At 62.2% G+C, this 227,745-nt stretch carries 206 protein-coding genes, 2 tRNA genes, 3 rRNA genes and 16 pseudogenes (1 of these 227 cut by a window edge); 123 read left to right on the top strand and 104 right to left on the bottom strand.

All coding sequences use genetic code 11. The features are described from left to right. Nucleotides 1-186: 186 nt before the first annotated feature. Complete coding sequence (locus tag AYM40_RS24390) at nt 187-945, top strand: response regulator transcription factor (protein WP_063498784.1); 759 nt, start codon at nt 187-189, stop codon at nt 943-945. A gap of 33 nt (nt 946-978) precedes the next feature. On the opposite strand, the gene AYM40_RS24385 is transcribed toward AYM40_RS24390, so the two are convergent. Continuing rightward, entirely contained in the window at nt 979-2,760 is a 1,782-nt protein-coding gene (locus tag AYM40_RS24385; RefSeq protein WP_063500663.1) for a hybrid sensor histidine kinase/response regulator, read from the bottom strand. 334 nt (nt 2,761-3,094) lie between these two features. Between AYM40_RS24385 and AYM40_RS24380 the strand changes: the two genes are divergently transcribed. The 3 genes from AYM40_RS24380 (at nt 3,095) to AYM40_RS24370 (ending at nt 7,826) form a co-directional block, all read left to right on the top strand. Further along, entirely contained in the window at nt 3,095-3,886 is a 792-nt protein-coding gene (locus AYM40_RS24380; RefSeq protein WP_063498783.1) for a hypothetical protein, read from the top strand. Nucleotides 3,887-4,120: 234 nt separating this feature from the next. Beyond that, nucleotides 4,121-7,531: an alpha/beta fold hydrolase gene (locus AYM40_RS24375; RefSeq protein WP_063498782.1), complete on the top strand. Its 3,411-nt coding sequence runs from the start codon at nt 4,121-4,123 to the stop codon at nt 7,529-7,531. Between the two features lie 64 nt (nt 7,532-7,595). Next, nucleotides 7,596-7,826, top strand: a complete 231-nt coding sequence (locus tag AYM40_RS24370; protein ID WP_158515321.1) for a hypothetical protein — start codon at nt 7,596-7,598, stop codon at nt 7,824-7,826. A 25-nt stretch (nt 7,827-7,851) separates the two neighbouring features. On the opposite strand, the gene AYM40_RS24365 is transcribed toward AYM40_RS24370, so the two are convergent. Both AYM40_RS24365 and AYM40_RS24360 read right to left on the bottom strand, forming a co-directional pair. Beyond that, nucleotides 7,852-9,324, bottom strand: a complete 1,473-nt coding sequence (locus tag AYM40_RS24365; protein ID WP_236721069.1) for an FAD-binding oxidoreductase — start codon at nt 9,322-9,324, stop codon at nt 7,852-7,854. Beyond that, nucleotides 9,321-10,310 (bottom strand): isopenicillin N synthase family dioxygenase, encoded by a 990-nt coding sequence (locus tag AYM40_RS24360; RefSeq protein ID WP_063498780.1) that lies wholly within the window; start codon nt 10,308-10,310, stop codon nt 9,321-9,323. Before AYM40_RS24360 ends, AYM40_RS24365 begins: the two co-directional genes overlap by 4 nt. A 288-nt stretch (nt 10,311-10,598) precedes the next feature. On the opposite strand from AYM40_RS24360, the gene AYM40_RS24355 reads away from it, so the two are divergent. The 5 genes from AYM40_RS24355 to hutC (AYM40_RS24335) are packed head-to-tail and all read left to right on the top strand — an operon-like array spanning nt 10,599 to nt 14,431. Beyond that, nucleotides 10,599-11,426, top strand: coding sequence for a transporter substrate-binding domain-containing protein (locus tag AYM40_RS24355; protein ID WP_063498779.1), 828 nt, complete (start codon nt 10,599-10,601; stop codon nt 11,424-11,426). Nucleotides 11,427-11,453: 27 nt separating this feature from the next. Next, a complete protein-coding gene (locus tag AYM40_RS24350; RefSeq protein ID WP_063498778.1) occupies nt 11,454-12,104 on the top strand; it encodes an amino acid ABC transporter permease in 651 nt (216 codons plus the stop codon). Between the two features lie 29 nt (nt 12,105-12,133). Next, on the top strand, nt 12,134-12,796 hold the full coding sequence (locus tag AYM40_RS24345) for an amino acid ABC transporter permease (protein WP_063498777.1): 663 nt from the start codon (nt 12,134-12,136) through the stop codon (nt 12,794-12,796). A gap of 19 nt (nt 12,797-12,815) precedes the next feature. Further along, nucleotides 12,816-13,685 carry an amino acid ABC transporter ATP-binding protein gene (locus AYM40_RS24340; protein WP_063498776.1) on the top strand — a complete coding sequence of 290 codons (870 nt, stop codon included), beginning with the start codon at nt 12,816-12,818 and terminating at the stop codon, nt 13,683-13,685. After that, nucleotides 13,682-14,431: a histidine utilization repressor gene (gene hutC / locus AYM40_RS24335; RefSeq protein WP_063498775.1), complete on the top strand. Its 750-nt coding sequence runs from the start codon at nt 13,682-13,684 to the stop codon at nt 14,429-14,431. Before AYM40_RS24340 ends, hutC (AYM40_RS24335) begins: the two co-directional genes overlap by 4 nt. Nucleotides 14,432-14,489: 58 nt before the next feature. Here the strand turns inward: hutC (AYM40_RS24335) and hutC (AYM40_RS24330) are convergent, their stop codons facing one another. From hutC (AYM40_RS24330) to AYM40_RS24295, 8 genes are all read right to left on the bottom strand, one after another. Next, nucleotides 14,490-15,173, bottom strand: a complete 684-nt coding sequence (hutC, locus tag AYM40_RS24330; RefSeq protein WP_148662420.1) for a histidine utilization repressor — start codon at nt 15,171-15,173, stop codon at nt 14,490-14,492. A gap of 230 nt (nt 15,174-15,403) precedes the next feature. Next, on the bottom strand, nt 15,404-17,056 hold the full coding sequence (locus AYM40_RS24325; protein WP_063498773.1) for an HAL/PAL/TAL family ammonia-lyase: 1,653 nt from the start codon (nt 17,054-17,056) through the stop codon (nt 15,404-15,406). 54 nt (nt 17,057-17,110) lie between these two features. After that, the gene (locus AYM40_RS24320; protein ID WP_063498772.1) at nt 17,111-17,902 is read right to left on the bottom strand and encodes an ABC transporter ATP-binding protein; all 792 of its coding nucleotides are present in this window, start codon (nt 17,900-17,902) and stop codon (nt 17,111-17,113) included. A gap of 34 nt (nt 17,903-17,936) precedes the next feature. Beyond that, nucleotides 17,937-18,692: an ABC transporter permease gene (locus AYM40_RS24315; protein ID WP_063498771.1), complete on the bottom strand. Its 756-nt coding sequence runs from the start codon at nt 18,690-18,692 to the stop codon at nt 17,937-17,939. Nucleotides 18,693-18,707: 15 nt separating this feature from the next. After that, entirely contained in the window at nt 18,708-19,430 is a 723-nt protein-coding gene (locus AYM40_RS24310) for an ABC transporter permease (protein WP_063498770.1), read from the bottom strand. Between the two features lie 91 nt (nt 19,431-19,521). Then, entirely contained in the window at nt 19,522-20,376 is an 855-nt protein-coding gene (locus AYM40_RS24305; RefSeq protein WP_420488514.1) for a transporter substrate-binding domain-containing protein, read from the bottom strand. A gap of 296 nt (nt 20,377-20,672) precedes the next feature. Then, nucleotides 20,673-21,353, bottom strand: a complete 681-nt coding sequence (locus tag AYM40_RS24300; RefSeq protein ID WP_063498768.1) for a methyltransferase family protein — start codon at nt 21,351-21,353, stop codon at nt 20,673-20,675. Between the two features lie 67 nt (nt 21,354-21,420). Then, on the bottom strand, nt 21,421-22,260 hold the full coding sequence (locus tag AYM40_RS24295; protein WP_063498767.1) for an arylamine N-acetyltransferase family protein: 840 nt from the start codon (nt 22,258-22,260) through the stop codon (nt 21,421-21,423). Nucleotides 22,261-22,812: 552 nt separating this feature from the next. On the opposite strand from AYM40_RS24295, the gene AYM40_RS24290 reads away from it, so the two are divergent. The 6 genes from AYM40_RS24290 to AYM40_RS24265 all read left to right on the top strand — a co-directional run bounded on the left by AYM40_RS24290 (nt 22,813) and on the right by AYM40_RS24265 (nt 30,887). Further along, on the top strand, nt 22,813-24,336 hold the full coding sequence (locus AYM40_RS24290) for a carbohydrate porin (protein ID WP_063498766.1): 1,524 nt from the start codon (nt 22,813-22,815) through the stop codon (nt 24,334-24,336). 104 nt (nt 24,337-24,440) lie between these two features. Continuing rightward, a complete protein-coding gene (locus AYM40_RS24285) occupies nt 24,441-25,592 on the top strand; it encodes a hypothetical protein (RefSeq protein WP_063498765.1) in 1,152 nt (383 codons plus the stop codon). Nucleotides 25,593-25,679: 87 nt separating this feature from the next. Next, the gene (locus tag AYM40_RS24280; protein WP_063498764.1) at nt 25,680-27,068 is read left to right on the top strand and encodes a Dyp-type peroxidase; all 1,389 of its coding nucleotides are present in this window, start codon (nt 25,680-25,682) and stop codon (nt 27,066-27,068) included. An 84-nt stretch (nt 27,069-27,152) separates the two neighbouring features. Beyond that, the gene (locus tag AYM40_RS24275; protein WP_063498763.1) at nt 27,153-28,184 is read left to right on the top strand and encodes an iron ABC transporter substrate-binding protein; all 1,032 of its coding nucleotides are present in this window, start codon (nt 27,153-27,155) and stop codon (nt 28,182-28,184) included. After that, nucleotides 28,185-29,789 (top strand): ABC transporter permease, encoded by a 1,605-nt coding sequence (locus tag AYM40_RS24270; RefSeq protein WP_063498762.1) that lies wholly within the window; start codon nt 28,185-28,187, stop codon nt 29,787-29,789. A gap of 39 nt (nt 29,790-29,828) precedes the next feature. Further along, nucleotides 29,829-30,887 (top strand): ABC transporter ATP-binding protein, encoded by a 1,059-nt coding sequence (locus AYM40_RS24265; RefSeq protein ID WP_063498761.1) that lies wholly within the window; start codon nt 29,829-29,831, stop codon nt 30,885-30,887. Nucleotides 30,888-31,027: 140 nt separating this feature from the next. Here AYM40_RS24265 and AYM40_RS24260 read toward each other — a convergent pair whose 3' ends face one another. Then, on the bottom strand, nt 31,028-31,915 hold the full coding sequence (locus tag AYM40_RS24260) for a LysR substrate-binding domain-containing protein (protein ID WP_063498760.1): 888 nt from the start codon (nt 31,913-31,915) through the stop codon (nt 31,028-31,030). A gap of 114 nt (nt 31,916-32,029) precedes the next feature. On the opposite strand from AYM40_RS24260, the gene AYM40_RS24255 reads away from it, so the two are divergent. Then, the gene (locus AYM40_RS24255) at nt 32,030-32,950 is read left to right on the top strand and encodes a DMT family transporter (RefSeq protein WP_063498759.1); all 921 of its coding nucleotides are present in this window, start codon (nt 32,030-32,032) and stop codon (nt 32,948-32,950) included. Nucleotides 32,951-32,995: 45 nt separating this feature from the next. Here AYM40_RS24255 and AYM40_RS24250 read toward each other — a convergent pair whose 3' ends face one another. The 3 genes from AYM40_RS24250 to AYM40_RS24240 all read right to left on the bottom strand — a co-directional run bounded on the left by AYM40_RS24250 (nt 32,996) and on the right by AYM40_RS24240 (nt 35,116). Continuing rightward, entirely contained in the window at nt 32,996-33,247 is a 252-nt protein-coding gene (locus AYM40_RS24250; protein WP_063498758.1) for a Txe/YoeB family addiction module toxin, read from the bottom strand. 10 nt (nt 33,248-33,257) lie between these two features. After that, nucleotides 33,258-33,551 carry a type II toxin-antitoxin system Phd/YefM family antitoxin gene (locus AYM40_RS24245; RefSeq protein ID WP_063498757.1) on the bottom strand — a complete coding sequence of 98 codons (294 nt, stop codon included), beginning with the start codon at nt 33,549-33,551 and terminating at the stop codon, nt 33,258-33,260. A gap of 266 nt (nt 33,552-33,817) precedes the next feature. Then, nucleotides 33,818-35,116: an MFS transporter gene (locus AYM40_RS24240; RefSeq protein WP_063498756.1), complete on the bottom strand. Its 1,299-nt coding sequence runs from the start codon at nt 35,114-35,116 to the stop codon at nt 33,818-33,820. 199 nt (nt 35,117-35,315) lie between these two features. Here AYM40_RS24240 and AYM40_RS24235 point away from each other — a divergent pair, with 199 nt between their 5' ends. Genes AYM40_RS24235 through mdcH form a run of 8 tightly spaced genes read left to right on the top strand, consistent with a single transcriptional unit; the run spans nt 35,316 to nt 42,418 of the window. Continuing rightward, the gene (locus tag AYM40_RS24235) at nt 35,316-36,089 is read left to right on the top strand and encodes a GntR family transcriptional regulator (RefSeq protein WP_063498755.1); all 774 of its coding nucleotides are present in this window, start codon (nt 35,316-35,318) and stop codon (nt 36,087-36,089) included. A gap of 8 nt (nt 36,090-36,097) precedes the next feature. After that, the gene (gene mdcA / locus AYM40_RS24230; protein WP_063498754.1) at nt 36,098-37,768 is read left to right on the top strand and encodes a malonate decarboxylase subunit alpha; all 1,671 of its coding nucleotides are present in this window, start codon (nt 36,098-36,100) and stop codon (nt 37,766-37,768) included. Between the two features lie 2 nt (nt 37,769-37,770). Next, nucleotides 37,771-38,799, top strand: a complete 1,029-nt coding sequence (locus AYM40_RS24225; protein WP_082855271.1) for a triphosphoribosyl-dephospho-CoA synthase — start codon at nt 37,771-37,773, stop codon at nt 38,797-38,799. Further along, nucleotides 38,787-39,101, top strand: coding sequence for a malonate decarboxylase subunit delta (locus tag AYM40_RS24220; protein WP_063498753.1), 315 nt, complete (start codon nt 38,787-38,789; stop codon nt 39,099-39,101). Before AYM40_RS24225 ends, AYM40_RS24220 begins: the two co-directional genes overlap by 13 nt. Continuing rightward, nucleotides 39,098-39,982 carry a biotin-independent malonate decarboxylase subunit beta gene (locus AYM40_RS24215; protein ID WP_063498752.1) on the top strand — a complete coding sequence of 295 codons (885 nt, stop codon included), beginning with the start codon at nt 39,098-39,100 and terminating at the stop codon, nt 39,980-39,982. Before AYM40_RS24220 ends, AYM40_RS24215 begins: the two co-directional genes overlap by 4 nt. Further along, entirely contained in the window at nt 39,979-40,794 is an 816-nt protein-coding gene (gene mdcE / locus AYM40_RS24210; RefSeq protein WP_063498751.1) for a biotin-independent malonate decarboxylase subunit gamma, read from the top strand. Before AYM40_RS24215 ends, mdcE begins: the two co-directional genes overlap by 4 nt. Next, on the top strand, nt 40,794-41,486 hold the full coding sequence (locus AYM40_RS24205) for a malonate decarboxylase holo-ACP synthase (protein ID WP_063500660.1): 693 nt from the start codon (nt 40,794-40,796) through the stop codon (nt 41,484-41,486). The genes mdcE and AYM40_RS24205 overlap by 1 nt, the downstream gene beginning before the upstream one ends. Beyond that, nucleotides 41,486-42,418 carry a malonate decarboxylase subunit epsilon gene (mdcH, locus tag AYM40_RS24200; protein WP_063498750.1) on the top strand — a complete coding sequence of 311 codons (933 nt, stop codon included), beginning with the start codon at nt 41,486-41,488 and terminating at the stop codon, nt 42,416-42,418. The genes AYM40_RS24205 and mdcH overlap by 1 nt, the downstream gene beginning before the upstream one ends. 41 nt (nt 42,419-42,459) lie before the next feature. On the opposite strand, the gene AYM40_RS24195 is transcribed toward mdcH, so the two are convergent. The 4 genes and pseudogenes from AYM40_RS24195 to AYM40_RS24185 form a co-directional block, all read right to left on the bottom strand. After that, nucleotides 42,460-42,780 (bottom strand): type II toxin-antitoxin system PemK/MazF family toxin, encoded by a 321-nt coding sequence (locus tag AYM40_RS24195; protein WP_063498749.1) that lies wholly within the window; start codon nt 42,778-42,780, stop codon nt 42,460-42,462. Further along, entirely contained in the window at nt 42,774-43,022 is a 249-nt protein-coding gene (locus AYM40_RS24190) for an AbrB/MazE/SpoVT family DNA-binding domain-containing protein (protein WP_063498748.1), read from the bottom strand. Before AYM40_RS24190 ends, AYM40_RS24195 begins: the two co-directional genes overlap by 7 nt. A gap of 160 nt (nt 43,023-43,182) precedes the next feature. Then, nucleotides 43,183-43,431: pseudogene (locus AYM40_RS40585) on the bottom strand (sugar ABC transporter permease YjfF); the annotation flags it as partial. A gap of 236 nt (nt 43,432-43,667) precedes the next feature. Further along, the gene (locus tag AYM40_RS24185; RefSeq protein WP_063500659.1) at nt 43,668-44,267 is read right to left on the bottom strand and encodes an alpha-ketoglutarate-dependent dioxygenase AlkB family protein; all 600 of its coding nucleotides are present in this window, start codon (nt 44,265-44,267) and stop codon (nt 43,668-43,670) included. 143 nt (nt 44,268-44,410) lie between these two features. Here AYM40_RS24185 and AYM40_RS24180 point away from each other — a divergent pair, with 143 nt between their 5' ends. After that, nucleotides 44,411-44,995, top strand: coding sequence for a malonic semialdehyde reductase (locus AYM40_RS24180; RefSeq protein ID WP_063498747.1), 585 nt, complete (start codon nt 44,411-44,413; stop codon nt 44,993-44,995). A 25-nt stretch (nt 44,996-45,020) separates the two neighbouring features. On the opposite strand, the gene AYM40_RS24175 is transcribed toward AYM40_RS24180, so the two are convergent. After that, a complete protein-coding gene (locus AYM40_RS24175) occupies nt 45,021-45,350 on the bottom strand; it encodes a hypothetical protein (protein WP_063498746.1) in 330 nt (109 codons plus the stop codon). Between the two features lie 367 nt (nt 45,351-45,717). On the opposite strand from AYM40_RS24175, the gene AYM40_RS24170 reads away from it, so the two are divergent. After that, a complete protein-coding gene (locus AYM40_RS24170; RefSeq protein WP_063498745.1) occupies nt 45,718-46,881 on the top strand; it encodes a metallophosphoesterase in 1,164 nt (387 codons plus the stop codon). A gap of 127 nt (nt 46,882-47,008) precedes the next feature. On the opposite strand, the gene AYM40_RS24165 is transcribed toward AYM40_RS24170, so the two are convergent. Further along, nucleotides 47,009-47,533, bottom strand: coding sequence for a hypothetical protein (locus tag AYM40_RS24165; RefSeq protein WP_063498744.1), 525 nt, complete (start codon nt 47,531-47,533; stop codon nt 47,009-47,011). Between the two features lie 451 nt (nt 47,534-47,984). On the opposite strand from AYM40_RS24165, the gene AYM40_RS24160 reads away from it, so the two are divergent. Further along, nucleotides 47,985-48,692, top strand: coding sequence for an MgtC/SapB family protein (locus AYM40_RS24160; protein ID WP_063498743.1), 708 nt, complete (start codon nt 47,985-47,987; stop codon nt 48,690-48,692). A 162-nt stretch (nt 48,693-48,854) separates the two neighbouring features. Next, a complete protein-coding gene (locus AYM40_RS24155; RefSeq protein WP_063498742.1) occupies nt 48,855-49,109 on the top strand; it encodes a GlsB/YeaQ/YmgE family stress response membrane protein in 255 nt (84 codons plus the stop codon). A gap of 65 nt (nt 49,110-49,174) precedes the next feature. Here the strand turns inward: AYM40_RS24155 and AYM40_RS24150 are convergent, their stop codons facing one another. From AYM40_RS24150 to AYM40_RS24140, 3 genes are all read right to left on the bottom strand, one after another. After that, the gene (locus AYM40_RS24150) at nt 49,175-50,689 is read right to left on the bottom strand and encodes an acetyl-CoA hydrolase/transferase family protein (protein WP_063498741.1); all 1,515 of its coding nucleotides are present in this window, start codon (nt 50,687-50,689) and stop codon (nt 49,175-49,177) included. A gap of 208 nt (nt 50,690-50,897) precedes the next feature. Beyond that, the gene (locus tag AYM40_RS24145) at nt 50,898-51,113 is read right to left on the bottom strand and encodes a hypothetical protein (protein WP_063498740.1); all 216 of its coding nucleotides are present in this window, start codon (nt 51,111-51,113) and stop codon (nt 50,898-50,900) included. A gap of 171 nt (nt 51,114-51,284) precedes the next feature. Further along, nucleotides 51,285-53,450 carry an FUSC family protein gene (locus AYM40_RS24140; RefSeq protein ID WP_063498739.1) on the bottom strand — a complete coding sequence of 722 codons (2,166 nt, stop codon included), beginning with the start codon at nt 53,448-53,450 and terminating at the stop codon, nt 51,285-51,287. Between the two features lie 199 nt (nt 53,451-53,649). On the opposite strand from AYM40_RS24140, the gene AYM40_RS24135 reads away from it, so the two are divergent. Then, the gene (locus tag AYM40_RS24135) at nt 53,650-54,651 is read left to right on the top strand and encodes a LysR family transcriptional regulator (protein ID WP_063498738.1); all 1,002 of its coding nucleotides are present in this window, start codon (nt 53,650-53,652) and stop codon (nt 54,649-54,651) included. A gap of 191 nt (nt 54,652-54,842) precedes the next feature. Here AYM40_RS24135 and rrf read toward each other — a convergent pair. From rrf to phnS, 13 genes are all read right to left on the bottom strand, one after another. Continuing rightward, nucleotides 54,843-54,955, bottom strand: a 5S ribosomal RNA gene (gene rrf, locus AYM40_RS24130). A 220-nt stretch (nt 54,956-55,175) separates the two neighbouring features. Next, a 23S ribosomal RNA gene (locus AYM40_RS24125) occupies nt 55,176-58,056 on the bottom strand. Between the two features lie 335 nt (nt 58,057-58,391). Continuing rightward, a tRNA-Ala gene (locus tag AYM40_RS24120) sits at nt 58,392-58,467 on the bottom strand. A gap of 67 nt (nt 58,468-58,534) precedes the next feature. Next, nucleotides 58,535-58,611, bottom strand: a tRNA-Ile gene (locus tag AYM40_RS24115). A gap of 76 nt (nt 58,612-58,687) precedes the next feature. After that, nucleotides 58,688-60,218: ribosomal RNA gene (locus AYM40_RS24110) — 16S ribosomal RNA — on the bottom strand. Together the 16S, 23S and 5S rRNA genes with 2 tRNA genes alongside form the textbook arrangement of a ribosomal RNA operon. A gap of 579 nt (nt 60,219-60,797) precedes the next feature. Then, nucleotides 60,798-61,358 carry a phosphonate degradation HD-domain oxygenase gene (locus tag AYM40_RS24105; protein ID WP_063498737.1) on the bottom strand — a complete coding sequence of 187 codons (561 nt, stop codon included), beginning with the start codon at nt 61,356-61,358 and terminating at the stop codon, nt 60,798-60,800. A 4-nt stretch (nt 61,359-61,362) separates the two neighbouring features. Next, nucleotides 61,363-62,814, bottom strand: a complete 1,452-nt coding sequence (gene phnY, locus AYM40_RS24100; protein ID WP_063498736.1) for a phosphonoacetaldehyde dehydrogenase — start codon at nt 62,812-62,814, stop codon at nt 61,363-61,365. Then, nucleotides 62,811-64,067: a phosphonoacetate hydrolase gene (phnA, locus tag AYM40_RS24095; protein ID WP_063498735.1), complete on the bottom strand. Its 1,257-nt coding sequence runs from the start codon at nt 64,065-64,067 to the stop codon at nt 62,811-62,813. Before phnA ends, phnY begins: the two co-directional genes overlap by 4 nt. Before the next feature lie 57 nt (nt 64,068-64,124). Further along, entirely contained in the window at nt 64,125-64,859 is a 735-nt protein-coding gene (locus AYM40_RS24090) for a phosphonate utilization associated transcriptional regulator (protein WP_063500658.1), read from the bottom strand. A gap of 93 nt (nt 64,860-64,952) precedes the next feature. Then, nucleotides 64,953-65,816 (bottom strand): 2-aminoethylphosphonate ABC transport system, membrane component PhnV, encoded by an 864-nt coding sequence (gene phnV, locus AYM40_RS24085; RefSeq protein WP_063498734.1) that lies wholly within the window; start codon nt 65,814-65,816, stop codon nt 64,953-64,955. Beyond that, complete coding sequence (locus tag AYM40_RS24080) at nt 65,806-66,750, bottom strand: 2-aminoethylphosphonate ABC transporter permease subunit (RefSeq protein ID WP_063498733.1); 945 nt, start codon at nt 66,748-66,750, stop codon at nt 65,806-65,808. The genes phnV and AYM40_RS24080 overlap by 11 nt, the downstream gene beginning before the upstream one ends. After that, on the bottom strand, nt 66,728-67,828 hold the full coding sequence (phnT, locus tag AYM40_RS24075; RefSeq protein ID WP_063500657.1) for a 2-aminoethylphosphonate ABC transport system ATP-binding subunit PhnT: 1,101 nt from the start codon (nt 67,826-67,828) through the stop codon (nt 66,728-66,730). Before phnT ends, AYM40_RS24080 begins: the two co-directional genes overlap by 23 nt. Before the next feature lie 89 nt (nt 67,829-67,917). Then, on the bottom strand, nt 67,918-69,009 hold the full coding sequence (gene phnS / locus AYM40_RS24070) for a 2-aminoethylphosphonate ABC transporter substrate-binding protein (protein ID WP_063498732.1): 1,092 nt from the start codon (nt 69,007-69,009) through the stop codon (nt 67,918-67,920). A gap of 374 nt (nt 69,010-69,383) precedes the next feature. On the opposite strand from phnS, the gene AYM40_RS24065 reads away from it, so the two are divergent. Further along, nucleotides 69,384-70,496 carry a 2-aminoethylphosphonate--pyruvate transaminase gene (locus tag AYM40_RS24065; RefSeq protein ID WP_420488507.1) on the top strand — a complete coding sequence of 371 codons (1,113 nt, stop codon included), beginning with the start codon at nt 69,384-69,386 and terminating at the stop codon, nt 70,494-70,496. 38 nt (nt 70,497-70,534) lie between these two features. Here the strand turns inward: AYM40_RS24065 and AYM40_RS24060 are convergent, their stop codons facing one another. Further along, nucleotides 70,535-71,290: a DeoR/GlpR family DNA-binding transcription regulator gene (locus tag AYM40_RS24060; RefSeq protein WP_063498730.1), complete on the bottom strand. Its 756-nt coding sequence runs from the start codon at nt 71,288-71,290 to the stop codon at nt 70,535-70,537. Between the two features lie 174 nt (nt 71,291-71,464). On the opposite strand from AYM40_RS24060, the gene AYM40_RS24055 reads away from it, so the two are divergent. Both AYM40_RS24055 and AYM40_RS24050 read left to right on the top strand, forming a co-directional pair. Next, on the top strand, nt 71,465-73,024 hold the full coding sequence (locus AYM40_RS24055; protein ID WP_063500656.1) for an ABC1 kinase family protein: 1,560 nt from the start codon (nt 71,465-71,467) through the stop codon (nt 73,022-73,024). 243 nt (nt 73,025-73,267) lie between these two features. Then, nucleotides 73,268-74,140: a DMT family transporter gene (locus AYM40_RS24050; protein WP_063498729.1), complete on the top strand. Its 873-nt coding sequence runs from the start codon at nt 73,268-73,270 to the stop codon at nt 74,138-74,140. A 40-nt stretch (nt 74,141-74,180) separates the two neighbouring features. Here AYM40_RS24050 and AYM40_RS24045 read toward each other — a convergent pair whose 3' ends face one another. Continuing rightward, nucleotides 74,181-75,257: a L,D-transpeptidase gene (locus AYM40_RS24045; RefSeq protein WP_420488506.1), complete on the bottom strand. Its 1,077-nt coding sequence runs from the start codon at nt 75,255-75,257 to the stop codon at nt 74,181-74,183. 415 nt (nt 75,258-75,672) lie between these two features. On the opposite strand from AYM40_RS24045, the gene nadE reads away from it, so the two are divergent. Next, complete coding sequence (nadE, locus tag AYM40_RS24040; protein WP_063498728.1) at nt 75,673-76,533, top strand: ammonia-dependent NAD(+) synthetase; 861 nt, start codon at nt 75,673-75,675, stop codon at nt 76,531-76,533. Between the two features lie 110 nt (nt 76,534-76,643). Here the strand turns inward: nadE and AYM40_RS24035 are convergent, their stop codons facing one another. From AYM40_RS24035 to AYM40_RS24020, 5 genes and pseudogenes are all read right to left on the bottom strand, one after another. After that, nucleotides 76,644-76,913 (bottom strand): hypothetical protein, encoded by a 270-nt coding sequence (locus tag AYM40_RS24035; protein ID WP_063498727.1) that lies wholly within the window; start codon nt 76,911-76,913, stop codon nt 76,644-76,646. A 5-nt stretch (nt 76,914-76,918) separates the two neighbouring features. Next, on the bottom strand, nt 76,919-77,065 hold the full coding sequence (locus tag AYM40_RS41980) for a hypothetical protein (RefSeq protein ID WP_181448459.1): 147 nt from the start codon (nt 77,063-77,065) through the stop codon (nt 76,919-76,921). A 317-nt stretch (nt 77,066-77,382) separates the two neighbouring features. Then, nucleotides 77,383-78,022, bottom strand: a pseudogene (locus AYM40_RS24030) (hypothetical protein). A gap of 246 nt (nt 78,023-78,268) precedes the next feature. Next, the gene (locus AYM40_RS24025; protein ID WP_063498726.1) at nt 78,269-79,930 is read right to left on the bottom strand and encodes a S10 family peptidase; all 1,662 of its coding nucleotides are present in this window, start codon (nt 79,928-79,930) and stop codon (nt 78,269-78,271) included. Nucleotides 79,931-80,134: 204 nt separating this feature from the next. Continuing rightward, nucleotides 80,135-81,688 carry a S53 family peptidase gene (locus tag AYM40_RS24020; RefSeq protein ID WP_063498725.1) on the bottom strand — a complete coding sequence of 518 codons (1,554 nt, stop codon included), beginning with the start codon at nt 81,686-81,688 and terminating at the stop codon, nt 80,135-80,137. Nucleotides 81,689-81,994: 306 nt separating this feature from the next. Between AYM40_RS24020 and AYM40_RS24015 the strand changes: the two genes are divergently transcribed. Continuing rightward, nucleotides 81,995-82,504 (top strand): DUF1993 domain-containing protein, encoded by a 510-nt coding sequence (locus AYM40_RS24015; RefSeq protein ID WP_063500654.1) that lies wholly within the window; start codon nt 81,995-81,997, stop codon nt 82,502-82,504. 30 nt (nt 82,505-82,534) lie between these two features. On the opposite strand, the gene AYM40_RS24010 is transcribed toward AYM40_RS24015, so the two are convergent. Together AYM40_RS24010 and AYM40_RS24005 are read right to left on the bottom strand one after the other, a co-directional pair. Continuing rightward, on the bottom strand, nt 82,535-82,855 hold the full coding sequence (locus AYM40_RS24010) for a YnfA family protein (protein ID WP_063498724.1): 321 nt from the start codon (nt 82,853-82,855) through the stop codon (nt 82,535-82,537). Nucleotides 82,856-83,041: 186 nt separating this feature from the next. Next, entirely contained in the window at nt 83,042-83,671 is a 630-nt protein-coding gene (locus tag AYM40_RS24005) for a LysE family translocator (protein ID WP_063498723.1), read from the bottom strand. 154 nt (nt 83,672-83,825) lie between these two features. Here AYM40_RS24005 and AYM40_RS24000 point away from each other — a divergent pair, with 154 nt between their 5' ends. Beyond that, nucleotides 83,826-84,293: an Lrp/AsnC family transcriptional regulator gene (locus AYM40_RS24000; RefSeq protein ID WP_063498722.1), complete on the top strand. Its 468-nt coding sequence runs from the start codon at nt 83,826-83,828 to the stop codon at nt 84,291-84,293. A 65-nt stretch (nt 84,294-84,358) separates the two neighbouring features. Next, nucleotides 84,359-84,592, top strand: a complete 234-nt coding sequence (locus AYM40_RS23995; protein ID WP_063498721.1) for a hypothetical protein — start codon at nt 84,359-84,361, stop codon at nt 84,590-84,592. Nucleotides 84,593-84,906: 314 nt separating this feature from the next. On the opposite strand, the gene AYM40_RS23990 is transcribed toward AYM40_RS23995, so the two are convergent. Beyond that, nucleotides 84,907-85,383: an OsmC family protein gene (locus AYM40_RS23990; RefSeq protein ID WP_063498720.1), complete on the bottom strand. Its 477-nt coding sequence runs from the start codon at nt 85,381-85,383 to the stop codon at nt 84,907-84,909. Nucleotides 85,384-85,492: 109 nt separating this feature from the next. Here AYM40_RS23990 and AYM40_RS23985 point away from each other — a divergent pair, with 109 nt between their 5' ends. Further along, nucleotides 85,493-86,134, top strand: a complete 642-nt coding sequence (locus tag AYM40_RS23985) for a GntR family transcriptional regulator (RefSeq protein WP_063498719.1) — start codon at nt 85,493-85,495, stop codon at nt 86,132-86,134. Nucleotides 86,135-86,137: 3 nt separating this feature from the next. Here the strand turns inward: AYM40_RS23985 and AYM40_RS23980 are convergent, their stop codons facing one another. Further along, nucleotides 86,138-86,482 carry a hypothetical protein gene (locus AYM40_RS23980; protein ID WP_063498718.1) on the bottom strand — a complete coding sequence of 115 codons (345 nt, stop codon included), beginning with the start codon at nt 86,480-86,482 and terminating at the stop codon, nt 86,138-86,140. Nucleotides 86,483-86,738: 256 nt separating this feature from the next. Here AYM40_RS23980 and AYM40_RS23975 point away from each other — a divergent pair, with 256 nt between their 5' ends. Both AYM40_RS23975 and AYM40_RS23970 read left to right on the top strand, forming a co-directional pair. Next, nucleotides 86,739-87,458 (top strand): glycine zipper 2TM domain-containing protein, encoded by a 720-nt coding sequence (locus AYM40_RS23975; RefSeq protein ID WP_063498717.1) that lies wholly within the window; start codon nt 86,739-86,741, stop codon nt 87,456-87,458. A gap of 102 nt (nt 87,459-87,560) precedes the next feature. Then, nucleotides 87,561-89,567, top strand: a complete 2,007-nt coding sequence (locus AYM40_RS23970) for a bifunctional DedA family/phosphatase PAP2 family protein (protein WP_063498716.1) — start codon at nt 87,561-87,563, stop codon at nt 89,565-89,567. A 93-nt stretch (nt 89,568-89,660) separates the two neighbouring features. Here AYM40_RS23970 and AYM40_RS40580 read toward each other — a convergent pair whose 3' ends face one another. Beyond that, complete coding sequence (locus AYM40_RS40580) at nt 89,661-90,005, bottom strand: hypothetical protein (protein ID WP_148662290.1); 345 nt, start codon at nt 90,003-90,005, stop codon at nt 89,661-89,663. A 595-nt stretch (nt 90,006-90,600) separates the two neighbouring features. On the opposite strand from AYM40_RS40580, the gene AYM40_RS23965 reads away from it, so the two are divergent. After that, nucleotides 90,601-90,870, top strand: coding sequence for a hypothetical protein (locus AYM40_RS23965; protein ID WP_236721068.1), 270 nt, complete (start codon nt 90,601-90,603; stop codon nt 90,868-90,870). 119 nt (nt 90,871-90,989) lie between these two features. On the opposite strand, the gene AYM40_RS43795 is transcribed toward AYM40_RS23965, so the two are convergent. Continuing rightward, nucleotides 90,990-91,100 carry a DesA/ISL3 alpha bundle tail domain-containing protein gene (locus AYM40_RS43795; RefSeq protein ID WP_420488505.1) on the bottom strand — a complete coding sequence of 37 codons (111 nt, stop codon included), beginning with the start codon at nt 91,098-91,100 and terminating at the stop codon, nt 90,990-90,992. Nucleotides 91,101-91,493: 393 nt separating this feature from the next. Here AYM40_RS43795 and AYM40_RS23960 point away from each other — a divergent pair, with 393 nt between their 5' ends. After that, the gene (locus tag AYM40_RS23960) at nt 91,494-91,709 is read left to right on the top strand and encodes a hypothetical protein (RefSeq protein ID WP_063498715.1); all 216 of its coding nucleotides are present in this window, start codon (nt 91,494-91,496) and stop codon (nt 91,707-91,709) included. A gap of 90 nt (nt 91,710-91,799) precedes the next feature. On the opposite strand, the gene AYM40_RS23955 is transcribed toward AYM40_RS23960, so the two are convergent. From AYM40_RS23955 to AYM40_RS23945, 4 genes and pseudogenes are all read right to left on the bottom strand, one after another. Continuing rightward, the gene (locus AYM40_RS23955; protein WP_063498714.1) at nt 91,800-92,669 is read right to left on the bottom strand and encodes a slipin family protein; all 870 of its coding nucleotides are present in this window, start codon (nt 92,667-92,669) and stop codon (nt 91,800-91,802) included. Between the two features lie 142 nt (nt 92,670-92,811). Further along, nucleotides 92,812-93,009: pseudogene (locus tag AYM40_RS42650) on the bottom strand (alpha-D-glucose phosphate-specific phosphoglucomutase); the annotation flags it as partial. Then, nucleotides 92,992-93,087 (bottom strand): annotated as a pseudogene (locus AYM40_RS42645) (Crp/Fnr family transcriptional regulator); the annotation flags it as partial. The pseudogenes AYM40_RS42650 and AYM40_RS42645, both read right to left, overlap by 18 nt. A gap of 61 nt (nt 93,088-93,148) precedes the next feature. Beyond that, on the bottom strand, nt 93,149-93,901 hold the full coding sequence (locus AYM40_RS23945) for a YoaK family protein (protein ID WP_063498712.1): 753 nt from the start codon (nt 93,899-93,901) through the stop codon (nt 93,149-93,151). Nucleotides 93,902-94,139: 238 nt separating this feature from the next. Here AYM40_RS23945 and AYM40_RS23940 point away from each other — a divergent pair, with 238 nt between their 5' ends. The 6 genes and pseudogenes from AYM40_RS23940 to AYM40_RS23915 all read left to right on the top strand — a co-directional run bounded on the left by AYM40_RS23940 (nt 94,140) and on the right by AYM40_RS23915 (nt 99,585). Beyond that, on the top strand, nt 94,140-96,524 hold the full coding sequence (locus AYM40_RS23940; RefSeq protein WP_063498711.1) for a phosphoketolase: 2,385 nt from the start codon (nt 94,140-94,142) through the stop codon (nt 96,522-96,524). 4 nt (nt 96,525-96,528) lie between these two features. Beyond that, entirely contained in the window at nt 96,529-97,683 is a 1,155-nt protein-coding gene (locus tag AYM40_RS23935) for an acetate/propionate family kinase (RefSeq protein WP_063498710.1), read from the top strand. Nucleotides 97,684-97,786: 103 nt separating this feature from the next. Further along, nucleotides 97,787-98,017 (top strand): annotated as a pseudogene (locus tag AYM40_RS23930) (YSC84-related protein); the annotation flags it as partial. Between the two features lie 63 nt (nt 98,018-98,080). Next, nucleotides 98,081-98,890, top strand: coding sequence for a PRC-barrel domain-containing protein (locus AYM40_RS23925; RefSeq protein ID WP_063498709.1), 810 nt, complete (start codon nt 98,081-98,083; stop codon nt 98,888-98,890). A gap of 155 nt (nt 98,891-99,045) precedes the next feature. Further along, complete coding sequence (locus tag AYM40_RS23920; protein ID WP_063498708.1) at nt 99,046-99,279, top strand: hypothetical protein; 234 nt, start codon at nt 99,046-99,048, stop codon at nt 99,277-99,279. Between the two features lie 87 nt (nt 99,280-99,366). After that, a complete protein-coding gene (locus tag AYM40_RS23915; RefSeq protein WP_063498707.1) occupies nt 99,367-99,585 on the top strand; it encodes a hypothetical protein in 219 nt (72 codons plus the stop codon). A gap of 22 nt (nt 99,586-99,607) precedes the next feature. Here the strand turns inward: AYM40_RS23915 and AYM40_RS23910 are convergent, their stop codons facing one another. From AYM40_RS23910 to AYM40_RS40570, 5 genes are all read right to left on the bottom strand, one after another. Further along, the gene (locus AYM40_RS23910) at nt 99,608-100,474 is read right to left on the bottom strand and encodes a sensor histidine kinase (protein ID WP_082855269.1); all 867 of its coding nucleotides are present in this window, start codon (nt 100,472-100,474) and stop codon (nt 99,608-99,610) included. Between the two features lie 1,094 nt (nt 100,475-101,568). Then, nucleotides 101,569-101,724: a DUF3309 family protein gene (locus AYM40_RS38935; protein WP_082855267.1), complete on the bottom strand. Its 156-nt coding sequence runs from the start codon at nt 101,722-101,724 to the stop codon at nt 101,569-101,571. A gap of 530 nt (nt 101,725-102,254) precedes the next feature. Continuing rightward, nucleotides 102,255-102,974, bottom strand: coding sequence for a Crp/Fnr family transcriptional regulator (locus AYM40_RS23905; protein WP_063498705.1), 720 nt, complete (start codon nt 102,972-102,974; stop codon nt 102,255-102,257). 250 nt (nt 102,975-103,224) lie between these two features. Beyond that, nucleotides 103,225-104,079, bottom strand: coding sequence for a DUF1571 domain-containing protein (locus tag AYM40_RS23900; RefSeq protein WP_236721067.1), 855 nt, complete (start codon nt 104,077-104,079; stop codon nt 103,225-103,227). A 414-nt stretch (nt 104,080-104,493) separates the two neighbouring features. Then, nucleotides 104,494-104,685: a hypothetical protein gene (locus AYM40_RS40570; RefSeq protein ID WP_148662289.1), complete on the bottom strand. Its 192-nt coding sequence runs from the start codon at nt 104,683-104,685 to the stop codon at nt 104,494-104,496. A 698-nt stretch (nt 104,686-105,383) separates the two neighbouring features. Here AYM40_RS40570 and AYM40_RS23885 point away from each other — a divergent pair. Together AYM40_RS23885 and AYM40_RS23880 are read left to right on the top strand one after the other, a co-directional pair. Continuing rightward, nucleotides 105,384-106,229 carry an ice-binding family protein gene (locus tag AYM40_RS23885; protein ID WP_063498701.1) on the top strand — a complete coding sequence of 282 codons (846 nt, stop codon included), beginning with the start codon at nt 105,384-105,386 and terminating at the stop codon, nt 106,227-106,229. Nucleotides 106,230-106,856: 627 nt separating this feature from the next. Further along, on the top strand, nt 106,857-107,270 hold the full coding sequence (locus AYM40_RS23880) for a type II secretion system protein N (protein WP_063500652.1): 414 nt from the start codon (nt 106,857-106,859) through the stop codon (nt 107,268-107,270). Between the two features lie 84 nt (nt 107,271-107,354). On the opposite strand, the pseudogene AYM40_RS43790 reads toward AYM40_RS23880, so the two are convergent. Continuing rightward, nucleotides 107,355-107,531: pseudogene (locus AYM40_RS43790) on the bottom strand (tyrosine-type recombinase/integrase); the annotation flags it as partial. On the opposite strand from AYM40_RS43790, the pseudogene AYM40_RS23875 reads away from it, so the two are divergent. The 3 genes and pseudogenes from AYM40_RS23875 to AYM40_RS23865 all read left to right on the top strand — a co-directional run. After that, nucleotides 107,516-107,782, top strand: a pseudogene (locus tag AYM40_RS23875) (ATP-binding protein); the annotation flags it as partial. The pseudogenes AYM40_RS43790 and AYM40_RS23875 overlap by 16 nt on opposite strands. 263 nt (nt 107,783-108,045) lie before the next feature. Further along, nucleotides 108,046-108,348, top strand: a complete 303-nt coding sequence (locus tag AYM40_RS23870) for an ArsR/SmtB family transcription factor (RefSeq protein WP_063498699.1) — start codon at nt 108,046-108,048, stop codon at nt 108,346-108,348. Between the two features lie 87 nt (nt 108,349-108,435). Beyond that, complete coding sequence (locus AYM40_RS23865; protein ID WP_063498698.1) at nt 108,436-109,497, top strand: alkene reductase; 1,062 nt, start codon at nt 108,436-108,438, stop codon at nt 109,495-109,497. 91 nt (nt 109,498-109,588) lie between these two features. Here AYM40_RS23865 and AYM40_RS23860 read toward each other — a convergent pair whose 3' ends face one another. Beyond that, a complete protein-coding gene (locus tag AYM40_RS23860; RefSeq protein ID WP_063498697.1) occupies nt 109,589-110,116 on the bottom strand; it encodes a GNAT family N-acetyltransferase in 528 nt (175 codons plus the stop codon). Nucleotides 110,117-110,250: 134 nt separating this feature from the next. On the opposite strand from AYM40_RS23860, the gene AYM40_RS23855 reads away from it, so the two are divergent. The 4 genes from AYM40_RS23855 to AYM40_RS23840 all read left to right on the top strand — a co-directional run bounded on the left by AYM40_RS23855 (nt 110,251) and on the right by AYM40_RS23840 (nt 113,583). Continuing rightward, nucleotides 110,251-110,898: a VTT domain-containing protein gene (locus AYM40_RS23855; RefSeq protein ID WP_063498696.1), complete on the top strand. Its 648-nt coding sequence runs from the start codon at nt 110,251-110,253 to the stop codon at nt 110,896-110,898. 244 nt (nt 110,899-111,142) lie between these two features. Beyond that, entirely contained in the window at nt 111,143-111,610 is a 468-nt protein-coding gene (locus AYM40_RS23850) for a MarR family winged helix-turn-helix transcriptional regulator (protein ID WP_063498695.1), read from the top strand. Between the two features lie 16 nt (nt 111,611-111,626). Beyond that, nucleotides 111,627-112,190 carry an isochorismatase family protein gene (locus AYM40_RS23845; RefSeq protein WP_063498694.1) on the top strand — a complete coding sequence of 188 codons (564 nt, stop codon included), beginning with the start codon at nt 111,627-111,629 and terminating at the stop codon, nt 112,188-112,190. Nucleotides 112,191-112,242: 52 nt separating this feature from the next. Then, nucleotides 112,243-113,583: an MFS transporter gene (locus tag AYM40_RS23840; protein WP_063498693.1), complete on the top strand. Its 1,341-nt coding sequence runs from the start codon at nt 112,243-112,245 to the stop codon at nt 113,581-113,583. 15 nt (nt 113,584-113,598) lie between these two features. Here AYM40_RS23840 and AYM40_RS23835 read toward each other — a convergent pair whose 3' ends face one another. Beyond that, nucleotides 113,599-115,122, bottom strand: a complete 1,524-nt coding sequence (locus AYM40_RS23835; RefSeq protein ID WP_063498692.1) for a CoA-acylating methylmalonate-semialdehyde dehydrogenase — start codon at nt 115,120-115,122, stop codon at nt 113,599-113,601. Between the two features lie 482 nt (nt 115,123-115,604). Here AYM40_RS23835 and AYM40_RS23830 point away from each other — a divergent pair, with 482 nt between their 5' ends. Together AYM40_RS23830 and AYM40_RS23825 are read left to right on the top strand one after the other, a co-directional pair. Then, on the top strand, nt 115,605-117,011 hold the full coding sequence (locus AYM40_RS23830) for an MFS transporter (protein WP_063498691.1): 1,407 nt from the start codon (nt 115,605-115,607) through the stop codon (nt 117,009-117,011). Nucleotides 117,012-117,076: 65 nt separating this feature from the next. After that, nucleotides 117,077-117,319, top strand: a pseudogene (locus AYM40_RS23825) (gfo/Idh/MocA family oxidoreductase); the annotation flags it as partial. Between the two features lie 101 nt (nt 117,320-117,420). On the opposite strand, the gene AYM40_RS23820 reads toward AYM40_RS23825, so the two are convergent. After that, nucleotides 117,421-118,500 (bottom strand): hypothetical protein, encoded by a 1,080-nt coding sequence (locus AYM40_RS23820; RefSeq protein WP_063498689.1) that lies wholly within the window; start codon nt 118,498-118,500, stop codon nt 117,421-117,423. A 440-nt stretch (nt 118,501-118,940) separates the two neighbouring features. Here AYM40_RS23820 and AYM40_RS23815 point away from each other — a divergent pair, with 440 nt between their 5' ends. After that, entirely contained in the window at nt 118,941-119,354 is a 414-nt protein-coding gene (locus AYM40_RS23815) for a DUF4279 domain-containing protein (protein ID WP_236721066.1), read from the top strand. Between the two features lie 107 nt (nt 119,355-119,461). Here AYM40_RS23815 and hpaR read toward each other — a convergent pair whose 3' ends face one another. Beyond that, nucleotides 119,462-119,869, bottom strand: a complete 408-nt coding sequence (gene hpaR, locus AYM40_RS23810; RefSeq protein ID WP_063498687.1) for a homoprotocatechuate degradation operon regulator HpaR — start codon at nt 119,867-119,869, stop codon at nt 119,462-119,464. A gap of 177 nt (nt 119,870-120,046) precedes the next feature. Here hpaR and AYM40_RS23805 point away from each other — a divergent pair, with 177 nt between their 5' ends. The 7 genes and pseudogenes from AYM40_RS23805 to AYM40_RS43785 all read left to right on the top strand — a co-directional run. Beyond that, the gene (locus AYM40_RS23805) at nt 120,047-120,820 is read left to right on the top strand and encodes a fumarylacetoacetate hydrolase family protein (RefSeq protein ID WP_063498686.1); all 774 of its coding nucleotides are present in this window, start codon (nt 120,047-120,049) and stop codon (nt 120,818-120,820) included. Next, on the top strand, nt 120,817-121,575 hold the full coding sequence (locus AYM40_RS23800) for a fumarylacetoacetate hydrolase family protein (RefSeq protein WP_063498685.1): 759 nt from the start codon (nt 120,817-120,819) through the stop codon (nt 121,573-121,575). The genes AYM40_RS23805 and AYM40_RS23800 overlap by 4 nt, the downstream gene beginning before the upstream one ends. 57 nt (nt 121,576-121,632) lie before the next feature. Next, complete coding sequence (gene hpaE, locus AYM40_RS23795) at nt 121,633-123,090, top strand: 5-carboxymethyl-2-hydroxymuconate semialdehyde dehydrogenase (protein WP_063498684.1); 1,458 nt, start codon at nt 121,633-121,635, stop codon at nt 123,088-123,090. A gap of 61 nt (nt 123,091-123,151) precedes the next feature. Beyond that, nucleotides 123,152-124,015: a 3,4-dihydroxyphenylacetate 2,3-dioxygenase gene (hpaD, locus tag AYM40_RS23790; protein ID WP_063498683.1), complete on the top strand. Its 864-nt coding sequence runs from the start codon at nt 123,152-123,154 to the stop codon at nt 124,013-124,015. Nucleotides 124,016-124,036: 21 nt separating this feature from the next. Continuing rightward, nucleotides 124,037-124,435 carry a 5-carboxymethyl-2-hydroxymuconate Delta-isomerase gene (locus AYM40_RS23785; protein ID WP_063498682.1) on the top strand — a complete coding sequence of 133 codons (399 nt, stop codon included), beginning with the start codon at nt 124,037-124,039 and terminating at the stop codon, nt 124,433-124,435. A gap of 166 nt (nt 124,436-124,601) precedes the next feature. Continuing rightward, nucleotides 124,602-125,405 (top strand): 2-oxo-hept-4-ene-1,7-dioate hydratase, encoded by an 804-nt coding sequence (hpaH, locus tag AYM40_RS23780; RefSeq protein ID WP_063498681.1) that lies wholly within the window; start codon nt 124,602-124,604, stop codon nt 125,403-125,405. 10 nt (nt 125,406-125,415) lie between these two features. Continuing rightward, nucleotides 125,416-125,781, top strand: a pseudogene (locus tag AYM40_RS43785) (aldolase/citrate lyase family protein); the annotation flags it as partial. Between the two features lie 314 nt (nt 125,782-126,095). Here the strand turns inward: AYM40_RS43785 and AYM40_RS23775 are convergent. Then, nucleotides 126,096-128,429 (bottom strand): bifunctional diguanylate cyclase/phosphodiesterase, encoded by a 2,334-nt coding sequence (locus AYM40_RS23775; RefSeq protein ID WP_063498680.1) that lies wholly within the window; start codon nt 128,427-128,429, stop codon nt 126,096-126,098. Nucleotides 128,430-128,766: 337 nt separating this feature from the next. Here AYM40_RS23775 and bcsD point away from each other — a divergent pair, with 337 nt between their 5' ends. The 10 genes from bcsD to AYM40_RS23725 all read left to right on the top strand — a co-directional run bounded on the left by bcsD (nt 128,767) and on the right by AYM40_RS23725 (nt 145,582). Beyond that, nucleotides 128,767-129,222, top strand: a complete 456-nt coding sequence (gene bcsD / locus AYM40_RS23770) for a cellulose biosynthesis protein BcsD (protein WP_063498679.1) — start codon at nt 128,767-128,769, stop codon at nt 129,220-129,222. 87 nt (nt 129,223-129,309) lie between these two features. After that, nucleotides 129,310-130,041 (top strand): cellulose biosynthesis protein BcsP, encoded by a 732-nt coding sequence (bcsP, locus tag AYM40_RS23765; RefSeq protein WP_063498678.1) that lies wholly within the window; start codon nt 129,310-129,312, stop codon nt 130,039-130,041. Further along, a complete protein-coding gene (gene bcsQ, locus AYM40_RS23760; RefSeq protein WP_063498677.1) occupies nt 130,038-130,826 on the top strand; it encodes a cellulose biosynthesis protein BcsQ in 789 nt (262 codons plus the stop codon). The genes bcsP and bcsQ overlap by 4 nt, the downstream gene beginning before the upstream one ends. After that, complete coding sequence (gene bcsA, locus AYM40_RS23755) at nt 130,823-133,027, top strand: UDP-forming cellulose synthase catalytic subunit (RefSeq protein WP_063498676.1); 2,205 nt, start codon at nt 130,823-130,825, stop codon at nt 133,025-133,027. Before bcsQ ends, bcsA begins: the two co-directional genes overlap by 4 nt. Before the next feature lie 3 nt (nt 133,028-133,030). After that, nucleotides 133,031-135,592, top strand: a complete 2,562-nt coding sequence (gene bcsB / locus AYM40_RS23750) for a cellulose biosynthesis cyclic di-GMP-binding regulatory protein BcsB (RefSeq protein WP_063498675.1) — start codon at nt 133,031-133,033, stop codon at nt 135,590-135,592. A gap of 10 nt (nt 135,593-135,602) precedes the next feature. After that, nucleotides 135,603-136,811 carry a cellulose synthase complex periplasmic endoglucanase BcsZ gene (gene bcsZ / locus AYM40_RS23745; RefSeq protein WP_063498674.1) on the top strand — a complete coding sequence of 403 codons (1,209 nt, stop codon included), beginning with the start codon at nt 135,603-135,605 and terminating at the stop codon, nt 136,809-136,811. Beyond that, nucleotides 136,802-141,688 (top strand): cellulose synthase subunit BcsC-related outer membrane protein, encoded by a 4,887-nt coding sequence (locus AYM40_RS23740; protein ID WP_063498673.1) that lies wholly within the window; start codon nt 136,802-136,804, stop codon nt 141,686-141,688. Before bcsZ ends, AYM40_RS23740 begins: the two co-directional genes overlap by 10 nt. Before the next feature lie 519 nt (nt 141,689-142,207). Beyond that, nucleotides 142,208-144,862, top strand: coding sequence for a response regulator (locus tag AYM40_RS23735; RefSeq protein WP_063498672.1), 2,655 nt, complete (start codon nt 142,208-142,210; stop codon nt 144,860-144,862). A gap of 311 nt (nt 144,863-145,173) precedes the next feature. Beyond that, a complete protein-coding gene (locus AYM40_RS41975) occupies nt 145,174-145,338 on the top strand; it encodes a hypothetical protein (RefSeq protein WP_181448458.1) in 165 nt (54 codons plus the stop codon). 82 nt (nt 145,339-145,420) lie between these two features. Then, nucleotides 145,421-145,582: a hypothetical protein gene (locus AYM40_RS23725; RefSeq protein ID WP_236721065.1), complete on the top strand. Its 162-nt coding sequence runs from the start codon at nt 145,421-145,423 to the stop codon at nt 145,580-145,582. Between the two features lie 206 nt (nt 145,583-145,788). Here the strand turns inward: AYM40_RS23725 and AYM40_RS42635 are convergent, their stop codons facing one another. Beyond that, nucleotides 145,789-146,934, bottom strand: coding sequence for a glycosyltransferase family 9 protein (locus AYM40_RS42635; protein ID WP_063500651.1), 1,146 nt, complete (start codon nt 146,932-146,934; stop codon nt 145,789-145,791). A gap of 255 nt (nt 146,935-147,189) precedes the next feature. Next, nucleotides 147,190-147,990: pseudogene (locus AYM40_RS42630) on the bottom strand (O-antigen ligase family protein); the annotation flags it as partial. 737 nt (nt 147,991-148,727) lie between these two features. Here AYM40_RS42630 and AYM40_RS23715 point away from each other — a divergent pair. Further along, nucleotides 148,728-149,474, top strand: a complete 747-nt coding sequence (locus AYM40_RS23715) for a hypothetical protein (protein WP_063498669.1) — start codon at nt 148,728-148,730, stop codon at nt 149,472-149,474. 105 nt (nt 149,475-149,579) lie between these two features. On the opposite strand, the gene AYM40_RS23710 is transcribed toward AYM40_RS23715, so the two are convergent. Further along, nucleotides 149,580-151,247, bottom strand: coding sequence for an alkaline phosphatase family protein (locus AYM40_RS23710; protein WP_063498668.1), 1,668 nt, complete (start codon nt 151,245-151,247; stop codon nt 149,580-149,582). Between the two features lie 270 nt (nt 151,248-151,517). Here AYM40_RS23710 and AYM40_RS23705 point away from each other — a divergent pair, with 270 nt between their 5' ends. After that, entirely contained in the window at nt 151,518-152,141 is a 624-nt protein-coding gene (locus AYM40_RS23705) for an MlaC/ttg2D family ABC transporter substrate-binding protein (RefSeq protein ID WP_063498667.1), read from the top strand. 115 nt (nt 152,142-152,256) lie between these two features. Beyond that, the gene (locus AYM40_RS23700) at nt 152,257-152,529 is read left to right on the top strand and encodes a hypothetical protein (RefSeq protein ID WP_063498666.1); all 273 of its coding nucleotides are present in this window, start codon (nt 152,257-152,259) and stop codon (nt 152,527-152,529) included. On the opposite strand, the gene AYM40_RS23695 is transcribed toward AYM40_RS23700, so the two are convergent. The 4 genes from AYM40_RS23695 to AYM40_RS23680 form a co-directional block, all read right to left on the bottom strand. Beyond that, entirely contained in the window at nt 152,468-153,865 is a 1,398-nt protein-coding gene (locus AYM40_RS23695; protein ID WP_063498665.1) for an ATP-binding protein, read from the bottom strand. The genes AYM40_RS23700 and AYM40_RS23695 overlap by 62 nt on opposite strands. Beyond that, nucleotides 153,862-154,575, bottom strand: a complete 714-nt coding sequence (locus AYM40_RS23690; RefSeq protein WP_063498664.1) for a response regulator — start codon at nt 154,573-154,575, stop codon at nt 153,862-153,864. The genes AYM40_RS23695 and AYM40_RS23690 overlap by 4 nt, the downstream gene beginning before the upstream one ends. A gap of 16 nt (nt 154,576-154,591) precedes the next feature. Continuing rightward, complete coding sequence (locus tag AYM40_RS23685) at nt 154,592-154,774, bottom strand: hypothetical protein (protein ID WP_063498663.1); 183 nt, start codon at nt 154,772-154,774, stop codon at nt 154,592-154,594. A 124-nt stretch (nt 154,775-154,898) separates the two neighbouring features. Continuing rightward, a complete protein-coding gene (locus AYM40_RS23680; RefSeq protein WP_063498662.1) occupies nt 154,899-155,192 on the bottom strand; it encodes a hypothetical protein in 294 nt (97 codons plus the stop codon). A 437-nt stretch (nt 155,193-155,629) separates the two neighbouring features. Here AYM40_RS23680 and AYM40_RS23675 point away from each other — a divergent pair, with 437 nt between their 5' ends. Then, on the top strand, nt 155,630-155,962 hold the full coding sequence (locus AYM40_RS23675; RefSeq protein ID WP_063498661.1) for a hypothetical protein: 333 nt from the start codon (nt 155,630-155,632) through the stop codon (nt 155,960-155,962). Nucleotides 155,963-156,256: 294 nt separating this feature from the next. Beyond that, entirely contained in the window at nt 156,257-156,502 is a 246-nt protein-coding gene (locus AYM40_RS23670) for a hypothetical protein (protein ID WP_063498660.1), read from the top strand. Nucleotides 156,503-156,645: 143 nt separating this feature from the next. Here the strand turns inward: AYM40_RS23670 and AYM40_RS23665 are convergent, their stop codons facing one another. Further along, nucleotides 156,646-157,896 (bottom strand): arsenic transporter, encoded by a 1,251-nt coding sequence (locus tag AYM40_RS23665; protein ID WP_063500650.1) that lies wholly within the window; start codon nt 157,894-157,896, stop codon nt 156,646-156,648. A gap of 254 nt (nt 157,897-158,150) precedes the next feature. Here AYM40_RS23665 and AYM40_RS23660 point away from each other — a divergent pair, with 254 nt between their 5' ends. The 3 genes from AYM40_RS23660 (at nt 158,151) to AYM40_RS23650 (ending at nt 160,006) form a co-directional block, all read left to right on the top strand. Next, nucleotides 158,151-158,705, top strand: a complete 555-nt coding sequence (locus AYM40_RS23660) for a cytochrome b (RefSeq protein WP_063498659.1) — start codon at nt 158,151-158,153, stop codon at nt 158,703-158,705. A gap of 107 nt (nt 158,706-158,812) precedes the next feature. Beyond that, nucleotides 158,813-159,376 carry a YceI family protein gene (locus AYM40_RS23655; RefSeq protein ID WP_063498658.1) on the top strand — a complete coding sequence of 188 codons (564 nt, stop codon included), beginning with the start codon at nt 158,813-158,815 and terminating at the stop codon, nt 159,374-159,376. Between the two features lie 48 nt (nt 159,377-159,424). Beyond that, the gene (locus AYM40_RS23650) at nt 159,425-160,006 is read left to right on the top strand and encodes a YceI family protein (protein ID WP_063498657.1); all 582 of its coding nucleotides are present in this window, start codon (nt 159,425-159,427) and stop codon (nt 160,004-160,006) included. A gap of 72 nt (nt 160,007-160,078) precedes the next feature. Here AYM40_RS23650 and AYM40_RS40560 read toward each other — a convergent pair whose 3' ends face one another. Beyond that, on the bottom strand, nt 160,079-160,222 hold the full coding sequence (locus AYM40_RS40560) for a hypothetical protein (protein ID WP_181448457.1): 144 nt from the start codon (nt 160,220-160,222) through the stop codon (nt 160,079-160,081). A gap of 540 nt (nt 160,223-160,762) precedes the next feature. On the opposite strand from AYM40_RS40560, the gene AYM40_RS23645 reads away from it, so the two are divergent. The 16 genes and pseudogenes from AYM40_RS23645 to AYM40_RS43780 all read left to right on the top strand — a co-directional run. Beyond that, the gene (locus tag AYM40_RS23645; protein ID WP_063498656.1) at nt 160,763-160,945 is read left to right on the top strand and encodes a Flp family type IVb pilin; all 183 of its coding nucleotides are present in this window, start codon (nt 160,763-160,765) and stop codon (nt 160,943-160,945) included. Nucleotides 160,946-161,001: 56 nt separating this feature from the next. Next, nucleotides 161,002-161,535, top strand: coding sequence for an A24 family peptidase (locus AYM40_RS23640; RefSeq protein WP_082855262.1), 534 nt, complete (start codon nt 161,002-161,004; stop codon nt 161,533-161,535). 12 nt (nt 161,536-161,547) lie between these two features. Next, complete coding sequence (gene cpaB, locus AYM40_RS23635; protein ID WP_063498655.1) at nt 161,548-162,498, top strand: Flp pilus assembly protein CpaB; 951 nt, start codon at nt 161,548-161,550, stop codon at nt 162,496-162,498. A gap of 43 nt (nt 162,499-162,541) precedes the next feature. Next, a complete protein-coding gene (locus AYM40_RS23630) occupies nt 162,542-163,939 on the top strand; it encodes a type II and III secretion system protein family protein (RefSeq protein ID WP_082855261.1) in 1,398 nt (465 codons plus the stop codon). A 101-nt stretch (nt 163,940-164,040) separates the two neighbouring features. Then, the gene (locus AYM40_RS23625; RefSeq protein WP_335341232.1) at nt 164,041-164,331 is read left to right on the top strand and encodes a CpaD family pilus assembly lipoprotein; all 291 of its coding nucleotides are present in this window, start codon (nt 164,041-164,043) and stop codon (nt 164,329-164,331) included. A gap of 27 nt (nt 164,332-164,358) precedes the next feature. Next, nucleotides 164,359-165,576, top strand: coding sequence for an AAA family ATPase (locus AYM40_RS23620; protein ID WP_063498653.1), 1,218 nt, complete (start codon nt 164,359-164,361; stop codon nt 165,574-165,576). Next, nucleotides 165,576-166,985 (top strand): CpaF family protein, encoded by a 1,410-nt coding sequence (locus tag AYM40_RS23615; protein ID WP_063498652.1) that lies wholly within the window; start codon nt 165,576-165,578, stop codon nt 166,983-166,985. Before AYM40_RS23620 ends, AYM40_RS23615 begins: the two co-directional genes overlap by 1 nt. Then, the gene (locus AYM40_RS23610; protein ID WP_063498651.1) at nt 166,982-167,959 is read left to right on the top strand and encodes a type II secretion system F family protein; all 978 of its coding nucleotides are present in this window, start codon (nt 166,982-166,984) and stop codon (nt 167,957-167,959) included. Before AYM40_RS23615 ends, AYM40_RS23610 begins: the two co-directional genes overlap by 4 nt. Continuing rightward, nucleotides 167,956-168,918: a type II secretion system F family protein gene (locus AYM40_RS23605; protein WP_063498650.1), complete on the top strand. Its 963-nt coding sequence runs from the start codon at nt 167,956-167,958 to the stop codon at nt 168,916-168,918. The genes AYM40_RS23610 and AYM40_RS23605 overlap by 4 nt, the downstream gene beginning before the upstream one ends. Continuing rightward, on the top strand, nt 168,915-169,841 hold the full coding sequence (locus AYM40_RS23600; protein ID WP_063498649.1) for a tetratricopeptide repeat protein: 927 nt from the start codon (nt 168,915-168,917) through the stop codon (nt 169,839-169,841). Before AYM40_RS23605 ends, AYM40_RS23600 begins: the two co-directional genes overlap by 4 nt. Before the next feature lie 14 nt (nt 169,842-169,855). Then, nucleotides 169,856-170,293 carry a TadE/TadG family type IV pilus assembly protein gene (locus tag AYM40_RS23595; RefSeq protein WP_063500647.1) on the top strand — a complete coding sequence of 146 codons (438 nt, stop codon included), beginning with the start codon at nt 169,856-169,858 and terminating at the stop codon, nt 170,291-170,293. A gap of 3 nt (nt 170,294-170,296) precedes the next feature. Continuing rightward, the gene (locus AYM40_RS23590) at nt 170,297-171,370 is read left to right on the top strand and encodes a TadG family pilus assembly protein (RefSeq protein WP_264300966.1); all 1,074 of its coding nucleotides are present in this window, start codon (nt 170,297-170,299) and stop codon (nt 171,368-171,370) included. A gap of 66 nt (nt 171,371-171,436) precedes the next feature. After that, nucleotides 171,437-172,066 (top strand): methyltransferase family protein, encoded by a 630-nt coding sequence (locus tag AYM40_RS23585; protein ID WP_063498648.1) that lies wholly within the window; start codon nt 171,437-171,439, stop codon nt 172,064-172,066. Nucleotides 172,067-172,132: 66 nt separating this feature from the next. Then, nucleotides 172,133-172,285, top strand: coding sequence for a hypothetical protein (locus AYM40_RS40555; RefSeq protein WP_236721064.1), 153 nt, complete (start codon nt 172,133-172,135; stop codon nt 172,283-172,285). 92 nt (nt 172,286-172,377) lie between these two features. Continuing rightward, nucleotides 172,378-173,523, top strand: coding sequence for a DNA polymerase IV (gene dinB, locus AYM40_RS23580; RefSeq protein WP_063498647.1), 1,146 nt, complete (start codon nt 172,378-172,380; stop codon nt 173,521-173,523). Then, nucleotides 173,430-173,723 (top strand): annotated as a pseudogene (locus tag AYM40_RS43780) (hypothetical protein); the annotation flags it as partial. The gene dinB and the pseudogene AYM40_RS43780, both read left to right, overlap by 94 nt. Here the strand turns inward: AYM40_RS43780 and AYM40_RS23575 are convergent. From AYM40_RS23575 to AYM40_RS23550, 6 genes are all read right to left on the bottom strand, one after another. Next, the gene (locus AYM40_RS23575; protein ID WP_063498646.1) at nt 173,665-175,143 is read right to left on the bottom strand and encodes a heavy metal sensor histidine kinase; all 1,479 of its coding nucleotides are present in this window, start codon (nt 175,141-175,143) and stop codon (nt 173,665-173,667) included. The pseudogene AYM40_RS43780 and the gene AYM40_RS23575 sit on opposite strands and share 59 nt — an antisense overlap. Further along, nucleotides 175,140-175,826: a heavy metal response regulator transcription factor gene (locus AYM40_RS23570; protein WP_007176723.1), complete on the bottom strand. Its 687-nt coding sequence runs from the start codon at nt 175,824-175,826 to the stop codon at nt 175,140-175,142. The genes AYM40_RS23575 and AYM40_RS23570 overlap by 4 nt, the downstream gene beginning before the upstream one ends. A gap of 78 nt (nt 175,827-175,904) precedes the next feature. Further along, nucleotides 175,905-177,542: an efflux transporter outer membrane subunit gene (locus tag AYM40_RS23565; RefSeq protein WP_420488504.1), complete on the bottom strand. Its 1,638-nt coding sequence runs from the start codon at nt 177,540-177,542 to the stop codon at nt 175,905-175,907. Further along, nucleotides 177,539-178,762 carry an efflux RND transporter periplasmic adaptor subunit gene (locus AYM40_RS23560; RefSeq protein WP_063498645.1) on the bottom strand — a complete coding sequence of 408 codons (1,224 nt, stop codon included), beginning with the start codon at nt 178,760-178,762 and terminating at the stop codon, nt 177,539-177,541. Before AYM40_RS23560 ends, AYM40_RS23565 begins: the two co-directional genes overlap by 4 nt. Nucleotides 178,763-178,810: 48 nt before the next feature. Continuing rightward, a complete protein-coding gene (locus AYM40_RS23555; RefSeq protein WP_063498644.1) occupies nt 178,811-182,038 on the bottom strand; it encodes an efflux RND transporter permease subunit in 3,228 nt (1,075 codons plus the stop codon). Between the two features lie 430 nt (nt 182,039-182,468). Beyond that, nucleotides 182,469-182,903 carry a VOC family protein gene (locus tag AYM40_RS23550; RefSeq protein WP_063498643.1) on the bottom strand — a complete coding sequence of 145 codons (435 nt, stop codon included), beginning with the start codon at nt 182,901-182,903 and terminating at the stop codon, nt 182,469-182,471. A 151-nt stretch (nt 182,904-183,054) separates the two neighbouring features. Here AYM40_RS23550 and AYM40_RS23545 point away from each other — a divergent pair, with 151 nt between their 5' ends. Both AYM40_RS23545 and AYM40_RS23540 read left to right on the top strand, forming a co-directional pair. Beyond that, nucleotides 183,055-183,930, top strand: coding sequence for a LysR family transcriptional regulator (locus AYM40_RS23545; RefSeq protein WP_063498642.1), 876 nt, complete (start codon nt 183,055-183,057; stop codon nt 183,928-183,930). 153 nt (nt 183,931-184,083) lie between these two features. After that, entirely contained in the window at nt 184,084-184,455 is a 372-nt protein-coding gene (locus AYM40_RS23540; protein WP_063498641.1) for a hypothetical protein, read from the top strand. Between the two features lie 31 nt (nt 184,456-184,486). On the opposite strand, the gene AYM40_RS23535 is transcribed toward AYM40_RS23540, so the two are convergent. Beyond that, nucleotides 184,487-186,199 (bottom strand): SulP family inorganic anion transporter, encoded by a 1,713-nt coding sequence (locus AYM40_RS23535; protein WP_063498640.1) that lies wholly within the window; start codon nt 186,197-186,199, stop codon nt 184,487-184,489. Nucleotides 186,200-186,969: 770 nt separating this feature from the next. Here AYM40_RS23535 and AYM40_RS23530 point away from each other — a divergent pair. The 3 genes from AYM40_RS23530 (at nt 186,970) to AYM40_RS23520 (ending at nt 189,592) form a co-directional block, all read left to right on the top strand. Then, nucleotides 186,970-187,308, top strand: coding sequence for a helix-turn-helix domain-containing protein (locus AYM40_RS23530; RefSeq protein ID WP_236721063.1), 339 nt, complete (start codon nt 186,970-186,972; stop codon nt 187,306-187,308). Then, on the top strand, nt 187,295-188,554 hold the full coding sequence (locus AYM40_RS23525) for a type II toxin-antitoxin system HipA family toxin (protein ID WP_063498638.1): 1,260 nt from the start codon (nt 187,295-187,297) through the stop codon (nt 188,552-188,554). Before AYM40_RS23530 ends, AYM40_RS23525 begins: the two co-directional genes overlap by 14 nt. 180 nt (nt 188,555-188,734) lie before the next feature. Further along, on the top strand, nt 188,735-189,592 hold the full coding sequence (locus tag AYM40_RS23520) for a PA4780 family RIO1-like protein kinase (protein WP_063498637.1): 858 nt from the start codon (nt 188,735-188,737) through the stop codon (nt 189,590-189,592). Here AYM40_RS23520 and AYM40_RS23515 read toward each other — a convergent pair. The 6 genes and pseudogenes from AYM40_RS23515 to AYM40_RS23505 all read right to left on the bottom strand — a co-directional run bounded on the left by AYM40_RS23515 (nt 189,562) and on the right by AYM40_RS23505 (nt 193,312). Next, the gene (locus tag AYM40_RS23515; RefSeq protein WP_082855259.1) at nt 189,562-190,626 is read right to left on the bottom strand and encodes a substrate-binding domain-containing protein; all 1,065 of its coding nucleotides are present in this window, start codon (nt 190,624-190,626) and stop codon (nt 189,562-189,564) included. The genes AYM40_RS23520 and AYM40_RS23515 overlap by 31 nt on opposite strands. Nucleotides 190,627-190,674: 48 nt before the next feature. Beyond that, nucleotides 190,675-190,863 (bottom strand): annotated as a pseudogene (locus AYM40_RS38900) (ABC transporter ATP-binding protein); the annotation flags it as partial. A gap of 20 nt (nt 190,864-190,883) precedes the next feature. Next, a pseudogene (locus AYM40_RS38895) lies at nt 190,884-191,021 on the bottom strand (family 1 glycosylhydrolase); the annotation flags it as partial. Between the two features lie 488 nt (nt 191,022-191,509). Beyond that, nucleotides 191,510-192,727 (bottom strand): DUF2252 domain-containing protein, encoded by a 1,218-nt coding sequence (locus tag AYM40_RS23510; protein ID WP_063500644.1) that lies wholly within the window; start codon nt 192,725-192,727, stop codon nt 191,510-191,512. Nucleotides 192,728-192,768: 41 nt separating this feature from the next. Next, a complete protein-coding gene (locus AYM40_RS40545; protein WP_420488503.1) occupies nt 192,769-193,077 on the bottom strand; it encodes a hypothetical protein in 309 nt (102 codons plus the stop codon). After that, nucleotides 193,001-193,312 (bottom strand): hypothetical protein, encoded by a 312-nt coding sequence (locus AYM40_RS23505; protein WP_063498636.1) that lies wholly within the window; start codon nt 193,310-193,312, stop codon nt 193,001-193,003. Before AYM40_RS23505 ends, AYM40_RS40545 begins: the two co-directional genes overlap by 77 nt. A gap of 57 nt (nt 193,313-193,369) precedes the next feature. On the opposite strand from AYM40_RS23505, the gene AYM40_RS23500 reads away from it, so the two are divergent. Both AYM40_RS23500 and AYM40_RS23495 read left to right on the top strand, forming a co-directional pair. Continuing rightward, nucleotides 193,370-195,475, top strand: coding sequence for a putative bifunctional diguanylate cyclase/phosphodiesterase (locus AYM40_RS23500; RefSeq protein WP_335341231.1), 2,106 nt, complete (start codon nt 193,370-193,372; stop codon nt 195,473-195,475). A gap of 124 nt (nt 195,476-195,599) precedes the next feature. After that, entirely contained in the window at nt 195,600-196,406 is an 807-nt protein-coding gene (locus AYM40_RS23495; RefSeq protein WP_063498634.1) for a hypothetical protein, read from the top strand. A gap of 16 nt (nt 196,407-196,422) precedes the next feature. Here AYM40_RS23495 and AYM40_RS23490 read toward each other — a convergent pair whose 3' ends face one another. The 4 genes and pseudogenes from AYM40_RS23490 to AYM40_RS23475 all read right to left on the bottom strand — a co-directional run. After that, nucleotides 196,423-196,857, bottom strand: coding sequence for a bactofilin family protein (locus tag AYM40_RS23490; protein ID WP_063498633.1), 435 nt, complete (start codon nt 196,855-196,857; stop codon nt 196,423-196,425). A gap of 28 nt (nt 196,858-196,885) precedes the next feature. Then, on the bottom strand, nt 196,886-197,275 hold the full coding sequence (locus tag AYM40_RS23485; RefSeq protein WP_063498632.1) for a hypothetical protein: 390 nt from the start codon (nt 197,273-197,275) through the stop codon (nt 196,886-196,888). Next, nucleotides 197,268-198,254, bottom strand: coding sequence for a M23 family metallopeptidase (locus AYM40_RS23480; RefSeq protein WP_063498631.1), 987 nt, complete (start codon nt 198,252-198,254; stop codon nt 197,268-197,270). The genes AYM40_RS23485 and AYM40_RS23480 overlap by 8 nt, the downstream gene beginning before the upstream one ends. Before the next feature lie 270 nt (nt 198,255-198,524). Beyond that, a pseudogene (locus AYM40_RS23475) lies at nt 198,525-199,175 on the bottom strand (dihydrodipicolinate synthase family protein); the annotation flags it as partial. A 123-nt stretch (nt 199,176-199,298) separates the two neighbouring features. On the opposite strand from AYM40_RS23475, the gene AYM40_RS23470 reads away from it, so the two are divergent. From AYM40_RS23470 to AYM40_RS41970, 9 genes are all read left to right on the top strand, one after another. Next, the gene (locus AYM40_RS23470; RefSeq protein WP_063498630.1) at nt 199,299-200,591 is read left to right on the top strand and encodes an aspartate carbamoyltransferase; all 1,293 of its coding nucleotides are present in this window, start codon (nt 199,299-199,301) and stop codon (nt 200,589-200,591) included. Between the two features lie 238 nt (nt 200,592-200,829). Continuing rightward, a complete protein-coding gene (locus tag AYM40_RS23465; RefSeq protein WP_063498629.1) occupies nt 200,830-202,296 on the top strand; it encodes an amino acid permease in 1,467 nt (488 codons plus the stop codon). A gap of 555 nt (nt 202,297-202,851) precedes the next feature. Then, the gene (locus AYM40_RS23460) at nt 202,852-205,101 is read left to right on the top strand and encodes a TonB-dependent receptor (protein WP_063498628.1); all 2,250 of its coding nucleotides are present in this window, start codon (nt 202,852-202,854) and stop codon (nt 205,099-205,101) included. 10 nt (nt 205,102-205,111) lie between these two features. Next, nucleotides 205,112-205,858, top strand: coding sequence for a tetratricopeptide repeat protein (locus AYM40_RS23455; protein WP_063498627.1), 747 nt, complete (start codon nt 205,112-205,114; stop codon nt 205,856-205,858). Beyond that, entirely contained in the window at nt 205,855-206,538 is a 684-nt protein-coding gene (locus AYM40_RS23450; protein WP_063498626.1) for a Fe2+-dependent dioxygenase, read from the top strand. The genes AYM40_RS23455 and AYM40_RS23450 overlap by 4 nt, the downstream gene beginning before the upstream one ends. A gap of 205 nt (nt 206,539-206,743) precedes the next feature. Next, the gene (locus AYM40_RS23445; protein WP_063500643.1) at nt 206,744-207,331 is read left to right on the top strand and encodes a nucleotidyltransferase family protein; all 588 of its coding nucleotides are present in this window, start codon (nt 206,744-206,746) and stop codon (nt 207,329-207,331) included. A 15-nt stretch (nt 207,332-207,346) separates the two neighbouring features. Then, on the top strand, nt 207,347-208,819 hold the full coding sequence (locus AYM40_RS23440) for a UdgX family uracil-DNA binding protein (RefSeq protein WP_063498625.1): 1,473 nt from the start codon (nt 207,347-207,349) through the stop codon (nt 208,817-208,819). Between the two features lie 322 nt (nt 208,820-209,141). Further along, a complete protein-coding gene (locus AYM40_RS23435; protein WP_063500642.1) occupies nt 209,142-209,846 on the top strand; it encodes a PIG-L family deacetylase in 705 nt (234 codons plus the stop codon). 139 nt (nt 209,847-209,985) lie between these two features. Then, complete coding sequence (locus tag AYM40_RS41970; protein ID WP_165614491.1) at nt 209,986-210,138, top strand: hypothetical protein; 153 nt, start codon at nt 209,986-209,988, stop codon at nt 210,136-210,138. Nucleotides 210,139-210,206: 68 nt separating this feature from the next. On the opposite strand, the gene AYM40_RS23430 is transcribed toward AYM40_RS41970, so the two are convergent. From AYM40_RS23430 to aepX, 3 genes are read right to left on the bottom strand one after another with little or no spacing between them, the layout of a single operon-like run. Further along, nucleotides 210,207-211,274, bottom strand: coding sequence for a 2-aminoethylphosphonate aminotransferase (locus AYM40_RS23430; protein ID WP_063498624.1), 1,068 nt, complete (start codon nt 211,272-211,274; stop codon nt 210,207-210,209). An 11-nt stretch (nt 211,275-211,285) separates the two neighbouring features. Further along, the gene (aepY, locus tag AYM40_RS23425) at nt 211,286-212,452 is read right to left on the bottom strand and encodes a phosphonopyruvate decarboxylase (RefSeq protein WP_063498623.1); all 1,167 of its coding nucleotides are present in this window, start codon (nt 212,450-212,452) and stop codon (nt 211,286-211,288) included. After that, a complete protein-coding gene (gene aepX / locus AYM40_RS23420) occupies nt 212,449-214,170 on the bottom strand; it encodes a phosphoenolpyruvate mutase (RefSeq protein WP_063498622.1) in 1,722 nt (573 codons plus the stop codon). Before aepX ends, aepY begins: the two co-directional genes overlap by 4 nt. Here aepX and AYM40_RS40540 point away from each other — a divergent pair. Further along, a complete protein-coding gene (locus AYM40_RS40540; protein WP_148662287.1) occupies nt 214,145-214,384 on the top strand; it encodes a hypothetical protein in 240 nt (79 codons plus the stop codon). The two genes, aepX and AYM40_RS40540, sit on opposite strands and share 26 nt — an antisense overlap. 306 nt (nt 214,385-214,690) lie before the next feature. Here the strand turns inward: AYM40_RS40540 and epsC are convergent, their stop codons facing one another. Then, entirely contained in the window at nt 214,691-215,623 is a 933-nt protein-coding gene (gene epsC / locus AYM40_RS23415; protein ID WP_063498621.1) for a serine O-acetyltransferase EpsC, read from the bottom strand. A gap of 167 nt (nt 215,624-215,790) precedes the next feature. Then, nucleotides 215,791-216,024, bottom strand: coding sequence for a hypothetical protein (locus tag AYM40_RS23410; RefSeq protein ID WP_063498620.1), 234 nt, complete (start codon nt 216,022-216,024; stop codon nt 215,791-215,793). A 349-nt stretch (nt 216,025-216,373) separates the two neighbouring features. Here AYM40_RS23410 and AYM40_RS23405 point away from each other — a divergent pair, with 349 nt between their 5' ends. Together AYM40_RS23405 and AYM40_RS23400 are read left to right on the top strand one after the other, a co-directional pair. Then, nucleotides 216,374-216,826, top strand: coding sequence for a DUF3005 domain-containing protein (locus AYM40_RS23405; RefSeq protein ID WP_063500641.1), 453 nt, complete (start codon nt 216,374-216,376; stop codon nt 216,824-216,826). 207 nt (nt 216,827-217,033) lie between these two features. Then, a complete protein-coding gene (locus tag AYM40_RS23400) occupies nt 217,034-217,639 on the top strand; it encodes a short chain dehydrogenase (RefSeq protein ID WP_063498619.1) in 606 nt (201 codons plus the stop codon). A 323-nt stretch (nt 217,640-217,962) separates the two neighbouring features. Here the strand turns inward: AYM40_RS23400 and AYM40_RS23395 are convergent, their stop codons facing one another. From AYM40_RS23395 to AYM40_RS23370, 6 genes and pseudogenes are all read right to left on the bottom strand, one after another. Beyond that, nucleotides 217,963-218,892, bottom strand: a complete 930-nt coding sequence (locus AYM40_RS23395; protein ID WP_063498618.1) for an ABC transporter permease — start codon at nt 218,890-218,892, stop codon at nt 217,963-217,965. Then, nucleotides 218,892-219,779 carry an ABC transporter permease gene (locus tag AYM40_RS23390; RefSeq protein WP_063498617.1) on the bottom strand — a complete coding sequence of 296 codons (888 nt, stop codon included), beginning with the start codon at nt 219,777-219,779 and terminating at the stop codon, nt 218,892-218,894. The genes AYM40_RS23395 and AYM40_RS23390 overlap by 1 nt, the downstream gene beginning before the upstream one ends. Beyond that, the gene (locus AYM40_RS23385; protein WP_063498616.1) at nt 219,776-220,855 is read right to left on the bottom strand and encodes an ABC transporter ATP-binding protein; all 1,080 of its coding nucleotides are present in this window, start codon (nt 220,853-220,855) and stop codon (nt 219,776-219,778) included. The genes AYM40_RS23390 and AYM40_RS23385 overlap by 4 nt, the downstream gene beginning before the upstream one ends. Nucleotides 220,856-221,011: 156 nt before the next feature. Continuing rightward, on the bottom strand, nt 221,012-222,181 hold the full coding sequence (locus tag AYM40_RS23380) for an extracellular solute-binding protein (RefSeq protein WP_063498615.1): 1,170 nt from the start codon (nt 222,179-222,181) through the stop codon (nt 221,012-221,014). A 273-nt stretch (nt 222,182-222,454) separates the two neighbouring features. After that, nucleotides 222,455-223,399 carry an SMP-30/gluconolactonase/LRE family protein gene (locus AYM40_RS23375; protein ID WP_063500640.1) on the bottom strand — a complete coding sequence of 315 codons (945 nt, stop codon included), beginning with the start codon at nt 223,397-223,399 and terminating at the stop codon, nt 222,455-222,457. 104 nt (nt 223,400-223,503) lie between these two features. Further along, nucleotides 223,504-223,803: pseudogene (locus AYM40_RS23370) on the bottom strand (dihydrodipicolinate synthase family protein); the annotation flags it as partial. Between the two features lie 314 nt (nt 223,804-224,117). Here AYM40_RS23370 and AYM40_RS23365 point away from each other — a divergent pair. Next, nucleotides 224,118-224,822, top strand: a complete 705-nt coding sequence (locus tag AYM40_RS23365; protein WP_063498613.1) for a helix-turn-helix transcriptional regulator — start codon at nt 224,118-224,120, stop codon at nt 224,820-224,822. On the opposite strand, the gene AYM40_RS23360 is transcribed toward AYM40_RS23365, so the two are convergent. After that, the gene (locus AYM40_RS23360) at nt 224,806-225,123 is read right to left on the bottom strand and encodes a transcriptional regulator (RefSeq protein ID WP_063498612.1); all 318 of its coding nucleotides are present in this window, start codon (nt 225,121-225,123) and stop codon (nt 224,806-224,808) included. The genes AYM40_RS23365 and AYM40_RS23360 overlap by 17 nt on opposite strands. Nucleotides 225,124-225,277: 154 nt before the next feature. On the opposite strand from AYM40_RS23360, the gene AYM40_RS23355 reads away from it, so the two are divergent. Then, entirely contained in the window at nt 225,278-225,871 is a 594-nt protein-coding gene (locus AYM40_RS23355) for an acyl-homoserine-lactone synthase (RefSeq protein ID WP_063498611.1), read from the top strand. Between the two features lie 74 nt (nt 225,872-225,945). Here the strand turns inward: AYM40_RS23355 and AYM40_RS23350 are convergent, their stop codons facing one another. Continuing rightward, nucleotides 225,946-226,635, bottom strand: a complete 690-nt coding sequence (locus AYM40_RS23350) for a FadR/GntR family transcriptional regulator (protein ID WP_063498610.1) — start codon at nt 226,633-226,635, stop codon at nt 225,946-225,948. Between the two features lie 60 nt (nt 226,636-226,695). On the opposite strand from AYM40_RS23350, the pseudogene AYM40_RS42625 reads away from it, so the two are divergent. Further along, nucleotides 226,696-226,767: pseudogene (locus tag AYM40_RS42625) on the top strand (universal stress protein); the annotation flags it as partial. 408 nt (nt 226,768-227,175) lie between these two features. Beyond that, nucleotides 227,176-227,745, top strand: partial view of a helix-turn-helix domain-containing protein gene (locus AYM40_RS23335; protein WP_063498607.1) — the 5' portion only. 87 nt of this gene lie beyond the right edge of the window; the window shows 570 of its 657 coding nt (coding positions 1-570); the start codon lies at nt 227,176-227,178; the stop codon falls past the right edge of the window.

Here is a 227,745-nt window from a genome sequence, read left to right as displayed (position 1 = left end):
CCGGCGATCATACAAACAGATAGTCACTTATGCGGCAAACCAGAAGGCGCGCCGCGCCACCGATCGGCATATGATCGCGGGGTAGCCGGCAATGACGCGATTCCAGAATAGAAGTAAAACGGGAAGTAAAGCCAGCAGCACGGCGGCGGTAGTCCACAACGCGCAGGCCCGACTCGCGGAGACATCATGAAGTTTCTTGTGGCCGACGACCATGAACTGATCCGGCAAGGCGTCAAAGGGCTGCTGCGCGGCCTCGATCCCGACGCGCAATTCGACGAAGCCGATAGCTGGGAAACACTCGCCGCCGCCGCGCGGCCCGACGCCGACCACGACCTCGCCATCGTGGATCTGCATATGCCGGGCATGAGCGGCGCTTCGTCGCTTGAAGCGCTGTTGAAGGCGAACCCTGCGTTGCCGGTCGTGGTGCTCTCCGCGGAAGAATCGCCCGACGAAATGCGCGCGGTGCTGGCCGCCGGCGCGCTCGGCTTCGTGCCCAAGCGGCAGCCCGCCAGCGTCATGCTCAAGGCGATCGAACTGGTTCTGTCAGGCGGCGCCTATGTGCCGATGGAAGCGCTCAGCCTGCTGGGCTCGCGTGAGACGCAAGCCGCACCGGCGCGCGCAGAAGCGGCGCCCGAGCTTGCCGCTCAGGGCGCCGCCCAAGCCTCGACTCAGGGCGGCGCCGCGCTCACCGAACCGATCGCCCAAATCCAGGCGCTGCAGCCACACCAGCAGCATTTGCTGGAGAACCTGTCGCCCAGACAGCAGGACATCATGCGGCTCGTGCATCGCGGCTGGACCAACAAGATGATCGCGCGTGAACTGGGCGTCGCGGAGGGGACGGTCAAGGTCCATCTGTCGGTGATCTTCCGGGCGCTCGGCGTGCACAACCGCTCCACGGCGATCGCCGTGATCAACGGCTGGCTCGAGGGCGGCAAAACCCTGTAATAACGGATTGACGGGCGGCGCTCATGCCGCCCTTCATGCCGCCCGTCCTTTATCCAGTTCCGCCTGCTGCCACAGCATTTCCAGGGTACGCCGCAAGCGCGCCGGCGTGACCGGTTTGTGCAGCACCGGAATCCCCTGCAAGGCCAGCGCCGCCAGCTCCGCCGACGCCATATCGCCCGTGATCAGCAAGGTCACCACGCCTTCGTGCCCCGCCCGCGCGAGCACATTGCGCACGGCCGACAGCGCTTGCGCGCCGGTTCGGTGATTCGCCAGCTGGTAGTCGCATAACACGGCATCCGGCACGAAGCCGTCTTCCAGCGCGACCAGCGCGTCGACCTCGTCGCGCGCGCCACGCACGATGCAACCCCAGCGTCCCAGCAGACTCGTCAGGCCTTCGAGAATCGACGGTTCATCGTCGATGCACAGTACGCGCCGCCCTTGCGCCGACGGCCCGCCCGCCACCGCCTCGTTCAGGCTCGCGACGATCCCGCCGGCGTCGCCCGCCTGCACCGGAAAGCGGAGCACCGAGCCGCGGCCCGGCGCCGAGCGCAGCTGCAACTCGCCGCCGCGCATCTCGATCAGACGCTTCACCGTCGGCAAGCCCAAACCGTGCCCCTGGCGCGCGTCGCGCTGCGGATTGGCGACCTGATAGAACTCTTCGAAGATGCGCTCATGCTCCTCCGCCGGAATGCCGATGCCGGAATCGCGCACCTCGATATAGCCGCCCGAACGACGCCCGGCGCGGCGATAGCCTACCCAGATCGCGCCTTCCTCGGTATAGCGCACCGCGTTCGAGAGCAGGTTGCTCAGCACGCGTTCGAGCAGCACCGGATCGTCATGCAAGACCACCGAGGTTGGCGCGATCCGCAACGCCAGGCCCTTGGCCGCGGCTTGCGGGCGGTACTGGCTGCCGACCCGCTCGAACAGCTCCGACAGCCGGAAATGCAAGCGGATCACCTGAGTCACGCCGCTTTCGAGCCTGGCGAGATCGAGCACCTGGTTGAACAGCTGGTTCAACGCCTCGACGTTATAAACGATGTGCTGGGCCGTCTTCGCAAGCTGCACGGGCGTCGCCGCCGTGTCGCTGAGCGAAGCCGCCAGCAGGCCGATCGCATGCAGCGGCTGACGCAAATCGTGGCTCGCGGCGGCAAAAAAGCGCGTTTTGGCGAGACTGGCCTCTTCGGCGACACGCTTTTGCGCCGCCAGCGACTCCGCCAGGTACTGCTGATCGACACGCGCCTGCACGACCTGCTGGAACAGCTTGCGATAGCTCAGCGCATACACGTTGATCGCGCAGAAGAAGAATGCAAGGACGATCGCGAGAATCGTGCGGTCGAACGTATGCGTGCCGAAATGCAGCACGATAGTGGGAAACAGCAGAAACGGAATCGCGGTCGAAAAGTTCAGCAGATCGAAGCCGTTCGACATGAACACGCCAGCTGCCAGCGTGACGAGCATCACTGTGTGCAGCAGCGGCAAATCGGTTTGCGGGCTCTGGAACGCGAACCACACGGCCAACCCCGGCGCGCTATACAGCAGCACGCCGCGCACCGCATGCAGGTTGATCCAGCTGCGCGGCGTGACGAGGTACGGGTAGCGGCGATTGCAGACCCATAGCGCAAGGCCGCCGCAATTGGCCACCGCATAGAACCCGAAGCACGCAATGAAGAGCCGCGGCGACGGGACGTTCGGCCAGTAAATCGCCACCAGCACCGCGATCGAGAACCAGTGCGAAAAGAAGGCGATCGGATCTTGCGCGTACAGCACGCGCACCAGGTCTTCATCGATTGCGCGCTGGATCGGGGCGGCCCGCATCATGCGGTCTCCTTTGTCGACCGGAGTTAGCGCTTTAGCGCTTACTCCGGTCCCATGCAAAGCCGTCGACCGGAGTTAGCGTGTCGACCAGAGTTAGCGCTTTAGCGCTTACTCTGGTCCCATAGCGCTTACTCCGGTCCCATGCAAAGCTGTCGACCGGACGGTTTACCCGGCAGTTTACCCATCAGCTACCACTTAATCCATATAGGCGAAGCCGTCGCCGGAAACCATACTGAGTTCACATTCCAGCGCGGCTTAACAGCTCCAACACCCCCTTCTTTGCCTGCAGTCGAGGCTCCCCGCGCTCCCGGCCTTTCCCCTTATGGAGGTTTTCATGGGCGCAGTTCCGAGCCACGCGTTCGTCCGCAATCTCGACGATGCGATCCTGCCCGACCTGTGGCGCCGGCGTACCCAGCTGTCCGCCGACGAAATGGTGTCGATGGTCGATCTGGTCAAGCGGGCGTTGCGCACCTATCACCCGCTTGAATTGCAGGCGCTCGGCGAGGACAAGGAAGAACTGGTCGCCCAATTCATTTACTCGAAAGTGCTGCGCCTCGCGCCCGGCCACACGGAGACTCATGCCTGCGCCGACAGCGCGCCGTCCAACGGCTACGCATTGTGCGCGTATTTTCGCCGTTACCTGATCGACTGCCTGCGCAGCGCCTGCCATCAACGCAATGTGTCGATGGAAAACGAAGGCATGGCGCAGGAAATCGATCTGCACGCACACGCGCTGGAAGACCCTGTCGACAGCGTGTTGCTGCAATACGGTCTGGACGAGCAACGCGTGCGGCTCGCGGCGCGCGCCTTTATCGACAGCCTCGACGAGCCGGAGCGCATCGTGCTGGCCGGCAGCCTCGGCTGGTGCTCGGAAGAAAAAGGCGGCCTGTCGGCAGTCGCGGCTCAGCATCGTGTGCCCTCGTATCACTATCGCGCCGTCAAACTTGGCGTCACCATGAAAAAGACGGCCCGGGCTGACGAATTTTCCAATACCAAGATCGGCCGCTGGCTGAGCGACGTGCTCGGCATCGAGATCGACATCGACAACCGCGCGGCGATTCTGCTCGCGTTGAATCTGCTCGCTGCCGAATCGAGCGCCAGCGAAATGAATGAAGCGGCCGCCTAATATCGCATTGGCAGACTCGCGTGGGCCGCCGGCGGCTCTTTTCTCCTGCCCGCAAATCGAGCACACCTCACGCGGGCGCCACGCGCCACGCGCCACGCGCCACGCGCCACGTACGATGCGCCTTTTTTTGTCATCGCGCACCACCTACGATAAAAAAGCCGCAGCCGTACGCCGTCTTCCCTCCGAAGTCCGGGTTCCCCTACCCGGCATCCCCTTTCTGACGAGGTGGTCCTCATGAACCGCTTATCGAGCGCCCTGACAGCAATGCAGCCGCATTACGATGTAGTGGTGGTGGGTTCGGGTTATGGCGGTGCGATTGCCGCGAGCCGTATGGCGCGGGCCGGCAGAAGCGTGTGCGTGCTGGAACGTGGGCGCGAATTTATGGCCGGCGATTTTCCGCGCACGCCGATCGAAGGCGCCGCGCAGGTGCAATACAACACCGCCCTCGCGCAAGTCGGCTCGCCGCTCGCGCTGCTCGAAGTACACCTGAATGAAGACGTAAATGCGGTGGTGGGCTGCGGACTGGGCGGCACGTCGCTGATCAACGCGAACGTCGCGCTCGAAGCCGAACCGCGGTTGTGGGACGACGACCGCTGGCCCGAGGCGCTACGCGCCGACAAGGCCGGACGCGACAAGGGCTACGACCTTGCCCGCACCATGCTGCAGCCGTCGCCGGTGTCCGGCGATTTTTCGCAGCTGCCGAAACTGCAGGCGCTCAAACAATCCGCGCAGGCGCTCGAGATGGCGGATCGCTTTTACCCCCCGCCGGTCACCGTCACCTTCGAGGACCGCATCAACGCCGCGGGCGTCGAGCAGAAGGCCTGCGTCGGTTGCGGCGATTGCAACTCAGGCTGCAATTACGATGCCAAAAATTCGACGCACATGAACTATCTGCCCGACGCGGTCTCGCACGGCGCAGATATTTTCACGGGCGCAGCGGTGCATTCGGTATTGCGCGACACAGCCATGCAAAAGTGGATCGTGCGCTTTCAGGAGGTCAAGCTGGGCCGCGAGAGTTATCAGGCACCCGATTTGTTCGTAAGCGCCGATATCGTTATCGTGTCGGCTGGCACAATCGGTTCGACCGCTCTGCTGCTGCGCTCGCGCAAGGAGGGGCTCACCGTTTCGGACATGCTCGGCAAACACTTCACCGGGAACGGCGACGTCCTGGCCTTCGCGTACAACACCGAGGAGATGATCAACGGCGTCGGCTGGGGTGCGCACAAGCAAGGCGAGATCCCGCCGGTCGGGCCGACCATTACCGGCATCATCGACCACCGCAACACCCCCAACGTGAAAGACGGCTTCGTGATCGAAGAGGGCTCGCTCGCCGGGCCGGTCGGCGCCGCGATGGTTGCCATGCTCGGCGGCGCCGCGCCGCTCGAAGGCGTCGACATTCCCGCCCCGCGCGCCGCTGGTGAACCACTCGGTTACGACGCGCGCGTGATCGAAAGCTTCCTGCGCGGGCCCTATTACGGCGCCCTCAACCACACGCAAACCTACCTGGTGATGGCGCATGACGACGAAAACGGCCAGATTAGCGTGAATGACAAAGGCCGGCCGCGCATCGACTGGCCGAACGCCGGCAAGCAGTCGATCTTCCAAACCGTCGAAGAAACGCTAGAAAAAGCGCAGGCGCCACTCGGCGGCAAATACGTGCGCAACCCGATTTCGACCAAAATGCTCAAAAACCGCACCGTCACCGTGCATCCGCTCGGCGGCTGCGGGATGGGCGAGGACGCGGAGCGCGGCGTCGTCGACCATCAGGGCCGGGTTTTCTGCGGCACGACAGGACCTGCGGTGCACGAAGGCCTGTACGTAATGGATGGCGCAGTCATGCCGATGTCGCTCGGCGTCAATCCGCTGCTGACGATTTCGGCGCTAGCGGAACGCAATTGCGCGTTGCTCGCCAACGCGCGAGGCTGGGACATCGACTATCTGGCCAAGGGCACGGCCGCTGCACCGGCGCCCCAACAGATCGGCCTGCGCTTCACCGAAACGATGATCGGCACCTATACCCCGGCCGTCGCGGGCGTTGCCGCCACCAGTCCGATCGAATTCACGCTGACCGTAGAATCGGACAACCTGGCGGATATGCTTAGCAATCCGCAACATCTGGCCCACACCACCGGCACGCTGACTTGCCCCGCGCTCTCCGCGCAAGCCATGACGATCACGGACGGCACCTTCAACCTGTTCGTGGTCGATGAGTCGGACGTGGACGAGCGCAACATGAATTACCGCATGACGCTCAATTCCACCGAAGACAAGACGTACTACCTGAGCGGACAGAAGATTATCACGCGTACGTCGCCGGTCAATCTATGGGAACAGACCAACACGCTCTATGCCGAAATCCGCGAGTCGCTGCAAGCGGACGCGCCGGCGATCGGTCAAGCAACGCTGGTCATCACGCCCGAGAATTTCCTCAAGCAGCAACGCACGCTTGAAGTCACCAACACACCCGATCTGAAAACGCGCCTTGAATGGACCCTGAAGTTCGGCAAGTTTTTTGCGGGCGTGCTGTTCGCCGAATACGGCGGCGTGGCGGCGCCCTTGCAGTTTTATGATCCGAAGGCGCCGCCGCGCCCGAAGCGCGCGCTGCGCGCACCCGTGCGGCAAGTGGCCTTCTTCGACACGCCCGACGGGACCACGCTTCGACTCACGCGCTACGCCGGGCCGACCAGCAAACCACTGCGTCCGGTGCTGCTGATCCACGGCTCCGGCGTGTCGAGCCGGATCTATTCCACCGATCTGATCGGGACCAACCTGGTGGAGTATCTCTGTGCGGCCGGCTACGACGTGTGGCTCGTCGATCTGCGCGTCAGCATCGAAATGCCGAGCGTGCTGGTGCCGACCAATGTCGACAAGGTCGCTCGCGAGGACATTCCGGCCGCGGTCGCCAAAGTGCGGGAGTTGACCGGGCTGCCGGACATTCAGGTACTGGGCCACTGCATGGGTGGGTTGGCGTTGACCATGTCGCTGCTCTACGGGCTCGAGGGTGTGCGCTCGGCGGTCATATCGCAGGTCTCGGCGCATCCGGTGCCGGGCACGCTGGAAAAGATCAAATGCGGGTTGCACGTCCCGGACATCATGGAGCATCTCGGCGTGCTCGACCTGACCGCTTTTACGGAACACAGGTCATGGCCCCAGAACCTGCTCGATGAAGCATTGCGGCTCTACCCGCTCAATCACCAACAGGGTTGCGGCAGCCCGATCTGCCACCGGGCGACCTTTCTTTACGGCCTGCTCTACGAACATGAACAGTTGAACGAGACGCTTCACTCGAACCTGCAGGAGTTGCTCGGCGTGCACGACGTCGAGGTGTTCAAGCATCTGGCCGCCATGGTACGAGCGGGCAAGGTTGTCGATGCCAAAGGCAAAGACGTTTACCTGACGGGTAGGGACGGCATGAAAGGTCTGGAGGGCATGCGCCTGCCGATCGGCTTCATCCACGGCGAGAAAAACGAAACCTATCTGCCGAAGAGCACCGAACTCACGTACGACATGCTGGTCAAGCACTTCCCAGAGCAGCCGTATGAGCGGCATCTGATTCCCGGCTACGGGCATATCGACTGTATCTTCGGCAAGAACGCGGCGGTGGATGTCTATCCGGTGATTGCGCGGTATCTGAATGCGCATTGAGGCACGCTCGCCCGATCGCTGCTGAAAAACGCATTTCTGGCAAATCGCCGGCACGATGTTCATCGTGTCAGCGCCGCTGATGCTAGTCGGCATTGCCGCCGCGCTCGTCTTCAAACCGCTTCTCGAAGGGTTGCATCCCGTGCAGCAGCTCATGCTTATCGCGGCGGGCCATGCGTTTCTCAGTACGCTGTTCTCGGTGCTGAGCGCCGCCACGCTGTCGTGGCTCTACGCCCGTTTCGCTCGCGAGCTGCGCACGCTCGTCAGCGAACAGCCCATCGGCGAGTCCGCGCCCTGAATGGGCCACGCACGTGCCGCCGCGCTCAAAAGAGCTTGCCCGGATTCAGAATGCCGTGCGGGTCCAGCGCATGCTTGATGGCGGCCATGGCCGCCAATTCAGCTGGCGAGCGCGAGATCGGCAAGAACTCGCGCTTGAGCAAACCGATCCCGTGCTCCGCCGACACCGAACCGTGCAAGGGTCCAAGCATCTCGTAGACGAACGCATAAACCGCGTGGTGATCGACGCCGGGGATCGAATGACCGTCGACGGTGACATGCAGATTCGAATCGCCGATATGGCCGAAGAAATACGACACGTTGCCCGGCCAGCGCTGATCGAGCGCCGCGCGGCAACGTTCGACGAAAGCGCCGATCTCGCCGATGGGCAAGCTCACGTCGAAGTTGATCGCATCCAGCCGCACCGGAAACTCGGCGGTGCATTCTCGAATCGCCCATAACGCCCGCACGTCGGCCACCGATTGCGCGATCACGGCGTCGCGGATCGCTTCTGAGTCGAGCGCTTCGGTCAGCGCGGCGGAGAAGCGTTCGCCGTCGTCGCTTGCGTCGAAGCTCGCGTGTTCGATCAGTGCATAGAGCGGGTGCGAGTCGGCGAACGGCGAACTCGTGCCCGTCAGCTTCACGCCGAATTCGTAGAAATCCGGCCACATGATCTCGAACGCGCCAATGTCGTTGCCAAAGCGCGTCGACAGGCGGCGCAGCAGGTTCACAGCGGCATCGTAACCGCCGAGTGCGACGAGCGCCGTATGGCGCGCCGCGCGTGGCGGATGAAGCCGCAGCACCGCGCGCGTGATCACGCCGAGCGTGCCTTCCGAACCGATGAACCAGTGTTTCAGATCGTAGCCCGTATTGTTCTTGACCATCTTGCCGAGCGACGTCAGCACGTCGCCGTTGGCGAGCACGACTTCGAGGCCGAGCACCTGGTCGCGCGCGGTGCCCGACTGGATCACGCGATTGCCACCCGCGTTGGTCGCCAGATTGCCGCCGATCTGGCACGAGCCGCGTGCGCCGAGATCGAGGGCGAGTTCGAAGCCGGCTTCGGCGGCGGCTTCCTGCGCGCTTTGCAAGGTGGTGCCGGCGCGCACGGTTAGCGTGGCCGAGGCGGTATCGATCTCTTCAACGCCGGTGAGCCGTTCGAGCGACAGCGCGATATCGGTCGCACGCGCAATCGCGGCGCCTGCGAGGCCGGTCATGCCGCCCTGCGGCACCACCGCTTGATGCGCTGCATGGCAAATCGCCAGCGCGCGCGAGACTTCTTCCGTGCTGCGCGGCAACAGCAGCGCGGCGGGCCGCGTCGGATCGTGGCGGGTCCAGTCGGTCATCGCGCGTTCGCCGATCTGCTCGCCGACGCGCACCGCGTCGGCACCGAGCGCGGCACGCAGCGCATCGAGCGTTGCGGAAAGCGGCGCGGCGCTGTGAATTGCGTTGCTGTCTGCATTACTGCCTGCACTGCTACTTGCACAGCTCGCCACGCCGTTTGCCAACCTGTTATCTGTCATGCAGTGGTCCCTTGCGTTCCTTCAACTGCGGCCTTCTTCCGATAACCCATCGAATCGTTGATCCGCCCGAGGATGTAGTCACCCGCGGCGACCGGTTGGTACTTGAGGTCGGCCTCGCTCGTGCCAAGCTCGCGCGGATCGACCATCGCGCCGTAAGTGGGATCATAAAACGTCGCGATCGAATAGCGCTCGCGCCCCGATGCATTGATCACGCGATGCAAGGTGGAGCGGAAGCGGTCATTGGTCCAGCGTGCCAGCAGGTCGCCTACGTTCACCACGAAGCTGCCTTCGACCGGCGGCGCATCGACCCACGTATCGTTGGCGATCTCACGCACCTGCAGGCCGCCCACCTGATCCTGCCACAGCAAGGTAATGCAGCCGTAGTCGGTATGCGGCGCGACGCCGAACTGATCCGCGTCCGACTGGGGCGGCTGCGGCGGATAGTAGACCATCTGCGTGCGCTGCATCCGCTTCGTATAGCGCGGCGCGAAGAAACGCTCGCCGACACCGAGACTCACCGCCACCGCCCTCAGCAGATCGGCGCCGCATGCGGCCACCGCTTCGTAATAACCGTAAAGCGCGGGCCGCAGCTCTGGCATGAAATCCGGCCAGTTGTTCGGTCCACGCAGCGCCTGGCCCGCTCGCACATCGGGATCGTCCTCCGGCAACTCGAGGCCGATGCTGAAGAACTCCTTGTAGTCGGGGCGCTTCGCCTGATACATGGTGGCGTCGCCGAGCGCGTTGAAACCTCGATGCCGTTGATTGACCGCCGCGCGCCGCTTCGTCTCGACCGGAAACGCAAAGAACGTGCGCGCCGCCTGCTCGGCGGAATCGATTGCCGTTTGCGGCACGCCGTGATTGACGATGTAGAAGAAGCCGATCGTCGTACACGCTTCGCGGATTTCGTGCGCCACGCGCGTCAAAGCCTGCGGATCGCCCGCGCGAACGCCGGCGAGATCGATGATCGGAATGCGGGTCACGGGCATTGCGCTGCTCCCTGGAAGGCCGGCCAATTCAACTGAGGAATGAGCTTTAAAATCGAGGCTTGCGAATCACTCACGGCACGCTCGCGCGCTTCGTGCATCTTCGTTGTATATACCGCCAAAAGCGCACCCGCAAGTTGCTTCTCGGGGCTTCGCATAAGGGCTTTTCTCTATTCGCGCGTTTATTTATTTCGCACTGAAACTGCGGTATATACTGCCTCGCATAACTCGCGCAAGGCCCGCTGACGAACCGCTTTCGCGCGACACCGCTTTGCCAAACCGGAGAATCCCATGAGCATCCTTGCAGGCTGGAAGTGTCGTTTGGTCATGCTGGCGTTGTGCGCGGCAAGCGTCACCGCCCACGCGGAAGACCAGCTCGCCAAAGTGAAGAAAGCCGGCGAACTGGTGGTCGGCACCGAGATGCAGTTCGCGCCCTTCGACTTCCTTGAAAACGGCCAGCAAGCGGGCTTCAATAAGGATCTGTTCGCCGAGGTCGGCAAGGAAATGGGCGTGAAGGTGCGCTTCATCGACTTGCCGTGGCCGAGCGTGCTGCCCGGTCTCGAAGCCGGCAAGTTCGATATGGTGGGCGGCCCGCTGACGGTCACCAAGGCGCGCATGGAACGCTACACGTACACCCTGCCGATCGCGGACGCCACCGACGCGCTGCTCAAGCGCGCCAACGACGCCTCCGTCAAGCAATCGTCGGATATCGCCGGCAAGACTGTCGGCGCGGGCAAGGGCTCGGCCCAGCTCGACCAGTTGAAGACGTACGTCGCCACCTTGCCGAAGCCGCCCGAAATCCGCGAATACGTCGACAACAATCAGGCCTACGCCGACCTCGCTGCCGGCCGAATCGCGGCGGTCGCGAACTCGATGACCAACATCGCGTACGTCGCCAAACAACGCCCCGAAACCTTCGCTGTCGTGCAGCCGCCGTTCGGCGCGAAAGTGTACTTTGCTTACTGCCTGCGTAAAGACGCGGATAGCAAGCCGCTCGCCGATGCCTTCAACGCGGCGCTCGTGAAAATGCACAACGACGGGCGCCTCGCGGCCTTGCAGAAAAAGTGGTTCGGTGTCGCGATGGATGCGCCGACAACGATGCCGACGCCGAACTATTGATGCACTGATCTAGCGAGTGCGACGTTTATGTTCAGCACGACCGTCTTCGTCCAGGGGTTGCCGCTGCTGCTGCATGCGGCGCTCGCCACCGTCGGCATTTCGCTGACCGGTCTGCTGATCGGTTTCTTCGTCGCGATCGGCGTGTGTGCGGCGCGCCTCTCGCCGAAGCGCGCCGCGCGCATGTTCGGCGGCGCTTACGTGTTCTTTTTTCGCGGCGTGCCGATGCTGGTGCAACTGCTGCTGGTGTACTACCTGCTGCCGTTCGCCGGGATCAATGTGTCGCCCATCGTCGCGGCAATCAGCGCCGTGTCGCTGTGTTCCGCTTCCTATATCGCCGAAATTCTGCGCGGCGGGTTCCTCAGCATTCCGCCGGGTCATATCGAAGCCGCGCGCATGCTCGGGCTTTCACCGTTCGATATGCTGCGGCGTATTCTGGTGCCGCAGGCGTTTCGCTTGACGCTGCCCTCGCTCGTCAATGAAATGGTGCTGCTGATCAAGGCTTCGTCGCTGATCTCGGTGGTGGGGGTGGCCGAGTTGACGCGCACCGCGCAGAACATTGCGGCCAGCACCTATCGGCCGCTCGAAGCCTACCTCGCCGCCGGGCTGATTTACTTCGTGATCTGCGGGAGCCTGGCGCTCGTCGCACACGCCGCCGAATACCGTTTACAGCACGCCTGAGCGCCGCTGAGCTTGAGATCGGATAAGCCATGCAAAAGCTCGACCCCACCGTCATCACGCACAATCTGCAGCCGATTGCCGCCGGTCTCGCGACCACGCTCGGCACCTGGACCGCGGGCGTGGCGATCGGCATCCTGATCGGTTTTCTGATCGCGGTGCTGCAACTCTTTTGCGGACGCTGGGTGCGCGGCGCATTGCGCTTCTATATCGAACTGTTTCGCGGCACGCCGTTTCTAGTGCAACTATTTTTGCTGTACTACGGCGGCCCGTCCTTCGGCCTCACACTCGAACCGATGACGGCCGGCGTGCTCGGCTTAGGCCTCTACGGCAGCGCGTATTTCGCGGAAGCATTCCGCTCGGGCTTTCAATCGGTGCCGCCGGGCCATCTCGAAGCGGCATCCTGTCTCGGACTGACCCGCTGGCAAGCCGTCCTGCGCATTCAGGTGCCGCAAATGCTGGTGCTGATCGTGCCCGCGCTGACCAATCTGATTATCGTGCTGAGCAAGGAAACCGCCGTGCTGTCGATCGTCACCGTCCCCGAACTCACGTTCGTGCTGACCGGCATCGGCTCGGCCACCTTCGCTTTCGTCGAAACGCTACTGGTGCTGTGCGTGTGCTATCTCGCGCTGGTCGAACTGACCTCGCGCGTGGGCATGTGGGCCGAAACCCGCATCGCGCGCTTCATGGCTTGAACGGAATCTGGACCACTCTATGAACGCCATCGCCGACATGCCCTCCTCCGCGTCCACTGCTGCCTTCGATACGCCAGCCGGCGCGCCACTGATCGAAGTGCGCGACCTGAAGAAACGCTTCGGCGAAGTCGAAGTGCTGCGCGGCGTCGATCTCGAGATCGCCCGCTCCGAAGTGGTCTGCATCATCGGCCCGTCGGGTTCGGGCAAGAGCACGCTGCTGCGCTGCCTCGCCGCGCTCGAAACCTACGATCAGGGCGACGTGCGCATCGAAGGCGAACTGCTCGGCTATAGCGAGCGCAATGGAAAACGCGTGCGAGCGTCGCAAGGCGAGATCAATCGCGTGCGGCGCAACGTCGGCATGGTGTTTCAGCAATTCAATCTGTGGCCGCACATGACGGCGCTCGGCAATGTGATGGAAGCCTTGTTGCGCGTGCGCCATCTGTCGCGTGACGAAGCGCGCCGCCGCGCCAATGCGATGCTGGAAACAGTCGGCCTCGCGCATAAGGGCGATGCCTATCCGTCGAAACTCTCGGGCGGCCAGCAGCAGCGCGTGGCCATTGCACGCGCGCTGGCAATGGAGCCGCACATCATGCTGTTCGACGAGCCGACCTCGGCGCTCGATCCCGAGCTGGTCGGCGAAGTGTTGCAGGTGATGAAGCAGCTTGCGCGCGACGGCATGACGATGGCCGTGGTCACGCACGAAATGGGCTTTGCCGCGCAGGTCGCCGACAAGGTCATGTTCATCGACCAGGGGCGCATCGCCGTGCAAGGCAAGCCGCGCGAAGTCTTTCACGATGCGGGGCAGCCGCGTTTGCGGCAGTTCCTGCAAAACTATTTCGACCGCAATGCGTTCTGGGCGCGCGGTCCTGACGATATAGAGCCGCGATGAAAACCGCGCGCGTGTCGACCGACGCACCGGCCGCCCGCTACGAACAGGTCAAAAACCATATCCGCCAGATCATCGAATCGGGTGCGCGGCAAGCGGGCGACCGTCTGCCGTCCGAGCAGGACCTGGTCGCGGCACTTGGCGTGTCGCGCATGACGGCGAACCGCGCGCTGCGCGAACTCGCCGATGAAGGCCTCGTCACCCGCGTGTCCGGCGTCGGCACCTTCGTCGCGCAAACCAAGCCGCAATCGACGCTGTTGATGATCGCCCATATCGGCGACGAGATCCGCTCGCGGGGTCACGAATACAGCTACGACACGCTCCTGTCGCAACGCGAAACCGCGCCGGTGACGGTATCGAACGCGTTAGGGCTCGCGCCTGGCGCTTCCGTATTTCATGTGATTTGCGTGCATCGCGAGAATGGTTTGCCGGTGCAGCTCGAAGACCGTTACGTCAATCCGGCAACGGCACCCGATTTCCTGAAGCAGGATTTCTCCGCGACGAAGCCGTCCGAGTATCTGTTCCAGACTGTCCCGGCCCACGACGTCGAGCATATCGTCGACGCGGGCCTGCCGACGCGCGCCGAAGCCGAGTTGCTGGAAATTCGCGCCGACGAGCCATGTCTGACGCTGATGCGCCGCACATGGACGAGCGGCGTTGCGGTCACGTTCGCGCGCTTCGTGCATCCGGGCTCGCGGTACCGTCTGGGTTGCCGGTTCACGCCGGATCTGTCGCAGCGCCAGGGCTAGCGGCAAGCGGCTAGCGGCTAGCGGTGCGAACGCCGCGCCCTCGCCCGCGTCTTGCCGCTCACACGTTGCCCGCCAGATGGAAACGCGATGCCGGATGCCACAGCCGCACCGACGTCGCCACATCGTCACCCACCCACGTGCGGCGCCATAGCTGCAAGCAGGGCTCGCCGATATCCATCGTCAGATGCCGCCGCACATACGCGTCGGGCTTCTGCGCATAGATGCGAAACTCCGCGCGCTGGATCGGCGCGAGCCGAACCATGTAGTGATTCGGCGTCTCGACGATGAAGTCCTGTTGCAGGTAGTCGGGGAACACCTTCGGATTGACGTAGCGATCTTCGTACTGAATCGGCTCACCCTCTTCGCTGTGCACGATGCACGAATGAAACGCCGGGCCGCTGGCGAGGCCGAGCGCTTCGAGCGCGTGCGGATCGTCGCTGGGTTCGAGCGTCAATACACGCGCTGAATGGCGATGGCCGCGCGCGGCGATTTCGTCGGCGATATTGCGGATTTCCAGCACCGTCGATTCGTAGCGCTGTGGCGCGACAAACGTGCCGGAACCTTGCACGCGCGTCAGCACACGTTCGGTGGTGAGTTCGCGCAGTGCGCGCGACACCGTCATGCGCGCGACGCCGAATTCCTTGACCAGCTCCGTTTCCGATGGGATCAGGCCGCCCGGCTTCCAGTCGCCCTCGCTGATGCGCCTGATCACATAGCGCTTGATCTGCTCATAGGCGGGCATGGCCTTGGCGGGTGTCTCCTGGGTGCGGCCAGGATGGTCCTGCTTGTCTACGGTTTGCGCGTTTGTGTTTGTAATAGTGTTCACGTCGACCTCGTGGGTGGTACGCGGGTGGCATTCGGCCGGTTTGCCGGCGGGTAAGCCCGTTCACCGGCTTTTGTCTCCATCAATTCGGATCCGTCTATTCGAGTCCATCAAATCAAGCCCGGAAACCGGGCCCGCAGCCGAGCCCTTCAACCCGCGTGGACAGCCGCCCGGCCATCGTTGGCCGCCGGGTCGGCGCCGAGCTTGTCCGCGGCGGCAACCTTAGTCACGCTTGTCACGCTCGCCAATGCGGCAAGACCCGCGCCGCTGACTGAAGCATCCGGCCCGGGCCGAATATTACCCGGGTTTGGCAACGGTGGCGGCACTCCATCGGCGATCATGCGAAATGCGATCGTCATGTCGTCCGCAAGCGGCCGGTCGTCGCGATAGGTCGGCACGACGCGGCGTACACGTTGCCAGAGCGCGTCAGTGTGCGGTGCGCGCGATGCATCGACGCCTTGCAGATCGTAGGCTTGTGCCGCCGCCAGCAATTCGATCGCGACAATGCGTCCGGCGTTGTCGACGATCTCCAGCGCTTTCAGCGCAGCGGGCGTGGCATGGCACAGGTGGTCTTCCTGCAGGCCGGACGTGATACCGCCGTCGAGACTCGCGGGCATCGCGAGGCGCCGGTTCTGTGCAACCAGCGAGGCCGCCGTGTACTGCGCGATCATGAAACCGGAACAGGTGCCGCCCGGCTTCGCGAGAAACGCCGGCAAGCCGCTCACGAGCGGATTGACGAGGCGGTCGAGGCGCCGCTCGGCCATCGCCGCGACTTGTGCGATCGCAGTGGCGAGACTGTCCATCGCCAGTGCGATCGACGCCCCCACCGCATGCGCCTGCGAATAGACGCGTGGGTCCTCCGGCGTGCCAGCGACGATCGGGTTGTCGGTAATCGAGGCGAGTTCGCGATTGACCACGTCGGCGGTCGCGGTGAGCACGTCGCGGGCGGCGCCGTGCACGTGCGGAATCGTCCGCATGCTCAACGGGTCTTGTGTGCGCTGGCCGACCACCGCGGCGAGAATGCCGCTATCGGCGAGTGCCGTACGCATGCGTTCGCCGACCAGGTTCAGGCCCGGCGAAATGCGCAGCGCCAGCGAGTCTTCATCGAAAGCCACGAGCTGACCGCGCAGATTTTCGAAGCTCATTGCGGCGACCACGTCGGTCCAGTCCAGCAGACGGGCGGCACGCGCCAGGGCCAATGCGGCGAGACCCGTCACGCACGGCGTGCCGTTGACGAGGCTTAATCCCTCCTTCGCTTCGAGCACCAGCGGTTCGAGGCCGAGCAGTTGCAATGCGTCACGCCCTTTGAGGCGTTCGCCGCGATAGTGCACGTATCCCTCGCCGATACAGACAAGCGCGATATGCGCCATATGGCTCAGATAACCCACCGAGCCGAACGCCGGCACTTCCGGCAGGCAATCGGCATTGAGCAGCGCGACCAGCCGATCCGCGACTTCGAGGCGAATCCCGGAATGCCCGTGTGCAAAATTGTTGACGGCTGCCGCCATGATCGCGCGCGTCTCGGCAACACCGAGGGGGGCGCCCACGCCTACCGCATGGCTCATCAGAATGTTGCGCGACAGCGTGCGCTGTTCGGACGGCGACACGACCACATCGCACAACGCGCCGACGCCGGTATTCACGCCATACGCGCGAATCCCGCGCTCGACGATCTGTTCGACAAGCACGCGTGCCGCACGGATACGCGAGCGGGCATCGGCGGAAAGCTCGAGCGGTTCGCCGGCGGCGATCGCCGCCACCTGAACCCAGTCGAGAGGACGATCGGAACGGATCACGGCCATGATAGTGCTCTGTACGGTGGAGTAACGAAGTGGCAACCAGCCAAGGCTGATCGATTAGTTAGTGGTGCGATCCTGGTGGCTCGACACGAATTGGCGGAAACGGTCCGACTTGCATTCGACGAACACTTCGTCCGGCGTACCGTCGGCTTCCACCTGACCTTGATGCAGGAACATCACGCGATTCGATACATGCCGCGCGAAACCCATCTCGTGCGTGACGACCAGCATCGTGCGGCCCTCTTCGGCGAGCGAACGCATCACGCGCAGCACTTCGCCGACCAGTTCGGGGTCGAGCGCCGAGGTCGGTTCATCGAACAGCATCACCTTCGGATGCATCGCCAAAGCACGCGCGATCGCCACACGCTGCTGCTGACCGCCGGACAGATGCGCCGGATAGTGGCCGCGCTTTTCCGAGAGACCGACTTTCGCCAGCAGCGCTTCCGCTTCTTCAATCGATTCGGCACGGCTGCGCTTCTGTACGCGCATGGGCCCTTCGATCAGATTCTCCAGCACGGTCATATGCGACCACAGATTGAAGTTCTGAAACACCATGCCGAGTTGCGAGCGCACCCGATCCACCTGACGGCGGTCGCTCGGTTGCAGCTTGCCGTCGCCGCGCCGTTTCATTTTCAGCTCTTCGCCGCCGAGCGACACCGAGCCGTCGTCCGGGGTTTCGAGCAGATTCAGGCAGCGCAGGAACGTGCTCTTGCCGGAGCCGCTCGCGCCGAGAATCGAAATCACGTCGCCTTGATGGGCGTCGAGCGAAATGCCTTTGAGCACGTGGTGGTCGCCGAACGACTTATGGATGTTCTTGACCGACAGTGCAACAGGTGCCGTAGCGTTCATGGGATTCTCCAGATTCTGCAAGATGTGCGACCGTTCAGGGCGCGGCGCGGCGTGCTTCGGTCGTGGTTGAAACCGGCCGGCTCGGCGAGCTCTGCGCGGGCGCCGCACGCAGATGGCGCGACAGGCGCGTCTCGAGGAAACCGAGCAAACGCACGATGACGAAATTCAGGAACAGATAGATCAACGCGGCGCAGATGAATACTTCGGTGGTGCGATACGTTTGCTGAATGATCTGCTGTGCGACGCCGGTCACTTCCCACACGGTGACGAGACTCGCGAGCGCGGTGGATTTGACGAGCAGCACGGCCTCGGTCGAGTACGCGGGCAAACACTGGCGCAACGCAATCGGACCGATCACGCGGCGCAGCAGCGCGAAACCCGACAAGCCGATCGAATAGCCCGCTTCGATCTGACCGACCGGCACCGCCATCAAGCCACCGCGGATAATCTCGGCGGTATATCCGGCGGTGCACAACGCCAGGGATAAAACCGCGCACATGTACGGCTCGCGCAACACCGGCCACAGGAAGCTCTCGCGAATCACGCCGAACTGGCCCATCCCGTAGTAGACGAGGAACATCTGGATCAGCAGCGGCGAGCCCCGGAACACGAGAATATAAGCACGCGCGAAGCGATTCGGCAGCCAGTGCGGCGACACGCGCATCGTGACGATCACGAGCGAAAGCAGGCCGCCCAGAATCAACGAGCAGAAGAACAGCCCGAGCGTGGTCGGCACGGCCGCGATCAGTTGCCGCAGCGTGTCGAGCAGAAAATCGAAGTCGAAATGCATGATGTCCGGTCCTCGTCAGTTGCGCGCGAAATTGCGCTTGAAGGATCGGCCTACGCGCGCTTCGGCGCGGTTGAAGACCCGGTTCGAGATGCTGGTCATCAGCAGATACAGCGCGCCGCCCACCACGAAGAACGTGAAGTACTGATGCGTCGAACCCGCCGCCACCTGGCTGGCGCGCAGCAATTCGGCCAGCCCCGTGACGGAAATCAGCGCCGAGTCTTTCAGGCTCAATTGCCAGACATTGCCGATGCCCGGCAAGGCGAAACGCAACACTTGCGGAATCAGAATGCGGCGCGCCATGGTCAGGGTGGGCATACCGATCGAACGTGCCGCCTCGAGTTCGCCGCGCGATACCGCGAGCACCGCCGAGCGATACACCTCGGCCTGATACGCACCGGAAATCATGCCGACCGCGAGCGCGCCGACCACGAACGGCGGCACGCCGACAAAACCGTCCGCGCCAAACCATTGACCAATCGTGGTCACGAGGGTCGAGCCGCCGAAGTAGAACAGATAGATGACGAGCAGTTCAGGCACGCCGCGAAACACGGTGGTGTACACATCGCCGATCACGCGCAGCGTGCGAAACCGCGACAGCTTGGCCGCCGCGACCAGTGCGCCGAACACGGCGCCGACCGCGAGCGCTGCGAGCGTGAGCGCGACCGTCATCAATGCCGCGAGCAGCAACACGCCGCCCCAGCCTTCCGGCCCGAAGCCGAGCATCTCTATCAGAGCCATTCCCTATCCCTCATCCATTACGGCGGATCGAACCAGCCGGCCTGCGCGGCGCGAAACCGCGCAGACCGCTACAGCGGAGCGCTTGGGCGAATCAAGGCGTGACGTCGGTCTTGAACCATTTGGTGGAGAGTTTCTTGACGGTCCCGTCGGCAAGCGCGGCACTGATCGCGGTATCGAACTTCGCTTTCAGGTCGGCGTCCTGCTTGCGGAACGCGAGGCCTTCACCCGGACCCCAGATCGGGCCGCCGATCTTCGGGCCTGCCATGACGATCGACGCGGTCTCTTTCTTGTCGATGTTGGCGGCGTAGTAGGTCACGTCGTCGAACGAGGCGTCGATACGGCCGTTGGCCAGATCGAGGTCGCGCTCAGGCGAGGTTTTATAGACCCGGATCGTGGCTATGTCCTTGAAACCGTCGTTGATGAATTTGGTGTAGACCGTGCCCGACTGAATGCCGATGGTCTTGCCCTTCAGTTGCTTGCGCAAGGAGTCGACGGTGGGCTGGTCGGTTTTAGGATCGCCCGACAGCTTGACGACGCCTGCTGTCGGCACGGCCTTGGGCAGCACTTTCGCGTCGGTCACGGCGAACGTGGCCGGCGTGGCGGCGTACGGCTTCGAGAACGCAATAATCTTTTCGCGCTCCGGCGTGATTGAGATCGCGTCCATCAGAACGTCGAACTTGCCGGCTTGCAGACCGGGAATCATGCCGTCCCAGTCTTGCGCGACGAGGTTGCACTGCAACTTGATGCGCTCGCACAGATTGGCGACCAACTCAGGTTCGAAGCCGCCCAGCTTGCCGCCCGGCAAGGTCAGGTTCCACGGTGCGTAACCGCCTTCCAGCGCGATCGTCACCGTCTTCCAGTCTTTGGCCTGCACCGGTGCCGCGAAAATCGTCGCGGCGCCGAGAACAGCGCCCATCAATGCTTTTGCTAACGTCGTGCGCTTCATTTTCACGTCGAAACTCCTTGGATTGAGGAAACCGTCGAACTGGATTTTTTAACCGCTGCTTGATTTGTATAGACAAGTCTGCATCAGTCAAAAAGCCGTCGCAAGAAGATTTATTCGAAATTGCGGGAATCATCGGGTAAGCCCCTATAAGCCCCCGTGCGACAGGGAATTTAAGCGATTTTTGAATGGAGAAAGATGGAATGCGGTGGCGGCTGTGTGCGCCAGCGTGGTGCGCTTTGTCTAGACAGGTTGATATCTGAAGCGCTGACGAGCTTCGAGTTGGCGCATTGCACCCCCTACCAGATGAACGGCACGAAGCGATAACGCACGCGCGTGGTGTAGTCGGTATAGCCCTCGAGTTGCGCGGCCAGCACGCGCTCCTCGCGCACAGCCCGCCAGCCGATACCGATCACCAGCAGCGGCACGCAGGCAAGGCCCCACCACGAGCCGAGCAGTAACGGCGTGCCGATGAACAACAACAGCGCGGCCGCGTACATCGGATGACGAACGTGGGCATACGGGCCGGTGTCGATGACTTTATGACCGCGGCTTGCCTGGATCTTCACGACCGGCGCGGCATAGCTATTGGCCCGGAAGACGATCAGGCACATGAAAATACAGAGGAAGATGCAAAGCGAGCCAAGGCTTACCAGCCAGACTGGCAAGGGCGCCGACCAGCGATAGCGCATTGCGTCGACTCCCATCAGGACGAGCCAGGCGCACCACATCACCGCCACGCTCACCATAAAGAAGCGGTCCCAGCGGCTTTGTTGCGCCTGAACGATCGGCGCGAGACGCTCGGCAAGCAGGCCGGGATCGTGGCGCGCCAGCCAGAAACCGACCCATAAACTCAGTCCGCCAGTCTCGATCAGATACCACCACCCCGCAGGCCACGCGAGCGTGCCCGCGGCGCCGAATAGCAGCGCGCCCATGCATGCCAGCCAGACCGCCGTTTGCAGGATGAGTCGCGTGATCATGGTTGTGTTGTGTCGTGGCGCTCGTTGGTGGGGGCTGGTGGTGGGTGGTGCCCGTTACGCGCTCGCCTCAGGCGGAAGCCGCCGCGGGTGAGCGCACGCGCCCGAATACGTCCGCAATGTCGATGTCGCCCGTGTTCAGACCGAATTGATCGTGCAGGCAGGCCGCGAGTTCGTCCGCGGTCTTGAGTTGCCGCTCGCTGATGAGCCGGCCATCTGCCGCGCGTTCGCTCAGTTGGTCGTTGAGCAAGGTCAGGCGCGATTCCGGCAGGATCCGGCAAACGATCAGGTTGTTCAGGAAAACTGAATCTGGCGCGGTCGAGGTGTACCAGTTCGAGGTCTCGTAGTCGATCCATTCGACCGGATGCAGGTCGAAACGGTAGATGCGGGCCCAGGTTTCATCGAGAGATTGCACTTCGAGGTAGAGCGCGCCGTGCGATGCATCGGCCAGGCGGAACGTGCCTAGCCGCGTGGACTGCGCGGTGCCGGCCATCAGGCGCAGCGGTGCTGTGAGCGTCATGCTGCCGAAACCGACGTCGGCAATCCATGCTTCGTTCTTGATGTCGACACGCAAGACCATGTGCGTGCGCGGCGGGATCGTGTCGGATTCGCGGCCCCAAAGAACCCGGCCCAGCAGGGGCGTTACGTTGAAGCCTAACTGCATCAGGACGTTCGCGAAGAGTGCGTTCTGTTCGAAGCAGTAGCCGCCGCGCTTTTGCGTGATCAGCTTGTGTTCGACCGATTCGAGATCGAGTTTTACCGCGCGGCGCGTGAGCGGGCTCAGGTTCTCGAAGGGGATCGATCTGGGGTGCAGCTTGTGGAGTTCCTGGAGTACCTCCAACGTCGCCGCGCGGGGCCCTTGGTAGCCTATGCGGGTGAAGTAGTTTTCCAGATTCACTATGTGTGACATCGGTGTCGTCCCGGTATGGTTTGGCGGCTGGGCACTTCAGGGCTTCGTGCTACAGCGCGGCATTGGAAGACGATCATAGCTTCTTTTATTGTCCGCCCAGCACGCCGCCCTTCCTTGTTTTCGTAGTGGACCATCGCGGTCTATTGGCGGTGATCTATTGGCGTCACCGCTGTGCGGGGCGGCGCCAACTTCGGAGAACGCTCACTACTATCCCCTTCAACACTGACGTCGCGATCGACGAAACACTAATCCCATGACTCGACGCGAACTGCACCGGTTCGGTATTAACAAATACATACCAAAACATTACGTTTTAATTACATTCAACCTACACGCAAACAGCCTTTAGCAGCAGTACGTAAAGCTCACAATTACATGCCAGTAATATTGATGCGAATCGTTCTCATTAGTATTGACGCACCCATTCCGTATGCGTACGATCTCGCCATCTGCTGCATCAGGCGTCGCGAATCGATGCAGCACATCGCAGGCCCACGGTGATGTTGCGCCGCGATAGTTAGATCAGTCGATACAACACCAACAAGGATTTCGATGAAGTTCGCCCAAACAGCTGAACCCGCCGGCCAGGCGCGTTCGCTTCGCGACTCCGCTTCGTACGTCGGCGCCACGCGCCGTTCGCGTTTGCCGTCGATGCGGCGCGCCGCGCTCTGCACGGCATTTGCCTGGGCCTCGTTGACCGCCGGCGCAGCCATGGCCGAAGCCAATCCCGATGCCACACCCGAAGCGCCGGAAGCCGACCTGAACATCCAGGCGACGCAAACGAACCAATGGACCGGCTTCTGGAATCGGCCGACGATGCTCGGCGACATCGGCGGCCTGCGCCCCTGGCTCGGCAAATACGGCGTGACGTTCGCGCTCACCGAAACCAGCGAAGTGCTCGCCAACGTCCGCGGCGGCCTCTCGCGCGGCGCGGACTACGACGGCCTGACGACCGCGACCGTGCAGATGGATACGCAAAAGGCGTTCGGTCTACCGGGCGGCCTGTTCAACGTCAGCGCCTTGCAGATCCACGGCGCCAACCTCAGCGCCAACAAGCTGGGCACGCTGAATACGGCGAGCGGCATCGAAGCCGATGACACGACCCGCCTGTGGGAACTGTGGTACCAGCAGTCGTTCCTGAACAAGCGCATCGACGTCAAGATCGGGCAGCAAAGTATCGACCAGGAATTCATCACCAGCACGAATTCGGCACTGTTCGTGAATACGATGTTCGGCTGGCCGGCCCTGCCGTCCTACGACATGCCGTCCGGCGGCCCCGCTTATCCGCTGGCCGACCTCGGCGTGCGCGTGCGCGGGCAGATCACGCCCTCGTTGACGGCACTCGCCGGCGTCTTCGATGGCGACCCGCTCGGCAACAACCCGAACAACAAGAGCGGCACCAACTTCAACCTGCATAACAGCACGCTGTTCATCGGCGAGTTGCAGTACGCGATCAACCAGCCGGCCGACGGCGAAATGGTCGGTGCGGGTGGCGGCGGTTTGCCGGGCACGTACAAGCTTGGCGTCTGGTACAACAACGGCAGCTTCGCCGATCAGCGCTTTGACAACACAGGCCTCTCGCTTGCGAACCCGGCGAGCACCGGTGTTGCGCAGAATCATCATGGCGACTACAGCTTCTACGCGGTCGCCGACCAGATGATCTGGCGCCCGGATCCGGACGAGCCGCGCAGCCTGAACGTCTTCGCGCGTGTGATGGGCGCGCCGGGCGACCGCAACCTGGTGAGCGTCGCCGCCAACCTGGGCGTCGTGCTGAAAGCCCCGTTCGCCGGCCGCGACAACGACAGCGCCGGCATCGCGCTTACCTACATCAAGATCGGCAACCACACCAACGGCCTCGATCAGGACAACCTCGCCTTCAGCGGCGGCCCGTACGGCGTGCGCACCAGCGAAACCACGCTCGAAGCGACCTACCAGTACCAGGTCAACCCGTGGTGGCAGTTGCAAGCCGATGCGCAATACACGTTCAATGCCGGCGCAGGCCAGAACCCGAGCGACCCGACGCAGCCGCTGCGCAACACGTTCGTCGTCGGCGTGCGGACCAACATTACGTTCTGATTGATGCCGTTCGCCCTCACCACACACGCTCAAGACACATCGAATCCCATGCTTTCGATCATGGCCGCAACCACCGCTTTGTGCGCAGGCACGGAGGCTCACTCATGAACAATCCCACGCGCAAATTTTCGCCGCGCGCCGCGCGGGCCCTGATCGCCGCCTCGGTCGGCGCTGCCGCGTTCGCGACCGCTGGCCTCGCGCACGCCGAGCCGCAAGGTTTTCTCGAAACCGTCAAGCATCACACCACGCTGATCAACACCGTGCCGGAAAACGGCGACCAGAATCCGTACGCGGTGGTGGTCGCGCCGGTCTCGGCAGGCACCGTCAAGCAAGGTGACGTGCTGGTCGGCAACTTCAATAACTCGACCAATCTGCAAGGCACCGGCAGCACGATCGTCAACTATCACCCGGACACCAAACAGATGACGGTGTTCGCGACAGTGCCGCGCGATCTGAAGGCGTGTCCGGGCGGCATCGGTCTGTCGACCGCGATGACGATGCTCAAGTCGGGCTACGTGATCGTCGGCAGCACGCCGAGCAACGACGGCACCACCGGCACCAAGGGCGCCGGCTGTCTGATCGTGATCGATCCAAACGGCAAGGTCGCGTCGACCATCACCAGCCCGAACATCAACGATCCGTGGGGCAATATGGCGGTCGTCGACAACGGCACGAGCGCGACGCTGTTCGTCAGCAACGCCGGCTTCGGTGTGGGCGGCGCGGACGGCAATCCGCCGGTGTTCAAGCAGGCCACCGTGCTGCGTCTGGACCTCGACGTGCCTACGGCTAAGCCGCCGGTCGTGAAAAAGGAAACCGTGGTGGGCAGCGGCTTCGGCGCGCAGGCCGACAAGGGCGTGTTCCTCGTCGGCCCGACCGGACTCGCGCTGTCGGGCGATCAGAAACTGCTCTACGTGTCCGATGCAATCGGCAACCGCGTCACCGAAATCGACGAACCGATGACGCGCGACACCAGCGCCGGCGTAGGCCGTCAACTGACCGCCGACGGCCTGCTGCACCGCCCGCTCGCCATGGTCACCGCACCGAACGGCCACCTGCTCGTCACCAATGCGCTGAACGGCCAGATCGTCGAAATCGATCCTGCCAGCGGCAAACAGATCTACGCTCGCTGGATCGACACCGACAAGGCACAATCGCCGCCGGGCAACGGCGACCTGTTCGGTCTCGCGATGACGCCCGAAGGCGACGGTTTCTATTACGTGCAGGACGACGTGAACACCCTGGTGCTCGCGAAGTAAAAGAAGAAGCAAAGACGGACGCAGATCCGGCCACCGAGCCGGACGCAACACCGGCACACCCCACGGCCAAACGAAGGTGAAGGAACCATGGCAAACGATCAACCCCCGCGGCCCTCACGGCGCGGTTTTCTGAAGGCCGGCAGTGCGGCGGTCGCGGCGGGCGCAAGCCTCGGCGCGACCGGCGTCGCCCAGGCCGCGCTTGGCAAGACGCCGGCGCACGCCGCCGATCCGACCATGGCGGTCGAGCCGTTCTACGGCCTGCACCAAGGCGGCATCGTCACGCCGCAGCAAAGCCACACGTATGTCGCCGCCCTCGATCTCACGACCGAGAAACGCGATGACGTGATCGCGCTGCTGCGTGCCTGGACCGACGCTGCCGCGCGCCTGACGCAAGGCGCCACGGCCGGACCGCTGCCGACTGACGCGGCTGCGAAAACAGCACTGGCCGACACAAAGATTGATACGCAGGTCGAGACAAAGGCTGACGCCAAGGCGAACGACACGGCCTACAGCCCGACCAACGCCAAAGCCGCGCCCGATTCCGGCGATGTGCTCGGCCTTGGCCCATGCGGCCTGACGATCACGTTCGGTTTCGGCCCGGGCCTGTTCACGAAGGACGGCAAGGACCGCTATGGCCTCGCCTCGCGCCGCCCCGCCGCACTTGTCGATCTGCCGCGTTTCAACGGCGATCAGCTGATCGCCGAAAAAACCGGCGGCGACCTGTTCATTCAGGCCTGCGCGAACGACCAGCAAGTTGCGTTTCACGCGGTCCGGCAACTGTCGCGCCTCGCCTCCGGCGTGGCGACGATGCGCTGGGGCCAGTCCGGTTTCCTGTCCGGCCCGCGCGGTCAGACGCCGCGCAATCTGATGGGTTTCAAGGACGGCACCAACAATCCGTCGACCGCGAAGCCGCAGCTGATGAACGAATTCGTCTGGGCCGGCGCCACAGCCGACGCACCCTGGATGGAAGGCGGCACCTACACCGTCGTACGGCGCATCCGCATCACGCTCGAGCACTGGGACAACACCGAGGTCGGCTTCCAGGAACAGGTGTTCGGCCGTCACAAGTACAGCGGCGCGCCGATCGGCAAGAAGAACGAGTTCGATCCGGTGGACCTGAAGGAAGAGGACAAGGACGGCAATCCGGTCATTCCGGAAAACTCGCACGTGCGTCTGTCGAATCAGGCGAGCAACAACGGCGCGCAGATTCTGCGCCGTTCGTACTCGTATAACGAAGGCACGAATTTTTACATCGAGCGCTGGCCGCCGTGGCGCCAGGAAACCGAGTACGACGCGGGATTGATTTTCCTCGCTCACCAGAGCGACCCGCGCAAGGGCTTCATTCCGATCAACGAAAAGCTCGCGAAGTTCGACATGATGAACCAGTTCACGACGCACGTCGGCAGCGCGATATTCGCTGTGCCGCCGGGCGCGAAGCCGGGTTCGTATATCGGCGCGGGGCTGTTCGAGACGTAATGCAAGCCGCGAAGCAAGCCGCCGGCCGGGAGGCCGGCGGTGCATCGAAGATCAACAACACCATCTTTAACGGATTTTAGGATCATGGCTCATTCCTGGTTTGGCACCCGCCTGCGCCTCGTCAGCAGCGCCGCCGCGCTCACGCTCGCTGCGTTCGCGGCCGTGCCGTCGACGGCCCACGCTGCTTCGATCACGCTGTACAACGCGCAGCACGAACAGGTCGTCAATGTGCTCGCCAAAGACTTCGAGAAGCAGTCGGGCATTTCGGTGAAGATCCGCAACGGCGAAGGCCCGGCGATGGCTGCGCAAATCGTGGCGGAAGGCGCAGCGACGCCCGCCGACGTGTATTTCACGGAAAATTCGCCTGAGCTGATGCTGCTGGAAGAGAAAGGCCTGCTGAACAAGGTGGACGGTGCGACGCTCGCAACCGTGCCGGCGCGCTTCAACTCGCCGACCGGCGCATGGGTGGGCGTGACCGCACGCGAAAGCGTGCTGGCCTACAACACGGCCAGGCTGCAGGCATCGCAACTGCCGCAATCGCTGTTCGATCTGGCCAAGCCGGAATGGAAAGGCAAGGTCGGCATCGCACCGAGCGACAGCGACTTCCTGCCGCTGGTGAGCGCCGTGCTCGCGCTGAAGGGTGAAGCGCAAACCGTGCAATGGCTGAAGGGCCTGAAAGCCAACGCCCAGATTTTCGACGACGACGAAGGCGTGGTGGCAGCCGTCAATCGCGGCGGCGTCGCGACCGGTCTGATCAACAACTACTACTGGGCGCGTCTGCACGCTGAACTCGGCGATGCGAAAACCCGCAGCGCGATCTATCACTTTGGCAACGGCGACGTCGGCGCGATGGTGAACGTGTCGGGCGCAGCGGTACTGAAGTCGGCCCATAACACGGACGGCGCGCAGAAGTTTCTTGCGTACCTGGTGAGCGAACGCGCACAGCAGTTGATGGCGAAGAGCCACGTCATGTTCGAATATCCGCTGCACGCAGGCGTTGCACCGGACCCGATCCTCAAGCCTTTCGCTGAACTGAACCCGCCGGCGCTGACCATTCAGCAACTCGGCGACGACAGCCAGGCCGGCAAGCTGCTGCGTCAGGCAGGTTTGCTGTAAATGAGCGATGCCATGTCAGCCGGCCCTCCGGCTGTAACCCCCGCCGCGGCGCGCGCCCATTCGCGCGCGCCGCGCGGTTTGTTCGCGGCAGCAGCACTCAGCGCTTTGCTGGTGTTGCTGCCGATTGCGTTTACCTTCTGGCGCGCGGCGAGCTTCGGTATCGGCGAGGCCGTCGACCTGATCTTCCGGCCGCTGGTAGGCGAACTGCTGGTCAACACACTGTTGATCACCGTGTCGACCACGCTCGTCTGCGCGGTCGTCGGCACGGCCGCCGCATGGTTTGTCGAACGCACGCATTTGCCGGGGCGTCGCCTCTGGGCCGTGCTCGCCGCCGCGCCGCTTGCAATGCCGGCCTTCATCTCGAGCTACGCATGGGTGTCGCTGAGTCTGGATTTGCAGGACTTCAACGGCGCGCTGCTGGTGCTGAGCTCCGCCTATTTCCCGCTCGTTTATCTGCCGGTGGCCGCGGCGTTGCGCAGTATGGACCCCGCGCTCGAAGAAAGCGCGCGCGCGCTCGGCTGCAACCGTTGGACCACGTTCGTTCGCGTCGTGCTGCCGCAACTGCGCCCTGCGCTGCTCGGCGGCATGCTGCTGGTGGCGCTCGGCGTGCTGTCCGAATTCGGCGCGTTTACGCTGCTGCGCTTTCGCACCTTCACCACGCAAATCTACGCGGAATACCGCACCAGTTTCGATGGCGGTGGCGCTTCGCTGCTCGCGTGCCTGCTGATCGTGATCTGCCTGATCGTTCTGGCGTTCGAGTTTCGGGTGCGCGGCGCGGCGCGTTATGAACGCGTCGATCGCGGCACACGCCGTGCGGTGTTGCGCTACGACCTCGGCGCTTGGCGCTGGATCGTCGTTGCCGGCTTCGCCGCGCTGGCGATCGCAACGCTCGGCGTGCCGCTCGGCATGATCGGCTATTGGCTCACGCAACCGGGCGCGGCTGCCGTCACACCGGCCGACGTGTCGCCCGAACTGCTGTTCAACGCGACCATCTCTTCGCTCGGTTTCGGGCTCGCCGCCGCGCTGCTGACCACGCTGCTGGTCGTGCCGCTCGCGTTCCTGCTGGTGCGCTATCCGACGCGTTTCGCGACGCTGTTCGAACGCACCGTGTTTCTGGCGCAAGGCATACCGGGGCTGGTGATCGCGCTGGCCATCGTGTCGCTCGCGGTGCATGCGCTGCAAGCGCTTTATCAAAGCGCGACGCTGCTGGTGATCGCTTACGCGATGCTGTTCATGCCGGTGGCATTGGTGAGCGTGCGCGCCGCCTTCATGCAGGCGCAGCCGCGCCTCGAAGAGACTGCACGCGCGCTCGGCCTGACCTGGTCGCAGACCCTCCTGCGCGTGGTGTTGCCGCTGGCGGGCCCGGGACTGGGCGCGGCCGCGGCGATGGTGTTCATCTCGGTCGTCACCGAGCTCAACGCGACGCTGCTGCTCTCCCCGATCGACACGCAAACACTCGCCACCCAAGTTTGGGCCGATACTTCGACGATGGCGTTCGCCGCCGCAGCGCCCTATGCGGCACTGCTCACCGGCATCTCGCTGTTCGCCTCCGGCCTGCTATTCGCGTTGCTCGGCAAATCGGCGTTGCTTGGCGAACGCAGCTGAACGTCGCGCACTGTCGCACGCTTTTTCCATCGGATTTTCATGAGTGAACTTCGTATCCGCGGACTGCAAAAATCGTTCGACGGCCATCCGGTGCTGCACGGCATCGATCTCTCCGTCGAGCGCGGCACGCTGCTCGCGCTGCTAGGACCGTCCGGCAGCGGCAAGACCACCTTGCTGCGCCTGTTGTGCGGCTTCGAACGCGCGGATAGAGGCAGCGTCGAAATCGACGGCCGCCTCGTTGCCGGCGACAACCTGCATGTGCCTTCCGAGCAGCGCCACATTGGCTATGTGCCGCAGGAAGGCGCGCTGTTTCCGCATCTTTCCGTAGCGGACAATATTGTGTTCGGCTTGCCGCGTACGCAGCGCCGCGCGCGTCACCGTGTAGCCGAATTGCTGGAGCTGGTCGGCTTGCCGGCGAACTTCGGCGCGCGCGCGCCGCAGCAGTTGTCGGGTGGCCAGCAGCAGCGTGTCGCACTGGCTCGCGCGCTCGCGCCGTCGCCGACACTGGTGATGCTCGATGAGCCCTTCTCGTCGCTCGACGCCGCCTTGCGCCTCGAAACGCGCCAGGCGGTAGCCAGTGCGTTAGCCGCGGCCGGCGCGACTGCCGTGCTCGTCACGCACGATCAATCGGAAGCGCTGTCGCTCGGCCATGAGGTCGCCGTGCTGTGGAACGGCCGGCTGATCCAGACCGCGACGCCGGAGACGCTGTACCGCAGGCCGGTGACGCGTGAACTCGCGTCGTTCGTCGGTGAAGCGGTGTTGTTGCCGGGCGTGGTCAAGCGGGATCGCGTCAACTGCGAGCTCGGAGATTTGCCGCTGTGCGAGCCGATGGGCAACGGCGCGGTCGACGTCATGGTACGGCCTGAACAGATCCGTCTGCTGCGTGCCGAAGAAACGATGCCGAACGGCGTGGTGTCTCATGACGCCATCGTGCAGGAGGTGATCTTTCAGGGGCAGGATGCGGGCGTCGCGCTGGAATTGCAGTCCGGCGCGCGGACGGTGGTTCGCGCGCGCGTGCCGGGGTATCTGTCGCCGCGGCCGGGCGAACACGTGCGGCTCGCGGTGGATGGTGAAGTGACCGCTTATCCGCGGGGTTGAGCGGCACAGTTAGGCCTGAAAGTTGAACCGCAAGGCTGAGCGGCGCAGTTAAGCCTGAAAGTTGAACCGCATGGCTGAGCGACGCGTAAGCGGCGTATCGAAGCAACACCCTTGAGGGGCGCGCTTCCATCGCTGCGTCATCACGCCGGCGCCGCCGCCCCGCGCGTTTGCGTGCGCAGCGACAAATCCTGCACCATCTGCGCGGCCAGATAATCGCACGTCGGCCGGTCCGATTTGGCGCTGCGCGCCACCACGATTTCCAGCGGCGTGATCTTCGGCAAACCTTGCGCTTCGCCGAGTATCGCCAGCCGCGGCGGCACGCTGCAGCGCGTGAGCGCGATCACCGAAAGCCCCGCATCCACGGTCGCCACCAAACCCATCAGACTTGCGCTGCTAAATGCCGCCCGATAGCGGATATGTGCGCCGTCGAGCGCCGCCAGCGTATGCTCGCGCGCGACACAGCCCGGCTCGTAAAGTCCGACCGGCAATGGCGACGCCGCCAGCACCGGCGTATCGACCGACGCCCCCACCCATACCATCGGCTCGCTGCGCACGAATTCGCCGCGCAATTTGCGGTCGCGCGTGACGAAGGCGAGATCGATCTTGTTATCGGCCAGCATTGGCGCGAGCGACGTGCTCTGCGCGCAGACGATCTCGATCTCCACGTGCGGATATAGATTCGAAAAGCGCCGCAACACCGGTGACAGCAGCGACGACACGTAATCGTCCGGTGCGCCCAGCACCACGCGCCCGGTCACCTCGGGCCGCACGATCGCCGACCACGCCTCCTCATGCAACGCCAACACACGCCGCGCGTATTCGAGCAGCGTATTGCCGGGCCGCGTGAGCGAGAGATTGCGCGTATTGCGGGCGAACAGCGTGATGCCGAGCATGGTTTCGAGCCGCTTGATCTGCATGCTGACCGCCGCCTGCGAGCGGTGCACGGTAGTCGAGGCCTTCGTGAAGCTGCCCGTTTCCACCACCGCGACGAAGGTGCGCAGCAAATCGACGTCGAATTCCGGGTGCATGATTTATCAATCCAGCTTATGGAATTACTCAATTTAATTCGTTTGTCGGTACCGCGCAAGCCGCGTAATACTTGTGACTCCATCTTATGTGACCTATTTTCGGAGCGGCTTCGCATGTCCCTCACCCAACGTCAACAAGGCGCCATTACGCTGGCCAGCGGCGGACTTTTGATGGGCACGCTCGGCATCTTCGTCGAGGAAGCGCGGCTCGGCGCGTTGACGCTGGTGTTCTTTCGCTGCCTGTTCGGTTTTCTTTCGCTCGCCGCGTATTGCGTGTGGAAAGGTTTCTTCACACGAGCGCATTTCACGCGGCGCACCGTCACGCTGGCGCTGATCTCCGGCGTGTTGATGGTCACGCAGTGGGTTGGCTTCTTCGATGCGATTCATCGCACCAGCATTGCCGTGGCGACGGTGGTGTTTCATGTGCAGCCGTTCTGGGTCGTGCTGATGGGCGCGGCGCTGTTTAACGAGCGCCTCGGCGTCGACCGGCTCGGCTGGATCGCGACCGCGTTCGTCGGGCTTGTGTTGGCCTCGGGCGTTGCGGCGGCCGGGAATCTGCAGGGGCACGCGAGCTATCTGATCGGCATCGGCGAGGCATTGGCGGGCTCGGTGCTATACGCGAGCGTTACGCTGATCGCCAAAGGACTCGGCAATTTGCGGCCGCATTTGCTGACACTCGCGCAATGCGCGGTCGGCGTGGTGTGCCTGCCTTTCATTGCGCCGCTCACTGCCGTGCATATCGGACCGATGCAGTGGTTCTGGCTGGTCGGCATGGGCGTGCTGCACACGGGGCTGTCGTATGTGCTGATCTACGGAGCGCTGCCGAAGCTGACCACGCCGATCATCGCCGTGCTGCTGTTCGTCTATCCGCTGACGGCGATCGTGGTCGATGCCGTTGTGTATGGGCGGGCGCTGTCGCTGCCGCAACTCGCGGGCATGGCATTGATCGTGATTGCGAGCCTCGGCGTGAATCTCGGCTGGCCGCTATTGTCGATGTTGCGTCCCCGCGGACGGGTGCGGCATCACGCGGATTGAGATTTGCCCTCGCGTGCATTTCCCGTTCACCCGCGCCCGGTTTTTTTAGTCGTCGTAGTGGAAACGGCAAGCGAACACATAGATCTTTCCGTCTCTCGGCAAATAAACCAGTCGATCAGCGTGAGTGATACGTCGCGACCAGAAACCGCTTAAGCTGCCCACCAGCGCTTCTGGCTTTCCAGTACCGCGATAGGGATCGCGCCGACACTCCTCTAGCAGCGTATTGATCTTGTGTAAGACCTTTCGATCAGTCTCCTGCCAGTACAGGTAGTCGTCCCACGCTTCGTCCGTGAACATAAAGACACTATCAGCCGTTGCGGCCTCCTCGTTGCAGCTTTTCTGTTTGTTCATCGGTCAGCAGGTCGCGCGAAGTCGCACCGCCGGCATTCAACTGAGCGATAGATTTGGCAAGCCGCTGGGCGTTCTTCGATGAACTCAACAGATACAAGGTTTCCTGCATCGCATTGAAATCCTCGAGCGAAACCATGACCACATTTTCGCCGCTCTGCCGGGTTATCAGCATGGGCGTGTGATCGCGGCAAACGTCGTCCATCGCTTGCTTAAAGCCGGCGCGGGCCTCGCTATAAGTAAGGACGTTCATTCGTTTTCTCGATCTGAGAGGTTTCCCTCCAGTCGCTCCTGTCAAAAAGTTAGAGACGTTTCCACCGCCAAACGGAGTACTTGTACCCTGGAGGCTGCCAAATGAGGTGGCGGCTCGCAGCAACAAAATCAAGCTGAGCCGCCGCAATCATTGTACAGAGTACTGTACATACCGGCAAACCCAAAACTGCGTAGGAACACGTCGTCCAACCGATAGGAAGCATGCCCGTTAGCGACCATGCCCGCCACTCAGCCAAACGGCCAGTCTCACTGCGGCAGCACCTCCCCCTTCGTCTCCGGTGCAAACGGAATCACGAACAAGCCGACGACAAACGCCAGCGCCGTGAGCGCCACCGGCACGCCCAGCGTATGCATATGCAGCACCGCCGCGCCGAGCAAAAAGTTGACACCCGCCCCGACGAACCGTCCGAACGAAGTACAAAACGCGAACGCCGTGGCCCGCACGCGGGTCTCGAACTGCTCCGGCAGCCACAAGCTGAACAGTGCAAAATTGCCGCCGAAGAAGCCCAGCACGAAGAGCCACGCGATAAACGGCGCGAGTCCATTCGGCAGATAGAACGCCCAGCCGAAACTGCCGACAATCGCCACCGCCATGCCGGTAAAGTAAATCGCCAATGTATTCTTGCGGCCGATCCGCTCGGCCAGCGGCGGCAATGCGAGACAGCCGAGAATAGTCGCAATCGACAGCAAGCCGGTTGCCAGCGAAGCCGTCCTGATCGCATCGTTCTTCGCCATGCCGGCCTTCGTCGCCAGTTGAATCACAGCCGATGGTTCATACACTGCGCCCGCCCACAGACCGATAATCGCGATCGTCAGCAGAATGCACGCGACCCACGTGCGGCGCCGATACGCCGGCCCGAGGATTTCGCGCAGCGGTTTGACGTGCTCCGTGCGCGCCTCCGCCTTCTGCCACTTTTCCGACTCCTTCACGCGCAGCAGCACCAGAATCGCGACCACGACCGGCACGGCGCCGGTCAGGAACATCGCGCGCCAGCCGAAATGCACACCGATCGTGTAGTTGAGCGCGGCCGCCAGAAAGAATCCGGCGTAGTAGCCCGTTTGCAGATACCCGGCGCCCATCTTGCGGCGATCTTCCGGCCATGATTCAGCCACGTACGTCCCCGCCAGCGCCCACTCGCCACCAATGCCGACGCCGGCAATGAAACGGTAGATGGCGAGCTCCCAGACGTTGTGCGAAGTCGCGGCAAGTCCCGTGAAAATGGCGAACGTGAAAATAGTGCCCGCCAACACCTTGGTGCGGCCGAAGCGGTCCGCCAACGGCCCCCAGATGAACGACAGCCCCCAGCCAACCAGAAACAGCGCGAACAGAATCGAACCGGCGAGGCCGACATTCGCGGGCGTCGCGGCGTACCCCGAGCGCGGCAACAACTCGGTCAACGCCGGCGTCAACACAAGCGCGTAGATGAACGAGTCCATCCCATCGAGCGTCCAGCCAGCCCACGCTCCCCAAAACCCTGCGATCTGCGAACGATTGAGCGGCGTGCGGCGCCGCGCGACCGACGTGCGCTCGGTTAGTGAACTCATCATGCTCCTCCGGCCCTGCGGTTGACGTACGTGGCGTACGTGGCTGACATAAAGGGAACGACGGGATGGCGCGCCTGTTAGTGAACCGATGCGCCTCGTATAACGTTATTAAGAGGGCACCGCAGACCGCCAGTGGTGAAAAGCTTTCCGGGTTTGCCCGCCTTTAACGGGCACATTTTCATATATAATATTTGATATCATGAACGATGCAATAGATGGTTTTCCCCTGGACGCTCCGGCGCGCACCCCGCTTCTACCCGCGGCGGCGCCGCGTGAGAGCATGTCCCACGTCATCGCGGAGGCGCTGCGCGCGGCGATTGTCGAAGGCACCCTGGCGCCTGGTGCGCCGCTGCGGCAGGACGCGATCGCGCGGCATTTTTCGGTCAGCGCAATTCCTGTGCGCGAGGCCTTGCGCCAACTCGAAAGCGAAGGCTGGGCGCGAGCCGCCGTGCATAAAGGCGCGACCGTCGCGCCCTTGTCGGCGGATGAAGCACGCGAAATCTATGAGATCCGCTCCGCGCTGGAGAGCCTCGCCATCGGCCTGGCGATTCCGAATCACACTGCTGCCACGCTGCGCGAATCCGCCAGCCTCTGCCGTGCCGCCGAGCGCGAGTCCGACCCGTCGCTGTATGTCGCGCGCAATGTGGCCTTCCATATGAGCCTGTATGCGCCGGCCGCCCGTCCGCAACTCGATGACATGATCGGCACGCTGCATCGGCGCGGCGAACGGTATTTGCGCCTCAAGTTCGGTTTGCCGTCGTACAAGGGCGAGTCGGACAACGAACACGCCGCCTTGCTCGACGCGGTACAACGCCGTGATATTCCTGCTGCACAGTCCCTGGTCGTCGCGCATCTGCTCGGCACCGGCGACTTGCTGCATCGTTTCCTGACCGAACGCGCGCAGGCGGAAGCCGCGCTTGCGAACCAACCCAAGCCGCGCGCCAGACGCATGCGCACCACCACCGGGAGCTGAATCCGCCGATGAACCGACCCGCCGAAGCCGCCGAAGCTTCCACCACTGCACGGTCCTGGACCACCCGCCGCGACGAAAAGAACCGTCGCCTCGCGGCCATTGCACCGTGGCTGGAAGACGGCATCCTGCCGACCACCCGCATCGTCGATGCGCTCGAAACACTGATTCAACCGGGCGACCGCGTCGCACTCGAAGGCGACAACCAGAAACAGGCCGACTTCCTGTCCCGTTCGCTTGCCAAGGTCGATCCGCAAAAGATCCACGACGTGCATCTGCTGATTTCGAGCATCAGCCGTCCTGAACATCTGACGCTGTTCGAGCGCGGCATCGCGCATAAGGTCGATTTCTCGTTTGCCGGACCGCAAAGTTTGCGCGTCGCGCAGTTGCTCGAAGACGGCCAACTGGAAATCGGCGCGATCTACACGTACGTCGAGTTGTACGCGCGGATGTTCGTCGATCTCACGCCGCACGTCGCATTGCTGTGCGCGGAAAAGGCTGACCGTCACGGCAACCTGTACACCGGACCGAACACGGAAGACACGCCGACCATCGCCGAAGCCGCCGCGTTCCGGCATGGCATCGTGATCGTGCAGGTCAACGAAATCGTCGATGAACTGCCGCGCGTCGACATTCCGGGTTCGTGGGTCGACGTGGTCGTAGAGGCCGATAGGCCCTTTGCCGTCGAGCCGCTGTTCACGCGCGACCCGCGGCATATCGGCGACCTGCAGGTGCTCACCGCGATGATGGTGATTCGCGGCATCTACGAACCGTACGGCGTGAGTTCGCTGAATCACGGCATCGGCTTCGATACGGCGGCGATCGAATTGCTGCTGCCCACCTACGGCGAATCGCTCGGTCTGAAAGGCAAAATCTGCCGCAACTGGACGCTCAATCCGCACCCCACCATGATCCCCGCGATCGAATCGGGCTGGGTCGAGAGCATTCATTGCTTCGGCAGTGAAGTCGGCATGGAGGCGTATATCGAGGCGCGCCCCGACGTGTTTTTCACGGGCAACGACGGCAGCCTGCGCTCGAACCGTGTGCTGTGCCAACTGGCGGGTCAATACGGTGTCGATCTGTTTATCGGCTCCACCTTGCAGATCGACGCGGACGCGAATTCGTCGACGGTCACGCGCGGGCGTCTTGCCGGTTTCGGCGGTGCGCCGAACATGGGTCACGACCCGCGCGGCCGGCGTCATTCGAGCGAAGCGTGGCTCAAGCTGCTGAAAGACCAGGGTCCGGTCTCGCGCGGGCAGAAGCTGGTCGTGCAGATGGCCGAGACGTACAAGAAAGGTGGCGAGCCGACCTTCGTCGACGAACTCGATGCGGTCGCCGTCGGCGCGAAAAGCGGCATGCCGATTGCCCCCGTGATGATCTACGGCGACGACGTGAGCCATGTCGTCACCGAGGAAGGGATCGCGTATTTGCACAAGGCCGAAGGGATCGACGAGCGGCGTGCGGCGTTGGCCGCGGTGGCCGGCGTGACGCCGATCGGGCTGCGCGCCAAGCCGGAGAAAACGGCTGAGTTGCGCCGGCGTGGCATCGTTGCGTATCCGGAAGATCTCGGCATTCGCCGCGGCGAAGCAAAGCGTTCGTTGCTGGCGGCACGCAGCATCGACGATCTGGTGACGTGGTCGGGTGGCCTGTACGCGCCGCCGGCCCGCTTCAGGAGCTGGTAACAATGGGCTCCCGCGAAGCTTTGCTCGAGCGTGCCGTCGAAGGCGCACCGCAGCAGGAGGCGGAAGCTGGACTAGCCGTCCTGCGCTGGCCCGTCGTACCAGCACGCTACACAGGTACGGTGGCGCATGCGGCAAGCACGGCAATCAGCGCTGCGGTGGCGCGGCACAGGGCGCTGTCCGATGCCCAACTTGCACGCTATGCCGTCACCGCGCTGATCGAAGAAGCGCAACTCACGCCGAAACCCGCGCTGGTCGACCGGCGCGGCAGCGGCGCGCATCGCGACCTCGATCTCGCCACCATGCTGCGCTCGGCACACGCGCTCGAGCCGACCTTCGCGGCGCTCGCACGCACAGCGCGCCGCCGTGGTGAACCATCCGCGCTGTTGCGTGCCGAACTCGCGCAAATCGGCCGCGCCGGTGAACAGGACATGTTGCATGCCACCGGCGGCAGCAACGCCCATCGCGGCGCGATCTGGATCGTCGGCCTGCTCGTGGCGGGCGCGTCGATGACGGGCGACACCGCGCATCTGAACGCGTCGCGCGTCTGCGCGCTCGCCGCGCAGATTGCGTGCCTCCCGGATCGCTTCGCCGCCCCCGCCGATAGTCACGGCGAGCGCGCGCGGCGGCGCTATCAGGTAGGCGGAGCACGCCGTGAGGCACAAGACGGTTTCCCGCACGTCATCGATATCGGCTTGCCCGCGTTGCGCGCAGCGCGCGCCAACGGCGTCGACGAAAACGCCGCGCGTATCGACGCCCTGCTCTCGATCATGGTGTCGCTCGACGACACCTGCCTGCTGCATCGCGCGGGTTTGCCTGGTTTGCGGACGGCGCAACAAGGCGCGCGCCTTGTACTGCAAGCCGGCGGAAGTTCCACGCCCGCTGGGTACACCGCCCTCGTTGCACTCGAACACGCATTGCTGTCGCTCAACGCATCCCCTGGCGGCGCAGCCGATCTGCTCGCCGCCACCCTCTTTCTCGACATGCTGGCACATCACGACGCCAGCGGGAGCTCCGCCTCATGGAACATCTGACCTTCGACTATCCGGCGCAACGCGCCGTCACGACCCGCGCGCATGTCGGCGTGGTCGGTTCGGGCGATCTGGAAGTGCTGCTGTCGCCTGCTGAAAACGGCGCCGCCCTGACCGCGCATGTGGTCGTGCGGACCAGCGTCGACGGCTACAGCCACATCTGGAAGAGCGTGCTCGACCGCTTCTTCACCCGTTATGACGGTGCGGCGCAAATCGAAATCAACGACTTTGGCGCGACACCCGGCGTGGTGGCGCTGCGGCTCGCGGAAGCCATCGAAGCGGCGGAACTGGGAGACGGCGCGTGAACACAATCGCTACCGCACGCCCTGCGCCCATGCTGCGCGAAAGCTTCATTGAGCTGCCCGCGCGCGAACGCGCCCGCTCGCTGCTCGACGCCGGCACGTTCCGCGAACTGCTCGGACCGTTCGACAAGATCGAGTCGCCGTGGCTGCCGCTGCAAGGTGTCGTCTGCCAGGCGGATGACGGCTGCGTGATCGCGCGCGGCACCATCGACGGCGAGCCCGCCGTGGTCGCCGCGATCGAATCCGCATTCCAGGGCGGCAGCATCGGCGAAGTGTCGGGCAGCAAGATCGCCGCCGCGTTGGAAATGGCCTTGCGCGACTGCGAACGCGGCAAGATCGTGCGTCCTGTCGTGTTGTTCGAAACCGGCGGCGTGCGGCTGCAGGAAGCTAACCTCGGCCTCGCGGTGATCGCCGAGATTCAGGCCGCGATCGTCGCGTTACGCCGGCATGTGCCGGTAGTCGGCGTGATTGCGGGGATGGTGGGCTGCTTCGGCGGGATGTCGCTTGCCGCGGCCTTGTGCTCGTATCTCGTCGTGACGAAGCAGGGGCGGCTCGGCATGAACGGCCCCGAAGTGATCGAACAGGAAGCCGGTATCGAAGAACTCGACGCGAGCGATCGGCGCCGAGTGTGGCAATTGATTGGCGGCGAACAACGGGCTGCGACCGCGCTCGCCGATCAACTGGTCGACGACGATGCGCACGCGGTGCGCGCCGCCGTGCGCTCAGCATTCACACAAGGCGTGCCGGCTGCGCATCGCAGCGAACAGGTCGACATCTTCCTCAACCGCCTCGCGCAGATCGACCCGGCCAGCGTGACGCCGGACACGATGCGCGATGTGTACAACCCACATGCGCGGAACAACGCGCGCAAGGAGCAGGCATGAGCGATACCCCCCTCAGCCGCGGCGCGCGCTGGTTCCACGCGTTAGCTGGCGAACCGTCCGGCAAGGCACCCGTATGGAGCGGCGATGCGTCGCTCGGCGGAGAGACCGCGCGCTTCATTGCTGTCGTCCCCGATCCCGACAACCGCTTTCCCCGTGCGACCGATAACGTCGTCGGTCTCGAGCAAGGCTGGCAGCTCGCGCGCGCAGTACGCGAGGCCATCGCGCAGGACGAAGCGAGCGGTACGCGCCGCCCGATTGTCGCGATCGTCGATGTCAAAAGCCAGGCGTACGGCTACCGCGAAGAAATGCTCGGCATTCACCTCGCTTGCGCCGCTGCGGTCGATGCATACGCGTCGGCGCGCGACGCCGGCCATCCGGTGATCGCGTTGATCGTCGGGCCGGCCATGTCGGGCGCGTTCCTCGCGCACGGCTATCAGGCCAACCGGATCGTCGCACTCGACGCGCCCGGCACGATGGTTCACGCAATGGGCAAGGAAGCGGCCGCCCGGGTCACGCGGCGCACCGTCGAAGCACTCGACGCGCTCGGCGAAACCATTGTGCCGATGTCGTACTCGATGGCGTCGTTTGCCAAATTGGGCCTGCTCGATCAACTAATCGAAGGTGTCGACGCCGATGCGCCGGATGCCGCGCAAATCGAGCGCGTGCGTCAGGTGTTGACCGGGCAGATTCGCAACGCGCGCGATGGCAGCCGCGGTCTGTCGCATCGTCTCGAATCGGCGGCGGCGCAAAAGAATCGCGCAGCGTCGATCGAAGTGCGGCGTCGTCTCGCCGAACAATGGGACGCCGTGTAATGCGGGTCTGCGCAGCACCGCCGTTTGCAGGCGATCACGCGTTGTCGTGCGACGCGCATTGGCAACCGCATGACCTGCTGCGCTTGCACCGTTTGCGGCAGTCTGACGGCGAACCGGTGTGGCTTCATGGGTCGTTCGAGCGCGCCCCGTATGCGGTCGTAAGACGCGCGCTGGCCGCTGACGGCTTCGTGGCGATCGGCTTGCGCGGTAGGGAACGGTCGCAGCGTTACGGCACATGGGCGCATCGAGACGATATTGAAACCGCCGTGCCGCCAGAAGCGTTAGCGCGACGCAGCCCTCTTGCGGAGCGCAATGCGTTGCCTGCTTTCGCGGCCCTTGCCGCATTACAAGGCGACACCGCCGGCGCGTTGGCTGAATTCGTCTGGGGACCAACCGGCAGCGCGGGCTTCGAACTGGCAACTCAGGCACCCGCCGTCACTTTTTCGAGCGATCTCGATCTGCTGATCCGCGCGCCGGAGAAACTCTCGCACGGCGCGGCCATTCAGTTGCTGAACCATCTGCAAGCAATCGCACAGCGCGCCGGCATTCGCGTGGATGCTCAACTGGAAACGCCCGCAGGCGGCGTTGCGCTGGCCGAGTGGGCAGCGGATAAAGCACGCGTGATGGCGCGCCATGCTCGCGGCCCGCAGCTGGTTGCCGATCCGTGGGCGCCCGCTCACGGCGATGCCTGATGCTGGCCCTTCTGTTTCCCGGCCAGGGCGCGCAGTCGGATGGATTCCTGCACCGTCTGCCGCAGCACCGAGCTGTGACTGAGACACTGGAAGAAGCGTCTCAGGTGCTCGACACCAACGTACTCACACTCGACACACCAAACGCGCTGCGCTCGACCATAGCGGTTCAGGTCGGCTTGACCGTCGCGGGCGTGGCGATCACGCGCGCACTGGCAGATGAACAGCTCACGCCGGAGATCAGCGCGGGTTTGTCGGTGGGGGCGTATACAGCGGCGGTCAGTTGCGGCGCGATTCGCTTTGGCGACGCGTTACGGATGGTTCGAAAGCGCGCTGAATTGATGGAGGCGGCGTACCCGTCGGGCTACGGTCTCGCGGCCGTGTCGGGCTTGACCGAACACCAACTCGAAACGCTCGCCGCTCTGCAAGCAAATGCAGGCAATCAACGCGTCTATGTTGGCAATGTGAATGCGCCGCGTCAGATCGTCATGGCCGGAGCGAATGGTGCGCTGGACAGGTTCATCGAACGCGCGCTGGCGGCAGGCGCCCGCAAAGCCATCCGTCTTGCGGTAAGCGTGCCGTCACATTGCGAACTGCTCGCGCACGCCACGGACGAACTGATTGCATACGCACAGGAATTACCTTTTCACACGCCGCAAAGCACCTATATCGGCAATCGCGGCGGCCGCCCTCTGTACACAGCGGACGCCATTCGCGACGATCTCGCGACCAATATGCGCTACACCGTACGCTGGTTCGACGCGCTCACCGTCATGCAGGAAATGGGCGCGCGCGTGCTGATTGAAGCCCCGCCGGGCCAAGTGTTGACGGACATTGTGCGTGAAAATTTTCCGGATACCGCCGCGCTCGCTGCGAGCAGCTTCTCGTTCGACAGACTTGTGGCGACTGCCCGACGGCGCCTCGAGCCAGACTGAGCACAAGCACGCCGCCGTTCAGCCGACGCACGCTTTATTGCTCACTCAACGAAGATTTCCTGCAAGGTCGACAACGCATTCGAAAGCGCCGCATCCGACACTGCGCCGGCTCGCTTTACGAGCCGCGTCTTGTCAACCGTGCGAATCTGGTCGAGCAGAATCAAACCTTTCTTGCGCAAGAACGTGAGTGGAACACGAAAAGGCGCCGCGCGACCGGCAGTGCTCATGGGCGCCACAATCACAGTGCGCAGGTGATCGTGCAATTCGGCCGGCGACACAACCACGCAAGGACGCGTTTTCTGAATCTCGCTGCCAACGGTTGGATCCAGCGCGACCAGCCAGACGTCGCCGCGCGCTACCACTCGAGCCCCGCGTCATCGGCGTTGGGAAATTCGCCCATCACCAGTGCGTCATCTTTCGATGCTGCCAACGAACGGCTTGCGTCCGCCCATCCCGCACGCGCTTTTTTCTGCGGACGCCTTATCACCAGAGCGTTTCCTTCAACTTGCATATCCACTTCGTCCTCCAGCCCAAGTTGGGTCAAGATCGGTTTCGGAATCAGTACACCATGGGAATTACCCATTCTGCGGATGGTTGTTTTCATGGCTGAACCTGAAGTGGAATCCTAAGCGGTCGAGGCAATAAAGTAAACACAATGTTATTACAGTGTAGCACGGCAAATGGCATAAGACGAATGACGTATTTTTGTGTGCTCGTTGCCCGCCTGCCGCGCTACCGCGCGTTCGCGCTATAACGCCTGCTCCGGCGCGTCCGATCGCATGTGAGTCGGACGCCGCCGCTTCGCCCCGCCCGCGCTCACGGCCTGGCGCCACAACAGCGCCGCTGCCGCCGGAACCTCGCACCGATCTTGCATGCCGCTCGATCAGCCGTTGCAGCAAGCAGAACGCGCACAGCAGGGCGCCGATCGCAATGCGGGTCCACCATGAACTGAGCGTGCCATCGAAGGTAATCAGTGTCTGAATCGTGCCCAGAATGCCGACGCCGGACAGCGCGCAAAACAACAGGACGGTGACGGCAATCGGTAGCGTGCGCGGATAGACGATATGGGCCGAGGCTGCGAGATTCGCTCGAGCACGGACGGCGATGGAGCGCGACGTTGGAGAGGCTTTTTTATGCGCTTAGGTTCTCGACATGGCTTCGGGCAGGCAGCGACCGGCTTTCGGGCTTTCGGGCTTTCGGGCGCCAGGTTTCGGCTCAGGAGCAAAGCGGCCGATGGCGAGCCCGCAAGCTAGCGGGCTGCCGCGCGCGGCGTCACCCAGCGAAACGTCAGATTGATTCGCTCGCCCGCCACGCGTGGCTCTTTCGGCACACGATGCCGCCAGTCGGCCTGCGTGTTGCCTCTCATCACAAGCAAGCTGCCGCCCTTCAGCGAAAACGACTGCACGACGCCAGTCCTGTTGTGCCGCAAGTCGAAAGTGCGCGCGGCGCCCAGGCTGATCGACGCAATCACCGGCCGCACGCCGAGCTCCGGCTCGCGATCCGCGTGCCACCCCATGCTGTCCATGCCGCTGCGATAGCGGTTGATCAGCACGCTGTTAAAGCGCGCGTGGCAGCTTGCCTCCGCCGCGGCTCGCAGTTCCGCGACGATCGGGGTCCATGGTTGCGGTACGTTGCGAATGCCGGAGTAGACGTAGACCGCGTCCGGTTCGCCCTGCCAGGCGGTCAGCCGCGGCAGCGGCACACGGCCGGCAGGCGTGCCCATCATGTCTTGACGCCATTCCACTTCGCCGATGAGTTGAGCCAAAGCGCGCGCCGCGGCCTCGGGCACCAGCCACTCGGGATACCAGTCGACGTCGGGCGCCGGAAGGTCATCGAAAAGGTCCGTCATAAGATTGCCCGAATGCGATTGCGCGCGCGATACGTGCGCGAGTGAGAACCTAGCTATTATGGCGGCAACGACGACGACGCTCACGCCTGCGGCTTGCGCTGTCATCCGTTTTTTTCACTCTGCTACTTCAACGGGTTTCCACCATGATTCTTTCCGATCAGGCTCTCGATCAGCTCTTTCGCGAAGCGCGCACCCATAACGGCTGGCAGGCCAAACCGGTCGACGACGCCGTGCTCAAGCAACTCACCGAGCTCGTACTGCTCGGGCCGACCTCGGCCAATTCGAGCCCCGGCCGCTTCGTCTACGTGAAAACGGCCGAAGGCAAAGAGAAGCTGCGTCCGGCCTTGTCGCCAGGCAATCTCGAGAAGACGATGGCGGCGCCGGTCACGGTGATCGTCGGAATGGACATGGCGTTTTACGAGCATCTGCCGAAACTGTTTCCGCATGCCGACGCGCGCAGCTGGTTTGCGGGCAACGACAAGGCGATCGCGGATACGGCCTTTCGCAATTCGACGCTGCAAGGCGGCTATCTGATTCTCGCGGCCCGCGCGCTCGGTCTGGACACGGGTGCGATGTCGGGATTCGACGCCGCCAAGGTCGACGAGGCTTTCTTCGCCGGCACGACCGTGAAGTCGAACTTCCTGATCAATCTGGGCTACGGCGACCCGGCGAAACTGTTCCCGCGCAGCCCGCGCTTCACCTTCGACGAAGCCGCCCGGATCGCCTGACAGAGCTTTGGCCGCGCCGGTGCGGTTATCCGAAGAGCGCCACGTAGAACACTACCGCGCCGATCACCGCGCCGACAAAGCAGAAGCCTTCCTCGGCGTCGTCGCCATTGGAGCGCAACCACGCGCCGACGGCGCCGAACAGCCCTGCGATGCCGAGCGCAACGCACACCATCACCACGTCGAATAACGCGCTTTTGCCCAGCTCGGAGAAGTCGATGTTGCGCACGCCGAAGTACAAGGCGAGCGCCATCAACGATATGCCCACCAGCGGCAGCATGACGTGGCTGCCCTCTCGTCCGACGTGATGTCCATGAAGTACGTGGCGTACGTGATTACCCGATCCAAGCAGTTTCATGATGCGCCTCCTGCCTCGCCCTCAACCGACGACAAAACGAACCGCCGCTGGGCCGCGATGGCCCTGAGACGACACGGTTCTATTTGAGAATAGTGCACACAAAACACCATTCAAAGCCCATTTAATTAGAGTGCCGCAGCAACTCGGACGGGGCATGCGGCAGCGGGAATTGCTGCAATGCGATATCCGCTTGCCGCGTCAAGCATGAACATGCTCGGCCGCCCCCGCGGGAGCACATCTGGCGCTGTCCACAACGGGGAGCACATCTCGGTAGAATGATCGGGCTCGCCCGCTATTTATGGTTGCACCTGGCGAGCTGCCGCCGTTGCTCCGCTCGTGTCGGCCCCTTCCCGCCTCGATCCTCTCTATGCGCCGCTCATCGTTTCTTGTTCGCTTCATTCTGATTGGCATCCTGCTGCATATCTACGTCGGCTTTCGTCTGATTCCCGACATGCCGGTCAATGCCACCGGCCGATGGCTGTGCGCGTTGTGGCTGGTGCTGTCGATCTTTCTGATCCCGCTCGGCATGCTGGCGCGCACCATCAAACAGCAGCCGCTCAGCGACCGCCTCGCGTGGGTCGGCCTGCTGGCGATGGGCTTCTTCTCGTCGCTGCTGGTTCTGACGTTCGTGCGCGACCTGGCGCTCGCCTCGCTGCTCACCGTCGATGCAATCTGGCCGAGCACGATTGCAATCGCGCACTGGCGCATCGGCTCGGCGGCAGCCGTCCCGTTGCTTGCGTTGCTCTCGACACTCGTCGGTCTGTTCAACGCCCGGCGCCGCGCCAGGGTGGTGACGATCGAGGTGCCGATCGACGATTTGCCGGCAGCGCTCGACGGCTTCACGATCGTCCAGATCAGCGACATCCACGTCGGCCCGACCATCAAAGGCCGTTATGTGGATGCGATCGTCGACGCGGTGAATCGTCTGAAGCCGGATCTGATTGCCGTTACCGGCGATGTGGTAGACGGCAGCGTGCCGCAACTGACCAGACACACGCAGCCCCTGTCGCGGCTCAGTGCGCGTCACGGCGCGTTCCTTGTGACCGGCAACCATGAGTATTACGCCGGCGCGAACGCCTGGATCGACGAATTCCGGCGCCTGGGATTGAACGTTCTGCTCAACGAGCATGTGATCGTGGAACACGACGGCGCGCGCGCCGTGATTGCCGGGGTGACTGATTACTCAGCGGGTCATCATGACCCGCTGCATCGCAGCGACCCGGTTGCGGCCCTCGCAGGTGCCCCTGGCGACGTGCTGATCAAAGTACTGCTCGCGCACCAGCCGCGTTCCGCCGAAGCAGCCGCAGCAGCAGGGTTTACGCTGCAGCTATCGGGCCACACGCACGGCGGCCAGTTCTTTCCGTGGAACTTCTTTGTGCGTTTGCAGCAGCCGTTCACAGCGGGTCTCGCGCGGCTGAACGGCTTGTGGGTCTACACGAGTCGCGGTACTGGCTATTGGGGACCGCCGAAGCGCCTGGGGGCGCCCTCGGAGATCACGCGATTGCGCCTCGTGCCTGGCGAGCCCGACTGAAGCGTCAAAGCACGCGCCAAACATCGCCGCACCGAAGTCATATTGGATTACGCCGCAATAAAAAACGCGGACGTCCATAAAGGACATCCGCGCCCCGGCGCTGATGCGCCGTTTCAGCTAGTCAGACTTACTGCGCAGGCGCCACGGCCACGCTGACCTGCGGTGCGTATGCCACCGACACTTGCATACCCGGCGTCACGCCGGCGACCTTTGCCGGCTCGCGGCCCTGGATATGAAACACCGCGCCATTCGAGCCCTTCAGGGCCATGATGCCGGACGCGTGGTCGATGGCCTGAACTTCGGCGCTCACGTTCTGCGCAGTGTTCTGCTGTACCGGTTGAGCAGCCGTACCGTGGCCGTCGGCACCACGCGTCACGCTGACCATGGCGTTGCGCATCATCCGGATGTGGACCTTGCCACCCTGCTTGATCTGCGCCAGGTTGCTCGTCTCAGTGATATTGAACGAGGCTTCGCCACCCTGTGCATCGAGCACGGTCACCGAATGTTTAGCCTGGTCGACCGACTTCACGACACCATCTGCCTGCAGCGTGCTGCTGCCTTCAAACGGCGCGGGCAGACCGGCGGCGAACGATACGAGCGGAGCAGCAGCAATCAACGCACCGGCAACGATGCCAAGAGCCTTATCTTTCATACATTCCTCAATTGGGTGAACAGCGGAAAAGAGACGGTGTCGAGCGGATCGGATGCGCCTGACATGGCACAAGGACAACCAAAAAGTTTCTGGGCGAAACCGTGAGATGTAAAACGCGGATAGAGCACCAAAACCGCACGACGTGTTTCGAAGTGTGCAAACAGTGTGTTTTCCGGGATGAACGCCGTCAATATTCGGAGTCCGTATTTATATAAGGAAAATTCCGATCTTGCCACGGGAAATTCCGCAAGCATCCCACACCGCACACCGCCGTCCTGTCTCGTCTCATCTCGGCTCGACGCCTGGCGCTTGCTCCACGACTTTTGCGCCGCGAACCCCGGCTCGCATGCCTCGTCACGCCTGAGCGCACCCGCGTTCCATCTTCGGATACGCGATGCTGTCACGCGTGGGGTTCATACTGTGCGAACACGCGCCTCAACCTTTCTTACCGATGACCATTGAATTCGTCTGGCGGCTCTTTGCCGCCTTCAGCTGCGGCGTCGCGATCGGCCTCGAACGGCAGATGCGCCAGCGCAACGCCGGCCTGCGCACCATCACGCTGGTCGCCAGCGGCGCGTGCCTGTTCGTCACGCTCGGCGTGCTGACCGGCAACGGCACCGCCGGCATCACGCAAATTGCCGCGTATGTCGTTTCTGGCGTCGGCTTTCTCGGCGGCGGTGTGATCATGCGCGACAAGGGCTCGATTCAGGGGATCAACACCGCCGCGACCTTATGGTGCTCGGCGGCGGTCGGTGTATTGTGCGGTGCGGGGCATTTCGGCCCGGCGCTCGCCGGCACCGCGGTCGTGCTGCTGACCAATACGGTACTGCGCGAAGTGAGCCGCGCCATCAACGCGGCGCCCGTTTCGGACGCCGACCTCGTGCGCGAGTATGTGCTGACGATTGTTTGCCGGGAGGCCGATGAGATTCACATTCGTACTGCGGTATCCAACTCGATGTATTCGACACCGCTGTCGTTCCAGAGCCTGACGAGCGAAGACGTCGAAGACGACTCGGGACGCATTCGCGTTACGGCAACATTAAAGCTGCATCCGAAAGATCAGCCGAAGCTCGAACAGATGGCGAGCCGCATCAGCATGGAAAAGAGCGTATCGAGCGTCAGCTGGACGGCCACAGATGCGGAGCCGACACCGGAGTGAGTCATCTTGTGTAAGCTCCCCATATTCGCGCGCATCGTCTACACTTAGCTTGCAATAGATTTAGACAATGTTAATTCCGCGTCCTGAATATGGACTGTCCCATAACCTTCGACTAAGCTCTGTCACCGTGATTTTTTCACACTCAACCATGGAGTCTCGAATATGGAACACGGCATCATTGCATGGCTCATCATCGGCGCGATCGCCGGCTGGCTGGCCGGCGTGCTCGTCAAGGGCGGCGGCTTCGGCCTGATCGTCGACATCATCGTCGGGATTGTCGGCGCATTCATCGGCGGCTGGCTTGCCGGTGTGCTGCACATTTCGCTCGGCGGCGGCTGGCTCGGTTCGATCATTACCGCTGTGATCGGCGCAGTCATTCTGCTGTTTCTTATCCGGCTCGTCCGGCGCGGCACCTGAGCGTAGCACCTGATGTCTTATGGCGTCAGGGGCGAGTGCCACCTGACGCCGGCTTTACCCGGTGTTTAGAGAGACGCATCCACTGCCGGCAACATCGAGCCGGTATCACGCAGCCGCGTATGCCAGGCGAAAGCCTGGTCCAACGAATGCGGCGTTTGCCCACCCCATTGCAAGGCGTCCCGATAGTAGTCGCGAAGCAGATCGCGATAGAGCGGATGCGCGCAGTTCTCGATGATCAGCGTAGCGCGTTCCCGCGGCGCCAGTCCGCGCAGATCGGCCAGACCCTGCTCCGTCACGACCACATCCACATCGTGTTCATTGTGATCGCAGTGCGGCACCATCGGCACCACGCTCGAAATACGGCCACCCTTCGCCATCGACTTCGTCGCGAAGATCGCGCATGACGCATTGCGCGCGAAATCGCCCGAGCCACCAATGCCGTTCATCATGTGCGTGCCGCCGACGTGCGTGGAATTCACATTGCCGTAAATGTCGAACTCCAATGCGGTATTCAACGCGATCAGACCGAGCCGGCGAATCACTTCAGGATGGTTGCTGACCTCCTGCGGACGCAGCACGAGGCGATCGCGATAGCGCTCGAGTTCGCCGAACACTTGCGCCTGACGCGCGGCCGACAACGTGATCGACGCACCCGAAGCAAACGTCACCTTGCCAGCGTCCATCAGATCGAAGGTCGAATCCTGCAGCACTTCTGAGTAAATTTCGAAGGCGTCGAAGGGCGAATCGACAAAGCCGGCCAGCACTGCATTGGCAATCGTGCCGATGCCTGCCTGCAAGGGCGGCAAGTGCCGTGGCATGCGTCCACGCGACACTTCGTGCTGGAAAAACTCAATCAGATGGCGTGCGATCAGCTCGGTTTCCGCATCCGCCGGCAGCACCGTGGACGGGCTGTCCGCCTTATCTGTGATCACTATCGCCGCGATTTTGTCGAGCGGGATCTCAATGGCCTGCGTGCCGACGCGGTCTTGTGGACGCACGATCGGCAGCGGTTCGCGATTCGGCCTGCGGCCCGGAATCCAGATGTCGTGCAGTCCCTCGAGGGCGAGCGGCTGGGCAAGATTGATTTCGACGATGACCTTGTCGGCGAGGATCGCGAAGCTGGCCGAGTTGCCGACTGACGTGCTCGGCACAATGCCGCCAGTCTCGGTGATCGCGGCGGCTTCGATAATCGCGATATCGAGTTTGCCGAGCTGATTGGCGCGCAACATCTCGACGGTTTCGGACAGATGCTGATCGACGAACATCACTTCGCCACGATTGATCGCTTCGCGCAGGGTCTTGTCGACCTGAAACGGCAAGCGGCGCGCCAACACATGCGCCTCGGTGAGCATGCGATCCACGTCATGACCGAGCGACGCGCCGGTCATCAACGTAATTTGCAGCGGCTTGCCTTCCTGACGGACCCGCTCGGCGAGCGCGATGGGAACAGCTTTGGCGTCGCCCGCGCGCGTAAAGCCGCTGGCACCGACGTGCATGCCGTCGTGAATCAGACGCGCCGCTTCGGCGGCTGAAGTGATTTTTCCGCGCAGCGCGGAGCAGCGAATCCGGTCTTGGTACATGAAACTGAGTCTCTCCATGGTCACTAGTTCAGTCTACCGATGCGCACTTCTGCGGTGTGTTTCGCTCAGTAGCCAGAGTGTCGCACCAGCCGCGGCGTCTCGTTGGAACGGCGTCTCGTTGGAACGGCGTCGCGGCCAGGCGTTTCGTCGCGCGCAAAATTCCCGCGACAGGTCCAGCAGGTACAGCAGGTGTTGCTCGTGGCGCTGCTTAGCTGCCGAAGTAGATATTGCAGAAGCTCACAGGTCCGACGCACTCTTCAGCCTGGACCTTCGGTGCGACGACGCGGTCTTGCGCGGCGACGTTGTTGGCGCGCGGTGCATTCGCTTGCGCGACCTGTTGTTCCGGAGCGGCCGGCGCCGTTTGCGCATGAGCGACAGCAGCAGACAAAGAGCAGACAACCAGGGCAATCTTCAACACGTTCATTTCGTTCTCCAATACTTACGATGGTTCCCCGTAGGAAGTCCCCTCGGGGGGACTGCGGGGCAGTGATCAAACTATATGACTGTCACCTGCGCAGATAAACGGGGCTAGACGGAAGTGATCTTTCCATCTGGCAGAAGGATCGAAGTGCACGCGGGATCCAACGTGCATGGGTCAACGCGCCTTGAATGGCGCGTCTTTGTCGAGCAACGCTGTGCGGATGAAGTGCAGGCAACTCAGGATGCGCTGCAGGTCGTGCCGCTTGTCGCGGTCGGCGTGAACGGTTGCCAGTACGTCCTGCGCGACCCACGTGGCCGAGCGCACGGATACGAGCGATCGTTCGAGAGCTCGCGCGTCGGGCCGCTTGAAAAGCCGCGCGAGGTCGTCGCAAGTCCGCACGAGGCTGCTGCTCCAGCGCGAATGAAGGGCTGGCGCGTAGCCGGCACGCGCCACTTCATTGCGCAGATCGATCATGGCGTGCCCTACTTCGAGGGTGACGAGCATCCAGCGCAAGGCATCACGGCGGTGTCGGGAACGCCGCGTCAGCAGCATGCGCAACTGCGAGGCGAGATCGTGAATGCTTGACTGAAAGCGCTGATTGAGTCCGGGCAGTTCGTCCATGCACGCAGACACGACTTGCGCGCGCAAATCACCCTCGATTCTCTCGATGAGCCACGGCATATCCGCGGGAAACACCACTGCGAAAACGATCGCTGCAAGCAATAGCGACGCCGTGATCGCTATACCGTTGTTGATCAGCAAATCGGGCGCATACGTGACGACGTTGTCCGGGCCGGCCAGCAGGCAGAAGAACACCGAAAAGCCGATTCCATACCCTGCCAGGAGCTTGCGCGACGCGATGAAGGCGCCGAGGGCAAGCACCGGGGCGAGCATCGCGCCAAGCAGCGGGAATCCGTCGACGTTGGGATACACGTAACACGTGAAAAGGTAGCCCGTCATGGTCGCCAGCACCGTACCGACTGCCATCTGCACGGCCATTTTCGATGCGTTCGGTGCAGTCGACGTCAACGCACAGGCCAGCGCCGCGCCGATTACCGCCATTCCGCCGCTGGGCCAGTCGGTGGCGATCCAGAACCAGCTGACGATCGCCATGACCGCCGCCGACCTCGCAAAGGTAAACGCGACGGCAAAGCCATTCGTCTTACTCACGTATCGCCCGGTGGTGCGCCGCTCGGCTTCCGGCTTGCGCCGCGCCAAAGACACGTAGGTCTCGGAGTAACGGATCCATTCGTCGACAAACCGATACAGTAATTCCGCGGCCGTATCGAAGTCCGCCAGCGATTCGGCAGGGGCGGCTTCCAGCGGTCGTCTCGTTTCGCGCACGCGCCTTGGCAAACTCGCCTGAAAGAGCCGCAAACCGGCGGCTACGCGCGATGCATCGGTGTTCGTGTCCTGGGTGGCCCCCAGCAGCCCCGACAGCTCGTGGAAGTACGGCGTGATGGCGTCGACTATCCGGCTCGGTCCGCCCAGGCGCAGACGTTTGAGCAACTGGTGCAGCGCATGCAGCCGCGTGCATACGTCCATGAACTCGCCGTTCAGACGGCCGAGATGCTGGCTGCGCGACCGCATAGCCGGATCTTCGAAGGCAGCAAATGTTCGCGTCGCCTCAAAGCCGACGATCTCGTCGACGAGGTTCGCAAAGCGCCGTTCAAACTCGCCACGCTCGATTCCTCGACCCAGCACGTCGGCAGCGAACGCAGTAATATTTGTATATCGAATGTGGAGCGCGCGCCGCAGTGCAAGGCTGGAACGCTGCGGCACGATCAGTGCGCTCACCGCGCTCGAACACACGATGCCGACCGCCACCTCCGCTGCGCGCGTGAGCGCCGCCAGGAACAGGTCGTGAGGTACCATGACATTCGGAATGCCGATCAGAACGGCGGTATAACCTGCCAGCACCAAGCCGTACCATCTGAAATGCCGATACCGAACCGCTGCCGCAATGCAGGCACTCACCCAGCCGATCATGCCGAGCATGTACAACTCGGGCTGCTGGACGAACAGCGCGCCGAGCACCAGTGCGGCGATCGTACCCACCACGGTACCGAGAATTCGATAGAAACTCTTGGCGAGCACCATGCCGCTGAACGGCTGCATCAGCACAAACACCGTGGTCATTGCGATTCGCGGCTGCTGGAGATCCAGCAACATGGCAATACCCAGCGCCAGCAGCCCCGCAGTGGCCGTCTTCAGCAGATGCAGCCAGATCAGACCATCGCTGCTCACCCAGTCGCGAATGGCCGGACTGAGCGTTGGCAACATGACGCTCCACTGCCGGTGGGAATCCGCCGTCGGTTTGATCGCATGTTGGCGTTTCATCAGAAAGCAACGCGTCCCGGTTTGTCGCTGAAAAAGGCACCGGTGAACGCTGCGCACACCGGCTGGCAAGGCGCCGATTGTAGGAGCATGCGCTGCGCGCATTAATAGGACGGGCGCGGAACGTCCCTTCCAGAACGAACAACAATAGGCTTGCGAGACAGGCGGACAATACGGCTTGTGCCGTGAAATAGAAGGATCGATGGATACGTTACAAAATATGCGAGTGTTCGTGCGCGTGGTCGAAGCCGGTAGTTTTACCGCTGCCGCGCAGTCCCTCAATTCGACGACTGGCGCGATGTCCCGCGCAGTCTCGGAACTCGAAGCTCATCTGCGTACGCGCTTGCTGAACCGGTCGACGCGGCGACTCGCACTCACCACAGCGGGCGAGCGTTACCTGAAGCGATCTCAGCAGATCCTTGCGGATGTCGATACGGCGGAAGAAGAAGCAAGTTGCGCGCACGAACGCCCGAGCGGCGCGTTGCGCATGCACAGCTTTGCCAGCATCGGCCAGCATTACGTGCTGCCGGCCATCTCGCGCTATCGCGCGCTTTATCCCGAGGTGACCGTCGAACTGACGTTGTCGCAGCGCATGCCCGACCTGTTCGAAGGAAGCTCTGACGTCGCGGTGGTCGGCGCCTCGACTCTGCCGAATTCCGACCTTGTATCGCTCCCGCTTGGTACAACGTTCAGCATCTTGTGCGCATCGCCTGCTTACGTGCGTGCTCATGGCGCGCCACAACAGCCAGGCGACCTGACGCATCACGAGTGTCTGATCTTGCACACGCCAGCATTTCCACCCCACGATTGGGTGCTCGACGGTCCCAACGGCAGCGAGATGATGGAAGTGAACGGCCCCGTGCAAGTGAATATCGCGGAATCGCTGATCGTCGCGATTCGCGAGGGAATGGGCATTGGCATGGTGCCGCTCTATGCAGCGATCGCAGGGTTGCGTGACGGGACGCTGATCCGCGTGTTGCCTGAATATACGCTGCAGAAGATGAACGTTTATGCGCTGTATCCGTCACGCAAGTTCATTGATGCGAAGACGCGGACGTGGGTTGAATTCTTACGTACGCATCTGCCGAAGGTGATTGCGCGCGACGAGGCGTTACTTGCAGAAGTCGGCCAGATGTATGCAGCAGATGGCGTGGCACCTGTGGGCGCGTCCGGCATTGGGGACGGAGACGTCGCTGCGAACTGACGCAGATTTTGAAGCTGAAGAGTGGGCCGTGCCCGCCCAAGGCAGCGACGCGGATAGCGAAGTGGCGGGCCATTTGTGATGGTATCTATGGCCTGCCGCCGATCGCGGCAATGTTTTTGATCGGGAAGAAATAGCGCCGTAAACGCAAAAACCCCACCTTTGCGGGGTGGGGTTTCTGGACATGCTGGGGAGCCTGACGATTACCTACTTTCACACGGGAATCCGCACTATCATCGGCGTGGAGTCGTTTCACGGTCCTGTTCGGGATGGGAAGGGGTGGGACCGACTCGCTATGGTCATCAGGCATGACTTGTTGTTGTGTTGACTTTGTCAACACAACCAATCTGGAAGAAGTAGTTTCTGGTGATGCTCACCAGAGGAGCTTTCAGCAAGCTCGGGTTGTGTTGTTCGAGGCACAACATCGATCTCAACCTGTGCATGTGGTCTCAAGACCCTGCGCATGGCGCAGGATGGGGCATCCATAAGTGCTGAAGCACTAACGGCTGCCGACACACACCTGTTATAGGATCAAGCCTTACGGGCAATTAGTATCAGTTAGCTTAACGCATTACTGCGCTTCCACACCTGACCTATCAACGTCCTGGTCTTGAACGACCCTTCAAGGGGCTCGAAGCCCCGGGGATATCTCATCTTAAGGCGAGTTTCCCGCTTAGATGCTTTCAGCGGTTATCTCTTCCGAACATAGCTACCCGGCGATGCCACTGGCGTGACAACCGGTACACCAGAGGTTCGTCCACTCCGGTCCTCTCGTACTAGGAGCAGCCCCCTTCAAATATCCAGCGCCCACGGCAGATAGGGACCAAACTGTCTCACGACGTTTTAAACCCAGCTCACGTACCTCTTTAAATGGCGAACAGCCATACCCTTGGGACCGGCTACAGCCCCAGGATGAGATGAGCCGACATCGAGGTGCCAAACACCGCCGTCGATATGAACTCTTGGGCGGTATCAGCCTGTTATCCCCAGAGTACCTTTTATCCGTTGAGCGATGGCCCTTCCATACAGAACCACCGGATCACTATGACCTGCTTTCGCACCTGCTCGACTTGTCGGTCTCGCAGTTAAGCACGCTTATGCCATTGCACTATCAGCACGATTTCCGACCGTACCTAGCGTACCTTCGTACTCCTCCGTTACACTTTGGGAGGAGACCGCCCCAGTCAAACTGCCTACCATGCACTGTCCCCAGTCCGGATAACGGACCAAGGTTAGAACCTCAAACAAACCAGGGTGGTATTTCAAGGGCGGCTCCACGCAGACTGGCGTCCACGCTTCAAAGCCTCCCACCTATCCTACACAGACCGGTTCAAAGTCCAATGCAAAGCTACAGTAAAGGTTCATGGGGTCTTTCCGTCTAGCCGCGGGGAGATTGCATCATCACAAACACTTCAACTTCGCTGAGTCTCGGGAGGAGACAGTGTGGCCATCGTTACGCCATTCGTGCAGGTCGGAACTTACCCGACAAGGAATTTCGCTACCTTAGGACCGTTATAGTTACGGCCGCCGTTTACCGGGACTTCAATCAAGAGCTTGCACCCCATCATTTAATCTTCCGGCACCGGGCAGGCGTCACACCCTATACGTCCACTTTCGTGTTTGCAGAGTGCTGTGTTTTTATTAAACAGTCGCAGCCACCAGTTTATTGCAACCCCTTCACCCTCCTGGCGCAGGCCAGTCAAGCTACAGGGGCGTACCTTATCCCGAAGTTACGGTACCAATTTGCCGAGTTCCTTCTCCCGAGTTCTCTCAAGCGCCTTAGAATACTCATCTCGCCCACCTGTGTCGGTTTGCGGTACGGTCTTGTTAAACTGAAGCTTAGAGGCTTTTCTTGGAACCACTTCCAGTTGCTTCTTCACCTAAGTGAATGGCCTCGCACCCTTGAATTCCGCGCCCGGATTTGCCTAAGCGCCTTCTCCAATGCAAGGACCGGGACTTCCAACACCCGGACAACCTTCCGCGATCCGTCCCCCCATCGCATTTAACAATGGTGCAGGAATATTAACCTGCTTCCCATCAGCTACGCATTTCTGCCTCGCCTTAGGGGCCGACTCACCCTACGCCGATGAACGTTGCGTAGGAAACCTTGGGCTTACGGCGAGGGGGCCTTTCACCCCCTTTATCGCTACTCATGTCAGCATTCGCACTTCCGATACCTCCAGCGCACTTTTCAATGCACCTTCGCAGGCTTACGGAACGCTCTCCTACCATGCACATAAATGTGCATCCGCAGCTTCGGTATATTGCTTAGCCCCGTTACATCTTCCGCGCAGGACGACTCGATCAGTGAGCTATTACGCTTTCTTTAAAGGATGGCTGCTTCTAAGCCAACCTCCTGACTGTTTTAGCCTTCCCACTTCGTTTCCCACTTAGCAATATTTGGGGACCTTAGCTGGCGGTCTGGGTTGTTTCCCTCTTGACACCGGACGTTAGCACCCGATGTCTGTCTCCCGTGATTGCACTCTTCGGTATTCGGAGTTTGCTATGGCGTAGTAATCCGCAATGGACCCCACAACCATGACAGTGCTCTACCCCCGAAGGTGATACACGAGGCACTACCTAAATAGTTTTCGGAGAGAACCAGCTATTTCCAGGTTTGTTTAGCCTTTCACCCCTATCCACAGCTCATCCCCTAACTTTTCAACGTTAGTGGGTTCGGACCTCCAGTACGTGTTACCGCACCTTCATCCTGGCCATGGATAGATCACCTGGTTTCGGGTCTACACCCAGCGACTGAACGCCCTGTTCGGACTCGCTTTCGCTACGCCTGCCCTAATCGGTTAAGCTTGCCACTGAATGTAAGTCGCTGACCCATTATACAAAAGGTACGCCGTCACCCTCTTTCAAAGGCTCCGACTGTTTGTATGCATGCGGTTTCAGGATCTATTTCACTCCCCTCCCGGGGTTCTTTTCGCCTTTCCCTCACGGTACTGGTTCACTATCGGTCGATCACGAGTATTTAGCCTTGGAGGATGGTCCCCCCATCTTCAGACAGGATTTCACGTGTCCCGCCCTACTTGTCGTACACCTAGTTCTTCCTCGCTGTTTTCGTCTACAGGGCTATCACCTGCTATGGCGGCACTTTCCAGAGCCTTCGACTAACAATGAAGATAAAGAGTACAGGCTGATCCCATTTCGCTCGCCACTACTCTGGGAATCTCGGTTGATTTCTTTTCCTGCGGTTACTTAGATGTTTCAGTTCACCGCGTTCGCTTCGCATAGCCTATGTATTCAGCTATGGATACTCCATAAGGAGTGGGTTTCCCCATTCGGATATCGGTGGATCAAAGCTCGTTTGCCAGCTCCCCACCGCTTTTCGCAGGCTACCGCGTCCTTCATCGCCTGTGATCGCCAAGGCATCCACCACATGCACTTGTTCGCTTGACCCTATAACGGGTGTGTCTCATGTCGCATCCACTGGGAATGCAACGCTCGCCACAATCGCTACAGGTTGAGTATTCGTGTTGCGCCGTATTCCAAGGCAATCTTTCGATCACCTTTTCATACATTGATACAATCACAACCCTGATTCACCTACTCAATCACCCATCTCTAAGTGATCTTTCGTGAATCTCTTTACTACTTCTTCCTGATTGTTAAAGAACGACAGCCGATATAAAGCTCTGCTTCATATCACTCTGACTGGCTCAATCGCCAATGCTTGTTTCACTACACCGCAAACGCCTTTCAACGTGCGCTGCAGATAAACCAGCATTGAAGATTGGTGGAGGATGACGGGATCGAACCGACGACCCCCTGCTTGCAAAGCAGGTGCTCTCCCAGCTGAGCTAATCCCCCAGTCATGCACAGATCATCATCACACTTCGGGGTTCATCGACTAGCGCAGCCATCGCAGACAAGACAATGGTGGGTCTGGATGGATTCGAACCATCGACCCCCGCCTTATCAAGACGGTGCTCTAACCGACTGAGCTACAGACCCCTCAGTCTGTCTGACTTACTGTCTAATTTCACAGCCGATAAGCGTGAGCGCTCAACGTTTGACACGTTAGCTCGAGAAAGGAGGTGATCCAGCCGCACCTTCCGATACGGCTACCTTGTTACGACTTCACCCCAGTCATGAATCCTACCGTGGTGACCGTCCTCCTTGCGGTTAGACTAGCCACTTCTGGTAAAACCCACTCCCATGGTGTGACGGGCGGTGTGTACAAGACCCGGGAACGTATTCACCGCGGCATGCTGATCCGCGATTACTAGCGATTCCAGCTTCACGCACTCGAGTTGCAGAGTGCGATCCGGACTACGATCGGTTTTCTGGGATTGGCTCCCCCTCGCGGGTTGGCGACCCTCTGTTCCGACCATTGTATGACGTGTGAAGCCCTACCCATAAGGGCCATGAGGACTTGACGTCATCCCCACCTTCCTCCGGTTTGTCACCGGCAGTCTCCCTAGAGTGCTCTTGCGTAGCAACTAGGGACAAGGGTTGCGCTCGTTGCGGGACTTAACCCAACATCTCACGACACGAGCTGACGACAGCCATGCAGCACCTGTGTTATGGCTCCCTTTCGGGCACTCCCACCTCTCAGCAGGATTCCATACATGTCAAGGGTAGGTAAGGTTTTTCGCGTTGCATCGAATTAATCCACATCATCCACCGCTTGTGCGGGTCCCCGTCAATTCCTTTGAGTTTTAATCTTGCGACCGTACTCCCCAGGCGGTCAACTTCACGCGTTAGCTACGTTACTAAGTCAATGAAGACCCAACAACTAGTTGACATCGTTTAGGGCGTGGACTACCAGGGTATCTAATCCTGTTTGCTCCCCACGCTTTCGTGCATGAGCGTCAGTATTGGCCCAGGGGGCTGCCTTCGCCATCGGTATTCCTCCACATCTCTACGCATTTCACTGCTACACGTGGAATTCTACCCCCCTCTGCCATACTCTAGCCCGCCAGTCACAAATGCAGTTCCCAGGTTAAGCCCGGGGATTTCACATCTGTCTTAGCGGACCGCCTGCGCACGCTTTACGCCCAGTAATTCCGATTAACGCTTGCACCCTACGTATTACCGCGGCTGCTGGCACGTAGTTAGCCGGTGCTTATTCTTCCGGTACCGTCATCCCCCCGGGGTATTAACCCAGAGGTTTTCTTTCCGGACAAAAGTGCTTTACAACCCGAAGGCCTTCTTCACACACGCGGCATTGCTGGATCAGGCTTTCGCCCATTGTCCAAAATTCCCCACTGCTGCCTCCCGTAGGAGTCTGGGCCGTGTCTCAGTCCCAGTGTGGCTGGTCGTCCTCTCAGACCAGCTACAGATCGTCGCCTTGGTAGGCCTTTACCCCACCAACTAGCTAATCTGCCATCGGCCGCCCCTGTAGCGGGAGGTCCTAAGATCCCCCCCTTTCCTCCGTAGAGCGTATGCGGTATTAATCCGGCTTTCGCCGGGCTATCCCCCACTACAGGACACGTTCCGATGTATTACTCACCCGTTCGCCACTCGCCACCAGGGTTGCCCCCGTGCTGCCGTTCGACTTGCATGTGTAAGGCATGCCGCCAGCGTTCAATCTGAGCCAGGATCAAACTCTTCAGTTCAAACCTGTTACTGTTTTTCGGGCTCTTGCGAACCCGGTCGCTCACTCAACGTACTGACGAATGATCATCCTGCCGGCGTGAATCCACCCCAACAGGAAAACCTTCCTTTAATACTAGTGTGAGACTTGATACTTTCGCTTCCCGGCAGACTCCGAAGAACCCACCGGCGCGTCGCGCATCAAGCGCCCACACTTATCGGCTGTTAATTTTTAAAGATCGATTACGCATTCACTACCGAACCAGCACCGCGTTGCATCACATCACAACCACCCGGCACCGCTTCGTTCTGCGTCGCTGCATCAGCAGCAGAGAAACGAGATTATGAAGAACTTTCGCTACGCCGTCAACAGGTTTTTCCAACTTTCTCAACCCGCTCACTTCGCGCAAAGCCTTGCCACTACTGGCTTTCCCGCTTCCCGTGCCTCGGTGTCCGAAGCACGAAAGAGCGAGATTCTAGCGAGCAAGGCGGCCCCTTGCAAGCGTTATTTTGATCGGCATAAATTGCGCCGGAAATGGCGCGAGAATTGAAAACGAGTGGCACAACAAGCACACTCGAAGCTCAGCCGAAAACCGTCTCGTTCAGGCGGCCGCCCGCTTCTGCATGACGCGCTCGACTACGCCCAGATAATGATCGAGCCCCGGTGTCGCGCGGCTCTCTTCTTTGGCGCGGTCGTCCCATTTGCGCAGACGCAAGGCGTCTTCCGCGTAGGGCTTCTGCAGGAACGCCTCTGCCTCTTCCTTGCTGAAGATGCCGCCTTGCAATTCCAGGCTCCGCACCGAATCGGCGGACAGCTGGCCGAAGTACGCGTCGTCGATTGCACATAGGCAGCGCTTGGCGTCGACGTGCAGCCGGATCGGCTCCAACACGGCGTCCGACAACACCGGCCGCAAGAACGGCAGCGCGAAATACTGATGCAGATCGTCGATGCCCCGCTCCGTCGGCGTTTCGCCTTGCAGATTCAGCAAATGGCCGAGGTCATGCAGAAACGCGGCGGCGACGAGTTCATCGTCGGCACCCGCCTCTTCCGCCAGTGCGCCGCTCTGCAGCGCATGTTCAAGCTGCGTCACCGGTTCACCGCTATAGGCGAGCTTGCCATATTGCTCATATAACGAACGGATGTCGTTCAGACTCAATGCCACGTTCTTACTCCCACGGTAATGAAAAGGTCTTCAGATTGGTGAAGCTCTTCATCGCTTCCTGAACACCTTCCTTATAGCCAAGCCCGGAATCCTTGATGCCGCCGAACGGCGTCAGCTCGATCCTGTATCCCGGCACTTCCCACACGTTGACCGTCCCCACGCGCAATTCATTGATGAAGCGCGTGATCGCGTCCTGCCGGTTCGTGCACACACCGGACGACAACCCGAATGGCGTGCCGTTACTGATACGAATAGCGTCGTCGAGCGTATCGAAGGTAATGATCGGCGACACCGGGCCGAACGTTTCCTCGCGTACCAATGTCATTGACGGGTCGACGCCATCCAGCACCGTCGGCGAATAAAGCGCGCCGTCGCGCTGATTGCCGATGCGCAAGCGCGCGCCACTCGCGACGGCCTCGTTCACACGCGCCTCGAATAGTTGCGCTGCGGCGACGTCGATCACGGTGCCCATCTGATTGGACGCGTCGAACGGATCGCCATAGGTCCATGCGCGCGTCTTCTCCACGACCAGATCGATGAAGTCCGCCGCAATGCTCTTCTGCACCAGCATTCGTTTGACCGCAGTACACCGCTGCCCGGAGTTCTTGTACGAACCCTGCACGGCTAGTGTCGCCGCACGATCGAGATCGGCGTCTTCCAGCACGATCAGCGGATCGTTGCCGCCCAGTTCCAGCACAACGCGCCGGTAAGCCGCCTTCGCCGCAATGTATTTGCCGATCGCCACGCCACCGGTGAAAGTGACGAGATCGGCCAAAGGATGCGTAATCAGTTCATCGGCGATTTCGCGCGGATCGCCGGTCAGCACCTGCAGCATCGGCGTCGGCAAACCCGCTTCATACAGAATGTCCGCCAGGTACAACGCCGACAGCGGCACCTTCTCCGACGGCTTGAGCACCACACGATTATTCGTCGCGATTGCCGGCGCAATCTTGTGCGCGACCTGGTTCATCGGATGATTGAACGGCGTAATCGCCACGATCACACCCGCCAGCGGCTCGCGCTGCGAAAACACACGGCGTTTCTTGCCATGCGGCGTGAGATCGCAGGAAAAACTCTGACCGTCGTCGCGCAAGGCTTCGATCGAAGAGAACTTGAACACATCGGCGACGCGGCCGATCTCGTAGCGCGAATCCTGCTTCGACAAACCCGACTCGAGCGAAATCAGGTCCGAAGCTTCCTCGGTCCGCTCCCGCAGCAATGCCGCCGCACGTTCGAGAATCTGCGAGCGCTCGTAGCGTGTGAGCTTCGCCTGATACGCAGCAGCGTATTCGAACGCGGCACGCACGTCGTCGATGCTCGCCAGCGGGACCGTGCCCACCCGTGTCCCCGTGAAAGGGTCGAACACGTCGAGCGTGCGCGAGCGCGTCGCGCGCTCGCCTTTGAGCCGCAGCGCTTCCGCACGAAATGCCGGATGGTCCCGCAGCACAGCGTTCATGATGCCGACACGTGATTCAATGCGACGTCGAAGATATCGAAGTTGCGCAGCCGTTTATCGGTGGGCAGTCCCTCGACGCGACGATTGAACAGCAGCGGCACTTCCTGCTCGGAGATCCCGCCATGCGAGCGCAACGGGACGGTCAGTCCGGACAGGTCGTGTTCATCGCGACGCGTGCCGAGCACCACGTGCTGGGTACTGACCACGACGATATCGCCCACGCGGTCGTTCGGCAGTTCGAAGCGCTCGCATGCGGCACGATTGTCGAGGACCACTTCGATGCCCTGCAAACCGCCGATCCGTTCGATCACCCGCGCGACGCTCACATCGTGCGGCAGGTAAATCGTCGCGAACGAACCGAGCGCGCCGTGATGCACGACATACGGATCGGTAATCGGCAAGATGACACGGGCGCGGCGAACACCGAGCCAATCGTCCAGCACGTCCTGCAGATAGATCACGTTCGGCTCGCCGGTCTTCTCGTCGTGCTTGGCGTTCATGCCGTGGTCGGCGGTCAGGCCGATCACCCAGCCGAGCGCATCGAGCCTGGCGAGGTAGCCATCCATCATCGCGTAGAACGCGTTCGCGCCTTGGGTGCCCGGCGCCCATTTGTGCTGGATGTAATCGGTGGTCGACAGATACATCAGGTCGAGCTTGCGGGTTTCCGCGAGCCGCACGCCGGCGGCGAACACGAACTCGGACAAACCCGCGCTGTACACATCCGGCACCGGCAAGCCGACCAGGTCGAGCACTTCGTCGATGCCGTTTTCTTCGCGCGTCACCTTGTCGGCTTTTTCCGCCGAGAAGCAGATGCCCTTCAGTTGCCAGCCGAGCAGCCGGCGCAGCTTGTCTTTCGCTGTGACCACGGCAACCGCGGCGCCTGCTTCCGCCGCGGCGGCCAGCAAGGTCCCCGCGCGCAGATAGGCCGGATCGTTCATCATCACTTCCGCGCCTTCGCCGCCGTTCGCGTCCGGGTCCCAGAAGTAGTTGCCGCAAATGCCGTGTACCGAGGGCGGCACGCCGCACACGATCGAGAGGTTATTCGGGTTGGTGAACGACGGAATCACACAGTCGCCCTTGAAGGCCGCGCCGCTCTTGAGCATCTTGCCGATGAAAGGCGCGACGCCCGCCGCGACCGCGGCTTCGAGGTAATCGTATTCACAGCCGTCGACGCACACCACGACGGTCGGTTGCGCGGGCAGCCGGTAGCTGCGGCCATTGACTTCGATCGTACGTTCGCTTGCGTTTGCCATCGTTACCTTCCATGCGTTGAGAGCACGCGTGCTCTAGTCAATCCGTTGCAGCCAGTCTCAATCGTCCGATACTGCCGACATCTGCACCGCGCCGAGGGGCCCCGCCAGGTCGCATGCCTCACGCGCGCGCTGCAGGCCGCCGTTCACGTGCGCATGCATCAGCGCGGCGGCATGTTCGGCGTCGCGCGAGGCCAGCGCCGTCAGGATCGCGCGATGTTCGGCGAGCGAGCGTTCCATCGCATCGGCATGCACCACCAGCGCGGCGCGGCGAAACAGACTCAATTCGCTCACCAGCCTTCGATAGGTCTCGTACAGCTTCACATTGCCCGACGCCGCCACGATCGCATCGTGAAACGCCACGTTGGCGCGCGCGTAGGCATCGTGATCCTGCGCATCGAGCGCGGCGCGCATCGCGTCGAGCCAGTCGCGCAACAGCGCAAGCTTCTGCGCATCGATACGCGAAGCCAGCAACCGGCACGCCGCTTCTTCAAGCACCGCGCGCACCGCATAAATCTCGTCTGCCTCCGCCAGCGACACCGTCCGCACGAACACGCCGCGATTTTTCTCGGTGCGCACGAGACCCGCTTGCTCCAGCGCGCGAAACGCCTCGCGCACCGGCCCGCGCGACACTTGCAGACGCGCGGCCCAGTCGGCTTCGTTGAGTTTGTCGCCGGGTGCGAGCACCCCTTCGATGATGTGCCGTTCGATTTCGTCGCGAACCAGCGTCGTCAGCGAATGCCTGCGCACAACCTCAATCGGATCGATAGAAGCAGCTTGCATATATTCGGTCATTTTGACAAATTTTGCCACATCGATATGTGTTTGCGTGTTTGCGCGCCCGCCGCCTGGCATGCGCACGCAAACACAACAATCAGAAGGTGCCCGTCAGTCCACCCGACGGCGTGGGACACGCGCCGCAATCAGCAGCAGCGCAGCAAGCGAGACCATCAACAGAATCAGCGACAACGCGGAGGCCGGCAGGTAATACCCGCGCTCCACCTGACCGACCACAACGATCGGCACCGTCGCAAAGCCCGGCGGGTACACGGTGAGCGTGGCGCCGAGTTCGCCGAGCGAGAGCGCGAAGCCGAGTGCGAGACTCGCGCGGATCGCCGGCACCAGTTGCGGCAGCACGACGCGGCGCAGCACCATCGACGGCGGCGCACCCAGACTCGCGGCCGCTTCGCGCAGAATGGTCAGTTCGGGACGCAACGCAGCGGCCGCGCAGCGGTAGCAGAACGGCAGCACCAGCGCGAGTTGCACGAACACGACGATCGCCGCCGAGCTCGACAGATCGAGCGGACGCTTGTGGTACGCGATCAGCACGGCCAGGCCGAGCACCACGCTCGGCACGCCGTTGGGCATCATCGCAATGGTGTCGACGAACGCGCCGAGACCGCGCCGGTCGCGCCCTTCGAGCGCCAACGCCAGCCACAGCCCGAGAATCGTGCCGAGCACGGCGACGCCCATGCCGATTTCGAGGCTCGTCCTCAGCGCGTCGAAGTCGCTGGAACCCAGCCGTTCGAACCAGCGCATGCTGAGGCTGTCCGGCAGGATGGTGCCCGACCAGTGCCCGGCCACGCTCGATAGCGCGACCACCAGCACCGGCAAGACGAACAGCCAGAAGCACAGCAACGCGGCAAAGCCGAGAAGCAGGCTGCCAAGAATGCGCACCGGCAGACTGCGGCGCACCGGCCGCGCCTTCTTGTGCATGACCGGCAAAACGGTCGGGTCGAGTTCAACGGCCATGGCCCGCTCCTTTCACCTTGCGACTGTTGACCTGGCGGTACAACGCGTACAGCGACAAAGACATGATCAGCATCACGACCGCGCCGGCGGCGGCGGTCGGGAGATCCAGGTCGACGGTCGCCGAGCTGTAGATCGCGACCGGCAACGTAATCAAATGCGCGCTGCCGAGCACGAGCAGAATGCCGAACTCGTTCAACGTCAGCAGAAAACACAGGATCGTGCCCGCGGCGATGCCCGGCCACGCGAGCGGCAGGATCACCTTGAACGCGACCATCCAGCCGCTCGCGCCGAGACTGCGGGCGGCTTCGATCAGACGCATGTCGAGCGTGGCGAAGGACGCCAGCGTAGGACGCACGACGAACGGCGCGTAGAAGACCACTTCCGCGAGAATCACGCCGCCCACGCCGAACAGGAAATTGAGCGGCGGCGCTTCGAGATGAAACAGTTGCTGCAAGGCGATGCTGACCGAGCCTTGCGAGCCGTACAGAAAGATCAGCGTGAAGGCGACCAGAAACGACGGGAACGCGACGAACAGCTCCAGGAAACGGGTCACCAGGCGCGCGCCGGGAAACGGCTTGAAGAACAATAGCGCCGCGAGGCCGATGCCGAGCAACGAGGCGAGCCCGGCACTCACGAACAGAATCCACAGCGTCGTGCCGACCACGCCACGCGTCTCCGGATTGCCAAAGAACGCCGAATAGGCCTGCAGGCTCAAACCGTGCGGACCGGTGAAACTCAGCAGCACCAGACGCACGAGCGGATAGATCACCAGCGGACCCAGCACGACTACCGCAAGGAACAGCAGGTGCCATTGCGCCGCGCGTTCGCGCCGCTTCACCGCCGCCGTGTGCGAGGCCGCGCTCGCGCTGCGGCGAGCTTCGGCAGCGGCCGCGCTCACCGAATCGGGTGTATCAGGGGTTGATAAGGACGACATCGTCAGCCTCATAACGCAGGGAAACACGCGCGCCCTTCTCCGGCATCATGCCTTGGCCGCGCTGCATGGTGACGAACACCGGCTCGTCAGGTAACGCGTCCAACGCGACCGACACCGACAACACCGCGCCGTACCATTCGACCGACGTAATCGCGCCATGCAACTGACCTTCGCCGAGCGGCACGATGCGCAGCGCTTCCGGCCGCACACAGGCCACCCGCTCGCGTTCGCTGTAGCGCACGTCGCCCATGCTGAATGCGACCTGCGCCGGCAACAGATTGGCCGCGCCCAGATAGCGCGCGACGAAACCGTCGTTCGGGGTGTCGTACAACTGTTGCGGCGTGCCAAGTTGCGCGATGCGGCCTTCGCGCATCAGCAGCGTGCGGTCGGACAGCACCAGCGCGTCGTCCTGATCGTGCGTCACGCAGACGATCGTCAGATTCGGCAAACGCTCGTGCAACGCCTTCAGTTCGGAACGCACCGAGGCGCGCAGATTGGCGTCGAGTGCGGAAAGCGGCTCGTCGAGCAATAACACATCGGGCTCGATCACGAGCGCGCGCGCGAGCGCCACACGCTGCTGCATGCCGCCCGACAATTGCGCGGGCATGTGATGCCCGGCGTCACCCAGTTGCACGAGCTTCAAAGCATCGGCAACCCGTCGCGCGACATCCTTCGACGGCGTGCGGCGCGCGCGCAACCCGAAAGCCACGTTATCGAACACCGACAGATGCGGGAACAGCGCATAACTCTGAAACAGCAAGCCGAGATTGCGCTTATGCGGCGGCACATGCGTCAGGTCGTGCCCGGCAACGGTCAAAGTGCCCGACAGTCCGTCCGCTTCAATGAACCCGGCGATGAAGCGCAACAGCGTGGTCTTGCCACACCCGCTGCGGCCGAGCACGGTGAGCAATTCGCCGCGCTGAATGGTCAGCGACAGATCGTCGAGCACGGTGCGCGTTCCAAAACGCACCGTCAGATGGTCGATCTGCACGCCGCCCGGCGTGTTCGAACGCGGGGCGTCGAGCGCGTCCGGTGAGGCGCCAAGCGCGCCTCGGTGAGCAAGACTGGCCGTATTCACCGGGTTCATCCTCCAACTGGATTAATGCTGATACGGCGCCCCGCACGCATGCAAGGGGCGCCGCCTGACTCAATGGCGAACTGTGCGGCTTACTTCGGTTTGACGACTTCGAGCTGCTTGCCCGACGAACCGATCACGTCGCTCTTCCAGCGTGCCGTCCAGTCAGCCTTCTTCGCCATCACTTGCGTCCAGTCCACCGGGATCAGCGTCACGCCGGCGATCGCCTTCTTGACTGCCTCGCCGTTCTTGCCGGCGAGCGGCACGTCGGTGCGGCCCGGGATACCGAAGATGTCCGGCACCTTGGCTTGCACGTCGGTCGACATCAGGTAGTCGATCAGTTTCTTGCCTTCTGCCTGGTTCGGGCCATTCTTGATCAGGCCGATTGCGTACGGCAGCTGGAAGGTGGTCGGCTTACCGCCGGCGCTGGCTGCGAGGAAGATCGGCTTGAGCGACAGACCGCCGTTGGCTGCATCGTCCAGATCCATCTGCAGGTCGCCATTGGCGAAGGCGATTTCGTTACGCGAGAGCAGCACGTCGAGGTAGCCGGTGCCCTTGGTGTGGAACTTGGCGCTTTCTTCGAGCTTCTTCAGATAGTCGAACGCCTTGTCTTCGCCCATCAGCGACGTGGTCAGAATGATCACGGCCATACCGTCGCCAGCCGTAGCCGGGTTCGAGTAAGCGACCTTGCCGGTGTAGTCCGGGTGCAGCAAGTCGGCGAAGGTCTTCGGCTGGTTCTTGGTGACGTCCGGGTTGATCGCGAACGAGAAGTAGTTGTTCACGAAAGTCGCCCACGAACCGTTCGGCGCCTTGGCGATCGCCGGCACGTTCTTGTAGTTGGCGCTCTGGTAAGCCTGCAGCAGGCCGCTCTGGTCGGCTTGCTGGATGAACGGCGGCAACGTGACGATCACATCGGCCTTCGGCTGATCCTTCTCGATGGTGGCGCGGTTCACCACTTCGCCGCTACCTGCCGTGACGATGTTGACCTTCACGCCTTCCTTCTTTTCGAAGGCCGGCAGCACATCCTTATAGAGGTTTTCGAGGCCGTCGGCGGTGTACAGCACCACTGCGTCAGCCGCATGAGCCTGCATCGCCGTGCCGCCGAATGCTGCCGCGGCGATCAGCGCCGGCAACAGTTTGCGTGCGAGGCCAGCCGTGGCGTGAAGGGAATTCGTCTTTGTCATGTCACTCTCTCCGAAAGGCAAAAAACCAGACGGTCGGGATAACCCGATACCTGTTGTGATTGAACGGCGGCGCGCGCCGTGCCGCTTGCGTGTTGCCCGCAGCCAGTTGTCGTGCAGTTTCGTCCAAATTCGCACGGATTGCAGATTGCCGACAACTTTGCCGCTTCTTCTCCAGCCTGACTTACAGCTCACCTACGAGACTCGCGCTGCCGGCCATGCCTGAACGGGCACGGCAAGGATCACAGGTTTCCGTGACAACGCCATGACGATTCTGTCGAATTCCAACAATTGACACAATTCGCCAATAATATCCAAATCAATCTTTTCGTCACCCTGCCCGGGCGACGAACATTCATCTGACGACGGAGGCTTGCGTGATCCTTGGAAACGACCCAATCCTGTTGACCCCGGGGCCACTCTCCACCTCGCCGCAAACCCGCGAGGCGATGCTGCGCGACTGGGGTTCGTGGGACGCCGCGTTCAACCGCATGACCCATAGCATATGCGCCGATCTCGTGAAAATCGTACATGGCGAAAAAGACTATGTATGCGTGCCGCTTCAAGGCAGCGGCACCTTTGCGGTCGAAGCGACGCTCGGCACGCTGGTGCCGCGGCAAGGCTGTGTGCTGGTTCCGAACAACGGTGCATATTGTGCCCGTCTGATCCGCATATTGCAGCGCATGGGGATCGCTTATGTCGAACTGGCGCTGCGCGAGGACGAACCGGTCAGCCCCGCCGCGATTGAAGACGCCTTCAATCTTGATTCGCGCATCACCCACGTCGCACAAGTCCATCTGGAAACGAGCGCCGGTCTGCTCAATCCGCTCGACGATATCGCCGCGGTGTGTCGGCGGCACGGCAAAAGCCTGATCGTCGACGCGATGAGTTCGTTCGGCGCGCTGCCGATCGATTTGCGGCGCGGCGGCATCGACGCGCTGATCTCGGCAAGCGGCAAATGCCTGGAAGGCGTGCCGGGGATGGGATTCGTGATTGTGCGGCACAGCGTGCTGCAACAGAGCGAAGGGCGCTCACCGTCGCTCGCGCTGGATCTGCACGATCAATACGTCTATATGGAGAAGACGACACAGTGGCGCTTCACGCCGCCGACTCATGTGGTCGCGGCTTTGCGTCAGGCACTCGATCAGTTCATCGCGCAAGGGGGACAAGCGGCGCGCGGCGCGCGCTACACGCAGAACTGTGCGGCCTTGGTGAACGACATGAAAGCGCTCGGCTTCGAACCGTTTCTGAAGCCCGAAGTGCAGGCGCCGGTGATCGTCACGTTCCATGCGCCGCGCGACCCGGCGTGGAATTTTGCCAATTTTTATGCTGCGGTGCGCGAGGCCGGTTACGTCTTATATCCGGGCAAGCTCACGCAAGTGGAAACGTTCCGCGTGGGTTGCATTGGCGCGATCGATGCGAATGAGTTGCACAACGCGGTGGCGGCGATCGGCCGTGCGCTGAAACGGCTTGGGATTCGAGTGAAGTGACGTGGACGTCGCGGAGTCCACGCTGAACGCGCGGCTGTTCAGGCGATCAGGATTTCCGGCCCATGCGCCGTGATCGCCTTGCCGAGCGCCTTCTCCGGCGCCAGTTCGGTGACCAGATAACGCGCCGATTCGATGCCGTTGATACGCACCGGCGTCACGCGCCCGAACTTCGAGTGGTCGGCGACCACCACCACCATGTCGGCGGCGGCGATCATGCGGCTGCGCACTTCGGCAGCCATGCGGCTGTAGTCGGTCAGGAAGCCGTCCGGCGAAATGCCGCCCGCGCCGATGAAGGCGAAGTCCGCGTGGTACTGCGTCAGCTGATGGACCGTGTCGAGGCCGAAGGTGGCGTCTTCGATATCCGACAATTCGCCGCCAAGCAGCGTCACGCGGTTATCGTTACGGCGCCCGAGCAGCAGCGCGATACGCCAGTCGTTCGTATAGACCGACAGGCGATGCCGGTCGAGCAAAGCCCGCGCCACCGCTTGCGTGGTGCTGCCCGAATCGATGATCAGCGAGGCGCCGTCCGGCACGAACTCGGCCGCGCGCTCGCCGATCGCCCGCTTGGCGCCGGCGTTGGCGGCTTCGCGCGTATCGAGGTCGGGCTCGCGCCGGTCGCTCGAGAGCGCGCCGCCGTGGGTCGTGACGAGCAGACCGCGCCCGGCCAACGCGTTCAGATCGCGGCGGATCGTCTCACGCGACACATTCAGTTCGCGCACCAGTTCAGCGACCGAGAGCGCGCCGGTTTTGGCGACTTGCGCCAGGATGTATTGGTGACGTTGTTCTGCGAGCATCTGTTGAGGGCCGGAAGCCGGCACGCTTGGGTTTCACCACGGGTGGAAGGCCGGCGTATTGTATTACGCGCGGCGCGGGGATGCGCCTCCTGGCGCGCTTACCTGCTAACCTGAAGGCCTTAGCCGCGCCGCCGACGCCTGTCGATGCCGCATGGTCCGTCAACCGAACTGCCGATGCCGCCACTGTTTCGCCGTTTACTGCTCCTGTTCCACGCGTTGCGTTACGGCGCACGCCTGATCTGGCTTGCCGCGCCGTCCGACCACAAAGTGCACTGGATGATCGAACTGGTCGGCCGCGTGCATGCGTCCGGGCGCGGTGGCGAGCGCCTGCACGGCGTCTTGCCCGCGCTCGGGCCGCTCGCGAGCCGCTTCGCGCAGACCCTGATTGAACGGCCCGAACTCGCGACCGGCACCCTCCACGATGCCATCGACGCGATCGATCACCTCGAAACCCCGCTACCGCCGCAGGAATCCGAACAGGCTTTGGCACGCGCATTCGGCCGGCCGCTCGCTACGATCTTCAGCGCGGTCGATCTGGTGCCGGTGCGCGGCGGCTTCGCCGAACAGACGCACTTCGCGCGACTCGTCGTGCCGGTCAACGGCCATAGCGAAGTGGCCATCAAGCTGGTGCGCGCCGATCTGTTACAACAGATCGGCGACGAACTCGCGCTTCTACGCTGGGTCGCGCGCTGGCTGGAGAAGCTTTCCGGCTCGGCCCGCCGCCTGCAACTGCGTGCGCTGGCGCAAACCTTCACCGACGACATTCTGCGCCGCTTCGACCTGCGCGCCGAAGCCGCCAATCTGAGCCAGACCGGCCATCATTTCGACGGCGACGCGCGCATCGTCGTGCCGACGGTAATCTGGGACCTGTGCACCACCTACACGCTGACGATGCAACGCGTCAGCACCCTGCCGGCCAGCGACCTGCCCGGCCTGCATGCGCATCACGTCAAAGTCGCGCCGCTGGCGGCGCATATCGTCGAGGTGGTGACTGAACAGGCGTTCGAGCACGGCTTCTTTCACGCGACGCTCGATGCACGCCGGGTGCGCGTGAGCGTCGAGCCGGACACGCTGGGACGCCTCGTGCTGGCGGAGTTTTCGATCATGTCGAGTCTGTCGACCGGCGAACGCGAATTCTTCGTCCACGGCGCAACCGCGCTGTTCAACCAGGACTACGGCCGGCTTGCCGAACTGCATCGCGATGCCGGGTATGTGCCGCACGACACGCGCGCGGAAATGCTCGAAGCCGAGTTGCGCACGCGCGCCGAAGCGCATTTCGCAGCCGCCCCGGAAGACCGTTCGGCAGGTCCGCTATTTCATCATCTGCTGCACGCGGTGCATCCGTTCGACGGCGCCGTGTCCGGTCCGCTCGCCAGCGCGCAACGCTCGTTCCAGCAGGCGGAAATGCTGGCGCGCGCGCTGCATCCGGGCGTCGATACGTGGAATGTCGCACGCAGCGTGCTGGCGGGGATTGCGCGGCGCGACATGGATCACCGCGGCTGGATCAAACGCATCGCGCGCGAGTTGCCGCATTTGGCGCATATGCTGCCACGCGTGCCGCAATTGGCCGTGCGCTACCTGCAGCATGAGCACGATCGTGCCCGCACGCCGCGGCAGAATGCGCAACTGTTGCTGGATATCAGCCGCGAATATCGGCGTACGCGTGTGCTGCTGTGGGCATGCGCGGTGTGCGGTGGAGTGCTCGGCGCGGGAACGGTGCTGCTAATGTGGTGACGCTGTGAGTGCAGCCGACATTCTGATGCGGGCGATGTCGGCGTGGTGATGCCGGCGTGGTGATGCCGGCGTGGTGATGCCGGCAAGTGATGCCGGCGAGCTTTGCCGGCGCGGTGATACCGAAGAAGCCGCGAGACGAGGTTCGGGCCATCGCCTTTAACACTCACCCGCGATTGCAGCTTCGAACAAGACGCGCTTCGCGTGTCCCGGCAAGATGGCGGCTTTTCACGCCACCCGCCTTCGATGCTCGCTTCGTCAATCGCCGCCTTATTCGTCGTGTTATGGTCGACCGGCTTCGTGGTCGCCCGGGCGATCACACCCTATGCCGATCCCAATCTGTTCCTGCTTGCGCGCTTCGGCGGCACGGCGCTGATATTCGCGCTTGCCGCGCTCGCCACACGCGCCGCGTGGCCGACCGGCCGCGATCTCGGCAAGCACCTGCTCGCGGGCGCGCTGCTGCAAGGGGTCTATCTCGGCGCGGGCTACTGGGCCGTCGCGCAGGGTTTGAGCGCCGGTGTGATGGCCTTGCTCGGCGCGCTGCAGCCGCTCGCCACTGCCGCCGTCGCAGCGCCACTGTTCGGCGAGCGTCTGTCGCGGCGCGGCTGGGCCGGCATGGCGCTCGGTCTCGCCGGCGTCGTGCTGGTCCTCGAACCGAAACTCGCCGCGACCGCGCCGTCCGTCCCGCATGGCGACGCGCCGCCGTGGCTGGTCGTGTTCATTTCGATCGTCGCGGTCGGCGCGATCACCGCGGGCACGCTGTTTCAGAAGACTTCGCTGGCGAAGACCGATATCCGCAGTGCAAGTGCCGTGCAGAATTTCGGCGCGGCGGCCGTTGCGGCGATTCTTGCGCTGGCGCTCGGCGAGCATCGCTGGATTGCATCGGCCACTTTGTGGGAGTCGCTTGCGTGGGGCATCGTGATGCTGTCCGGAATCAGCGTCACCTTACTGGTGTGGATGGTCAGGCGCGGCGACGCTGCGCGCGCCACCGCGCTGATGTTTCTCGCGCCGCCGCTCGCCGCGCTGGAAGGGTATGCCGGCTTCGGCGAAACGCTGCTGCCGGTGCAGATCGCTGGATTTGCGGTGGCACTGGTGGGCGTGCTGCTGGCACGGTCGTGAGGGCTTGAAGGGTTCCCTCGCCCGCCCGTCGGCCCGCGGATCAATCCGCCGTATCGGCGCCGGCCGGCACTTTTGCGCGCGCCTTGCTGCCTGGGGCCGGTGCCCAGACCGGGCGACTCTTGCGCGCCGAATCCACCACGACGATGTAGCGTCCCGCCCACGGGGTAATCTGGCGATCGCTTTTCAACACCCACAGCGATTTACCGGACTCGACGAGCGCTGCATATTCGGCATCGAGAATGCCGTAATGGTCGATAAATATATTAAGCGATGCCGGAATCCGCACGCAGCCCTTCGAATGGCGAATACCGAGCAGCGGCTCGAGCCGGTCCGGGTCGGTGGCGTGCATCTGGAAACGCATCTGCGACATGCCGCCCTTGCCCCAACCCCGTTCGCCCTGGGCCCAGCCGAGGTCGAAGATCCGCATGTCGCGCTTGCCGTAGCCGCGGATGTGGTTCTCGTTCAACGTGCCTTCGGAGCGGAAATCCATGTTGGACGGCGTGTGGTCGAACACGCCGAGCGGTGTGATGAAGTGGTCGTACTCACCGGGCCGCCCCGTTGAAACCGGCGACGCGCCGATCATCTGCCAACTATCGGCCGGGGTTGCCCGGAAATAGATGAACAGCGCCTGAACGTTGGCGTTGCGGTCCGCCATCACGACATACTCGCCCGACAGATTGCCGAGCATGTGCTCGCCCAGCGCCGTTTGCAGACGGTCGGCATAGGCGCGCTGCTCGACGGCCGGCACTTTCAGCCGACGCGTCACGTCTTGCGCGAACACGCCGCGCAACAGGAACGCGCGACGCGGGTCAACCACGCCGGCCGCGTCGGGCGCGGCAACGGCCGACGCGTCGACGGCGCGCGCTGGGTGCTTCGCCGCTATGGATGCTGATGCCCTGGCCGACGCGGTGACTGAACCCGAGGCCGAGGCAGATGCAGATGCAGAAGCAGAAGCAGAAGCAGAAGCAGAAGCAGAAGACGAGGCAGAGGCAGAGGCAGAAGCCGCAATCGCGACACCGCATGACACGGCGCAAAAGACAGCCCCCAACACGCGCGTCAGATAGCGTACTGAACGAAGTACGCCTGCGGAACACGGTGCAGAGAGTAAATCCGACATACACACCACGTCGCTTCGACGGTCTACCGATGCGGAAGTAGTACGGTCCGGTGCAGGCTGGCCAGGCCGATTGGGGTAGTTCATCGCGTGTTCGAGCAAACCTGATTATTATTGACTGCTCGCCGGCTCATGCGGCGCTCGGAACGAAGATGGTACTAAGCACCTTGGCATCTGTCGATGAAGAATCGACCAATTCACCAATATCACCGTATTGACCGTCAATATTTACCGATCTGCGCAGCGGTTTAAAAGCAGCACAAAGTACATTGAAAGCCAATATCCGCGATAAAACCGCGAAACTGATTTGTCACGACATACCCGCAGAACCGTCCCGTCCGTGGGCCCGCCGCTCGTGCAATCTGCGCGAGCATTCATGGCTGACACTCGCGCCACCGCATATGGAGGAAAGAGGAATATGACACAACAAGACCCAGCCGCACGCCAGGCAAGCATCGCAGCGGAAATGCACGTCGCCGCCGAGTTCGACGCCGCGCAGGAAATCGAGCGCCGGGTCGCGTTTCTGGCGAATTATTTGCGCAGTAACGGACTGAAAACCTATGTGCTTGGCATTAGCGGCGGCGTCGATTCGACGACCGCCGGGCGAATTGCGCAACTCGCGGTCGAACGGCTGCGTGCCGAACATTACGACGCGCGTTTCGTCGCAATCCGTTTACCCTACGGCGTGCAAAAAGATGAAGCCGACGCACAGCAGGCCTTGAGTTTCATTCGCGCGGACGAAAATCTCACCGTCGATATCAAACCCGCGGCCGACGCGATGCTCGCCGCGCTGGATAACAGCGGCATGCAATTTAACGACGACTCACAGCAGGATTTCGTCCACGGCAATATCAAGGCGCGGCAGCGAATGATTGCGCAATACGCGATAGCCAGCGCCCGGGCCGGCGTGGTGATCGGCACGGACCACGCGGCCGAGTCGGTAATGGGATTTTTCACGAAGTTCGGCGACGGTGGCGCCGACGTGCTGCCGCTCACTGGTCTGAACAAGCGACGTGTGCGGGCACTGTCCAAAGCGTTGGGCGCGCCCGAAGCACTGGCGCACAAGGTGCCGACCGCCGACCTCGAAATGTTGCGCCCACAACGGCCGGACGAGGACGCGTACGGCATCCCTTACGACGATATCGACGACTTTCTGGAAGGCAAACCCTTGAGCGATGCCGCGCGCGAGACGGTCTTGCGCTTCTACGATGCCACGCGGCACAAGCGGGCGTTGCCCTACACGCCATTCGATTGGCCGGTGAAGACAGGCGGGGAATGAGAGAAGAAACGTAAAAACCAGCATGCATGGGGAGGAGGCGCGTCAGAAATACGCCTGACGCAGCACGTTCTCCTCACTCGACGCATTCGGGAAAGGCGCCTGCGACAGGCTCAGTGAGCGGGCGGCGACTCGCCGTCGCCAAACAGATCGGCGCTCGCCTCGAGTGCCAAACCGCCCAAATGCTTGCCGTGAATCTGCCGCGCAATCACCTCGCCCACATACGGCACGTCCGCGTCCAACGCGACCGTGGCGTAGGCGCTGGGTTTCCCGGCGTCAACCACCTCGACGCTTTTCGCGTAATGCCCAAGCTCACGTTTGAGGAATTCCCGCACTTCCTGCTCGCTGCACGATTCCGCGATATTGCGCACGATCAGGTTCATGCCGCCTACCCTCGGTGCGCGCTACGATCCGCGGCATGCACCCGCACCGGGCGCAGCGCGGCACGCTGTTTCGCCTGAGCCGCCGCGAGTTGGCGGATCAATGCGGCGCCGGCCGCAGCCAAAGCAGCCAATGACAGATAGAAGGCAATCATTTAAATCTCCCCTTCGAATTTCGTCCTGTTTTCAGGATAGCCACAATCGACAACAAAAGCGATGCGACACAATGTCGTGAAAGACGGACTTTGAAACTTCCGTTAATGCACTGTACCTGAATAAACAGCGGTAAAAATAGCAAAGCACATATTCATTCAGTGGTGCAGACCCGGCACATGCGCCAGACGCGGACACTGGCTGCAAAAACCGGGCCGCGACACGCATCGCCGCCGGCATCCTGCGGGGGACGTGCGCAAAGGGTGGGCTGATCGTCGGGATCAGCCCACCGCTTGCACGTTGGCCGCACTCGCCCACCTCATGGCGCACTGCCGCGACCGTCGCCTCGCCCGGTGTTGTCGCCGGTCGCGACATCGAGACGGCTCACATCGCACGACGTCTGGCTGAAGCCGGAATAGACCACGGACCAGTTACCAACAATCGCGGCTTGCGCCTCTGCGAGGCTCAGCTTCCCTTCGCAAACGCAGCGTTTGAGCATGACTGCGGCGCGCGCCTTGCTGGCCTGCCCACGGCAGAAGATCGAGATTGGCGGGGGCGTTCGGCGAGCCGCCGAGCACAATGGGCACACGTCTGTCCAGCGCGAAAGCGGGACCGTTGTCGGCATTGATGCCGCGTTCGGCAAGCATGCGGTCCTTGTGGGCCATCAGTTCATCGAACGGCGGGGCGACTGTGTCCGCATAGCCAAGTCGGCAAATCGTTTCGCCGACTGACTCCTGCGTGACGCGCTCGTCGAGCATCGCTGAATCCTGAGCCCAGACTTGATCGGCGCGCAACGCCAGTACCGCGGCAATGCCGAGCAGGAAAGCGATACGCATCTTGCGGGCCGGACGCGCGGTGCTGCGCCGGCGCGCGAGCGTCGACGGAATCGCCTGATATGTGCTGCTGGTTGGGTCGCGGTAATGGATGAGGCGACGCCTGTCTGCAATGTCTGCGTTCATTCGTCGGCGCGCCGGTGGCGGCACGCTATAGTTCAATTCGCGGACTAATTAAAACACATCCAATATTCCTGCCCGGAACAGGCGCCCCTGCGCAAATTGGCGAAGATGTTCCAGACGCGCTTGCAGGTGTCTGCCGGTGCGGTCTTGCCGTGCAGGAATACACGTTGAAGACCGCATCGAACCACAGGATAAATGCAACGCCGCTGTCTGCACGCCGCTCACGCACGGTTCCAACGGCAAGCTACGTCAACCCGGTTTCGCCACCCGAGCCTGCAAGGCGCGGATACGCCCGAGCGCCTGAGTATTGGACACCGTCGCGTCATACATCTTGGCAAGGTCCGCCTTGAGCGCGGTACGCGAACCGCCGTCGAGATAGACCATGTGCCCCGACGGATAAAAACGCGCCGACAGATTCTGCCGGACCTGCTGGCTGACAAGCGGCATTTGCTGCAGGTCGAGCACGGTCTGATAAAACGGCGTGACGTAGTCGAAGAAACCGTTCGCCGACAGCACCTTCAGGTCAGGATTGAGCGCCATCACGGCGGCAAGATCGCCGGCGGTGTACAGAATGATGTTGCCCTTCGCGTCGAGCCCCTTCTGCGCACCGGTCGGATCGATGTGGCTGAAGTCCCAATACTGGAATGCCTGGTCGTTGAGGTCCGTGAACGCCGAATTCGACGTGTATTTCAACTGCTCGTTCAGATACACGTTCCACATTGTCGTGTAGACGCCGGTCACTGCCGTCATGGTCGGATCGTTGCCGCCTGAATTCGGGTCGATCTTGCTGGCGATGCCGGTGTTGATCGCCGTCACGCGGCCGTCGTACTCGCCGAGCGCGAGACCCTGTGCTTTCAGCAACGTGGTCAAAAACAGCGAATTGCCGCGGCTGTCATACGACGCAATATCGAGGCTCCAGGCGAGCAGAGTGGTTTTGTCGATACCGGTGAATTCGCTGAGTTTTTCGACCGTGGCGGAATCCGTAGTCGGAAACTTGCGCAGCGCCGCCAGATAGTCGGTGCGCGCGAATTGCGCCACTTCTTCGGCAAACGCGCCGAGGTCGGTCGGCCGCGGCGCAATGCCGAGTTTCTTGTGATACCACGCGTCTGCGGCGGTTGTGGGCAACGCGCCGACCGGGTTGCCGGATTGCGTGTAGTCGAGAATGGACGATTGCAGCGTGATGCCGTTCAGATCGACGCCGTCTTCATGCAGCCGGTACGCGAGCACGCAACTGCGCGCCGTGCCGTAAGACTCGCCGAACAGGTACTTCGGCGAATTCCAGCGATTGTTCCTGGTAAGAAAGCGCTTGATGAACTGCTTGATGGAGTCCGCGTCCTGGTCGACACCCCAGAAATCCCGGTTCTTCTTCGGCGCTATCGCCGCCGAGTAGCCGGTGCCGACCGGATTGATAAACACGAGGTCGCTCTTATCGAGCAGACTGTCCGGGTTGTCTTCCATCGAGTACGGCGCGGGCGGCGTAAAGCCAGGCATCGACGTCTTGATGCGGCGCGGCGCGAACGAGCCCAGCAGCACGAATACCGAAGACGAACCCGGGCCGCCGTTGTAGAAGAAAGTCACCGGGCGGGCTTCCTCCTTCTGATTGTCCTGCGTGAACGCGACGTAGAACATTTTGGCTTCGGGCTGCGAACTGCTCGGGTCGACGATCACGAGGTGACCCGCCGTCGCTGTGTAGTTGATCTTCTGGCCGCCGATCGTAGTCGAATGGTGCGTCAGCGCGGCCGTTTCAGTGATATCGGTGACGGAGTCGTCCGGCCCGTTGCCGTAAGCAACCGGATCGAAAAATGGCTGATCGCCTGCTTTGTGCGACGCGCCCGCGGCGGCCGTTGCGGACGAAGCATGCGCGTTGTGTGAAGACTGCGGACTAACGGAAGCTGACTCGGTGTTCGTCATGATCGCTCCATGGGTTCGGTAACGTCTTGATGTCTCTGATGTCTCTTGTGTGTCCTGTCCCGCCTCGCCTGCGTCTCTTGAAGCCACGCGCCGTAGTGCCTGCAGCCCGAACAGGGGGCACTTTCGGACAAGCGCGGCGGGCTGGCGAGCGCCTGAGCTGACAATGAGCCAGGTGTCACCCGAACCCGCCCGCGACTCATCAGACTATAGTGCCGCCACCTTCTGACCATTGGGGCTGCCGAGTCCCGTGCACGCATCCCAGCCCGGCGACGCGGCGAAGCTGCCGTTGTTGCCTTGGGTGATGTCGTTAAGCGCGCCCGGCGCCTTGTACAACTTCGGGTTGATGAAACCGGCCGGTTGCCCCTTCGCCGCATTGATCCGCGCAATCAACGCCGCCCATAGCGGTGCGACCGCACTGGTGCCGCCGATCACCGTCTGCGTGCCGTCGATCAATACGCTATAGCCGGTGACGGGCGATGCATCGCCGGCCACGTCCGGCACGCCGCGCCCGCCGAGCGCCGTCTTGCCGCCGCTCGATGAAGTCGCGGACAGACCTTGTTGCCACACCGGCACCGGAAAGGCCCGGCTCACGCCCCCGCCGCCCGCGCCGCCCTGTGCGCCGTCGTTCCACACCACTTCATGCGTAATCGCGGTGCCCGACGCGGTCAGGCTCGTACCGCCGCATGCCAGCACATAGGGGCTCGACGCCGGAAAGTCGACCTGGTCGCTGCCGGAGCCGTCGCTCGAGCCGCTATCGCCCGACGCCGCGCAGACAGTCACCCCCAAGGCCGCCGCCGTTTGCAGCACGCTGTTGAAAGCTTGCAACGACTGGCTGGTCCAGCTCGACTCCGGGCCGCCCCAACTGATCGAGACAACCGAGGGTCGGTTAGTCGTGTCATGCACCGCACGGCTCACCGCGTCGATGAAACCGGCGTCGCTGTTCTGCGTGAAATAGACCGCGATCGTCGCGCCAGGCACGATCGCACCGACGATTTCGATGTCGAGCGTGACTTCGCCGTCAGGCCCGTTTGGGTCGCCGCTCGGCTGATTGCTACCCTGATCGACGCCAACGGACTTCACAGCCGGCGAAGCCACGCCCAGGCTCGCGAAGTAGCTCTTGAGGTCGGACGTGTTGTACCCGCCGCCGAGCTCGATGATGCCGACGCATTCGCCGCTGCCGTCGCCTTGCGGAAACTGATACAACGATGCGAGCTGCGGCGGCGTGAAAGACGCCTGATGCGCTTTGGCCGGCTGGAACGGCGGCCGGATGCGAAAGTGCGGCCGTGCCTGAGGCCGGTTATCGAGCCCGAGCACGGCTTGCACGATGCCGTGCAGATCGTCCGGCACGCTGATCGTGCCGGTACGGCCGCGGAACTGGCCCGTTGTGTGATGCTGGTAATGTTCCAGCTTGACGCCGAACGCGGTCTGGAACTGCGCGATCGTGCCGCTCAGCAACACGAGGCGCGCTGCCGGATCTTCCCGCATTACTGTCAAGCCGTGGGCGGCGGCAAAGGCTTTGACCTTGGCGATGTCGTCCGGCGCGGCGCCGTAATCTTTTGCGAACGCTTCATGCGATAGCGGCTTGACGCTCGGGTCGCCCGCTTCGATCTTGCTCATCAGCGCGTCGAATTGGGCCTGCCGCTGACGGCGCAGCATTACGAAAACCTCGATCCGTTCTGCCGGATCGCATTGCCCAATGACGGTCGAACCTTGCTCGACCGTTCGCTCGCTTCCCGGCAGCGGTTGTCTATTGACCATGGTGTCGATACTCCTGTTAGCGTGACGGCGCGGGGCGCAAGGTCGATCCCGCGTACGGCACGCACCTGCACGAACTCACCGCCTCGCGACCGGCGGCGGATTGCTGTTTCAAGGACTTCGCCAAACCGTCCGACCTATGCATTCGAACACAGTTCCGGCGTGCGCGGCAGTTGTCCGAATAGCTAACGCCGGGTTGGATCAATGTGCATCGTGCAGCGGCCGCGCTATGATGCTGAAGCGGCAATCCAACCGTTGCAGCGCCTCGCGCGCCGCCCTCGCCCACGATCGAAGAATCAGAGGAACCTCATGTCAATTTCGATGTATCAAGCGTCATTGCCCGTGCTGGTGCGCGGCATGACCAACCTGCAAGTCATCCTCGGCAAGGCCGAGGCGCACGCTGCCGAGAAACGGATCGACCCGTCCGTGCTCGTGAACGCCCGGCTCGCGCCGGACATGCTGCCGCTGGTGCGCCAGGTCTATATCGTGAGCGACACGGCGAAAGGCTGCGCCGCACGCCTGGCTGACGTCGAAGCGCCGAAATACGACGACGTCGAACAGACCTTTGAAGAACTCGATGCCCGCCTTCAAAAGACGATTGATTATCTGAAGGAATTCAATGCGCAACAGATCGACGGCTCGGAAGAACGTCCGATCACGCTGAAAATGCGCAACGGCCCGGTCGAGTTCACGGGGCTGTCGTATCTGCTCGGTTTCGTGTTGCCGAACTTCTTTTTTCACGTCACGACGGCGTACGACATTCTGCGTCACAACGGCGTCGAACTTGGCAAGCTCGACTATCTGGGCGGCATCAAGTAAGAAGGCGTGCGTTGTAGTGCGCAAGTAGCATCACATGCGCGGCTGGAACGCGATGATCGCCATGCCGGCCAGCGTGAACGCCACGCCGGCCACATCCCACAGCGTGGGGCGCACTTTGTCGACGCACCATAGCCACGCGATCGCCACCGCCACGTACACACCGCCGTAAGCCGCATACACACGGCCTGCGGCGGTGCCGTGCAGCGTCAGCAGCCAGGCGAACAATGCGAGGCTAAACGCCCCGGGAACCAGCAGCCAGATGGAGCCCCCCTCCTTCAGCCAACGCCAGGGCAAATAGCACCCGACGATTTCGGCAATGGCGGTCACGGCATAAAGCAGAAAGGTTTTCATCGACAGATAGAGAAGCGAATGGTTGTGTTGTCGCGGGACCCTGCGCGGCTGTCCACCGGCTTTATTAACACAAACACTTGGCGCGCGGGCATGGCCCATGCGCCGGCCGTCACATCCGGTCCCTATTCGCTACCTGTGATGAGCGTCACGTCGCCCTGTATCTATATCGGCAAATTCGGCCGTCAGTCAGTCCAGCGAGAGCCGCAACGCAAAGCCGATCAATGCCGCCGAGAAAGTCCAACGCTGCAGTGTCTGCGCGAGAGGATGAGCCCGCATCCAGCCGGCGATGCGCGCCGCGCCGATCGCGTAGATGCCGTCGAAACACACGCCAATAGCGAGCAGCACCAGACCTAGTTCGACCATCTGCAGCGCAACCGGTCCGGCCTCGGGACGCACGAACTGCGGCAATAGCACCGAGCAGAACAGCAGCGCTTTCGGGTTCAACAGGTTGGTCAGCAGGCCCTTCACGAAAGCGGCACGCAACGGCTGCGACTCGACACCCGCCACGCCGCCTTCAGGCAACGCGAATACAGGCGACCGGAAGATCTGAATGCCAACCCACGCGAGATAAACCGCGCCACCGTAACGCACCACGTCATACAGCCAGGGCGCACTGCGCAACAGCGCCGCCACCCCGCATGCCGACAGCGTGACGTGCGTTGCCCGCGCCACGCCCAGCCCGCCGGCCGCTGCGAAGCCACTGCGCACGCCACGTCCGATACTGGTCTGCAGAACCAGCGCCATGTCCGGCCCAGGCACGGCATAGACCACGAACAACGCAGCAATATAGACGACCAGAAGGTGTGCGGAAATCATAGAAGCCTCTTGTTTTTAAGGGCTCTATCTTGCTATCGTCGGCGGAGGGTTTGCTGGCGAAATACAGAGGCATGGGCTTCATCTTTGGAGGAATACGCTAATATTCCACCTCGAACCCATGTTTTCCGCTAACGCACAGTAAGCGTCCCACCCCATGACACCTGAGCTCGATAAAACAGACCGCGCGATCCTCGCCGCGCTGCAGAACGACGGCCGCATGTCGAATGCACGGCTGGCCGAGATGGTCGGCCTGAGCGAGACGCCTTGTGCCCGCCGCCTCAAGCGCCTTGAAAACGACGGCTATATCGACCAGTACCGCGCGATGCTTTCGCGCTCCGCCCTCGGCCTCGGCGTGGTTGCGTTCGTCTACGTGCGGTTCGCCGTGCACGACCGCGCGGTGGCCACCCGTTTCGAACGCGAGGTGCAGGCAATCCCGCGAATTCTGGCGTGCCACAACGTGTCGGGCAGCGCTGACTACATCCTGCAGGTGGTCGCGCGCGATCTCGACGACTACGGCACGTTCATGCGCGACGAGATGCGCAGCCTGCCGGGCGTGACGTCGGTGGAATCGGCATTGTCGCTGCGGGAAGTCAAGGCTAACGGCGGGTTGCCGCTGTCCTGAACACGGACATGGCATAGTCTCCCATTTGACACGGCGCGAGCCGACCAGACGAACACGGAGTTTTCATGGATCACGAAAAGGCGAGAGCCGAAGAAACAGCCGCGATGGAGCGCGTTTTGACCGCAACCACGCGAGTAAAGACGGCCTTCGCGTCGCTGCAATCGCAATTCCCGCCGGCCGGCAGCGGCCAGCCTTCGCAGTTCGCGCTGCAAACCTTCGACGCTGCGTTGCAGGAACTCGAAGACGCCCAAGCCGCATTCGACGAATTGCTCGGCGATCTGCTTGACGGCAATCGTTAAGTGGCATAGCCGGTCTCTTCACTGCATAGCTGGTGCGTAGTACGCGAGCGGTGGCCGTCTTCAGTTTCATCGAGCCGGCCGCCGCGTTATTGGGAGGTGCTGGCCGGACTTGACCGTTAGTTGCGCATTAACGTCGTGGATCTGGGCATATCGCAAGGCCGGATCCTCATCGCCCAGCCGCAACAGCGTCCGAAAGAAGCACGCAATACGTAGCGCATGCCGCCCCTGGAAGAACTGCCGGCGCCGCAGACTGCTTCGCCCAATCGGTTACGTTGCGATCTCTCGGCCGGATGCCGGTGACGGCCATACATCCGTCACGCCGCATCCGTCGCAATTTCCGGCTCGCACAGAATCGGAAAGTTGACCGAGTTCGCGATATAGCACTTCTCATGGGCCACGTGATGCAAACGCCCGGCCAAATCGAGGTCGCCGCCGGCCCGAATAACAACGTGCGGGCGTAGAACGATCCGCGAAAAGCGGCCCTGCTCCGGACTATCGAACATCGTGCCTTCGGCGTTGTCGCGATAGCTCAGAACCACGACGCCCGCCTCCGAGCAAAGATGCAGATACCAGAGCTTGTGGCAGGCGGACGCCGAGGCGACCAGCAGATCCTCCGGATTCCACCGGTTCGCGTCGCCGAGAAACGCCGCGTCAGATGATCCGGGAATGTCGGGCTTGCTTCCCGCCGCGATGATGTGGTCCCGGCCGTATTCGCGGTATCCCGAGGTGCCACTGCCGCGGTTGCCTGTCCATTGCACCGATACCGCGTATTTGTGCTCGCCGTATGCCATGCCAATCTCCTTTGCTGTTGACCCGGAATTGAATTCGCAACGAATGCATTCTATATGCGCATAGCAATTTTGGTATACCATTATTCCAAACGGCAACCGACAGAAACACATGGACCACAAACTGGATTCGACGGCTGACTCCATCGCCGTCTCGCTACGCGAACTGATCGCGAGCGGCGAACTGGAGGACGGCGCAAGGCTGGTCGAGCGCGAACTCGCCGATCGATTCGGAGTGAGCCGGGTGCCGATGAGAGAAGCCATACAAAAGCTCGAGGGAGAAGGACTGGTCGAACTCATGCGCAATCGCGGCGCCGTCGTGCGAACCCTGACGGAATCCGACCTGGATGAGATTTACGGCCTGCGCGGTTTGCTCGAAGGAGACGCCATCTTCCACGCGGTCAAACGCATGGACAGTGAGACGTTATCGCGCGCCGAACTCGTTCATCGGCTTCTGGGCGACGCGGATACAGCGCAACGACAGGGCGAACTGAATCGCGAGTTTCATGAGCTGCTGTACCGGCCGTGTGCCAACGGCCGTCAATTGAAAGCGATCCGCGAACTACGCACTCAGGTCGAGCGCTACGAACGATTGCAAGGCACGCTGCTCGCCGACACACCCGCCTTTCAGGACGAGCATCTCAAGATTCTCGAAGCATGCGAGGCTGGCAACGCACGACTCGCGCGATCGATGACGGTGGAACATCTCGCGTCGGCGAAACGCATCGTTCTGCAACTGGTTCGGGCTGGTTGACGACTACTGCCCGAACGCTTTTCCCGTCACGTTCGGCGCTCGCGGATCCGGGCTCATATTCAGGCTGGTGCCGTTTGCCCGCATGTTGTTGAGCACCGGGCCCGATCCCATGCCGCCGGGTCCGCCAATCGCAGGGGAACTGCCCACCGTACCCACGCCCGGCGTTGGGCTCAGGCCGGCTGCGCCCGCCCCCAGATTCATTCCCTGCCCCGCGCCCGCACCGTTGGCCCCACCTGCCTGCAAACCGCCCACCCCATTGGCACCAAGGTTTGCCGACTGGGCATAAGCCGCACTCGCCAGACCCATCACCAGCGCCGAAGTCAAAACACCCTTTGCCACGATTTTCATAACCCACTCCGTGATGCTGTCGAATTGCCCGGCCGAACTACCTACACCATCGAAGCGATGTCGAGCAAAAGACGCTCTTGAAGGAACCCGGTCAAACAGTAAGACTGCCCGCCTGCCACGTTTGTTCATCGTTGAAATCTGAACGAGCCGACCTTCGTGGGCAACTTGTACAAATGCTTACAAAGCAGCGTGCGCCTGGCGTACACCGCCCGCGCTGCCGCCGCGTTATTGCAGGCATCTACCCGCGGAGCCCGCAATGAACACCAATCTCAATCCCAGCAATCCACAGCGCAGCCGCATTCACCCCCTGGTCGCCGGCGCAGCCGCGGCCGTTATCCTGGCGAGCGCCACCGGCATTGCGGCGATGACAGGCCTTCTGCCTACCTCGCACGCCGTGACGGAGCCCGCGCCGCCGGCCACCACGATCGCGGCGCAAGTTGCGAGCGCTCCGGCCGCCGCGACCCAATCGGCCCCGGTTCAGCAAACGACTCAACAAACAACCCAGCAAACCGTCCAGCAAACCGCACCCGCACGTCCGCGCGTCCATCACACGCACAGCACGCCTGCCGCGGACACGCCGAGGTACGCAAATGATCAGGGTTACCAGGCGCCGTATGAATCCGCGCCGGCAAGGCCGGTCGCCGATCCTTATGCGGGCGAAGTCGTCGCCATCAATACGGTCCAGGCGCCTGAGCCGACCACCGGACTCGGCGCACTGGGAGGCGCGGTCGCCGGCGGACTCGTCGGCAATCAGATCGGCGGCGGACGCGGCAAGATTCTCACCACCATCGCCGGCGCTGTCGGCGGGGGCCTTGCCGGCAACGGGATCGAGCATGCCGTGCGCAAGCAGACTACCTATCAGGTCCAGGTGCGCATGCAGGACGGCAGCTACCGCAACTTCAGCTACCCGACGCAGCCGAACGTCCAGATCGGCGAGCGGGTTCACGTATCCGGCGATTCGCTGACCGCTTCGTGAAGTCTCGCGTCGGCATGTCACCGGATGCCGGTATGCACGAATGTGGGGAAACGCCGTGCGCGTTATGATCAACCGTTACGCCAGAACGGCTGATCGCGCACGATGGAGCACGCCTACATCCACCTTTTGCATCTGCTTGCCGGCCATCCGGCGTGGACACTCACGGTCATCTTTCTTGCGGCCTTCCTGGAGGCCATCGCCGTCATCGGCACCTTCATTCCAGGCAGCACTGCCATGTTTCTCGCCGGTGCGCTGGCCGGCACAGGTTCACTGAGCCTCGGCTGGGTGTTCCTGTGGGCGATCGCCGGCGCCGTCGCCGGGGACGGCATGAGCTTCTGGATCGGCAACCGCTACAAGGACAGGATCGTCCAGCTCTGGCCGTTCAGCAAACACCCGCAGGTACTCGACGCCGGCTACCGCTTCTTTCAGAAACACGGAGCCAAAAGCGTCGTGTTCGCCCGCTTCATCGGACCATTGCGGGCGATCGTGCCGGTCGTGGCGGGGATGCTGTGCATGACGCCGGTGCGCTTCTACGCAATGAATGTGCTGTCGGCGCTGATATGGGCTCCCGCGCATATCCTGCCGGGGGTGGTATTCGGCGCCTCCGTGCTGCTGGCCGGCGCGGTGTCGTTCCGTCTCGTCGTCATCATCGCGTTGCTGGTGGGCATCGTCTGGCTGAGCTTTCGCGCGATGGGTTTCCTGCTCTCGCATGCCAGTGCGTGGTCGAGCGCGGCGGGACGCTATCTGGGAAGCTGGGCCTGCCGCCACCCAGGCCCGTTCGGCCGGCTCGCGCGGCAACTGCTGGACCCCGAACAGCCGGATGCCAGCAGCGTCGTGGTGACATCGCTGCTGGTGCTGGCGGCGGGCGCACTCTTCTTCGGCGTCCTCGAAGACGTCATCAGCGGCGATCCGCTGGTCAACGTCGACCTGTCCGTCTATCACTTCCTGCAATCGGTCCGCACGCCCTGGAGCGACACTGTCCTTGCAGGACTGGCGACGCTCGGCAGCGTCTTCACGCTGACGGCGCTGGTCGTGACAGTGGTGGTGTGGATGCTGCTGGAGCGGCGTTGGCGCACCATCGGCTACTGGCTCGGCGCGGTCGTGTTTTCCCAATTGCTGATCTTCGCACTGCAGTTCGCGATGCGCCGCGCGCCACCCAATGAATTCATCTCCGACGCCTACGTGTTTCCGAGCAATCACGTCGCCGCCACGGTGATCGTCTACGGCTTCCTCGCGTTCCTGCTCGCGCGACGGGTCGGCATGCTGGAAGGTTTGTTCGTGGCGACTGCAAGTACGGTGGTCGTGATCGTGGTCGCGCTGTCGGGACTTTACTTCGGCAGGTACTGGGTCTCCGACGCGATCGGCGGCGCCGCGCTCGCATACATCTGGGTCGCCATCGTCTCGCTGACGGCGATGTTGCGGCATCCGGAAGTGCCACCCTCACGAGGCTTCATGCCGGTCGTGGTTCTGGTGGTGATGCTCGTGAGCGTGGGTGTGCAACTGAGCGTCAAGCCGCCGGCGCCGCCGCCTGACAATGCGCTGCGCCCGCCGCCCGTGCTGATCACTCAAGCGCAGTGGACCGTGTCGCTGTGGAAGAGACTGCCCTGCTATCGCTCGGATATGGGCGGTGACCGCAAGGAACCGCTCACGCTGCAATGGGTATCGAACCTCGATTCGATCAAGGGGCAACTGCGCGCGCAGGGATGGGTCGAGGGCACGGACCTCTCCGCGCACAGCTTGCTCTCGCTAGCCTCGCCGAATGTCGCGGCGGTAGCGCTCCCGGTATTGCCGAAGCTGAACAATGGCGTGCCTTCGTCGCTGGTCTTCATGCGTCCCGGCGACAACCGCGACGAACGCGACGTCCTGCGCTTCTGGCCGAGCGGCTATGCCGTAGCGAACGGTGCATCGACCACCCCGCTATGGGTCGGGGCTTTCGCGCACGAACGGCTCGCCCGGGCATCGTGGCCGATCAATATTCTGCGGGTCGACAAGGAAGTGTCGTCATTCGATGCTCACACCAAAACGAGCGCCGATCTCGGCGCGGCGCTCGTGGCCCAGGTGAGTTGCCATGGCGTGCCGGTATCGCTGCTGGCCTCTCCGGTGGAATGAGTGGCGCGTTGCCGGCGGCTTATTTGGATATGCCTGGATGTGCCTGGATGTGCTGTGCGTGTTCGCCGTACCCATTCAGAAATCGCTCTGCGCTCAATCACTTGGCGGCTTCGCCCAGAACTTGTCCACAAGGATATGAACATTTTCTGTGGATAACCTTAGCGAGGCGATACCTGAAGCAACCATCTGATCGATCGGCATACCGGAATCGTCGTTGATGTTGAGCGACCAGCTAATATGGCTCGTTGTGCGGGGCGTTGTTAGGACTATCTCTTGCGAGCGGTTCGAGGTAGCTGCAACACAATCCGCGCGATCGATGCCATACACACTCGCAGTTCGGTGACAAACTTCGAGAAGCGTTGTTTCTCTTCGCAACTTGAACCGATCAAGAATTGTTCGCTGCACTGCCTTTTCATCGTCTGTCAGACCGAAAGTCAAGGCCCGCTCTGCAATGTTGAACAGATCCCAGAGATGTTTCGCTCAATAGCTGGATCCCAATGCTTTTCAAGAAAGACCGAGAGGGCCATATCGGAAGGCAGCTCTATCTGACGTCCACCACAACGCGTACATGCGAATCTGTGCATGCGTCCTATTCCGCCCATTTTCGGATAGCGAGACCCGGCACTGGAAGCGCGCGATCGTCATCGACGACCGCCGCCTCGCGCTGCGGACGACGCCGGACCAAAAATTGGACCCCGCACGGTGCGGGTTTTTCATTTCTGGTCGGACCATCAAGGTCTATGGTGCAGCCAGTCCCGTATGAAATGCGTATCCAGCCAGCGGAGTTGCTGATTCCTAGGGCGTTCGCGTCTGTAATGCTCAGCTACCAATATTGCCGCAATGACCAACACGATCACCCCAAACAACACTCCCGTGATTAACTCGGCCATGGCAGCCTCCTTACCAGGTCTCGACCATGCTTACATTTTAGGCGATACGCCCACCCAAAGCGACGCCGGCCCGGTTCCTTTCATTTCTGGCGCGAGCACGTGGTGGGCATAGAATGACCGTGTACCACACAGGAGATTGAGCCATGGCCCGAATGAGAGATCGCCTGAAGGAGCGCCTGGCCGTGACCGATCGACGGCTCAAGGAACTGAAGGAAGCTGGCAGGGCATCGGACAAAGGGCGCCGGCAGCAGTGCAGGCAGAGCAAGGCCGACCGGCATCGCAAAGCGATGCTCGTCGGCGAGACCGTGCTCCGCAGAGTACATAGCGGCGAATGGGAAGAAGCAGACTTCCGGCAGATGATGGATGAGGCGCTATCCCGTCCTGCCGATCGAGCGCTGTTCGACCTTGACTGAGCGCGGCCGATTCCAGTGTCCGACTTGTGGGTAAACCGGCTGCCTTGTCGCCGTAGATTGCGCGATTATCTTGCGCACGGCGCCCCGGCAACGGTTGGCAGCAGGACCGGCACTATCCGTCAGGTGTACTGGCGAAGACGCGACGAAAACGCCTCAAGGGCATTGATACCGCTCAGCTCTGCAAGACTGCACCAGTCCTGCAACTGAAGGAGCAACTGTTCGCGCGACATATTCGGCCGTATCCGGGTGACCCGAGGCAGCTACCGATTCTTCACGTACGGGAAATGGGCAACTGCGATTCTCCGTCTCACAGTCGCTCCGGGCCGAGCCTACTGCCAGAGAATCTGGCGGGTGACAAGAGGCCGGAGTAACGGCGTGAGGTGTGGCCATCGCCGCTGCTGCGGCAAAGCCACACGCTTTCCACAGAACGTGCGCCGCTGCCTTGAATGCTCCGCGCGGAAGGTCGCGATTTTTAGCGTGTCCGACCACTGGCCGCCAGCGTACAGACATAACGGCCGATTCGATGCGACGATGTAAGGCACGCGGGGCTGCAATGCACCGTAGCCAGCCGGCCGAACTAACGCGACCGCCGGTCCCTCCAACGTTTAAACAGGAGGACCATCATGATCCGCCTCTTCAGTATTTTCATGCTCGCTGCGGGCCTTGCTGGCTGCGTCGTGGCCCCGCCGTATGGTTACGGCTACGATCCAGGGCCCACCTATGAGTCAGGCCCCGCCTACTACGGCTATGCCCCCGGCTATTACGCGGCTCCGGCCGTCAATGTTGGGATCGGCTTTGGTGGCTACTTCGGCGGAGGACATGGTGGACGCGGACGGTAAATGTGCGGCGCTCGCAAACGCGCGTTGCGTCACTTTGACGTGGCGGCCTGTGACGCTCGCGAGATTCATAGCTAAACCCGTCCGGATCTTCTACGCCGCGGTCTTGAGCGGAGTCACCACGGGATCGGCAAAGGCATTGCCTGCAATGGCGAACGCCAGCGGCGGATTCAGACTGTCGACCATCGAAGTCGGCATGAGGATCGTCGCGCCACGTTCCTTCGTCGTCTCGTAGATGATATTCATTGCACGAAGTTGCAGCGCGCCCGGCTGCGTTTCATACACTCTCGCCGCCTCGACAAAATTCGACGCGATCGCGGCCTCCGCCGAACCGAGAATGACGCGCGCCTGTTTTTCCCGCTCGGCCTGCGCCTGACGGGACATCGCGTCCTGCAACGCGACTGGAATCGCCACGTCGCGAATTTCGACGGAACCGACCGCGATTCCCCATTCGGCAGTCTTGCCGCCAATTTCGTCACGCAGGTGCGCGTCCGCCGCGGTTCTGTCCGACAGCAACGCAGACAGCATCGTCGCGCCGATCAGTTCCCGCAACGTGGTCTGCGCGACGCGATCAATCGCCTGCCGATAATCGGTTATCGCCAGTGCGGCTTTTTGCGCATCACAGACGTGCCAGAAAATGATCGCATCGACATTTACCGGCACCGTATCTTTGGTCAGCGCCTGCTCCGCGTTGAAAGCCGTGGTCTGAATGCGTTCGTCGATGACTGCGACGATGTTGTCCAGAATCGGAATGATCATGAAGAATCCCGCGCCCTTCACGCTCTGCAGTTTTCCGACTCGCAGGATGACAAATTTCTCCCAGACGTTGGCAACTCTCACCGACATGCCGATCAGAAGAGCCGCAACAAAAAATGGCGGAGCGAGATACACATTCACCAATCCGCCAGCAGCCATGCCGGCTAGCAGGAACACGGTGGACAGAAGTAACGTGATCGGATTCATGATGGTTGTGCCTCGCAAGGCGGAGCGGCGTTGATGCGAAAAGCCGGGGATGACTGTTCCGCGCACGGCCGCGAATAGGCTGAAACTGAAAATCCAGCGCACTCCCGAACAGGTTGCCCGCAAGTGTCGCGAAAGTCGGTACGGTGTCGCATGCAACGGCCACGTCGAAGCGGTTCTTCTGGCCAATCAGCGGTTGCATCGCATACGGCGACGATGGGTCCATGCGGATACGCCCATCCCAATCGACACCTATGAAGCGGAAGGTCGGATCGACTTCGTCATTGATCACGCTCAGGTTCAAACCGTAGCGTTCGGCAATCGGCCCCCAGTAGTGCACGCCGAGCATGTTGGCGATCAGCTCCTGCGTCATCTTTAGCTCGTTCGACGGCAGGCGGTCCAGGTTGAGAAGCCACGTTCTCATGTGCAATACGGTAAGTCTGTACGGTAACGTTCAGATCAGTAAAAACAACCCTATCGCATCATTTATCAACATGACTGGCACCGCGCATCCCGTCCAGCAACGGCACGAAGGCGAGTGTGAGAAGCAGGGCAGCGAGCGGCAGCGTTGCGATGAAACCCATGTGCTTGAATCCCAACGCGCCCGTCACGCCGCCCACGAAGAACATCCCAAGCAGTGACGCCAGCAGCGCAAGTCTCTGTCGATCGGCGCGCACGCGTGGCGCTCGTGAATCTGGCGCATTCCAGTAGACCAGCTTTCCCAGTTCGATACCGATGTCGGTAACCAGGCCTGTCACATGGGTCGTACGGATTTCGGCTTTCGAAATCTTGGTGATGATCGCGTTCTGAAGACCCATCACGAAGCACAGCACGCCTACCGTGGCGGACACGAACAGGAGCCGGTGATGTTCCAGATTCGAGCCGAGCAACCCGAAGCCCAACAGCAACGTTGCCTCCAGCAACAACGGCGTCGCATACACGCTTTGCGCGTGCCGGCGCCGTCCCCAGTTGATCAGGATCGCCGACGTGGCGGCGCCGGTGAGAAATGCAATGAGTGAACTGAGCCCCGCCACGACAAGGCCGAAATCGCCAAGCGCGAGATTGTCGGCCAGCGACGACACGATACCGGTCATGTGCGACGTGTACTGTCCGACCGCCAGAAAGCCGCCCGCGTTGGCCGCGCCTGCAACGAACGCGAGCCAGCGCCCGAGACGCCGATTGGTCACGTCGGTCCGGTGCGGACTGGCGAATCCTCGAAGATAGTTAATCGGCATGATGGCGGATGAGTGTCAGTTGGATGCAGGTGCGGTAGAGGGCGCGCATCGCCATGATGCACCCGAACCGCGCCGAATTCCTCACTGCCCGCCTCTTCACCCGGATGCCGGTACGGCAGCGTACCGACTTCGGCCGCCGGCTGTTGCATATTCGATACCTCACCGCAGCCCGGTGCACGGATGAGCCGCACTCGAGAAAAATCACCCGCTCACGGGGTTCGCCTCAAGGAGTGTTGATATGTCCGATGTCGCCGATGGTGAATCCTCGCTAACTGCCGACACGCTGCGCAAAATAGACCGGTACTGGCGCGCGTGCAATTATCTCGCCGCCGGCATGATTTACCTGCGCGACAATCCCTTGTTGCGCGAGCCGCTGAAACCCGAACACATCAAGAACCGGCTGCTGGGCCATTGGGGCTCCGATCCGGGGCAAAGCTTCGTACTGGTGCATCTGAACCGGCTTATCAAGCAACTCGATCTCAACGTCATCTACATTTCCGGCCCAGGGCACGGCGCGCCCGCGACGCTTGCCAGTTGCTATCTGGAAGGCCACTACTCGGAGATCTATCCGGACTGCAGCGAAAATGAAGAGGGTATGCGCCGCTTCTTCCGGCAGTTTTCTTTTCCAGGCGGCATCGGTTCGCATTGCACACCCGAGACGCCGGGCTCGATTCACGAAGGCGGCGAGCTCGGTTACAGCCTCTCGCATGGCTACGGCGCAGCCTTTGACAATCCGGATCTGATCGTTACCGCGGTGATAGGCGATGGCGAAGCGGAAACCGGCCCGCTCGCGACGTCATGGCATTCGAACAAATTTCTGAATCCGGTTCGCGACGGCGCCGTGCTGCCAATCCTGCATCTGAACGGCTTCAAGATCGCGAATCCGACGATTCTCGCGCGGATTCCTCGCGATGAACTCGAAGCGCTTCTGGTCGGCTATGGACACCGGCCGTATTTCGTCGAGGGAGACGATCCCGAGACCATGCATCGCCAGATGGCTGGCACGCTGGAACGCTGTATCGACGAGATTCGCTCGATCCAGCAGCGCGCACGCGCGAGCGGTGACGCAACACGCCCCCGCTGGCCGATGATCGTGTTGCGCACGCCGAAGGGCTGGACCGGCCCAAAAGAGGTCGGCGGACACAAGGTAGAGGGATCATGGCGCGCGCACCAGGTGCCGATTGCGGATCCCGCGACGAACGAGACCAGTCTGAAGCTGGTCGAGAGCTGGATGAAAAGTTACCGGCCGCAAGAACTGTTCGACGAGGCCGGAAGGCTGGTCGCCGAATTGCGCGAGATGGCGCCTGCCGGCACGCGCCGCATCAGCGCCAACCCGCATGCGAACGGCGGCCTGTTGTGCAAAGCACTCGATATGCCGCCGTTTCGGGACTATGCGGTCGACATGAAAGCGCCCGCGGCAAGCTACATGCCGCCGACCGATGTGCTCGCGAAATTTTTACGCGACGTCATGCGCCGCAATATGACCAACTTCCGCGTATTCGGTCCGGACGAAACCGCCAGCAATAAACTGACCGCCATCTACGAGGCGTCCGAAAAAACGTGGCTCGCCGAGACCCGACCCGACGATGACGACGGCGGTGAACTGTCGGTCGATGGCCGCGTCATGGAGATGCTGAGCGAACACACGCTCGAAGGATGGTTCGAAGGCTATGTGCTCACCGGTCGGCACGGCCTCTTCGCGACCTACGAAGCCTTTGTGCACGTGATCGATTCGATGTTCAACCAGCACGCAAAATGGCTGGAGAAGGCAAAACGCGAACTGAGATGGCGGCAACCGGTACCGTCGATCAATCTGCTGATTACGTCGCTCGTCTGGCGTCAGGATCACAATGGCTTCACGCATCAGGATCCGGGTTTTCTCGACGTCGTCACCAACAAGAGCCCCGACGTCGTGCGCATCTACATGCCGCCCGATGCGAACTGTCTGCTGAGCATCGCCGACCACTGCCTGCGCTCGCGCGATTACGTCAATGTGATCGTCGCGGACAAGCAGCCGCATTTGCAGTATCTCGACATGGCCGCGGCCGTCACGCATTGCACGAAGGGCATCGGCATCTGGGATTGGGCGTCGACCGACCAGGGCGTCGAGCCGGACGTCGTGATGGCATGTGCCGGCGATATCGCGACGATGGAATCGCTCGCCGCCGTGCAGATACTCAAGGAACAGTTCCCCAATCTGAAAATCCGCTTCGTCAACGTGGTCGACCTGTTCCGGCTCATGCCGGATACCGATCATCCGCACGGTCTGTCGAATCGCGACTTCGACTCGCTGTTCACCGTCGACAGACCGGTCATCTTCAACTTCCACTCCTATCCCACCCTCGTCCACAAGCTCAGCTACCGGCGCTCGAACCACGAGAACATGCATGTGCACGGCTATCAGGAGAAAGGTAACATCAACACGCCGCTTGAACTGGCCATCGTCAATCAGGTCGACCGGTTTTCGCTGGCTATCGACGTGATCGATCGCGTTGCGTGCCTGCAAGGCGTCGGCGACCACGCCAAGGAGTGGCTCCGCGGGCAGATCATCGAACATCTCGCGTATGCGCACACCGAAGGCATCGACAGCGAAGCGATTCGGAACTGGACATGGACGAGGTAGCCCGATGACACGAACAGACCCGGAAGCAGGCGATATTCTCGTGCTGAACAGCGGCTCGTCGTCGCTCAAGTTTGGTCTGTTCAGCGTCGCTGCGGACGACGAGGCGCCGCTACTGGAGGGCAGCGCGGACGGCATCGGCCGCGCGGGCGGTAGCCTGCAAATGAAGTCCCGCGACGGCAACGTCGACGTACAGATGTCGCCCGTGATGGAATCGCAAACCGACGCCTTGCAAAAGCTCGCGTCGGTGCTCGACGAGCATGGCTATGGACGGCCCGTGGCAGTGGGGCATCGGGTGGTGCATGGCGGCCCGAATGTGCGGACCCATCGGCGCTTGACCGCTGAGGTGAAGCGGCAGTTGCAGGAAGCGGTGCACTTTGCGCCGTTGCATATTCCGCCGGCGCTGACGCTGATCGACGAAGCATCGGCCATCTTCGGCGACGCGCAGCATTTCGTCTGCTTCGACACGGCCTTTCATTGCACGCTGCCGCCGCGCGCGGCGCATCTTCCGCTGCCGCGCCGTTATGCGGATGCGGGCGTAATCCGCTATGGGTTTCACGGGCTATCGTACGAATCGCTCGTGCACAGACTCGGTGCCGACTTGCCGGCTCGAACGGTGTTTGCTCACCTGGGCAATGGTTCGAGCCTCTGCGCGTTGCGCGATGGGAAGTCCGTCGATACGTCGATGGGTCTTACGCCGACAGGTGGGATACCGATGGGCACGCGCAGCGGCGACCTGGACCCAGGCGTGCTGCTTTATCTGATGCGCGTCGAGGGACTCGATGCAGACGGACTGGAGACTCTGCTGAACCGCGCAAGCGGTCTCGCGGGATTTGCTGGAGGCGAAAGCGACATGCAGGCGCTGCTCAGACGAAGCGCCGATGGCGATAGCGACTCGGCGCTCGCCGTGGAGGTGTTTGCGACGGCCGTGCGAAAGTCGATCGGCGCCTACGCGGCCCTTCTGGGCGGAATCGACTTGCTGGTTTTCACGGGCGGAATCGGCGAGCACAGCCCTGAGATACGCGACAGGATCTGTATGGAACTCGACTTCCTCGGTCTGTCGCCAGGACATCACATAGCCAAGGTCCGCGTGATGCATACGGAGGAAGAGCGTCAAATCGCGCGGCATTGCCGGGCCTTGCTGGAAAGCCCCGCGAGTTGAATTTTCGCAGGGCCGACGATCGGCATCGAGTGTGCGGTCGAACAAAGACACGCGACTGTACGTTGTCGTACCGCATTCTCGCGCGCCTCAGTGTAGCGTGACCTCTATCGTCATCCTGTTCATGACCGACGAGTCGCTCAACCGCTTCCGCAGCAGAGACGGCTGGTCAGCTGGCGGCGATGCGTCAGTAGCCGTGCTGAAAGTGGGCGTGAACGGCAATCTCGACACCAGCACCGCTACCGGACAGGTCGACGCGTTCGTTCTGACCAATAGTGGCTTGATGGCCGGCGCGTCGCTGGAAGGCACGAAAGTTACCCGGCTCACGTCGCTTTAAAAAGATGGACTCTGGGACTCGCCGCTTGACGCGAGCCCAGACTTTTCATGTTGCGGAGAAATCATGTTACGAAGCATAAGAGACTTGCGCGGAAGCACCGTTCACGCATCCGACGGCGACATAGGCTCGGTCAGCCAGGCCTATTTCGATGACGAATCCTGGGGCGTCCGCTATCTGGTGGTCGAAACGGGCAACTGGCTCAACGATCGCCAAGTGCTGGTGTCGCCGTATTCGGTCAAGCACACGGACCCTGGGTCGAGTGTCGTGCACGTCAGCCTTTCCCGGCAGCAAGTCAGGGACAGCCCGGTTCTCGACACGCACAAGCCCGTATCGCGGCAGCACGAGATCGAATACCTGCGTTACTACAGCTATCCGACGTATTGGGGCGGCCCGAACCTGTGGGGCATGGGCGCCTACCCTGCCTACGATCCGACCGGCGTCCCGCCGGACGCGCTGCTCGATACGCCGTCACAGCCGACGTTGCACACAGACCAGCCGCCCCCGGACGTTCATCTGCGCAGTACCGACGAGGTCAAGGGCTACCACCTCAAGACAGCCGACGGCGGCATCGGCCATGTGTCGGACCTCATCTACGACGACACCGACTGGGCAATTCGTTATCTGGTGGTGGACACACACAACTGGTGGCCCGGCGGAAAAGCCGTGCTGATCGCGATTCACTGGATAGACGGAGTCGACTGGTTCGAGTCTGCAGTGTCGACGACACTCACTCGCGGCGTGATCCAGAACAGCCCCGCGTATGACGACTCGATGCCGATCGACCGGCATTACGAAGTCGTGCTGCACCGCTTTTACGGTAAGCACGGGTATTGGTCGGATGCCAATGAGGACGAGCGCGTTGCCGCGGAGTGATGCCTCGCGCAGGCCGCCGTTCTCGCCCAATCCGCGCACTCCGGGATCGATGACCGTTCTCAGCGCGGTTAGACGATCTTGCGCGATGCCGCGATCGCTTCGTTGAGACAACGGAAAACGCATGCATGGAAACGCACTGCAGGCAGGAGTAGATCATGAGACAAAATATTCAGAAACTGTATCAAGCCCGTATCCATACATTCACACCGGAGTGTCTGGAACTGCAAGATGGCAAATTTGATTTCCATCTTCGCCATGCGGTGGAAGGCTGCCTTCCTTCGGCCGACCAGCACTATGCCGTCGGCATTTTCGCAACCTGCGAGGAAGGCCATGCGGCCGCGCTTGCATACGGCGACAGATACATTTCGGAGCACAAGTTCGGAATGTAGCGGCCCCGCCGTTCATTGATGAAAAGCGACTGTATCCGGCAGCGATCGGACCGGATGTAGCCGTCGTCTAACCAGGAGCACTGCGTTATGGCAGACAAAATCATCTCAAGCGACACGCACGACGCCCATATGACCGTCAAGGATCACATTGCCGACGGCTGGGTGGCGACGCTCTGGATCGTTGCCAAGGGCGCCCCGAAAGGCAACGAACCCACTACTACGCTCGACACTTTTTTCGATTCTGAAGACACGGCCTGGCATTCGGTCAAAACGCTTGCCCTCGCGAAGCTCAGCAACCTGAAATAAGGCGGGTCGCACATGCCCGCCGTCACGCCGGCTCACCAGCCATGCGCCGTTCCAGCACGATCGGCAGCCTGAGCGTGAATTCGCTGCCCGTACCGGGGCCGGCACTGGTCGCCGACACCGTTCCGCCATGCGATTCGGCGACCGCCTTCACCACGGCAAGACCCACCCCAAGACCGCCGGCACTCGCCGCAATCGTTCTGCTGGACTGAGCGAAGAGGTCAAAGATATGTGGCAGGAGCGCGCCCGATATGCCCAGGCCATTGTCCTTCACGGATACGACGAGGTCCTTCCCGTCCGCGAGCACGTTCACGGCGATGCAACCATTTTCCGGCGTGTATTTCACCGCGTTACGCAGGAGGTTATCGACGGCCTGTGCGAGACGCACAGGATCGCCTTCAATGCGTAATGCCCTGTCGGCAATCTGCACGGTGAGCGTCTGGCCGCGTTGGGCTGCAGCCAGTGCGGCTGCGGTGAGCGGGCCGGCCAGAACCGCAACGACTTCGATGAGGGCCTTGCTCACACGGAGCGCGCCACGGTCGATCCGCGTGGCATCCATCAAGTCCTCAGCAAGCCGGCTAATCTGTGTGATCTGCCGGTCGAGCATGTCGATCGACCGTAACACCTCCGGACGATCCGCCGACGCCCTGCGAATGAGGTGGACGGCCAGTTGCATCGGCGTCAACGGTCCACGAAGCTCGTGCGCCACCATCGCAAGAATTTCGTCCTTGCGTCGAAGCGCGTCGAAACGATGGGCGGCCGGAGGAGAATGACTGGAAAAAGCGATGGAGGCTCGTTGCTGCGAGCATTCCATCATTTCATCGTTCACGTCTACGTGGCGCGCGTCGGGCGTGCCAACGGACCACCGGAAAGATACTGGATGAGCTGACATGTAGAGCCTCGTTTTTTGACGCGCGGCCTGATGAATGCATTGATGCCCGTCTCGCTACCCCTGCTAACGATCTTGACCAGCATGACGTAGCGTGTCTGGCGTTCAACGCTTCGGTCCCCTCATACCCTCGGTTTCCATCGCGGCATTGCGTTCTTCGCTCGCCTCAATGGAAAGACCTGCGGTGCGAATGCGACATCGATCATGCTGGAAAATACGAAGTGGCGGGGCAACGTCATGTCGATGTGCGTTCGATTTTATCGAACAACCTGAGCAGTCGGGACACCCGGGTCCGTCCATCGGGCACCAGACGCTGATGCGTCGATAGCGACGTAATGCGACGCCGCCAGTACGATAGCCCAAGTGGACTTCCCGGGATAAGAAGCGGAATGATCCGTTCGAGGTGCGTCAGGTCTTCTTCGAATTGATGGTGGAGCATCGTGGTCCTTGGGGGCTGTTTTATGGTCCGCCACAAGTGTGTGCTGACCGGTTTTGCACGTCTGCACGCTACCGTACAGGGTGTGAGGCGAGCCAACCTTTTCACACGAGCCGCGGATGTCTCCAGGTGTGCGGCTTCACGTCGAATCCATGTTGCCCCGCCTGGCTCGCGGTATGGCACCGTACCCGTTCGTCTCAGACCTTCGCTAGCGGACCTGAAGTCAGAGCCCAGTTAGCGCCCTCGTACCGGGACGATGCCGCATTACTGCTAAAGAACCGACGCGGTGGTGGGACTTGCCGTAGCGAACAACGTTGCATAGCGCCGGGCCTTGACCTCGCTCGACGGGATGATGTCGATTCGCACGACATCGCCCTCTTCTTTCGCGGTTTTCGCGCGTCAATGCGTCTGGCTGTCCGGAGCGCCGGCGAAAGCCGCCCGCGCCGTCGCATCAAAACCGGTGGCAGCCGTTACTCAGGCGCGTACCTGAACTCTGGTAATGCCTTCAGGGACTCCCTGGCCTTGTTCATGACATTGCTCCTTGAAAATGACCGATGACTGAACCTGTCGACGCGTGCAGGCCACTCGTTCTCTGATGGCACGGTTCGACAACGACTGCCCGTGAGCGGATCATCCAGACACGAATTTTTGCGCTCTTATCTTATATTCTGCCCAGAAGCAGCAATATGAGAACGACGACCAGCAGCACACCCAGCACGCCGCTTGGCATATAGCCCCACGAACGGCTGTGCGGCCAGGTCGGTATCGCACCGATCAACACCAGCACCAGCAAAACTATCAATATTGTTCCCAACATGGAACTTCTCCTTTCCGACTCCGTGTTACGACGAGCCCGTCGCCGCTCTCTCGCCACGTGCCCGGAATCTTCAGGCCTTTCGCGAGGTATCTTCGCAAATTAAATGTGATGCTGACCGGCATCCGCACAACCCGGAAAAGACCCGCCCTGTAGTGTGAGGCTGGCATCGATTTGCCACGCAGTCGGTACGGTGGTGGACATCGGGATTCCTTTTTTACGCCCGGAGTTCGCGACTGCCGCGTGCCGGATGCGGCCGCGCTGGGGGCATTCCCGGGCTGTCAGTCCGACTGCACTTTGACCGGCCACGAAATCGCTCGGCGCGATCCACATGACCGTCTGCAACACGCCAGCCAAAGTGCGGCATTCTGTTCAGCAGCGGTCCGGGCGCGGACGAAAAATTTCCCCCTTTCACGCCAGGGTTCAATTGCGTGGCCGCCCTGGTAAAGCGCGCCAGCCGTATTCGCCGGGAATGCTACAGCGGGTGTTGCGGTAGCCCTGCGCTGCCCGTCCGCGCAGGAAAGATACGTGTTTTATATCGCCTTCAGATCAGGCAGCAGCCGGTCGAACTCCCGTTTCACCACGCTGTAGCATTCGCACACGCGCATTTCGAGCCCCGGTCGATCCAGAACCTCGATGTGGCCATGAGCGTAGCGAATCAGTCCCGCGCCCTGCAGTTTCAGCGCCGCCTCCGTCACGCCGGATCTGCGTACGCCAAGCATGTTGGCGATCAGTTCCTGTGTCATCTTCAACTCGTTTGACGGCAGGCGGTCCATGCTGAGCAGCAGCCAGCGGCACAATTGCTGGTCGATCGAATGATGCCGGTTGCAGACGGCGGTCTGGGCCATCTGGGTGATCAATGCCTGGGTATAGCGCAGCAATAACCGCTGCACCGGACCAGCGCGATGGAATTCCTCTTTCAGGATGCGTGCATCCAGTCGATACGCCTGGCCTGCGCTTTGCACGACTGCCCGGTTTGGCGTGGTTTCACCGCCCATGAAGAGCGCAATACCGATGATCCCTTCGTTGCCCACTATCGCAATCTCGGCGGACGCGCCGTCCTCCATCACATAGAGCAGCGATACGATGGACGTTGTCGGAAAATACACGTAGTCGAGGCGATCGCCTGACTCGTACACGACCTGCCCCAGTGGCATCTCGACCGCTACGAGATGCGGGGCCACGCGCGCCCGCTCCGCTTCCGGCAGAACCGAAAGCAGGTGATTTTCTCTGGAATGTTGCTCGCTTTCCATGTCCCGCTCCCCGACATCCCGTCCAGAAACTGCACCGTTTTCGCAGAATTGTTCTTAACGATATCAGCCACCAGCGGCATTTGCGTGAATGCACCAGACGAATGGGCGGGGATGTAGAACTCACCTGGACCTCGTTCGAATTATAGTTCGCGCGCAGGGTGGCACGTCGCGGCGCGCTGGAACGGCCACCGGCCATGGCTCAATGGCAAGCCCGATCCCCAAACCGCCGGCGCTCGCCGCAATCGTTCGATCAGAACTTGTACTCCGGATTCTTTGGATCGAATACCGAGTCGTCGAAATGTTTCGGCGTCACGTCCGTGAACGAAAACTTCTCCAGGAGTCCGGCATCGTTGTCCCACGCTTCGCTTGTGCGAAAAAAGGGTTGCCGCAAGTCGAGGCCGAGCCGCTCCTTCTTTGCGTAGAAGTCGGGCCGCCCGGTAGGTGTTTCCCACGTGAACGCCACTACCCGCACATCATGATCGTTCAGCACCTCGATCTTCGAGGGCTTCTCGACACCTGCCGCGCGATACTTCTTCAGCTCAGCCAGAAACAGATCCGTGAAATAGTCTATGCCCAGTTCACGCACGGTATGGTTCGATTGCGCCTTGACGCGAGCGCCATCGATTGGCACCCAAAAGGACACGAGGTTCAGGATCCCACCCGGATGCGCGTAAAGCTTGTCCGGATCCTTCTTCTCGTCATAAATCATTTCCTGCCCGGCATTCCTGCCGTCAGCCAGCCACTTAACGTAGACTTGCCGCGGCTCCTGACGATAGCGGACCAGCATGTGAGCAGACTCCGTCTGCCACTTGCCTTTCACACGTTGCTGACTGAACATCTGGAACTCGCATTCCCGGTAGAGTGTGCTGCCCGTCTCCACGTAGCGAGACAGCGTCTCGGGCGCGAGCGCTCGAAAGAGTTCGATCAGTTGCGCGTCGTCCAATCTTTCGAGCTCACCGCCTTGCGCGGCGCGGCTTAGCCAGGCTACCTGGCGCTCGACAGGCAGACTCGCCACCTGTGCGATCGCGACGAGGGACTGATCTGCCGGCGCTGGATGGCTCGCCGGTGTCGGCGTATCCTCAGCATGCCCCGGCGCGGCAATCATCGCAGCCGATGCGAGCGCTAGAGATGCGAGCCTCGCGAACCTTGCGGCGCGAGACCTTGTTGACGTCTTGGCGACACCCTGCATGTGGCACCCCGGATTCGTCGATCTTTCGTTAAGACAGCGAGGCAAGCACGATCCACTGCCTTCTGACATGAGCCTTGAACGCGTGGCTCGTTTCGCGATCGGCTGGCGAGCTCAAGTGCGACGTCCCGGCGATTTCGACGTGCTCATGGAGGGCATCGGCGACCTTGCTCCTTATCTCCGGTGGCAACGATCGAACGATGGCGACCGGTAAAGCCGCCTCAGCGTGAATCATCCCAGTATGGAACGGGTATCGATGCGAAGGTCCGGTGAAGGCGTCGTAAGAGCAATCTAACACGATCCGCGGGTACGTTCAGGTCGGCTCATCCGCCTCTACCCGGTCAGAGAGTTCAGTGCTGTTTTGTGCAACGCAGAACCTGGGCCGAGTTGATTGAACGGTTCCGGCATGCCATCAACGGCAAAGGGATTGTCCTGAACCTGCCGTTTTACGTGGCCGATGCGGTTGCGCGCGCTCTGGCTAGCGTACATCGCCTGTTCTGTCCGACACGGGAGCCATTGCTTCATCCGCTGATCGTGCGAATGTTCGGTCGCACGTGCGGACACGGCGCGCAGAGAATTTATCGGGACCGGCTCGATGAAGGCTGCGAGCGAGTGGGGTTCGATGAGGCGCTCGATTCCTCCATCAGCTGGTTTCTTGAGCGAGGCTGATCACCGGACAGCGTTACATTGGCGGATTTTGCGGATGCTATTGGCGAATACCCAACGCCCAGATCATGCACTTTCACGTATATTTAAAAAACGCCCCAAAAAATGTCCGAAATTTCCGGCTTAAAAATCCTATAGTTATTTCGCAATTGGCAGGTTGCATGTAAGAAATGGCAATCACGCAAAGACGCGTAACGCTTTTTTGCGAATCGCAAGCCATCACGTTTTATACGCAATAAATCGTCTGGAAGTTTTTGATTGTTTTTTTTGAGTTATCGCCCAAACGCCATTACAGCGCATGACCTCCTCGGCAATTTCCCCAGCCTTCAACTGGCTGGAACATTGAATGGCAGGAGAGGCGCCGTAGCGGTGCATGTGATAGCTGTGCGTCACTGTGGTCTCGAACCATTTTCAAGTCGTTGAAAGTAAATAACGCTTCATGCGTCGCTAGCCTGTGCTGTCGAGTTGTGTATTACGTGTTATTGAATGTTGGCTACTCGGTTCATACCCGCATGTAATTTTTCTATTTGTTTCGGAATCCTTTTGAGGTACCCGCTATGAATCACTTTCAAAAACATCTCGCCGCGTGGCTGGTTGCGCTGGTCGCGTTACTTTCCATATCTTCGTGGGCACGGGCCCAAACCGTACCAGGACTGGGTACAGCATCGGCCTTCGCAGTCCTGAGTGCAGCGCCTGGCGGTGCGGGGGCGGTGACGTGCACCAACTCCACGATCAGCGGAGCCGTGGGCTCCACAGGTGCTCCGGGTTCGGTCGTACAGACTGGGTGCACGATTACGGGAGCGGTCACCGCGCCGGTTCCGGCCCAGGTTGTATCTGACTTCAACACCGCGTATGGTAACTACGCGGCCATTCCGTGCACCGGAGTGTTGACAGGCACCACGCAAACGCTCACTCCAGGGGTCTACTGCAGCACCGGAGCCGTGACGTTCACCAGCGCCACGTTGACGCTCGACGGACAGGGCAACCCGAACGCGGTCTGGATTTTCAAAGTCGGCACCGCTGGCAGCGGCGCCCTTACCGGTACCAACTTTTCGGTGGTCATGATCAACAGTGGGGCGGCGTGCAATGTGAATTGGTGGGTCGCCGATGCCGCGACACTGTCGACGTCTGCCTTCCAGGGCAACATTCTCGCGGGTGCGGCTATCACCTTTACCGGTGCTGGTAGCACGGCCACCATTGGCAATGACCTGGCAAAAGGCACAGTAACGTTGACTGGCGTCGCCGAAACCAGCTGCCAGGCAGTGCCCTGCCAGGAACCGGACAAATCGTACGGCAAATTCCTGGCTCCCCTCAACATCCTGTCTCACCCGTGGGATCCTATGCCCCAATGCCCACAGAAATGCAAGCTACCCCTGCACCCCCTGCCAACCAAGTCATGGTAGTGACTGTTCAGCCGCTAAGCTGCGATCGGAATAGTTAGTTCAGCCGGCGCGGCGATGCGCGGGTACAAGCCGGGCTGGCGGATGTGCCCGCGTGGCGGACAAGCAGGCGGCGACCCTTCCTGCAAAGCTTTTGGGCGCAAGCAAGCCGCTATCTTGATTGACTGGTGAGGCCCGGGAGGGATGCGAGCTGATCTAGCGGTGGCGCCGCAGGCAACTCCGCTAGATCTTTTACTCGAACTTGGCGGGCATAGCACGCCTTACCGCTGTCGCTCGCTCCGGTTGCGCCGATGGATGAGTGTTGAAGCATGAACAGGTGTGGCCGGATGCTGCAACGGGTTCCTTGCCGGCAAGGGCGACCGGGAACCTATAGCGAAGACGATCTGGCAAGACTTGCAGCAGCCCATGACGGCAGCCGACGCACAATCGTACTTGAGCAAGACATTGCAGAATAGCCTAGCCGCTTGCTCATATTTGATGAGGTTAACCAGGTAAGGATGGATCATGCGTCCACCGGCAAACTATAAGGTAACCGACACCACGGAAAAACGTGACCGTGGCCGACCGCGAAAGCCTGATGCAATGTCGAACGCCGAGCGTGAGGCCGTGTGGCGGGCCCGACATGCTCGCATGAACGCCATCCCAATCCACCTTCTGTCGCTCGCGCTCTTCGCCGCGTTCTGTGCGACGCTCACTTACTGGATCGTCATGCTCACGTCGCTGTCCGGCGGCCCGTTGCCGGTTGCCGCCGTACGCGCACCGGTTTCGGTCGAGCAGGCGGCCACGCTGTTCGGCGGCCAGCTTCAGCGCAGCGCCAACCAGGACGTGCGCCTGTTCGGCATCCTCGCACTGAGGGACGGCGCCGCAGCCATCGTCAGCGCCGGTGGCGAACCGCCGCACGCTGTGTCGCTCGGCAGCACCATCATGCGAGGCGCCAAACTCTTTGAAGTGCGCCCCCGTTCGATCATCATCGACCGCAACGGTGCCCGTTCCGAAGTGTTCCTGCCCGCCAACGCCGCCGGCCCTACCACCTACGTGCGCTGAACCAAGTCGCCACGTTTGCTTTACGCTCGGCCGTACGATTGCCGCCTTTGCCAGGCATCCCGCGCGAGGATCTCGCCAGCGATTTCAGTGCGGCGAGTGGTCCGCATTTGCATACCTTGCTACGGCGTTGATAATCATGTAGTCGGCCTCGACGTACATGTGAGTCGTGGCCAGGCTTTCGTGTCCAAGCCACAGCGCAATGACGCTGAGGTCAACGCCCGATTGCAGGAGATGCGTCCCGGTCGAATGCCGGCTATCGTGTGTTGTTCACCCGCACCGGCGAAATCGTGCAGAAGCTCCAGGTCGCACGTCAGAGTCTGCAACTGCCTTCGGCGCTCGCCAAACTCGACCGGTTCGACCTGATCATCCTGGACGATCTGTCGTATGTGAGGACGGACCAGGCCGAAACCCGCGTGCTGTTCGAGCTGAATGTCGAAAGCTATCGGCGCCGTACAGCCAGCGACAAACAGAAAGAGCGCCGTCGTCAATTACCCACTGACACCCCGAAATGAAACAAATCAATCACATAGGCGATTTTTTCATATTGCGAGACAAAAGATACGTTCTTTTTTGTGTGTTGCAATCTGATTTTCGAAAGTGCGGACCTTTTTGTATGCCCGTACCTATCGACCCCACAGGCCGTAATGGTTTCATGCATATCGTCAAAATCCGATATATGATTCGCGTTGTCGCGATGCAGATGCGTGGCCGCTAACCGGCGCTACGCCTGCCTGTTGTTGATGACCTGAAGTTGATGACCTGAAAACTGCCCCACATGACGCTCGATATCGACGCGATTCACAAAGCGCTTGCCAATCCTGTACGGCGGGAGATTCTCGGCTGGCTGCGCGAGCCGCGCGCGCATTTCGCAGACCAGGAATTCACGCTCGATCACGGCGTGTGCGCCGGCAAGATCGACGCGCGCTGCGGACTGTCGCAGTCCACCGTGTCGGCGCACCTCGCCGCCTTGCAACGCGCGGGTCTCGTCACGTCGAAGCGGGTCGGTCAATGGGTGTTTTTCAAACGCAATGAGGCCGTCATTCAAGCCTTTCTCGAGTACATGAACACCGGGCTTTGAATACGTCGTCAGCGTCGCCGCGGCTCTTTCATCATCCAGTTTTTTAAGGTTCGGGCCTCGCGCCTCCCACCCAAGGTGAACTCATATATGCCGACTCTTTTTGACCCGCTCCAGATTGGCGACATTACGTTGCCGAACCGCATCATCATGGCGCCGCTCACGCGCCAACGCGCCGAAGAAATCCGCGTGCCGAACGCGCTGATGGCGAAGTACTACGCCGAACGCGCCACGGCAGGCCTGATCATCAGCGAAGCCACTGCCGTCACGCCGCAAGGTGTCGGTTACGCCGAAACGCCGGGCATCTGGTCGCAGGAACAGGTGGAAGGCTGGAAGATCGTCACGAGCGCCGTGCACGCAGCCGGCGGCAAGATCTTCCTGCAGCTGTGGCACGTCGGCCGCATTTCGGACCCGCTGTTCCTGAATGGCGAATTGCCGGTCGCGCCGAGCGCGATCGCGGCACGAGGCCACGTGAGCCTGGTGCGTCCGGAGCGTCCGTACGTGACGCCGCGCGCACTCGAGCTCGACGAAATCGCCGGGGTGGTCGAAGCATTCCGCAAGGGCGCCGAAAATGCGAAGGCGGCGGGTTTCGACGGCGTGGAACTGCACGGCGCGAACGGCTATCTGCTCGACCAGTTCCTGCAGGACAGCACCAACAAGCGTACCGACGCTTATGGCGGCTCGATCGAAAACCGTGCTCGCCTGCTGCTCGAAGTCACCGATGCCTGTATCGACGTCTGGGGCGCGAACCGTGTCGGCGTGCACCTTGCACCGCGCCGCGATGCGCACACCATGGGCGATTCGGATCCGGCGGCTACCTTCGGTTACGTGGCGCGCGAACTCGGCAAGCGCAAGATTGCGTTCATCGCCGCCCGCGAAGCGCTCGGCGACGACCGCCTCGGCCCGCAACTCAAGAAGGCATTCGGCGGCCCGTACATCGCGAACGAAAAGTTCACCAAGGAAACCGCGCAGCACGTACTCGACGCGGGTGAAGCGGACGCGGTGGCATGGGGTCAACTGTTCATCGCGAATCCTGATCTGGTGCGCCGCTTCGCGACGAATGCACCGCTGAACAAGCCGAATCCGGCAACGTACTATGCACGCGGCGAAACCGGCTACGTGGATTATCCGGCGCTCGAAACCGTCGAATAAGCGGTCGAAACCAGCTGGAACATAAGCAGCACAGTACGCTGCGAGACCACGCGGCGGGCGTGACCGGAACACTATCCGGTCACGCCCGCGGTCATTCAAGGTCACGCCGCATGAACACCCGTTTCGATTCGTCGAGGCCGCGCGCGATATGCGCGTCGCGCCGCGCGATCAGCACCACATCGAGATCGGTCTCTTCGATATCGCGAAAGCCGAGCCGCCGATAGTACGGTGCGTTCCACGGCACCTCGCGAAACGTCGACAACGTGAGCTGCGTTATCTGTTGCGCGCGCGCGAGTTGCGCGACCTGCTCGATCAGCGCAGCGCCGATACGTCGCCCCGCATGTGAAGTGAGCACGTCGAGCTCCTGAACATAGAAATGCGCGGGCTGTGGCTCGAACATCACGAATCCCACACAAGTCTCATCGGCATCCACGGCGACGACGATCTGCTGCGCGTCGATCTTGCGGTTGACGAGCTCCAGTTCCATCGGCGGGGCATCGGCGATACCTGTCAAGCCGACGCTGGCAAAGCGCTGGCCGGCCTCGAATTCGATCGCACGGATAGTGTGCGCATCGTGCGGCGCGGCCAGGCGGAACGTGAAGTTGGAAGCGTGTTGCATAAGCGTCTCGTAGGTTTTTTAGAGGCAATTCTGAAAGACACGCCCCGATATTGACATCACCCCTTTGAAATAAACAAGTGTCCGCGCCGCCACGGGACTAAACTCCTGAACACCCAAATCCTTTTCGAACCAAGATGGATCTCATGCATGTGCTGCAGGTCGCCCTGCACTTCGACCAGCACCTGAGCGGTTTGATCGTGCAATACGGCACCGCCGTCTACGCCATGCTGTTTCTAGTCGTGTTCGTCGAAATCGGCTTCCTGCCGTTATTCTTTTTGCCCGGCGATCCGCTGATTTTCATCTGTGGCGGTCTCGCCGCCACCGGCGCGCTGAATGTATGGCTCGTGATCCCCGTGCTATTCGCCGCTACCGTGGCCGGCAGCATTGTCTGCTATGCGATCGGCCGTGCAATCGGCGAAAAAGTCTATACCGCCGACTATCGCTGGCTCGACAAGAATGCACTGCGTAAAGCGCACGCGTTTTACGAAGCACGCGGCGGCTTCACCTTTCTGCTGTCGCCGTTCATTGCCGTCGTGCGCACTTTCGCGCCGTTCGTTGCCGGCGTTTCGCGCATGACGTTTGCACGTTTCGTGTCGTTCGTCACGGCCGGCGCGGCGCTGTGGATCGTGTCGCTGGTAGCGGCCGGCTATCTGTTCGGCAACGTGCCGCTGGTGCGCGATCATATGAGTTCGATCGTGCTGCTGGGTGTCTCGCTCGGTGTAGGATCGCTGCTGGTGAGCGCCGTGTGGCGCTTCGTCAACCGAAGGTTGCGTGCTCACTGAGCTTGTACGAGTTCGCCGCGATTTTTACCACAGGTGCGCTGGCCCAAGGAGTGCCTCAATCCGTTACGGAAAAGTCCATCACGGAAAAGCGGACCGATGTCGTCCGGCTCTCCGCTGGATACCTTCGATCACTAAAGCGAGACACGGAATGCACGGCCCCCTCGCATTCCGCTGCCAACTTCCGCAACTTGACTCCCGGCAGATGTGAAGGTAACCTACCAAGGTAACCTTCACATCTGCCGGTATGTCCAGCAACGACTCTCAGCCCACCCGCCCCCCTTCCAACCCGGACGCCCTGCACGCCACGGCGGAAGACCTGCGCGTACTCGTCGGCAAACTGCGCCGCCGGTTGCGCGAAGAAGCGCATGTGGGCGATTTCACACCGTCGCAGGTGCAGGTGCTCGGCCTGCTGGAACGCGAAGGTCCAGCAACGGTCACTACGCTCGCGCGCCTTCAGGGTATGCGACCGCAATCCATGGGCGAAACGCTTTCAGTTCTGAAAGCTGCCGGACTCGTGAGCGGTACTCCAGACCCTAACGACGGGCGGCAAACCGTTCTCTCCCTCACGCCCGCCTTCCGCAAGAAGATCAAGGCAAGCCGTGCGGCACGCGAAGACTGGCTATTCCGTACGATCCAGACCCGTTTCTCCGCCGCCGAACAGAAACAACTCGCGATTGGCGTCGACTTGCTCAAACGCCTCATCGACTCGTAACGCTCAGGAAAACACCATGGCTCTCACTACGCTCGACGCAAAGACCGCATTGGTCGTCATCGATTTGCAGCGAGGCATCGTCGCGCTGCCCACCGTCCACGCTACGGGCGAGATCGTCAAGCGCTCCGCTGATCTGGCCGATGCGTTTCGCCGCCACGGTCTGCCGGTGGTGCTCGTCAACGTGACGGCTGGCGCGCCGGGCCGCGCGGAACAGTCGCGTCCTACCGGTGATTTCCCCGCAGGCTTTGCGGATCTCGTGCCCGAACTGAATCGGCAGCCGTCGGATCATCTGGTGACCAAGCGCACCTGGGGCGCGTTCACGAACACGGATCTCGAAGCGTATCTGCGCCAACAAGGCGTCACGCAGATCGTGCTCGTCGGCGTGTCCACCAGCATCGGCGTCGAGTCCACCGCGCGTTTCGCCCACGAACTCGGCTTCAATGTCACGTTCGCAGTCGACGCGATGACGGACATGAACCTCGACGCTCATACCAACAGCGTCGCGCGAATCTTCCCGCGCCTCGGCGAAACCGGCACGACACAGGACGTCCTCGATCTGCTCGAGACATCGCGCGCATGACCACGCGTTTAAACTGTTGCACGGCGCAGATCGTTCACACGGGGATGTCCCGGTGAGCGGCACCTTCCGTTCGCTGCGCACGTTCAACTACCGGGTCTGGGCCAGCGGCGCGATCGTCTCCAACATCGGGACATGGATGCAGCGCACGGCGCAGGACTGGCTCGTGCTCACGGAACTCACGCATCACAATGCAACGTCCGTAGGCATTGTGATGTCGCTGCAGTTCGGGCCGCAAATGCTCCTGCTGCCCCTAACCGGCTATGCGGCCGATCATTTCGACCGCCGCAAGCTGCTATTCGCCACCCAGGCGGCAATGGGCACGCTGGCCTTATGCCTCGGGCTTCTCACCGTTACCGGCCTCGTCCAGTTATGGCAGGTCTATGTGTTTGCGGGCTTGCTCGGCTGCGTCACCGCATTCGATTCACCGGCGCGTCAGACCTTCGTCTCCGATCTGGTGGGAGAAGCCGATCTGTCGAACGCGGTCGCGTTGAACTCCACCTCGTTCAACGCAGCGCGCATGATCGGGCCCGCGGTCGCGGGGCTGTTGATCGCCTCCGTGGGCACCGGCTGGGTGTTTCTGATCAACGCGCTCTCTTTCGTCGCCGTGCTCGGTTCGCTGCGCATGCTGCGCCTCAGCGAACTGAATCTGAAACCGCGTGCGATACGCACACGCGGCAGCTTCGTGGAAGGCTTCAAGTATGTGTGGACGCGCCCCGATCTGAAGGCCGCGCTCTTGATGCTGTTTCTGATCGGCACTTTCGGGCTGAACTTCCCGATCTTCATCTCCACCATGTCGGTCACCGCCTTTCATGCAGGCGCGAGTCAATACGGCGTGCTGAGCTCGACCATGGCGGTCGGCTCGGTGACCGGTGCGCTGCTCGCCGCACGCAGAGCGAAACCTCGCATGGCCCTTCTGCTCGGCGCAGCGGCGATTTTCGGCGTGGGCTGCACGGTCGCCGCGCTAATGCCGAACTATGTGCTGTTCGGGCTTGCACTCGTCGTGATCGGCGTGTCGACGCAGACGTTCACCACGTCGACGAACAGCCTCGTGCAACTTAGCACCGAGCCGGCCATGCGCGGCCGGGTGATCGCGATCCTGCTGGCCATCGCGCTTGGCGGCACGCCGCTCGGCGCGCCGGTCGTGGGCTGGGTCGCGGATCGCTTCGGCCCGCGTTGGGCGCTCGGGGTCGGCGCTGCATCGGGTTTCGCGGCGGCGATCGTCGGCTTGATCTATCTGGTGAAGTATCGGCAGCTGCGCGTGTATGTCGAGGCGGGCCGGTTGCGCTACAGCATCGACGACCCGCGCCAGGCGCCGCCTTATGTCAGCCCTGCCACGGCGGTGCAGAATGCCGTGTTGAGCGAAGCGGAAGAAGATTCGTCCGCTGGCGTTTAAGGGCTGCTTTATTGCTTACTTGGCGACCGGCATCGTGAACTCGGCACCCTTCGCGATGCTATCCGGCCAGCGCTGCATGATGCTCTTGTAGCGCGTATAGAAACGCACGCCCTCTTCACCATACGCGTGGTGGTCGCCGAACAGCGAGCGCTTCCAGCCGCCGAACGAGTGCCATGCCATCGGCACCGGGATCGGTACATTGATGCCGACCATGCCCACCTGGATCTGCCGGCCGAACGCGCGCGCCACGCCGCCATCCGACGTGAAGAGCGACACACCGTTGCCAAACTCGTGCGCGTTGATCAACTCGACCGCGCTCGCGAAATCGGGCACGCGCACAACGGCCAGCACCGGGCCGAAGATCTCTTCCTTGTAGATCTTCATCTGCGTGCCGACCTGGTCGAACAGCGTCCCGCCGATAAAGAAGCCGTCTTCATTCGCAACCGGATGCGCGCGGCCATCGACAATCAGTTTCGCGCCTTCCGCCACGCCCGAATCGATATAGCCGGCCACCTTGGCCTTATGTTCGGCGGTAACCAACGGACCCATTTCGGCGTCGAGGTTTTCGCCGTTCTTGATCACCAGCGACTTCACGCGCGGCACGAGGCGCTCGATCAGTTCATCGGCGACATGGCCAACCGCCACCGCGACCGAAATCGCCATGCAGCGCTCACCTGCAGAACCGTAGGCGGCGCCGATCAAGGCGTCGACCGCCTGGTCCAGATCGGCGTCCGGCATCACCACCAGATGATTCTTCGCGCCGCCGAGCGCCTGCACACGCTTGCCGCGCTTCGACGCTTCCGTATAGATGTATTCGGCAATCGGCGTTGACCCGACAAACGACAGCGCCGCGACGTCCGGGTGCGCGATCAGCGCATCCACGGCTACCTTGTCGCCGTTCACGACGTTGAACACGCCGTCCGGCAGACCGGCTTCCTTCAACAATTCAGCAATGCGCAACGACGCCGACGGGTCACGCTCCGACGGCTTCAGCACGAACGTGTTGCCGCAAGCGAGCGCCACCGGGAACATCCACATCGGCACCATCACCGGGAAATTGAACGGCGTGATCCCCGCTACCACGCCCAGCGCCTGACGCAGGTTCCAGTTATCGATGCCACCGCCGATCTGGTCGGTGAAATCGGTCTTCAGCAGGTTCGGAATACCGCAGGCGAACTCGACCACTTCGATGCCGCGCACCACTTCGCCTTGCGCGTCCGTGAACACCTTGCCGTGTTCACGCGTGATCAGCATGGCGAGTTCGTCGTGATGCTGGTTCAGCAACTCCTTGAACTTGAACAGAATGCGGGCGCGCTTGATCGGCGCAGTTTCGCTCCAGGCGGGAAAGGCGGCCTTGGCGGCCTGCACCGCCGCATCCACTTCCTCAACCGACGCCAATGCGACCGAGCCGGTCACCTTGCCCGTGGCGGGATTGAACACGTCCTTGAAGCGGCCGCTAATCGACGCTGCCGGCGCGCCGCCGATGTAATGGCCCAACTGCTGCACCGACAACTTCGCTTGTTCGTTCACTGCATTCATTTCGTTACCTCGTGTTCGGGAAAGGCCGCAAGGGTGGACCCGCCAACTGTATCGACGGTGCCGGCCATATTCCCGATACAGCACAATAAAACCGCGCCTCACTGTATTGTTTTTCGTATGGCAACTGTGCTGGTCAGTCTGACCGGTGCAACCTCAGGAAAGGGCATCCATTCGTGACCCTATCCGGGTGGCCTCCATACGCCAGGCTCCGCTCAAATGCCGCCCACGCCATGCGTGACGAGTGCGCTTGGATCAGGCAAGCGAAGCTGATCAGACGAAATACCATGGATCCCAAAGTACTGGTTAACCCGGTCTCACTGGCAGATCTATCCACGCGGCAGTGCATTTCGGCACCCGCACCGGACCGCCGACGGCAATTGACAGCCGCTTCCCGATAAGTCCTGGCTTGCAAAAATTCACTTTAAAGACGCAAATGAAGCAGCCACAGAAGCTGATCAAAACATTTCTGTTCAGGAGACGACATGGAAACGAACGCATCGGCAGGCGGCCGCGAGCGTCGCTCGCAGGCTCGCAAGGCGACCGCTAGCGGCTGGATCGGCTCGGCGCTCGAATACTACGATTTCTTCATCTACGCGCAGGCAGCGGCCCTTATCTTTCCTCAGTTGTTCTTTCCATCCGGCAATCCGAAGATCGCCATCGTCGCATCGCTCGCGACCTATGGCGTCGGCTATGTTGCGCGGCCCATCGGCGCGGTCGTGCTGGGGCACTGGGGCGACACGCACGGCCGGAAAAACGTCCTGCTGGTATGCATGTTCCTGATGGGCCTCTCGACGATGGCGGTCGGCTTTCTGCCCACCTACCGCCAGGTGGGCCTGCTTGCACCGGCACTGCTAGTCGTTCTCCGCCTGATCCAGGGTTTTGCCGTGGCCGGCGAAATCTCGGGCGCGAGCTCCATGATTCTCGAACATGCACCGTTCGGGCGGCGCGGCTACTACGCAAGCTTCACGCTGCAAGGCGTGCAAGCGGGGCAGATTCTCGCCGCGGCCGTATTCCTGCCACTCGCCTACTTCATGGAAGAGAGCGCGTTCAACTCGTGGGGCTGGCGGATTCCGTTTCTGTTGAGTTCGGTGGTGCTGATTGCCGGCTACATCATTCGCCGCGAGGTCCATGAAACGCCGGCTTTCACCAAGGAAGACGCCAGCGGCGCCATACCCAGGTCACCGATCGTCGAAGCCTTCCGTTATAACTGGGGGGATATGTTGCGGGTGGTCGGCTGCTCGCTGATGAACGTGATCCCTGTCGTCGCCACCATTTTCGGCGCGGCGTATGCGGTTCAGCCATCGTACGGCATCGGCTTTTCCAAGAGTGTCTATCTGTGGATTCCGGTAATCGGCAACATCGTCGCCGTGCTGGTGATTCCCTACGTGGGCAATCTGTCCGACCGGATCGGACGCCGCCTGCCAATCATCGTCGGCGCGCTCGGCGCGGGGCTGCTCTCGTTCGGCTATCTCTACGCGATCAGCATCAAGAACGTGCCGCTCGCGATGGTCATGTCGATCCTTATGTGGGGCATCATCTATCAAGGCTATAACGCCATCTTTCCGAGTTTCTTTCCGGAGCTGTTCCCGACCCGCTCACGCGTGTCCGCGATGGCGATCGGCCAGAACATCGGCACCACGATTACCGCGCTGCTGCCGGCGCTGTTCGCCTATGTGGCGCCGCCCGGATCGCACGATGTTCCGCTCACCATCGGCGCAATCACCTTTGCCATCACGATCGTTGCAGCGGTAACGGCCTGGAGCGCACGCGAGAACTTCCGCGTCAAGCTGAGCGACCTGGGCGAACGCAATGCCGTTCCGATCGACAAGCACGAATACGAACTGCAGCGGGCCCAGACCATGGCTGAGGCCAAGAAAGCGCTCGTATAACCCCGCTCTTTCTGCCACCGGAGAAAGCTTATCCATGAACCGGACCCGGATCGCCGTAGCCGCCCGAAAAACCGCTCGCGTCCACGGTTGAGGAAGCGGAGACGCTCGTCGACGAGGTCGAGCGCTCCGGCGTGAAAATGCTGGTCGGTCATCACCGGGCTCACAGCCCAATCATGGCCCGAGCGAAGCAACCGATCGAGGAAGGCAGGCTCGGCAAGCTGGTCGCGGTAACGGGCAGCGCGGTATTTTTCAAGCCGGACCAGTACTTCTCCGACGCGCCATGGCGCCGCAATCCGGACGGCGGTCCCGGCGGCCGTTAGAGCGTTAGAGCCGCATTAGGTGCTGATAACTGAAATCACGCCCGGCACAAGTACGCGACGATTCGCACTGCCGCGTACCTATCGAACATTCAGCGCCATTGCTCGGTCAATTCGTTGGCGAGCACCATCTTCTCGCGGATGAGTTCGATAAAGGCGGCGTCCGTTCCGCTCTGCGCCTTGAGGAATTTCAGCGCCGCGGAATGAACCGCTCGCATCGAGCGGCCATCGATTCCGACCATGCGCGCCGCGCTGCGACGCGTCTCCTCGACCAGATCGCGCGCGCCGCTGAAGTCAGGCGACAAACCGGTTTGCGCCTGGAACCCGGCGCGCAATCCGGCCGCATACTCACGCGACTGTCCCAGCCGGTCGACGTCGATCATCAGATCGACGCCGTCCGCCATCCGCAACGCACAAAGAATCCACAACGCGACGAACGCCCGATACGCGTTGTTGCCTTCCGCCGTGCGCGCATATTGTTCGCATGCGATGGCGTAGGCGTCATCCGAAGCCGCCACAACAGGCGGCAAGCTCACGCCGCAGATTTCGATGGCCTGCCGGACCAGCGGCTCCGTCTGATTCAGACCCAGCACGCGAAACGGCGCGGCCACGAAGAACGGATTGCTCCATTGCTGATTGAGCAGCCACCCCGAGGCAAACTGCGATGCGGGATTTCGCAGCACGGCTGCATGCATGGCTTGCGGAAACGCGCGCTTGAGCCACGGCAGCCGGCCCGACGAACGGCAAAACTTGAAAACGGGTACGCTGCCTTGCCCGGCGGCGCGCTCGCACAGGTTGGCCAAATAGGCCTGCAGCGCGGGGAATTCCGCGTCGGGTACAGGTGAGAAGCGATCCGTGCCGAAGCGCTTCCTGTATCCGGCTACGCCGCGCGCCCCCTCTTGCAGAAACGGCCGGTACTCTTCGAAATACGGCGCGGCGAGCGGCGGATGCCCGGAAGTCAAGGTAGGACGCGATGCGGAAACGTCGGCGAGGCTCAGATCGGCGAGCACGTTGCTGAACGGTTCATAGAATCCGGTCACGGAATCGAGTGCGCGCAGGCGTGACCAGATCCACGTTCCGGCGCTGCGCCAGCCCGTGTGCAGAAATACCCCCTGTTTCAGGGCACTTTGTTGCGAGCCTTCAGCTGGACGAGAGGCGGGATCATGCGACATGCTGGCCGACCCGTCAGCGGCGCCTGACGGACCGCTTGAGGGACCGCTTGAGGGACCGCTTGAGGGACCGCTCGACGGTCCATGTGACAACGGCATTGGACTTCTCTTCAAATGGAAGCGACATGGATTCGATGGACGGCAGACATTGCCTGCCCCACCTCGCTCAAGCGCACACTTTAGCGGGTCAAGCTGTCGACTTCGTTACGGACGAAGCAGTTTACCTTGTATCGACGTGGCGCTCACGCATTGCGCATCCTGCCGAATCATGCATGCGCGACTGGTGCGCAGTTTCCCGAGTACGACGCGGTTTCGGCGGATGGCGAAAGTGTCGAGTGGAGACGACAACGTCATCTGGCATGACAACGGAGACGTGTATTTCAACGGCGGAAAAATCGACAACATGCATGTCTATGCACCTTAAGGAACAAGCCACAATGTCAATGGATACCCCCCTCGCATACGCGTCTTTTTCAATCTATCAGGATGCCGAACCCCCAGATTTCTGGACCGCGTATTTCAATGTGCTGCCAGATCGCTCCGGCGTGAAAGGCGAACTCAAGGTCTTGCCGTCAGGCCGTGTCAGCGAAAGCAGATGGCGCTTCGGCTACTGGAGCGTTAGCAGTGAAGCAGCAGTAAGGAGCAACCGACTTGAGCCGCACCTCAGGTACCTGGTCGAGCGGCTTGGACTGCCTCGGGACGACTTGCGCGCGACCATCGCGAGAACCGACGCGCGCATGCGGTTCTTCTGTTATTGGCACAACGAGACGGGCGATCGTGTACCCGACGTCCCTGACGATATTCGCGTAATGATGGAGTCGCTTGGCGGCACTATCGAAATCGACGAGTATCGGTAGTCTGCTGCCCGCCTGAGCCGGTAAAGAAAAGACCGAACAACTCTGAACCGCACCCGTGCGGCCCCGAAAACGGGCTGCGCCCGACAAGGGCGATTGAGCCACGGCTTTCACTCATCCTCTTCCTCAAGGCCGGCAAGCAGATCGTCGACCGCGCGATACACGCGCTCGACGATTTCCGGCCCTACCTTACGCTCCAGCTCGCGATAGTGCGCTTCGAGATCCTTCGAGATCACGCGCACCAGTTCCACGCTCGTGTCGGTGAGCGACACCAGCACGCGGCGCTGGTCTTCCGCGAAACGCTCCTTCGTCACCAGTTCCATACTCTCCATGCGCGCGAGCACGCCGGCCATGCTCGGGCTCGAAATCGTGCAGATCTCGGAGATGTGGCGCGGCTCCATCGAGCCGTGCTCATTGAGTGCGCGAATCACGCGCCACTGCTGTTCGGTCAGTCCGTGCGCGGTAATCAATGGGCGGAAACGCTCCATCATTTTTTCTCTGGCGCGCAGCAGCAACATCGGCAGATTGCGGTGCAGAACTCGGGTAGAAGCGGAAGCGGACATGGCGGATAAGTTAAAGGCAGCCGTCGAAACTTAAGGGAAAACCCGCGATCAGCCGACAGGCTATTGACCGTGGATGATATCAAGCGCAATACTACTAATATGTTAGCGTTTTCTCCGAGAGACAGCTAATTTATGTTTGCATTAGCCGATCACCTGTTGCACCCCGAAGGCGACGCGCTGCCTCGCGACGTGGATGCGGACACTGTTGCCGCGCTGCTCGCACGCGGCATGGCCTGCCGCGCACCCGTTTCCGGCGCTGTCTATGGAACCTTGCTGAACGACCGCGCCGCGCTGGAAGCATTGGGCGATGCGGTGCATGCCACACCGTATAAAGCACCGCCGCAAGCGCCGATTCTCTATCTGAAGCCGCGCAATAGCTTTGCCGGTCATCGCGCACGTGTCGTCGTGCCTGATGATGCATTGGGTGTGGAAGTCGGCGCTTCGCTGGGTATCGTGATTGGCCGCACTGCAACACGCGTCGGCGCCGGCCAGGCGTTCGACTATATCGCCGGCTACACGCTGGTCGCCGACCTGAGCGTGCCGCATGCGAGCGTGTACCGGCCCTCGGTACGGTTCCGGGCACGCGACGGCTTTTGCGTGATCGGACCGGCGGTGGTTGCAGCGCGTCATATTGCTACGCCCGACGATCTGACGATCAAGGTTTCGCTTCCAGGACGTGAGGTCTTCACGGCGAGTACTGCATCGTCGGTACGCAAGGCCGCGCAATTGATTGCGGACGTAACCGATTTCATGACACTGAGCGCCGGTGACGTCATCACGCTCGGCGTGCCTTATGGTTCTCCCATCGCCCATATCGGCAACACGGCCACGCTATCGATTGGCGGATTGGCGCCGCTCGAAGTATCGTTTGCCGGTGCAGAAGAACAAGATGGGGAACAGCCATGATGCGTGGCCGTGTTGCGTATGCAGGCGCGATTCACGAAGCTTATCCGGACGCCAACGGCGTACGCCTCGCCGACGGCCGCGTGCGTCGTGAGGATGAAGTGGTGTGGCTCGCACCGATCGAGGTCGGCACGATCTTCGCGCTCGGTTTGAACTATGCCGAGCACGCCAAGGAATTGCAGTTCAACAATCAGGAAGAACCTTTGGTCTTTCTCAAAGGCCCGGGCACGGTGATTGGTCACCGCGGCTTCACGCGCCGCCCCGCCGATGTCGCCTTTATGCACTACGAGTGCGAGCTGGCTGTCGTGATCGGCCAAACCGCGCAGAACGTCAAGCGTGAAAACGCCATGCAGCATGTGGCCGGCTACATGATCGCCAACGACTACGCGATCCGCGACTATCTGGAAAACTATTACCGCCCCAACCTGCGCGTGAAGAATCGCGACGGCGGCACGGTGCTCGGTCCCTGGTTCGTCGACGCCGCCGATGTCGACGACGTCACGCAACTCGAATTGCGCACGTTCGTGAATGGCACGCGGCAGCAACACGGCAACACGCGCGACCTCGTCACCGATATCCCGGCGTTGATCGAATACCTGAGCAGCTTCATGACCCTCGCACCCGGCGACGTGATCCTGACCGGCACGCCGGAAGGCATCGTCAACGTCAATGCGGGTGACGAAGTGGTCTGCGAAATCGACGGGCTTGGCCGTCTCGTCAATACGATTGCATCCGACGCGGACTTCGGCCGCGCCTGATCGGCGGCTTTATATGGGATCGGGGTAAGCGCTATGGGACCAGAGAAAGGACAAGGCATGCGAATCGAACACCTGATCGACGGCAAACCGAGCACCGCGAAAGACTACTTCGAGACGGTTAATCCGGCAACGCAGGACGTGCTCGCGGAAGTGGCCCGCGGCGGTGCGCAAGAAGTCGACGCCGCCGTGCGTGCGGCCAAACAGGCGTTTCCGGCGTGGGCCGGCAAACCCGCGGCGGAGCGCGCAAAAGTCATTCGCAAGCTCGGCGAACTGATCGCGAAGAACGTGCCGGACATCTCGGAGACCGAAACGAAGGACACCGGCCAGACGATCTCGCAGACGCGCAAGCAACTCGTGCCGCGCGCCGCCGACAACTTCAGCTATTTCGCGGAGATGTGCACCCGAGTCGACGGTCATACGTATCCCACCGATACGCACCTGAACTACACGCTGTTCCACCCGGTCGGCGTCTGCGCGCTGATCTCGCCGTGGAACGTGCCGTTCATGACGGCCACTTGGAAGGTCGCGCCCTGCCTCGCATTCGGCAATACCGCCGTGTTGAAGATGAGCGAACTGTCGCCGCTGACCGCCTCGATGCTCGGCAATCTCGCCCTCGAGGCCGGCATTCCTGCCGGCGTGCTGAACGTCGTGCATGGCTTCGGCAAGGACACCGGCGAACCGCTGGTGGCGCACCCGGACGTGCATGCGGTGTCGTTCACTGGCTCGACGGCAACCGGCAACCGCATCGTGCAAACGGCCGGCCTGAAAAAGTTTTCGATGGAACTGGGCGGCAAATCACCATTCTTGATTTTCGACGACGCCGATTTCGAGCGCGCACTCGACGCCGCAGTATTCATGATCTTCTCGAACAACGGCGAGCGCTGCACGGCGGGTTCGCGCATTCTGGTGCAGCGCTCGATTTACGCGCGCTTTGCCGAACGTTTCATCGAACGCGCAAAACGCTTGACCGTGGGCGATCCGCTGACCGACAGCACGATCGTCGGCCCGATGATCAGCCAGGGACATCTGGCCAAAGTCCGCAGCTATATCGAACTCGGTCCCAAAGAAGGCGCCACGCTCGCGTGCGGCGGACTCGACGCGCCCGACTTGCCCGAAGCCATGCGCAAAGGCAACTTTGTTCAACCGACCGTGTTCGTCGACGTCGACAACCGCATGCGGATTGCCCAGGAAGAGATTTTCGGCCCGGTTGCCTGCCTGATTCCGTTCGACGACGAAGCCGATGCGGTCAAACTCGCCAACGACATTTCCTATGGTTTGTCGAGCTACATCTGGACCGAGAGCACCGGCCGCGCGCATCGCGTCGCCGCAGCTGTCGACGCGGGCATGTGCTTCGTCAACAGCCAGAACGTGCGCGATCTGCGCCAGCCGTTCGGCGGTACCAAGGCATCAGGCGTGGGCCGCGAAGGCGGCACGTGGAGCTACGAAGTGTTCCTCGAACCGAAGAACGTGTGCGTGTCGCTCGGCTCGCATCACATTCCGCGATGGGGCGTCTGACACGCCGGTCATTTGCGCGCGGGGGCATCACGCCTCGCGCCACACAGAATAGGAGACCGCGATGGGCAAACTCGCGTTGGCAGCAAAAGTCACTCACGTCCCGTCGTTATATCTGTCCGAACTCGACGGCCCGCACAAAGGCTGCCGTCAGCCCGCGATCGACGGCCACCATGAAATCGGGCGACGCTGCCGCGAATTGGGTGTGGATACGATCGTCGTCTTCGACGTGCATTGGCTGGTGAACAGCGAATACCATATCAATTGCGCGCCGAAATTCGAGGGTGCCTACACGAGCAACGAGTTGCCGCACTTCATCAAGAACATGCCGTACGCGTATCCTGGCAATGTCGGGCTCGGCGATCTGATTGCGGAAGTCGCCAATGAAATGGGCGTAAAGAGCCGTGCGCACAGCGAGACCACGCTCGAACTCGAATACGGCACACTGGTGCCCATGCGCTATATGAATAGCGACCAGCACTTCAAGACCGTGTCGGTAGCCGGCTGGTGCATGTGGCACGACCTCGAAACCAGCGCGCGCTTCGGCCTCGCGGTACGCAAGGCCATCGAGGAACGCTACGACGGCACCGTGGCGATTCTGGCGAGCGGGTCGTTGAGCCACCACTTCGCCAACAACGGCACCGCCGAGCAATTCATGCACAAGGTGTGGAGTCCATTTCTCGAACAGATGGACCGCAAGGTGGTCGAGTTGTGGGAAGCCGGCGACTGGAAGACCTTCTGCGAGATGCTGCCGCTGTATAACGAGAAATGCTGGGGCGAAGGCGGCATGCACGACACCGCGATGCTGCTCGGTGCGCTCGGCTGGGATCGTTACGACGGCAAGGTTGAAGTCGTTACGCCGTATTTCGGCAGTTCGGGCACCGGCCAGATCAATGCGATCTTCCCCGTGACGCCCCTGCCTGCTTAAACTCTGAAAAAGGAACCTGCCGTGCCACATTTGACACTCGAATACAGCGCCAATCTTGCTGATGAAAACAGCATCGGGCAGCTTTGCGCATCCCTCGCTGAATGCCTCGGCGCACAGCGCGAGAACGAACAACGCGTTTATCCGCTCGGCGGCATCCGCGTGCGCGCCTTGCGCTGCGATCATTACTGCATCGCCGACGGCAGAGCCGACGCCGCCTTCCTGCACGCGAACCTGAAGATCGCCCCGGGCCGCTCGGACGCCACTAAAAAAGCGACCGGAGAGGCGCTTTTTGAAGCGATCAAACAGCACTTCGCCGCTGAGTTTCAACAACACGGGCTGGCGTTGTCGTTGGAAATCAATGAACTCAGCGAAGCGGAAACGTGGAAGCACAATAACTTGCACGCGCGGCTAAAGGCCTGAGATTTGGGCTTGAGATTTGGGCTTGAGATTTGGGCTTGAGACTTGTGCCTGATATCTGTGCCTGAGACTTGTGCCTGGGATTTGAGCCTGGAATTTGAGCTTGACATTCCGGCCTAATATTCCGGCCCGGCAGCCGGGCCTGTCGGCTGCTCATAGAGAATCCATCATGCTAGACGAACAGACTATCCGCGATCTCGCGGCGCAGCTCGACAACGCCGAGAAAACGCGTACCCAGCTGCGCCACTTTTCGGCCAGGTATCCCGGGATGACTGTACAGGACGGTTACGCGATTCAGCGCGAGTGGGTGAAGCTCAAACTGGCCGAGGGGCATGTGATCAAGGGCCGTAAGATTGGCCTGACCTCACGCGCGATGCAGCGTTCGTCGCAGATTGACGAACCCGACTATGCGCCGCTGCTCGACAGCATGTTCATCGAAAGCGGCCAGGACATCCGCGCCGACCGATTCATTGCACCGCGCGTGGAAGTCGAACTGGCCTTCGTATTGAGCAAGCCTTTGAAGGGCCCTGGCGTCACGCTGTTCGATGTTCTGGATGCCACGGCCTACGTGAGCCCTGCGGTCGAGATTATCGACGCGCGCATCGAGCAATTCGACCGTGAGACGAAGGCGCCGCGCAAGGTCTACGACACCATCTCCGACTTCGCGGCGAATGCCGGCATTGTGTTGGGCGGCCGCCCGGTGCGCCCGCTGGACGTCGACCTTCGTTGGGTGGGCGCATTGCTTTACAAGAATGGGGCTGTGGAAGAAAGCGGACTTGCCGCGGCCGTGCTGAATCACCCTGCAATTGGCGTTGCATGGCTCGCGAACAAGATCGCTTCGTATGACGAAGTATTGAACGCAAACGACGTCATTCTGAGCGGCTCGTTCACGAGCCCGATCCCGGCACGAGCGGGCGACACTTTCCATGTCGACTATGGTCCGCTGGGCGGCATTGGTTTGAACTTCATTTGAGTGTGCCGACATGTCTCTACTGCAAAACACATTCAAGCGTGCGCTGACCGAAGGCAAACCGCAATTCGGCTTATGGGGGCGCTTGCCGACGCATACGTGACCGAGTTGCTGGCCACGGCCGGTTTCGACTGGCTATTGATCGACAACGAGCACGCACCGAACGACGTCGCGGCGACGCGCTACCCACCGCGGGGCATTCGTGGCGTGGGGAGTGCGTTGGCGCGGGCATCGAGATGGAAGCGGACATCGGGAAGGTGCGGGACGCCGGCAAAGCCGGCGGGTGTACTAGCACCGGACGGCCATTGCGGCCGAGTACCTGGCGGCGGGCGCGACGTTTGTGGCGGTGGGGACGGACACGGGCTTATTGAGCCGGGGCGAAGCCTGTGGTTTCCCATGCAGACCCGTCCGCGACGCACGTAGTGCGGAGTGGGAGCTGATGAATCCTTTGTCACTGGTGCCTGAAGGTGCGAGGGCCCGGATTCCAGATGCACCACTACCCCGTGCAGACCACGGTGCCCACTTAGCATTAGCGGTTTGAGCCGCTTTCTTTGCTTACTTTCTTTGCGGCGGCAAAGAAAGTGAGTGCCGCCCCGCATAGGGGCGACGCTAATAAACCAATATCAATTCAAGGAAAGGCCAACGCCCTAGGCAAACAGCCAAAGCACCGCAGGCAAAAAAGCAAAAAAAACCTTAATCCCCCGCCGGCCAAGGCAACCCCACCACCGACCAATCCAGCTCCACTCCAACAACAGCCCTACCATTAGCGAACTGCACAGCCAGGGTAACCGCAACACAAGGCCGGCCGCTGGCCAAAGAAAGATAAGGATTACTAGCCACAGCCACCCCAGGCAACAAAACCGCATTACGAAAATAAGGCCGATGATCCCACCTTGCATCCCGCGGATTCGCGACAGGCTGCAGCGAAGCCGCATCGCTGCTCCACGCCGGCCCCGGCACCTCAGCCCCAATCTGCCTACCCGAATCATCGAGAATAAAACAGCTGATACAGCGATCAAACGTCGCCAGAAAAGCAAACGCCTCCCGCATTGGAACACCGGCCACCAAACCATCCGCAGCAAGCCTCAACGCAACCCGATAAGGCTCCACTTCCGACTCGAACAACGCATGCTGATGCGCCCTCCCCTGAGCAATCACATCAAAAGCATCATCGATCCGCCGATGCACCGATTCAGGCGGCGCAATCTCGGTCGCCGGCCGCCCGAGCAGATACCCCTGCGCGAAATCCACATTCGACTCAACAGCAAGAATCAATTCCTCAGTGGTCTCTACGCCCTCCACAACCACCAGCATCCCCGCCTGATGCAACAGCGAAACGAGCTTCGGCAAGATCGGCTGCCCGGAACCGTGACTGGTTGCGCGAATCAGCTCACCGTCAAGCTTCACGAGATCCGGCCGGATCCGCAACAACCGGTCGAGGTTCGATTGCCCCGCGCCGAAATCGTCGACGGCGATCAGAAAGCCATGCTCGCGGTACAAAGCCGCCGCCCGCGACATGTCGTCGACGCTGCCGCCATGCGATTCGAGAATCTCGAGAATCACCTGCTCCGGTTCGAGCCCCACCGCCCGCACGATCATGGCGAGCTGATCCGCATAGCCTTCGGCGATAAACGTGGCCGGCAAAATATTGAGGAACAGCCACGCGCCGCCGGGCAGCGATTCGCGCGCATTGGCCAGATGCACGGCATGGCTCGCGCGATCGAGCGCGCCTTCGTCGCGGGACGGCTTCGGCGCGAACAGGACAACGGGCGGCACCAGCGTGCCGTCGTCCTGCTCGCCGCGCAGCAACGCCTCGAACCCCACCTGCTTCTGATGCGACAAGCTATAGAGCGGCTGGAAGTGCGAGGTCAGGTAATAGTCCTCCCAGCGATGCCGCAACGCAGCCGCCCCATCCTCCTCATGCGCGGCATCGGAGAGCATGTGCGGCGCCTCGAACGGCAACGCACGTTCGGCGCACACGCGGTTTCTGCCCGAATGCTTGGCGCGCAGCAAGGCTTCATCGGCACGATCGAGCAGCACCATGATGTTTTCGCCGCTGCGGTGTTCGGCCACGCCGAAGCTCGCGGTCAGATGGCCGTCCGGCCGCTCGATCGCGGCAATCGCACAGCGCAGGCGCTCGGCCAGCGCCAGTGCGCCTGCCAGCCCGTCGCGCAGCAGCACCGCGAACTCCTCGCCGCCGATCCGGCTCACGCTGTCGTCCGCGGAGGTCTCCTCCATCAGCACCTGGGCGACCTGGTACAGCGTGTGGTCGCCGATCGCGTGACCGAAGCGGTCGTTCAGCGATTTGAAACTGTCGATGTCTAGGAAAATAGCGCTGACCCGCGCATCGGGCGTCATGGTTTCGAGGCGGCGCTCGCCCTGCTTCACAAACGCGCGGCGGTTTTGCAGGCCGGTCAGCGGATCGGTCGCGGCGAGTTGCGCCAGTTGGCTCTCGAGCAGAAAGTGGTTGCGCCGGAACCGGTAGAAAACGAAGTGAAACACAACCGAAGCCGGTATGCCGATCGCCACCACCCACATCCACACGACGACGTCGACGTCATGCGTGTGCGGCTCGCCAAACAGCAAGGCAAGCGCCGCCCCATAGAACAGCGCGCTGCCGGCGAAGAAATGCAGCGGCGTGAGCCATAGCGGCGCGGCGCAGATCGGGATTGCCACCATTGCCGGCAGTGCCCACAGCAACGGTTGCTCGACGCCGGAAACGTTCAGCGCGAGCCCGGCCATCAGCACCAGCGAGTACGCGACACCGATTGCGCCGAACATCCGGGTCGAGCCGGTGCGTGGAATCGCTATCGCCAGCAGGGCAAGCATCAGCGCACAGGCGAGCCGGTAGGGGAGCGGCGTCGCCGGGCCGGCGACCATGTTGCGCACCCCCACGAAACACAGGAAGGCGACAACAGTAAACGCCATCGCCACGGTCGAAAGTGGACGCTGGTGTTCCAGCGATCGTCGATGAAAACGGTCGCGCAAACCGGAATCGGACAGTTGCTTCGTTGAGGTGGAAAGCATATTGATAGATATCAGACTGGCTCCGGTCACTCGTCCGATGTATAACGGCAACCGTCTGACAAATATTTAGCCTGCCCGCAAATAGAATTGCGCCCCGCTCCGAGGGGCTACGCGGCCACCCACCCCAATTTGCATCTATAGTTCCGACGAATGTAAAGTGGCTAAAAGTTAATGTCTTAAGTAGACTCCTGCGAAGTGTGGCGAACAGACTGGACAATTCGGTAAAAATAACCTAAGACGCGTGCAACGCGCGGCTTTCCTTAACACGTTCACTTGTATTTGACCGTCGGTGCCCATTTTCATACACGGCTGAAGCAACGGCCCTTTCCTGGAAAATATGGTCCCAATTCTCGATTACCTGCTGGAACGCCAGATCTCGCCACAATGGCGTGGCATGCTGACCGCTTTGGCAACAGAGTTCGAAGCGCAGATCGGCCGCGACGAACTGCGCCAACTGATGTACCGCATCGGCTGCCGGTTTGCCGCGGCGCATCAGTTGCCGGCTTGCGGGTCGACGGCGGAACTCGCTCAGGCATTGAATCTGGTCTGGCATGGGATGGATTGGGGCTTCGTGGAGTTGTCCGACGAAGCCGAATCTTTGCGCATCCTTCATTACTGCGCGCCGCTGCAGGCGTTCGGCAACACGGCGCTCGCGTGGACCCCGGCGTTTCTCGAAGGCGTCTATCAGACCTGGTTGAGCGCGTTGGGCGCGCACGGCCTGTCGGTCGCACAAACCAGCGAGTACGGCACAGACACCGCGATCGAGTTTCGAATGGGCCGGCATCCGGTCTGAGCGGATCGTGAAGTTGAAATCAGTTCTGGCGCCGCGAGCAAGCGTGTGGATCGTGGCAAGGCAAGTCATGTACAAGACGGCGGCACTATGAGTTCATCGAGCGACATCGAGAAACTATTCGATCATTTTGGGGGCGACGCCAACGCGTACCAGGAAATCGGCCGCGAAAACGAAGCGCGTTCGGCGCGCACACGTTGGCCGCTGCTGGTGACGCTGGATTTGACCCAGCCGGCGATTCCGGCGATCGGCCAACGCCGTGCAGTCGCTGCTAGCGAGGCATCGGCGCAAGACGCGGCGCCCACTGCCGATCTTCAGGACACGACGCCCAAAGACGCCGCCTCCGTCACGCGCGCGAAGACGCCGCTGTTCACCCGCTCACATAGGCGCGACATCCCGCCGGTCGTCGTCACTGTTCAGCCTGCCGCTTCGAGCGGCGCTTCGCGTTTTGGCGCGCCCGATACGGAAGATGAAACCGCACCGGCGCCGCACCCGGAAGCCGCGCCCGCGTGGGTTCAAGCGCCTGCTCCCGCGCCTGCCCAGGCGTGGGCACAGGCACAGGCACCCGCCCACACCCACACGATTGCGCCTGCTGCGCCGAAGCCGCCCGCTTCGATCCTTGGCAAACTGTTCGCCCCGGAACCCACACTCGCGCCGCCGCGGCCCGCCGCCCCGCCAAGCGAATCCGCACCGCTGCAATCGGTCTTCGACCGTCTGCGCGGCACAGCCACTCAAGCGGCCGCCGTGCCGGCGGGCGCACCGCGCGCCGTCACGCCCGCCGCCTCCAACTCGTGGCTGATCAACGGCCCTCGTCGCTCATGAAGGTCATTGCAGTCGTGTCTGCCAAAGGCGGGGTCGGCAAAACCACCCTCGCCGCCAATCTCGCTTCCGTGCTGGCCGCTAGCGGCCGCCGGGTGATTGCCCTCGACCTCGATCCGCAGAACGCGCTGCGCCTGCATTTCGGCGTGCCGCTCGACAGCATCGACGGCTTGTCGCGCGCCACGTTGACGGGCGATCCATGGCAATCGGTGATGTTCGACGGCGTAGACGGCGTGACCGTGCTGCCCTATGGCGCGCTGCTCGAAGACGACCGCCGCCGCTTCGAAGCGCGTATCGACCAGGAGCCGGGGTGGCTCGCGCAGTCGCTGCAGACGCTGCGGCTCGATGCATCCGACATCGTCATCATCGATACGCCGCCGGGTTCGTCCGTGTACGTACGCACGGCATTATGCGCGGCCACCTTCGCGCTGAACGTGGTGCTGGCCGACGCCGCCTCTTACGCGGCCATTCCGTTAATGGAACGGCTGATTGAAACGTATGCGGCGCCGCGTCCCGAGTTCGGCGGCGTTGGCTATGTGATCAACCAGATCGACCAGTCGCGCCAGTTGACCAAAGACGTCCTCAAGGTCTTGCGCCAGATGCTCGGCGACAAGCTTTTCCCGGGCGTGATCCATCTGGACGAAGGCGTGAGCGAAGCGCTCGCCTGCGACACCACGCTGATTCACTACGATCCACTCAGCCAGGCAGCCGCGGATTTTCGCTCGTGCGGCAACTGGCTGACGGCGGCGGTCGATGCGATCGCCGTCTCGCCGAGGAACGTCGCATGACTACGCCTTCATCGCCAGGCCTCGAAGGCGCCGAGCCATCGCGGCTCGAACGCTTCGTCGACGCACGCTTCTGGAACAGCCGGATCGTGACGGGTCTGGTCACGCTGTTCGCGCTGATGATGCTGTACTTCGTGTTCACGGTGCCGCTCGCGTTCTACGAGCAACTGACGTTCGCAACCTGCTGCTTCGTCACCGCCCTGTGGTTCCGCCGCCTGCCTGGCCGTTACGCGACGATGGTGATGATCATGCTCTCGGTGGTCACGTCGGGCCGCTATATGTACTGGCGGCTCACTTCGACCACGTACTGGGAACATCCGCTCGACGCCGCGTGGGGCCTGCTGCTGGTCTCGGCCGAAGTCTATTCGACCCTCGTGCTGCTGCTCGGCTACTTCCAGACCGCCTGGCCGCTCAAGCGCACGCCGATGCCGCTGCCTGCTTCGCGCGACCTGTGGCCGTCCGTCGACGTCTTCATCCCGACCTACAACGAGCCGCTCTCGGTGGTGAAGCCAACCATCTTCGCCGCGCTCGCGCTCGACTATCCGGCCGAGAAAATCTCGATCCACGTGCTCGACGACGGCCGCCGTCCCGAGTTCAAGGCGTTCTGCGAGGAGGTCGGCGTCAACTGGACGATCCGCACGCACAACCGCCACGCGAAAGCCGGCAACATCAATGAAGCCTTGAAGATCACCCAGGGTGAATACCTCGCGATCTTCGACTGCGATCACATTCCGACCCGCTCGTTCCTGCAGATCGGCCTCGGCTGGTTCCTGCGCGACAAGCTGCTGTCGATGCTGCAAACGCCGCACCACTTCTTCTCCGCCGACCCGTTCGAACGCAATCTCGGCACCTTCCGCAAGGTGCCGAACGAAGGCGAACTGTTTTACGGCCTCGTGCAGGACGGCAACGATCTGTGGAACGCCACGTTCTTCTGCGGCTCCTGCGCGTTGCTGCGCCGGACCATGGTCGAAGAGATCGGCGGCATTGCAGTAGAGACCGTTACCGAAGACGCGCACACCGCGTTAAAGCTGCACCGCCTCGGCTACACCACCGCGTATCTGGCGATCCCGCAGGCGGCGGGTCTCGCCACTGAAAGTCTCTCCGGCCACATCGGCCAGCGGATTCGCTGGGCACGCGGCATGACGCAGATTTTCCGGATCGACAATCCACTGACCGGCAAGGGCCTGAAACTCGGCCAGCGGCTCTGCTATCTGAACGCGATGATGCACTTCTTCTACGGCATCCCGCGTCTGGTGTTCCTCACCGCACCGCTGTCGTATCTGTTCTTCGGCGCGCACGTGATCGAAGCCGCCGCCAGCACGATCGCGATCTACGCACTGCCGCACATGATGCACGCGAGCATCACCAACTCGCGGATGCAGCGCTCGTTCCGCCATTCGTTCTGGGCCGAAGTGTACGAATCGGTGCTGGCGTCGTACATCACCGCGCCTACGCTGCTCGCGCTGATCAATCCGAAGCTCGGCAAGTTCAACGTGACGGCCAAGGGTGGCCAGATCGAGAAGAACTACTTCGACTGGGCGATCTCGCGGCCGTATCTGTTCCTGCTGTTGCTGAACCTGATCGGCTTTGTCGTGGGCATCGTGCATATCTATCTGAATTGGCACATCCGCAGCGTGGTGAACACGACCATCCTGAACCTCGGCTGGACCATCTACAACATGCTGATACTCGGCGCGAGCGTGGCCGCGGCGAGCGAGCGCCGGCAGATTCGCGCCGTGCACCGCGTGGCGATGCAGATGCCCGTGATGCTGAAGTTCTCGACCGGCCGCACACTTGCCTGCGAAACCATCGACTATTCGGAAGGCGGCGTCGGCGTGGCGCTGCCGGCGAAAATCGAAGTGCCGTTGCACGAACACGTGAGCGTGTCGCTGTTTCGCGGCGACGAGGAATACGCCTTCCCCGCCACCGTCGGTTTCACGGAGCCGGGCCGCGTGGGCCTGCGCTTCTCGGCGATGACGCGCGAGCAGGAATACGAGTTCGTCAAGACCACCTTCGCGCGCGCCGACGCGTGGACCGGCTGGGCCGAAGGGCGTCAGCAGGACACGCCGTTGCGCGGTCTGTCGCATGTGCTGACGGTCGGCGCACGCGGCATTGCGGGGCTCTTCGAGCATCTTTATGCCGACCTTCGAAGCGCGATGAAAAGCCGTCCGGTGGACGTCAAGAAGCTAAAAACCAAAGACTGATCTATGGGCAACAGGATGGCGAAGTCAAACGTCGAACGCTCGAATCACGAGCGCAGTGTGATGGAACCGAAGGCACGTCTGTCTGGACGCCCCCGCTCGCAGCGGTTGATGCGCGGGCTTGCCTGCTGGCTCGCGTTGCAGACCGCGTTGGCGGCGCCGCTGGCTTCGGCGGCTGAAGTGGCCGCGGCGGCCATCGGCGGCGCGAGTGCGCCGCAAGCCGGCCAGGCGGCAGTGACCCAGGACGCGCCGGCTGCGCGCGTCGCCGTTGGCGCGGGCAGTGTGCCCGCGCCGAGCGCGGCCATCCCTTACGATCCGAACACGCTCGCGCAAGCGCAGTTGGCCACGCCCACGCCGGCGCTCGCCGCGTCGTCGGTGAAAGCTCTGGGTATCAGAACGCCCACCACCGCCGAACCGGGCACGCTGGTGCCGGGCGGCCGCCGCCAGACGCTCACCTTCGCCGACCTGGGCGCGCACGATCCGCTGCAACTGCGCGGCACCGACGGCCAGAACGGCGTCGCCTTCTCCGTGCGCGGCGACGAAGTGGTGACCGGCGCGGTCCTGCATCTGGTCTATAGCTACTCGCCCGCGCTGCTCGCGAATATTTCCCAGCTGAAAGTGCTGGTGAACGGCGAAGTCGCCGCGACGCTGCCCGTGCCGCACGAACAGGCCGGCATGCTGGTGGCGCGCGACGTCTCGATCGATCCGCGTTTCATCACCGAATTCAACCACCTGAACGTGCAGTTGATCGGCCATTACACGACGAGCTGCGAAGACCCGGCGAATTCGTCGCTGTGGGCCACTGTCAGCAACGCCAGTTCGCTCGATCTGACCTATGCGTCGCTCGCCAGCAAGCCGGACCTGGCGGCATTGCCGCAGCCGTTCTTCGACCGCCGCGACGTGCGCCGTCTCGAGCTGCCGTTCGTGTTCCCGCAAAAACCCGGCGCCGCTACGCTCGAAGCGGGCGGCATCGTCGCGTCATGGTTCGGCGCGCTCGCCGGCTATCGTGGCGCGGTGTTTCCGGCGCAACTGGATCACGCGCCGCTGTCGGGCAACGCGGTGGTGTTCGCGACCGACGACCAGCGCCCGGCCGGCGTGACGATTCCGGCGATCTCCGGCCCGACGATCGCCGTGGTGGATCGCGAAGCGCCGGCACGCGGCAAGCTGCTGCTCGTGCTCGGCCGCACCGAAGCCGAACTGAAAACCGCCGCCAAGGCACTCGGCATCGGCCAGAACACGCTGAGCGGCCCGAGCGCGACGATCACCCAGTTGAACGAACTCGCGCCGCGCGCGCCGTACGACGCGCCGAACTGGCTGCCCACCAACCGTCCGGTGCGTTTCGGCGAACTCGCCGATCCGCGCGACCTGACCGTGTCCGGCTACGACGCCGACGCCGTCCGCGTGAATCTGCGCGTCCCGCCCGATCTGTTCATGTGGCATACCAAGGGCGCGCCGATCGATCTGCGCTACCGCTATACGGTGCGTCCGCTGCGGGACCGTTCGTCGCTGAATGTCAGCGTCAATGACGGCTTCGTGCAGGCTTTGCCGATTCCAGCCGAGTCGGCCTCGGTGTTCGAGTTGAGCCATTACTTCGCGCGCGTGTTGCCGGACAGGACCGCCGAAGCGAGTCGCACGCTCCATATTCCGCCGCTGCTGCTGACGCCGCGCGCGCAAGTGCGTCTGCATTTCTTCTACGACATTCCGAACACCGGCGAATGCCACGGCCGTCTGCTGGATAACGTAGTCGGGGCAATCGATCCGAACTCGACCATCGACCTGTCGTCGTTCCCGCATTACATGGCGCTGCCCGATCTGGCCGCCTTCGCCAACAGCGGCTTCCCCTTCACGCGGATGGCCGACCTCTCCGAGACCGCCGTGATCCTGCCGGACGAGGCCGATTCGAGCGACTACAGCCTGTACCTGATGACCATGGGCCGCATGGGCGCATCGACGGGTTACCCGGTGAATGGCGTCACCGTCGGCACGGCCGACGACGTCGACAAGTACGCCGACAAGGACCTGCTGATTTTCGGCGCGCCGGGCAAGCAACCGCTGCTGCAGCGCTGGGCCAAATCGATGCCGTTCTCCAGCGACGGCGATTCGCGCACTTTCGCGCTCTCGGACGTGGTCTTCAAGCTCGAGGACTGGTGGCATGGCGAGCGCGGTGTCGAACGCTCGCCAGCGCGCGCCGATCTGACGCTCGTGAGTTCGAACGGCGATGCGCTCCTGACCGGTTTCGAATCGCCGCTGCACAAGAACCGCAGCGCCGTCGCGCTGGTGAGCGCGGCCGGCCAGTCGGATGCCGATCTGTCCGCCGCCCTGCTCGACGCCGACGTGCTGCAGGGAATTCAAGGCGCGATGGCCGTGATCCACGGCCGCACCGTCACCATCACGTCGAACGGCGAAGCGTACTATGTCGGCCATTTGTCGCCGCAGGAGTATCTGCGCTGGGCGCTGTCGTCGCATCCGCTGTTGCTGATGCTGGGCGGCGTGCTCGCCGCGCTGATCATCGCGGGCCTGTTCTACCGGACGCTGCGTTCGATCGCCGCGCGCCGCCTGAGGGACTGATAGGACTGATATGCCGGTTCGAATCAACAAGATCTCTATGACACTCGCCTTGGGGCTTGGCGTTGGCCTCGCGCTTGCAGCGACCACGAGTTCGGCCAGTATCGCCAAGGTGGCGCAGACCACCCCGGCGCCCGGCCAGGCCGGTCCATGCAACTCCGACTGGCCGGCCTACCGCACGTTCGTCGAACACTTCGTGCAGGCCGATGGCCGCGTGATCGATTACTCCTCGGCACAGCTGAAAACCACCTCGGAAGGCCAATCGTACGGCCTGTTCTTCGCGCTGGCCGCGAACGACCGCGCGACCTTCGACCGCTTGCTCAACTGGACCCGCACCAATCTCGCGGGCAATCAGTTCGACGCGCAAAACGTGCGGCTGCCGTCGTGGCTGTGGGGCAAGAAACCGGACGGCTCGTTCGGCGTGCTCGATCAGAATTCCGCATCCGACTCCGATCTGTGGATCGCCTACGATCTGCTGCAAGCCGGCCGCCTCTGGCATGAGGCAAGTTATACGCAACTCGGTCAGGCGCTCGCCGCACAAATCGCTCGCCAGGAAATGACCACGCTGCCCGGCGTCGGCCCGATGCTGCTGCCCGGACCGCAAGGCTTCAGGAATGGCGGCGTGACGCGCCTGAATCCGAGCTATCTGCCCTTGCCGGTGCTGCGCGCGCTGGCCAGGGACATGCCGAACGGCCCGTGGGCCAGGCTCGCCGACAGCGCCTACAAGCTGATCAGGACCACAGCGCCGCAAGGCTTCGCGCCCGACTGGGCCGCGTGGCAGAACGGCCAGTTCGTGGTCGATCCGAAAGAAGGCGACACCGGCAGCTACGACGCGATCCGCGTCTATCTGTGGGCCGGCCTCGCCTCGCCCGCCGATCCGCTCGCCAAACCCTGGCTCGCGGCGCTCGGCGGCATGCGCGCGAAGGTTGCGCAAACCGGCATCCCGCCCGAGAAGGTTGCGTCGACCACCGGCTCGGCGAGCGGCGAAGGACCGTTGAGCTACTGGGGTGCGCTCGCGCCGTACTTCCAGGCGCTCGGCGACGAGCGCGGCCTCGGTCTCGCGCGGACCCATCTCGCCGTGCTCGACACCAGCGCGCCGGGCCGCGACCCTGTCTACTACGATCGTGTGCTGGGCTTGTTCGGCACCGGTTTTATCGACGGCCGCTATCGTTTCGACGAAGCCGGCCGTCTGGTGCCCAGTTGGAGAAATGCATGCGACTGAGCGCCCTCGCGTTTTCATTGCGGTTCGCGCTGAGCCTCACGGCTGTCTGCTGCGTGGCGACGGCCTCGCCCGACGCATTGGCGCAGGCATCGAAAGATCCGCTGAGCGTGCTGATCGATCAGGGCAAGTACTGGCAATCGCATCACCGCGGCGACCTCGCCGAACAGGCGTGGCAGAAAGTGCTGCGCATCGACCCGAATCAACCCGATGCGCTCTACGGCATGGGCATGGTGCTCGCCGACCGCAAGGACGGCGCGGGCGCGCAGCAGTATCTGGCGCGTCTGAAAGCGGTCGCGCCGAACTATCCGAATCTGGACGAACTGGGCCGGCGTCTCGGCGAATCGAGCCTGCGCGACCAGACTGTCAACGACGCGCGGCGGCTTGCGCAAAGCGGTCAGAGCGCGAGCGCGGTGGAGCAGTATCAGCGCGCGTTGAATGGCAAACCGGCCACGCCCGAACTGCAGCTCGAGTATTACCAGGCGCTCTCCGCCACGCCCCAAGGCTGGGATCAGGCGCGCCGCGGCCTCGAACAACTTGCCCGCGACAACCCCGATGATCCGCGCTACGCCCTCGCCTATGCACAGCATCTGACGTATCGCGATGTGACGCGCCGCGACGGTATCGCGCGGCTGCAGAAGCTCGCCGGCGACAGCACGGTCGGCGCGTCGGCGAAGAAGAGCTGGCGCCAGGCGTTGTTATGGCTCGACGCACGGCCCTCCGACGCCGCGCTGTACGAAGCCTATCTGCAAGGTGCACCCGACGACGCCGCGGTCAAGGCGCGCTTCGAATCGATGGTTCAGCAGGACAAGGCGGCCCGCGACCGCGCCCAGGAAAATGCCGCCGTCGACGCCCGCGGCCGCACCATCGCCGACGGTTTCGCCGCGCTCGATCGTGGCGACCTCGGCACGGCACGCGCGAAGTTTTCGTCAGTCCTCGCGAGCAGTCCGAACGACACCGACGCGCTCGGCGGCATGGGTATCGCCGCGTTGAAGCAGGAACGCTTTGCCGAAGCCCGCAACTATCTGGAACGCGCGTCGCGCAGCGGCAATCCGGCGCGCTGGAAAACCGCGCTCGATAGCGCGACCTACTGGACCTATACCAGCGACGCGATCGGCGCGCGCAGCAATGGCGAGGTCGCGAAGGCGAAGTCGCTGTTCGAACGCGCGATCGCGCTAAATCCGTCCGATGTCACCGCGCAGGTGCTGCTCGGCGAAATGCTGCTGGCGAACGGCGACCCGGTCGGCGCGGAGCAGGCCTACCGGATGGCATTGCGCCGCCAGGCCGACAATCCCGATGCGATTCGCGGCCTCGTCGGCGCGCTCGCCGCGCAAGGCCGCGGCGACGAAGCGCTGCAATTCGCCAATCAGCTGAACGGCGAACAACAGTCCAAGGCCGGCGGCATCAACCGTCTGCGTGGCGAAGCGCAGGCCGCGCAGGCACGCGCGGCCGAAGCGCGCGGCGATCTCGGCAGCGCGCGCAGCCTGTTCGAAGACGCGCTGCTGAACGACCCCGACGATCCCTGGCTGCGTCTGGACCTCGCGCGCATTTACGTGCGCCAAGGCGCCGTTGCGAATGCGCGCAGCATGATGGACGGGCTGCTCGCCGCGCATCCCGACATGACCGACGCGTTGTATGCGAGCGCGTTGCTGTCGGCGGAAACGCAGGACTGGGCAGCCGGTCTCGCGCAACTCGACCGGATTCCGCCCGCGCAACGCACCGACGCGATGACGACCTTGCAGCACCGTTTGTGGGTGCATCAGCAGGCCGACCTCGCGACGCGGATGGCGCGCAACGGCCAGTCGCAACAAGCGCTGGCGACGCTGTACGCGGCCGAACCGGTTGCCGGCAACAGCCCCGAACTGATCGGCGTAATCGCCGCCGCGTATCAGCAGGCCGGCGACCCGAATCGCGCGTTGAGCCTCGTGCGCAGCGCGATGAACGCGGCGCCCGGCAACACCGATTTGCTGCTGCAATACGCGGGCATTCTGTCCGCCACGCAGCAGGAAGCCGAACTCGGCATGGTGATGCGGCGGCTCGCGTCGATGCCATTGACGCCGCAGCAGCGCACGGATTTCGGCAATCTGAATCTGGGGATCGTCATCAAGCAATGCGACGCGGTGCGTCAGCGCGGCGACCTTGCCAGCGCCTATGACGTGATCGCGCCGTGGCTGGCGGCGATGCCCGACAATCCCGATCTGCAAGCCGCCCTCGGCCGCCTCTATTCGAGCGCCGGCGACGACCGTAACGCACTCGCCAGTTACCGCGTCGCGCTGCAGCGCAAGCCCGACGACCTGAACCTGCTGCAGGCGACCATCCCTGCGGCGGTCGGTGCGAAACAGTTCAGCTACGCCGAATCGCTCGCCGATCAGGCGCTCGCTGCGGCGCCTGGCGATCCGGGCGTGCTGGCGACGGTCGGCCGCATGTATCGCGCCGAAGGCAAGCTGTCGCTCGCGTCGACTTATCTGCAACGCTCGCTGGTTGCGGCCAATACGCCGCTGATGGCCAACGCGCCGCGCGCCGATGCATCGAGCAACGTGCCGCGCGGCTGGGAAGCCGCGATGCGCAGGATCGGCGCGACGCCGCTGCCCGGCACCAATCCCTTCGAAGGTAAAACCGCAACGATCTCGCCGACCGACGCCGACAACGCCGCGTTTGCCGGCGGCGGCCTCAATGCCGCGCGTGCATCGCTTCCGTACTCGCAGTCCTCCTTGCCGTCACAGACCGTGCCGAACTATCCGCCGCCCTCGCAGCCCGCGCCTTATGTCGCGCCTTATACGGCCCCTGCGCAGCCGTATTTGCCCAATGCCGCGCCGAACGCCGCGCCTACCGCCGTTCCTTATAACGCGCCGCGTCCCGGCGCCAACACGGGCGGCTACGGCCAGGAGAGCAACGGATCGAGCCAGTCGGGCGCGCCGTTGCAGCCGTATCCGGGTCAAGGCCAGGCGCAGATGCAAACGCAGATGCCACCAATGCAGCCGGACCCGCAGCAGCAGTACAACCCGGCGTATCCGCAGCAGGCGGGTTACGCGCAACAGGCCGGTTACCCGCAGCCATCCGGTTATCCGCAGCAGGCCGGCTATCCTCAACAGGCAGGCTACCCGCAACAAGGTGGATATCCGCAACAGGTGCAATACCAGCAGCAGGTGCCCGACGGCTATGCAACCACGCCGTGGCCGATGTCGCCTGCGGCACGTGAAGCGCAGGCTAATGCCGGTTCGACGCAACAACCGCGTTACACGGGTTCGGCCACGAGCACGAAACACTCGGCAAGCAAGAAGCCCGGCACGTCAAACAGCAACCGCAACGCGCAAGCTTATGCGCAGGCGCCGCATGGGCAGCAGCAAGGCTATTCGCAGCAGCAACAAGGCTACCCGCAGCAGCAACAACAGCCCTATTACGGCCAGCAGCCTTATCCGCAGCAACAACAAGGTTACGCGCAGCAGCCTTACCAACCGTATCCGCCGCAGCAGGCCTATGGTCAGCAGCCCTATCAGCCGTATCCGAGCCAGGGCTCGGGTTATTACGCGCAGCAACAGCAGCCGTACATCCCGCAGCCGCCGACCGGTTATGCGCAGGCGTATTACCCCCAACAACCCGGCGCGAACGGCAACGGCGGCAACTACGCGCAACCGAACGTAGCCAACACGCAAACGCTCGGTGTCGCCGAAGAACTGGCGCAGGTCAATCGCGAGCAGTCGAGCACCGTGTCGGGCGGGATTGTGTTCCGCAACCGCTCGGGAGAAGACGGTCTGTCGACGCTGACGGATATCGAAGCGCCCATTCAGGGGCGTATCAAGGCCGGCAACGGCCATATCGTCGTGACGGCGACCCCGGTTACGCTGGATGCGGGCACCGCCTCGGGCAATGTATCGACGCTCGCGCGATTCGGCGCGGGGCTGTCCAATAGCACGTCGGCGACGGCGGCGGTTGCTGGCAACAACATCTACGGCAGCCAGACTGCCAGCGGCGTGGGGTTGTCGCTCGGCTACGAGGGCCGTGGTTTTAGCGGCGATATCGGTGTGACGCCGCTCGGTTTCCCCGAGAAGACCATCGTGGCCGGCCTGCAATACAGCGGCGGCATTACCGACAAGGTTTCTTATTCGCTGGCTGTTGCGCGCCGGGCGGTGACCGACAGTTTGCTGTCCTACGCTGGCGCGCGTGACTCGGGCTCAGGGCTTGAATGGGGTGGCGTCACCTCCAACGGCGGCCTTGGCAGCCTTGCATGGGATGACGGCACCAGCGGTCTGTATGTGAATGCCGCGTACCAGTACTACCAGGGCAATCACGTTGCGAGCAATGACGCCGTCAAGGGCGGCGGCGGTGTCTACACGCGCCTGTTGAAAGATGCCGATCAGACGCTGACCATCGGTGTGAACACGACGATGATGCGCTATAACAACAATCTGTCTTACTTCACGTATGGTCAAGGCGGGTATTTCAGCCCGCAGCAATATGTGATCCTGAATTTGCCGGTGGAATGGACCGGGCGCAGTGGTGCGTTTACCTACGACGTGAAGGGATCGATCGGCGTGCAGCATTATCGTCAGGACGCGTCGAACTACTTCCCGCTCAATGATGGCTCCAACCGCCAGAGCGACGCGGCGGGGGAAGCCAAACTCATCGGCACGGGTGTGGATAGTGGTGCGGTTTATCCTGGGCAGAGCAAGACCGGGGTTTCCTATTCGCTTGGCGCAGTGGGAGAGTATCAACTGGCACCGCAGTTGGCGTTTGGGGCGACTGCATCGCTCGGCAATGCTTATGAATATCGCGAGTGGCTTGCAGCTGTTTATGTGCGGTATAGCTTTAGCAAGCAGACGGGCTTGCAGCCGTTCCCGCCTACACCGCTCAGTTCGCCTTATTTGTCATTGTCGAATTAATTTCTTTTTGCCTTTGGCGGCGGCATCGAGGGTGGTTTTATGGCGGTGCCGCTCTTTGGTTTTTTGTCTGCTCGGGGCTTGCTGTCTGTACGCCTACGGCGTTGGCCTTTCCTTGATCTGGCTTCATTGGCCTTTCCTTGAATTCTTATTGGTCTATTAGCGTCGGGCCTGTGCGGGGCGGGCGACAGCCCATTTCGTGTGATGTTTAGCATATAGAACCAATCAGCCCCACCAACACACGCCCTTCTTTCCGCCATTCATAGCCCCACCAGGCCCCCGAGGTAAAACTTGCCAACCCCTCATCGCGCATCCGTTCGGCAAAACCCGTAAAGCACCCTCGATCAGGTCACCGGCCAAGCGTTGTAGCCTACAATTATTGCAGCCGCGCGGCAGCTTAGCTTCGCGCCCCGCGGTGCACGGCAGAAGATTCATCCCGCCTCCTGCTGAGCATCCACGCGCGCCATGCGCGCCGGCAGAGTGGGAACACACTCATTGACGTGATCTCTGTGGAGCGCAGCAATGCCATTTCCGGCACAAGACCACGGCTGCCCCGGCTGGAACGGGGAAATGGCCCGGCGCATCAGCGAATTCGACTGGACCGCGACCAGCCTCGGCGCGATAGAAAACTGGCAGCGCAGTCTGACCGCCACCGTTCAAATGCTGCTCGCCTCGCCTGTGCCCCTCGTGCTGCTATGGGGCAAACCGGGCTACATGATCTACAACGACGCCTACGCGATATTCGCGGGCGGACGGCATCCGTATCTGCTCGGCTGCCCGGTCGAACACGGCTGGCCGGAGGTCGCCGATTTCAACCGTCACGTGATGACGACATGTCTTGCCGGGGGCACCCTGTCGTATCGCGACAAGGAACTGGTTCTGCTGCGCGACGGCAAGCCTGAAGACGTCTGGATGGACCTCTACTACAGCCCGGTCGCCGACGACAGCGGCGCACCCGCGGGCGTACTCGCGATGGTCGTCGAAACCACCACGCGCGTACTGACAGAACGCTGGCGGCAACATGCCGAGGCAGAACTGCGCGAGACCAACGAACGGCTGCAACTCGCGCTCAATACCGGCGCCGTGCTCGGCACATGGGTGCTCGACGTGCGCACCGGCATCGTCACCGGTGACGAACGTTTCGCGCGCACCTTTTCCTTTCCGCTGGAAGAGGCCGCGAAAGGACTCGAACGCAATGCCACGGCGCAAGTGATCCATCCGGACGACCAGCCGCTCAACGACCGCTTGACGGTCGAAGCGATGCGCACCGGCCAGCCGTTTCGCGCCGAGTACCGGATTCGCCGCCCCGATGGCGACTATATGTGGGTGCAGGCGAACGGCCAGTGCGAGTTCGACGACCATGGGGAGCCGACCCGCTTTCCCGGCGTGCTGATCGACATCCACGAACGCAAGATCGCCGAACAATCGCTACGCCAACTGACCGAAACGCTCGAACAACGCGTCGCCGACGAGGTCGCGGCACGGGCGCTAGCCGAAGAGCAGTTGCGCCAGGCCCAGAAGATGGAAGCGATCGGCAGCCTCACAGGCGGCGTCGCGCACGACTTCAACAATGTGCTGCAAGTGATCAACGGCAATCTGCAGATGCTCGCCGCCGATGCCAATGGCAGTCCGGCCACGCTGCGGCGCTTGTCCGCCGCGACCGATGCCGTCAAACGCGGCGCGAAACTGGCCGCGCATCTGCTCGCCTTCGCGCGCCGCCAGCCTCTCTCGCCTACCGTGTTGAACCCGCGCCGCCTGCTCGCCGGCATGAGCGAGATGCTGCACCGCGCGCTCGGCGAGACCGTCAAGATCGAAACGGTGTTGAGCAACGACCTTTGGCATGTGCAGGCCGATCGCAATCAACTCGAAAACGCACTGCTCAATCTCGCGATCAATGCGCGCGACGCAATGCAAGCGGATGGCACGCTCACTGTCCGCGCGGCGAACCGCGTGCTGGACCACGCGTTTTGCCGTGGCAAGCCGGAGCTCTCGCCCGGCGAGTACGTGGTGTTCTCGGTGACCGACACGGGCACCGGCATGAAGCCCGAAATCCTGGAGCACGTGTTTGAACCGTTCTTCACGACCAAGCCCGACGGCCATGGCACCGGTCTGGGCTTGAGCATGGTGTTCGGCTTCGTCAAGCAGAGCGGCGGCCATACGGTGATCGACAGCGAAGTGGGACGCGGCACCACCGTCTCGCTGTTTTTCCCGCGTTGCTGCGAGCCGGAAACAGCCGAAACCGTCGATCAGACCGCGGCGCCGGTGGGCGGCGGCGAAACAATTCTGGTGGTCGAAGACGATGCGGATGTGCGCCTGACCGCCGTCGAAATGCTCGCGCAACTCGGCTATAAAGTGCTGACCGCATCCAGCGGCGACGCGGCGCTCGAATTCATCGATAGCGACGTGCCAATTGATCTGCTGTTTACCGATGTCGTGATGCCCGGCCAGGTGAAAAGCGTGGAACTGGCGCAGCGTGCGGCGGCGCGCTCGCCCACCGTGCCGACCCTCTTCACCTCCGGCTATACGCGCGACGAGATCGTCCATCACGGCAAGCTCGATGCCGGCATCACACTGCTCTCCAAGCCATACCGGCGCGACGATCTCGCGCGCAAGGTGCGCAGCGTATTGCGCGCTGGAATCGCCAGCGTGAACGATGGGCAGATCGCCGCTTGCGTGCCGCGCTCGGTCTACGATCCGGCCAGCGCATCCGAAGCTTCCGGTCCGCGCGAAGGCCTGACTGAGCCGTCCTCTTCGGGTGAAACGTTGCTCGCCAACGCCCCGGCAAGTGCGCTGGCGGATTCCCTGGCCAGTCCGCTGTCACGCCAACCCGGCACGCCGGCTCGCGTGCTGCTGGTCGAAGACGACGCCGATTCGCGCGACGCACTCAGCGACCTGCTCGGCACGCTGGGGCTCGACTGCACCGCGGTCGCGAGCGCCGAAGAAGCGCTGCGGCTCGTGCCCGCGCAACGTTTCGACGTCCTGTTTACGGACCTGATCTTGCCCGGCATGTCCGGCGACAACCTGGCGCGCGCGGTGCTAGGTCAGCAGCCGGACATCCGCGTGTTACTGGTGTCGGGCTACGGCGAGAGCGCCGAGATCGGCGACACCATCCCAGGCGCACGGCTGCTCGGCAAGCCGCTCGATATCTCGCAGCTGCGGCGCGAACTCTCGGAATGAACTGAAACCGAAAGTGCCAGCGAACGGCACAACTGATCGCCACCGTCAGAAAGCGATGACCGTGGCCGATGCAATCGCGGATAACTTCGCGGCCAATCTTCCGACGATTTGTATTTCATCGCATTCGGCATGCGGATGGAACCTCGCAGCATCCGGCTACCGTCTCTATTGTTGTTGTTTTGAAAACGGTGAATTCATCGTGGCTGCGTTGATGTCCAGCGCATAGTGCTTAGAATGCATTGCGTGGACAAACCGTTCACACGCATCAGAGTGCTAACTGAATCGCATGATTCAACGATGTGGAGCAGCAGATGGACATCCTTGATCTGGCTCGGAAATCGGGAATGACGATGGTTCTTGACGCGAAGATTGGACGTCAGGAGTACCGCACAGTGCACGGCTCCGTCGTGGCGCTTGAGCGCTTCGCCGAGCTTCTCGCCGCGTTGACGCGCGACGAACTGGTGGAGCAGGATTGATGCGTGTTGACAGCACTCTCAAACAGGAAGCTCAATGAAATACGACTCATCAAGCTCGATAAACATCGGCCGCGGCGAGCGCATGAACGATAAGCATGACGAAGGTTCGCGATCCGAAGAGGCCGCACAGGCGGTCGGAAAAAAACGCGAGGCGGCCAGGAACTGGGCGTGGGCGCACAGCAGTGAGTCGTACGACTGGATGGATTCGCATAGTCTCGCCAGCACCTGGGACTCGATTCATTGAACGAGTTACCAGGACGCAACGATTTTCGCGCGACCGCAGCGCCCCTGCATTGCGTGACGTTCGCCGAAACTGTTGTACCGAAGAGCCAGGGCACGGTATGTACATGATCGTGTTTGCCCTGGCGACGTGCAAGCGCGGACTGCCTAACTGGCGGCGTTCATTGCGCAAGGTGTGACCTGCCGAACGCCGACGCCCACGTGGCGTATCTATCGGCTGATGTCGACGATCTGAATCTGTGTCGGCGCGGGTATACCAAGCAGTTGCGCAGCGACAGCAACCACGCGGCTTGCCCGCAGGCCGGTCAGGCAATCGCTTGTGCTTTCCGTATGGCCGCCGCACCCTTCCTGCCGGCACGGAACGCACTCGCCCTCCCCCTGCAACAGGTATACGTTGCCGCGCAGGCCTGAGCCGCGTCGAGCCCATGGTTGTTCACCCACCGGCCAGTTGCATGGCCACGGCCCCCACCGAACTGGGTCCGTCGGGCCGAACAGCGCGATCGTCAACGTGCCGCATGCGGCAGCAACATGTGTGGTCCCCGTATCGGGGCCAATGAAGAGATTCGCACGCCGGATCATTTCCGCCGTTTCGCCGAACGTCAGCTCACCGACAAGGTTCAGGACCAGCTCGCCAGCCGCCGCGACCACCTGCCCGGCATATTCGCGCTCGGCCTGCGCCGGTCCTCCGCTCAGCGCGACGGCAAAGCCCTGCGCACGCAGCCAGCGGATCGTTGCGGCCCAGTCGTCGACGGTCCATTGTTTATACCTGTACATGGGGCACACGTGCAGCACGACCATTGGCTGCCCCGGCATCGCGCCGGGAGGCGCATTGAAGCGCGCCTCGAACCGGGCTCTGCGCTCGGGATCGAGACGGATGCCCGGTGCGACCACCTCCCCGCGCGGCGTCACGCCCACCAGCGGCGCGAGTTCGAGGGTGCTCGACACCACGTGTGCCTGCAGTTGCCGGTCGAGCGCGATACGGTGAAGCATGGCGCGGGCGAACCACGTCACACGATCGGCATTGACGAGCCCGATCCGCTTGCGGCCGGCAAACCACGTATAAAAGAGTGCGCGATCGGAGTCGATGGCTGCGCAGGCGAGATCGTAACGCCGCCAGATCCGCGCAGCGTCGGCAATTCGCTCACGCAGCGGGGCGCGCCGGGCGCAAGTAATGACTCGGCGCAGGTCCGGATTGTGCTCAAGTACCCCCTCCGTGCCGCGAAACACGATCATATCGATCTCGGCCTCGGGCCATTGCGTCTTCATCGACCGGATAAGCGGCGTCACCAGCAACACATCGCCTATGCGACGCGGGCAGGCCACGAGAATCGTTCGCGGAGGCCGTTTCAGCTTCAGCGGACTTGAGTTGTCCGCTTCGCCGATTTCGCGCTTTCGCGCCTCGATCCACGCAGCCAGTGTTGCGACACTCAGCGCGAAAAAGGCTGCGCTCATCACGAGCGTCAACGCGTCGATCGTCAATCCGAAGATGATCATACTGCCAACCAGGGCGAGTCCCAGATACGATGCGGTAGCGATTTCGCCGTCCGCACTAAGCCGGTTCCGCCAGAACGGCGTGAAGGTCCCGACGTACAGAAGCAGCAGTGCGGCCACACCGACAGTTCCCATTTGGGAAAGCGTCGAGAAGAAGTCGCTATGTGCGCCCGCGTTGACGATCGCTCGCGGCGCCTCGGCACGCTGGGCGAGCGCGTTCAGCGCTTCCTCCAGACGGCCGCGCCCCACGCCAAACGCCGGATGCCGCGAGTACAGGAGCGCGGACGCGCGCCACAATTCAAGGCGCAGGCCAACTGAAGTATCGATGTCGCCTTGCTGTATCCCCTTGACGTCGGACACGATCGCGTCGACCCGCTGACGGACAATGCTGGTCGACGCGAGTGCCACGGAAAACGCCACGATCGCGCAGCCCAATGCAATGCGTGCCCACCTGCCGGCTAGCCAGTGCCGGCCGCCGACGGATGCCCATACGAGCAACGGCACCGCAATCCAGCCGCCGCGCGAGCCCGATAAATATGATGCGTATCCGCCGAGCAGAAACGCCGCAATCTTGATCGCCACCTCAGCTGCGTGCGCACGCCTGCCTCGCGTAATCGACACAATCGACAGGAAGCCGAGCAGCAATGCCGTGTCGCCGAAAGGGATCGGGTTGGTAAACGAATTGCCGAGGCGATCGGGAAAGACCCAGACGGCTGGATGAAAGTGCGCGTAAATGGCCCAGGTGCCGGCGCCCAGCGCGCCCGCCACAAATCCCCATTGCACAAGGCGGAGTTGCCGGAACGCCAGCGACCCCAGATAGAAAAAACTCGGGACGACGAGAGCCAGCCGCAGGAATGGATCGAGCGCTGGGAACGTGCCGCTTCGCAAAACTGCTATCTGGAACAGCACGACGGCCGGCATGCCGATCAGACCCAGGACGAAAAGCCGGTGCTCGCGAAACAGCGCCGCCGCGCGACGCCGATGCTCGGCTTGGCCAAGATAGGCTAGAGCAAGCGCGAAAATAACGAAAAAGCAATAGCCAGTGCCCCCTCTAATTGACAGCATTAGAGCTGGCGACAACACGACAGCTACGGTGGCGACACGGCCTGATAGTTGGTTGGTACGCATGACAACGGGTCGTAAGTTTAGCGAGAAGCGGCAGCCCGGGACAATTGTGCCATGCAAAGCGGCTACGCCCCACGTCCGGAGGCAATCACGGTACCGATTAATGTTGAATCTGTAAGCCGCACACGTGGCAGCAGGCCTCTCTCAGGAGAGCCTTGCCGATGAATGACAGCGGTACGCTCAAGCCGGGCGGGAGCGCGGGTGATGAAAGAGTATTCCGGATCGCGTCGAGCTGGGCCGGCGAGGTTGAGTCCTGCTTTTGACCTGGCCCTGCGGCGGCGATGGATGCGGTTTTTTGATCTCGTTACCGGCGGCATCGCCACGTTGCCTTTGCCGTCGGTGTAGTACAGCGCATCGGCTGATTCGCAGAACGCTGAAACGACCGATCGCGAATAACCGCAGTGGCGGATAACGCGGTGAATGTCATTGATGCGACAAACGATTCCGGGCATAAGGCGCTAAAATTTAAAATAGCGCCAGTCCCTTTGCGTGGGGCGGCTCGCCTTCTCCCCTTCTATCAACGGCAGGCGGCCATGAACACTCACGATGCGCGTTTCGTTCGTCCGGTGCTGGCCGCATTTTGCGGGGCTTCGCTCGCAACACTCGTCGCGTGCAGCGGAAGCAGCTGCTTCGGCCTCGACGGCTGTGGCAGCGGAGACGGGATGCCAAACGTCGCCCTATCCGGCACGGCCGCCATCGGCAAGGCGCTCGCAAGCGCGATGGTTAGCTTCAGTTGTGCGTCGGGTTCGGGCTCCACCCTGACAGACGGTGGTGGACACTACAGCATTACGTTCAACGCCACGCTTCCCTGCATCCTCACCGTGACCTCCGGCGGCACGACCCTGCATTCGCTGGCATTTGTCGACGGCACGTCCAATACGACGCCCGAGACCGAACTGATGCTCGTCTACCTCGCTGCGCAACTTGGCACGAGCGAGACCAGTCTGATTGCGGGCTTCCCGAGCAACTCACAGTTCCAGCGGGCGCTGGCAAATCAAACCGATGTACTGGCTGCGCAATCGGCAGTCGTCACGAATCTGCAGCAGCGTTATGCAGTCACGCTGACAGCTCCGGCGTTTCTGACGACGCCGTTTATCGTCGGGCAAGCAGGGGTCGACAGCGATCTCGGCGCGCTGGCGACAGCAGGCGCCATCGACGTCAATGGCATGCCCGATCCGGTTGCCGTCGCGCTGCTGTCCGCGGCGGGTCTCGCCCATCCGCTCACAACGACGTCCACACCTGCAGCCGGCACTGGCAGCGCCGCCAGCAGCATGATGTGAACCGAGGCAGTTTGAAGCTGGCGTCGTCAGGTAGTGGCCGGCCATGAAGAGACAGTTGCGCCGGCAGCCTGAAGCTAAAAGTGACTGCCGGCGCTTTCACTGCCGTTACTCCGAATCGTCGCCCCCATTGGCCTCGAGGCCCGGAAGGCTATGGGTGCCTTCACGCTGAACGGCCACGAGCTTGTGTGGGTCGAGGCCGAGCGCTTTCAAAATGGTCGGCGCCACTTGCATGTTCGTCACAGGCGTATCGACCTCCTTCTTTTCCAGCTTCGGATTGGAGACCACCAGCAGCGTGTTCGTATCGTCATCCGAAAGGCCGCCGTGCTCGGCGAGCTTTGCCGCGCTCCCGCTGTAAATCGTCCCATGGATCGGCTGGATGATGATGTCGGGAACACGGCCCTCCGCAGGATTGCCCCAGATCGACTTCAAGGTTGCGCCGTCATAGAGTGTCTGGATGCGGGTGGAATTGACGCTCCCCTGGTCAGCGCTGAGGATCGATACTGCCTGATCCCTATCGCCGTGGTTTTTGAGCCATAAGAGCGACACGTCGTCGGCCGTTTCCTGGGCGACCGCTACGCCGCCATTGGTGAGCAGGGTGGCGGGGTCGCTCACGTCGGCGGTCGCATAAGCGTTTTTCGAACCACTAAGCATGTGAAGCTTCGTGACGTCGATCGGCGACTGGCCATGCTTGGCGCCGACGATGAACAGTGTCGATTGCAGCAGATGGGCCGCTTTGAGTGCATCGTACATCTGACCCAGCGAGGCATCGACAAAGTCCAGCGATTGCTCCAACGGCACTGTCGGGGTCGCGGCTGCGTCAAGATAGCCACCACGGGTCGTGGTGGTGCCTTCCATGGCCGCCGTGACCTTCTGTCCGACGCTGACCGCCTGAAAGTTCATGCCGAAGATCGCCGGCACACCGACCTGCTTCGTCCCGGTCTGATCCAGTCCGTGGATCCAGTTCAGGACGACCTTGACCTTGAAGCCGTCGTACGTCCGGGTATAGGTCGGGTCGGCGGTCCAATCCGCAGTCGCAGGCGCGTTCGGATAGCCATTCGCTTGTAGGGAGGTCGAGTTGATCTCGGGGGCGTAGAGTTCGTCTAGTCCCAACCCCGACGGCCCGTTGAGGATCTCGTAGGCCGGGTGCTTATCCGACCATGCGGTGCGCAAACCGGCCTCATGGATGATCTCGAAGATCGTGTTCGTATGGTGCTTCATGTATAGATGCGGCCAGACCTGCTCGCAGCCGCTGGCGGTCTTGCGCAGCGCGAGGTTCGCGGGATTGATGTGAGGATTGCGTGGATCGAACGTTGCGCCGGGTGGCGGCGATCCGCCGTCCAACTTGGTGAGATCCCAATCGAGTGCTTCGAAGTTGCTTACTTCCGTGCCGGGCGTGCCGGTGCAATTACTGCCCGGGGGATACAGGGTAGCGTCATAGGTATCGTCATAGAATACGCCGTGGCTAAGGGGGCTGCCGCCGGTTGCAAAGGCCAGAAGCCCTGGAAACGAGTCCGAGGGCCTGGAGGTCGAAGCATGTGTGTACTCGACACCATGTTTGACGAGCTTCGCGAAGGTCGATCCCGGGTGTGTCCTGACGTAATTGACCAGATCGGCCTCATGCATCCCGTCCACACTGATCAGCAAGATATGTGTGTACTGCTGGTTGTGGTGATCGCCATCATGATCCTGCGCTGTCGCGCCCATGCTCGCGAACGCCAGCACGCTCGCGCTGAATATTGCACCGACTCCAACCCACTTCCTGATCTTGTCCATTCTTCGCCTCGTATGTTGATTGGGAACGACCGTGCCCTACGAAAGGTAAGGATTGGTATGGGAAAGTCCTGTGAAGGGTTGCTTTCGGTTGTCTTCCGACGGGGACCGGAAGGCTCAAGGGGCGTGCGTTTGAGAGATTGTAAAAATTTGTATCAGCGGCCCGGCCAGCTTCCGACTCTCAACAGTGACGAGTGCCGGCGCGACATGTTTGGCGTAGATAGACGATACTTGCGTAGCAGCACGCCAATGCACCCAGCCAGGATTCTCGACATGAAGACTCTTTTTCTAGTGACTTTTTGCGCAGCCTTGCTCTCGTTTGGCGGTGCGGCGTACGCGGAAATCGACCAATCGGAGCCGCAGGTTCTGATCAAGACCGCGACGCAGCAGATCCTCGACGAGGTGCGCACCCGCGCGATCGAGCCGGACGATATTCCCCGCATCATGGATATCGTGAACCGCGACATCATTCCTTACACCGATTTTCGCCGCACCACGTCGCTCACGATGGGCCGCTACTGGCGCACGGCAACGCCGGCGCAGCAGCAGCAAATGGTCGAACAGTTCAAGATGCTCCTGATCCACACCTATTCGGGCGCTATCGGCCAGCTCCGTCCTGATCAACGGATCGAGTACCCGCCGATACACTTCGCTCCAACCGATACGGACGTGGTGGTGCGCACGATTGCAACCAGGAACGGCGAACCAGCAGAAATCGACTACCGGTTGTACCGCACGCCGCAGGGCTGGCGCTTGTATGACCTGAACGTGCTCGGCGTCTGGCTGATCCAGACATATCGGCAGCAGTTCAGCGACAAGATCCAGGAAAGCGGTGTGGACGGTCTGATCCGGTTTCTCGCTGAGCGCAACGAGCAGCTCGCTTCGGGCAAGCAGTAACTGACCGTTGGGTAAGATGGCGATGCGGCTTATATTGATGTTAGGGCTGTGCCTGCCTCAACGCGGCTACCGGCTCAGCGCACTTGCCGCCCTTCTTCCAGTCACGAGAACCATCATGCCCGCCCAACACGACGAAGTCCCCACTGCCAGCGCCACGCCGGGCAAGGCGAAACGCAAGGATCTGTCCATTGTGTCGCGCAATCTTCTGATGGTCGCGGTCGGCGTCGCGGTCTTCGCGATCGTTGCGACGGTCGTGCTCTACGGTCCGATCACTTACGGCGACGAGATTCCCAACTTCGGCATCATTCTCATGCTAACCGTGCCGGTTATCGCGGGCGTGGCCTTCCGGGTGGGGCTGGACGCGTGGCTGGATAGGCCCTTGGAATGAGCGGCAACACCACCCACACCTCCAGGCCGCCGCCCTCGCGCGCATGAAACTGCAGGCTGCCGCCGTGCAGCCGCGCAATCCGCTCGACAATCGCAAGCCCAAGCCCAGTACCGCCGCTATGCGCGCGAGCATTGCGGCCACGCTGAAACGGCGCTTTGAGCTGCTCCAATTCCTCTGCGGAAAGCCCTTTGCCGCGATCGCCGACTGCGACATACGCGGCTTCGCCCGTGGCCCAACTCCGCACGGCGAGCCCGGTGCCGCCATATACGATCGCGTTCTGCATGAGGTTCATCAGGAGCCGCAGCATGCTGATCGGCCGATACGCAATCGCGGGCAAAACCGCGAGCGACAGCGCGAACTCGTGCCCCAGCCCTGCGAAATCGCCGGCGAGCCGTTCGATCAGCGCATTGAGATCGCCGGGTTCGGCCGCTTCGCGCTCGCCGCTGCCCGCGTAATCCATGAACTGCTGCAAGATCGTTTCGATCTGGTCCAGATAGGACTCGGCGGCGACCACAAAGCTGCTGTCGCTGCCGTCCGGCATCGCCATGGCCATCGAGAGCCGCAGTTTGGTGAGCGGCGTACGGATGTCGTGCGAGATGCCTGCCAGCATCAGTGCGCGCGTCGCTTCGGCTTGTTGCAGCGCATGCGTCATCTGATTGAATGCGCTGCTTACCGCGGCGATCTCGGTCGGCCCGTCGGTCGGCAGCGGCGCGGGCGTCTCGCCGGCACTCACGCGGCGCGCCGCCCGCGTCAACTGCTGGAGCGGCTCGTTAAGGTGGCGCTGGATTACGTAGCCGGTCAGCGCCGCCAGTGCGCCCAAACCGAGCGACAGCAGGATCGCGGCGTCGAGTCCGGCGCCTTGCGCGTCATCAGGAATCGGCAGCGCGATCCAGTACGGCGTGTGCGGCGCATCGGCCGGCGCATGCATGCGAATCCACAAGCGTTGACCACCCTCGGACTGCCAGAGCGCGGGCATGTCGGCAGGCAGATGCTCGCGCAAGCTGTCGAGAAACACGTTGCGCTGATACGTGCGATAGGCGCGCAGAAGACTGGGCGGCGGCTCAACGGCGGCTTCGGCGGGTCGTTGCGCGCGAGCGTCGAGGCGTGCGGTCAATTTGGCGCGCGCGTCCGGCGGCGTAGCCTGAAGCAGGTTATCGAGCGTCGTCACGTAGGTGGCGAACACCGCGGCCGCCCGTTCGACGCGAGGCCGCTGCACATAGTGCAGCAACACGCCGAGCGCACACACCTGGCTCAGCATGACCAGCACGATGAGCAAGACGATATTGCGCGCCAACAGCGTTTTCGGCAGCGCCCTTTGCAGCCACGCGCGCGTCACGAGTCGACGTCCGCGACCAGCATGTAGCCGACGCCCCACACGGTCTTGATGAAGCGCGGCTTCGACGGATCGTCCTCGACGATCTGCCTGAGCCGCAGCACCTGCACGTCGATGCTGCGATCGAGCGCATCGTGCTCGCGCCCACGAGCGCGTGCCAGCAGGTTGTCACGGCTCACAGGCCGGTTTGGCGAAGAAGCCAGCGCGACCAGCAGCAGCATCTGCGCCGAGTGAAGCTCCAGCAACTCTCCAGCACGCGACAATTGCTGCTTGCCGACGTCGAGACTGAAATCGCCGAAGCGCACGTTCTGCGAGGTGACGGTGACGTCGCCCGAGGCGATCTTCTGGCGGCGCAGCAGCGCATTGATCCGCGCTACCAGTTCGCGCGGGAGAAACGGTTTGGCGAGATAGTCGTCGGCGCCGGTTTCGAGGCCGACCACCTTGTCGAGCGGATCGCCCTTGGCGGTCAGCATCAGGATCGGTAACGTCTGCCCTTGCTCGCGCAAACGGGCGCAGATGGCGAGGCCGTCTTCTTCGCCGATCATCAGATCGAGCACCAGCAGATCGAACGGCTCGCGCTCCAGATAACGGTCGAGCCGCTTGCCGTCCTCCGCGACCCGCACGTCGAAGCCGTGGCTGCGCAGGAAACGCTGCAGCATGTTGCGCAGTTCGGCTTCGTCGTCTAGCACGATGATTTTGGCGGGGCGATCCATATGAAAGCTCCTCGGTTTAAGCGTCGGGCGGCGTATGACGCGCCGCGTGCCGTTCGGCCTGGGGATGCAATAGCACATAGAACGACGGGATGAACAGCACGAGGCCAATCTGCGGGTACAGATTATTGGCCGCACCGAGCGCGGCAAACGTACCGGCTGTACCGGGCAAGGCCCGCGGCACGGCGAGCACCACCGCCACCGGCAGCAGCCAGCTTGGGTATTAGGTGGCCAGCACGCTCAGCACCGGATCGTTGAACGCGGTCCACCAGGCCGCTTGAGTTGGGGCGTCAAAGGTCCTACGATCCCGCCGATGCTCGCGCGGCTCAGTGCGCTGCCCCGCGTTCCTGCATGAATGCCGCGATCTGCGGCAAGGTGATGTAGCCCGCTTTCTGCGTGTCGATCTCATCGAAATGCTTGGCGACCATCGGCATGCCCGCGGCGGCTTGCTCTTTAGTGAGCTTGCCGTCGTGCGTGGTGTTGGCATTCGCAAAGCGCGTTTGCAGCTGCTGCGCCATGCGCTCCATGCGCTGGGGATTGGCGCCCTGCGGTGCGGCCGTTTGGGCGAACGTGACGGTGGATGCGCAGCACAGCAGCACAACGGCGAGAAATTTTTTCATGACTGACTCCTTCGATTGAGCCATCGTGCGTCGCCTGCAAACCGCCGCGATCCGTTCGATGACAGGCCGAATTCTTGAGGAAGCACCGGCGCAAGGCAATTTCAGAATCATGTCGCCGTATGTCATGGTTTTCGTAGCGCCGGCGCGGCAGGCGTGTGCGCCGGCGCCGCAACACAACATGCGCTTCATACACCTGCACGCTTATCTCCTGCCCCACTTTCGCGCGACATTGAATGAAATAAGTTCGCGCTGCCGTTTCGAACGCGGTTTGCGTATCTTTCGTCTGCCGGCGCAACAAGTAGCTCAAGCAGCTCAAGCAGCTCAAGCGACTCAAACGCCTCAACGGTTCGGGCGGACTCTCAAGCAATCCGAACCAGCCGCATTGCCTCTTCACCGGAAGACGCGCCGCGCCGTTCAAAACGTCTCAGGAGCATCAAGTGAGTATTCGCCTCGTCTGCGCCTCTACCTTCACCGCCATCGGTCTCGCCTGGTCGTCGACGGCGTTCGCCCGGGTGGTCGTCTATATGCCCGCTGCCGTGGTCTACGCGCCGCCGCCACGCCCCGTCTATTACTACGCGCCGGTCAGGCCGGTCTATGTGGTGGCGCCCCCGCCGGCTCCCGTTGCTGTCGCGGTTGGCACGCCCGTGCCGCTGCCGACAAAACCCGTTACCGCGTACACGACGGTCGTGGTGCCCGCGCCGACCAGCTACGCGATCGTGCCCGCTCCTGCCGTCAGCTACGCGCAGCCCGTCATGGCGGTGCCGCGTTAAATGTTAAATGTGACGAATGCAAGTCCCGACAGGCCATCCCCGTGCCGCGCGATAACACCTTGTTCCGCCTGCGCAGCGCACTGAATTGCGCAATGAACTGGACCATCGGCGCGCTGGTGTCGAAGGGGCATTTGAAATCTGGATGCCGACTCACCCTCGCGGAGTGCGGGCACGGCACTTGCTGGAACCTTCACCAACGCCAGGCGCATCCATTGGTTAGACATATCTGTCCAACTGGTGGCATCCCGCCTGCATGGTTCATCGTCCACATCCACTTCATTTTCGGGAATTTAGATGAGCTATCAAGATATAGACAAAGAGATTGCCCATCTCGAACACATATTCAAGCTGATCTCCGCCAACGATCGCATTCCGCTGTCGTATTGGCGCAATCGGCTGGGCACGCTTCCTAAAACATCGCTGATGCCGATCCAGCGCGCACGCCTCGCGCGGCTTGATGCCGCGCTGCGCTCACTCGAGCAGTCCGCGCAAACGCCGGCCGCCATGCCGCGCATGCGTTCGACGGGCACCTGGCCATGACGCTGGCGGTGACGGTGACGGTGACGGCGAAGAGCGAAGACGTGATTGACCGCCAGCGCACCACCGGCGATCGACGGCAATCGCTGAACGGGCGCGGATAACACGCGGCGTCAAGGCAGCCGCCGCGTGTTGCGCCCGATTCATCAGAAAATCAGGATTCGCGCGGCAAGCGCCAGCGTGAGGGCCGGCAGCATCACCACTCCGCCTACTTTCAAAAATTTCATGAAACTCACGTCTTCGCCTTCACGGCGAATTGCGTTGAGCCAGAGGATCGTTGCGAGCGAGCCGGTGATCGACAGGTTCGGCCCCAGATCGACGCCAATCAGAAACGCATCGATCACGCGCTCCGGACTATGCGCCTGCGTCACGGTCGAACTCGCGATCAGACCCGCCGGCAGGTTATTCATCAGATTGCTGCCGATCGCGATGATGCTGCCCGCCCAGCCGGCCGTCGCGAGTTCGCTGCGTTGTGTCGCGTCTTGCAGCAGATTGACGAATGTCCTGATGACGCCGGTGTGATCGAGCATTTCGACCAGCACGAACAAGGCCGCGACCAACGGCAGCACGCTCCATGATATTTCCTGGATCATCGGCAACGGCGATTTGCGCTCCTGAATCAGCACGACCGCGGCGGTCAGCGTGCCGAGTATCGCGGTGGGCAGGCCAAGCGGGACATCGAAGGCGGAAACCGTCAGCAACACAACGGCCGTCACCGCGATACCCGCAAGCGCAACGCGCCCGCTCGACGACAACTCGAGCGGCTCAAGATCGGCCTCGCAGGTGCCGGCGATCGCCTCGCGCTGGGTCCACCGCAACAGCACATAGGTCGCAGCGATCGACAGCAGCGAAGGCAGCGTGAAGCGCATCAGCCAGGCGCCGAGCGCGGGCGTGTGATTGCCGTACAGCACGATGTTGGCCGGGTTCGAGATCGGCAGCACGAAGCTCGCAGCGTTCGCAATGAACGCGCAGACGAAGAGCAAGGGCAGTGGATGGGTCTTCGCTTTTTTAGCGGCGGCACATACGGCCGGCGTGAGAACGACCGCGGTGGCGTCATTGGAAAGGAAGGCGGTGATGACCACGCCGACCAGATAGACCAGCAGAAAGAGCCTCCTCGGAGAACCTTTGGCGTGGTTGACCGCGAATACAGCGACCCAGTCGAACAGACCCTCGCGACGCCCGACTTCCGAGAGCAGCATCATGCCGCACAGGAAGAGGTAGACGTCCGTGCCTTTGCCGACTGCCTCGATTGCCAGATCGACGGGAAGCAGCTTCAACGACACAAGTAATAACGCGCCGGCGACGGCCCACACCGCCTCGGGCCATTTGAACGGACGGGTGATGACGCCGGCCGTGGCGGCCATGGCGATACCCCAAGACAGGAAGACGGAATTCACCAAGCAGGTCCCTGGATTCTGATTGCGCGCAAGCGCGGTAGTGAAGTTTGCAGCATAACCCATGACCGAAATGCCGCCGGGGAGTGGGGCGCCTCGTGTGCCATCCCACGTTCACTCCATCCACATTAACGTCACTGCTAGAACAATCTGTTCTCTTCTCCCCGGCTAGTCGGCTCCTATTGACATCTCTACTATCCGCATTCACACGCGACACACCGCACGCGGCAAGCACCACGAATAGCGAGCATGAACCCATGAAACCCCGTCCTTCAGATATCGAGCATTACAGCGGCCCGGCCGTCGCCCTGCACTGGCTCATCGCGTTACTGATCATCTGCGGGTTTTATATCGGCTGGATCATGACCGATATCCATGGCTTCACGCCGACCAAGCTGAAGTACTTCTCGTGGCACAAGTGGATCGGCGTGACCGTCTTCGTGCTGGCCGTGGCACGCGTGCTGTGGCGCGCCACTCACCGCGCGCCGGCGCTCGATAGCGCTACGCCCACGTGGCAGAAGGCTGCCGCCCATCTCGTGCATGGCGCGCTCTATGTTCTGATGCTGGCGATTCCGCTGTCCGGCTACTTCTATAGCTCGGCCTCGGGCATTCAGGTGGTGTACCTCGGCATCGTGCCGCTGCCCACCCTCATCGGCCCTGACCAGGCGCTCAAGGCAGGCTTGCGCACGGTCCACGTGCTGCTCAATTACACGTTGCTGGCACTCGTGGCCATGCACGTACTCGCGGCGCTCAAGCATCAATTCGTCGACCGCGACGGATTACTCGCACGGATGATTCCGTTCCTCAAATAACATACGAATGACCGGCGAGTAGCCGGCAATTAGCTACAGCCTGTTGGCAATCTAATTCCCATCGGCGTGCAATTTGCGCGCCTGGATTCGATAGGATGCGTACCACTATGAAATCAAATTTTTATCACGCCGTTCTGGCCGGCGTCGCCGCCGTCTCTTTCTTCGGTGCAGGCCTCGCGCACGCCGATGTCGACACGGGCAAAAGCAGCGTTATTGCAACGACGAAGCAGATGAATGTGCCGGTGGACGGCAAATTCAAGAAGTTTTCGGCGCAGCTGAATTTCGATCCGGCCAAGCCGGCCGCCGGCAACGCCAATGTGTCGATCGACACCGGCAGCTACGACCTCGGTGCGGACGACTACAACAAGCAGGCCCAGGGCAAGGAATGGTTCGATAGCGCGGCCTATCCGGCCGCGACGTTCGTCTCGAGCGCGATCGCGCCGGCGGGCGGCAACCAGTACAAGGTCACCGGCAAGCTCACCATCAAAGGTAAATCGCAGATCGTCGTCGTGCCGGTCACCATCGCCAGCCAGGGCAACACGCAAACCTTCGACGGCGCATTGCCGATCAAACGTTCGCAGTTCGATGTCGGTACGGGCGAATGGAAAGACACGTCGGTTGTCGCCGACGAAGTCGTCATCAAATTTCACATTGTCGCTTCGAAGAAATAACTGGGCACAGCGAAGCATCGCATCCCTTTCTGAAACCTGGAGAATCACTTGAAAAAGCAACTTTTGCTCGCCGCAGGCGCGCTGACCGCAGCCATGTCGTTCAACGCAATGGCCGCCGTCGATACGTATCAACTTGACCCGATGCACACCTACCCGAGCTTCGAAACCGACCACTTCGGCGGACTGTCGATCTGGCGCGGCAAGTTCAACAAGAACAGCGGCACCGTGGTGCTGGATCGCGCGGCGAAGACCGGCACGGCGGACGTGACGATCGATCTGAGCTCGGTGGATATCGGTAACGACAAGCTCGACGCGGAACTGGTCAGCGACAAGTTCTTCGACGTCGCCAAGTACCCGACCGCCACCTACAAGGGCACGCAGATCCGCTTCGACGGCGACAAGCCCGTGGAAGTGATTGGCACGCTGACCTTGCATGGCGTGACCAAGCCGGTCAACCTGAAGATCGTATCGTTCAATTGCGTCATGAACCCGATGATCAAGCGTGAAGTGTGCGGCACCGAATCGACCGCAACGTTCAATCGCGACGATTTCGGCATCGATTTCGGCAAGACCTATGGCTTCAAGATGCAGACCACGCTGCATATTCAGACGGAAGGCATCAAGCAGTAATAGCCAGCTGCCTGCCGCAGCCTGCTTCAGGCGTGTGCGGCAGGCGGATACGGCAACGGGCAAATCTCGCCCTCACCCGCCGTGCGGCGGCATGCAGGTCATCTCTTCCTCATCGTACAGTCCGTACATCAGCTCCAGCATCGCCCGAATATCCGCCGACTCGTCGAGCATCCGCATGCTCACGATGATGGGCGAAACAAGCTTGGGATCATCCACCGGTCGCGATGGTCGAAGCGGTGCAAGGCTGGCTTCGCGAGTCGGGTGTCGTTCCCGCGGCTTTAAGTGAGCCACGCTGCCGGCGGCTACCACGTGAATCACTACAGTACCCGGTTCAAGGTCCGTGTAGTTCCGCCCGGAACTCGAGACTTCTGTTGAGCAAGCGTTTTATAAACAGAAATGTTCTCTTTCTCACAAATTGTCCTACTATACGATGAGAACAGGCAAGACGCTGGCTTCCTGGCTGCGGCCAATGTGCGGACATAATTTAAGCATTCTTTATTTCTCATAGGCACCAAGGAGAGCGCCGGATGCAGACATGACCGAATAATATTCAACACGCATGTAAATAAGGATTTCTAACTTTAATCCGGGAGGTTTTTCCTTGCGCGCATGCTCATTGTTCCATTAACCGTCGAATGGCGCCATACGCCGCTTACTCATGGGATCAGACTGTTTTAATAGACCGTTCGATTTTTCACGTCGGGCCAGTTGCTCATTCATTGAGGCTGCCCTTCCTTCTTGTTACAGGAGAAAAAAATGCACACCTTTCTGAAAGCATTTGTTCGTGACGAGCGTGGCGTCAGCGCCATGGAATACGCGGTTCTGGCGGGCATCGTCGTCCTCGCACTCGGGGGCATGGCGGCCGCCTTCAACACCAGCGTCAGCTCAATGTTTTCCAGTTTGTTCAAGAGCGTCACAACGTCCCAGAACAACGCGTAATTCACGCAACCGGGAGGCTCGACGCACCTGCTTTTCGCAGCCTCCACCCAATCTTCATGTTCTCGGGAGCCGTGCTGATTGTGTCGCCACTATCTATCGCCATCCGCCTCGTCGTGTTTTGCGCGCTGCTGTGGCTCGCGGTTTTCGATGTGCGTTGTCGCCGCCTCCCGAGCAGGATGATCCTGATGATCGGCGCACTGTTTTTTATCAACGCTGTCGTCATCCGCATGCCCATCGGCGATGTGCTTGCCCATCTGCTGCTTGCGTTTGCCGTTTTGGTGGTCTGCGCCGCCTTGTTCGCGGCGAATGTGCTGGGTGGAGGCGACGCAAAGCTGGCGTCGATTGTCTTCCTGTGGCTTGGACGGAGTCTCGCTTTGCCAGCCCTGACCCTCATCTCGGTCATCGGGCTGGGCGTTTCCCTGATCAGTCTTGCCACGCGACACATGAACCCGAAGCAGAACTCGCCCTCGATGCGCACGCTCGCCATGTTTTCGGGAGCGCGAGGCGTGCCCTATGGTGTAGCGCTTGCACTCGGCGGCGGCTCACTCATCGTGTTGCCTTCCGTGCTGCCCTTGCTTTCGATGCGGTAGGACGGCGTCTCTATGTCCAACATCATCAAAGTGGGTTTGCTTATTGCCTGCGCCACCCTGATCGCCCTGATCGTTCGGGTCGTGGTCGCAAGCGTGGCGCATGCGCCGACGCCCGTGCCCAGCACCGAAAAGGTCCGTGTCAGTGCCGCCGATCTTCCGCAGGGCCTGCTTCTACGGGACGAGGATCTTACCTGGAAGCCGTTGCCCGTCACCGACATTCCCCCCAATGCCGTTGTCTACGGGGCACCCGGCGCGGTTGAACTCAAGGGGGCGCTTTTGCGTCGCCCGATAACGAACGGGACCCTGGTTGTCGCTGACGACGTCATCCTGCCAAGCGCCCCCGGCTTTCTTGCCGCCACGCTCAAACCTGAGATGCGAGCAGTGTCGGTCGCCGTCGACGATGTATCGGGTAATGCCGGACTGATCCAGCCCGGCGACTACGTGGACCTGTTGCTGACGCAGCAGATGGACCGCCGGACTGATTCGCCAGACCTCGCCGTATCGAGCGAAACCGTCGTCGAGCATGTTCGGGTGCTCGCGGTCGGCTCGGAAATACAGCGTCCAAAGAGCGGCGATACCCCGGATGTCACCAACCGCGCCCGCACTGTGACGCTTGAGGTCACGCCACGGATGGGCGAAGTCGTTGCCGTCGCCGCGCGCCTCGGCAGCCTGTCGCTCGCCTTGCGCAGCTTCGCGACCGTTTCCCGGGATCCTGCCGCGTCCGTGCCGGCCGACTCACTGCCGCCGCCCGTTTGGGCCGGAGACATTTCACGCGCCGTGCGCGATCTGCCGCGAGCACGAGGCCCTCAGCTCATTGCCACCCGTTCCGGATCGGCCTTACCGCCCACCGTGACGATATACAGAGGTTCCGACAGGAGCGACGCGCCGTCCAGCGTCGCACAGTCAAGCGGTACCGCAGGAAACAACGTACCGCCACTGCCGTCTCTCCCCGCACTGCACTGACGCGCCGAGAGGGCATAGCGTCCACTCGCAAGGATGGAACGCCATGACAACAAAGTTGAGTCCGGGTTTGGGTCCTGGTGGCATCGGTTTGAAGCTCACGGCTTGCGCCGTGATAAGCGGGGCTAGCGCGCTTGCCGTCTACGGCGAGGAGGCGCCTGTTCGCGCGGCCCTGCCGCCGGGACCGGACCCCACCGTGGCTGACAGGCCTCTGCGTTCACAGGGAGCGTTGGCCGTGGACGCCGGCAAGGGCACCCTCGTGCGTCTAGGCGAGAACGCGACCGCTGTGTTCGTCGCCGACCCAACGATCGCGGATGTCCACGTGCCCTCTCCGAAGGCGGTCTTCGTGCTGGGCAAGAAGGCAGGTACAACGACACTGTACGTGCTAGGTGCGGACAACAAGACACTGCTTCAACGGACAGTGGTTGTCGGCCGCGACATGGATTCGCTGCGCAGCGCGATCGCCGCGCGCTTTCCGAACCTGCACGTGAAACTGACAGCCAGTCCCGGTTCGTTGCTGGTTTCAGGCGAGGCGCCTTCGGCCGCCGATGCCGATGCCGTGGTGCAGACGATTTCGCCCTATCTGGCCGACAAGGAAGTGCTCGTCAATCGCATCACAATCGATCGGCCACTTCAGGTGCAGTTGCGCGTTCGCATCACCGAAGTGGACCGGAACGTCACGGAGCAGTTGGGGATCAACTGGGCATCGGTCGGCTCGACGGTCGGGCAATTCTCCGCAGCTGCTGTCTTCGGCTTCGGTACGGTTCAGAGGGGCCGTGGCACGAGCATTCAGGCAATGGTCGACGCATTGAGCCAGGAGGGCTTGCTGACTGTTCTTGCAGAGCCAAACCTCGTGGCCTTGTCCGGGCAAACGGCCAGCTTTCTCGCAGGCGGCGAATTTCCAATTCCGATAGCGCAGACCAACAACGGCTCGGTTACCGTGGAGTTCAAACAGTTCGGCGTAAAACTCGATTTCACCCCGACGGTGATCAATGAGCACCGCATCAGCCTGAAAGTCCGCCCGGAAGTCAGTCAGATCGACACGACCGCGAGTGTCACCACCAATGGCATCACGGTGCCGGGGTTGAGCGTGCGCCGAGCCGACACCACCGTCGAGCTCGCAAGCGGGCAAAGCTTCGCCATCGGCGGTTTGCTGCAAACCAACACGACCGACATCGTTTCGCAGGTGCCGGGCCTGGGATCGATTCCGATTCTCGGCAAGCTGTTTTCGTCGACCAATTACCTGAACAACAAGACCGAACTCGTCATCATCGTGACGCCCTATCTCGTCGAACCGACAGATCCAGCCAGGCTTCGTACACCACTCGATTCACTCATGTCGCCGAGCAGCGATGTCGAGTACAGCTTCAGACATGAGTCCGGCGAGGCTTCTACCCCATCCGGGCAACCGCGCCTCGTCGGTGCAGCCGGGTATGTCTATTGATATTGAGCGAAACAGCCATGATTTCTGCACGACTTATTGCGCTCATGCTGGTTTGCAGTGTCACGGCCGGCGTCAGCGGATGCTTCAGGGCACCGAGATCGATGCCTGACGCGTCGGTCATCCGGTTCGACGGGCAGCTTGCCGTGCCGCCCGATTGTGCCAGTCTGGCTCGCCCATCGATCCTGACCGACGCCGGCTGGAAGCGCCCTGACATGGCGTGGGGCTGCGCGACTTATACGAACCTCGCGGCACAGCTTGCCTATCCGCAGGACATCGTCAGGCCCGAATCGCTCGGACCGGCCGACGCCGCTGTGGCGGCAAGCGCGGTGCACCGTTATCAGACCGAGCATGTGACACCGCTCGACAAGACGACGACGCGTGATTCCCGTTGATGCGCGTGAAACTCACCTAAGGTCAACATGAGCACAGATTTCAGTTTCCGCAAAGGCACGACAGCGATTCGGGCCGTCGACTTCATTGCGTTCGTAGCGGATCACAACACGGAACAGGTGCTGAAAAACTACGTGCTCGAGCAGGCGATGCCGCACGCGCACGTGGCGATCGGCGGTATAGAAGACGCGATTCTCTACCTCTCGAAGATCGAACGCTCGCCACTATTCCTGCTGGTCGACCTGCATGCCTCGGCGATGCCGCTCTCGGACCTGGGGCGGCTCGCCGAAGTGTGCGAACCATCGGTTCAGGTCGTGGCGCTGGGTGAGCGCAACGACGTCGGGCTCTTTCGCAATTTGCTCAAGCTCGGTGTACGCGACTATCTGGTCAAGCCGCTGACCGTCGAACTGCTCAAGCGGACGGTCAGCGTCGCCGAGGGCAAGATCAATCCCGTCGTGCAGAACCGTGCCGGCAAGACGATTGCACTCGTCGGATCGCGAGGCGGCGTTGGAGTCACGACCATCGGCCTGAATCTCGCCCGCCGTCTGGCCGAAGACACGCATCGCCGGGTCGCTTATGTCGACCTGAATGTGTACGGCGGCGCCGCGAACAGCATGCTTGGCATCCAGAGCAACAACGGCCTGATGGACGTGCTGCAGAACGTGCACCGGCTGGATCCGCAGTATGTGGAACGCACGCTCGTCGCGAAGGGGAGCCGGCTTTTCGTCCTGTCCTCCGAACTGGACTACGGTGCCCCAAGGCCGTTCCAGGCTGGCGCGCTCAAGCGCGTGCTCGAGGTGCTTCACGACAGTTTCCATTATGTGATGCTCGATGTGGGAAACCACGCCGATCCGCTCGCGGGCGAAGCGTTCAACCACGCATCGCGTGTCTACCTCGTTGCCGACCGCTCGGTGCATTCCGCACGCGAGACAGTCCGCCTGCTGCGCTACATCGAGGACCGCGACAACAATCCGGCTGCTTCGCTGCTGCTCAATAGCCCTAATGCCGTGACCGCGGGCAAGGTGCAGGCCGCCGATTTCATGGCGGCCGTCGGACGCAGCGTCCTGTATGAAGTGCCGTTCGAAGTGAAGGCCGTATCGATCGCCGAGAATCTCGGCGAGGCGCCCGACGAAAAAGCGGCCATCGGTTTCAATCAGGCGATCAGGCGTATTGGCAGTGATCTCACCGGCCAGGATATGGCCGCCGAGCGCACGTTTCTCCAGAAGCTCGGAATCAGGAGACGCTGATGTTCGGGCAAAAGCAGCCACCTCAGCCAGACGCAGTTGAGACCCAGGCAGATACAGGCGCGAGGCCAATTGCTGTGCCTCCCGTCCGGGCGGACGCAGCGCTCGCGACTTTGCCGGAGCGCCCGGCGTTAGCGGAGGGTAACGAGGCATTGGTCCGCTCGGACCTGTTCAGGATCATCCGCAATGGCGTATTCACCTCGATGAACGCGTCGGCCGCGGTCGGGAAGACGCGCGAGCAGATGAAACCCGGCGTCGAACAGCTCGTCCTGGAGATCGCTGCGCATGAGCGGCTGAATATCACGATTTCGGAGCAGGGCCAGATTGTCAGCGAACTGCTCAACGACATGTTCGGCGTGGGTCCGATCGAGCCGCTTCTCGCGGACGACAGCGTGACCGACGTGCTCGTCAACGGCCCCGATCAGGTCTATGTCGAACGCCATGGCCGGCTGGAACTGACGCCGTACAAGTTCCGCGACAACGCCCACGTCGTCAACGTGGCACAGCGCATCGCGGCCGGCGTGGGCCGCAGGGTGGACGAAAGCAGTCCGATGGTCGATGCGCGCCTTGCCGACGGCAGCCGGGTCAATGTCATCCTGCCACCGCTGGCGATTCACGGCGCCTGTATCGCGATCCGCAAGTTTTCGAAGCGCAATATCACGCTGCATCGGATGGCGCAGCAGGGCAACATGTCGGTGCAGATGAGCAATGTTCTCAAGCTCGCCAGCACGTGCCGCCTCAACATCATCGTGTCGGGCGGCACCGGCTCGGGCAAGACCACCTTGCTGAACGCGCTGTCCCACTTCATCGGCGATCGCGAACGCGTGATTACGATCGAAGATGCAGCCGAACTACAGCTTCAGCAACCGCATGTCGTCAGCCTCGAAACGCGCCCTGAGAATGCGGAGGGGCTGGGCGGCGTCGCCCAGCGCGATCTGGTGCGCAACGCGCTGCGGATGCGGCCAGACCGGATCATCCTCGGCGAAACGCGGGGGCCGGAGGCGTCCGACGTCCTGCAGGCAATGAACACTGGCCACGACGGCTCGATGACGACGATCCACGCGAACACCCCGCGCGACGCGATCACCCGGCTCGAGAGCATGGTCATGATGGCGAACGGCAATCTGCCGCTCATGTCGATCCGGCGGCAGATTGCGAGCGCGGTCCATCTGCTCGTGCAGATCGAAAGGATGCGCGACGGCGTGCGGCGCGTGACGCGCATCACGGAGTTGGTCGGCATGGAAGGCGACGTCATCATCACCCAGGATCTCTTCATATTCCGGTACGACGCGAGCGCCTACAACGAAGAAGTCAGGGGTGTCTTCGAAACGGCGGCGCTCAGACCTGCTTTTTGCGAGCGTGCCGCCTATTACGGCGTCGAAGACGCGCTGCTGGAGGCCATGACACCATGACGTCGATCGACCTCGTCACCCTCTCCTCGTTCGCTTGCGCGCTGTTGCTCGGCCTGCTTGTGCTTACCGTTCAGGAGATGCGAAACAACCGGCCCGACGCGCGGATCAGGGCGCGCATGCTTCGATCTTTTCTGGTTCAGGACGGGGGGCTCGCCCCGGCTGCAGGCCGCTTTGACGCGTCCCTCTTCAAGGTGAACCGGCGCGGCAATGCCGTCAGCCGCTGGCTCGCGCCAAAAATCACCCGCGTCAGGACGGTCGCCGGTGCGAGCGGCCTTCGTATCGTGATCGGCGCCGCGATCGCTGGTGCGCTCCTCGCGCTGGCAATGACGCGTTTCATGCCGCTTCCCGGCGTCGTCAAACTGTTGATGCCGCCCGCACTTTCCCTCGTTGCCGCGGTGCAAGCCTATCGTTTTCTTGTCGCCCGCTTCCGGCGACGCTTCCTGGATGGCTTCGCGGACCTGATAGACATGATCGTGCGAGCGGTGCGCGCGGGCGTGCCTGTCACCCACGTCATCGGTGCGGCTGCCAACGAATGTCCCGAGCCGCTTCGTCACGAATTCCGGTTGATGGGCGACGCGCTGCAGCTTGGGATCGACCTGGAAGAAGTGCTAGCGGTGGCCATGCGTCGAATCGAAGTCACTGACTTCTCGTTCTTTTGCGTGTGTCTGCTTTTGCAGCGTGAGACGGGCGGCCAACTCGGGGAAACGCTCGAAAACCTGGCCGCCATTGTCCGCACACGCGGCGAGATCCGCATGAAAACGAAGGCGCTGACCGCGGAAGCGCGGATCACGACCCGGATTCTAGCCGCCATTCCGGTTGTCATCATGCTTGGCCTGTACGGCCTGAATCGCGCTTACGTCATGGTGCTGTTCGACCGGCCCGCCGGGCAGAAGCTGCTGACGTTCGCGTCGATCTCAGTCGTGGTCGGTATCGCTGTGATCAACGGGATGTCCAAACTCAATACCTCACGATGAGCCCAGCCAGCTTCGAGACACTGCTCAACCTTCTGATGCTGCTGGCATGGTTCGGCGTGCTAGCGCTATGGTGGGCCGTGAAGCGCGGCGGCAGGCGCGGCAGGATAGCCGAACGCGCGCGCGAGGCGGCATTCAGCCAGCGCCTGGACAGTGCGCCGGTCGACGTGGATGGCGACGATCCCAGACTGCGCGCGCAGCTGATGCGACGCCTGGCGACGCTGGGGAACAAGCTGCCGCTGTTCGACGCGAAGTATCGCGCAGAACTCGGCAGACAGATGGTCCGCGGCGGTCACCGCGGAAAACTTGCCGTTCCCGTTCTGGTCGCGGTCAAGTTCCTGTTTGGCATTGTGTGTGCGACGCTGGCGGTCATGCTGGGTTCGCACATGCCCGTCGTCGGCCGCTATGCCGCCGCGCGCGCAATCCTGATGGTGTTCGTATTCATGGTCGGGATGATCGTCCCGGAATATGTGCTCGCGTTGCTTGCCGAACGGCGCCGTCGCGCCATGGCGTCCTGTCTGCCCGACGCGCTCGACCTGCTGGTGATCTGCACCAATGCCGGCAACAGCCTGGCGGTGAGCATTCGCCGGGTCGCCAATGAACTGGCTTCCATCTGCCCGCCGCTCTCGGAGGAGTTTTCGCTGACCGCCGACGAGCTGAAATTATCCGGCGACAGCGAGCGTGCGCTGCGCCGGCTTGCCGAGCGGATCGACCTGCCGTCAATTCGCGCGCTGATTTCCGCGCTGACACAGTCAATGCGATATGGCACGCCGATCACTCAGGCGCTGCGAACCTTGTCTCGTACCGAGCGACTGGCCCATATCGTTGGGCTCGAGGAGAAGGCCGCCAAGCTCGCACCGAAAATGGTGCTGCCGATGATGGTGTTCATTCTGCCGGCGGTTGTCGTCATTGCAGCCGGTCCGGCAGTTATTCAAGTTCTGGAGTTCTTCGCCAAACAATGAAAACCATAGAACTGCGAATCGACCTTCGTGTGCTCGCGGCACACCGACGCGCGGTGCGCCGGGTGGCACGGCTTGTCAGGCTCGCTTGCTGCTGCGCCGGCGCACTTGTCGCGGCGGGCGCCTGCACGACGACATATCACGTCTCAGAAGCGCATGTGGAGCCCCGCAACCAGATGCCTGACCGCATGGGCGAGCTTCGCATTGCCGGCACGGCACTCGACTCGGGCAACGTGGAGCTGGCCACGACGCTCTACGAAAAGGTCGTGGCCGCCGACCCCCACTCGGTTGCCGGCCTGACTGGCCTCGGCGACACACTCTACGCTGTGGGCGACTTCACTCGATCGGCCGTCTACTACGAGCGGGCACTGCAGAGCGCCCCCAGTGCGACCGCGCCGATGATCGGCACGGCGCGCGTGGCCATTCGTCAGCGGCGCTTTGACGATGCGATCTCGATCTATCGAAAGGTACTGGCCCTGAAGCCTGACGAGCCGCTCGCTTCAGCGGGCCTCGGTGCGGCGCTCGACCTGAAGGGCGATCACATCGCGGCGCAAGCCGTGCTGCGGCAGGCGCTCAAGGCCAGCCCTGGCGATCCGGGCCTGAGCGTCAACCTTGGATTGTCGCTGACGCTGGGGGGCAATCCGCGTGACGGCGCGAATGTATTGCTCGACGTGACGCGCTATCCCGGTGCGCCGCCTCAGGCGCGCCAGGATCTCGCGCTCGCGTACGGCCTGCTCGGCAATCCGGAAGCAGCGGCGGCCATCCTCGGACAGGATCTGCCGAAAGCCTCCGTACAGGACAACCTTCGCTTCTATGAGATTCAACGCGACCGGATGGCAAGGCCGGCGACGCCGGCGTCGATAGGCTCAGGCGCGACGTCGAGCGACACCGCGTCCGGCACGAATCCATCTATGACCGTGCGATGAAACCCGGAATGTCGATGCCCTACCCTAACCGTGCAAGCCGGGTGCCTCGCGCGAGCCGAGGATCGGCGGCAATCGAATTCGCCATTCTGCTGCCGTTTCTGGTCATGATTCTGGTGGGAATCATCGACGTCAATCTGATTTTTTATGACGACGCCGTCATTACGAACGCGGCCCGCGCGGGCGCCAGAGCCGGCATCGTAGTCCAGGTGCCACCGCTGACGACGAGCCAGATCGCCTCCCTCACAGTCTCCTACGCGCAGAACAGCCTGGTCTCTGGCGGGAGCGCAACCTCGCCAACCGTCACGGTGACGCAATCGAACGGAGCGACCTCCGGAAGCACACTGCAGGTCGCGGTTTCGTACACCTATCAGGGTCTGCTGCTCGGCTCGCAGTTTAGTGCCCTGGTTGCCCCCGTCGTTCTGAACGCAACAGCCGTCATGATTTACGAATAGGCCATGACCACCCCGATGCTTCCCGCGCGCCACGAGCCTTGCATCACACACAACCGGGCCACCAGCAGGCTTGCCCAGCGTCGCCGTCAGGGTGGGACGATAAGCTTTGTGCTGGTTTTTTTTGTATTCATGGCGCTGGCTTTCGCAGCGTTTTCAGTGGATATCGGACACTACTATCTCGCCCAGGACCAGTTGCAGACCGCGGCGGATGCCGCCGCCCTCGCGGGAGCAAGCGCGCTGTCTTCCGGAACGTCGGCGCCTGGCTGGAGCGCCGCTGTTGCCGCTGCCGCCAGCGCTGTCAAGCTCAATGCTTCGGATCACATAGTTTTGGCTAATGCGACGGTACAGAGCGGTTACTGGAATTTGACCAGGTCTCCCGCCGGCATGCAGTCTTCGACTATTACACCCGGCACGTACGATAGCCCGGCGGTGCAAGTCACCGTTTCGCGCGCGACAGGATTGAATGGCGGGCAACTGGTATTTTTCTTTGCTCCCCTTTTCGGCGTGTACACCACCGCCGTGACTGCGACTGCGGTGGCAGTGGTTTCGGCGCCGGGCTATGTGGGGCCAGGTGGTTTGTTCCCCGTGGCGCTGGACAAATGCCTTTTCGACCTGTACTGGAATGCCCAGACTGGGGCGCCGGCGATCGATCCGTCGACTGGGCAAGCCTATACATTTCAGATCACCAACGACTCGCTCTACGGCAGCTGCTCGGGCGGACAGTGGACATCATTTGCAACGGATGCGAACGACGTGCCGACGATGCGTGCTCTCATGAGTAGCGGAAATCCGACTGGCTTGAGCATCGGCAATTCCATCTGGCTTGAACCCGGCGCCAAGACGACACTTTACAGTTCGGTTCCAGCCAACGTCGATGTGCTGGTACCGGTTGTGCAGAGCCTGGCGTCGTCGACAGAAACGATTGTCGGTTTCGCCGCTTTCCACATCGATGTTGCAGTCGGCGGCAGCGGTAAATACATCCAGGGCCATCTGATAACGAATCTCAAAGTGACCGGCGGCGCCGGACAGGGCGGCCCTTACTACGGGGCGTATGTTCCGCCGCGTCTCGCGCAGTGACGCAATGTCTTCCACTACCGCAGGCGCCAGCCGCGATGCTCCTGAACCAACGATCCGTTCCGATCCATGAATAAGGCCCTCACACGCGCGCAACTTACGACGGAAGTCGTTGTGCGAGCACTTACCGTGCCGCTGCTAGGCCTGTTCGTCGCCATGAGCATTCATCAATACGTGAGAGACCCATCGCGGGTCACGCTGCTGGTTTTCGCGTTTGCAGAGGTGTTGACCGTCGTGCTGGCCGTGTTGGCCCGCGTCCCGCGCGAGCGTGACTGGAATCCGCTCAGCCTCGTCGTGACCGTCTGCGCAACTTTTTACTTTCTCGCGTTCCAGATTACACCCGGCATCAAGCTGGTTCCGGAAGGGCTGGCCGCAGTCATTCAGGTTGCCGGGGTTTCGGTGCAGATCTATGCAAAGTGGTCGCTAGGGCGTTCGTTCGGTCTTTTGCCGGCCAATCGCGGCGTCATCGTGGCCGGACCGTATCGGGTTGTTCGCCATCCGTTGTACCTGGGCTATCTGGTCACGGACATCGGTTTTCTCGTTGCCAACTTCGGCGTTCGCAATGTCGTCGTCCTGGTCGTCCAGTGGACGCTGCAAATCGTACGGATCGTGAGGGAAGAGCAATTGCTCTCGAACGACGCGACTTATCGCGAGTACATGAGCCGCGTGCGCTACCGGTTGGTTCATGGCGTGTTTTAACTCGACTCGTTGCGGGTTTTCCGAGGCGGCTAAATTTGTCTGCGAGCTGCATCAGGACTGGATTGGATGATGCGGAAGGCCGGCATGCATGGATTGCAGTGGCTCTTCCTCGTCGAAGGCTTGCCGACCGTTCAGCTGGGGTTCCTGCTGTATCGCATGCTTCCGAACGGGCCGGCCCGCGCGTCCTGGCTGAACGACGCCGAGACGTTGTTCTTCTAAAGATCCGCAACTTGCGTAATCATGTCAAAAGGCCGCCCACAAACGTCGCGTTGGCCCGACAAAACGATTGATTGCTAGTGATTTATTAACGCATGCCAGATGACAAGCGCATAGCCCATATCGACATGGACGCATTCTTTGCGTCCTGCGAACTGTCGCAGTATCCCGAATTGCGAGGCCAAGCAATGGTTGTTGCAGGCCGTCGGTCGGATGCTCCGAGAACAATGCCGGACGGCACCCGTGAATTCTCCCGGTTACGCGACTATACGGGCAGAGGCGTCTTAACGACCGCAACCTACGAAGCGCGAGCGCTGGGAGTTCATTCCGGGATGCCAGCGATGAAAGCGGCCCGGTTAGCGCCGAATGCCATTCTCCTTCCAGTAAACTTCGATCTGTATCGAAACTACTCGCGTCTGTTCAAGGACGCAGTTCGGTCAGTTAGTCCGACCATCGAGGATGTCGGAATCGACGAGGTCTACGCCGACGTCTCTCAGCTGAATGAGGCATCGGAGAAAGTTGCGCGCAACTTGAAGTCCGCTGTATTCGAAGCAACAAGTCTCACGTGCTCGGTCGGAATTGCGCCAAATAAGCTTCTAGCAAAGTTGTGTTCGGACATGCAAAAGCCGGACGGCGTCACTATCCTGAGATTTGAGGATTTGGAGTCCAGGATTTGGCCGATGGCAGCCGGCAAAATCAACGGCATTGGCCCGAAGGCCAGCGCAAAGCTTGAGTCTCTCGGAATAACAACCATCGGCGAGATTGCCGCACGCGACGAGCGATGGCTAGTCGAACACTTTGGACGAAGCTATGGATCGTGGCTCCGCAGGGTCTCTCATGGTCTTGATGATAGGCCAGTGGTGACACACAGCGAGCCTGTCTCGATGAGCCGGGAGACAACATTCGAGCAAGACCTGCACGCCGTGCGGCACAGGCAGGAACTAGGTGCCGCATTTACCCGCCTGTGCGAGCAGGTGGCGCTAGATCTGCAGCGAAAGGGCTATCTTGCGCGAAAGATCGGCATCAAGCTGCGCTTCAATGACTTCCAGACGATAACGCGTGACGTCACGCTTCTGGAACCTGTTGCGGACGCCAAGGCGTTGCGTAACGCGGCGACTCAGTGCCTGAAACGGGTCGAACTTGTCAAATCCATCAGGCTGTTAGGGGTCAAGGCCAGCAACCTGCAACGCGCGGGGGAAAAGAAAGGCTACGAGTCACCGCAGTTCACGCTGGATTTTTAGCACGTACCCCCTCCTGCCGCGAGATCGCCGCGCGCATCAAGCACGCCGTCAATCAGGCGATCGGCCTCACCTGCTCCATTTGCGTGGCGCCGAACAAGCTGCTGGCGAAAATCGGCTCCGAACTCGACAAGCCCGACGGCCTCACGATCCTGACGCCTGCGGATGTGCCGTTGCGCGTGTGGCCGTTGCCGGTACGCAAGCCGCTGCTTCCGCAGGGACACCGGCCTTCGTGCGCGCCGCCGGCAAGCTGGTTTCCACACTCGACGCCGCAATCGAAAACGCAAACGTGTTGATTCCGTTTGCGCTTTGCGCCGACACCGTGCCGCGATGCATCTCGGCAATCGCCTTCACGATCGCGAGACCCAGCCCGTGGTTTTCACGGCTATTGGTGCGAGACACTTCCGCACGATAGAACCGGTCGAACAAATGTTCGAGCACACCCGGCTCGATCGGCTCGCCCGGGTTGGCCACCGCGACGCGCAACTGATCCGCTGCATTCGAGATCGTCACGGTAATCGCCGCGCCCGGCGCACAGTGCTGGATCGCGTTCATCAGCAGATTCGTGCACGCACGGCCGAACAGGGAGCGGTTCACGCGCGTCACCGCATCGCCGCGCAACTGCGCATGCACGCGCGCTTCTTCGAGCGGAATCTCCAGAAACTCCAGCGTATGCGCGACTTCGGCAGCCAGCGACACTTCGACGAGACCCGTCGCGCGCTCGCCCTGGTCGGCACGGGCGAGGAACAGCATGTCGTTGATGATCGTGCGCATGCGTTCGAACTCTTCGAGATTCGATTGCAGTGTGTGGCGCAAATCGTCGACCGAGCGGTTGCGCGTCAACGCCACTTCGGTCTGGCCGATCAGAATCGTCACCGGCGTACGCAGTTCGTGAGCGACGTCCGCATTGAACGACTCGAGGCGGCCGTATGCGCCGTCCAGACGTTCGAGCGCGCCGTTGAAGGAGTTGGCCAGATCGTTCAATTCGAGCGGCAGCGCGGCCGTATTCAGGCGCTGTGAGCGGTTATTCGGGCTTACCGCGGATGCATCTCTCGTCAGCCGCGTCAACGGCGCAAGACCCAGCCGCGTGACCGAATAACTCAGCAACAGCACGGCGAGACTCCCCAACGCGGACAGCGCGGCGAGCGCCGAGCCGAACACGCGCATCGTGCGGATGTTGGGCACACAGCTGGCCGCAACCTGCAATTGCACGGGCGGACGGGCGCCGTAAGCGGGTATCGTCACCGTGACGGTCAGCATGTCCGCGCCGCCGCCGACCGGCGAAACCCTCGCGTAGCCGCCCTGCCAACTCGACACCACGGGCCCCTGGACGGGCTTGCCATAGTGAAAATACGGATCGTCGCTCGATACCGAATACACGGTGCTGCCGTCGTGCGGCATCATGTCGGTGAGTTTTTCGCGGGCCATGCGCCATTTCTCCGGCGTCACCGCGTGATAGACGATGATGCGCGCGATCTCGGTGCGATCGTCGAGCGATTCGCGCAGATGGTGTTCGAGTTGCGTACGCAACACCACAAAGAGCCCGGTGCCGACCAGCGTGAATACGAACAGCGCCACAAGCGCGAACATCGCCGCCAGGCGGCGCGCGATAGAACGGTTCATGATTGTTCCGCCTCTTCACGTACTTCGAGCACATAGCCCATGCCGCGCACGGTGTGCAGCAGCTTCGAGGGAAACGGGCCGTCGAGTTTGGCGCGCAGTCGTTTGATCGCGGTTTCCACCACGTTCGTATGGCTGTCGAAGTTGACGTCCCACACGAGTTCGGTAATGGCGGTCTTCGAGAGAATGTCGCCCTGGCGGCGCGCCAGCACGCTGAGCAACTGGAATTCCTTGGCGGTCAGATCGAGACGTACGCCGTCGCGGGTGGCGCGCCGGCCGATCAGATCGACGAACAGATCGCCCACGGAAATCAGCGTCGACTCCTGCGAACGCGTGCGGCGCGCCAGTGCATGCAACCGCTCGACCAGTTCGAGAAAGGAAAAGGGTTTGGTGAGGTAGTCGTCGGCGCCTTCGCGCAGACCGCGCACGCGGTCGTTCACATGATCGCGGGCGGTCAGCATGATGACCGGCGTCGACTTGCGCATGCGCAGCGCCTTCAGCACGCTGAAGCCGTCGCGTTTGGGCAGCATGACGTCGAGGACGATCACGTCGTAATCGAATTCGGTAGCGAGATGCATGCCTTCCTCACCGTCGAGCGCGACGTCGACGACCCAGCCCTGCTCTGTCAAACCGGAGCGCAGGTAGTCCACCACCTTATGCTCGTCTTCAACGATCAGCAATTTCATGCGCGTCCCCTTGTCTCTGCATTATACGAAACGCCTCGTTTTGCTCTTTCCTGTCTGGCCGTGTCATTGCCGGGCGGCTCACTTCGCGGGAGCCATCGCCTCCTGCGTGTTCGCTGTGTTCGCTGTGTTCGCTGTGTTCGCTGTGTTCGCTGTGTTCGCTGTGTTCGCTGCGTTCGCTGTGTTCGCTGCGTTCGCTGCGTTCGCTGCGTTCGCTGCGTTCGCTGCGTTGCTGGGCGGCTGGGCGTCCGATACGGCCGTGCCGGCATCCCAGCCGCCGCCCAGCGCCTTCACCAGCGAAACAGAGAGGGTCATCTGCTGGCCGTGGATCTGCACGTCCTGACGCTCGCTGGTGAGCAACGACTGCTGCGCGGTGATGACGTCGAGGTAGGCGACCAGGCCGCCCGAATAGCGGTCGTTGGCGAGCGCCAGCAAATGCTGCGCATCGGTCACCGCCTCGTGCGACTGCTTCGCCGCGCCGTCCAGAACCGACAGGCCTGTGATGCCGTCCTGCACCTGCTGGAACGCGTTGAGCACGGTTTGCCGGTAGTTCGCCTCGGTCGCCTTGTAACCTTCGCTCGCAAACTGGACGTTCGCCGCGCGGCGGCCACCGTCGAACAGCACCTGGCCGACCGCCGCACCAAGCGTCCACGCCAGTGTCGGCGCGCTGAGCAGACTGGCGAACTGCGTGCTTTCCCAGCCGATGCTCGGCGTCAATGTCAAGCTCGGAAAGAACGCCGCCTTGGCGACGCCGATCTGCGCGTTCGCCGCGGCCATCGCACGCTCTGCCGATGCGATATCCGGGCGGCGTTGCAATACGTCGCTCGGCACGCCAAGCGGAATCGCCGGCACCTGCGTGTCGAGCACTTTGGGTTCGATAGCGAACTGCGGCGCAGGCACACCGACCAGCGCGGCAATCGCATGTTCAAACTGCGCGCGCTGATTCAGCAAGAGTTGCGCCTGCACACGTGTCGAATCGAGTAGCGATTTTTGCTGCAACACGTCGAGCCCGGACACCGAGCCGAGATCGTGCTCGGTCGTGACGTAATCGAGCGCCTTTTGCTGCAATTTCACCGACTGATTCAACACGTCGATCTCGGCGTCGAGTTCACGCAGCGAGAAATAGTCGGTGGCGAGATCGGTGGTGAGGACCAGCCGTGCGTTGGCGAGGTCGTCGGCCGACTGCTGCGCGGAAGCCGCGGCGCCTTCCACCTCGCGACGGATCCGGCCGAATAGATCGGTGTCGTAGTTGATCGACGGGCCGAGTTGCAGATTGTTCTGCACCGTCGACACGGTCGGCGTGCCGTAGTTGGTCAGCGGGCGGTCGTGCGAAATCCTGAAGCGCGACCCGGTCGCCGCCAGATCGACTTCAGGAATCTGCTGCGCACGGGTGTTCGCCAGCGTCGCCCTGGCCTGCGCGTAGTGCGCGCTCGCCGCGACCAGCGTCTGATTCTGCGCGAGCGCCTGCGTTTCCAGCGTGCCGAGTGTCGGATCGCCGAAGCCGCTCCACCAGTCGAGCGAGATCGGCGCATGCGCAGGCGCCGCGACGCGCCAGTACGAATCGGTTTGCCAGGCCGGCGGCACCTCGGCTTGCGGCCGCTGATAATCCGGGCCGACTGTGCACGCGGCCAGCAAGGCCGCGCTCGCGGTGGCCGCAAGCGCCGTTAGCGATGTGAGCGCCGTCAGTGCCCGGCAAGCGCCCGCCTGCTTCGCGATCACGACGCCCCCTTGCCGCTCTTGCGCGGCTGCGCGATCTGCACGTGATCGCCGTCAGCGATCGAATCGCTCGGGTTGATGATGATCCTGTCGTTCGCCTCGATCCCGCTTTCGATTTCGAGCGACTGCCCCAGGTCCCGCGCGATCACGATCTTGCGTAACGCCACATTACCCTTCGCATCGACCACCGCGAGCCGCGGACCTTCGGCGCGAAACAGCAACGCATTGCCCGGCACCATCAATTGCGCATGGGCAACCGCCGGCACAGCCACCTGAACGTACGCGCCGGGCCGCAGCTTGTCGTCGGGATTCGGCAAGGTCACTTCGATTTGCAGCGAGCGGGTCGGCACGTCGATCGCGCCGGAGATGTGCGTGATCGTGCCGTGGAACTGCTGACCCGGCAATTCGGCCTGCGTGACCACGACCTTCTGTCCGACCGAGACGTTTTGCGCGTACGCCTGCGGCAGTTGCACATAGACCCGCAGCGGATCCGATTGCGCCAGTGCGAACAGCGCGCGACTCGTCCCGCTGCCCGCGTCGATCAGGTCGCCGACGTCGACATTGCGCTGCGTGACCACGCCCGAAAACGGCGCGACGATGCGCTTGAAGGATTCGAGTTGCCGCAAGCGCTGTACATTGGCATCGGCGGCGGCGAGGTTGGCGATGTCCTGCGTGTACGTGCTCTGCCGTTCGTCGAGTTCCTGCTGCGAAACCGCATCGCGCTGACGCAATTGTTGCCAGCGCTCCAGCGAAGTTTTGGCAAGGCCGAGACTCGAACTGGTTTGCTGACGCTGCGCCAATGCCTGTGCGAGTTCCTGATCGATTTCCGGCGTATCCAGATCGGCGAGCAGTTGCCCCTGCTTCACGCGCGCGCCGATATCGGCATACCAGTGCAGCAGATAACCCGTGGAGCGCGCGTAAATCGGCGACTCCACGTAGCCGCGCAAGGTACCCGGCAACAAGGTGTTGCCGCCGCCTTCCGTTTGCGTCGGACTCACCACGCTCACATACTGCGTGGCGTTCTGCTGCGTCGTTTCGGCGACCGAGCGGTTTTGCAAAACATTCGCGATCACCGTGCGCAACGCGCCCACGGCGAGCAGCGCCAGCACGATCCAGATGGCGATTTTGGCGCGCTTCCATTCGCGATTGCGCGGCGGCAAGGCGTGGCCGCCTTCGGTCTCTCGGGCGGGAATCGCCAGCGATGCATGAGTTTTTTCGGTCATCTCAGTCAGCCATCTCTGTCAGCCATCTCTGTCAGCTGTCAATTAACGTTACGCGGGTTTGCCTTCGCCGCCGTGGTCCGGAGCGGGGCCGTCGTTGCCGCGGCCCTGGCTGCCCGTCGTGTCTGTGTCGTCGTCGCGGTGGCGCCGCGCAAGGCGGGTATGAACGCCCGCGAACACGAGCGGTACGAAAAACAGCGTGGACACGGTAGCGAACAGCAAGCCACCGATCACTGCGCGGCCCAGTGGCGCATTCTGCTCGGCGCCTTCACCGAGACCAAGGGCCATCGGAATCATGCCGATGATCATCGCGAACGCGGTCATCAGCACCGGCCTGATCCGGCTTGCCCCGGCTTCGAGCGCGGCGGTGAGCGGCGGTGCGCCGGCGGAGAGCCGCTGGCGCGCGAACGACACCATCAAAATACTGTTGGCGGTGGCGACGCCCATCGTCATGATCGCGCCGGTCAATGCCGGCACGCTCAAATGCGTACCGGTCAGGAACAGCATCCATACGATGCCCGCCAGTGCCGCGGGCAACGCGCTGACGATGATCAGCGGATCGACCCACGACTGGAAATTCACCACGATCAGCAGGTACACCAGCACGATGGCCATCGCCACGCCGATCCCGAGACCGAAGAAGGAACTGCGCATGGTCTGCACCTGCCCGCGCAAGGTGATCTGGCTGCCGCGCGGCAACGAGGCCCGCACGTTGTCCACCAGTTTGTCGACCTGAGTGGCCACGCTGCCCAGGTCGCGCTTTTCAACGCTTACGTACAGGTCGATCACCGGCCTGATGTTGTAGTGCGTGACTTCTGCGAACTGATTCTGCGGCGAGACCCGCACGAGGTTGCCGAGCAGTTGCGTCGGACCGTTGGCCGAGCCCGAGACGGGCGTGCGCAACAACTCGTCGATCGACGACACCTGATACTGCGGCGTTTGCACCGCGACGCTGTATTCGACACCGTTCCTGTTGTTGAACCAGAAACCCGGTGAGGTTTGCGAACTGCCGGACAAGGAAATGAGCACATTTTGCGCCACATTGCTCGCGCTCAGATTGAGTTGTTGCAGCCGGGTGCGGTCCATCTGAAGATTGATCGCCGGTTCGTCGAGTTTCTGCTGGATGTGGGTATCGACGGTACCGGGAATCATGCGCACCTGTTTCAGCAGCTTGCGCGCAACATCGAAGTTGCCCTGCTGATCCGCGCCGGAAATCTGCACGTCCACGGCGGCGGGCAGGCCGAAGTTGAGAATTTGCGTGACGATGTCGGCCGGTTGAAAGAAGAACTCGACGCCCGGAAAGCGCTGCGGCAGGATCGCGCGCAGTTTGTCCAGATAGCGTTGCGTCGGCTTGTGGTTCTCGTTCAAGGCCACCTGAATTTCGCCGTCGAGCGTGCCGATCGTGCCCGCGTTGCTATACGAGAGATTGATACCGCTATACGGCAAGCCGAGGTTATCGAGAATCGTGCGGAGCTCCGCAGGCGGCACGACCTCGCGGATCACATTCTCGACCTGGTCCGCGAGACGCGCCGTTTCCTCGATGCGCGTGCCGGTCGGCGCACGCATATGGAGACGAATGTCGCCAGCATCGACGCTCGGAAAGAAGTCTTCGCCGAGCACGAAAACAAGACTCATCGACAGCGCGCAGAAACCGAGAAACAGGCTGCCGAACCTGCCGCGGCGCACCAGCACGCTGCTGAGAATCATGATGTAGGTGGAGCGCATGCGCTCGAAGCCGCGATCGAAACGCAGATAGAGGCGTCGAAACAGACTCGGCCTGGCATCGGCCCTGGGCTTGTGCGCGTGGCCCATCAGCAGCATCGCCAGCGTCGGCACCAGCGTACGCGACAGAACGTACGAAGCGAGCATCGCGAACACCACCGCTTCGGCCAGCGGCACGAACAGATAGCGCGCGACGCCGGTCAGGAAGAACATCGGCACGAATACGATACAGATGCACAACGTCGAGACGAGTGCCGGAATCGCGATTTCGCCGGCGCCGTCGAGAATCGCATCGTGCAGATTCGTGCCCATATGCAGGTGCCGTTCGATGTTTTCGATCGTCACCGTTGCGTCGTCGACCAGAATCCCGACCGCCAGCGCGAGGCCGCCCAGCGTCATGATGTTGATGGTTTGCCCGAGCGCGTGCAGGGCGATCAGCGAGGACAGAATCGACAGCGGAATCGAAATCGCGATGATGCAGGTGCTGCGCCAGTTACCGAGAAATAGCAAGATCATTGCAGCGGTCAATGCGGCGGCGACCACCGCCTCACGCACCACGCCCTGCACCGCCGCTTTCACGAACACAGACTGATCGAACAAGGCCGTGATGTTCAGGTCCGGCGGCAAGGCAGCGCGCGCGGCAGGCAGAATGCCGTGCAGCGTATTGACGATCGAGAGTGTCGACGCACTGCCGTTCTTCAGCACCGACATCAGCACGCCGCGGTGTCCGTCCTGCCGCACGATATTGGTCTGCGGCGAGAAGCCGTCGCGCACGTGCGCCACTTCACGCAGATAGGTCGTCGCGCCATTGAGCGTGCGCACCGGAATGTCGTTGAGCCCCTCCACCGTAGCGGGTGAGCCGTTCATGTTGATCGTGTATTCCTTCGGCCCGATCTTGGCCGTGCCGGTCGGCAGAATCAGGTTTTGCGCATTGAACGCGCTGACCACATCCGAAGGCGTCAGGCCTTTTGCGAGCAACGCGCGCGTGTCGAGGTCGACCGAGATCAGGCGCGATTTGCCGCCATACGGATATGGCACGGCCGCGCCCGGAATCGTCACCAGTTGCGGGCGCAGGAAGTTCAGCGCGGTATCGTTGAGCGCCTGCTCGGAGAGCTTCGGGCTCGACAAGCCGAGCTGGATCACCGGAATGCTGGAAGCCGAGTAGCTGATCACCAAAGGCGGCGTGGCGCCCGGCGGCATCTGTTTGAGCTGCGCTTGCTCGACGGCCACGGTCTGGGCGATCGCGGTCTGGATGTTCGCGTTCGGTTGCAGGAACACCTTGAGAATTGCGATCCCCGCAAGCGACTGCGATTCGATGTGCTCGATGTCGTTGACCGTGGTGGTCAGACTGCGCTCGTTGACCGACGTGATGCGGTTGGCCATGTCTTCGGCCGACAAGCCCGTGTAATTCCAGATGATGCTGACCACCGGAATATTGATTTCCGGCAGCACGTCGACCGGCGTGGTCAACAGCACGAATGGCGTTGCCAGCAAGATCAGAATGGCCATCACGATGAACGTGTATGGCCGCTTAAGCGCAACGTTGACGATCCACATGAAACGCGCCCGAGAGAATGCCGATAAGAAATTGAATCGCCGTGACTGGAAGGCCGCGCTGTTTCAGCATTCGACATGCCGAAGCCGGCAAACATGAAGCCATGTTGCCGGAGCCAATGCTCGCGCCTCTCCCGGTGAATCAGGTCCTATGCTAGATCGATAGCACCAACGCCTGCATGGCGCGAAAATGGCGAAATTGTCAGGAAGGCTAATGTAAGGATTCGCAGGACTTCAAACACATGTGGCTTCATGAGCCGCAAACGTTTGATGAAGTGTAGATAGGCGATTTTAAGGGGGCAATTAAAGGCATGCCTCGCCAAGCGTATGCGAGACATGCCTCGATATTTTGTTGCGCGATGCCAATACCTTACGTTCAGGTCGAGCCTATGCGATCACCGTCCGGGCGGTTAGGCCCAGCCTTGCACCAACATTACTTCGCAAACAGCGACGACATATCCGCAAACGCCTTGAATTCCAGCGCGTTACCCGACGGATCGAGGAAGAACATCGTCGCCTGCTCGCCGACCTCGCCCTTGAAGCGCACATGCGGTTCGATGATGAAGTCGATGCCAGCCTTTTGCAGCTTGTCCGCGGCGGCCTGCCATTGCGCCATCGAGAGCACCGCGCCGAAATGGCGTACCGGCACCGCGTCGCCGTCAACCTTGCTGGTCTGCCGGTGGCCGACTTCCTCCGGCGCGAGGTGCGCGACGATCTGGTGGCCGTAGAAGTTGAAGTCGACCCAGTCCGGCGAGCTGCGCCCTTCCGGGCAGCCGAGCAACTCGCCATAGAACTCGCGTGCGGCGGCAAGGCTATGCACAGGAAACGCCAGATGGAACGGCGGCAAAACGGTTTCGGCAACGGTCATGATGGGAAAACTCGCAGGGGGATAGTGGAATGACGCATCGCGCCCACAAAGGTGCACGCGTGAGGCCAATTTTAACCATGACTAAAAATGGTGAAAAACGATATATATTTGACCTGACTAACACCAAAATCGATCAATCGACCCATCTTCGATGCTCAGCGAACTCAAGACCTTTATCGCCGTCAGCCAGTACGGCACGTTTTCCGGCGCGGGCGCGCGCATCGGCCTGACGCAATCCGCCGTGAGCGCGCAAATGCAACGGCTCGAAGAGGAACTCGGTTTCGCGCTGTTCGACCGCACGGGCCGCTCCGCCACGCTCAACGACGCCGGCCGCGAAACGCTCGCACTCGCCGAAGAAATGATGACGCTGTACAACCGGCTCTCGGAGCGCAGCGCAGGCGTGGCCGAAAGTGGGATGTTGCGGGTGGGTGCGATTGCGTCCGCGCAAGTGTCGTTTCTCGCCGACGCGCTGGCCCGCTTTCGCGACGACCGCCCCGGCTGGCGGATTCGCGTCGTGCCCGGCGTGTCGCTGGGTTTGCTCGGGCAGGTGGACTCGGGCGAGCTCGATCTCGCCGTCATCATCAAACCGCCGTTCGCGCTGCCGTCCGAACTGGAATGGCGCACGCTCGTCACCGAGCCGTTCGTGCTGCTGGCGCCCAAGGCGCTCGCGCGTGGCAAGCGGTCCTGGCGCGAGCTGCTCAGAAGCGAGCCGTTCATCCGCTATGACCGGGGATCGTTCGGCGGCAGGCTGGTCGACCGCTTTCTACGGCGTGCGCGGCTGAACGTGCACGACGTGATCGAACTGGACGAGTTACAGGGTATCGCGCAACTGGTCGCGCGCGGCATCGGCGTGGCGCTGATGCCGAATACGGCGGGACTCGGCAGGTGGCCCGCCAGCGTCACCGCGCTCGAACTCGGCGACGCGACGTTTCACCGTGAAATCGGGCTCGTGCAGCGTCCACGGCATAGCCGGCAGGCGGTGGCGGGGGTGCTGGCGGATTGCATCGGTATAGCCGCGGGGGGTTGAGTTGCCTGGCCAGCCTGAGTGGACGGGCCGCTCGCGATCAGGTTCGGCATTGCCGGGATCAAGCTGCTGACTTCGAAAGGCTAGCCGCGCCTTCGCGGTGCGCCCGCTCTGCGATACTGTCGCCTTGATGACCCGAGTGGACACACGAACACGATGAGCGGTGGCAATGACCTGAATCCGGCAGCGCATCCGGCAGTGAAGCACTCGCCATTGCAAAAGCGGCTTTATCTCGCGAGCGCGGTTGCGCTGTTCGCCGGCCTGATCGCCGCGGCGATCATCTATGCCATGGCTCCGGCGCCAGACAGCGCCGTCGCCATGTACAGCATCGCAGACCCGCGCTATCAGATCGAATTGCAGCGCATCGGCGGCAACGCGGCGGTGCTGATGGCCCAGCTTCATCAGTGGTTCAACGGTCTTTGGCATGGTAAGACGCTCGCATACACGGTGGCCGTGCTGGGCGCCTTGCTCTCGGGCGCATGCTTTTTTATCGCTTACTTCTTTGCCGACGAAGAGCCGCAAGCCTGAAGCAATCCACCGCGTCAGGCGAAACTGGCGCTTACAACGCCTCTTTAACGTGCTTACCCGGTTGCTCCACCCCTGCCATGTGTAGCGCTTCATGCAGGGTGCTGAAAATACATCTTGCTTCAACGACCGGCGTAATCCCATGCCGATCCATATCCGAGCGCAAGTACTGGTTCACGCGCGCGAAGATCACTTCGATGCCGCTGCGCTTTAGCGTCTCGCAGAACTCGCCGATCGAACGCGCCGCCGAATAGTCGAGGTCGGTGATCGCACTCGCGTCGATCACGAACCAGCGCACCGCGCTCGGCGCGTGATCGATCAGGCCGCCGGTGTCGTCGACAAAAAAGTGGTCGTTCGCGTAGAACAGATCGGCGCCGAAGCGATAGACGATCAGCCCCGGCGCAGTCTGGAGTCCTGGCGCGGCCGCTACCGGCACCCAGATGCCGTCTTCGCCGGGCACGAGGACCATGGTGTGCGGCCGGTAACTATGCCGCACATGCCGCAGCAGCGATAACGCGACCGCCACCAGAATGCCGTGCTCGACGCCGATCAGCACCACGGCCGCCGCGGTGAACACGGCCAGCGTGAATTCACCGGGACTTTCGCGGCGAATCGAAAACAGCGTCTGCAGGTTGATCAGGCCGATGGCGATCGTAAACACAATGCTGGCCAGAACGCAGTGCGGCAGGTACTGCAGATATCGGCTGAAAAACAGCAGCACCACGACCACCACCACCGCGAATACGACCTGCGCGAACTGGCTGCGCGTACCGGCGCGATCGGCCATGGCGGTTTGCGTCGGACTGCCGTTCACGACGAAGGCGCCGGAAAACGCCGCCGCGGCGTTGGCGGCGGCAATTCCCAGCAGATCGGCATTGGTATCGACGGTTTCCTGATAGCGCTCGGCGAATACGCGGCTCGCGGCGGCGCTTTGCGCGACGATCATCACGAAGCACGAGGCGGCGACCGGCAGCAGATCGAGCATTTGCTGCCACGTGACCGAGGGCATGCGCAGCGGCGGCAATCCACCTGCCACCGGCCCCAGCACGGCAATACCGTGCGCCGCGAAACCGTACACATCGCTGGCAGCGATACCCGCCACCACCGCGATCAACGGCACCGGCACGCGTGGCAAAAAGCGCTTGCAAACCAGAATGGAGACCACCACCAGCGCAGAAATGACGAGCGTCGGCAGATTGATCTGCGCCGACTCGCGCACCACGAGCGCGAGTTGATCGACGCTGCGCGCGGCATGCCCGGGGACGCCGACCATGTCGCCCAGCATGGCGATGCCGACCTGCACGCCGACGCCGGCGAGGAAGCCGACCAGCACCGTGCGCGAGAGAAAGTCAGCGAGAAAACCGAGCTTGAAGATTCGCGCGATGAACAGGAGCGCGGCAGTGAGCAAGGCGACCATCCCGGCGAGCGCCGCATATTCGGCGCTCGAAGCCGGCGCCATGGTCGAGAGGCGGCTTGCAAAAATGGTGGCGGTGGCGGAGTCGGCAGCCACCACGAGGTGCCGCGACGCGCCGAAGAACGCGAACGCGATAAGCGGCAGAAAGACGGTGTAAAGGCCCGTAACGGCAGGCATGCCGGCAATGCGCGCGTAGCCGAGCACCTGCGGAATATCCATCGACGCCAGCTGCACGCCGGCCAGCGCATCGCGCGCCGCAGCGGCACGGCTCAAAGGAAGCATGCCCTTCAGTACGCCAAGACGTGTAGTGATATTTGCCAGAAAATCTCGCATGCGCGGTCGTGCCCCAAACTTAGGTTATCGCGCATCGTGCCGTGACTCGGCACACAAAGGCAAGGATTGAGGCCTTGATCAGTTGAAGAAAATGGCTAAAACCGGCAATGGCTCCGAACTCGCCACTGGAATCGCCCCACCTCGGCTTAGCGCTTGAACTGCCCTGTCAGCGGATCCACATGTCGCGCAAAACCGAACAACGCGACGATGCAGATCGGACAGGTGATGATGAACACGGCTAACATCTCGCACCCCGTAACAAATTGTTACGGCGAATTTTAAGCGATTGCCATGCGAATTGAATGGGGGAAAACGCAATACACTGTTGCCGCCAATTACAACATCGTTACACGGCCGGCGTCTGCACGACAGCAGTGCCGAGCCACGTGTAGGCTGCGTTGGTGCCCCTGTGCCGAACACGTCGTCAAACAGCGGCAAGCCCATGCCGATCTGCTTGCTGAAACGCAGGCGGCCCTAAGCCGACGAATTCAACCCCAGGCCGTTGCTGAAGGGACTGGCGGGGTAGGAAGCCGGTTTGAAGGAGTCCACCGGTTGTTGAACACTCAGGTTTGTACGATACTTCAGGCAAAAGCCTAATTTATGCCTGAAATATCGTACAAAACCTCGGAATTTTGAGGTACCTTCAACACGCCTAGAACGTCCGGGCCCAGCTTTCTTGTCCGATACTTTTGACATAGTCATGATATTTGCCTAATCTATCGGACATGCCCCGCACCTTTCAACGTCCCTTTCCGTCGGTCGAGAAGCAGATGCGCGCTCTTGGCGAACGGCTGAAACTCGCCCGTCTGCGGCGTGAACTCCCAACCGTGCTGTTCGCCGAACGGCTGGGCATTTCGCGCGACACGTTGAGCCGCCTCGAGAAAGGCGATCCGAATATCGCGCTCGGCACCTATATGCGGGCGCTTCGCGTGTTGGGCCTCGACAAGGACATGGAAGCCATCGCCCGCGACGACGAACTTGGGCGCAAGTTGCAGGATCTCAAGTTGCCGGGTCAGCGCAAACCGCGTACGAACACGCCCGGCGCCGTTCCTGTCAAAACCGGGCAGCCGACAAAAAAACACCCGAAGAAATCTGATGGTCAGCAATAAACGTCGAGATGCGTTCAAGGTATTTCTCGACGCAACCGAACTGAGCAGCCTGCAACAGGTCGGCACCTTGTATCGCCAGACTGCACGTACCGACTTGCCTGCATCGTTTGCCTATGCAAAGAACTGGGTAGATGGGCGTAACGCATTCATGCTCGACCCGCGCCTCGAGTTATGGACCGACGAGCAATACCCGCCCGCGAAGTCCGCCGCATTCGGCGTCTTCATGGATTCAGCACCGGATCGCTGGGGCCGCGTGCTGATGGAGCGCCGCGAGGCCGCGGCGGCAGATCGTGAAGACCGGCCCATGCGCAATTTGCAGGAGATCGATTTCCTGCTGGGCGTACACGATCTGACGCGAGTCGGCGCGCTGCGGTTTCAGGACACGGAGGGACATTTTCTCGACAACAGCGCCGAGGCCGCGCCGCCGGTCACCGACCTCGCGACCCTGGCGTATATCAGCCTGCGCATTGAAGAGGCGGATATCGAAAAACTGCCCGAATACGAGCAGTGGCTCGCCATGCTGATCGCGCCTGGCACCTCACTCGGTGGCGCTCGTCCGAAAGCCAACTTCACCAGCTTGGGCAACGATCTCTGGATCGCCAAATTCCCCGCGAAAGACGACCGTTATGACATCGGCGCGTGGGAATACATCGCACACCGGTTGGCCAGGAAAGCCGGCATCTGGGTGCCGCAATCCGAACTCAAGTACGTCGGCGCACGTTATGGCACGTTCTGCGTCGAACGATTCGATCGCCGTGAAGGCAGCCGGCGCATGTACACCTCCGCCATGACCTTGCTCGAACGTCAGGACGGCGAATCGGAAGCCAGCTATCTGGACATTGCCGAGTATCTTGCCGGCAACGGCGCGCAAGGTCATATCGACGAAGATCTCGCCCAGCTCTTCAGAAGAGTCGTTTTCAACGTACTCGTGGGAAACCGGGACGATCATCTTCGCAATCACGGCTTCATTCGCGAGGCTTCGGGCTGGCGACTCTCGCCGGCATTCGATATGAATCCAAACCCGAGCAAGCGGGAACACGCGCTCACGCTGGACGGGTTGAGCGCCCTGCCGAATCTTGAAACCGCGATCGAAACCGCTGAGTTTTATCGACTCGACGACGCGCAAGCGCGCCGCGTCGTTGCGGAAGTTCAAGACGCCGTCAACACATGGCGGGAAGAAGCCACCGCGCTGAATCTGTCCCGGCCCGAAGTACAGCGAATGGAGTCTGTATTTCAGGCGGCGTGATGCCCTCGCATAGCGGCCACACGTACAGGGCGTGCCGGTCGCATCCGGCACCTTGACGCTCGTGTTCCGGCACATGTCTCCATACCCCTTATAATCCGGCATGACCCGAATCCCGCACCGTCTCCCCTCGCAATCGGCCCCACACGGCCGATCAGCCACGCACCGCTCTCCGGCGGTCGCATGAAAACACCCAAACGTTTGCTCCCTCTGGTCGAAGAAGGCCTGATCGACGAAGTCATCTCGCAGTTGATGAGCGGCAAGGAAGCCACCGTCTACGTAGTCCGCAGCGGCGAATCCACGCGCTGCGCGAAGGTCTACAAGGACGCCAAACAGCGTAGTTTCCGCCAGGCCGCGTCCTACCGCGAAGGCCGCAAGGTCAAGAACAGCCGCCAGCAGCGCGCGATGGAAAAAGGCAGCCGCTATGGCCGCGAAGTGCAGGAACAGGCTTGGCAGAACGCCGAAGTGAATGCGCTGTTCCAGCTTGCCAATGCCGGCGTGCGCGTGCCGCAGCCGTTCATCTGCACCGACGGCGTGCTGCTGATGGAATTGGTGACCGATGCGGACGGCAACGTCGCGCCGCGTCTGAACGATGTCGAGATGAGCGAAGCACGCGCCCTCGAATTGCATGCGCTGCTGCTCAACCAGGTGGTGCGCATGCTGTGCGCCGGCATGATTCACGGCGACCTGTCCGAATACAACATCCTGCTCGCAGCAGACGGCCCGGTGATCATCGATCTGCCGCAAGCCGTGGATGCCGCCGGCAATCTTGAAGCACCGGCCATGCTGGAGCGCGACGTGAACAACCTCGCCACGTATTTCGGCCGCTTCGCGCCCGCGTTGCTCGACACAAGTTACGGCAAGGAAATCTGGTCGCTGTACGAAGCGGGCGCGTTACACGTGGACGCCGAGTTGACCGGCCGTGTCGAACTGGACACCACGCCGATCGATCTCGAAGGCGTGCTGCAGGAACTCGAAGACACGCGGCTCGACGAAGAAGCCCGCTTGCGCTACGAACAGTCGCTGCGCAGCGGCACCTGAGCCGCCCCTGCACCTCGCATAAGCGCTCCCGGCGCTTGCGCCACCGACTCCCGCATCGTCACGCTCACCGGAAACTCGCGGAAGATTTCCCACGAGGTCCGGTAGCACTGATTGACCAGCCAGCGCACGGCATTCTGCGTCAATTCCGCCGTCGGGATATGCACCGAAGTAAGTCCGGGCGAGGCATACGCGGCCGAATAGTCATCGTCGTAGCCGATCACGGAAACTTCGTCCGGCACGGCAATGCCTGCCTGGTGGAAGCGCGCCAGCGCGCTCACTGCCATCGTGTCGTTCGCGCAGAAGAGCCCGGTGAAACGCCGCTTCGAATCGAGCAGCTTCTGCCCGGCAGCGTAACCGCCCTCCGGCGAGAAGTCCGATTCGATCAGCGTGACGTCATCGCGGGCGATGCCCTCGCGCAACAGTTCGGCAAAGAAGCCTTCGAGCCGGGTCTGATTGTCCGAAGCGCTGAACGGCCCGGAAATCACCGCGATATCCCGATGCCCGTGATCGAGCAGCGTGCGCGCCGCCAGTTCGCCGCCGCGCCGATGATCCGCGCAAAACGACGCCTCCGGCAATTGTTCGAACGCGCGATTCAGAAACACCATCTTGGGATGCATGCGATGCAGCATGTCCAGATCGTCGTCGTGCAGATCGTGGCTGATCACCACCACGCCGTCGCAATCGCGGCCGATCAGAAAGCGCACCGCGTCGATGGCCTGCTCGCGCGGCGACACATCCCCGCAACCCGTTGCAACCACCACGTGGCGACGCACCGCGCGAAGTTCGGCGTCGGTCTGCTTGAGAATCGTGCCGTAGCAGGAACCGAAGAAGGTCGGCACGAAAATACCGATCATGCCGAGCGATTGAGTCGCCATCGCCCGGCCGATAGACGACGGCCGGAAATTCAGCGCTTCGACAGCGGCCTTCACACGGGCGGCGGCATCGGCTGAAATGGGTCCCTTGCCGGAAATGGCTCGTGAGGCAGTCGACATGCCGACGCCAGCCAGTGCCGCGACATCTTTGAGTGTTGCCACGCGGGTCTCCGTCAAGCCGGTTGTAGTCAACGACGCAGCATCCAGTCACTATAGACGCGCGCCGCCTTCTGCCTCGAGCAGCGAAATATGCGCGCCATCGAACGAGAACGCCGCGGCATCCCCTATCGCCAACGGCGTCTTTGTCTGGTCGATCGACACGATTTGCACTCCATGATAGTCGAGCCAGATGACACGGTGGTTGCCCATCGGTTCGATCAGTGAAATGTTCGCGCGCTCGTCGATTGTCGTGCTCGAGCGTCGGCGAAACGGTAAGCGGTGTCGCGATTGAGCCAGCCGCCGCGATCTTCCAGATGTTGCGGCAAGTCCCAGTGATAGAACGTCACGAAGGTCGTCATGCCCTTCTCTTTCAGGCGGTTCAGAAGACGCTTAGACAGTAGTCGTCCGCGTTTGCACCGAACGCCACCGTCAGCCGCATGTGAATGCGGCTAGCAGGCGAGCCGCCACGGCCGCTGACCAATCAGTCATTCTATTATTTTTAATAGTCATCCTTATTAGTTTTACTTGTTTAAATCTCAAGCACCCTATAAGGAGCATTCAATCCCCGCTATCCGACAATTCCTAAAACTACGCAATCCATGCGTCTACACAAAAGACGCTTTCAACGTGGTCGTGAAGACCCGCAGGGAACTACGCAAGAGTCTGCGAGCCTTTGCCACATCACCGCGACGAAAATCAGAACGTCAGACGTGGACCGGCCGCACGCGGTCCCGTTGGACGCGAGATATGCCTGCATGAAAATGGATGAGGACTGAGGGTCCGACCTGATACAGCTAGAAGGAAAAAGACAGGGTGCGGCAGTAGCCGCCCCAAAGAGCGATACAAAACACCAGGCGCCGCGCTAAGCGCCCAGCGTGACGCCCCGTTAAGACTTCTTCGCCACCAGATTGAACGCCCCCCCATCATAGGCCTCGCAATACGCTTTCCAGTCGGCATTCACCTGCGCCTCACACTGCGTCGCGAGTTCGATCAACGGCAATTGCCAATCCTTGCGATTGCCGAACGCGATCAGCTCGTCCGCAATCGACGACTTCTGCCGGCCGCCGCTGCGCAGTTGCCCCCACGCGCTCAATTCGGCCATGCTGTTGACCACTGCTTCGAGCCGCGGCAGCTTGCCGTCCCAGTCGCTCAACGCCACGCGGTCTTCCGAAGGCTGCAGGCTGCGCAGCACATACGAGCGCCGATTGAAGTCGACTGCATGCAGGAACGCCTGCGAGACCGCCTGATTGCGCCGTTGAACTTCAACCACTCGCTGCGCCTCGCTCTGCCACTTCGGCTGCGGCGTGCGCACATGCGGCGTCACCGAAGAAGGCAGCGCCTCTTTCAGATCGAGCAGATAGTTGCCGTCCGGCGAGCCCTTACCTTCGACGAGAATCACGTAGCGGTCCACGCCCAGACTGCCGGTGCCGGCAATCCGCCGCGCCACGTCGACGATGCGATAGAAGTCGGGATTGGGTTGACCGGCGGCGAATTGATGCATGAACTCGGTGACGGCAGCCCGCGCCTTGTCGCTGACCGGCAGCGCTTTCTTGCCGTCCACTTTCAACACGCGGGCCTTGCCCTTGAGCGTAGTGCGCCGATCGAGATACTCGGTGCGCGTGCGGCTCGCCAATGCGCCGAACAGATCGCGCACCATGCCGGTCGACGTCTCCGCTTCGATCCAGCGCGCTTTGCCGAAGGCGAGCGCCGCGCTATAGGCATCGACTGCGGTATGGCAAAGCGCGAGTGCCTCCGCACGGCTCAGCTTAAGATCGCTCGCGCCGACCAGCACGCTCGTGACGAGCCTCACCAGTTCGTAAAGACTCGGTGCGAGGCAGGCTTCGTCGAAATCGTTGTTGTCGAAATAGACGAGATGGTTGTCACCCTTGTAGCTGCCGAAATTTTCCAGATGCATGTCGCCGCAGATCCACACCGGCGGCGCATCGTCGAGCACCTTGTCGCGCGGCAGGCGCGCGTAAAACAGATGACAGGTGCCGCGCAGAAACACGAACGGCGAGCCTCGCATGAGCTTGTATTTCATCGCGAGCCGTTCAGAATCGCGGCCGGTATTGAAGCTGGCGATGGTCTGCGCGAGATCGGACATGTTTTTCCCTTTCATGTGGCTCAATGGGGTTCAGTACGGGTTCAATGCGAGCGGATCGAATCCGCGAGCGCATGAAGATTGAGCGGCTTCACACGAATCACACCACCTCGCGGGCTGTCGATATCGGCGACCAGCATGAACGACAGCGAGACGAGCAGCGGAACGATCAGCAACAACAGCATAATAAGAGACGCGGCGCTGGATGGGGAAGCCACGCGGGCCAAGCTGAACAGGCGCGTGGTCGCCAGCATGCCGACCGTCAGGAAGCTGTCATCAGATAGTAACGTCCCCGTCCGCACTGACGTTGAAGCCGAAACCGCATTCCGTCGGCGAGCCATGCGTGTGTACATCAAGCGTCTCCGGTGCGGAGAGCTTGAACTCGATCAGGCATTTGTCCGCCTGTTTGTCAAAAGGCGCGAGGTTGGCGATCCTCGCTGTGGCGTCGACCGGCGCAGCGCCACCGCCATGTGTCCTCGCCGCGCGCGCCATCGGACGGCCCGTCAAGTTGATGATCGGCGGCGTCTCGGGCTGGCTCGACGAAGGCTTCTCGTTGGCATAAGCCACGGCCAGACGCGAAATGCTCAACGCCGATATCTAACATATTGAAAATCAATTAAATAAATGCCGGCAACTGTCGATAACATGTTCAGCCGCTTCCCCCCCGCGGTTGGACTTAACATGCAGAGCTCATACAATTTTTGGCTGGTTGCAATCTCGTTCGTCGTCGCGGTGCTGGCGTCTTACACGGCGCTCGATTTGACAGGCCGCATTTTCCTGCTGGCGTCCGCACGTCTGCGGCACGCGTGGCGCCTGGGCGGCGCCGCGGCACTCGGTGTCGGGATCTGGTCGATGCACTTCATCGCCATGCTCGCCTTCTCACTGCCGATTCCGCTCGGCTACGACTTCGCGACAACCGCGTATTCGCTTGGACTCGCGATCGGCGTGTCGTATCTGGCGCTGGTCGTGACAACCAACGCGCGGCTCACGCCGCTTCGGCTCGCGGCCGGCGGCGTGCTGATGGGCTTCGGCATTGCCGGCATGCATTACACCGGCATGGCGGCGATGGAAATGGAGCCCGGCACCCACTATCAGCCGGCCTGGTTCGCTGGCTCGCTTGCGATCGCGATCGGCGCGTCGACCGCCGCACTATGGATGGCACGCGCACTCAGTAACGATGGCGAACGCCACGTAGTGAGCAAACGTTTCATCGCGGCGCTGGTCATGGGCGTCGCAATCACCGGCATGCACTACGCCGGCATGGCGGCGGCCGAGTTTCCGCCCGGCGCCGTGTGCGGCGCAGCCAAGGGCGTGAACGCCGCGTGGCTCGCGACGTCGGTGATCCTGTTCACGTTTGCGATTCTGATCGTCACGCTGATGCTGTCGCGTTTCGATGCGCGCACCAGCTTTCTGATCGGCTCGGTGTCGAAGCTGAACGGTCAGATCGTGCGCCTCGCCACGCTCGATACGCTAACCGGCCTGCCCAACCGCAGCACGCTCACCGAACGCATCGACCGTGCGATCCATAACGCGCGCCGGCACCGCTCGGTGTTCGCCATCCTGTTCATGGATCTCGACGGCTTCAAGACCATCAATGATTCGCTCGGCCACTCGGCTGGCGATGAAGTGCTGTCCGCGTTCGCACAGCGCCTTCTGCTGTGCGTGCGCGCGAGCGACACCGTCGCGCGTCTCGGCGGCGACGAATTCGTCGTGCTGTCCGAGAACCTGGGCTCACGCGAAGATGCCTGCACGATAGCCGAAGGGGTGCTCGACCGGATGCGCCAGGGCATATGGAGCGATTCGCAACCGCTGCAGGTGATGCCGAGCATCGGCATCGCGCTCTATCCCCACGACGGCGATACCGTCGACACCCTGCTCAAACATGCCGACGCGGCCATGTACGAAGCCAAGCGCGCGGGCCGCAGCACCTATCGCTTCTTCGAACAAAGCATGAATGAAGCCGCGATGCGCACGCTGCAAATTCAAAGCGCGCTGCATGAAGCGCTCACCGCCGGACATTTCTCACTGCACTTCCAGCCGAAGTTCCACGGCAGCGGCGACTCGCTGGCGGGTGCGGAAGCGCTGATCCGCCTGCATCATCCGCAGCTCGGCACGCTGGCGCCGCTCGAGTTCGTTCCGATTGCCGAGCGCTCGGGCCAGATCGTGCAGATCGGCTACTGGGTCTTGCGCGAAACCTGCCGGCAGATTCGCTGCTGGATCGAGCAGGGCCTGCCGCCGATGAAAGTGGCGATCAATCTGTCGCCGCGCCAGTTGTCGCAACCGAATCTCGTCGCAACGATGCTCGAGATCGTCAAAGCTGAAGGCGTGCAATGCGACCAGATCATGTTCGAAATCACCGAAACCGTCGCGATGCAGGACGCGCCGAAAACCATCGAAATGATCCGTGCGTTCCAGGCAAGCGGCTTTGAAATCGCCATCGACGATTTCGGCACCGGCTATTCCAGCCTCGCCTATCTGCAACGTTTTCGCGTCAAGCAGTTGAAGATCGACCGCTTCTTCACCAACGGGCTCGACGAGCACGGACCGGAAGGCAGCGCGATCGTTGCCGCGATCATTGCGCTCGCGCACTCGCTGGAAATGGACGTGGTGGCCGAAGGCGTCGAAACCGAATCGCAGCTCGACATGCTCAAGTCGATGATGTGCGACGAGATGCAAGGCTTCCTGCTAGGCAAGCCACTCACCGCCGACGACTTCGGCGAGCTGCTCCGTGAAAGAATGGTGGCCGCGTGAGCATCCGGATCCGTTCGAAACCCGTATGGCTGCTCCGTTCAGTTGTCCGTCATGGCGCCCCCCCCGCTGCATGGCCTCGTTTTACCGATAAGCAGGAACAGACAGAGTGGCTGCTGGAAACTTCATGATGATTGACGTAGCGACGTTCCAAACGGTGTGGCTGATCACGTTTCTGTGCAGCGCCCTCATTTCGACGGCGCTTTCGCGCATGTTTCTTCAGGTCGGCGCCTTCCGTTTCTGGGCCGCCGGCTTTTATCTGCTTGCCACCGCAACGGCCTGCTTCACGTTGCATGCGATCTGGCACAACGACCTGCTGTTGCTGGCCACGGCGGCGCTGGCGTTGCAAAGCCGCATGCTGATCTGGTCGGGCACGCGCGACCTGTTCGGCGCATCCGCGCCGTGGCGCGCCGGTCTCGTCGTCACTGCCGTGTTCTGCCTGCTGTATGGGAGCGCGCTGGCATGGAATGCACCGCTGGTGGTCCGCGCCGGCTTGCTGGCGCTGTTTTTCGTGCCGTACCGCGCGGCGACGCTGTATGAAGTGTGCCGCCGGCGCCGTCCGCATCTCGGGCCAGCACGCATGCTGGTGGCGGTGGGCAGCGCGATCGTGACGCTCAATGCCGTCGTGCCGCTCGTGCTTGTGCTGCTCGACCGCGCCAACATGACCCTGTTGTACGGCAATCCGCGCACCACCTCGGCGCTTTACGCCGTGGTGTTCGCAGGTGATCTGCTGCTGACCATCGGCCTGATCGTGCTGGCCTTGCACCATCTGATCGTCGAACGCGACATGCTCGCCACGCTCGACCGCGGCGCGCTGGACCGTCTTGCCGAAGCACGGGAAATGCGCGCCATGTTCGATTCACGCTCGCGGCGCTGCGACTCGCTCGGCCACGACACACCTGCGCAATGCCAGTCGCTGCCGGGGCCGGTTTGACGCAGAGCGCGGCCGCCTAGCCGGCCTTGCGCTCCTCGCGCGCGGTATCGGCCACCGAAACGAGAATCGGCGTCGCCGCCTGCGCGGCTTCACGCCGGGTAAGCTTGCCGTCCACCGAGGCGCCGCAGTCCATCCGCAGCTGCTGATAGTAGATGTTGCCGATCACATGCGCATTGCTTTGCAATTCGACGAAGTGATCGGCGATCACATCGCCGACGATCCGGCCGTTGACCACGACGTCATAGCCATGCACGTTGCCCTCGATCGAGCCGCGGTCGCTCAATACCAGCAGCGTCTGAGTGCCCTGCTCGCCGCTGACGTTGCCCTTCACGTGGCCGTCCATGCGCAGGCCGTCGCTGAACACGAGGTCGCCCGTGATCCGCACGTCATGTGCGATGAGGGTGGCGAGCTTGGTCTGCTGGATGCCCGCGTGCTTTTTCTTGCTGAACATAAGTACCTCGTGGAAATGAAAATGACAGTCAGCGGCTCGGCGCCGGCGTCTTAGCCTTGCTCTGGCCGCGCAGAAACTGCAGTTCGGCGTTCAATCGCGCGGCGTCGGCGGCGGCGCCGTCCGCGGTTTTCTGCACTGCGGCGCGCGCCGCCGATTCCTGCGCCAGCGCAAGCCGCGTGCGGGCGAGTTCCGTCTGTTCGCTGCCTTCATCGACGCGCGCCGCATTGCATTGATCAGCCGGTGTATCCGCGCGTTGCGCGTGCCACGCCAAAACGGCCGCCGCGCCACCTGCCGCGCAGAGCGCGCACACCAGCACCCAAATCGTTACGCGAAGAACGAGCGGCCGCGCGGGCTGCACCGTATAGGCGCGGTGGGTCAGACTGCCCGCATCGCGGGAAAAACGACGTCGTTCAACCATGGGGCACGGGCGCGAATAGCGCGAGGTAGGCAGCCGGATCGACCGGCGCGCCGTTGACCAGCACTTCGAAATGCAGATGCGGTCCGGTGGAGCGGCCGGTCGAGCCGACATCGGCGACATACTGGCGCGGCAGCACCAGATCGCCGACATGCACGACAATGCGCGACGCGTGGCCGTAACGGGTCACGAGGCCGTTGCCGTGATCGATTTCGACCGCATTGCCATAGCCCAATTTCTCGCCAGCGAAAATCACCCGGCCGCCCGCCGCCGCCACAATCGGCGTGCCGGTTCTGGCGACCAGGTCGATGCCCGGATGAAAACTCAAGCGCTGCGTGAACGGATCGGTGCGGTTGCCAAACGGCGAGCCGAAGCGCGCGCCGTCGACGGGCATGCGGCCGGGAAAGGCGGCGTACGCGATCGCGTGACCAGCGGTTTGCTGCTCGAGCGCGGACAGCGTCGCGGCAATGCAATCCAGTTGTTGCCGGGTGCGCCCGGCATAGGCATGAACGGCCGGTTGCGGCATGACATCCGTACAGCTGCGCGGCGGTAAGGAAGGGCCGCCCTCGCCTTCGCTGTCGGTAGCGGACGTGTCGGGTTCAGAGGCGGCGCCCGGTGCGGCCAGGGTGGCTGGGATGGCCGGTGCCCGCGGCGCCGGCCGCGGTGTATTCAGGCGTGCTTCGAAATCGCGCAATGCGCCGACCTGCATCGTCAGGCGCGCGATGCGCGGTTCGATCTGCGCCACGGACGCGTTCAGCTTGCCGAGTTGATCGACTGCATAGTCGTGCTCGACACGGTTCGCCGCCTGCTCGCCGGAGCCGCCGCGCGCCGGCCAATGCATGCCGATCGCGATGCCCGCGGCGAGCGTCAGGGCGGCTGTGCCGAACGCCGTGACAACCGCGATGGTCAGCGCGGTGCGGCACGTGACGAACCTCACCGAGCCGCTGGAAAGCTGACTGCCGGCGCGAAACACGGAGGACATCAGCGGCTCCCGGCGCGTGTCATCGGGCCCGTGCAAGGCCGCGCACGGGCGCAACAACACACGTTCGGCGTGTTGAACGCGCTGAGCGGGCTGAGCGCGCTGAGCGGGCTGAGCGGGCTACAGCGGGACAGGAGATCGGTGGACAAGACTAACTGCATGCGGCATCGACCGGACACTAAGCCGGTGGCGATAATGGACAAAGGGCGCCGATTATCGCCTGGCATCACGAACCATCATCTCAAATACAAATGGCGGCAAGCGAACCCACACTCAAGCCGACAAGGCGGCCGCGTGCTGCGCTATCCGATCAAGCCCTTCCAATTCCCTGAGCCGCGCGACCAGTGCGTCGCCGGCACGCGTCATCGGCATGCGCAACTCGTCGCGTATCAGACCGTGCGCGGCGAGCAGGGCCTTCACCGGCGCCGGATTCGGTTCGGCAAACAGCGCCTGGATCAGTGGCGCGAGCTCATGAAAAATACGCCGTCCTTCGTCGAGCCGGCCCGCCGACAGCGCACGATACAGCGCGACGAACCGTTCCGGCCGCAGATGCGCCGAGGCCGCGATCGCCCCGCTCCCACCCAGACACAAGGTGTTGAAAATATTGATGTCTTCGCCGGTCAGCACCTGCAAACGGCCGTCGCGAATCAGCGCGAGCGTGGTCTCGAGCGAACCCGCGCAATCCTTCACCGCCTGGATGCGTGGATGCGCGGCAAGCGTCAGGAGCGTATCGAGTTCGAGCCGAACACCGGTTCGATAAGGAATGTCGTACAGCACGACAGGCTTGTCGCTCGCATCGGCAAGCGCCATGAAATGCCCGACGATGCCGGCTTGCGAAGGCCGGATGTAGTACGGCGCGGCCATCAGCGTACCGGCTATCGGCAGGGCGTTCAGTTGCTCGATGCGCTCGCGCATGCTCACCGTGTAACCGCGTCCGGCGCCGGTTTGCAAAGCTCGTCGCAAAATTGCTTGACTTCTACGACAGGGAAACTAATATACGCACCGCGTACATAACCAGTGCGCGACCACTCCCGACAAGGTGCCCGCATGAGCGTCCCACAACAAGCCTTCCTACGCGATGCGATGCGTCGCCTGAACATGACCCGCGACACGTTCGCGAGCCGCATCGGCGTGTCGCGCCGCGCGCTCGACACCTGGCTGCTGCCGGACGATTCGCAGGAATCGCGGGCCATGCCGGAGATCGTGGAGCGTTTCGTATCGGAAATCGTCGTGCATGGCGAGCCAGGCGAGAAGTATACGCAAAGCGTAGATTCACAGTCATTGGCAAGCCAGATGCTGTTCGAGGGCAAGCCGCAACTGCTGTCGGTCGATCAGTTCTCGCGCGACTCGGTCGAGGCGCTGTTTCGCGTCGCCGACATCATGCAGCCGATCGCGCGGCGCCGGAAAATCTCCCGCGTCCTCGAAGGCGCGGTGCTCGGCAACCTGTTTTTCGAAGCCAGCACGCGTACCCGCGTGAGCTTCGGCGCGGCATTCTGCCGGCTCGGCGGCTCGGTGTGCGACACCACCGGCTTCACGTTTTCGTCGATGGCAAAGGGCGAGTCGATCTACGACACCAGCCGCGTGATGAGCGGCTATGTGGACGCGCTGGTGATCCGTCATCCGGAGCAAGGCTCGGTGGCCGAATTCGCGCGCGCCACCAACGTGCCCGTGATCAATGGCGGCGACGGCCCGGGTGAGCATCCGAGCCAGGCGCTGCTCGACCTGTACACGATCCAGCGCGAGTTTTCGCGGCTGGGTAAGATCGTCGACGGCGCGCATATCGCTCTCGTCGGCGACCTGAAATATGGCCGCACGGTGCATTCGCTGGTCAAGCTGCTGGCGCTGTATCGCGGCATCAAGTTCACGCTGATCTCGCCGCCCATGCTCGAAATGCCGAGCTACATCATCGAGCAGATCTCGCGCAACGGCCACGTGATCGAGCAGACCCACGATCTGCCCTCCGGGCTGCGCGGCGCGGACGTGGTGTATGCCACGCGCATCCAGAAAGAGCGCTTCACCGACGAATCGTTCGAAGGCTATACGCCGGATTTCCAGATCAATCAGGCGCTGATGGACAGCGTATGCGGTCCCGACACGCTGATCATGCACCCGCTGCCGCGCGACAGCCGGCCGGGCGCGAACGATCTGAGCATCGACCTGAATCACGATTCGCGCCTCGCGATTTTCCGCCAAACCGATAACGGCATTCCCGTGCGGATGGCGATTTTCGCGGTGCTGCTAGGTGTCGAAAAGCTGGTCCAGCATTCGATGCGCGACGCCGCGTGGCGCCCGCCCGTTTATCTCGGCCCGGACGATGCGGTGTTTCACGGCATCGATTGATTGAACAGATTCGATGACAGAAGGACGGCCTTGCGGCGCACCCGCAAGGCCGTTTTGGCAACCGCAACCTCGCTCTTCAGTACACACGCGATTAAATCCAGACTAGACTGAATTCGTCAGTACCCTCCTCAACCGCAGCATCAACAGTGTCGGTCGCCTTTAAAGAAGTCGCTTATTGCAGTACGTCACGAATCGATTCGATCTCGGATTCACCCACATATGAACAGGACGACTCATCATGGCTGACACGGGTTATATGGCGCGCAAATCCGTCGCGGATATTGTTGCCAGCGCGGAGGGCGGTGAACGCCACCTGTCGAAGTCGCTGGGCGCGCTCAGCATTACGGCGATGGGTATCGGCGCGATCATCGGCGCCGGCATCTTTGTTCTGACCGGCACGGCCGCGGCCCATTATGCGGGGCCGAGCATCATTCTTTCGTTTGTCCTCGGCGGGATTGCCTGCGCCTTTGTCGGACTCTGCTACTCCGAACTCGCTGCCATGCTGCCGGTCTGCGGCAGCAGTTATACCTACACGTATGCCACGCTCGGCGAATTATTCGCGTGGGTCATCGGCTGGGATCTGATCCTCGAGTATGCGATGGGCGCGGCGACCGTTGCGGTCGGCTGGTCAGGCTACATCGTGAGCCTGCTGCACAATGTCGGGATTAACATTCCGCCCACCATGGCGGCTGCGCCCGGCACCACGGTGACGCTCGCCGACGGCAGCACGGTAGCCGGTATCGTCAATTTGCCGGCGGTCTTCATTATCGCCGTGCTGACCATCATGCTCGTGCTCGGCACCAAGGAGTCGGCACGGCTCAATAACATCATGGTGGCGATCAAACTGACTGTGGTGTTGGCGTTCATCGTCATCGGCGCCTTCTTTGTCCATCCGGCCAACTGGCATCCGTTCATTCCGCAGAATACCGGCGAATTCGGCAACTTCGGCGCAAGCGGCATTCTCCGCGGATCGGCCGTCGTCTTCTTCGCTTTCATCGGCTTCGATGCGGTGTCCACCGCGGCCCAGGAGGCACGCAAGCCGCAGATCGATATGCCGATCGGTATTCTGGGCTCGCTGGTGATCTGCACGGTGCTCTATATTGCGGTCGCCGGCGTGCTGACCGGACTCGTTCCGTATGCCGAGCTCAACGTCCCGGATCCGATCGCGAAAGGTGTCGATGTGATCGGCGTCACCTGGTTTTCCGTGCTCATCAAGATCGGCGCGCTGACCGGCTTGACGACCGTGATACTCGTGCTGCTGTATGGCCAGAGCCGCATCTTCTTCACGATGTCGCAGGACGGCCTCCTGCCGCACCTGTTCGCGGAAGTTCATCCGCGTCTGCACACGCCTTATCTGAGCCAGATCATGATCGGCGCCATCGTCGCGGTCGTGGCGGCGTTTACGCCGATCAACGTGTTGGGCGAGATGGTCAGCATCGGCACCCTGTTCGCGTTCATTCTCGTCTGCGGCGCCGTGATCTATCTACGCAGCAGCGACGCAGACGCCGCGAGGCCGTTCCGCGCGCCGGGCGTGCCGGTGATCCCGATCCTCGGGATTCTGTTTTGCCTGCTGCTGATGGCCGGGCTGCCGCTCGTCACGTGGCTACGGCTCTTCGTCTGGCTGGTGATCGGGCTCGTCATCTATGGGATCTACGGTCGCAATCATTCGCGCCTTCGCCATCCGGAGCGGGCTCCCGACCGATAGTGCCGTGCGTCGTGCTCGACCCCACGTCTCGCGGGACTGGCCTTCCACGACCGTGCATTGCAGACCCGGCATACGGCCGGCAGCGTCGATGGCCGCCTCCAGTTCAGCAAACGGATACGACTTCAACGCAACGGCCTCGATAAGGATCTGCCCCGACGCCACCAGCGAAACCAGCGCGAGATAGTGGCTGCGGGAGACGCTGGCCGAGCTGGCGGCACAGCAAGAAATCTAGCGAGGCACGGGCTACCCTTCGATCAGAAGCGGCCCATCACGCACTGCAAAAACCGCTCGCGCGACAGACGCAAAGTCACCGCTACGCCTCGGTAGTCGCCAAACCCCCGCCTTTCTTACCCATCTTCGTCGATTACCCCGCCAATTCCACGCGGCGGCTCTCACATTCAATTCCACGCACTGAGATTTTTTGATGAGAACGCTTCTCAATTACAATCTGATTGCATAGAATGCACGCCGAAACCATTTTGTAATAAACGCGGAATATCCGGGTAATGGATGCGCAGCCCGCCCGGCTACCAGCACTCAACGACGAGGATAAAAATGAAGTTGCGGTCCGACGAACCGAAGCTCGGCAAGATCAGCACGACGCTGTGCGGCATGTTGGCGGCAGGTCCCGCTCTCGCGCAGGTAACGGCCGGCACGGCGCCGCCCGACAAGGAAAGCCAGTTCGCGCCGATCGCCGTGCAAGGCCAGGCGGACGACGGCTTCAAGACCGACCACTCGGCATCGGTCAAATTCACCGCGCCACTGGTCGACACCCCGAAGTCGGTGACCGTGATTCCGCAGGAGTTGATCAGGAGCACGGGCGCCTCGACGCTGACCGAAGCGCTGCGCACGGTGCCGGGCATCACATTCGGCGCTGGCGAAGGCGGCAATCCCCTCGGCGACCGGCCGTTCATTCGCGGCTACGACGCTCAGGGCAGCACCTTCGTCGACGGCATGCGCGACATCGGTGCGACCACCCGTGAAGTGTTCAATATCGAAAGCGTGGAAGTGACCAAGGGTTCGGACGGCGCCTACGGCGGCCGCGGCGGCGCGGGCGGCAGCATCAACCTGATCACCAAGACGCCGCATCTGGGCAATTCCGCCGACGGCAGCGTGGGCCTCGGCACCGACCGCTACCGCCGCTTCACCGCGGACGGCAACTGGCAAATGGCCGATCACGCGGCCTTCCGTCTGAACGTGATGAGCCACAACAACGACGTGGCCGGCCGCGACGCGGTCAACAACGAGCGCTGGGGCATCGCGCCGTCGTTCACCTACGGTCTCGGCACGCCGACCCGCGTCACGGCGAGCTACTACCATCTCTCGACCGACGACCTGCCCGACAGCGGTATTCCGTACTTCTACACGACCGCCAACAAGCCGGCCAACGTCGACACGATCTATCCGGCCAAGGTGGACCGCCACAACTTTTACGGCCTGATCGACCGCGATTTCCGCAAGACGACCTCGGACGTCGGCACCGTACGCATCGAGCACGACATCAACAGCAACCTGACGATCCGCAACACCACGCGTTATACGAAGTCCACCCAGGACTACATCTGGACCCAGCCGGACGACAGCCAGGGCAACGTCGTGAACGGCATGGTGTGGCGCCGCGCGAATACGCGTGCCAGCGACGTCTACAGCCTCGCGAACCAGACCGAACTGTTCGGCGAGTTCAGGACCGGCTTCCTGAAGCACAGCTTCACCACCGGCCTCGAACTGTCGCGCGAAACCAGCGTGAACGATTCGTACGCCGTGGCTGCGGCCACCGGTGCGATCTGCAAGACCAAGGGCATCGGCGCGGCGTCGGGCTATAACTGCACGAGCCTGTGGTCGCCGAATCCGAACGACCCGTGGGCCGGTTCGGTAAGCCAGGCGAACGATCCGAGCGAGCAGCGCACCACCACGAAATCGCTGTATGCGTTCGATACGATCGAACTCGCCAAACGCTGGCAGGCCAACATCGGCTTGCGCGTCGACGATTACTCGACCGATTTCCGCAACACGGTGGCCAGCGGCGGCAAGCGCACCTCGCGCGACGACACGCTCTTCAACTACCAGTTCGGCCTCGTCTTCAAACCGGCTTCCAACGGCAGCGTGTATGCGTCGATCGCGACCTCGTCGACGCCGGCCGGCGCCCAGCTCGGCCAGGGCAGCGAAACGCAATCGCTGACGCCGGGCCGCAACGGTGTCGGTGCGAATGCGGATCAACTCGCCCCGGAAAAGAACCGCAGCGCCGAACTCGGCACCAAGTGGAATGTGCTGAACAACCATCTCTCGCTGACGGGCGCGCTGTTCCAGATCGATACGACCAACGCCCGCGTCACGCTGCCGAACAACGAATACGCGATGGCCGGCAACAAGCGCGTGCAAGGTTTCGAATTCGGCGTGGCCGGTCAGTTGACGAACAAGTGGCAGCTGTTCGGCGGCTACACGTACATGAAGAGCCAGTTGCGCGACAACGGCAAGACCACCTCGGATAACGGCCACCAGTTCCCGAATACGCCGAAGAACAGCATCAGCCTGTGGACCAACTACGACGTGCTGCCGAAGCTCACGATCGGCGGCGGCGCGTTCTACATGTCGCAGGTGTACGGCGACACGGCGAACCTGCGTGCAGTGCCGTCGTACTGGCGCTTCGACGGCATGGCGACGTACCGGATCAACAAGAAGGTCGATCTGCAACTGAACGTGCAGAACATTTTCAACCGGACGTACTACGACCAGGCGTATCCGGCGCACTACGCGTCGATCGCAGCCGGCCGTTCCGCCTTCCTGACGCTTAACGCGCACTACTAAGCACAGCATGATGGAACAGGTGATGCTGAAGGCGCTGGCGAGCGTGTCGCACGACGAGTTCGCCGCGATTCTCTCCGGGCCGCCCGCCAAAGCCGCCGTGTGGGTGGCGGCCGCCGCGCATAACGGCATCGTCGAAGCGCAGGCCGTGTACGGCCAGTATCTGCTCGACGGCCACGGCGTAGCGCGCAATGCTGAAGAAGCGTTGACGTGGTTCAGGCACGCGGCCCGCCAGGATCATCCAATGGCGATGAACATGCTGGGCCGAAGCTACGAACATGGCTGGGGAACCACCGCGTGCGCGCCTGTGGCGGTCTACTGGTACCGCCTCGCGGCGCAGGCCGGACTCGACTGGGGCATGTACAACTATGCGTCGGTGCTGGCGCTCGGCAATGGTGTGGCGTGCGATCGTGCACAGGCGCTGCAGTGGTTCAGGCGCGCTGCCGAAATGGGTCACACGAAGTCGATCAACTTTATCGGCAGCTTTTACGAGGACGGCTGGGAAGTCGATGCCGACGCAAGCATCGCGCTCGACTATTACCGGCGTGCAGCGGTGGGCGGCGATTTTCGCGGCCAGTTCAACTATGCGCGGCTACTGGCTGAACACGGCGAGATCGATGCCGCGCTGACGTGGCTGCGGCGCGTGCCGGTGACGGCAACGCCCGCGTTCGTCGAGAAAATGCAAGCGTGGCTGGCCGCTTCGCCGGTGGCCGCATTTCGTGCTCTGGCTAACGGGATCGATGAAGAGGTGTGCGCATGATGCTGCATCTGCAAGGCGTGCTCGACAAACATCAGGTCGCGCAATGCCGCGAAGTCCTCGACGCGGCCCAATGGATCGACGGCAATGCGACTTCCGGCGAGCAGTCGGCGCAGGCCAAGCGCAATCAGCAATTGCCCGAAGGCTCCCCCGCCGCGCGCGCGGTTGGCGATGCGATTCAGGACGCGCTCGGGCGCAATCCGCGTTTCTTTTCCGCTGCGTTGCCGCTGAAAGTCTTTCCACCGCTCTTTAACCGATATGCGGGCGGCGACGGTTTCGGCACGCATGTGGACAACGCGATCCGCCAGTTGCGCGGCACCGGCTTCCGCATCCGCAGCGATCTGTCGGCCACGCTCTTTCTCGCCGAGCCGGAGTCCTACGACGGCGGCGAACTCTGCATCGAAGACACTTACGGCGTGCATCGCTCGAAGCTGCCGGCCGGCGACATGGTGCTCTACCCCGCTTCGAGCCTGCATCACGTGAACCCGGTGACGCGTGGCGTGCGGGTTGCGTCGTTTTTCTGGATTCAGAGCATGGTGCGCGACGACGGCGAACGCGCCATGCTGTTTCAACTCGACAACGACGTGCAGCGCCTCGCCGCCGAAAAAGGTTCGAACGACGCAACCGTGGTCAGCCTCACCGGCATTTATCACAATCTGCTGCGCCGCTGGGCCGACGCCTGATTGAGCGGACTACTCGTCCCGCGCGTGACCTTGCTCGATCGGCGAGATCGGCATCACCGCCGTGCCGGCGGCGATCGCGAATGCGGTGTATCACGCGACCGGCGTGCGCGTGCGCGATCTGCACATAACAGCCCATGCATTGCCGCTTGCCTGCCGACGCGTTGCATCGCACAATCGGTCTCATCTTTTCTTCCGGTGCCCGTCAATGGCCTACGCTTCGCTCGCCACTGGCGTGTTGCTCGCCGCCGGTTTCGGCTCTCGCTTCGATCCGGACGGCCGACACAACAAACTACTCGCGCTCATGCCCGACGGCACGCCGGTCGCGCACGAAGCCGCGCACCGGCTGCTGCAAGTCGTTACGCGTGTGCTGGCCGTGGTGCGGCCGGGCTCGGACGCCCTCGCCCGCCTCCTGAACGACGCCGGCTGCGACGTCATGTTCGCTCCGGACGCCGAACGCGGCATGGGTGCGAGCCTCGCCGCCGGCATCGAAGCCAGCGATGACGCCGAGGGCTGGATCGTCGCGCTCGCCGACATGCCCCGCATTGCCACCACGACGATCGCAGCGGTGGCGCGTGCGCTCGACGGCGGCGCTTCGATCGTCGCGCCGTTTTATCAGGGACAGCGCGGCCATCCGGTCGGCTTCGGTGTCGAGCATCGGGACGCCCTGATGACACTCGACGGCGACACCGGCGCGCGCGCGCTGTTGACTTCGCAGCGGGTGATGCGGCTGGACGTCGACGACCCCGGGATTCTGCGGGACGTGGATACGCCCGACGATCTGCGCAACGTCTAGCTTTAGCGCGACAGCATGAAACGCATTCCGATCGAACCGTCTTTCGCCGTATGGCGGCGCGCCGCGCGGGCGCTGCTGCGGCAAGGTGTCGAGCCGTCGCAGATCGAATGGCTTGAGTCTGAAGGTGCAGCGGCAGCGCCAGGCATGCCGGCTGCTGAGTCCGCGTTCGCCACTGCAGGTGCCTCCGGCTCAGGAATCGCCACCGGCCCTGCCCCAGTCCTGTCCGCTCCCGCAATTCCCCGCGAACTGCTCTCCTGGCTGAAAACGGCCGCGTGCTTCCGCGCGCCGGACCGCTGGGCGCTGCTGTACCGCGTCCTATGGCGCTGGACGCGCGGCGAGCGCAACGTCCTCGATCTGAACGATCCAGACGGCTCGCTGCTGGATCAACGCATCCGGGCTATCGAACACGAAACCGAGGATCTGCTGACACTCACGCTGTTCAGACGGCGTGATCCGTCGATGGGGCCACCTGAATTCGTCGGCTGGTACGAGCCGCATCATGACCTGCTGGCGCGCGCCGCCGCGCGGTTCGCCGCTCGCATGGGCGACTCCACGTGGATGCTGGCCACGCCGCACGGCGCGGTGTTCTGGAACGGCATGCTGCTGCGTATTGGCCGGCCGGCAACGGAGGCTCACGAGCAAGCCACGCACGCTTTACCGGCAAGCGCCATGACCGGTGAAGCCATTACCAGCACGCCCACGGAGGCGCTCTGGCTCGCGTATTACGCCAGCGCTTTCAATGGCGAGCCGTCTCCCGTGCCGCTGCGCTACTGGAGAATGCCGCCCGCGGGTCCGCCGCTGCCCGCACGCCTCGCGCGCGAGCGCAGCCGTCTCGGTGCGCAAAGCGCGACCGTCACCGTTCCCGCCGCGCCACCGGTCGAGTATTCGGCGATAACGCCACCCTTGCTGGAGCCCACCGGCCCGCTCGCCACCTGCCGGCGCTGCGCGTTATGGCGCAATGCGAAACAGGCGGTTGCGGGCGCCGGGCCCGCACATGCGGCGATCATGGTGGTCGGCGAACAGCCGGGCGAGTACGAGAACCAGCATGGCGAGCCGTTCACCGGGCCGGCCGGTCAACTGCTGGATGTTGCGCTTGCGCGCGCAGGACTGGAGCGGGGGGCGCTGTATCTGACTTATGCCGTCAAGCATTACAAATGGGAAACGCTCGACCAGCAGCGCATTCACCGCACGCCCGCGCGGCGCGAAGTCGAGGCTTGCCAGTACTGGCTGGAAAAAGAACTGACGCGGATTGGGCCACGCGTGGTCGTCACACTGGGAGCAACCGCGCTGAGAGCGCTGACCGGCGCGCACGTCAATCTGTCCGAATACCTCGGTCAAACCATCGCCCACGACGGCCGCCTGATCGTGCCGGCATGGCATCCGTCCTATGCGCTAGGAACGGCCGACACCAGGTTGCGCGACGACATTGTGGCGACCATTGCGGCGGCGTTCAGCCGCGCAGCAGCGCTGGCTGCCGGCGGCGCGTAGCTTTCTCGCTCGAGGCGCGCGCGCCCTGTGCTCAGAGCAGCGTCGCCGCCACCTCCACTTGCTCGTTCGTACATGCGCCCGTCGGGCCGTCGGCAGAGGGTGAGCAGGTTCGGGAGCCGCAGAACGCCGGACGGTGAGCCTCTACGGGATGCCCCGCAGCATCGCGGCGGCCCGGGCACGTGTCTTGCATCGATCACAACGGTTACGCAAGCCGCGCCGATTCCGCCTAAGCTGATGTGACGCCGCCCATCCAGCAAGTTTGTCGCGCGCTATATTGGCGCGTCGAGTGCGGCCCGCGCGTTTCGAAACCATCACACGTCCCATGAGCGAAACCAGCCCACGCCTTTTCATCGTCTCGCCCCATTTCGACGACGCCGTCTTCAGTTGCGGCGCCTTACTCGCCGCCCATCCAGACGCCGCGGTCTGCACGGTGTTCGCCGCACCGCCCGAGCAGGAGATGCATACCGAATGGGATGAAAAGTCGGGTTTCACGAGCGCCCGTCAGGCCATCCACGCGCGCACGCGCGAAGACGACCTCGCGCTCGAGGTGCTCGACGCGATTCCGCTACGCATGCCGTTTCGCGACGACCAATACATGGACTCGCCGTCGATCGCCAGATTGGCGGCGGCGCTTGAAGAGACCATCTACCGCTCGACCGCGAATACGTTGCTCATGCCGCTCGGCCTGCATCACGAGGATCACGTGCGGGTGTTCGAAGCCTGCTGCGAAATCCTGCCGCGTCTGTCACATCTCACGTGGTTCGCCTATGAAGACGCGATTCACCGCTGCACACCCGGTGTCGTGCAGGCGCGCCTCGCCGACCTCGCGCAACGCGGCATCGTCGCCACGCCAGCTTGTCCGAGCGCGAGCCATACGATTGATCTCGCGCGCCGAACCCAGCTCAAACGTGAAGCGGTCAACGCCTACGAAAGCCAGTTGCGCGCTTTCGGCGCGGACCACTACGACGACGTTTTCGCCGCCGAACGCTACTGGCAATTGAGCGTGGGCCGCCGCGGAAAAAAGTAAGGGTGCGCGGCGTGCCGGATCGCCTACGCTAGAAGGAAACGGTCGGCGTTTATGCGCATTCGACCGGGCGCACCGCCCGCTCCTCGGCCCGCTTTTCGGCCCGCTTTCGGCCCTCTTCCCAACTCAAAGAGGTGATGCAATGAGCTACGACATGCATACCAGCCCGATTCCCGATCCGAACGCCGATCCGAACCGGGACCCGGAAGCCGATCCGCTCGTGCCGCCGTCGCCGGGTCATCACACCGAGGAGCCGCAGCGGCCCGATGGACCGCCGGACAAAGACCCGGTGTGATGCGCCGCCCTGCGCTTGTTGCCGGCTTGGTACCGGCTTGGTACCGGACCCACGTGTCAACGCGCGCCTTAGCGTGTCAGCGCGGAAAAGCCTTGCAGGAGACGGTCGATGTCGGCCGCGTGAATGTTGCCCATCGTCGAGATGCGGAACAGTTCGGCCGACAAGCCGCCTTGACCGGCATAGATGACGAAGCCGCGTGCCTTCAACGCATCGTGCAGCTGCGGATACGACACGCCGTCCGGCAAACGATACGCGCGCAGCACCACCGACGATTGCTCCGGCGGCAACACACTGCCGATGCCCCGCTCAGCGAGGCCCGCGCGCGCCTGCTCGGCGAGCGCAGCGTAACGCGCATGGCGCGCCCGCCAGCCACCTTCGTCGGCGAGTTCGCGCAGCGCTTCGACCAGCGCGTAGTACGCATGAACCGACGGCGTGAATGGCGTATTGCGCTGGTCCTGCAAGCGTGCGAGGCGCCCGAGGTCCAGGTAGTACGTGCGGCTCGCCGCCTGCGCGAGCGCCGCGCGCCGCGCCAGCACGAACGACGCGCCGGGCACGCCATGCAGACACTTGTTCGCGGTCGCCGCGACGGCGTCGAGACTGGCGTCGGCGAAATCGATCGCTTCCGCGCCGAAGCTGCTGACGCCATCCACCAGCAGACGCAGGCCGCGTTCGCGGCACAGCGCGCCGAGCGCCTGCAGATCGTTCAGACGGCCGGTGGTCGTTTCGTGATGAATCACCGCGACGTGAGTGAACGCTTTGTCCGCGTCGAGGCGTTCGGCGATCTTCGCGAGATCCGGCGCCACCATCCAGTCGTGTTTCAGCGACTCATGCGCGATGCCGTATTGCGTGGCGATCTGCGAAATACGCTCGCCGTAGACGCCGTTTTCCACGACCAGCAGCTTGCCGTTTTGCGGCACCAGCGCGGCGGTCATGCTTTCGACAGCAGCCGTGCCGGAACCGGTCATCAGGACCGCTTGCCATTCGTTTGCGTCGAGCCCGTACAGATCGACCAGACGTGTGCGCGCCTCTTCCTGCAAGTCGAAAAATTCGCTTTCGCGGTGGCACAGATCCGTTTGCAACAGGCTGTTGCGGACGCGTTCGGTGAGCGTCACCGGGCCGGGATTGAGCAGCAGCATGAGCACACTCCTTAAGCGGCGCCGATGTGGCGCATCAGGCGCGCCTTCACATCGGGCGGGGTGATAGTGGGACGCGGCAGGCCATCGGGCGTGCCGCGGCGAATCGCCAGTCGCGCGAAGCGCGGGCCGTGGGGCGACGGTGCTGTATCGAACAGCTCATCGATCACATTGACGTCGTCGCTTTCAACCGCCGACGCGTAACCGCAAGCCGCGGCGACACCCGCAAACGATACTTGCGACGACACCGTCGCCTGACCGCCGGTCGAGTCGTGCGCGCCGTTATCGAGCAGCACGTGCGTGAGATTCGACGGACCGTACGCACCGAGCGTCGCGAATGCGCCCATGCGCATCAGCGCGGCGCCGTCGCCGTCGAGCGCGACCACGTGCAGGTCAGGACGCGCGAGCGCAAGACCCAACGCGAACGGCGTCACGCAACCCATCGAGCCGACCATGTACAACTGGTTGGGACGGTCGTCGATGGCATAGAGTTCGCGGCCGCAAAAACCGGTCGACGCGAGCACCACCGTCGATTCGACCGGCGTGTGCGCGATGACTTTCTGCAGCGCATCGTGACGTGAAGCCAATTCATTCGCCGCGACGTTCCTGAATTGCGCACGCGGCGCCACCGGCACACGGCGGGCACCAGCGTGGCCCTCTTTCAATTCGTACGGCGCCACGCTGCCCTTTTGCATCACGAGTGCGTACGGACGGCCGGTTTCATCCATATGGGCGATGGCGCGATCCAACGCCGGACCGATCGCGTCGGCTTCGGTCGGGAAGGTCTCCCACGGAATCTCCATGGTGTCGAGCATCGCGGGCGTGATCGGGCCCATCAGCGCGTGCTGCGGTTCGTCCGCGACGCCGGGTTGCCCGCGCCACGTCACGATCAGCAATTGCGGCAGACGGAAGGTCCACGTAAGGGAGGTCAACGGGCTCACCGCATTGCCGAGGCCGGAGTTCTGCATCATCGTGACGCCGCGCCGGCCGTTCTGCGCGCCGAGCGTAACGCCCGCGATCAACGCAACCGCATCGCCTTCATTGGCGGCCGAGACGTAATGCAGCGACTCATCCTGCAAGACGTAGTTGATGAACGGCGTCAGATACGAGCACGGCACGCCTGCATACCAGTCAAAGCCGCGTTCGCGCGCCGCTTCGACGAATTGTGCTGCCTCGATCATTGCGCGGCCCCGCTGGTTGTCCCCATCTGGTTGCCGACCGCTGCCGCGAACGGCGCCTGCGCATGTGCGAAATCGCCGGCACGACGGAAGTCGTCCAGATCGTTCACCCCGCGCCAGTGGCCGTGCACGTATTGCACTTCGATCGCTTCACCCGCTTCGATCAGCGCATTCAGCAGCGCGGGCATATCGAGCGAATCGAAATCCGGGCGCGCCTGCAGTTTGCCGAGTACCGCTCGCAGACGCTCACGCCCCTCGCCGCGCACATTCAGCAGACCGACCCAGCGGCCATGCGGCGTTTGCGAAGCGATGGCGGACGTTGCCTCCTGCCCGCTCGACACGTGACGCAGCGTGACCTTGTTGCCGAACAGCCCGCGATCGTCAGCCGCCGAGCACCATGCGAAGTCGCGCACGCTGGCGTTTTCCGCATCGGTCAGCGACGAATCGACCACCACGCTGAACGCGGCTTCGCTCTCGACCAGATCGCGCAAGATGTAGCTGCGGAACAGCAGATCGCCGTACGAGATGACGGTGTCGCCTGCGAGTTTATCGACTGCGCAGACGAGCGACGCCAGCTCGCCGGTTTGCGCGTGACGCTCATTGACGACCAGCTTGATACCGGCAGTATCGATCGCATCGGCGCGATAACCGCCGACCACGGTGATGTCATTGACACTCTGCTTCTTGAACGCATCGACGAGCCAGCGCAAGAGCGGCTTGCCCGCGATCGGCAGCATGACTTTCGGACGATCTTCGGTGACGGCTTCGAGCCCCTTGCCGCGGCCTGCCGCGAGCACGACGGCCGCACCGGCCGCGCGTCCGCTCGACAGATAGCGGTCTTCGGCTTCCGAGTATTCGTCGGCGTCTTGCAGACGGAAGATTTCGTTGACTGCGGCGATGCTGTCTTCGACGTTGACAAGCGTCTCGCTCGAATGAATTTCCTTGGCAACGGCTTGCATGGCCGAGGTCGCTGCGCGGATCAGATGATTCGCCCAGATGACCGTGCTGATGCCAGCCTCGCGGAACACTTCGGTGGGCGTGCTGTAGTACTTGGTCGGCACGATGACGAGCGGCGCGCGGCCGGCCCATTCGCGCGCGAACTCGAGAATTTCATCGGGACGCGAGAGCTTGCTGTGAATCAGGATCGCATCGGCGCCGGCTTGCCGATAGGCTTCCGCGCGGCGCAGCGCTTCGTCCATGCCCCAGCCGGCGATGAGTGCTTCGACGCGGGCGACGATCGAGAAGTGTTCATCCGACTGCGAGTCTTTACCGGCTTTGATTTTGCCGCAGAACTCGTCCATATCGGCAAGCGGCTGGGCTTCGCCGTTAATGAAGCTATTCGTTTTCGGGAATTGTTTGTCTTCGATACAGACGCCGGCGATGCCGCGTTGTTCGAGTTTGCGCACGAGACGGCGCACGTTGTTGAAGTTACCGTAGCCGGTATCGCCATCGAGGAGAATGGGCAAATCGCTGGCGTCGGCCATGAATTCGAGGGTATCGACGACTTGCGTCCAGCTGGCTTCGTTGTTGTCGCGCACGCCGAATTGGGCGGAGATCGCGAGGCCCGAACCCCAGATCGCTTTGAAGCCGGCTTCGCGGACGATACGGGCGGAGAGCCCGTTGTGGGCCTCCATCATGAATTCGAGTTCGTTGCTGACGAGCATCTGGCGCAGGCGTGCGCTGCGCGAAGCGGAGATGAATGCAGGTTCACGGGCGTTCAATTTCTTTACTCCTGGTGGCGGGCTTATTGGGGCTCTTTTTTGCCCGGCTGGCGGCTGGAAAATGGCGACTATAGCCGAAATCGTTTTTATTCGTTTTTTCGGCGGTATTCAAATTTCTATTTTTGCGGTTACGTGGAAAAATGTGTTGTTTTTTGCATTTTTCAATGAGGGGATTGGGGTTTGGATTTTTTTGGCATTGTGTGGAGGAATGTGATTTCCCCTGCCTGGGATCGGTTTGGCGCGGTTTTTTGCCTTCGTTTTCTTTTTTCTTATTTGATTTTCATTTGGGCTTTTTATTGCATTGCTTTATTCGAATTTTGTATTAATTATGTTATCGGCTTATTAGCGTTCGCCCCCGTGCGGGGCAGGCACACTTACTTTCTTTGCCACCGTCGCTTCCACGCCGGCAATTGCGCAGCGAGGCATGTGAACACGGCCGCGCACCATGGGCTCTCCCCTTAACCGCTAACGAGAAAGCCGTGCGGCAAAGCACGAGATGACGCGCGAGCCAGCCCGCTCGTCAACCGCCCTCCTCGTCCGTGCCCGTGCGCCCACCCTCGCGGATCTTGCCTTGCGACACGCTGCTGCCCGGCGGCACGCTATGCGTAAGCCACACGTTGCCGCCAATCACCGAGCCACGCCCGATGGTCACGCGGCCGAGAATCGTCGCGCCGGCATAAATCACGACGTCGTCTTCAACGATCGGATGCCGCGCGTTGCCCTTGACCAACGTGCCGTCAAGGTCCGCAGCGAAGCTCTTCGCGCCAAGCGTCACAGCCTGGTAGACGCGCACGCGTTCGCCGATGATCGCGGTCTCGCCGATCACGACGCCCGTGCCGTGGTCGATAAAGAAACTTGGGCCAATGGTCGCGCCTGGGTGAATGTCGATGCCGGTCGCGGAGTGCGCGATCTCGTTGATGAAGCGCGCGAGCAAGGGCACGCCGAGGCGATGCAGCGCGTGCGCAAGACGATGGTGCGTCATCGCCCACACGCCCGGATAACAAAGCAGAATTTCAGTGATGTGCTGGGCGGCCGGGTCGCCGGTGAAAGCAGCCTGAATATCGCTGACCAGCAACGCGCGAATGCCGGGCAACTGCGTGCCGAACTCTCGCGCAACGTTGAACGCGCGCGCCTTCAGATCCGCATCGGGCGTTTCCCCGAACTCGGGCAGAAAGCGCAAGGCGCGCCGTATCTGTTCGGCGAGCAATCGCAACGTGCTTTCGAGCGTGTGGCCGACGTAGTAGTCGACCGTTTCGTCAGTGAGATCGGGGGCACCGTAGTGCGTGGGAAACAACGCCGCGCGCAAGCCAGTGACAATGGCGATCACCGCTTCGCGCGATGGCAGCTCGCGAATACCGAGCGGATGCCGCGTGCGATGCAATTTTTCACGCGACGCGCGCAAGTCCGCGACGATCTGTTCGAGACCCCAGTTGGGGGAAGGCACGTTAGGCATAAAAGAACGGCGCCGTGCGCGAGGCACGGTTCAGAGTGATTGTCCCAAGAGATTACCGCGTTTTACAGCCGCTCGCGCAGCGCACCGCGGCTGCCCGGTATGCCGGGCCACGCGTGCCCGGAGCCCGGAGCCCGGTGCCCGATGCCCGCTGCCCGCTGCCCGCTGCTTCAGATGGTCACGCTGCTCGCATCGATCCAGCGCACCGCCCAGTCGCGTGCGTGCGCGATAGCGGTGGCTTCGTCAGGGAAGCGCAAGTCAGTGGGGAAAAACCGGTTGGCGACCAGTTCGCCGTCGCTCGAGCGGGAGATGACCACATAAGGTTGCCAAGTACCATCGCCCGCGCGCGCCGGCGCACAATTCAGCAAATAGCCGCGATGTGTGAATGCAGCATCGAAGTGCATGTGTCACCCGCCCTGACGGCCCCGTAAGATGTTCTGAGTAGCGCGCGTCTATTCGTTGTCGGCCATGTAAAAACAACCGGACACATGTCGTCAACGCATGTCGCCAATTTAACCGCGCTCCACTTGTCGGAGTAAGATCATACTCTGTAGAAAATAGGCGTCCATTAAAAAAAACGAAAGGAATCCAGGACGCAATCGCCGGGTGAAACGCCCGCATACATCACTGCGCATAACCGCGAGGCAACTGAGGCGCCGCGCGCAGTTCAAACTCACACGCACAAAGACGTGGCGCAAGGCGGAATGGGTTTTGTTGCACTTCAACCATGTCATCTTCAACGGAGAATGCATGATGAACAGCGATATCAACACGCCGGCAGACGCCGGCAAACAGCCGCGCACCATCGGCCCGTGCACGACCGAACTGCATAACGACCGCACCCATGACAGCACGGTCGACACCGACGGCAAAAATCTCGAAGCCGCCCGCATCGCCGGCCACAGCCCGATCTCGCCCGACGAAATCACGACGAGCAACGCGACCCTCGTCAACAGCGTGCCCGAGGCGCAAGACGGCATGGCCGGCTTCGACAGCCGGGTTGGCGGCAATCATCTGCTGCTGGCGCTCGAACCGGGCTACACGGTCATCGACAAAGGCATGGTCGAGCCGCAAGGCGCCGAGTCAGCGGACGATCTGTTCGACGACCCGCGTCCGATCCGCAGCCGTCGCGAACGCGGCCGCATTCACTACGCCCTTAATCATTTTCGGCCCACTCGCGTGATCGAATTACATCGGGCGAAATAAGTAATCGCGTTGCGGGTATTCGTTTGAATGACGCCGCTTGCACCGATTAATCAGGCAATTCCAAAGCGCGCTCCGGTTGAATGACGGTGCGCGTTTCGGCACGGATTAGAAACTCGGGGTTGCAGGACCTGCAAGCCGAACAAGCTATTTCCGCCCGCCGAACGCGGAGACAATCAACTGCATATCCAAAACTAAACGGAGCGGCAGATGAAAAAGATCGTCGTGATCGGCGCAACCGGCACGGTCGGCCAAGCAGTGAGCGCAGCATTGAAAGCGCGCCATGAAGTCATCGAAGTGGGCGCGACGCGCGGCCAGTATCGCGTCGACAGTACCGACCCGGCCAGCATCGAGCGGCTCTTTAGCGAGATCGGCAAGGTCGACGGCGTCGTCACCACCACCGGCAAGCTGCATTTCGGCCCACTACCGGAGATGAGCGTCGAGCAGTTCTGGGTCGGCCTGCGCGACAAGCTGATGGGTCAGATCAATGTGGTGCTGGGCGCCCAGCGCTACGTGAACGACGGCGGCTCGTTCACGCTGACGAGCGGTATTGTCGGCGACGAACCGATCCGCGAAGGCGCGAACGCAACCACCGTCAATCTGGCCCTGGAAGGCTTCGTGCGCGGCGCCTCGATCGAATTGCCGCGCGGCATCCGGATCAACGTGGTAAGCCCGACGGTACTAACCGAAGCGCTCGACGCCTATGCGCCCTACTTCCGCGGCTTCGAGCCGGTGACGGCCGAACGCGCGGCGCAGGCCTACTTGCGCAGTGTGGAAGGCGCGCAAACGGGCCGGGTGTATCGCGTGGGGTATTGATATTGAGCCCTTGGCAGACTCAGTGAATCTCCGGCTCGCCGGCTGCATCCGTGTGCGCGCCGCCGCGCGGTGCGCGAGCGATAGCCGAACGAGCGCAGATCGTTCAGGCCGTACCAGCGGTGGCTGCGCAGTTCTTCAGGTTTCTTTCTCGTCGTCAACGTCTGCTCCACGATGCTTTTTTTGGCGCCCCCCGATCCCCCGATCCCCCAAGGGGACTTTTTTCGGGGCGGGGGACTTCCTACGGGCGGGGGACTTCTTTCGGGGCGGGGGACTTCCTACGGGCGGGGGACTTCCTTCGGGGGGCGCTTCAGTGGCTCAGCTCCTCAGCGCTTCTGCTCCTTCACCCGCGACACGATCTGCGTCGGGCTGACGAATTGCAGCGCGATCAGCACCCAGATCAGCGTGATCGCCATGTAGATCATCGCCATCGCATCGATCGATTGCGGTGCGCGCACGCCGGTTGAAAATACCGCGTAGTACAAGGCGACCACGAGCGTTTGCGTCGCGGGGCCCGCCGTAAAGAATGTCAGTTCGAACATGCCGATGGTCCGCACCAGCACGAGCAGCCCCGCGGCCAACATGCCGGGCACCAGCAGGGGCAGCAGCACGTAGCGGAAATAGCGGAACGTGTTCGCGCCGAAAATGCGCGCCGCCGCTTCGAGATTGGGATCGATCTGCTCGATGAACGGCGTCATCACCAGGATCACGAACGGCAGCGCCGGCACGAGATTCGCGAGAATTACGCCGCCCAGCGTGCCCGCGAGGCCGACCTTGTACATCACGGTCGCCATCGGAATGCCGTACGTCACGGGCGGCACCATCAAGGGCAGCAGGAAAATCAGCATCGCCATGCGCTTGCCGGGAAACTGCACGCGGGCGAGCGCATACGCCGCGGGCACGCCGAGCAGCACCGACAACACCACCACCGCACCGACCACTTCGACGGTGACCCACAGCACGCTCGCCAACTGGAAATCGCTCCACGCCTGCGCATACCAATGCAGCGTAAAGCCTTGCGGCAGCAAGGTGCCGAACCAGCGGGTCGCCACCGAATTCACCGCCACGGTCGCAATCAGCAACACCACGTTGACGAGGAAGAACACCATCGCGCCCCACACCAGCACGTGCCAGATGCGGCCCGGCACACTGGCGCGCTGCTTCACGCGCTTGCTGGGTTGCTGGGCGCCGTCGTTGTTTTCGTTCGATGTGGACGCGGACCACGAAGGATGCGCGGCGTGGCGATCGCTAGCCATCAGCCTTTGCCTCCCGTCACCGGACCGCTGTAGAAGAAACGGCGCGCGCCGAGCATGGCGGCGACCACCACCAGTTGCACGAAACCCATCACCATGGCGATCGCGGAAGCAAGCGAATAGTCATAGCTCTCGAACGCGGCTTCGGCCGCGGCGATCGACATCACGCGCGTCGGGCCTGCGGGCGCCCCCAGCAGTACCGCCGATGGAAACACCGAGAACGCCTGCACGAACGATAAACACGCGGCCATCGTTAGACCGGGCACCAGCAGCGGCAGGTAGATGCGGCGAAACTGCTGCCACGGACTCGCGCCGAGCGTGGCAGCAGCGCTCGCGAGCGTCGGATCGATGCCGGTCACGTATGACAGCGTCAACAGAAACGCAAACGGAAAACCCGACACGATCAGCGAGATCAGCACGCCCCAGAAGTTGTGCGTCAAACGCACTTCGTCGGTGTAGAGATGCAAACCTTGCAACGCCTGCGGAAACCAGCCGTTCGGGCCGAAGTACGTGAGCATGCCGTCGGCGATCAGCACGGTGCCGAGCGTGACGGGAATCACCAGCAGCGTCGTGACGAGTTTCTGGTAGGGTGAATTGCGGCGCAGCGCGAACGCCACTGGAACCGACACGCCGACATTGATCAGCGTTGCGGGTACAGCGAGCTTGAGCGTGACGAGAATGGTCGGCCACATCGACGTGTCGGTGAAGAACGTCACGTAGTTGGCCCACAGGCCGCCGCCGTTCATCGGCCGGAACGACAGCACCAAACCGTACGCGAACGGATAGATGAACAACGCGACGATGAAGATCAAAGCCGGCGCGACCAGCCACGCTTTGGCGTCGCGCGGCGCAAATGGTACCGGTGGCGGCGACAGCGTGGGCGTGTTCATACCGCCTCTGCGTCATAGACGAGCGTGCGTGACGGCGGCACGTGCAGGCTGATGCGCTCGCCCTCTTCGAATTCGCCCGTAATGCGCGCCCACAAGTCGCCGAACGCGGTCTTCACCCGCAGCAGGGAATCGTGGCCGCCGTATTCCACGGTTGTCACCAGCGCGTCGAAGGCGTTTTGCGTGCCAGGTGTTGCACGCTCCATATCCTCTGGACGCAAGGCGACGCTCACGCGCTTGCTGTTGAAACCGGCCATCGGCGTGCCAATCAGACGCACGCCGTTCGCGTTCACCGCAACCGCATCGCCTTGCGTGCCTTCGAGCGTGAATTCAGTCACGTTGCGATAGCCCATGAAACGCGCGACGTGCAAATTCTGCGGCCGCGTGTAGACCTCTTTGGGCGTGCCGACCTGCTGCACCACCCCCTCTTTCATCACGACGATGCGATCGGCCATGGAAAGCGCCTCGTCCTGATCGTGCGTCACGTAGAGCGTCGCGCGCTCGAGCTGGCTATGGATGCGGCGAATCTCGGCACGCATTTCAATGCGCAGTTTCGTATCGAGATTCGACAGCGGTTCGTCCATCAGAATCAGCGGCGGTTCGATCACGATCGCCCGCGCAATCGCCACGCGCTGCTGCTGACCGCCCGAAAGCTGCCCGGGCAGCTTACGTTCATGCCCGACAAGTTGCACGAGCTGCAACGCTTCACGCGCCCGGCGCATGGTTTCGCTCTTGCCGACACCGCGCATCTTCAATCCGAAGCCGACGTTGTCGAGCACGCTCATATGCGGAAACAGCGCGTAGTTCTGGAACACCATGCCGAAACCGCGCTTTTCCGGCGGCAGCACGTCGATGCGTTTCTCGTCGAGCCAGATGCCGCCGCCGCTCAACGGCTGCAAACCGGCGATGCAATTGAGCGCCGTCGATTTACCGCAGCCCGAAGGCCCGAGCAACGCGATGAACTCGCCACGCTGGATATTCAGATTGAGACCTTGCAACGCCGCGACCGCCTGGCCCTCCGCATTTGTGAAACTGCGGCTCACTGAAGCGAGCCGCAACTGTTCAAAGTGATGCTTCATGGCGGCTTCCTGATACGCGTGACGCTTGACGTTTGACCCTCGAGTCGCGGCGGCCCAATAGAACGGATGCGTCAGCAGCTACATGGCGGTTTTCTGCGTGCATGGCACGCGAATCCCGGCGGACCGAACGAACGCGTGCACGGACTCATTCAGCGACTACTTGGTCTTCTGTGCGCCGACGTCGCTGTCCCACTTCTTGAAAGCCGCGACCATTGCCGCCGCATTGAGCGGCAAAACATGCGGACGCTCGGCCAGCAGTTTCGCGTACTCCGGCCGACCGTATTTCTTCAGCACGTCCTGGCTGTGCGCGGGCGCCTGCTCGACGCTCACGCCCTTGATCGCCGGCCCCGGGTAGAAATAACCGTCGTCATAGGTCATGGCTTGCTGCGCCGGTTCGAGCATGAAGCTCATCAGTTTGTAGAGCACGTCGAGCTTTTCCTTCGGCACGCCCTTCGGAATGACCATGTAGTGCGCGTCGTTCACCCACGTCATGTTGTCGAATGCCTGCACCCGGAATTCCGCCGGCACAATGCCGAGCGCACGCGGATTGATGTCCCAGCCGGTAACGGTCACGGTCATGTCGCGCGTGCCCTCGCCAAGCTCTTTCATGACTGCCGACGTGCCGCCCGGATAGTAAGGAATGCAATCGTTCAGCTGCTTGAGGAAGGCCCACGTCTTGTCCCAGCCGTGAATCGGATCCTGTGGATCCTTGTCGCCGAGCACGTACGGCAAGCCCATCAGGAACGTGCGACCCGGACCGGAGTTCGCCGGCCGGGCGTAGATCAGCTTGTCCGGATGCGCCTTGCACCATTGCAGCAATTGCTCAGGCGTTTTGGGCGGATCGTTGACCTTGGCGGGGTTGTATTCGAGCAACGGACCAGCCGGCATATACGCGACTTCGAGACCGAAGCCTTGTGCGAGGTCCTGCATCTTGCGCGGACCAGGCGCGTATTTGTCCAGCACGCCGGGGAAAGCCGCCGCATTGTCCGGCAACAGCTTCATCCAGAGGTTCTGTTCGATGCCGGCGGCCAGTGCGTCGGTGCCGGTCAGAACGAGATCGATATCGGAGCGGCCAGCGGCCTGCATCGCCTTGATCTTGCCGGGCAACTGCGGCGCGGGCGCGTTGGTGAACGTGAGATTGGCGACGAGATCCGGATACTTCGCCTTGAAGGCCTCGAAGCCCTTCTGCGTGAGTTGAAGATCGCCGGCCACGTCGACGATATTGAGCGTTACCGGATCGGCCGCGCGCGCTGCGGATGCCAATGCGGCGCTTGCGACGAGACTTACGGACACCAGCCTGAACGCCAACCTGCCTGAAACAGTCATTGCGTCTCCTCGCTTCTTGGTATGGAAGTCCGCCGACCAGATGCGCTGCTGGCGGTGTCTCTCTACCAATGGAACATAGCGAAGCGGAACTGCCGATGTCAAGCAAATAGTCGCCACCGCGCCTTGCTGGCCAATCTGCCTGTTTTGACGGGCAATCGTTGCGGCTCAATGGCTTGCGCGCTTTATCCAAGGGCAAACCCGCAGTCGGCATGCGGATTGAGCAACAGGTTGTCAGGCAAGCCGCGCTGGCACTGCGCATCCAGAGGCGCGTACTCAACCGCCCTGGACGCCCTGCGTATTCACATACAGCGAATACAACCCGTGGCTTGCCGCCATGAACAAGCGGTTGCGATGGCGTCCGCCGAAGCACACGTTCGCGCAGCGTTCCGGCAACGCGATATGGCCGATCGGCTCGCCTTGCGGCGTAAAGACGCGCACGCCGTCGAGTTCGTCCGTGCCCATGCCCCAGCCGCACCAGAGATTGCCATGCGTGTCGACGCGAAAGCCGTCCGGCGTGCCCGGCCCGGCGTCGATCAGCACACGGTTGTTCGACAATACAGCGCTCTCGCCGCTAACGTCGACGTCGAACGCACGAAGCTTGCGCGGCACGCCACGCGATTCGACGATGTACAGCACCGACTCGTCCGGCGAAAAGGCGAGACCGTTCGGGCCCAGCACGTCGTCGGCGACCACCGTCACTTCGCCGGATTGGCCGTCGATGCGATACACACACGCGGGCAGTTCTGACTCCTGCCGCTCGCCCTCATAAAAGCTGTCGATGCCGAAGGTCGGATCGCTGAACCAGATCGAACCGTCCGACTTCACGATCACGTCATTCGGCGAGTTGAAGCGCTTGCCGCGATAACGGTCGGCGAGCACGGTAATCGAGCCGTCATACTCGGTGCGCGTGACACGCCGCGTCAGGTGCTCGCAGGTCACGAGGCGGCCCTGGCGGTCGCGCGTATGGCCGTTCGCATTGTTTGACGACTGGCGGAACGTAGTCACCGCGCCGCTGGTTTCGTCCCAGCGCAGGATACGGTCGTTGGGAATGTCGCTCCACAGCAGATAACGGCCGTCGCCGAACCAGACCGGCCCTTCCGACCAGCGCGCGCCCTGATACAGACACTCGACGGAAGCGGACGCAAGAATCAGCGATTTGAAGCGCGGATCGAGCACGCGAATGGAGGGATCGGGATAGCGGCGGCTGATGTCGGTCATGCGTAGGCTTTGGACGATGGAAGTTAATGGCGAAAGCAGGCTGAAGCGCAGTGCGCCCGGCATACGCGCGCGATGCAAGCGCCCGCTTTCGACACCAGGCAATGTCAATTCAACGCGCGCTTCTGCGCGAACTGACGCGCCAATGTGAGCAGGACCTGCGTCGCATGATCGATCTTCGCATGATGTTCGGGCGGCGTCGAACTGAGTAGCGGCAGGATCGGCCCCATGTCGGCAATCGTCGAGAACGTAACCGCATCGTGCAGCACGCGGATTAGCAAAATTTCGTCGCGCAGATGAACGAGCGCAGGCCGCTCGCCCATGCCCGACACCACTTTGGCCGCAGGCACGGATCGCAGCAGGCGGCGCAGATACGGATCGTCCGCAGGATTGTCGCGGACGATCGCGTTTCAGATTGGGTTGACAATAATGTTGCCAATCAAAATCTTCAAAAATGCAACTACGAGAAAATTACCCACTTTATCGGCCCGTGAATGTTAATCAGGTCAAACAAATCCGATATAAGGAGTCATTCGTTCCTCTGGTTGCAGAACCAGCGCCGATGCCGTTTCTTTAGAAATTGCAGTCGGCTTGTGAAACGATTTTTAGTGATAGATTGTGAGAATAAAAACAGCCGGACGGATTGCCGTACCGCAATTAACCGCAACGGGACGTTTGCGAGTCTGAGAGAACCAAATTGTCGCTACATTTTATCGAGGAAATGGCACCGCTACTGAACGCCGCAGATGAAGCGGAATGGTTCGGCGCGATCACGGCCCTTGCCGAAACGTGGGGCTTCGACAAGCTTTTGATCGCCATGCTGCCGCGCCCGACCATTCGCCTTGAAGACGCCTATGTGCGGAGCACCTACGCGCCGGCGTGGCGGCGTACCTACGACGAGCAGGGTCTCGTCCACATCGACCCGACGGTCTCGCATTGCGCGACGCGCGCCGCGCCGCTGATCTGGTCGCCGGACATTTTCACGACCGCGCCGCAACAATCGATGTACGAGGAAGCCCGCGCGCACGGCCTGCGCGCCGGTGTGACGTTGCCGATTCATGGGCCGAACCAGGAAGCCGGCATGATGTGCTTCGTCAACGACAGCAATCCGACCGGCGAATTCTGGCGTCATATCAACGTTGCGTTGCCAAACCTGGTGTTATTGCGCGATCTGGTGATCGATACCAGTCAGCGCCATTTGACTACGCATGCCCAGACTTTATTGCCCAAGCTCACGCCTCGCGAACGCGAGTGTCTGAAATGGACCGCGCGCGGCAAATCCACCTGGGAAATCTCCCATATCCTGAACTGTTCGGAAGCCGTGGTGAACTTCCACATGAAGAACATCAGGACGAAATTCGGTGTGAATTCACGGCGCGCGGCGGCCGTGATCGCCGCGCAGTTGGGACTTATTGACCCGGGTTGAGCAAGGCGGCGGCGTCGCGGCTGGTCAGGACCCGCTCGGCCCGGCCCAGATCGGCGTCCGAAACGGTTTTGGTGAAGTAGAGGCCCAGCAGGATCGACACCGGCGGCGGAATTTCGGCGCCCGATTCGAACCGGCTGCCACGCGACTGCGTCACGCCGAAGCGTGCCCAGAAACGGCGCTGGCTCTCTTTTTTCTTCTTGCGATAGGCAATGATCAGAACGCGGTCCACCGCCGATGAAGGCTCTGCCGGGCGAGTTTGCACGGAGGGTTGCGCCTGCCAGTGGTTGTCGAGAAGTTCCATTTTTGTGTCCCGTCGGTTGAGTGCTGAGGCTTATCTCGAATTCTGCGTTACCCGATCAGCATGCACACCTATCCAGGTAGATAGGTGGCGGAAAGATTCAAAATGCATAAGTTTTCTTGCGTATTGGGTATCCCAACACGTTCAGGAGAACGTCATGCAAACAACGATCCGGATTGGAATGCGGCAAGAATTTGACAACGCGGACATCAACGAGATGTACCGCCTGCGGGCGCGGGTGTTTCACGGGCGGCTCGGATGGGACATTCCGACCATCGCGGGCATGGAGATCGACGGCTACGACGCCCTCGGGCCGCACTATATGCTGATTCAGGGCGACGACCGGCACGTGCGGGGCTGCTGGCGCCTGATGCCGACGGAGGGGCCAAACATGTTGAAGGACACCTTTCCGCAATTGCTGCATGGCGCGGATGCGCCAGTCGGGCGGCACATCTGGGAACTGAGCCGGTTCGCGATCGAAACCGGCGGCGAGGAGCAGTCGTTCGGCTTTGCCGACCTGACGATGCAGGCGATTCACGAACTCGTGACGTTTGCCGACCGGATGGGCATCACGCGTTATGTCACGGTGACCACCACGCCGATCGAACGGCTGCTGCGCAAGACCGGGATCGACATCAGCCGGCTCGGGTCGCCCCTGCAGATCGGCGTGGAACGGGCCGTGGCGCTGGATATCGCGATCAGTCCGAAGACCCGCACCGCCCTGTTCGGGCCGATGGCCGCCGCCGCCTGACGCCTTGAAGCGATCGAGGCCGGGCCGCCGTTGCGGTTGCCCGGTCGCGGCCCGCTGGAGAGACGCGCGGGATTTCAGGAACCGAACATCCTCTCAAGCGCATTCTCAAGATGCGCGCGCATTGCCAGCCCCGCTGCAGGGCCATCCTTGCGGCGGATCGCCTCGAGCACGGCCATATGTTCGTCCTGCACGAGCCGCTGCCGCTCCACCGTCTTCACGAGCGACAGATTGCGCGACAGGTTCATGCTGAACAGGATCTGCTCTTCGATGAACGACATGACCGTGATGAAAAACGGGTTCTTCGAGGCGCGCGCCACCGCCAGGTGGAATATGAAATCGTCCTGCGCACCGATGCCCCGGGTTTCGATGATGCATTCCAACTGGTCCCACGCATGCTGGATCGCGGCGATGTCGTCGGCGTCGGCCTTGAGCGCCGCCTGCTCGGCCGCGCCCGCCTCGGTCACGATGCGGAATTCATAACAGCGGCGAATGTCGGACAGCGTTTCGAGCGGCGCAAACCGGCGCACATCGGGGTCCGGCCGCCGCGCAACCGTGGTGCCCGAGCCGTGCCGCGTCATGATGATCCCGTCCGCCCGCAAGCGTGCAAGCGCTTCGCGCACGGTTGGCCTAGACGTCGCAAAGCGTTCGGCGAGCGCATGCTCGGTAGGCAGCCGCTCGCCTTCCTTGTACTCGCCGTCAAGAATGCGATTGAGGATGTCGCTGTAGATCTTGTCGGGCAAGCCCGTCGTTTTGTGCTCGTTCATCAACGGTGCTGAAGCAGCTTGTCTGAGTAGTTCCTGATTGTAAGGCAAACCTGGCCCTAGATTCCCGGCAGCGTCGCAGAGCGTTGTGTGCGCCAGGCGACCTTGCCCGTGCTGCTGATTCCGTCCGCGGCGGCAAGGTCAGTGAAGACGCCTGAACGCGTGGCGACGCACGTTGCAACTGCGCGTGCTTGCCCCAAAGGGCGGCACGCGCAGCACCCTATCTTCAAAATCAGAGCAAAGCACGTTCGCCAGAATACATAGCAGTCCATAACCACAAGCAGCAACGCGAGGGTGACATCGCTCAAGATGCCTAACTGCATGGACGCGTCATTTTGTCGCTAAGCGGGGGGCATGGGCGGTGGGACAATCAGTTGTTACTCCGACAAATGGCTGCAGAACATGCTTATCCCTACCGCTGTGACTCGCTCCGCCGGCGCCGCTGCCGATTCCACTGTGATTTCGCCGCCGGCGCGTGGCGGCCGTCGTGCCGCACCGGCAAAGGCGAGTGCGCGCACCGCTGCTCGCTGTTCGAGCTGTTCGATGCGGGCGCTCTGCATGCCGCAAGGCCTGTCGCCTGACGAACTGACGAAACTCGAAGCGCTCATTTGCACCGCGCGTTCGGTGCAGCGCGGCGAAGCGCTGTATCGCAGCGGCGACCGCTTCGACAATATCTATGCCGTGCGTTCCGGTTCCATGAAAACCGTCATGGCGCACCGTGACGGCCGCGAACAGGTCACCGGGTTGCGCCTTGCCGGCGAAGCGCTCGGCCTCGACGGCATCAGCGAAGACATGCATGCATGCAGCGCCGTCGCCCTGGAAGACAGCACCGTTTGCATCGTCCCCTACCCGGCCCTCAAGTCCCTGTGCCGCGAAATCAGCTCAATGCAGGACCGACTGCACAAACTGCTGGGCGAGCAGATCGTCCGCGAAGCTGGGCAGATGATGGTGCTCGGCTCACTTTCAGCGGACGAACGCGTAGCGGCATTTCTGCTCGACGTATCGGAGCGCAACGCGCAGCGCGGCTATTCTTCAGCGGAATTCAACTTGCGCATGACACGCGAGGACATGGGCAGTTACCTCGGGATGACGCTCGAAACTGTGAGCCGCACC

The sequence above is a fragment of the Paraburkholderia phytofirmans OLGA172 genome (genome assembly GCF_001634365.1).
Lineage (GTDB): Bacteria > Pseudomonadota > Gammaproteobacteria > Burkholderiales > Burkholderiaceae > Paraburkholderia.
This window is presented reverse-complemented; position numbering and strand designations above follow the sequence as displayed.

Excerpts from the sequence above, each read along its gene's own strand:
- AYM40_RS24280 (WP_063498764.1), top strand. The coding sequence starts at position 25,680 with ATGGCAAACGATCAACCCCCGCGGCCCTCACGGCGCGGTTTTCTGAAG.
- AYM40_RS23455 (WP_063498627.1), top strand. The coding sequence starts at position 205,112 with ATGGAACAGGTGATGCTGAAGGCGCTGGCGAGCGTGTCGCACGACGAG.
- AYM40_RS23585 (WP_063498648.1), top strand. The coding sequence starts at position 171,437 with ATGAATAAGGCCCTCACACGCGCGCAACTTACGACGGAAGTCGTTGTG.
- AYM40_RS24190 (WP_063498748.1), bottom strand. The coding sequence starts at position 43,022 with ATGAAAACAACCATCCGCAGAATGGGTAATTCCCATGGTGTACTGATT.
- AYM40_RS23945 (WP_063498712.1), bottom strand. The coding sequence starts at position 93,901 with ATGCCGATTAACTATCTTCGAGGATTCGCCAGTCCGCACCGGACCGAC.
- AYM40_RS23520 (WP_063498637.1), top strand. The coding sequence starts at position 188,735 with ATGAAAACACCCAAACGTTTGCTCCCTCTGGTCGAAGAAGGCCTGATC.
- AYM40_RS23965 (WP_236721068.1), top strand. The coding sequence starts at position 90,601 with ATGGCCCGAATGAGAGATCGCCTGAAGGAGCGCCTGGCCGTGACCGAT.
- AYM40_RS23850 (WP_063498695.1), top strand. The coding sequence starts at position 111,143 with ATGTCCAGCAACGACTCTCAGCCCACCCGCCCCCCTTCCAACCCGGAC.
- AYM40_RS23450 (WP_063498626.1), top strand. The coding sequence starts at position 205,855 with ATGATGCTGCATCTGCAAGGCGTGCTCGACAAACATCAGGTCGCGCAA.
- AYM40_RS23690 (WP_063498664.1), bottom strand. The coding sequence starts at position 154,575 with ATGGATCGCCCCGCCAAAATCATCGTGCTAGACGACGAAGCCGAACTG.
- AYM40_RS23350 (WP_063498610.1), bottom strand. The coding sequence starts at position 226,635 with ATGAACGAGCACAAAACGACGGGCTTGCCCGACAAGATCTACAGCGAC.
- AYM40_RS23985 (WP_063498719.1), top strand. The coding sequence starts at position 85,493 with ATGGACCACAAACTGGATTCGACGGCTGACTCCATCGCCGTCTCGCTA.
- AYM40_RS23590 (WP_264300966.1), top strand. The coding sequence starts at position 170,297 with ATGACCACCCCGATGCTTCCCGCGCGCCACGAGCCTTGCATCACACAC.
- mdcH (WP_063498750.1), top strand. The coding sequence starts at position 41,486 with ATGCTGGCCCTTCTGTTTCCCGGCCAGGGCGCGCAGTCGGATGGATTC.
- AYM40_RS23955 (WP_063498714.1), bottom strand. The coding sequence starts at position 92,669 with ATGAATCCGATCACGTTACTTCTGTCCACCGTGTTCCTGCTAGCCGGC.
- phnY (WP_063498736.1), bottom strand. The coding sequence starts at position 62,814 with ATGAACGCTGTGCTGCGGGACCATCCGGCATTTCGTGCGGAAGCGCTG.
- AYM40_RS23405 (WP_063500641.1), top strand. The coding sequence starts at position 216,374 with ATGAACAGCGATATCAACACGCCGGCAGACGCCGGCAAACAGCCGCGC.
- AYM40_RS23360 (WP_063498612.1), bottom strand. The coding sequence starts at position 225,123 with ATGGAACTTCTCGACAACCACTGGCAGGCGCAACCCTCCGTGCAAACT.
- AYM40_RS23535 (WP_063498640.1), bottom strand. The coding sequence starts at position 186,199 with ATGCGAGATTTTCTGGCAAATATCACTACACGTCTTGGCGTACTGAAG.
- AYM40_RS24305 (WP_420488514.1), bottom strand. The coding sequence starts at position 20,376 with ATGAAGCGCACGACGTTAGCAAAAGCATTGATGGGCGCTGTTCTCGGC.
- hpaD (WP_063498683.1), top strand. The coding sequence starts at position 123,152 with ATGGGCAAACTCGCGTTGGCAGCAAAAGTCACTCACGTCCCGTCGTTA.
- AYM40_RS24090 (WP_063500658.1), bottom strand. The coding sequence starts at position 64,859 with ATGACCGAATATATGCAAGCTGCTTCTATCGATCCGATTGAGGTTGTG.
- AYM40_RS41980 (WP_181448459.1), bottom strand. The coding sequence starts at position 77,065 with ATGATTGCCTTCTATCTGTCATTGGCTGCTTTGGCTGCGGCCGGCGCC.
- cpaB (WP_063498655.1), top strand. The coding sequence starts at position 161,548 with ATGTCCAACATCATCAAAGTGGGTTTGCTTATTGCCTGCGCCACCCTG.
- AYM40_RS23805 (WP_063498686.1), top strand. The coding sequence starts at position 120,047 with ATGTTTGCATTAGCCGATCACCTGTTGCACCCCGAAGGCGACGCGCTG.
- AYM40_RS23880 (WP_063500652.1), top strand. The coding sequence starts at position 106,857 with ATGAACGCCATCCCAATCCACCTTCTGTCGCTCGCGCTCTTCGCCGCG.
- AYM40_RS23670 (WP_063498660.1), top strand. The coding sequence starts at position 156,257 with ATGAGCTATCAAGATATAGACAAAGAGATTGCCCATCTCGAACACATA.
- AYM40_RS24220 (WP_063498753.1), top strand. The coding sequence starts at position 38,787 with ATGGAACATCTGACCTTCGACTATCCGGCGCAACGCGCCGTCACGACC.
- AYM40_RS23490 (WP_063498633.1), bottom strand. The coding sequence starts at position 196,857 with ATGTTCAGCAAGAAAAAGCACGCGGGCATCCAGCAGACCAAGCTCGCC.
- mdcE (WP_063498751.1), top strand. The coding sequence starts at position 39,979 with ATGAGCGATACCCCCCTCAGCCGCGGCGCGCGCTGGTTCCACGCGTTA.
- AYM40_RS23715 (WP_063498669.1), top strand. The coding sequence starts at position 148,728 with ATGAACACTCACGATGCGCGTTTCGTTCGTCCGGTGCTGGCCGCATTT.
- AYM40_RS24000 (WP_063498722.1), top strand. The coding sequence starts at position 83,826 with ATGACACCTGAGCTCGATAAAACAGACCGCGCGATCCTCGCCGCGCTG.
- AYM40_RS24295 (WP_063498767.1), bottom strand. The coding sequence starts at position 22,260 with ATGTCACACATAGTGAATCTGGAAAACTACTTCACCCGCATAGGCTAC.
- AYM40_RS24175 (WP_063498746.1), bottom strand. The coding sequence starts at position 45,350 with ATGAAACTGCTTGGATCGGGTAATCACGTACGCCACGTACTTCATGGA.
- AYM40_RS24035 (WP_063498727.1), bottom strand. The coding sequence starts at position 76,913 with ATGAACCTGATCGTGCGCAATATCGCGGAATCGTGCAGCGAGCAGGAA.
- AYM40_RS23390 (WP_063498617.1), bottom strand. The coding sequence starts at position 219,779 with ATGAACACGCCCACGCTGTCGCCGCCACCGGTACCATTTGCGCCGCGC.
- AYM40_RS24320 (WP_063498772.1), bottom strand. The coding sequence starts at position 17,902 with ATGAACGCTACGGCACCTGTTGCACTGTCGGTCAAGAACATCCATAAG.
- AYM40_RS23735 (WP_063498672.1), top strand. The coding sequence starts at position 142,208 with ATGCCATTTCCGGCACAAGACCACGGCTGCCCCGGCTGGAACGGGGAA.
- AYM40_RS24155 (WP_063498742.1), top strand. The coding sequence starts at position 48,855 with ATGGAACACGGCATCATTGCATGGCTCATCATCGGCGCGATCGCCGGC.
- AYM40_RS23500 (WP_335341231.1), top strand. The coding sequence starts at position 193,370 with ATGTTCAGCCGCTTCCCCCCCGCGGTTGGACTTAACATGCAGAGCTCA.
- AYM40_RS24145 (WP_063498740.1), bottom strand. The coding sequence starts at position 51,113 with ATGAACGTGTTGAAGATTGCCCTGGTTGTCTGCTCTTTGTCTGCTGCT.
- AYM40_RS24170 (WP_063498745.1), top strand. The coding sequence starts at position 45,718 with ATGCGCCGCTCATCGTTTCTTGTTCGCTTCATTCTGATTGGCATCCTG.
- phnS (WP_063498732.1), bottom strand. The coding sequence starts at position 69,009 with ATGACAAAGACGAATTCCCTTCACGCCACGGCTGGCCTCGCACGCAAA.
- AYM40_RS24010 (WP_063498724.1), bottom strand. The coding sequence starts at position 82,855 with ATGAAAACCTTTCTGCTTTATGCCGTGACCGCCATTGCCGAAATCGTC.
- AYM40_RS23935 (WP_063498710.1), top strand. The coding sequence starts at position 96,529 with ATGACACGAACAGACCCGGAAGCAGGCGATATTCTCGTGCTGAACAGC.
- epsC (WP_063498621.1), bottom strand. The coding sequence starts at position 215,623 with ATGCCTAACGTGCCTTCCCCCAACTGGGGTCTCGAACAGATCGTCGCG.
- phnV (WP_063498734.1), bottom strand. The coding sequence starts at position 65,816 with ATGGCCGTTGAACTCGACCCGACCGTTTTGCCGGTCATGCACAAGAAG.
- AYM40_RS23605 (WP_063498650.1), top strand. The coding sequence starts at position 167,956 with ATGAGCCCAGCCAGCTTCGAGACACTGCTCAACCTTCTGATGCTGCTG.
- AYM40_RS24005 (WP_063498723.1), bottom strand. The coding sequence starts at position 83,671 with ATGATTTCCGCACACCTTCTGGTCGTCTATATTGCTGCGTTGTTCGTG.
- AYM40_RS23470 (WP_063498630.1), top strand. The coding sequence starts at position 199,299 with ATGAGCGTCCCACAACAAGCCTTCCTACGCGATGCGATGCGTCGCCTG.
- AYM40_RS23410 (WP_063498620.1), bottom strand. The coding sequence starts at position 216,024 with ATGCACTTCGATGCTGCATTCACACATCGCGGCTATTTGCTGAATTGT.
- AYM40_RS40555 (WP_236721064.1), top strand. The coding sequence starts at position 172,133 with ATGATGCGGAAGGCCGGCATGCATGGATTGCAGTGGCTCTTCCTCGTC.
- AYM40_RS24375 (WP_063498782.1), top strand. The coding sequence starts at position 4,121 with ATGAACCGCTTATCGAGCGCCCTGACAGCAATGCAGCCGCATTACGAT.
- AYM40_RS23725 (WP_236721065.1), top strand. The coding sequence starts at position 145,421 with ATGAACGATAAGCATGACGAAGGTTCGCGATCCGAAGAGGCCGCACAG.
- aepY (WP_063498623.1), bottom strand. The coding sequence starts at position 212,452 with ATGATCGAGGCAGCACAATTCGTCGAAGCGGCGCGCGAACGCGGCTTT.
- hpaR (WP_063498687.1), bottom strand. The coding sequence starts at position 119,869 with ATGTTGCTGCTGCGCGCCAGAGAAAAAATGATGGAGCGTTTCCGCCCA.
- AYM40_RS24020 (WP_063498725.1), bottom strand. The coding sequence starts at position 81,688 with ATGGTCAATAGACAACCGCTGCCGGGAAGCGAGCGAACGGTCGAGCAA.
- AYM40_RS23355 (WP_063498611.1), top strand. The coding sequence starts at position 225,278 with ATGCAAACAACGATCCGGATTGGAATGCGGCAAGAATTTGACAACGCG.
- AYM40_RS41970 (WP_165614491.1), top strand. The coding sequence starts at position 209,986 with ATGAGCTACGACATGCATACCAGCCCGATTCCCGATCCGAACGCCGAT.
- AYM40_RS23960 (WP_063498715.1), top strand. The coding sequence starts at position 91,494 with ATGATCCGCCTCTTCAGTATTTTCATGCTCGCTGCGGGCCTTGCTGGC.
- AYM40_RS24025 (WP_063498726.1), bottom strand. The coding sequence starts at position 79,930 with ATGACGAACACCGAGTCAGCTTCCGTTAGTCCGCAGTCTTCACACAAC.
- AYM40_RS24225 (WP_082855271.1), top strand. The coding sequence starts at position 37,771 with ATGGGCTCCCGCGAAGCTTTGCTCGAGCGTGCCGTCGAAGGCGCACCG.
- AYM40_RS23400 (WP_063498619.1), top strand. The coding sequence starts at position 217,034 with ATGAAAAAGATCGTCGTGATCGGCGCAACCGGCACGGTCGGCCAAGCA.
- AYM40_RS24250 (WP_063498758.1), bottom strand. The coding sequence starts at position 33,247 with ATGTTCACGGACGAAGCGTGGGACGACTACCTGTACTGGCAGGAGACT.
- AYM40_RS23545 (WP_063498642.1), top strand. The coding sequence starts at position 183,055 with ATGCTCAGCGAACTCAAGACCTTTATCGCCGTCAGCCAGTACGGCACG.
- AYM40_RS24270 (WP_063498762.1), top strand. The coding sequence starts at position 28,185 with ATGAGCGATGCCATGTCAGCCGGCCCTCCGGCTGTAACCCCCGCCGCG.
- AYM40_RS24160 (WP_063498743.1), top strand. The coding sequence starts at position 47,985 with ATGACCATTGAATTCGTCTGGCGGCTCTTTGCCGCCTTCAGCTGCGGC.
- AYM40_RS24315 (WP_063498771.1), bottom strand. The coding sequence starts at position 18,692 with ATGCATTTCGACTTCGATTTTCTGCTCGACACGCTGCGGCAACTGATC.
- AYM40_RS23430 (WP_063498624.1), bottom strand. The coding sequence starts at position 211,274 with ATGCTGCTGCTCAATCCCGGCCCGGTGACGCTCACCGAACGCGTCCGC.
- AYM40_RS24285 (WP_063498765.1), top strand. The coding sequence starts at position 24,441 with ATGAACAATCCCACGCGCAAATTTTCGCCGCGCGCCGCGCGGGCCCTG.
- AYM40_RS23865 (WP_063498698.1), top strand. The coding sequence starts at position 108,436 with ATGCCGACTCTTTTTGACCCGCTCCAGATTGGCGACATTACGTTGCCG.
- AYM40_RS23525 (WP_063498638.1), top strand. The coding sequence starts at position 187,295 with ATGGTCAGCAATAAACGTCGAGATGCGTTCAAGGTATTTCTCGACGCA.
- AYM40_RS24340 (WP_063498776.1), top strand. The coding sequence starts at position 12,816 with ATGAACGCCATCGCCGACATGCCCTCCTCCGCGTCCACTGCTGCCTTC.
- AYM40_RS23460 (WP_063498628.1), top strand. The coding sequence starts at position 202,852 with ATGAAGTTGCGGTCCGACGAACCGAAGCTCGGCAAGATCAGCACGACG.
- AYM40_RS24345 (WP_063498777.1), top strand. The coding sequence starts at position 12,134 with ATGCAAAAGCTCGACCCCACCGTCATCACGCACAATCTGCAGCCGATT.
- AYM40_RS23645 (WP_063498656.1), top strand. The coding sequence starts at position 160,763 with ATGCACACCTTTCTGAAAGCATTTGTTCGTGACGAGCGTGGCGTCAGC.
- AYM40_RS23495 (WP_063498634.1), top strand. The coding sequence starts at position 195,600 with ATGATGATTGACGTAGCGACGTTCCAAACGGTGTGGCTGATCACGTTT.
- bcsA (WP_063498676.1), top strand. The coding sequence starts at position 130,823 with ATGACTACGCCTTCATCGCCAGGCCTCGAAGGCGCCGAGCCATCGCGG.
- AYM40_RS24205 (WP_063500660.1), top strand. The coding sequence starts at position 40,794 with ATGCGGGTCTGCGCAGCACCGCCGTTTGCAGGCGATCACGCGTTGTCG.
- hutC (WP_063498775.1), top strand. The coding sequence starts at position 13,682 with ATGAAAACCGCGCGCGTGTCGACCGACGCACCGGCCGCCCGCTACGAA.
- AYM40_RS24260 (WP_063498760.1), bottom strand. The coding sequence starts at position 31,915 with ATGCACCCGGAATTCGACGTCGATTTGCTGCGCACCTTCGTCGCGGTG.
- AYM40_RS23600 (WP_063498649.1), top strand. The coding sequence starts at position 168,915 with ATGAAAACCATAGAACTGCGAATCGACCTTCGTGTGCTCGCGGCACAC.
- AYM40_RS23990 (WP_063498720.1), bottom strand. The coding sequence starts at position 85,383 with ATGGCATACGGCGAGCACAAATACGCGGTATCGGTGCAATGGACAGGC.
- AYM40_RS23395 (WP_063498618.1), bottom strand. The coding sequence starts at position 218,892 with ATGGCTAGCGATCGCCACGCCGCGCATCCTTCGTGGTCCGCGTCCACA.
- bcsZ (WP_063498674.1), top strand. The coding sequence starts at position 135,603 with ATGCCGGTTCGAATCAACAAGATCTCTATGACACTCGCCTTGGGGCTT.
- bcsP (WP_063498678.1), top strand. The coding sequence starts at position 129,310 with ATGAGTTCATCGAGCGACATCGAGAAACTATTCGATCATTTTGGGGGC.
- AYM40_RS24180 (WP_063498747.1), top strand. The coding sequence starts at position 44,411 with ATGATTCTTTCCGATCAGGCTCTCGATCAGCTCTTTCGCGAAGCGCGC.
- hpaH (WP_063498681.1), top strand. The coding sequence starts at position 124,602 with ATGCTAGACGAACAGACTATCCGCGATCTCGCGGCGCAGCTCGACAAC.
- AYM40_RS24235 (WP_063498755.1), top strand. The coding sequence starts at position 35,316 with ATGAACGATGCAATAGATGGTTTTCCCCTGGACGCTCCGGCGCGCACC.
- AYM40_RS23920 (WP_063498708.1), top strand. The coding sequence starts at position 99,046 with ATGAGACAAAATATTCAGAAACTGTATCAAGCCCGTATCCATACATTC.
- AYM40_RS24185 (WP_063500659.1), bottom strand. The coding sequence starts at position 44,267 with ATGACGGACCTTTTCGATGACCTTCCGGCGCCCGACGTCGACTGGTAT.
- AYM40_RS23640 (WP_082855262.1), top strand. The coding sequence starts at position 161,002 with ATGTTCTCGGGAGCCGTGCTGATTGTGTCGCCACTATCTATCGCCATC.
- AYM40_RS23970 (WP_063498716.1), top strand. The coding sequence starts at position 87,561 with ATGGAGCACGCCTACATCCACCTTTTGCATCTGCTTGCCGGCCATCCG.
- AYM40_RS23655 (WP_063498658.1), top strand. The coding sequence starts at position 158,813 with ATGAAATCAAATTTTTATCACGCCGTTCTGGCCGGCGTCGCCGCCGTC.
- AYM40_RS23485 (WP_063498632.1), bottom strand. The coding sequence starts at position 197,275 with ATGGTTGAACGACGTCGTTTTTCCCGCGATGCGGGCAGTCTGACCCAC.
- AYM40_RS23595 (WP_063500647.1), top strand. The coding sequence starts at position 169,856 with ATGCCCTACCCTAACCGTGCAAGCCGGGTGCCTCGCGCGAGCCGAGGA.
- AYM40_RS43795 (WP_420488505.1), bottom strand. The coding sequence starts at position 91,100 with ATGTCGCGCGAACAGTTGCTCCTTCAGTTGCAGGACTGGTGCAGTCTT.
- AYM40_RS41975 (WP_181448458.1), top strand. The coding sequence starts at position 145,174 with ATGGACATCCTTGATCTGGCTCGGAAATCGGGAATGACGATGGTTCTT.
- AYM40_RS24135 (WP_063498738.1), top strand. The coding sequence starts at position 53,650 with ATGGATACGTTACAAAATATGCGAGTGTTCGTGCGCGTGGTCGAAGCC.
- AYM40_RS23550 (WP_063498643.1), bottom strand. The coding sequence starts at position 182,903 with ATGACCGTTGCCGAAACCGTTTTGCCGCCGTTCCATCTGGCGTTTCCT.
- AYM40_RS24265 (WP_063498761.1), top strand. The coding sequence starts at position 29,829 with ATGAGTGAACTTCGTATCCGCGGACTGCAAAAATCGTTCGACGGCCAT.
- nadE (WP_063498728.1), top strand. The coding sequence starts at position 75,673 with ATGACACAACAAGACCCAGCCGCACGCCAGGCAAGCATCGCAGCGGAA.
- AYM40_RS40540 (WP_148662287.1), top strand. The coding sequence starts at position 214,145 with ATGAATGCAGGTTCACGGGCGTTCAATTTCTTTACTCCTGGTGGCGGG.
- AYM40_RS24350 (WP_063498778.1), top strand. The coding sequence starts at position 11,454 with ATGTTCAGCACGACCGTCTTCGTCCAGGGGTTGCCGCTGCTGCTGCAT.
- AYM40_RS23845 (WP_063498694.1), top strand. The coding sequence starts at position 111,627 with ATGGCTCTCACTACGCTCGACGCAAAGACCGCATTGGTCGTCATCGAT.
- AYM40_RS24015 (WP_063500654.1), top strand. The coding sequence starts at position 81,995 with ATGTCAATTTCGATGTATCAAGCGTCATTGCCCGTGCTGGTGCGCGGC.
- AYM40_RS24245 (WP_063498757.1), bottom strand. The coding sequence starts at position 33,551 with ATGAACGTCCTTACTTATAGCGAGGCCCGCGCCGGCTTTAAGCAAGCG.
- AYM40_RS23835 (WP_063498692.1), bottom strand. The coding sequence starts at position 115,122 with ATGAATGCAGTGAACGAACAAGCGAAGTTGTCGGTGCAGCAGTTGGGC.
- AYM40_RS23915 (WP_063498707.1), top strand. The coding sequence starts at position 99,367 with ATGGCAGACAAAATCATCTCAAGCGACACGCACGACGCCCATATGACC.
- AYM40_RS24255 (WP_063498759.1), top strand. The coding sequence starts at position 32,030 with ATGTCCCTCACCCAACGTCAACAAGGCGCCATTACGCTGGCCAGCGGC.
- AYM40_RS23630 (WP_082855261.1), top strand. The coding sequence starts at position 162,542 with ATGACAACAAAGTTGAGTCCGGGTTTGGGTCCTGGTGGCATCGGTTTG.
- bcsQ (WP_063498677.1), top strand. The coding sequence starts at position 130,038 with ATGAAGGTCATTGCAGTCGTGTCTGCCAAAGGCGGGGTCGGCAAAACC.
- AYM40_RS24060 (WP_063498730.1), bottom strand. The coding sequence starts at position 71,290 with ATGCTCGCAGAACAACGTCACCAATACATCCTGGCGCAAGTCGCCAAA.
- AYM40_RS24385 (WP_063500663.1), bottom strand. The coding sequence starts at position 2,760 with ATGCGGGCCGCCCCGATCCAGCGCGCAATCGATGAAGACCTGGTGCGC.
- AYM40_RS24150 (WP_063498741.1), bottom strand. The coding sequence starts at position 50,689 with ATGTACCAAGACCGGATTCGCTGCTCCGCGCTGCGCGGAAAAATCACT.
- AYM40_RS23905 (WP_063498705.1), bottom strand. The coding sequence starts at position 102,974 with ATGGAAAGCGAGCAACATTCCAGAGAAAATCACCTGCTTTCGGTTCTG.
- AYM40_RS23860 (WP_063498697.1), bottom strand. The coding sequence starts at position 110,116 with ATGCAACACGCTTCCAACTTCACGTTCCGCCTGGCCGCGCCGCACGAT.
- AYM40_RS23870 (WP_063498699.1), top strand. The coding sequence starts at position 108,046 with ATGACGCTCGATATCGACGCGATTCACAAAGCGCTTGCCAATCCTGTA.
- AYM40_RS23560 (WP_063498645.1), bottom strand. The coding sequence starts at position 178,762 with ATGACCGAAAAAACTCATGCATCGCTGGCGATTCCCGCCCGAGAGACC.
- AYM40_RS24275 (WP_063498763.1), top strand. The coding sequence starts at position 27,153 with ATGGCTCATTCCTGGTTTGGCACCCGCCTGCGCCTCGTCAGCAGCGCC.
- AYM40_RS24360 (WP_063498780.1), bottom strand. The coding sequence starts at position 10,310 with ATGCCCGTGACCCGCATTCCGATCATCGATCTCGCCGGCGTTCGCGCG.
- AYM40_RS23555 (WP_063498644.1), bottom strand. The coding sequence starts at position 182,038 with ATGTGGATCGTCAACGTTGCGCTTAAGCGGCCATACACGTTCATCGTG.
- AYM40_RS23710 (WP_063498668.1), bottom strand. The coding sequence starts at position 151,247 with ATGGACAAGATCAGGAAGTGGGTTGGAGTCGGTGCAATATTCAGCGCG.
- AYM40_RS23530 (WP_236721063.1), top strand. The coding sequence starts at position 186,970 with ATGCGCGCTCTTGGCGAACGGCTGAAACTCGCCCGTCTGCGGCGTGAA.
- mdcA (WP_063498754.1), top strand. The coding sequence starts at position 36,098 with ATGAACCGACCCGCCGAAGCCGCCGAAGCTTCCACCACTGCACGGTCC.
- AYM40_RS23660 (WP_063498659.1), top strand. The coding sequence starts at position 158,151 with ATGAAACCCCGTCCTTCAGATATCGAGCATTACAGCGGCCCGGCCGTC.
- AYM40_RS24355 (WP_063498779.1), top strand. The coding sequence starts at position 10,599 with ATGAGCATCCTTGCAGGCTGGAAGTGTCGTTTGGTCATGCTGGCGTTG.
- AYM40_RS24390 (WP_063498784.1), top strand. The coding sequence starts at position 187 with ATGAAGTTTCTTGTGGCCGACGACCATGAACTGATCCGGCAAGGCGTC.
- AYM40_RS24240 (WP_063498756.1), bottom strand. The coding sequence starts at position 35,116 with ATGAGTTCACTAACCGAGCGCACGTCGGTCGCGCGGCGCCGCACGCCG.
- AYM40_RS40570 (WP_148662289.1), bottom strand. The coding sequence starts at position 104,685 with ATGAAGCAATGGCTCCCGTGTCGGACAGAACAGGCGATGTACGCTAGC.
- bcsD (WP_063498679.1), top strand. The coding sequence starts at position 128,767 with ATGGTCCCAATTCTCGATTACCTGCTGGAACGCCAGATCTCGCCACAA.
- AYM40_RS24045 (WP_420488506.1), bottom strand. The coding sequence starts at position 75,257 with ATGTCGGATTTACTCTCTGCACCGTGTTCCGCAGGCGTACTTCGTTCA.
- AYM40_RS23575 (WP_063498646.1), bottom strand. The coding sequence starts at position 175,143 with ATGAACCGTTCTATCGCGCGCCGCCTGGCGGCGATGTTCGCGCTTGTG.
- AYM40_RS23775 (WP_063498680.1), bottom strand. The coding sequence starts at position 128,429 with ATGCTTTCCACCTCAACGAAGCAACTGTCCGATTCCGGTTTGCGCGAC.
- bcsB (WP_063498675.1), top strand. The coding sequence starts at position 133,031 with ATGGGCAACAGGATGGCGAAGTCAAACGTCGAACGCTCGAATCACGAG.
- AYM40_RS24290 (WP_063498766.1), top strand. The coding sequence starts at position 22,813 with ATGAAGTTCGCCCAAACAGCTGAACCCGCCGGCCAGGCGCGTTCGCTT.
- AYM40_RS23510 (WP_063500644.1), bottom strand. The coding sequence starts at position 192,727 with ATGTCCGATCTCGCGCAGACCATCGCCAGCTTCAATACCGGCCGCGAT.
- AYM40_RS23570 (WP_007176723.1), bottom strand. The coding sequence starts at position 175,826 with ATGAAATTGCTGATCGTTGAAGACGAGCATAAGGTGGTGGACTACCTG.
- AYM40_RS23910 (WP_082855269.1), bottom strand. The coding sequence starts at position 100,474 with ATGTCAGCTCATCCAGTATCTTTCCGGTGGTCCGTTGGCACGCCCGAC.
- AYM40_RS24165 (WP_063498744.1), bottom strand. The coding sequence starts at position 47,533 with ATGAAAGATAAGGCTCTTGGCATCGTTGCCGGTGCGTTGATTGCTGCT.
- AYM40_RS23705 (WP_063498667.1), top strand. The coding sequence starts at position 151,518 with ATGAAGACTCTTTTTCTAGTGACTTTTTGCGCAGCCTTGCTCTCGTTT.
- AYM40_RS24050 (WP_063498729.1), top strand. The coding sequence starts at position 73,268 with ATGCTCGCTTCGTCAATCGCCGCCTTATTCGTCGTGTTATGGTCGACC.
- AYM40_RS23820 (WP_063498689.1), bottom strand. The coding sequence starts at position 118,500 with ATGTCGCATGATCCCGCCTCTCGTCCAGCTGAAGGCTCGCAACAAAGT.
- AYM40_RS23900 (WP_236721067.1), bottom strand. The coding sequence starts at position 104,079 with ATGATTGCCGCGCCGGGGCATGCTGAGGATACGCCGACACCGGCGAGC.
- AYM40_RS23940 (WP_063498711.1), top strand. The coding sequence starts at position 94,140 with ATGTCCGATGTCGCCGATGGTGAATCCTCGCTAACTGCCGACACGCTG.
- AYM40_RS23440 (WP_063498625.1), top strand. The coding sequence starts at position 207,347 with ATGAAACGCATTCCGATCGAACCGTCTTTCGCCGTATGGCGGCGCGCC.
- AYM40_RS23365 (WP_063498613.1), top strand. The coding sequence starts at position 224,118 with ATGGCACCGCTACTGAACGCCGCAGATGAAGCGGAATGGTTCGGCGCG.
- AYM40_RS23680 (WP_063498662.1), bottom strand. The coding sequence starts at position 155,192 with ATGAAAAAATTTCTCGCCGTTGTGCTGCTGTGCTGCGCATCCACCGTC.
- AYM40_RS23815 (WP_236721066.1), top strand. The coding sequence starts at position 118,941 with ATGGATACCCCCCTCGCATACGCGTCTTTTTCAATCTATCAGGATGCC.
- AYM40_RS24300 (WP_063498768.1), bottom strand. The coding sequence starts at position 21,353 with ATGATCACGCGACTCATCCTGCAAACGGCGGTCTGGCTGGCATGCATG.
- AYM40_RS24365 (WP_236721069.1), bottom strand. The coding sequence starts at position 9,324 with ATGACAGATAACAGGTTGGCAAACGGCGTGGCGAGCTGTGCAAGTAGC.
- AYM40_RS23480 (WP_063498631.1), bottom strand. The coding sequence starts at position 198,254 with ATGTCCTCCGTGTTTCGCGCCGGCAGTCAGCTTTCCAGCGGCTCGGTG.
- AYM40_RS23800 (WP_063498685.1), top strand. The coding sequence starts at position 120,817 with ATGATGCGTGGCCGTGTTGCGTATGCAGGCGCGATTCACGAAGCTTAT.
- dinB (WP_063498647.1), top strand. The coding sequence starts at position 172,378 with ATGCCAGATGACAAGCGCATAGCCCATATCGACATGGACGCATTCTTT.
- AYM40_RS38935 (WP_082855267.1), bottom strand. The coding sequence starts at position 101,724 with ATGTTGGGAACAATATTGATAGTTTTGCTGGTGCTGGTGTTGATCGGT.
- AYM40_RS24055 (WP_063500656.1), top strand. The coding sequence starts at position 71,465 with ATGCCGCCACTGTTTCGCCGTTTACTGCTCCTGTTCCACGCGTTGCGT.
- hpaE (WP_063498684.1), top strand. The coding sequence starts at position 121,633 with ATGCGAATCGAACACCTGATCGACGGCAAACCGAGCACCGCGAAAGAC.
- AYM40_RS24380 (WP_063498783.1), top strand. The coding sequence starts at position 3,095 with ATGGGCGCAGTTCCGAGCCACGCGTTCGTCCGCAATCTCGACGATGCG.
- AYM40_RS23830 (WP_063498691.1), top strand. The coding sequence starts at position 115,605 with ATGGAAACGAACGCATCGGCAGGCGGCCGCGAGCGTCGCTCGCAGGCT.
- AYM40_RS24325 (WP_063498773.1), bottom strand. The coding sequence starts at position 17,056 with ATGGCCGTGATCCGTTCCGATCGTCCTCTCGACTGGGTTCAGGTGGCG.
- AYM40_RS23615 (WP_063498652.1), top strand. The coding sequence starts at position 165,576 with ATGTTCGGGCAAAAGCAGCCACCTCAGCCAGACGCAGTTGAGACCCAG.
- AYM40_RS23975 (WP_063498717.1), top strand. The coding sequence starts at position 86,739 with ATGAACACCAATCTCAATCCCAGCAATCCACAGCGCAGCCGCATTCAC.
- AYM40_RS23385 (WP_063498616.1), bottom strand. The coding sequence starts at position 220,855 with ATGAAGCATCACTTTGAACAGTTGCGGCTCGCTTCAGTGAGCCGCAGT.
- AYM40_RS23620 (WP_063498653.1), top strand. The coding sequence starts at position 164,359 with ATGAGCACAGATTTCAGTTTCCGCAAAGGCACGACAGCGATTCGGGCC.
- AYM40_RS23610 (WP_063498651.1), top strand. The coding sequence starts at position 166,982 with ATGACGTCGATCGACCTCGTCACCCTCTCCTCGTTCGCTTGCGCGCTG.
- AYM40_RS23925 (WP_063498709.1), top strand. The coding sequence starts at position 98,081 with ATGTTACGAAGCATAAGAGACTTGCGCGGAAGCACCGTTCACGCATCC.
- phnA (WP_063498735.1), bottom strand. The coding sequence starts at position 64,067 with ATGGCAAACGCAAGCGAACGTACGATCGAAGTCAATGGCCGCAGCTAC.
- AYM40_RS23465 (WP_063498629.1), top strand. The coding sequence starts at position 200,830 with ATGGCTGACACGGGTTATATGGCGCGCAAATCCGTCGCGGATATTGTT.
- AYM40_RS24140 (WP_063498739.1), bottom strand. The coding sequence starts at position 53,450 with ATGAAACGCCAACATGCGATCAAACCGACGGCGGATTCCCACCGGCAG.
- AYM40_RS23995 (WP_063498721.1), top strand. The coding sequence starts at position 84,359 with ATGGATCACGAAAAGGCGAGAGCCGAAGAAACAGCCGCGATGGAGCGC.
- AYM40_RS23380 (WP_063498615.1), bottom strand. The coding sequence starts at position 222,181 with ATGACTGTTTCAGGCAGGTTGGCGTTCAGGCTGGTGTCCGTAAGTCTC.
- AYM40_RS40545 (WP_420488503.1), bottom strand. The coding sequence starts at position 193,077 with ATGTACACACGCATGGCTCGCCGACGGAATGCGGTTTCGGCTTCAACG.
- AYM40_RS23540 (WP_063498641.1), top strand. The coding sequence starts at position 184,084 with ATGAGCGGTGGCAATGACCTGAATCCGGCAGCGCATCCGGCAGTGAAG.
- AYM40_RS23980 (WP_063498718.1), bottom strand. The coding sequence starts at position 86,482 with ATGAAAATCGTGGCAAAGGGTGTTTTGACTTCGGCGCTGGTGATGGGT.
- AYM40_RS23445 (WP_063500643.1), top strand. The coding sequence starts at position 206,744 with ATGGCCTACGCTTCGCTCGCCACTGGCGTGTTGCTCGCCGCCGGTTTC.
- AYM40_RS23855 (WP_063498696.1), top strand. The coding sequence starts at position 110,251 with ATGGATCTCATGCATGTGCTGCAGGTCGCCCTGCACTTCGACCAGCAC.
- AYM40_RS23700 (WP_063498666.1), top strand. The coding sequence starts at position 152,257 with ATGCCCGCCCAACACGACGAAGTCCCCACTGCCAGCGCCACGCCGGGC.
- AYM40_RS23625 (WP_335341232.1), top strand. The coding sequence starts at position 164,041 with ATGCCTGACGCGTCGGTCATCCGGTTCGACGGGCAGCTTGCCGTGCCG.
- AYM40_RS24310 (WP_063498770.1), bottom strand. The coding sequence starts at position 19,430 with ATGGCTCTGATAGAGATGCTCGGCTTCGGGCCGGAAGGCTGGGGCGGC.
- AYM40_RS24080 (WP_063498733.1), bottom strand. The coding sequence starts at position 66,750 with ATGTCGTCCTTATCAACCCCTGATACACCCGATTCGGTGAGCGCGGCC.
- hutC (WP_148662420.1), bottom strand. The coding sequence starts at position 15,173 with ATGCCCGCCTATGAGCAGATCAAGCGCTATGTGATCAGGCGCATCAGC.
- AYM40_RS23885 (WP_063498701.1), top strand. The coding sequence starts at position 105,384 with ATGAATCACTTTCAAAAACATCTCGCCGCGTGGCTGGTTGCGCTGGTC.
- AYM40_RS23375 (WP_063500640.1), bottom strand. The coding sequence starts at position 223,399 with ATGACCGACATCAGCCGCCGCTATCCCGATCCCTCCATTCGCGTGCTC.
- AYM40_RS23740 (WP_063498673.1), top strand. The coding sequence starts at position 136,802 with ATGCGACTGAGCGCCCTCGCGTTTTCATTGCGGTTCGCGCTGAGCCTC.
- AYM40_RS23435 (WP_063500642.1), top strand. The coding sequence starts at position 209,142 with ATGAGCGAAACCAGCCCACGCCTTTTCATCGTCTCGCCCCATTTCGAC.